Consider the following 182,687-nt stretch of genomic DNA (forward strand, 5'->3'; position numbering starts at 1 on the left):
TAATTACCGGAGGAAATAGTGGTATTGGTTACGCAACAGCAAAACAATTTAAAGAACAAGGAGCAACCGTTATAATCACCGGAAGAAGAAAAGAAGCAATTGAAAAAGCAGCTACAGAATTAGGAGTGCATGCCATCGTTGCGGATCAGTCTCTTGTTTCAGATATTGAAAATCTGGCTGCAAAAGTAAAAGAAGATTTTGGACAAGTGGATATTCTTTTTATAAATGCTGGAATTGCTGGTTTGGGAACGATTGAACAAGCAACAGAGACTTTGTATGATGATATTATGAATATCAATTTAAAAGGAGCTTATTTCACTTTAAGCAAATTTATTCCAATCTTGAAAGATGGCGCATCTGTAGTATTTCTTTCTTCTAATACTGCCAGCATGAGTGGAGCGGGATCATCCATTTATTCTTCAAGTAAGACCGCACTGAATACTGTGATGAAAATTGCAGCTGTAGAATTAGCGCCACGAAAAATCAGAGTAAATTCGGTTAGTCCTGGCCCAACAGAAACAGAAGTAATGAAAAAAGTAGGTTTAGATGAAACGACTGTAAAATCTATTATGGATGTTGTGGTTGATAGAATTCCCCTAAAACAAATGGGAACTTCAGAAGATGTTGCCAAAATGGTTTCGCATTTAAGTAGTGATGCTTCAAAATTCATCACCGGCGCTGATTTTATTATGGATGGGGGAATGGTTTTAGCTTAAAGACTTAAAAGTTTAACCGCAAAGGGCGCTAAGAGCTACACAAAGGTCGCAAAGTTATTATCATATAGCTTTGCGATCTTTGCGTTTAAATAAAGTCCTATTGATTAAAACCCTTGCGCATCTTGCGGTTAAGTCTCAAAGTTAAGTCTCAAAACATTTCAAATTTCACGCTGTCCGTTTCGCTCCTCACTTTGTCCGTTTGGACTATTTTATGATTCTAAAACAAAGATTGTCAGGATACTTTTGACCAGGAAATTACCTAATAGTCAAATAATTTAAAATCAAAAAAATGGAAACAATTCAAAAGAATAAACGTAGCTTCTTAAACGCAATTGCAACAGGAGCTTTTATACTGATCGCATCAACCAGCTTTGGACAGCAAAAACAAGTTCAGACAGCAAAAGAGGCAGAGGCTATTCGGCCGTATCACATTAGTGTCAATCAGGAAGCTATTACTGATCTTAAAAATCGTATAAACGCTACCAGATGGCCAGCGCAGGAAACCGTTACAGATCAGTCGCAAGGAGTAAAATTAACTCAAATTCAAGGTATTGTAAAATATTGGGGAACTGATTACGACTGGCATAAAACAGAAATGAAACTAAATGCCTTACCTCAATTTATTACTAAAATCGACGGATTGGATATTCAATTCATCCATGTAAAATCCAAACATAAAAATGCGCTGCCAATTATCATTACACATGGCTGGCCGGGATCATTCTTTGAACTTTTAAAAGTTATTGGCCCGTTAACAGATCCTACAGCTTATGGAGGAAAAGCCGAAGATGCATTTGATTTGGTAATTCCGTCAATGCCGGGTTATGGTTTCTCAGAAAAACCTAAAGGAACAGGTTGGGGACCAGAAAAAATTGGAACTGCCTGGGATGTATTGATGAAACGTTTAGGCTACAAACATTATGTATCGCAGGGAGGCGATTGGGGTTCTGTAATTGCAGATGCAATGGCACGTCAGGCACCAGAAGGATTACTAGGCATTCACGTAAATATGCCTGCGACAGTTCCGGCAGATGTAGCAAAATCACTTAAAGATGGAGATCCTTTACCTGCAGGATTATCAGTAAAAGAAAAAGCAGCCTTTGTTTCTCTAAATAAATTATACACCAAAGGCGGTGGTTATGCTGGAATGATGGTAACAAGACCTCAAACTTTAGGATACGGCCTTACAGATTCGCCAGTAGGTTTAGCTTCTTTCTTCTTAGATAAATTCAATGAATGGACGTATAGTGGAGGAGATGCTGAAAAATCGCTTACAAAAGATGAAATGCTGGATGATATTTCATTGTACTGGCTAACTAATACAGCCAATTCATCTGCTAATTTATATTGGGAGAATAACAATAACAACTTTAATGTTGTAGAGCAAAAAACAAATGAAATTAAAATTCCGGTGGCAGTAACTGTATTTCCGGGAGAAATTTATCAGGCACCAAAAAGCTGGACGGAGAAAGCCTATAAAAACCTTATTTATTTCAATGAAGTAAACAAAGGGGGCCATTTTGCTTCGTGGGAAGAACCACAACTTTTTGCAGAAGAAATGCGTGCCGCTTTTAAATCAGTAAGAAAATAATAAATTTAAAAGAATTACAAAATGAAAAATAAAGTTAAAATCATTGCTCATACACTATGGGTAATACTATTCGCTCTATTGTTGAGTGAGATTATGGCTTAAGTAATAGTAATTTAAAAGAGGTTCTGTTTCCATTTTTTTTGGAAGCAGGACCTTTTTTAATTTAAAAACTATGAAATAAAAGAGGAGCATAGCCTTATAAAGGATGATTGCTATCTGACATATTTCATTTCTTAATATGCTAATAAAACTCCAGCTTTAAGCCTGTCCGTTTCACTGCTTAGTTTGTCCGTTTGAGCTATTTTCTGATTTCAAAAAGAGGATAGTCGAAGTACTTTTGACAAAGAAATTAACTGATAATCAAACAACTTAAAAATAAATAGCATGAAAACAAATTCAAACTTCAGAACAAACGCAATAACAATTCTTAGCTTTTTTGCATTACTTATTTCAGGTGCTGTTTCAGCTCAACAATCAGGAATAAAACGCACCGATTTACAAAAACATGACCTTAGCGTTCCAGGATACGAAACCGTACAGGCCAAAATCGATTTTGATGCGCATTCCGCTTTCGGAAAACATTCGCATCCTGGTGAAGAAGTTATCTATGTTTTGGAAGGTTCATTAGAATATGAAGTGGAAGGTAAGGGAACAATAACATTAAAAGCTGGAGAGGTACTTTTTATTCCGGCAGGAGTAGTGCATGCTGCGAGAAACAACACTAATGCAAAAGCTTCAGAACTGGCAACTTATATAGTTGAAAAAGGAAAACCTGTTTTGGTTTTGAAAAAGTAATTCATCAACAAAATTTTCAACTTTCAGTCTGTCCGTTTCAACTTTTACTTCGTCCGTTTGAACTCTTTTCTCATTTCAGAATAACTATAGTCAGACTACTTTTGAAGAAGAAATTAACTAATAATCAGATAATTAAAACATCAGAAATTATGAAAACAATATCAAAAATCTCAAACCGTATTACAGCTTTAACTTCTAAAGTATTTTTAATCGCAGTTCTTTTCTTTGCCATGACATCAATCAATGCACAATCAGAAAATCAAAAAACAAATGCAATTGCAGTAAGCTCTTCTCTTGGAACATTAAAACAAATCAACGCCGGTTTATTAAACGTAGGATATGCTGAAGCCGGACCTTCAAACGGAAAACCGGTAATTCTGCTTCACGGCTGGCCTTACGATATTCACAGTTATAATGAAGTCGTTCCCATTTTAGTTGCAAAAGGCTACAGAGTAATTACACCCTATTTAAGAGGATCAGGAACAACAACCTTTCTTTCAAAAGATACTTTTAGAAACGGACAACAAGCAGCTTTGGCAAGTGATATCATTGCTTTGATGGATGCGCTTAAAATCGACAAAGCCGTTATTGGCGGTTTCGACTGGGGAGCAAGAACAGCGGTGGTTATGGCAGCACTTTGGCCAGAACGTTTACAAGGATTGGTTTCTGTAAGTGGTTATTTGGTGGTTAATCTTGAAGCCAATTTAAAACCATTACCTCCAAAAGCAGAATTAGGATGGTGGTACCAATATTATTTCGCAACAGAAAGAGGAAAATTAGGATACGCCCAAAACACTTATGAGTTCAATAAACAAATCTGGCAAATAGCTTCTCCTTTATGGAAATTCGACAAAGCAACTTACGATCAAACAGCGCAGTCTTTTGATAATCCGGATCACGTAGCAATCGTAATTCACAATTACAGATGGAGACAATCTTTGGAAGCAGGAGAATCTAAGTACGATAGTTTAGAAAAACGTTTGTCAGCAAGACCTGCAATTAAAGTTCCGACGATCACCATAGGAAGTGATTTTGATGGCGCTTTCGCGGATGGAAAAGCGTACAGAGACAAATTCACAGGCAAATATGAACATAGAGTTTTAAATGGAATAGGGCACAACGTCCCACAAGAAGATCCAAAAGCATTTGCACAGGCAATTATCGACGTAGCTAATGGTAAATTGTAAATGGTTAATGATTAATTACCTTTTACATCTCACATTTTACATCTCAATATCAAGCATATAAAAATCACAATTAACAATTAACAATTAACAATTCACAATTAATAAGTCATGGAAACAAAAATCTTATACACAGGAAAAACACACACAACTGGTGGTCGCGAAGGAGCATCTCAAAGTTCAGATGATCAATTGAATATTAAATTGAGTTCTCCGGGGTCTTCACGTCCGGGAACAAATCCGGAACAGCTTTTTGCAGCTGGATGGTCGGCTTGTTTTATTGGCGCAATGGGAATCGCTGCTTCAAAATTAAATATTAAACTGCCTGCAGATACTGCCGTTGATGCAGAAGTTGATTTAGCTGTAACAGACGGAGCTTACTCCTTACAGGCAAGATTGAATATCAGTCTTCCCGGCTTAGATGCTGAAACAGCAAGAATACTGGCTGACGAAGCGCATCAGACTTGTCCTTACTCTAAAGCGACAAGAGGGAATATTAATGTTGAAATTAATATTCTATAAAATCAAAGCCTCTTCGAAAGTTGAGGCTTTTTAAAATAAAATTTTAAATCATGAAAAAAATAAAATTAATACCCGCATTCTTTATTGCAGTGATTCTCCTAATTGGAATAACTGCTTTTGGACAAAACAATCCTGAGAAAAAAGCAGTGAAAGGTTTTGCACTTTTAGAACTGTATACTTCTGAAGGCTGTTCGAGTTGTCCACCTGCAGATGACTTGATGGGGAGAATTCAAAATGAATATCAAAACGACAATGTTTATGTTTTGGCGTATCACGTCGATTATTGGGACAGACAGGGCTGGAAAGATGTTTTTAGTAATGCCGATTATACTCAAAGACAATATGATTATGCCAAGTTCCTTGGAAAAGAACCTATTTACACACCGCAATTAATCATAAACGGAAAAGCAAATTATATCGCTTCACAGGAAACTTTGGTGAGAAACGGAATCAAATCAGCACTTTCAAAACCTGTTACAACCGATTTGTCTTTAGAAGCCAGCCAGGCCAATAATAATCTTAACGTAAATTATAACATCGAAGGAACTTTTAAAAACAGTAATTTGCTAGTAGCTATTGTTCAAAAAGCAGCTAAAAGTAATGTAAAAAGAGGGGAGAACGCGAACCGTGTTTTATCACACTATCAAATTGTACATCACTTACATTCAGTAAGTTTGAAAGACAAAAAAGGAACAGTTTCGATTCATTTACCAAAAAGTTTTAATGAAAAAGATTTTGAAGTAATTGGTTTTGTTCAGGATAAAAACAATGGCGGAATTTCAGTAGCAACAAAAGCTAATTTCCAATCATCTTCTGTTTTATGAAAACGCTCTTCTTAAGCTTAAGCCGTTGCAGTAAAACGGAAAAAGCAAAACGCAGCAATATTTTAAAGCGTAATGAAAATGATCTTGTTATAAAAGAAAACATCATGCAGTTAATGCAGGATAATAAAGCACTTTGGCTCTAAATCGAATTTTGAAAGGCTATGAAATCGGGATGAAAATATTTTGTTCCGATTTTTTCCGTCATTAAAAATGCTTTCAAAATATCCTATCTTTGACAAAGCAAGATCTAAAAACACATAAAAAAACATGGAAAAAGTAAAAAGCTTTCACGTTTCCCGAAAGGTGATTTGGGGAAGTTCTATAGCATTGGCGATTCTTGCTTCAATACCAAAATTATTTGACGGCGCTTCGACTCCGGGAGATATTATCATTAATTCTTCGATTACCCTGATGTTCTCTATTTTTATTTGGTATTACAATATTTACAGCCTGCCTAAATTTTCGTCTCAACGTACCAATAAAAGCCTATTCAACTGGAAACTTTTGTTGAGTGTTATGCTTGGTATAGCGGTTATGGTTATTTTGGTAATTGGCCATCAGGAGCTTTTTCAGATTTCAAAAATGGACGCTCCCATTATGTTTGAGTTGCGCGGTATTTTAATCAATCTGATCGTTTATATGTTCCTGCATTTGCTTTTTCAAAACTATCAGACACAGCAAATGGGAATGGAATTAGAACGTACGCATGCCGTAAATCTGGGAGCACAGTACGAACTTTTAAAACAACAGGTTAATCCGCATTTTTTGTTTAATAGCCTGAATACGTTGAAATCGATGGTAGAAATTCAGGATCCGCAGAGCGCTGATTTTATTCTGAAACTATCAGATTTTTACCGATTTACATTAGAAAGCCGAAAAATGGATTTGATTCCGTTAAGTGAAGAACTTCAGATTCTGGATTCGTATGTTTATCTGCTGAAAGCCCGTTTTGAAGACGGATTTGTTTTGATAAATGAAGTCGATAAAAAACAATATGATTCGGCTATTCCGCCCTTTACTTTGCAATTATTAATAGAAAACTGCATTAAGCACAATGTGGTTTCTTTGGATAAGCCATTGCACATTAGGTTATATTCTGAAAATGATTTTTTAGTTATTGAAAATCCAATTCAGCTCAAAAGAGGTGTTTTGTCAACGGGCGTTGGTCTGGATAATATCAATCAGCGTTTTATGCATTTAATTCATAAGGAAATTGAAATTGACAAAAACGAAACTATTTTTAAAGTAAAAATACCCATGATCTATGACTATCATAATAATTGAAGATGAAGTAAAAACGGCCAAAGCACTTGGTCAGCTTATTTTGAGTATCAGACCCGATACTCAAATTTTGTCGTATATACAAAGTATAGACGGAGCCGTGAGTTATCTGTCAGAAAATGATCAGCCTGATCTTATTTTTATGGATATTCAGCTCGCAGATGGTTTGTGTTTTGAGATTTTCAAAAATGTTGAAGTTCTGTCACCTGTAATTTTTTGTACTGCTTTTGATGATTATGCGATTGAAGCTTTTAAATCAAACGGAATTGATTATGTCTTAAAACCATTTTCAAGAGAAAGTATTGCTCAGGCGATTAAAAAAGCAGCTGAACTAAAGAATTTCTTCCAAAGAAATAAAAAAGTGATGCCGGATTTCGAGTATTTATTAACACGAACTGGCGAGAATAAAGGAAAGAGTAGTTTTTTGGTTTTCAAAAACAATAAGTACCAAACGGTTTTAACCGAGAACATTGCATTATTCTGCATTAAAAATGAAACCCCAACAATTATTACTTTTGATAAAACCGAATATCAAATTACGCAATCTTTGGATGAGGTTCATAAGCTATTATCTCCAATACAATTCTTTAGAATCAACAGGCAAAATTTGATTAATTTTTCTGCCATTAGAGAAGCAGAGCATTATTTTTCCCGTAAATTAATTCTAAAACTAACCATTCCAACGGAAGAAAAATTATTGGTTGGAAAAGAGAAAGCAACTGCATTTTTGAGTTGGTTGGAAAACAGGTAACTTTACTGGGTATTTAACCGCAAAGCACACAAAGTTTTTTTGAAGTATTGGGGCGTTATAAAAACGCAAAGGTCGCAAAGCTAAATGTTAACTTTGCGACCTTTGTGTATACCGATAGCTATAGGGATTGCGTACTTTGCGGTTAAATTTTGTCAGCTTTTTTGGTTATCGAAATTTTTCCCGTTCTGTTATCTTGAATAAAACCAATTATTTCGAAATCTTTTGGATTGAAATTATCGGGTTGTACGATCTTTACATTTCCTTCTTTTTTATTCAGTTGAAAAGAATTAAGCTGTTTTACAATCTGAATATGACGAAGTGTAGCACCTTGGTTTTCTCCGCGAAATACTTTTGAAATGGCTTGCTTCTGAATGGTAGCGAAAACCAAATTAATATCTTTTTGAAGCAGATTAGTTGTGTAATTAATTTCTAAAGAATCTTTATTTGATTTTACCGTAAGATTTAAATCTGCCATTGTTTTGGTTTTGAGGGCATTTGAAACTTTTTCGTATAAAGCAGATTCATTATAACCTGCAAATTCTGTAGTTCCGTTAATAATGAATTGCGGCGTATACATTACGTACAGATTTAACCAATCCAGGTATTTTTGTTGACGTTTTGTAAATTCATTCGAACTAAATTGATCCTTCCATCCCAAACGATCCCAATAATCAACGTGATAAGCTAAGAGGTAAATATTTTTGTTTCCCGCCTCACGTTGCAATTTTGCCAATAATTCATCAGCAGGAGGACAGCTCGAACAACCTTCAGAAGTAAAAAGTTCTACTACAGCAAAAACATTGTTATTTACGGTTTCTAATTTTGCTTTTTCCGTTTTAAAACTCCCGGCAATTTCGCTTTCGGGAAACATAAAACAATCTAAAAAGAAGAGGGAGGAAAGCGTTATAGCGAAGAAAATCAGGATACTATTTTTCATAATTTCTATTTTTAAAATTTGACATTCTGTTTATTTACTCAAAGGTAAAATCACAGTTACTGTTTTTAAAGCGAAAAAATGTCAAGTGTCCATAATGGCAGTTGAACAGCCCAATCTTGATGTGGAAAAGAACAGAATTTAACCGCAATGGGCGCAATCCCGATAGCTATCGGGATACGCAAAGGTCGCAAAGCTAGTAGTTAGCTTTGCGACCTTTGCGTTTTTATAAAGCCCTCTACTTCAAAAAAAAACCTTGCGTACCTTGCGGTTAAATTTTTCACACTTTCGATGGAGATAATCCGTATTGTTTTTTAAAAGCGAACGAGAAATGAGAAAGATCTTCAAAACCAACTTCCAGATAAACTTCAGATGGGGTTTTTCCTTTTTCTTTTATAAGATAATAAGCTTGTTGCAATCGCTTTTGGAGTAACCATCGGCTTGGTGAAATGTCAAAAACACGTTGAAAGTCACGTTTAAAAGTAGCCAGACTTCGACCAGTTAAATAAGCAAAACGGTCTAATTGTACATTAAAATGAAAATTCTTTTTCATGAAAGCTTCCAGATCAATTTTACCGGGTTCATTAAAGTCAAATAAAATATCTTTGAGTTCCGGTTTGCATTGCAATAAAATATTTATGGCTTCATTTACTTTTAAAGCCTGAAGCTCCTCTGTAATTAATTGATCTTCGTTGATATAAGGAATCAGTGAATCCATTAAGCTTTTAAGCAACGGAACTTCTTTTAACTGAAATATCGTTTCGGTTTCAGGATTCTTAATTAAACTGGTTTTCTGATTGTGTTTTATGGAAAAATCACGCAACGCTTCCTGATTCAGATAAATTGAAATGGACTGAAAAGCGGTATTCGGATCGGGTTGTTTATTGAATTTTATGAGCTGATTCCTTTTGATAAATCGAAAATCACCAGGCTTGAAAACATACTCTTTGGTACCATTGTTTAAAGTAAGTACTCCCGAAATCTGAAAACTTAAAACATGTTCTGCCGCAAATTGCTCACCTTCCCGATTTTGGGTATAGTAGCAGGAATAAGCAATTGGAGATGTTTTTTGATTTATTTTGGAATCGTTCATATCACAAATTTATAAAAAAATGGACAGTAAAAGGGATTACTGCCCACTACAAAATACCTTTAAATTATTGTTTTTTAGCATTATTGGTATACCATTTTCCCTGTGCTGTATCAAAAAAACTTCCGGCATCATCATGATCTGTAGATAAACTAATATCGATCCATTTTTTCATTTCTTCTGTTCGGTTTTTATCAGCATTTTTTAAAATACCAATTGCCTCGCTACCTAATACCAAGTGTACCGGTGGGTTTGGATGAGAAGCTAAATCTACCATTACTTGAGCTGCTTTTTCAGGATCTCCGACAGCAACAAATTTTCCTCCTTTGAAAAAATCAGTACGTTGTTTTACCATTTCGTAGCCTTCGATTTCAGCTGCATACGACATAGAAGCGCCTGCCCAATCCGTACGGAAACCACCTGGTTCAACACTGGTTACGAATATTCCAAGCGGGGCAACTTCCTTAGCCAAAGCTTCCGTAAAGCCACTTAAGCCAAATTTTGCCGCCTGATACATCGTTAAACCTGGATTACCAACGCGCCCACCAATAGAACTGATTTGTAAAATCCTTCCTGAACCTTGTTTACGCATATAAGGCAATACAGCACGTGTAATTTCAATAGGTGCATATAAATTGGTTTCCAACTGACTTCTAACTTGTTCATCAGTATAAGCTTCAGCTGCACCAATTATTCCGAATCCGGCATTGTTTACTAATACATCTATTCTTCCAAAATGTTCTGCTGCTATTTGAACGGCACTATACACTTGTTCGTAATTAGTAACATCTAAAGCTAAAGGAAAGATTTGATCTTTAAAACGTTCCTTCAAATCATTTAATTGATTGATATCGCGAGCTGTTGCTACAACTTTATCGCCACCCTCTAAAACTGCTTCTGTAAGATTACGTCCTAATCCTCTTGAGCTTCCTGTAATAAACCATATTTTGTTCATTGTAATTGTATTTAATTGTTCATTACAAAATTACATCAGAAGCTATGTTTGCTGTTTTGTTGAAAAGCTCAAATTTATTTGTTTAAAAGCTCAGTATTATTATAGATAGAGCCTTGCCCTTTTGTCCTAACTTCTGGAGGAACAAGCCATTTTGAGGCCTGGACTTCACTTTGGTGTAGCGCCTTCTTTACTATATAAAAGCTTTAATTGTTAGTTAATTAATAATTAAAGTTTTACTGTAAATAAAGTACTTTAACTTAAAATGATACTGTTGTTTATATTAATTTGTTTTAAGAAAAAATCATCATGAGAAACCACAACTAAAGTTCCCTGATATTCATTAATTGCAGCCGTTAATATCTCGATATTCTGAATGTCAAGATTGTTAGTTGGCTCGTCTAAAATAATCAGATCTGGAGCTTTATTGGTTATTGTTAAACCGCAAAGCATTAGTCGCATTCTTTCGCCACCACTTAAAAACTCACAAGGTTTATCCCAATCTGATTTTGTAAAAAGAAAACGGTTTAACCGCATTTTAATATCGTGTTCCTCTAAACTAGAACTATTGTTTTGCTGTGCTTGTTTGTAAACAGTTAGCTCGGTATTGATTAATGAATAATCCTGATCAATGTAAACGCTGTTGCAGTCTGTTATTTTTAAAGTTCCTGATTGTGGTTTTATTTCTTCTAAAATTAGTTTTATCAGTGTCGTTTTTCCAGAGCCGTTATTTCCTTTTATGGCAATTCTCTGGCCACTTAAAATCTGAAAATTTAGATTATTTTTCCAAATTAGCTCTCCGTTATAGCTGTAATTGAGGGATTCGGCTGTTGCAATAATTTTACCTTTATGCAAAGCAGAATGATCGAGTCCAAATTTCATTTTATCAATACCTGGAATTTCGGCACGCAATTCGCGTAATTCCTGTGAGATTCCACCAATCTTTTCCTCATGAACACTTTTGGTTTTTGAAGTACTGTTTTCAGCATTGTTGCGTAAAGTGTTCATCATAATTCTGGCAACTCCGGCTTTTTCCTGTTTCTTTTTTCCTTTTGCATCAGATTTTTGTTGTCTTTCCAGGGTTTCCCGCTGTTTTTCTTTGGCTTTCTGAAGTGCTTTTTCTTTTGAATGAATATCTTGTGTCAGCGCGTTTTTCTCGATACTTTTTTGTTCTGAATAGAAATCAAAGTTACCACCGTAAGATTTGATTCCGTTTGACTTTAATTCGCAGGTTGTAGCAAGTAAATTGAGTAATTTTCTGTCGTGACTAACGATTAACATTGTATTTGCCGTTGTTTTAATAAATTGATACAATGACTCCCGACCCTGAACATCTAAATGATTACTCGGTTCATCAAGTAAAATGAGTTTTGGCAGATGAATCATAATACCCGCAAGAAATACTTTTGTTTTTTCGCCTCCGCTTAAGGATTCTAATTTTTGATTAAGTTCAAATTTGTTTAATTGCCAATATTTTAAAGCCTCTGTACAGCGTTCTTCAATGGTCCAGTCGTCATTAAGCAGATTCAGATTGTTTTCCGTTACATTGCCTTCAAGAATTTCCTGTAAAGCATTGATTTTTTGATCAATCTGCAAAGCTTCTGCAATCGTCAAATGATTGTATTGTCCGAAAATTTGAGGAATATAATACGGTTCAGCATCTAGTTCTAATATTCCGCTTGACGGAAATAATTCTTTTGCTATAATTTTTAATAAGGTCGATTTTCCAGAACCATTATTGCCCACTAAAGCAATTTTAGCATTGTTGTTTACTGTTAGACTGATGTTGCTGAACAGCAATTCTTTATTCGAATGTGTGTATGAAATGTTTTGTAGAATAAGCATAATCTCTTTCTTAAGCATTAATAAATCAGCAAACCGTTGAGCGGTTTACTATCTCTATATCTGAAAGAAATTATTTATTCACATTTGTGGAGGTTTTATTTTGAAAGTGCAAATATAAGAATGTTTTCAATAGCATCAAAAATGCCTAAGAGATGATCTTAGGCATTTTACATTTCTATTTGAAGTAATATAAAATTAATAAACTATATTTTGTGTGTAACTGGCTGAGTATAATTTACGAAACATGGCATAAGTTACACTAACCATTACAAAAGCAATAATGGCATCGATTGTGGCAGAAAAGCCTAATACAGCTAATTTTGAAAAGAAGGCGAAAGTGATGTCGAAGAAAATACCCGCAAATACCCATTCTTTCAATCGTAATAATTTATTCGGAATTAATAAGGTAATAACGCCCGCTACTTTGAATACCCCAAGCAAGTAAATAAAATGCTCTGGATAACCTAATTGTTGTGTAATTCCCCAAACAATTGGATTGGTTGTAAGTTCGAAAAAACCGCTGGCGCCAAACCATAAAGAAGTTAAAATAACACCTGTCCAATAAATAATTTTTGTTGTTTTTGCATTCATGATTTTAATTTTTTAAGTTGTTAAACAGCACAAATTTGCGTCAGAACACTCTCATTAAATAGCCATAATTTATTGAAGTGGACAATTTAGATGTTTAAATAGACAATCAATAAGTTGATTGTTTTTAACTTTACATTTCGAAAATTAAAATCGGTATTTATTCAATGGAAGCCAAAGAACTATTACAACAACATATTGCGAAAATCGCATCTATAAAAGAAGAAGATTTTGATTATGTATTTTCTCATTTTAAACCAATGTCTTTTAAAAAAGGACAAGCAATTCTTAGTGAAGGGGATAAAGTAGATTGCGAGTATTTTGTAACTTCAGGTTGTTTGAAAGCTTTTTTTATTAATGATGAAATAAAAATGTACATATTACAGTTTGCCATGCCAACGTGGTGGACATCTGATTATGCTGCTTTATACAACCAAACACCGGCAACAATAAGTGTTGATTGTATTACAGATGCAGAAGTGCTTTGTCTTTCTAGTGAAGATCGCGAAAAACTTTGTAGCGAGTTCCATCAGTTAGAACATTTTTTCCGCTGGCGAACTAATAGAGGTTATATTGCTTCTCAAAAAAGACTTTTATCCTTTATGAATAACAATGTCAAAAAAAGGTATGAGGAACTTTTGTCATTATATCCTCAATTATACAATCTTGTCCCAAAACATTTGATTGCCGCTTACTTAGGTGTTTCCAGAGAAACTTTAAGCCGTTTGCATAGCTCTTAAAAAAATTGTGATTTTATGTAGATAAAAATTTCACGGAGATTTGGCAGATTTAAGCAGATTTAAAAAGATTTTTTTTTAACATTAGCACATTAATAATCTGCGTTAATCTGCCTAAATCTTTTTAAATCTGCGTGAAATAAAAAAACTTTGCGGCTTAGCTCCCGATAGTTATCGGGATTGCGAGATTAAAAAAGCAAACTTAAGTCTGCGTGAAATAAACCAACATAATTTCCTGATTTCACCCCAAAATCAGAATGTGATCTACATCACGTAACCAATTTTCATAGTCGCCGTTCCTTTGTATTGTACTTTTAAATACAATAAAAATGGAAACAACAAATTTTAAAATCGTAAGCTCAAATAGCAACGTAGAATGGACTGGTAGAAAAGTTACCGGTGCTCATAATGGTACAATTGGTATCAAAGAAGGTAATTTCATCTTTAATGATGGAATAATACAAGAAGGGAATGTTGTCATCAACACTTCTTCAATTAAAATTCTGGATGTAACAGATCCGGCAACAAATGCACAATTCGCAGGTCATCTTGCCTCAGATGATTTTTTCTCAATCGAAAAATTTCCTACTGCCTCTTTTGATATTCTTACTGTTAGAGAAGTATCAGACAGCACTTATTATCTTGAAGGTAATCTTACCATAAAAGATATTACTCACGTTGTTGGTTTTGAAGCAACGGTTGAAAACAATAGAAATAACATTACCCTTTCAGGTAAACTGGTAATTGATCGTACTAAATATGATATCAGATTCCGTTCAGGGAATTTCTTCAAAGATTTAGGAGACACCTTAATTTACAACGACTTTGAGTTGGATTTTAATATCACAGCCGAAGCCATCTTTTCAGAACAAGCTAAAAACTAAAGCCATGCCTTACGTAAAAATCGAATTGACTCGCGAAGGAGTAACACGCGAGCAAAAACAGGAATTAATCAGTGGTATAACCAACCTGATTACAGACGTATTAAACAAAGACCCGCACTTAACTCATATCGTGATTCAGGAAGTAGATTTAGACGATTGGGGTTACGCAGGAGAACAAGTATCAGTATTAAGAGAAAAAGGCATTACAGCCGATAAAAAATAAATATCATGAAAAAACAAACAATAATTGTAACAGGTGCAGCATCTGGTATAGGAAAAGGAATCGCTAAATATTTTTTAGACAGAGGCGATAATGTGGTAATCAATTCAGTAACTCCAGCTTCGTTAGAAATTGCTTACAACGAATTTGGTGCAGGAGATAATCTGGCAATGTACGCCGGAGATATCAGCGATAAAACCACTGGAGAACAATTGGTAAAAATCGCAATCGAAAAATTTGGCTCAGTAGATGTATTGGTAAACAATGCCGGAATTTTTGACAGCAAACCGTTTTTAGAAGTTGATGAAACTTACTTAGACAAGTTTTTGACTACAAACTTAAAAGGAACTTATTTTACTACTCAGGCAGTTGTTCCTCAAATGTTAGAACAAAAAGGCGGTGTTGTAATTAACATCGGAACTCCATTGGTAAATCATGGATTAGGCGGATGGCCAGCTTCGGCTCCGGTTGCAAGTAAAGGTGCTATTCATGCATTGACCATTCAATTGGCAGCAGAATTTGGAAAACGTAACATTCGTTTTAATACAGTTGCTCCAGGAGTTATCAGAACGCCAATGCACGGTGATAAAGCAGATCAGAATGCGGGTCTGCACTTATTAAACAGAGTGGGAGAAATTGATGACGTTGCTGAAATGGTATACGTTGTTGCAAAAAGCACTTTCATTACCGGATCAATTATCAATGTTGATGGAGGAAAAGCAGCCGGACATAATTTAAATTAATTAAAAAAGAATAATAACTGCTTCAATGCTTTGTAGCTATATAAAGCATTGAAGCATAAATAATAAGAAAAATGAAAAATATAATTAAATCAGTATTTATTGCTCTTTTTGCAATAAGTAACCTTGCGGTTATTGCGCAGGAAAACAAAAAAACAAAAGTATTATTTGTTTTGACTTCACACAATAAATTAGGTGACACCGGAGAATTAACAGGTTCATGGATTGAAGAATTTGCAACACCTTATTTTTACTTTTTAGATAAAGGAATTGAAGTGGTAATCGCTACTCCAAATGGAGGACAGGCACCAATTGACCCGAAAAGTAATGATCCGTCATTTCAAACTCCGGCAACTAAACGTTTTTATGCAGATCAAAAGGCACAAACTGCATTGGCTAGTACAGTGAAAATTACCAGTGTAAAACAAAAGGATTTCAAAGCCGTTTTTTATCCAGGAGGTCATGGTCCAATGTGGGATTTGGCTACTGATAAAAATTCGATCCAACTTATTCAGGATTTTTACAATAATAGCAAACCAATTGCTTTTGTGTGTCACGCACCGGCAGCTTTGGTAAATGTTAAAGACAAAAGTGGAAAATATCTGATTGACGGAAAAAAAGTAACAGGCTTTACTAATAATGAAGAAGCAGCAGTTGGATTAACCAAAGTGGTACCGTTTTTATTGGAAGATAAACTAAAAGAACGAGGAGGTAAATATTCTCAGGGTTCTGATTGGAGTTCTTATGTAGTAGAAGATGGCTTATTATTAACTGGTCAAAATCCACAATCTTCTGAGGAAGTAGCTACTAAATTATTATCAAAAATAAAATAAGTAATGATTTGGTATGGTTTGAAAAACGGCTGTACCAAATCTTTTTTTAATATTTAAATAGATTCGTTATGAGATCTAAAATTTTCTGTAATAGTATCTTAGTGCTATTTTTTATTTTTGCTAACCTAAGTGCTGCACAAGGACTAAGTATTAAACAATTTAATTTTATTAATCCGGAAAATATAGTCTGGAATTCATTTTCTGCTTTTCCTGAAAAAGTAAAACTCGCCATTTTAGTGGGTAATCCAACTAAAGCGGAACCCTTTATTGTTCGGGTAAAAGTACCTAATGGCGAAAAGATAATGCCGCACGTACATCCTGAAGACAGAATATATACGGTGATTTCAGGTGTTTTTTATATTGGAATAGGGGACAAGTATGATGAAAGGAAATTACAAGCCTATCCGCCTGGTTCAGTAGTGATATTACCAGGAAATACACCTCATTTTCATCTTGCTAAATCGGGTGAATATGTTACTCAGGTATATGCCATAGGTCCTCTTGGTTTAGGCTATCTGGATAAGCAATTTGATCCGAGAATAAAATCTAAATAATACTATTTAAGTGATGTAGATCACGTACTCTTCTCGCTGTTTCTTTTGAAATTTGTAGTGTAATTATAAACTTAAAAATCATGAAACTGCAAAAATCAAAATTGTTAGTATCAAAAGTAATTTTATTAATCGTTTTTATATTCTTTAATGCACAGGGTATGAAAGCACAAAACAATAACACAATGAAAACTCATAATTTAGATACAGAAGCCATTACAGATGCAATAGAAAATTATTATTTTAAAGGTATTTACGAAGGAGATGCCATACTGTTGGAAAGCATTTTTTATCCCGGAACATTAGTGTATGGAGATGTAAACGGGCAACCGTACTTTAAAACAGCTGACTTATATTTAGATGGCGTTAAAAACAGACAAAGTCCGAAAGATGCAGGCAAACCTTATAAAGGCGAAATTCTCAATATAAAAGTCGTAAACTCAATTGCGATGGCAGAGATTAATTTAAAAATGTACGAGTTTAATTATCGGGATTTTTTATCTTTCCATAAGATTAATGGCAAATGGTATATTGTCAATAAAATGCTGACCAATGTAAGTGAATAACTTTAAAAAGTAAAGTCATGTGGTACAATACAAAAGCAACAGAATTACTTGGAATTCAATATCCAATATTACAAGGACCATTTGGAGGTAATTTATCCTCTGTAGCCTTGACCGCAGCGGTTTCAAACGCTGGCGGACTGGGTGGTTACGGTGCCTATACAATGACACCTCAGGAAATTTTTGAGGTTGATAAACAAATAAAAGCAGCGACTGATAAACCGTATAATCTTAATCTTTGGGTTTCTGATCATGATATTGCTGAAGCTGGGTTATCAGAGGAACAATTCAATAAAGCTGCAGCATTATTTAAACCTTATTTTGATGAAGTTGGAATCCCGTTACCGGAAAAACCAGCTTCCTTTCAATCCAGATTTGAAAATCAATTGGACGTTATTTTAGATGTTCGTCCAAAAGTATTCAGTTTTATGTTTGGTGCATTGCCTCCCGATGTTTTGGAACAAGCCCGAAAATTAGGAATTATAACGGTTGGGGCTGCAACAACTTTAGACGAAGCTATTTTTTTAGAAAATTCAGGTGTTGATATGATTATCGCATCCGGTTTTGAAGCTGGTGGACATCGTCCTTCATTCTTAGCTTCGGCAGAAAGCTCTTTAAACGGAACTTTTGTTTTGCTGCAATTAATTCGGGAGAAAGTAAAAATTCCGGTTATTGCGGCTGGCGGAATTGCAAATGGAAAAGGAGTTGCAGCAGCATTAGCTTTAGGAGCAAGTGCAGCGCAAATCGGAACCGCTTTTCTGGCCGTTGATGAATCAAATGCATTGCCAATTCACAAACAAATGTTGTTCTCAGATGCAGCTAAATATTCTACTTTATCACGCGCTTATACCGGAAGATTGGGTCGAGGAATAACCAGTAGAATTGCAAAGGAAATTATGGGGAAAGAAGCAAGTGTTTTACCATTCCCACTGCAAACGACTTTTATGTCACACTTGCGTAAAGCCGCGCTCGATCAGGAAAAATGGGATATGATTTTATTTTGGGGAGGACAAATTGCACCCATTTTAAAACATACAAAAGCCACTGAATTAATGCATTCTTTGATTGAAGAAACAACGGCTTATTTTGATAATTTAAAAGCTTAGTAGAAAATTATTTTTAAATTAAAGTTAATAGATTTTGAAATAAAGACCGTTCGGTCTATATTTGCAACTTAGAATTTGGAAATCATGAGTAAAGCAGAACGAACCAGACAATTTATAATTGAAACGTCGGCGCCTCTTATTAATAAAAAAGGCATGGCGGGTACTTCATTGAGTGATATAATGGAAGCTACAAAGTTGGCTAAAGGAGGTATCTATGGTAATTTTGAAAATAAAGAGGAAATCTGTATGGAGTCTTTTTTATATCTCAGAACACAGTTAGCATCAAAATTAGATGTAGCGGCTTCCAAAGGTAAGTCGGCTAAAGAAAAACTTTTTAATTTGCTGGATGTGTATGGCAATCGAAAAAATATGGCAGAAGGTTGCCCTATTATGAATTTTGGAACAGAGGCTGATGACACAAATCCAATCATGAAAGAACTGGTAAAAAAAGCAATTCTTTCTGCTCAGAAAAGATTTTTAACTATAGTTGAAGAAGGTATTCAGAATAAAGAATTATCATCAGAAATAAATCCGGAACATTTTAGTATCAGGACTTTCGCTATGATAGAAGGCGCTATTTTGTACCGAAAAGTATTTGGAAACGATGATCAGATGCATATCGTTCTGGACAGCATTAGGAATGAATTTGAAAAGTATGTATTATGACATATTTTTTTTGAACAATTTTAGACCGATTGGTCTATTTTAATAATAATAATTTTTACAAAATGAGAAATTTAGAAGAAAACCATAAAGGTTTCAGCACCCTTTTAGCTCTGGCACTTATACCACTATCCGGATTTGCAACAGATATTTATTTACCATCGCTTCCTGCCATGGCAAAAGACTTAAATGTAACAGCCGGTGCCATTCAGCTTTCCTTAGTCTTTTTTATGTTCAGTTTAGGTGTAAGCCAGATTTTTATAGGAAGTATATTAGATAGTTTCGGGCGTTTTAAAATAAGTATTGCTTCATTGGCGGTCTTTTCGGTAACAAGCTTTATTATTGCTTTTGTGCCTAATATTTATGTTATATATGCCATGAGGGTTATTCAGGGAATTGCAATTGCTTTTATTGTAGTCTCAAAACGTGCTTACTTTGTCGATCTGTATTCAGGAGACAAATTAAAAAGTTATATCAGTTTATTTTCTATCATTTGGGCCTGTGCGCCAATCATGGCTCCGTTTTTAGGAGGTTATTTACAGAGTTTATTTGGCTGGAGATCTAATTTTTATTTCCTTGGAGGATTATCATTACTCTTTTTGATTTTAGAACTTTTATACAGTGGAGAATCACTAAAATATTTTCATCCGTTTAAATTGAAATCCATTGCGGAAACCTATTCTGGTATGCTGAAAACAGCCGATTTTACATTAGGAATCGTAATTCTGGGGATTTGTTTTGGTTTAGTAGTGGTGTACAATTTGGTTAGCCCTTTTATCATAGAACGTGTATTTGGTTATTCTGCAATTACAACGGGTTATAGCTCCTTATTATCCGGTTTATCTGTTATGACCGGAGGAATTATCGCAAAATCGCTTATTCATAAACCGTTGGTAAAAAAAGTAACAATTGCCGTTTCTGTACAGCTGACTTTAGTAGTATTAATGATTTTTACTTCGCAATTTGTAAGTAATATTTATACGGTAATTGGTTTTACAATGGGATTAAATCTTTGTGGCGGTTTTATCTTTAATATTATTTACGGTTACTGTCTGAGCCGTTTTTCAAAAAATGCTGGTATAGCAAGCGGGCTTACTGGTGGGGCCACATACATGGTAAGTTCTGTCTTTAGCTATGGATTTGTTAATCTATATGCCGTTAAAAGCCAATTATTGCTTGGTTTAGCAAACCTGTCTTTGATTTTAATTATCAGTTTAATTTTTATAGCTTTTAATAGATATAGATCACGAAATGCAATAGGTGCTACTGCTACAGCTTAAAAATAATAGTTACAAGGTTACTATATAGGGAAATCACGCCACTTAATATTCTGGGAGAGATTTTATTGTCGCTTACTATTTCTTTAAGTTTCAAATTATGCTTTTTGCCGAAGCTAACGAGTCATCTGTCGAATTTTTAATTTTTTAGCGTATGTATTATATAATTTTATGCTAATAAATTAAGACAATACACAAATGATTAAAGAAAGTATAAATTTTAAAGAGGCTGGAAAGTTTGAAGAAACACGTTTTGAAAAGATTCATAATGTGATTTTTGATTCGTCTCAGGAAGCGTCTATATTAGTTGCTCAGGAAATCGCGAACATCATTCAGAGAAAAGAGGAATTGAATGAACCTTGTGTTTTAGGATTGGCAACCGGATCTTCCCCTATAAAAGTATACGAAGAATTAGTACGACTTCATAAAGAAGAAGGTTTGAGTTTTGCAAACGTAGTCACTTTCAATTTAGATGAATATTATCCAATGGATAAAAACAATATTCAAAGTTACTGGCACTTTATGCACGAACATCTTTTTGATCATGTAAATATACTACCTCAAAATATCAATATTCCCGACGGAAATGTAAGCAGTGAAGATCTTCAGCAATATTGTATCGATTATGAAATGAAGATTAAAGATTATGGCGGATTGGATTTTCAGCTTTTAGGAATTGGAAGAACGGGTCATATCGGATTCAATGAGCCGGGTTCTCACGTAAATTCAGGAACCAGAAGTATTACATTGGATCACTTAACAAGAGTTGATGCTGCATCTTCTTTTTTAGGGATTGATAATGTACCCAGAAAAGCCATTACAATGGGAATTGGTACTGTAAAACATGCCAAAAGAATTGTATTGTTAGGATGGGGAATCAGCAAAGCCGAAATAATTAAAAAAACAATTGAGGGAGAAATTTCTTCAAGAGTACCAGCTACTTATTTACAACAGCATAACAACACAACATTTGTCTTAGATACGGAAGCTTCATCAGAATTAACCAGAGTTAAAACACCCTGGTTAGTGAAATCGGTAATCTGGACAGAAGAATTAAAATTGAAAGCTGTGGCTTGGTTAAGCGAATTGACTCAAAAGCCTTTCCTTAAACTAACAGACAAAGATTATAACGATAACGGAATGTCAAGTGTTTTGACAGAAGAAGGAACTGCATACCATTTAAATATTAAGATGTTTAATAAAATGCAGCAAACAATCACGGGCTGGCCAGGTGGAAAACCAAACGCAGATGATACCTACAGACCAGAACGTGCCACTCCGGAGAGAAAAAGGATTATCATTTTCAGTCCACATCCTGATGATGATGTTATTTCGATGGGAGGAACTTTTGATAGATTGGTAGAGCAGGGGCATGATGTTCATATTGCTTACCAGACTTCTGGAAATATTGCGGTTTCTAATGAAGAAGCTTTAAAATTTGCTGAGATTTCAAAAGCATTAAATACTAATTCAGTGGAATCTGAAAATATTATCAACTTTTTGAAAAACAAAAAAAGCAATGATATTGATTCCCTAGAAGTGCGAAAATTAAAAGGATTGATTAGAAGAAGTGAATCTTTAGCCGCAACACGTTATTTAGGCTTGCCGGATTCTAATGTAAATTTTCTTGATCTTCCTTTTTATGAAACGGGAACAGTAAAGAAAAATAATCTTGGTGAAGCGGACATTAAAATTATGTGCGATATCATCGAAAGAATTAAACCACACCAAATTTACGCAGCGGGAGATTTAGCAGACCCGCACGGAACACACAAAGTATGCTTGGACAGTTTGTTTGAAGCTTTGAAAAGATTAAAACACAACAGTTATATGGATGATTGCTGGGTTTGGTTATACCGTGGAGCCTGGCATGAATGGGAGTCGTACCAAATTGAAATGGCGGTTCCAATGAGCCCCGATCAGGTGCTTAAAAAACGTCATGCAATTTTCTATCACCAGTCTCAAAAAGACGGAGTTATGTTTCAGGGAGATGACAGCAGAGAATTTTGGGTAAGAGTAGAAGACAGAAACAGATTAACAGCAGAGAAATATCACGCTTTAGGACTAGCAGATTATTCGGCTATTGAAGCTTTTAAACGTTATTATTTCTAGGTTGATTTAAAATATAATAGACTATATTTCATGTGGTTTATTTGGTTAGTTACCAACTTGAAAATGCAGCCCTGGTTAGGCTGCATTTTTTTTTGTATGAAAGTTATTTGTTATTTGTTAGAAGTTTTACGCAATAATGTCATCCTGAGGAACGAAGAATCACACTAGTAGCTCGACAAAGATTGGCGATTCTGGGAGCGGAATTTATTGTGTGATCTTCGTTCCTCAGGATGACAAACTGGACGAAAAGGTGTGTGTGTTTAGATCGAAGAATTCAAAATTCTTTGTTTGACATGCTCCATGTACGATCTTCCAATTACGTATCTAAGACCTTCAATCTCAATGCTGTTTCCTTCAACGGCATCGATTTTATCAATGGCTATCGTGTACGATCTGTGTATTCTTAAAAAATTTCTTTCAGGAAGTAAATCGGTGAAATCTTGTAAGGTACTATGAATGATATATTTGCCGGTTAGAGTGTTTATTTTTAAATAATCCTTCAGACTTTCAATAACTAAAATCTCATTAAAGAAAATTTTCTTCATTCTTTTCTTGTCAATTTTTACAAAAATAAAAGGGCTATCCGCGCTACTTTCCAACGGATTGTTGTTTTTGCCTTCAAGTCTTTTACTTGCTTTGTTTAAAGCTTTCATTAACCTTGGGAATTCGATTGGTTTTACCAGATAATCTAATACATCTAATTCGTAAGTTTCAATCGCAAATTGGCTGTAAGCACTGGTAATGATAAGCAGGGGCGGATTTTCAAGACTTTTTATAAAATTGATGCCATCCAAAACCGGCATGTTAATATCTAAAAAAATGACATCAACATTGTTGTTTTTTAAAAAGTTTAAACCTTCTATTGGATTGCTAAAAGTGTTTATAACCTCAAAATTTTCGATTGGCTCTAAATAATTTTTAATGACATTAATTGCCAATGGTTCATCATCTATGATTAAACAATTTATTTTCATCTTTATTAATATTATTTTTTGAGCGAAATAATTTTAGTGGTATTTTTTTTTAGGTGTATTAAGCGACTTTAATTTTCAGCTTTACAACAAAAATATTCTTTTTATTTTTAAAAGAAAGTTTGTACTCATTTTTATTATAACCTAATTCTAGTCTTTTTTTGACATTTTCAATTCCTATACCACTTGACTGGTTAAAATTATCTGTGTGGTGCGTAATTTCTGGCATTGGGTTCGAAATTGTAAAATATAGAAAATCATCTTTTACTTTGAAGTTAATATTAATTACAACTTTTCCTGTATTTCTGTTTACACCATGTTTAAAAGAATTTTCAATAAAAGTCAGTAATATTATGGGTGCAATTTCCTTATCATGAATATCTCCCGAAATAGACATATTTACTTCTAATCTGTCATCATTTCTAATTCGCTCCAGATCCAGATAATTTTGGATACACAGTATTTCGTTTTCCAAACTTTGTCTTTTACTTTTAGTGTCATAAAGCATATAACGCATTAACTCAGAGAGTTTGATAACGACTTTTGGTGTTTTGTTTGATTTTTCTACTGATAAAGCATAGATATTATTCAACGTATTAAAGAAGAAATGAGGAGAAATTTGTGACTTTAAAAATAGCAATTCGGTTTCCAATTGCGATTTTTCAAGGTCCGTAACTCGCTTTTGCTCATTCAGGAAATCAAAGGTTATTTTAATTGCAGTTACAAAAGTCATTACATACAATTCTCCCATCATCATCTCAATGCTGTAATTGAGTGTTAGTTTGGTTATGACTTCCGGCCCTTCGGGCCAAACGTTATGAGCGATTAATAAGTAGGTAAGGTTGAATTTTAGAATTACCATTAAAAAAATAGAGGACAGAATCGCAAATACATATAATATGTACTTTTTTCGATAAATCAGGTAGGGCATAAAAATCAAAATATTCAGATAACACAAAGTCATGTGAATTGGAAAGCCCAGTAAATTTGTTTTTAAGGAATACCAGTAGTCATTGAAATAGCTTCCCCATCGAAAAGTATTAAATAAAAAGTAAGTAAGCCAAAAAAGGACGTGATAACGCAGTGGTATCCGAGAAAGTTTGCCAGAACTGAAATTCATAATTAGAGTGTTTTTTGTGACTTTTTTTGATGTTTATCTTCGTTTATATGTCGTCCGTCTAAAATAGTTTTGCTAAAAATCAAATTTGTTTAGATTTAGAGTTAAATTAAGATTGTTTTTATCTGAAGAAATCTGTATTTTGTTTTACGACCAAATCTGATTGCAAGTTGTGAAATAAAAGTGTACAAAAATAAAAGTCGGTAAGTTTTTTTTAAACTCCGTTTTCTTCACTAAATCGATTTACGTATAAAATAATAAAGTCATGTTAACGAAGAAACAATATCGCATCATCAACAAGTTTTTCCTGAGGATCTTAAAATCAATGTAAAACCTGTTTATTACAAAGATTTCAAAAAAAATAACCAGTACACAAAAAACTAAAAACAGAAATAAAAATTAACTAACCAGCAAATAAATAATAAAATTAATGGATATCATTGACGTATCGATCATCGTAGCCTATATTCTGCTTTCAGTAGGAATAGGAATTTGGATTTCAAGAAAAGCATCAAAAGGATTAGATGATTATTTCCTTGGCGGAAAAACAATCAAATGGTATTTTTTAGGGTTGAGTAACGGATCAGGAATGTTTGATGTTTCAGGAACTTCCTGGATGATTGGCGTTCTGTTTTTATATGGTGTAAAAAGTTTTATGTTTATGTGGCTTTGGCCTATTTGGAATCAGATTTTTGTGATGATGTTCCTCGCAGTCTGGATCAGAAGATCAAAGGTAATGACAGGTTCTGAATGGATTTTAACCCGTTTTGGAAACGACAAAGCCGGAAAAGCATCTCATATTATTGTGGCTATTTTTGCCATTATTTCTACCATTGGTTTTATTGCTTATTTCTTTGAAGGAATCGGGAAATTCATAACCATTATTCTTCCTTGGGATTTAACGCTTCAATATGGAGATTTAATTCTCTTGACATCAGAACGTTCTTATGCTTTGATAATTATCTTTTTAACTACAATTTATACGGTTAAAGGCGGAATGTTTTCGGTAGTGGCTACAGAAGTGGTACAATATTTAATTATGATTATTGCCAGCGTTTTGATTGCAGGTTATGCCTTTGTAAATTATACTGATATTCAAATTAACTCTGTAATTAGCGAAGAGTGGAAAAATGTTTTCTTCGGATGGCAGTTCGAAACACAGTGGAGCGAAAAGTTTCAGACCTTTAATAATTTAATTGATTCAGAAGGATACAAAATGTTTGGTGCTTTTATTGGAATGACATTGTTCAAAGGCTTCTTTGCCAGCGTTGCCGGACCAACGCCAAGTTATGATTTACAAAGAATTCTGTCTACAAAATCGGTAAAAGAAGCGGCTTATATGAGCGGTTTTACAAATCTGATTTTATTCATTCCAAGATACTTATTAATCACTGGAATTGTGGTAATTGCTTTAATAAACCTGGCGCCGGAATTAAATGCAAATACAGGTTTAACCGGAGCCGATTTGGAATTATTAATGCCAAAAGTGGTTAATTTATATCTGCCTGTCGGAATAAAAGGACTTTTACTTGCCGGTTTATTGGCGGCATTTATGTCTGGATTCTCTGCTTTTGTAAATGCAGGACCAGCTTATATTGTAAATGATATTTATAAAAAATACTTCAAACCCGTTGCAACCAATGCACACTATATTAAAGTAAGCCAGATTTCTTCTTTCATAGTTGTTGGATTAGGCGTTTTTATGGGATTCTTTGCAGATTCTATTAATTCATTAACCTTATGGATCACCAGCGCCTTGTACGGAGGTTATGTGGCGGCCAATTTTTTAAAATGGATTTGGTGGCGCTTTAATGGCTGGGGGTATTTTTGGGGAATGTTTGCCGGCTTAATCGTAGCTTCTTTACAGTTCGTTTTAGGACAATATAAAGGAACTTTTACCCAAGGATCATTTTTATATGATTTGTCAGAAGTACAGGCGATTTACTTATTTCCAGTCATATTTGGTTTCTCCATTCTAGGTTGTCTTTTAGGAACTTTCCTAAGCAAACCAACAGATATGGATGTGCTAAAATCTTTCTACACCAATGTTAGGCCTTGGGGATGGTGGAGTCCGGTTTATAAAACATTAAAAGTAGAAGATCAGACGTTCGAAAAGAACAATGATTTCTGGAAAGATATGCTGAATTGTGTTATCGGAATTGTATGGCAGTCGAGTATGATTCTGCTTCCGATATACTTTGTGATCAGAGATTATCCAAAAGCTATTGCAGCATTAGTTGTGTTTTTAGTGACAACGACTATTTTGAAATTTACGTGGTTGGATAAAGTTCGAAAAATAGAGGATTAATTAGATAATTAGTCAATTAGATAATTAGAAAATAGAATATAGAAAAATATTAAACACATAGAAACATAGATTTTAATTGGTAAAAGGAGATTAAAAGAAACTAGTTTCTTACACATAGCTATGTTTCTTTAAGTTAATGCAATGCCTTTTTTAGGTTTCAAAAACTATGATTCTATGTGTTTAAAAAACTAAAAAATAAATTATTAAAACGCATAGGACATAGAACTTCAAGTGTGAAAAAAAAACTAGTTTCCCACACATAGCTTGTTTTTTCTAGCATCTATGTTTCTATGTGTTTTTAAAGAAAAGAATAAACAAAAAAACAACAAAACAATATTTAAAGATGAGTACAATTCCTTGGCAAGACAGACCCGAAAACAGCAATGATGTAATGTGGAGATATTCTGAAAATCCTATTATAGAAAGATACGCTATACCATCTTCAAACAGTATTTTTAATAGTGCTGTTGTTCCTTTTGGTGATGGATTTGCAGGTGTTTTCAGATGCGATAATAAAGCGGTTCAAATGAATATTTTTGCCGGTTTCAGTAAAAACGGAATTGATTGGGATATTAATCATGAACCAATTGTAATGCAATCCGGTAATACTGAAATGATCGAATCGGCATATAAATATGATCCCCGAGTTGTTTTTATCGAAGATCGTTACTGGATTACGTGGTGTAATGGCTACAACGGACCCACAATCGGAATTGGATATACTTTTGACTTTAAAGAGTTTTTTCAATGCGAAAATGCCTTTTTACCTTTCAACAGAAATGGTGTTTTGTTTCCACAGAAAATCAACGGAAAATATGCGATGTTAAGTCGTCCGAGTGATAACGGTCATACGCCTTTCGGAGATATTTGGATCAGTTATAGCCCGGATATGAAATATTGGGGAGAACACCGTTTGGTGATGAAACCAACTCCGTTTGAAGACAGTGCGTGGCAATGTACAAAAGTAGGAGCAGGACCAATTCCAATTCTTACTGACGAAGGCTGGTTAATGATTTATCATGGCGTTATCAATACCTGTAACGGTTTCCGCTATGCAATGGGATCGGCACTTTTAGACGTTAATTCTCCAGATAAAGTAAAATACAGAACTCAGCCTTATTTATTAGGACCTGCTGAACTTTATGAAATGGTTGGCGATGTACCAAATGTGGTGTTCCCATGTGCGGCTTTGCACGATACAGAAGAAGATAAATTAGCTGTTTATTATGGTGCAGCTGATACAGTTGTAGCTATCGCATTTGGTAAATTAAGCGAAGTGGTGCAGTTTACAAAAGATAACAGTTTATAGAAAAAATATGCGTTTAAAATCTAAATGTTTGGCAGTTGCTTTCGGGATTCTTTCGATAAGTGCTTATTCACAATCGAAAAAAGATGTTGTGCCCAAAACGTATGTAGCTGCTAAAACATCAACTCCAATTGCAATTGATGGAGAAGAAAATGATGCTTCGTGGAATAAAGTGGAATGGACGGCTCTTTTTGAAGATATCTCAACTGATGTAAAACCAAAATATGCCACCAAAGTAAAAATGCTTTGGGACGAAACCAACTTTTACATACTGGCAAAAATGGAAGAACCGCATGTTTGGGCGAATCTAAAACAACGGGATACCATTATTTTTTATAATAATGATTTTGAAGTTTTTATAGATCCGGACAGCGATACTTTTAACTATTATGAATTAGAGATAAATGCTTTAAATACAGCTTGGGATCTATTTTTGACGAAACCATACAGAGAAGATGATAAAGTGGTTTTAAACGATTGGAATATTCCCGGTTTAAAATCGGCTGTAAAAATCAATGGAACCTTAAATAATCCAAACGATACCGATGAAGGTTGGGTATTGGAAATGGCGATTCCGTGGGCATCATACAAAACAACTTTCTTTGATCAAAATGTTCCAGTAGATAAATTCTGGAGAGTTAATTTTTCGAGGGTAAACTGGCAACATGATGTCAAAAACGGAAGTTACGAACGCAAGAAAGATACTGAAGGAAAATTTCTTCCGGAATACAATTGGGTTTGGTCGCCAATGGGTGTAATCAATATGCATGAACCTGAAAAATGGGGTTATGTTTATTTTTCTTCAAAAGAAGGAAAAGACAGTTTTGAGATTCCGCAGGATGAAAAAGTCAAATGGGAATTGTACACACTTTACCGCGCACAGAAAGAATATCATAATAAAAATAAAACCTGGGCAAAATCGATAACAGATCTTACTAAAAAACCGATTACTGTTGATGGAAAAGTATTAAAACCAATACTCGAAAATCATACAACCGGATTTAATATAGCTGTAAAAAGTCCATTCTCGAATAAAACTTTAATTATAGAAGAAGACGGCAAAATAATATCAAAATAAACCACTATGAAACTACCAAAACTATTACTTTTTTTATTGGCACTTAGTATTTTTTCGTGTGCTAAAAAAGAAGAACAAACCACTTTTAAATTTGGAGTCTGGACAACGGCAGATGCTAAAAAATCTGATGCAGATTACACAAAAGAATTCAAAAAATACAAAGATGGAGGAATTGACGAAGTCTTAATAAATACAGGAACTGATCCAAAACTGTTAACAAGAATAGCACCTTTAGCAGCAAAAGAAGGTCTAAAAGTGCACGCCTGGATTATGGCGATGAACAGACCGGGCGATTCAATTGCTTTACAACATCCCGACTGGTATCAGGTAAGTAAAGAAGGAAAATCATGTTTTGATAACCGTCCGTATGTAGATTATTATCAATGGTTATGTCCAACCAGAAAAGAATCAAGAGAACACGTTTTACATTTAGTTGAAGAGTTAGCAAAAGTAGAAGGTATTGAAAGCGTTCACCTGGATTACATTCGTTTCCCGGATATCTTTTTACCAATCAGTTTATTACCAAAATACAATTTGGTTCAGGACGTAGAATTACCTCAGTTTGATTTTTGTTATTGTGACGAATGTGTAAAAGCATTCGAAAAAATCCATCATAAAAACCCAAAAACGAGCCATAACACTTCTATCGATATGGAGTGGAAAAACTTCAGACTTAATGCGATACAAGCTGTAGTAAATGACGCTTACAAAATTGTACACAAACACAATAAAAAACTAACGGCAGCGGTATTTCCTTATCCTGAAATGGCCGATCATATGGTGCGTCAGCGCTGGGATAAATGGGATATTGATGAAGTTTACCCAATGATTTATCATAGTTTTTATGATGAAGAAATTGACTGGGTTGGTTACGCAACAAAACAAGGAGTAGCCGATTTACAAGGCAAACAAACGAAAGTAAATACCGGAATTTATATTCCTGGATTAAAATCGGATAAAGAATTAAAAGAAGCCATTTTGTTAGCAAAAGATAATGGTGCCGTAGGAGTTTCGTTTTTCGATGGTGGCGCTTTATCTGAAAGCAATCTGAAAACAATTAAGGAAACAAAGGCAAGTTTAAATAATTAGTGGTTTTTTTGTTAAATCCGGATATCTGCTGAGTTGGTTAGCGTAGATATTCGGATTTTAATCAAAAGTAACTTTATATATTGATATCCTGAACCATAATAACAATTATGGTTCTGTTTGTTTTATTATAGTATGTATTTTTATTTCATAAGAAGGAGTATTTTATTATTTTTCTAACGGAATAAAATTTAAGAATTTACAAGAGTAAAAATCAAATAATGAAAAAAACTATATTCATTGCCGCACTCACCATAGCTTCTATATTTTCTGTTCAGGCACAGCAAAGTACTCCTTTCTGGCAAAACGAAAAAATCAATGAAGAAAATAGAGAACCCATGCATGTTTTCTATTATGTTTTTGAAAATGAAACATTAGCGGCGAATAATGACTGGAGAGCATCAAAAAACTATTTAGACATCAACGGTGCCTGGAAATTTAAATATGTTGACAGCCCGGCAGATCTTCCTGCAGCATTTGAAAAAAGCAATTTTAACGATCAAACGTGGGATAATTTTAAAATTCCGGCAAGCTGGGATGTAAATGGATATGGTTTTCCGGTTTACACTAATACCACTTATGATTTTGCAAAATACATAAAAGTAAATCCGCCTTTTGTTCCTGAAAACTATAATCCGACAGGAGTTTACAGACGCGAAATTACAATCGATAAATCCTGGGAAGGAAAAGATATTTTTCTTCATATTGGTACTGCAAAATCAAATCTAACGGTTTGGGTAAACGGTGTTTATGTAGGTTATGGCGAAGACGGAAAATTACCATCAGAATTTAACCTGAATAAATATGTAAAAACCGGTAAAAATACGATCGTCCTAAAAGTGATGAAATGGAGCGATGGTTCGTATTTAGAATGTCAGGATTTTTGGAGATTTAGCGGTATTACAAGAGATTCTTATTTAGTTGCAAGAAATAAAACACATTTAAAAGATTATGAAATCGTTCCGGATTTAGACGCTTCTTATGTAAATGGAACTTTGAAAATTGCAACTGAATTTTCAAATTTAAATCAAAAAGACAATTATACGCTAGAGGTTCAATTGAAAGATGGAGATAAAATTATTACTTCAAAGGTTATTTCCGCTTTAAGCGAAAAACAAACATTCGACCTTGCTGTGGATAATCCTAAGAAATGGAGTGCAGAAATCCCGAATTTATATCAGGTTAATTTTCTGCTGAAAGATAAAAAAGGAAATGTTATTGAAGTTATCCACCAAAATATTGGTTTTAGAAAAGTAGAAATCAAAGGGGGACAGCTTTTGGTTAATGGAAAAGCGATTTATATAAAAGGGGTTAACCGCCATGAAACAGATCCTGTTACCGGACAAACGATTTCAAGAGAACGTATGGAGGAAGATATTAAATTAATGAAAGAATTTAATATCAATGCCGTGAGAATGTCACATTATCCAAACGATGAATATTTCTATGAATTATGCGATAAATATGGAATCTATGTTGTGGATGAAGCCAATATAGAATCGCATGGAATGGGGTATGATCTTACCAAAACTTTAGGTAATAAACCGAGTTGGGAATTGGCGCATTTGCAACGTATGCAGCGTATGGTGGAGCGTGATAAAAACTTTCCTTCCATTATTATTTGGAGTATGGGAAATGAGGCTGGGAATGGTTATAATTTTTATCGAGGATATTTATGGATAAAAGATCGTGATAAATCGAGACCAATTCAGTACGAAAGAGCGACCGCCGGTGCGTGGGATGGAAAGGATTTGAAATACGAATGGAATTCGGATATCATCGATCCAATGTATAGTTCTCCAGATAAAATGGAAGAATATATATTGGCAAATCCGCATCCGGACAGGCCTTATATTCAATGCGAATATGCGCATGCAATGGGGAATTCAATGGGGAACTTTAAGGACTATTGGGATATAATCAGAAAGTATCCAAATTTCCAGGGAGGTTTTATTTGGGATATGATCGATCAGTCAGTATATAAAACACAGCCAGACGGAACTGTAGTTTTAGCTTATGGAGGAGATTTTGGACCTAAGGATACACCAAGTGATAATAACTTTCTGGACAATGGCGTTTTCAGCCCGGAACGAAAACCAAACCCGCATGCTTTTGAAATGCGAAATGTGTATCAAAATATTCTGACTTCGTGGGAAAATAAAGAAAGTACAATTATAAAAGTTTACAATGAATTTTCGTTTAAAGATTTAAGCAATGTGAGTTTGCATTGGAAATTAATTTTGGATGGAAAAGAGACTGAAAATGGTGTTATTGATAATTTAGAAATAAAACCAAATGAATCTAAAACCTATAAATTACCGATTAAATTAGACGGAAAACAGTTTCAGGAAGCTTTTATAAATGTGACGTATCATATCAAACAGGATGAGCCATTTTTACCAAAAGATTTCCAAATTGCAACAGAGCAACTGGCTCTTAAAGGAAGCTGGAAGAACGATATTAAAATCGTAGGCACTTCAAAAATAACGGTAGAAAAAAAGGAAAATAGTACCGTATTTAAAAGTGATAAAATGCAAATTACTTTTGATAAGAAAACGGGATTTATAAATGCTTATTCCTTCCAAAATCAGCCCATTATAAAAGAAGGATATCAATTGCGTCCTAATTTATGGAGAGCGCCAAATGACAATGATTTTGGAGCGTATCTTCAGGAGAAATTAAAACCATGGAAAGACGCAACAGAAAATCCGATCCTTGTAAATTGGGCCTATACTGTTTCCAAAGACAATAAAATTATTGTTACAGCAACATATGATTTACCTCAGGTTGTTTCAAAATTAGTTTTGAATTACGAACTTAGCGGCAACGGAGAATTAAGCGTGAAAGAAGAGTTAAACATTGATAAAACAAAAGAACAGCCCATGCTGCCAAGATTTGGTATGGAAATAATTGTTCCGAAAGACTTTAGTAATATGACTTATTACGGAAGAGGACCACACGAAAATTACATTGACAGAAACTACAGTTCGCAAGTGGGGCTTTATACTCAGACGGTTTCACAACAGTTTTATCCTTATATCCGTCCGCAGGAAACGGGAAATAAAACGGATATTCGTTGGGTTGAATTATCAAACGATAAATTGAAATTAACCGTAAAATCAGATGATATGTTGTCGATAACCGCTTTGCATTATTTGAATGAAGATTTAGATGATGGATTGAAAAAAGATCAAAGACACGCCGCCGAATTAAAAGAAAGAGATTTGACCAGTTTTAAAATCGATTACAAACAAATGGGTGTAGGAGGTATTGATAGCTGGCAAGCGTGGCCAATGAAAAAATATCTTATGCAAGACAAAAATTATCAGTATCAATTTAAAATTACACCATCTTTAAAATAATAATATGAGAACATTAAAGCCGTTATTTGTCTTAATCTTCTTAACCGTTTTAACTGCGGGTTATAGTCAAAAAAATTACACGGAAAAAGATATTAAAATTATTCCGAAACCTACACAGTTAGTCATTAATAAAGGTGTATTTGAATTTTCTAAAAGCACAAAATTTATTGCTGTTACTGATTTTCAAAAAGAAATCTCGAATGCTCTTATCAGCAAGTTTGAAAAAGCAGGCGGATTTCGTCCTGAAGTATCGACAGCAATTCCGAATAGCAATTATGTACAATTTAAAGTGGACGAAACTTTAGAGAAAGAAGCTTACATATTGGATGTAAATTCGAAATTCATCACCATTACTGCCAAAGGACAAGCCGGTTTTATTTACGGATTAGAAAGTATTCGACAATTGCTTCCGGTTGTAATTGAAAGTAAAAATGTTATTTTGAAACAAAAATGGCAAATTCCGAATTTGGTGATCAATGATAAACCTCGTTTTCAATGGAGGGGTTTAATGTTAGATTTATCTCGTCATTTCTTTGATAAAAACTATATTCTGGCTACGATTGATCGTTTGGCCATGCACAAAATGAACGTTTTACATTTGCATTTAGTAGACGATCAGGGATGGAGAATTGAAATTAAAAAATATCCAAAATTAACTGAAGTTGGCGCGTGGAGAGTCGATCAGGAGAATTTATCCTGGAATGCAAGACTAACCACAAATCCAGACGAAAAAGGAACTTATGGTGGATTTCTAACTCAGGATGAATTAAAAGAAATCGTAAAATATGCGGCATCCAAAAATGTCGAAATTATTCCAGAAATCGAAATGCCGGCGCACGTAAGCAGTGCTATCGCAGCATATCCGGAACTGGCTTGTTTTGATCAGCGTATTGGAGTTCCGTCAGGAGGTTTATGGCCCATTACAGATATTTATTGTGCAGGAAAAGAAACAACATTTGAGTTCCTTCAGAATGTAATCGATGAAGTGGTTACCATTTTTCCTTCAAAATACATTCATATTGGAGGTGATGAAGCAACTAAAACCAATTGGGATAAATGTCCGAATTGTCAAAAAAGAATGCAGGAGAACGGTTTAAAAAACAGCCATGAACTGCAGAGTTATTTTGTAAAAAGAATGGAGAAATACATCAATTCTAAAGGCAAAAAGCTAATTGGCTGGGATGAAATATTAGAAGGAGGATTAGCTCCGGAAGCAACTGTAATGAGCTGGAGAGGTACTAAAGGAGGTGTTGAAGCAGCAGAGCAGGGTCATGATGTTATTATGACACCGGAATCACCTTGTTATTTCAATTTTTACCAGGGACCTCAAAATGAAGAACCTTTGGCTTTTGACGCTTATAATCCATTAAATAAAGTATACGAGTTTGATCCTGTTGTTTCGACTATGACACCAGATCAGGCAAAGCATGTGTTAGGTGGGCAAGCGAATTTATGGGCAGAATTTCTTTCGACGCCAAGTGCTTCAGAATATATGATTTTTCCAAGACTGGCTGCTTTGTCTGAGACTTTATGGAGTCCGAAAGAAAGCCGTAACTGGAATGATTTTACCACAAGATTAGCGTCATTATTACAGCGCTATAATTATTTGGGAATCAATTATGCAAAAAGCGCTTATTTGGTAACGGCTTCTTCAACTGCGGATTTAGCTCAAAAACAGATTAATGTTACATTGAAAAATGAATTTCCAAATCCGGACATTCGTTATGTTTTGGGTAATAAACCATTGGACCAACAAGCTTTAAAATATACAAATCCAATTCCGTTTACGGAAACAACGATTCTAAAAGCATCCTTGTTTCAAAACGATAAACCAGTTGGAAAAACGTTTACCGATACAATAGTATTTCACAAAGGAGTAGGACATAAAGTAAGTTACCTAACGCCATACAATAGCAATTACAAAGGCGACGGACCTTTTGGAATGGTAAATACAATTCGCGGTTCTAAAAACTTTCATGATGGTCAATGGCAGGCATGGTTAGTAAATGATATGGAAATTGTGGTTGATCTTGAACAACAACAAACTGCACAGCAAATAACTGTTGGAACTTTAGAAAGTCAGGGAGCAGGAATAAATTTTCCGGTACAAGTAAAAGTCTTAGTTTCAAACGATAGCATCAATTACAAAGAAGTAGGAAAGGTCAATCGTACGTATGCATCAAATCCTGTATCGGAATTGAAAGATTTTATAATTACTTTTGACAAGCAAAATACAAGATTTATAAAGATCATAGCAGTTAACTTAAGAAAGAGTCCAAAAGGAGACAGTTCCTGGTTATTTGTAGATGAAATTTTAGTCAATTAAAATAGCTGAAGTAATAATAGCTAAAAAGAAATGAGAAATACAACAATCCAGACAGCATGCTTTTTTTGCATGCTGTTTTTTAGCATAAACACATTTGGACAAGAGCCAGTAGATTTTGTAAATCCATTGATCGGAACTTCAAATTATGGTGCCGCTTTTCCTGGGCCAATTGCGCCAAGAGGAATGGCTAGTATTAGTCCGTTTAATGTGGCGGGGCCTCAAAATCGACCTTTAGAAAAAGACAGTCAGTGGCTGTCTAATCCGTACGTAAATGAAAACACTTTTCTGACCGGATTTAGTCAGGTAAATTTAAGCGGTGTAGGCTGTCCCGATTTAGGTGTGTTGTTGTTAATGCCAACGACTGGAGCGGTTGAAACGAATCATTTAAAATATGGTTCTACTTATTCTAAAGAAGTTGCCAAAACGGGTTACTACAGCGTAGATATTGATAAATATAAAATTAAAGGGGAGTTTACAGCTTCGAAAAGAGTAGGAGTAAGCAAGTTCACTTTCCCGAAAGGAAAATCTAATATTTTATTGAATTTAGGTTTAGGATTGACAAATGAAGAAGGTGCCATGTTAAAAGTGGTTTCATCAACAGAAATTGAAGGAATGCGTACTGTTGGGTCGTTTTGTTATAATAGCCCAGAAGATGCTTATCCGGTTTATTTTGTAGCTAAATTTTCAAAACCGGCAAATCACTTTGGAGTTTGGAAAAAAACACCAAAATACGAAGGTACAGAAGCACAATGGATGGGGTACAATGGTAAAACGCGAATGATGAAAAATACCATTAAAACGGTTGTTGGAGATAGCATCGGAACTTATTTTTCTTACGAATTCGATAAAAAAGAAACGGTTGAAGTTAAAATCGGGGTTTCTTATGTAAGTATTGAAAATGCGCGTGAAAATTTAGAAAGAGAAACCGGTGGTAAATCATTTGATGCTGTTTATAAGGAAACATATGATGAATGGAACAAAGAGCTTTCTAAAATTTTAGTCGAAGGTGGTTCTTATCAGGATAAAGTTATTTTTTATACCGCATTGTACCATACTTTAATTCATCCTAACACTTTAAACGATATTAATGGAGAATATCCTCAAATAAAACGTACCAAGATTGGAAGAACCACAGACACACGTTACACGGTATTTTCTTTGTGGGATACCTATCGAAACATGCATCCGTTAACCTCTCTGGTTTATCCTAAGCAACAATCTGATATGATTAAAAGCATGTTAGAAATGTATGATGAAAACGGCTGGCTGCCCAAATGGGAATTAAATTCAACCGAAACATTTACCATGGTTGGAGATCCGGCCAGTATCGTTATCGTAGACGCTTGTTTAAGAGGTATTCAGGATTTTGATATTTACAAAGCCTATCATGCGATGTTGAAAGGTGCAGACCAATTTGAAGAGAATCCTTTGCGCCCGGGCCTTAAAGAATACTTGGACAAAGGATATTTATCAACCAATTATCCTGGACCGGTTTCTACAACGCTAGAATATAATACTTCAGACTATGCGATTTCACTTTTAGCGAAAGCGTTGGGTGAAAAAGAAGATTACAAACGTTTTACAAAACGTTCGTTATCCTACCGAAAATTATATGACAAAGATTTAAAATTGCTTCGACCAAGAACGGCTACAGACAATTGGTACGAACCTTTTGATCCTATAGCAGGAGCTAATTTTCAGGCCAATGTTGGGTTCATCGAAGGGAACGCGTGGCAATATGCTTTTATGGTGCCACATGATATCAGAGGATTGATAAAATTAATGGGAGGTGATAAACCTTTCTCTGATCAATTGCAAAAAGTTTTTGATATCAAACAATTTGATATGGCAAACGAGCCGGATATTGCTTATCCTTATTTATTCAATTATGTAAAAGGTGAGGAGTGGAAGAGTCAGGAAATGGTGCATAAATTAGTGAGAGAGCATTTCAAAAATGAACCAAAAGGATTGCCTGGAAATGACGATACAGGAACGATGTCTGCATGGTTGGTGTATTCAATGATGGGATTCTATCCAATATCACCGGGAGATCCTATTTACACGCTCACAACGCCAATGTTTGATAAAATAACAATTCAATTAGATCCAAGATATTACAAGAAAGAAAATATTGTAATTCAGCGTGAAATTAATAGTGACGGAAAAATCAAAGAAATTCAGTTAAATGGAAAAACCCTGAATAGCTTCTTTATTTCACATGATGATTTTGTAAACGGAACAACGCTGAAAGTAATTCAGGAATAATATATTTCTATATTTGTTTTCTCGTTCGTATTAGCGATGGAAAAGGGCTGTAATAATGTTTTAAAAATCAGGTTATGAGCTACGAAAATGTCAGAGAAGAATTTATTAGAGATGCAGAAGAATACATAAACGCAAAGCGAAAACCGTTCGAAAAATTGTCAGGTACCGAATTGGATCTTGCAAAGTATCAATATCTGGAAAACTTTCAAGACTATATTAACTTTCTTAATTTTCGAATAATTGCCAGACTTGATGAAAATTTGATATCTTTTAAAAACCTCGAAGAAGCAACTGCTTTTCAGGATTTTTTGAAGCCGACATTTGAAGTAGTTGCAAGAAAGTATACAGAAGGATTGATGGATTAATAGCACGCAACTTTTGTAGCGGAATAAAAGTCTCTTAATAAACATGATACAAAAAAGTCCATTCGATGCGTCGAATGGACTTTTTTGTATTGTTTACTTTCGTAAAAGTAAACTGAATTATTTTGTTTTTATACCAATTTCAGCGATAGAAATATATCTTCCGTCTACACTGGTTTTTCCAATAAACTTAATATATCTGGCTTTCGCCGATGTTTTTAAAGTGATGTTTTGCTCCACCGGATTACTTTTGATATTAGCAAATTCACCTTCCGCAACGGTTTTCCAGTTTATACCGTCTGTGCTTATTTCCCATTGGTAATTTTTTACAATTCCACCCGTTCCGTTATGACGTGGCAAATACGATAAAGTTGTGAATTCCATTTCCTGCCCCATGTCAATAACGATAAATTGTGGTAAAGGTGTTAAGGATGTATTATCAGCGGTACTCCAGAAAGTTTCGGCATTTTCATCAATAGCGTTTAATGCTGATTCTTTTTCCTCATTTTCAAAAGAGACCGTAACTATTTTCCAGTCTTTTTTATAAATATTAAAGGATTGAGTGGCAGTTTCACCAGATTTCATATCTGTTCCAAAAGATTTAGCCTTGATAGTACCAGAGGTTAAAAATGGAAATGGGCTTGCATAAATTGGAGATTGTGCAGTAGGTTCCGTTCCATCAATGGTGTAACGAATCTGGTTTACACTTGTCTCAGTAGTGATCCAAACATTCCCGTCTTTGTCTCTTTTAATTTTTGGAAGAGGCAATAGTTCTGGCTCTCTAAAAACACCAATATCACTTAAAGCAATACAAACAGGAGATTCTTTAATAGTAATTCTCAATTTTGTAGTTGTGATATAATTTGATAAACGTACTAATCGGTTGGCACCAATACTCGTCGCTTCGCCTACTTTTTTCCAAATTCCACCAATAAAAGCGTCAATTTCCACTTTTTCAATACGCTGACCTAATTTGATATTTTCTCTTAAACGAATGATATTAAACGTTTGTTCTTTATGCCATTCTAAAGTTAGGATTGCTTTTTTTACTTCATCACTGGTTGCCCAATACGAATAACGATCGTTATCAGTAAGGTTTTTGGTTCCGTAAAAGATCTGATTTTCACCGCGAACTTCAGAAGCCGTAATCACAGCCGCCTGTGCCAAATTATCAGCAAATAATTTCTTTAGAAAAGCACCAAAATCTTTCAAACTCTTAACATCATTTTGATGTAACAGACCATCTGTATTGGGTGCAATTCCAATATCCATACCAGCACCTCTTCCAACGGATTTCAGGTAAATTTCGAATAATTCCGTAACTGATTTTACATTGTTGTCTTCATTGGCATGATAAAACCAGCCATTTCTAAGCGGTACATCACATTCAGCCGGTTTCCAGTATTTACCGTTTCGTGTTCCGCCCTGAGCTTTATCAGAATCAGTTTCTCCGGGAACAGCTACTGTTTTGCCTGCAATTGGTTCCGGAGTAAAAGTTGCCCATGAAGTTTCATTGGCAAAACCTCTTTCATTTCCAACCCAGCGCACATCGCCATTATCAGCAAAAATAACCGCTCCGGGTTGTAATTCACGGGATATGCCCCATGTTTTATCCCAGCCGTAATACGTTGCTCTGTCAATGTTTCTTTTTTCGTTTTTACCGCCATAATATCCGTCTCCGCCATTGGCGCCATCAAACCAGGTAATGAATAGATTGCCATAATTCGTGTACAATTCTCTCAACTGATTACGGTATTTTTCAACATACTCAGGTTTTCCATAATCTTCATTATTTCGATCCCAAGGCGAGCAATAAAGGCCAAATTTCATTCCGGCTTTACGTGCTGCAACTTCAAACTCTTTCACCATATCGCCTTTTCCATCACGAAAAGGGCTTGCACTAATGTTGTAAGCTGTTGTTTTTGTTGGCCATAAACAAAATCCATCGTGGTGTTTGGCAACAAAAATGACGCCTTTAAAACCGCCATCTTTAGCTGCATTCACAATCTGACTCGCATCAAATTTTGTTGGATTAAAGATCTTAGGATCTGCATCGCCATATCCCCATTCTTTATTCTGAAAGGTCGTTGGAGTAAAATGTACCAAAACGTATTGTTCCAATTCCTGCCAACGCAATTGTGGTTCTGTTGGCAATGCTCCATAAGGAGCTGGTGGGCCAATTTTCTGCGCCGTCATTGACAAAAAGGCAAAACAAGCGATGAAAGTTACTACTAGTTTTTTCATTTGATCTTGTATCAATTATTGCGTTACTTTAATTACCACCGCTTCCTGATTGGCTAATAAAGTTCTTAATTCTTTTGGGATTGTCACAACGATTCCGCCATCGACTTTTTTACTGGTCAATTTCTGTTTGTTGTTTAGCAAAGAAGCTTTTAAACTGCCTTTATTATCTGTTTTGATAGTAATTTCCGCAGGTAATTCTTTTTCGTCTTTTGCAGGCATGTAAATTCCGTAAATTGACTTTCCTTTCTGCGTATAACCCACTTTTCCGTCTAAGTAAGGCGCAACAGGTTTAGTATCATAAATAGCTTCACCATTTACTGATAACCATTTTCCAACGTTAGCTAAAGTTGCTTCAATTTTAGGATCAAATTCTCCTTTAGCATCCGGACCAACACCTAATAATAGATTTCCGCCTTTTACTACAATACTCGTCATCAATTGAATTACTTCTTTTGAAGATTTATAATGGTCGTTTGGCACCCATCCCCAGGCTCCTCCCAGGGTAATACAACTTTCCCAAGGCACACTTAATGGTTTCTCAGGTGTTTTTTGCTCCGGTGTTAGATAGTTCTCATATTCACTCGGAACCCAGCGGTCTACAACCAACATTCCAGGCTGTTTTTTACGGGCCGTTTCTGAAACTAATTTCATATTGATATCCATATCATACGGATATTTACAAAACTCTTCTACTTTTTTATTGATGGTTGATAACGGACGAACCCAACATCCGTCAAGCCAAAGAATATCCACTTTTCCGTAATTGGTAGTCAATTCGTTCAACTGATTTTGAGTGTATTGTACATAATTTTGCCATCTTTCCGGAAATTTTTTGATATCGTAAGTTGGGTTTCTGTCTTTTGGAGGGTAATACGACCACCAGAAATTTTCTGTTGTCCAGTCTGGTTTTGAGAAATAAACACCAACAGCCAAACCTTCTTTTCTTGAAGCATCCAATACGTCTTTTAATACATCTGCTTTTGGATTTTTGGCATATGGCAATTCTGGATTCGTGATTTTAAAATCGGTATATTTTGAATCATACATGCAAAATCCGTCATGATGTTTCGAGGTGAAAATCATATATTTTGCTCCGGCATTTTTGAACATTTTAGCCCATTTTTCAGAGTTTAAATTCGTCGGGTTTAATTTGAATTTGGTATTTCTATAATCCGTTGCATATTTGTAATAATCGTCGTATCCATCTCGGGTTACCCAATCTTCCGGAGCTAATCCCCATGATTCTACGATTCCCAGCTGCGAATAAAGTCCCATATGGATTAAAACGCCAAATTTGTAGCCCTGCCATTTGTCCAGATTAGCTTTCACTAAAGGATCTTTTGTCATAACGTAGCCTTCTTCTTCGGTTTTGTCAGCTTTCATGCTGAAGTCACCCTGTGCATGCAGCGAAAGGGCACTGGCACAGACAAATGCCGTATATAATGATTTGAATTTATTTTTCATTTTATGGTTTTTTGGTAAGTAGTTATTGTATTACTTTAAGTAAAACTCTGGATTAATCAATTTGTTCCCGGTGTCATCATAAACAGCGTAGTTAAATCCACTCTGAACACAATACGAACCGTAATCGCCTTTTTTGTTCAGGGCAATAAATCCAACCTGAATATCTTTTAAATCTTTGTTTCTGTTTTTCATCAGTTTCACGACTCTCAAAACAGCTTCCTCACAAGCTTTTTGTGGAGATTTCCCCTGACGCATCAATTCAACAACCAAATGACTTCCTGAAATTCTGATTACTTCTTCACCATGGCCCGTTGCAGTTGCAGCACCAATTTCGTTATCAACATAAAGACCCGCACCAATAATTGGAGAATCTCCTAAACGACCGTGCATTTTAAATGCCATTCCGCTTGTTGTACACGCTCCTGAAAGATTTCCATCGGCATCCAAAGCAATCATTCCGATAGTATCGTGATTTTCAATATTAGCAATTGGTTTGTACTCCGAAGTTTTTAACCATTCTTTCCATTCTCTTTCAGAATCCGGAACCAATAAATTTTCTTTTGGAAAACCTTGTGCCAATGCAAATTGAAGCGCTCCGTCACCAACCAGCATTACGTGTGGTGTTTTTTCCATAACAGCGCGTGCCACAGAAATAGGATGTTTAATAAATTCCAAACAACCTACAGAACCAATATTAGACATTTCGTCCATGATACAGGCGTCTAAGGTTACGCGGCCGTCTCTGTCGGGTCTTCCTCCATAACCAACACTTCTTTCTGTTGGATCACCTTCGGGAATTTTTACTCCTGCTTCTACAGCATCAAGGGCGCGTCCTCCTTTTTTCAATACTTCCCAGGCTGCCTCATTGGCTTTCAAACCAAAATTCCAGGTAGAAAGTACGATAGGTTTTCTTATTTTTCCATCAGAAAGATTATTATTAGGCTCTTCATTCTCTTCTGGTTTCCCAGTGAAAGAACTTAGTGCTACAGCAGCCGAAGCCATTGCAGCTGTTTTTAGAAAATTTCTACGATTGTTCATATTGCTAGTGTCTTTTTTTTGCTTTTGTTGTTAAAAATAAGTGTTTTTATTCAATTCCTAAATCGTATTAGTAAATAAATTTTGGCACTATTTTTTAATTCAAATATCGTGAATTTTAGTTTTTTATTTTTTAATTGAAAAATTCTAACGTTTTGGCTGACCAGTCATTATCAAAGAAACCACTTACTTTCATGTCTGGTAATCCATTCAAAAGTAAATCGGCTTTAAATATCATTACATCTGGAAAGCCTGTAATTCCTGAAATATAATTGTTTGCCCAGGTTGCCTTCATTCCTTTTTCAGAAGTTCCTGCTACAACACCCACCATTGCTGTTTTGCTGTCCTTTCTTGGTACAACAAAATAAGCGGCAAGATTATCTCCTTTTATAACTTTATCACCAACTTTTACTTGTTGATTGTCAATTTGAATTGGAGCATTTTTCAAAAGTAATTTCCAGGCGCTATTATTAGAAGCATTTCCATAAATTATGACGTTTCTATCCTTGTATTTTTCTAATGAAAATTCTTTATCTGAAATCACGTCAATACTTCCATTTCCTCTATAATAAAAAGTCTCTGAGTCAAAACGCGCCCTGTTTAAATACCATTCACGATCTGATTCAGAACCTCCGGTTGCATAAACAAAAACGACATTATTATCGAAGGCAAACTTGAATCCGCCCTGACGCTCTGCGTACTTCTCGGCTGTGTTGATTTCGTTTATCAAAGCCCATTTTCCATCTTTCAAATTCAGAATAGCTTTTTTATCCGAAGTTGTTTTTACAAGCTGATCATCAATATTTAATGTGATTTCTCCTTTTAAATCTAAAGAAACCAAATCAAGTTCCATTATCGAAACATTTACCGTTTTGATGTTTATTTGCTGTTTGTCAATTTTAGCATTGATATTAGAGAAATCAAAAGGTTTTATTTGCTGTTGTAATTTTATCCAGTAATCTGTTGAAGAAACTGCTGGGGTAGCGGTGTGAAAATCAATTTCTTTGACTTCTTTGTTTGTTGGAATTGTTTGACGCTTGAAGAATTCAAAAATCGGAAACCAGTCTACAGAATGATCGCCATACCAGTGTTCGCCACCTGGATATTCGTAATAACAAAAGTTAGGATGGAAAGTGCCTAAAATCTGGCGCATTTCTCTCACTTGCGAAATTGGCACAGTCGAATCGGCATCGCCATGCAGCATATAAACACCGCCTTGTTTCAGGTTTTGCACGATACTTTTAACGCGTCCTGAATTAGCCGAACGTTTAATAGGTTCGAAAGCTTTGAACATATCATGCATTTCATCGCCTTTATCAAATCCGTACATCGAAATATCAGGATAGGAGGCGCAAGGGGCAATGGCAGCAAATTTTCCCGGATAAGTTGTTCCTAAAAACCAGGTGCCGTGACCGCCCATTGAGTGCCCGGTTAAGTACGTTTGAGCCGGAATAGTATTGAATACTTTTTTGGCTTCGGCTAAAACTTCCAGAGCATCAATTCTTCCCCAATCTTCCCAGTTAAAACCAAAGGGACGTCGATTTGTTGCCGCAACAATATGAACCCAATCTTTTTGTTTGTAGGCTCTTGCCTGATTTCTGGCCTCGACAGAAGCGCCATGAACAGAAAGTACTAATGCTTTTGGTCCACTTCCCAAAGCCGGTGCGATACTATAATATTGAACGCTGTTGTCTACTTTACTCACAAAAGTGCGTTCATGATGTACAGTCGCAGCGCGTTGTTGGATTGAAATTTCGGTTTTGTCGATTATTTTTCCGCTTTTATCAGCAAGCGTTAGTTCCATTTTTAATTCGCCTGTAAAATCGTTTTTTGCAGGCGGGACTTTAAATTTTACTTTTCTGACAAACATCGGCATGATCGCATCTGTTGTATAAGTGGCTTTTTCTCCGCTTGATAAAGTAGCTGTGATGACAAGGTTTTTCAATTCTTTTTCAGTCGCGTTAATGACACGAACCGAAGCCCATTTTTCGTCTTTTTCACCATTAATAACATCCGGAAGCGTTAAATCTCGTTTGGTAAACTGAATGCTTTTTGAAGGAACAATGATTTTCGATTTTACACGGCCAAAACGACCTTTGGTATAAACAAACTCGTTGATACCTTTTTTAAGTTTAAACGGAATTAAAGTATAACCAAAATCATAATGATCACCTTCATGTGGCAGACCGTTTATATAAGTACGCGTGCCTCCAGTGGTTTCTAAGAGAACAATTTGTTCTTTTGAAGCATTGTATTGGGTATAAAGAAAAGCAGAACGCATCGGCTTTCCACTGAAAACCTTAGCAGAATCTGCATTGATTTCCTGCCAGTCTCCTTTTTGTTTGGTCGGATTTACAAATTTTCCAACCGCATATTGCCAGGCGACAGGATCTTGTCCGTTAAAAAGTGTACCTGTTCTACTTTCGGTTTGAAGGGTATAGCCATTTAAAAAATGATACAGGACATTTCCCTCGGCAGTGGTGATAATTTTTTCTTTACCAAAATATTCAACTACATTTCCGGTTGTTTTGGTCTGTGCAATCGAATTTATGCACAACATAATGGAGAAAATTAAGAGTCTTTTTTTCATTTTTCGAGGTTTATTTTTTCTAATTTATTCCAACTTTTCAGACTTTTACTAAATCGATTTAATGAAAAAACAGCAGAATTGATTATTTAACAATTTATTTCCGATAATTTTACGTTTTTTTAAATTTATTAAATCGATTTAGGAATGTCGTAAAGAATTTTTGCTATTTTTGTTTTTTATGAAATATAAAATTATATCTAAATTAATTTAGTAAATACTCCAATTTTATCCTTATTTAGTTATTAATTATCATTGTTATTCTAAAAATGAAAATTGTTAAAACAAATATCGCTTCCTATACTAATACGTCGCTATCTGTGTTTTCGCGCGAGGAATCTTTTTTTCAATCGCCTTTTCATTCACACCCGGAATTTGAGTTGGTTTATATCTTAGAAAGCCACGGAAAACGCATTATTGGAAACTCAGTAGAATCTTTTGAATCTGGTGATATGGTTTTTCTTGGAGATGATATTCCCCATGTTTGGCTTAACGATGAAATTTTTTACAAAGGAATAAATAGTTTAAAGGCTAAAGCCATGGTGATTTATTTTAGCAGAGATCTTTTTGGAAACTCGTTTTATGAGTTGCCGGAAGCGCAGGAGGTTAAAAAATTTCTATCTCAGGGTGTAAAAGGTGTTTCGATTACGGGACAGACCAATGCAATCATTGCTAAAAAGATGGAAAAATTACTAAAGAAGAAAGGATTTGAAGTTGTCATGGGATTGATTGAAATTTTGTTTCTTCTGTCCAAAAGCAAAGATCTAAGATATATCAATGATGATTCTTATGTTTCTGTTAGTGATGAGAATAAAAATGACAGGCTTGCAGCTGTTTTTCAGTATGTAAAAACAAATTATAAAGAAGAAATATCATTGGATGAAATTTCTAAAATTGCCAATTTGACTCCTACTTCATTTTGTAGAATGTTTAAAGCTAAAACCAAAAAAGCATTTGTGGAATACCTTAACGAAATCAGAGTTTCAAATGCTTGTAAATATTTAATTGAAACCGATTTGGGCATTTCTGAAATTGCTTACGAATGTGGTTATAAAACTGCTTCAAACTTCAATAAGCTGTTCAAAAAATTAATTGGAACAACTCCAAAGGAATATAGAAGAAATGCTTTGGTTCAGGCTTTTTAAAATCCTTCCTTATTAATTTATAAGATTGTTTATGCCTTAATTTCGTGTGGAGAAATAAGTGCAACTTTACTTAAAAAATTCGGGTTTGTTTTATTGCAAATTACAGAGGTGGTTTTTGATTTTTTGTTTCATAATTAAGGTATTTTTTTTAAATCAATAATTTATTACTGGAATAGGTAGCTTTTTTCGCCTTTTTTACAGAATTAATTATAAAGATAATAAATGCTTAATTAATGATAATTTTGAGGTAAAATAAAACTTAATAATACGATAATTTTATTTTTTTGAGATTGAGAAAAATTGCTCCTTCTTAAAATATAAAACGATTTAGTGAATAATTTGTGGTTCTGACAAGAGGTAAACCATTTTCAATCTGTCGTTTTAAGTGATAAATCTCTAATTTTAGGTTTCTATCCTTCAATTTTTAATAAAATAATATGGTAACTCAAAAATATTGTCTTGCATTAGATTTAAATGATGATCCTGCTTTAATTGCAGAATACAAAAAATATCATGAAAAAATCTGGCCTGAAATCACAGAAAGTATCGTCAGTGCAGGCATTGAAAATCTGGATATTTATTGCGTTGGCAACAGATTGTTCATGATTATTGATGCCAATGAAACTTTTACTTTTGAAAGAAAAGGTGAGATGGATGCCAATAATGCTGTGGTTCAAAAATGGGAAGCATTGATGTGGAAATATCAAAAAGCACTACCTGGAGCAAAAGAAGGAGAAAAATGGATGATGATGGAAAAAATATTTGACCTGCATGAAAATAGATAGTCACCAACATTTTTGGAAATACAATCCTGTAAAAGATGCCTGGATCAATGAAGAGATGGAAGTCATCAGACGGGATTTTTTACCTGCTGATTTAAAACCTTTATTGTTTGAAAATCAGTTTGCGGGCTGCGTCGCGGTTCAGGCTGATCAGAGTGATGAGGAAACTCGTTTTCTATTAGATTTATCGAAAGAAAATGATTTTATCAAAGGTGTTGTAGGCTGGGTTGATTTGTGTGCCGAAAATATTGAAGAGCATTTGGAGGAATACAGCAATTATGAAAAACTGAAAGGCTTTAGACACATTGTTCAGGCAGAAGCGGATATCGATTTTATGCTGAAGGAAAGTTTTCAAAATGGAATTTCGAAATTGGCAAAATATAATTTTACTTATGACATTTTGATTTTTCCAAAACATCTGGAAAATGCTGCAAAACTAGTTGCAAAATTTCCGGAACAAAAATTTGTTATTGATCATTTGGCAAAACCGGATTTTAAAAATAAACAATTCACAGGATGGGAAAAAGGCATTAGAACGATTGCTAAATTTCCAAACGTATTGTGCAAGATTTCAGGTTTAGTAACCGAAGCGGACTGGAATAATTGGAATGAAACAGACTTTATATATTGCTTAGATGTGATTACAGAAGTCTTTGGAATTGATCGTCTAATGTTTGGTAGTGACTGGCCAGTTTGTTTGCTTGCTGCTTCATATTCGGCATCTTGCGATATTACGGAGCATTACTTTTCGAAGTTTTCGAAAGTGGATCAGGATAAATTATGGAGCGGCAATGCCACGCATTTTTATCAATTGGAATAACCTGATCTCATTAAAAAACTACTAACTATTCAACCATAATAATAAACAAATGAATCTTAATCTTACTGACAAAATAATTATCGTAACTGGAGGCGCAAAAGGTATTGGACTTGGTATTTGTAAAGTTTTGGCTGCTGAAGGTGCTATTCCTGTAATAGTAGGGAGGGCAGATGCAGATAATCAGATCGCTGTTAAAGAAATCGAAGCTGAAGGAGGAAAAGCATTGTCTGTTGTAGCCGAATTGACAAATCCTGAAGCTTGTAAAAGTGCCGTTGATCAGGTAGTCGCGCTATGTGGTCGCATTGATGGATTAATCAATAATGCCGGTGTAAATGATGGGGTAGGTTTAGAAAGTGGCGATTATGAAAAATTTATGGCCTCGATTCATAAAAACTTAGTTCATTATTATTTGATGGCTCAACATGTATTGCCGGAGTTGAAGAAAACAAAAGGAGCTATTGTAAATATAGGCTCAAAAGTAGCTGATACCGGACAAGGTAATACCTCTGCATATGCAGCGTCAAACGGGGGGCGCAATGCCTTAACCCGCGAATGGGCCGTTGAATTATTGAAATACGGAATCCGTGTCAATTCAGTGATTGTGGCTGAATGTTATACGCCATTATATGATGCATGGATTAAGAGTCTAGAAAATCCAGAAGAAAAATTAAAAGAAATTACAGCTAAAATTCCGTTGGAAAACAGAATGACAACAGCTGAGGAAATTGCAAATACGACGGTGTTCTTATTATCTGAAAGATCAAGTCACACTACAGGCCAATTGATTTATGTGGATGGTGGTTACACACATTTAGATCGTTCCTTATAATTTATTAGTGATTGTTATTTGAAAGAATATTTTGATTTTATGAAAAATTAAAATCAAAATGTTCAAATAGCATAAAGTCATGTGAATTAGAAAACCGAGCAAATTGGTTTATAAGGAAAACCAATTATAATCAAAATAACTTCTCTCTCTAAAATTATTAAATTAAAGTTATCAAGTCAAAAAAGGACATGATAATGTAGTGGTATGCAATAAAGTTTATCAAAACTAAAATTAATAATAAAAGTGTTTTTTGTGACTTTTTTTGATGTTTATCTTCGTTTATATGTCGTCCGTCTAAAATAGTTTTACCAAAAATCAAATTTGTTTAGATTTAACGTTAAATAATGGTTGTTTTTGTTTGAAGAAATATCTCTTCCTGTAATAATGTCAATTTTACCAAAAATAAAACATTCTGATACCAGCTGGAAATCGATAAATTAAAACGAATATAAAAATTTGAATTTGAATAAATAAGACGGCTCATTTTACTAGAAACCTAACCAAAATTATTAAACCTAACCAAAATGAATAAAAAGATGTTTTCACTGAACAAGAGCCTTACGCTGCTACTCTGTTTGACGGTGGGATTATCTGTTTTTGCACAGCATACTACAATAAAAAGAATGGGTGCAGCCGACACTCAGTCCTTTGATGATAATTGGCTTTTTTCCCGATTTGGATCTCAGGCTGACGGATTGGTTAAAGAGGAACCTAAAAATTTAGAAGCCGTTTCAACAAATGAAGCGAATTGGGAGAAATTAAATTTGCCTCACGATTGGGCTATCAAAGGGCCTTTTAGAATTGAATTAAGAGGAGAAACGGGAAAACTGCCATGGAAAGGAATTGGCTGGTATAGAAAACATTTTACAGTTCCGGCTTCAGATTCTGGGAAACAAATTTTTGTTGACTTTGACGGAGCCATGGCAAATGCTAAAATTTATTTAAACGGAAATTATGTTGGAACCTGGCCTTATGGATATAATTCTTTCCGCATGAATTTGACTCCCTTTTTAAAATTCGGACAGGAAAATATTTTAGCGGTTCGTTTAGATACAGAGAACTGGGATTCACGCTGGTATCCTGGCGCAGGAATCTATCGACACGTTTGGCTGGTAAAAACAAATCCGGTACATGTTGGACATTGGGGGACTTACATTACCACTCCAAATATAAGAAAAGACGCTGCCGATATCCGAGTAATGGTTAAGGTAGATAATGCAACAGATAAAACAGTAAAAGCAGTTGTTACAACTGACTTATACGAAATGGATATTCATAATACGCCAAAAACGAAAGTTGGATCTTTAATTACATCAACTCTTGAAATTAAGGCGAATGGAACTGAAGAAGCAGAAACGCATTCGGTTTTAAATAATCCTAAATTATGGGATTTAAAAACGCCTAATCGCTACGTTGCACAAACGAAAGTGAGTGTCGACGGAAAAGTAGTAGATACTTATAATACTCCTTTTGGTGTTCGTACAATTGAATTTACACCAAGAAATGGATTTCTTTTAAACGGAAAAAGAGTTGAAATCTTCGGAACCTGTAATCACCACGATTTAGGTGCTTTGGGAGCCGCAATCAATACTTCGGCCTTGAAGAGACAATTAGGTATGTTGAAAGAAATGGGTTGTAACTCTTTGCGTACTTCTCATAATCCTCCGGCTCCTGAATTATTGGAACTGGCTGATAAAATGGGATTTTTAGTTTGGGATGAAGCATTTGATGCCTGGAAAATTGGAAAGAAAAAATTAGACTATAATTTGATTTTTGTCGAATGGCATGAAAAAGATTTAATTGCCTTAACGCACAGAGACAGAAATAATCCTTCCGTTTTTATCTGGTCTATTGGAAATGAAGTTCCGGATCAGCAGAACGTGAAATTGACCAAAGAATTAGCAGATATAATGCGCAGTGAAGACCCAACGCGTCCGGTTTCTAACGGGTATAATGATCCTGATGGAGGAAGAAGTTCCGGAGCTGTTGTAGCGCTGGATGTTATGGGGGTAAACTATTTCTTTGACCAACAGCCAAAATGGGATGTTGATCCGAGATATGAGAAAAAGCCAACAATTGGAAGTGAAACGGCTTCAACGGTAAGTTCACGCGGAGAATATTTCTTTGATGATAAATACAACAAAACAACCTGGCAAATTTCATCGTATGATGATGCATTTCCGGGTTGGGGCTGTTCGCCGGATATACAATTTCGTACCAATGCAAAATACCCACATTTATTGGGAGAATATGTTTGGACCGGTTTTGATTATTTAGGTGAACCAACTCCTTACAATTCAGATGAAACCAATTTATTGAATTTCAGAACCGATCCTTCAAAGCAAGCAGAATTGGAAGCGAAATTGGCAGAATTACAAAAAAGTAATCCACCTTCAAGAAGTAGTTATTTCGGAATTATCGATTTAGCCGGTTTTCCGAAAGATCGTTATTACAGTTACAAATCACATTGGAGACCAGATGTTCCCACGGCTCACATTCTTCCGCACTGGAACTGGAGCGAACGTGTTGGAAAAGTGGTTCCCGTTCATGTTTACACTTCAGGAGATGAAGGCGAATTATTCCTTAACGGAAAAAGCCTTGGAAGAAAGAAAATGGAAGCAGGAAAAGATTTCCGTTTGATGTGGGAAGATGTAGTTTATGCTCCAGGAGAATTAAAAGTAGTTTGTTATAAAAAAGGAAAAAAATGGGCAACTGATGTAGTTAAAACTACAGGAGCTGCAACAAAAATTAAAATGGCTGCAGATAGAACAGAAGTATTGGCAGACGATGTTGATTTGGTTTTTATAACAGTTGATATTTCAGATAATGAAGGATTGATGGTTCCTCGTTCTAATCCTTTAGTTAAGTTTTCAATTGAAGGAGCGGGAGAAATTGTAGCAACGGACAACGGAGATGCAACGAGTTTTGTTCCCTTTCAAAGTACTGAAAGACCAGCTTATAACGGAAAAGTTTTAGCAATTGTAAAAGCTAAAAAAGAGCAAAAAGGACAATTTACTGTGAAGGCTGAAAGTGAAGGATTACAAGCTGCTGCCACAACAATCAGAATTAAATAAATAAAAAAAATAAAATGATTAAAAAAATAATCTTAACTGCTTTAGTTGTCGGAACAACTATTACCGGAACAGCACAGAATAAAATTGCTGCAGCGGATATTGCTCCAAAAATGAAATGGTTTGAAGACGCAAAACTAGGAATTTTTATTCACGCCGGAATTTATTCTGTTGCCGATGTTTCTGAATCCTGGAGTTTTCACAATGGAAAAATTTCTGTTGAAGATTATATGAAACAACAAAAAAGTTACACTTTAAGTAATTACGATCCAGCGGCCTGGGCAGAAATGATCAAAGATTCTGGTGCAAAATATGCTGTAATTACAACGAAACACCACGATGGTGTGGCGATGTACGATACCAAACTAGGAAAATTGAGTTCGGTAAAAACGACTCCGGCTAAAAAAGATATGGTTAAACCTTTTTTCGAAGAATTACGCAAAAGAGATATTAAATGTGGCGCTTATTTCTCCTTAATTGACTGGACACATAATGATTATCCGGGATTTTTGAAAGACAAAGCGCGTTATGATATTAAAAAAGAACCGGCTCGCTGGGAGCGTTTTCAAAAATTCTTTCAGGGACAAATCAAAGAAATTTCAGATTGGTATAATCCTGATTTATGGTGGTTTGATGGAGACTGGGAGCACAGTGCTGAAGAATGGCAAGCAGAGAAAACACGTAAAATGATGTTAGACAGAAATCCAAATACGATTATCAATGGACGTTTGCAGGGTTATGGTGATTATGATACGCCGGAACAAAATTTTCCGGTAGTTAGACCAGCTTATAAATGGTGGGAATTGTGTATGACGATGAATGAGAATTGGGGGTATCGTGTGAGCGATACAAACTGGAAAACACCTTATGAAATCATTACCATTTTTGTGGATGCCGTTTCAAATGGAGGGAATTTATTATTAGACATAGGACCAAAACCAGACGGAACTTATCCTGAAACCGTTGTTTCTACATTAAAAGAATTGGGTGACTGGAACAGAAGAAACGGTGAAGGTATTTTTGAAACTATTCCGGGAATTCCATTAGGACATTTTTACGGGCCAACAACACTTTCTAAAGATTCAAAAACGCTTTATTTATTTGTTCACGGAAAAACGTCAGGACAATTGATGTTAAAAGGACTTGATAATAAAATTCAGGATATTACAGTGTTGGGTTCAAATGTAAAATTGACGCATAAAGTGGTGGGTAAAATTTCATGGAGTGCTGTTCCGGGATTGGTCTACATTGATTTACCTGAAACAGCTATCGATAAATATGTGACGTGTATTAAAGTTACGTTAGATGCACCAATTAAATTATACAGAGGTCACGGAGGTTTCCTGACAAACTAATACTAATCAAAATAATAGATTATAATTCACCTTAAAGGTATTTCAATAGAATGATCATGAACAAAAAAGCATTTTTAATAACTTTATTTTTTGGAGTTCAAACACTGTTTTCTCAAAACACTCCAAAATATAAAAACCCAAAATTACCGGTAGAAGACCGCGTTCAGGATTTATTGTCCAGAATGACGGTTGAGGAGAAATTTTGGCAAATGTTCATGATTCCAGGTGATTTGTCTGATGGGGCAGAAAATTATAAAAATGGCATTTTTGGTTTTCAGGTAAGTGCCAAAGGAAGTACCGATGCAAGCAATCAAATTTTAGATTACAGTGCAGCAAGTAATGCAAAGGAAACTGTAAAACTGATTAATAAAATACAGAAATACTTTGTAGAAAAAACGCGTCTCGGTATTCCGATAATTGCTTTTGATGAAGCTTTACACGGACTAGTACGAGATGGCGCAACCGCTTTTCCTCAATCTATTTCATTGGCAGCAACATTTGATCCGGCTTTGGTTAAAAGAGTTTCAACTGCTATTGCGATGGAATCTAAAAGTCGTGGAATTCGCCAGATTTTATCACCGGTTGTCAATCTTGCTTCAGATGTTCGTTGGGGAAGAGTAGAAGAAACCTATGGTGAAGATCCTTTTCTTTCTTCAAAAATGGGAGTGGCCTATGTGTCCTCTTTTGAGGAAAGAGGCGTGATTACAACGCCTAAACATTTCCTTGCGAATAGTGGTGATGGTGGACGTGATAGTTACCCAATTGATTACAACGAACGTTATTTAGAAGAATATCAGCTTCCACCATTTCGTGCTTGTTTTACCGAAGGAGGAAGTCGAAGCGTGATGACTTCTTATAATTCTTTGAACGGGAGTCCTTGTACTGCGAATGATTGGTTGTTGAATAAAAAATTAAAAGGAGAAATGAATTTTAAAGGATTCATTATTTCAGATGCGAATGCTGTTGGTGGCGGAAATGTATTGCATTATACGGCAAAAGATTATCCGGAATCAAGTGCAAACGCCATAAATAATGGTTTGGATGTGATTTTTCAAACTGCCTTTGATCACTATAAATTATTTCAACCGCCATTTTTAGACGGAAGAATTGATATGAAAAATATCAACGAATCGGTAGCCAGAGTTTTGAGATTGAAGTTTGAATTGGGATTGTTTGAAAATCCGTATGCCGATGAAAAAGAGACAAATAAATGGAACGGAAATCCGCTTCACAAATTATTGTCAAGAGAAGCAGCTGAAAAAGGAATGGTGCTGTTGAAAAATGACAACAATGTTTTACCTCTTAAAAAATCAATAAAATCAATTGCCTTAATAGGAAATGATATAACCGAAGCACGTTTAGGTGGTTACAGCGGTCCGGGTAACGGAAAAGTGAATATGCTGGAAGGAATCAAAGGGAAGTTAGGAAAATCGGTTGAGATTAATGTTGCTGAAGGCTGTGCAAGAAAAAGTATAGATTATACTGTTGTACCAGCAACAAGTTTGTTTAGTGTTGAAAAAGGAAAAACGGTAAACGGATTAACAGGTGAATATTTTAATAATGTGCAACTAAGCGGAAGTCCGGCTATTACAAGATTAGACAATGCTATTAATTTTGACTGGACATTATATTCTCCGGATCAGGCAAAAATTAATTACGATTTTTATTCGGCTAAATGGACAGGAAAAATAAAATCTCCAGTGACAGGAACTTATAAAATAGGTTTTGAAGGGAATGATGGTTATCGTTTGTATTTGAATGGAAAACTACTTATTGATAATTGGAAAAGCCAGACTTATTCAACAAAATTGGTTGATTTCAATTTTGAGAAAGACAAAGAATACGATATTAAAGTGGAGTTCTTCGAATCGCAGGGTTATGCCAAATTCAAGTTGGTTTGGAATATAGGAGTAAACAACGATTGGGAACATAAAATTGATGAAGCTGTGGCTGCTGCTAAAAAATCAGATGTGGCTGTAATTGCCGCAGGAATCGAAGAAGGAGAATTCAATGACAGAGCTTACCTAGGTTTGTTAGGCCATCAGGAAGAATTAATAAATGCAGTTGCCGCAACAGGAAAACCGGTTGTAGTGATTTTGGTTGGAGGAAGCGCCATTACCATGGACAAATGGATTAACAATGTACCATCCATTTTAGATGTTTGGTATCCGGGCGAAGATGGAGGTAATGCAGTCGCGAATATTTTATTTGGAGATAAAAATCCGGCTGGACGTTTGCCAATTACTTTCCCAGTTTTTGAAGGTCAATTACCATTGGTTTACAATCACAAACCAACAGGTCGTTCCGATGATTATACTAATTTGAACGGTGCACCTTTATTTCCTTTTGGATACGGACTGAGTTATTCAACTTTTGAATATAGCAATTTAAGATTTGACAAAAAACAAATAGGAAAAGCAGAAACAACAAAAGTGTATTGTACAATAAAAAATACCAGTAAAGTTGATGGAGATGAAGTAATTCAGTTTTATGTAAGAGATGTTTTGGCATCAATTGCCCAGCCAATCAAGCAGATGAAAGGTTTTCAGAGAATTTTTCTTAAAGCGGGAGAATCAAAAGAAATAGGCTTTGACATTAACAAAAAAACTTTGCAAATGTTAAACGAGGATATGAAATGGGTGGTTGAACCGGGCGATTTTAGAATTATGATTGGTGCTTCTTCGAGAGATATTCGATTGAGAGAAGTTCTTACGGTGACAGAATAAGAATTTGTATTGGTGAATTAATTTAAAAAGATAATGCCTCTTTGTTTTATACTTGTTTTATACTTGTTTTAATGAGTTTCGGAGAGTTAAAATGTAAATAAAACAGACGTAAAAAATAATTCATCTGGCAGTTTTTTTAATGAGGATAAATAAAAATAATTGTTGTTAAAAAAAATGAAATAATAAGTTGTTTCTTTTTTAGAAATGAATTTTAAATAAAGAATAGATTATGTTAAAAATATCATAATTTTAACAGTTTGATTTTATTTTTTGTCCGTGTTTAATTACGATTCAATTTTGTGCTATTATTATTTATTTAATAAAATAAAATTGAATTATTTAAACTGTATCTATTTTGTTTACAGGTTGTTATGTATATTTGTTTTAAATTTGACTTTAAAATGTTAAAATAAATAAATACATTAAAAAAATCACTAAAACGTTTTTGTTAATCGTTTTATTAAATATATATTTGCTAAGAATAATTAACGAAGGTTTAAGAAAAAGTTAACATTTTGTAATGAGATAAAATATCAAAAAAATCTTGTAAACAACAAATTAATAAGTCAAACGTTTTCATTCATTCTGATCGATAAAAATGAAAGGATTTAGGACAGAATTACTTGAAAAAGTTCTTAAAAATTATGGGCCAGATAAATCAATTGAAGAATAAAAAAAAGAGCAATCTAATTTAAGGTATTCGTCTTAATAGTTCATGAAATCTTTTTTTAAAACCAAAATACTAAAACGTTGTAGTTACCAATGTTGAAAAATAAATTCAAAAAATGACTAAGAAAACTGAAACAAATTATTAAAAAACAAAAAGCTTATGATGTAAAAAAAAACAGAGTATTAATCAAGGGAATTATTACCAAATTCTGATAAGGAGAAAACGGTAATTTAAAATTAAAGGTTTTAGTATTCAATATTTTTTAGAAATCGGAAATCTTTCAATTTAAACAAAATTTAAAAACCAAACCAAACTAATATTAATTATGAGAAAACTGTTATATGAATCGCTGTTAGTTTTTCTAATGGTATTGTGCTTTCAAAATGCAAAAGCACAAAACACAACAATCTCTGGGGTAATTACAGACAATACTAATGTACCCGTTCCATCAGCGATTGTTAGAGAAAAAGGAACAAAAGTAGAAACGATTACAGACGAGAACGGAGCATTTACAATCTCTGTAGGAGAAGGTGCTACTCTTATTGTAAGTTCAATAGGTTACAAAACATCAGAATTAAAAGCTACTGATGGAATGAAAGTCAGATTAGCAAGTGGTACCAACGAACTTGATGGTGTTACAGTTACCGCTTTGGGGCAATCTAAAAAGAATAAATCAATTGGTTACGCTACAAGTGTAATTAAAGCAGATGCAATCGTTAAAACAGCATCTCCTACAATTGCTAACTCTTTGTATGGTAAAGCGCCGGGTGTTCGTATTACTGCTACTCCTGGTGGAGCAGGAGCAATCAGTATTCAGATTCGTGGAATCAACTCTATTACAGGTAAAAATCAGCCACTTATTGTTATGGATGGTGTGCCAATTCGTAATGGAGAGGTTTCTAACAGCGATTACTGGAATCAACCACGTATTAAAAGCAATGGTTTAGCAGATATTAACCCTGAAGACATTGAAAATATCTCGATCCTTAAAGGAGCTTCTGCAGCTGCCTTATATGGGTCTGAGGCTGTAAATGGGGTGGTATTAATTACATCTAAATCAGGTAAAGGGAAAAAAGGCTTAGGTGTCGATTTTAGTACTAGTTACTCAGGAAACCAAATAGCTTACCTGCCAAGATTTCAGTATGAAAGAGGTCCGGGTTATTCTAATGGTACTTTTAATCCAAACTGGGCTGCACCAGACGGTTTTGTGCAATATGATACAAATGGCGATGGAGTTAATGATATGAGAGGAGTTGCGAACAGTTCTGTAAACTTTGGTCCTTGGTTTGATGGAAAACCAATTATGACATGGGATGGTGTAGTACGTCCGTATTCTGCACAAAAAGATGGTTACAAAAACATGTTCCAAAACGCATGGGATACAACTACAAACTTTGCCCTTACAAACAATACTGAAAACAGCAGTGTACGTTTCTCTTATACTCGTATTGAATCAGAAGGTTTAAGTATGAATAATAACAACAAAAAGAATAACTTTAACTTAAATGCATCATTTAAGACAGGTAAGTTAAAAACAGATGTTGTTGTAAGTTATTTGAATCAGAATGTACGTAATCGTTCATTTGCTTTAGATCGTTTAGTAAATAACTTTACAGGTATGCTTAGTCCATTTGATAATGGTGATTGGTACAGAGCAAAATACAAAACAAGTTTAGGTTATAAATATGTTACAAATCAAAATCAAAGTTTAACTCCGGACGAAAATATTATTCGTAACGGTTTCAAAGCTGATATTGGTGATTTCTTTTGGAATACAAATGCAAATCAACAAGAAGAGATCACAAATCGTATTATAGCAAATCTTACCGAAACGCTTTCAATTACTAACGATTTGTCTATCCGTGGACGTGTTTCGACTGATTTAACAGCAATAAATACAGAAACAAAGAATCCATTAGAAAGACCTTTAATTTATGGTTTTGGAACAGGGTCTTATCAAATGGAAGGTCAGGACTATAATGTTCTTTATGGTGAATTAATAGCGACATACAACAAAAAATTAAATGATGATTTCACTGTTGGTGCATTATTTGGTTATTCTGGAACACAGGAAACATCTAAATATTTGTCTCGTTCTACTAATGGTGGTTTAAGTGTGGAAGGTTGGTATGATGTAAATTCTTCTGTTGGATTAGCTAATAGTGGCTCTAAACAATTTACAATACTTAAAGATGCACTTTTTGGAACTGTAAGTGGAAGTTATAAAAACTATTTGTTCCTTGAAGGTACATTAAGAAGAGACCGTACTTCAACAATGAATCCGAATAATAATGCTTTTACGTATCCTTCTGTAAACTCTAGTTTCATTTTATCAGAAGCTGTTACATTACCGGATTTCATTAATTACGCAAAAATGCGTGGTTCTTGGGGTATTGTAGGATCTTATCCAGAGGCATTTCTAGCTAACGTAGCATTTGATCAGGTTTCTTTAGGGTCACAAGGATCATCAAGTCCTGTATTGACTACGACGTCACAAGCTAAATATGGAAATGAAGGCATTAAACCTGAAATGAAGCATGAAATAGAACTTGGTTTTGAAACTAAATTCTTGGATAGAAGATTAGGATTGGATTTCTCTTTCTATACAGCGAAAATTAAAGATCAGATTATTGCATTGTCTATACCACCTACTTCGGGAGCGACTTCTATTTTGACGAATGTTGGTGAATTAAGTAATAAAGGATTCGAGGTTGCTTTGACAGGTACACCTGTTAGAACAGATAATTTTTCTTGGGATGTAACCTTGAACTGGGCTAAAAACATCAATAAAGTAGTAAAATTATCAGATGGTTCTAATGAGATTTTGCATGCTGACTATGATGGATCTGCTGCTCAATTAAAATCAGTAGTAGGACAAGAGATGGGAGGGATTTATGCACACCCTATCAAAACAGATGCTAATGGTAATAAAGTGGTTGGTTCTGATGGATTTTATCAGCTTGATGGAGACAAATGGGAAAAATACGGATCAGCTATGGCTAAAGGTGTTGGAGGTTTAATCAACTCTTTGACTTATAAAAACTTCACATTAGATATTGGTATTGATTACTCTTACGGCGGTTCTTTGATGCCAACAGGGATGAACTGGATGACATCTAGAGGATTAACAGAAGAATCATTAAACTACAGTACAAATGAGCGTGGTGGTTTAACCTATTACATGGATAACGGAAAAGGGGTTCAGGTGCCAAACAGTGCAACTGCAGGACCAGGAGGGCAACCATTATTCCGTGATGGTATGTTAATGAATGGTGTAAATGTTGATGGAACTCCAAATACAAACGTAGTTTCTCAGGCAGGTTATTATGTTGTAACTTACAACTGGGGAGGTCCTCAGTATGATAGTGTTTCTCGTTATGAGTTGTATATTCAAAAGAACGACTATGTTAAATTAAGAGAGTTATCACTTATGTATAATGTACCAGCATCTTACGCTAGTAAAATTGGAGCTACTAGGTTAAGTCTTTCTTTCTTCGGACGTAACTTGTTTTACTTCTACAGAACAATCAAAGATATGGATTCTGAAGCAACAACTTCAGGAACACAGTGGTCTCAAAACGTGAACAACTCAGGAATCACTCCGTCTACTAGAAGTTATGGAGTAGTATTGAGAGCATCTTTCTAATAGGATAAATTATAATTAAAATAGACAACATGAGAAAATTATTATATATATCATTAGCTTCAGTCGCAATTTCTTTGAGCTCTTGTTCGAAAGATGATTTTGCAGAAGCATATAGAGATCCGTCAAAGGTAACAACTACAACAGTGCCTAAACAATTTGCCGGATTTATGAAAGTTAACTATGAAGATGTAATTCCGGCGTATTGGAATTATTTTACTGTAATAAGAACAACTTCATTAAGTTATACTCAAGGACACGGGATCGTTAATTCGTCTGGGCGTTATGTACCGGCAGGAGCAGTAACTAACAGATGGGATAGATATTATAGATTCATCACTCAATATAGAGAGCTGGAAAAAGTAATGGCTTCTTTACCTGCTGCTGAGCAGGCAGAAAGTAGAATCTATACTATTACGTCTACAATCTATTTGTATGATCATACTGCAAAAATGATTGATAACTTCGGTGATATTCCTTTCTCTGAAGCGGGTAAAATTAGTTCAACTGGAGGAGCTTATGCTCTTGCATTACCTAAGTACGATAATCAGACAGAGCTTTACACGATGATGTTAGATCAATTGAAAGCTTTTTCTACTGAATTGAATACTATTACTTTGACAGATAAAACAAATTTGGAGTTCAAAAATCAGGATTTAATCAACAAAGGTAGTCTTGTAGCTTGGAAAAACTATTGTAATTCTTTGCGTTTGAAGTTGTTAAATAGAGTTTCTGCGGTTTCGACTTTTTCAGGAAGAGCAAATACAGAAATGGCTGAGATTATTTCTGAAGGAAAAATTGTGGACGAAAGTTCAGAAGATATTGCTTTCAGAGTGTATACTTTAGATACTGATTTAGATACTCAAGGTTTCGTAGATGCTTTAGAATCTCCAGGTTGGAACAATAACCTTGCTCCAAAACCTATGATTGATCACATGAATGCAAACAGTGATCCTCGTCAGTCATGGTTATTTGAAAAAGGTGAGAATGCAACAGACTTCGTAGGATTAGATCCATTAGCGACTACTGCTGTTCAGGATAAACAAATAGCTGATGGTGATATTGCTATCTACAATAGATCAGTTATTAGTAGAAACGATTGGTTGCCAGGAACTTTGGTGAATTCTGCTGAGGTAAACTTGATTCTTGCAGAGTATTATTCAAGAACTGGAAATGCTGCTTCAGCAAAAACACATTTTGAAAAAGCAATCAGACAATCTATTCAATATTATGTAAGATTAGGTGATAAGGCAGATGACGTTACATGGAAGCCAACTAGCGAGCCAACAACTGCTGAAATTGATGCTTATATTGCTAAAATTAATTTTGCAGGTGCTACAACAGCTGCTGCTCAACTAGAATTGATCGCTTTTCAAAAGTATATTCATTATAACATTATGCAGGCCGACGAATCTTGGTCTGAGCAAAGAAGGTTGAAACTTCCAGCGCTTAATTTCGCGCAAGATGAAACAAGCCCTCAAAAAACACCTCCAACGCGTTGGACATACCCAAGTTCTGAAAGTGTTTATAATACAAATAACTATAATACAGTTAAAGACAAAGATAATTTAAGTACAAAAATTTTCTGGGACGTAAAATAAGCTCCTTATAGATTAATATTTTGTTATTAGTAAGAAACCCCAAAGTCAGGAAATTTCCAGACGATGGGGTTTCTTTTTTAATATCAAATGTCAATTTCAATGTCAATGTCAATGCAATAGCAATGTCAATTTCAATGAAATATCAATGAGAATTGGCAATAGGGCAGAGTTTGAAACTTTTTTTGATGGGAATAAGATATTTTCTAAATAGTGAAAACTACATTGCATAAAAAAAATCGACGAATTTACAGTTTATATCACTGCAGTTCGTCGATTCTTATTTCTGAACATTGACACTTGTTTTTTAGTTAATCAGTGTTTCTGATGGCTAAAAAGGCTTTTAACGAAAATCGTAACTATTTAATTTTGCTTAATAAAAGTTAGCGGTTGATCGTAATTAGCAATTGCGGTTAATGCATTATAAATGTATTTGCTAACTAAAATGCCTCCTTCACTGTTAATTAAAGCAGTGTCATCTTCTGGCGTATGATATTGAGGATGACCTCCTGTGTGTAAGCCTATTGCTGAGATGTCATTTTTATAAAAAGTAACGTGATCCGAACCACCTACATCTCCGGCAAAAACAATTGGATTTAATCCGCTGCCTTCACCTAGTTTTTTCATTAGTTCTACACCGCCTGGAAAGGTTCCGGCACCGCCCATATAAAGTTCTTTTTTATCGTTTAAACGACCGACCATATCCATGTTGATCATTACTTTTACGGCATTTTTAGCTATCGGAAGATGGTTAACAAAATACTTTGAACCCAATAAACCTTCTTCTTCGGCGCTAAAAGAAATGAAAATAATACTTCTTTTGGGTGCCGTTTTATTGTGATGAAATTCTTCTAAAATAGATAAAAGAGCCGAAACTCCCGAAGCATTATCATCTGCTCCATTATGAATGGCAAGGGTATCTTTTTTCTTGCTGCCGGAACCTTTTCCGCCCCAGCCCCAATGATCATAATGTGCTCCAATTACGATGTATTCTTTCTTTAGATTTTCATCAGAACCTTCAATATAACCTACAACATTTTGAGTCGATACACTATCCGATTTCATTTTGTTGATATCGGGTTTTATGAAGATTTTAAAAGGCTGAAAGTAGTTGTCGTTAAATTTTTTCAAGCCATATTTTTTAAAATATTTCCTGATGTAAGCCGCTGCTTCGTTATTGCCTTTCGTTCCGGCAAGACGCCCTTCTAATTTATCTGAAGCTAAATAAGTATCGTGTTTAAGAAATGTTTCAGATGAAAATGTTGATTGCGCGGTTCCCTTTTCAGTGGCAATAAAAGCGACAACAGAAAGGAAAAGAGTTTTTTTAAACATGTAATTAATCATTAATTTATTGAAATAAAATAGAAACCCATAAGGTTTGGAATCTTATGGGTTGTAAAATTTATTGTATTTGCATTTCGATTATCGTATCGATTGTATCGATTTTGGTGCCATCCAGGTACACAAAAGTTCCTTCGGGTTGTTGTTTGAATTTCAGTTCTTTTTTACCGTCCATCAAATAACATTTTTTAATTTTTTGTTTCATCTCAGGAATAAAAATATATTCGGCCTGTTTTGGTGTTTTTATAATGTGCGCAAACAATGTTTTGTCTTTCGCGGTAAATACCCCCCAATCTTGCTGCGGCATCACATTGCCTCTCGTTCCATAAATACTTTTCCCGTTTTTATCCATCCAAATGCCCATTTCTTTTAATGTTTCAACAAATTCCGGCTGAATCGAACCATCCGCCATTGGACCAACATTCAAAAGAAAATTAGCATTTAGACTTGCAGCATTAATCATGTAATGCAATAAATCTTTAGTCGATTTGTATTTTCTGTCGTTGATATCAAAACCCCATGAATTGTTCATCGTTTCGCAGGTTTCCAAAGGCAGTTGAGAAACAGATTGTCCTCCAAATCCAGTTGTATTTCCACCAGGAAGATCTTTTTCAAAGGCTTGAAAATCTTCTCCTTGTATAGGTAACAGGTGATGATTGTTTGAAATCAGACAGTTAGGCTGAATAGAATGAATCAATTTGTAAATTTCATCATAATGCCAGTTTACTTTAGATGATAATGTTTTATCTGTATCGTTATCCAATTGATCCCAGTGTCCGTCAAACCAAATTCCGCCAATTTCTCCATAATTAGTTAGTATTTCAGTTAATTGCCCTTTCATAAAACGAATATAACTTTCCCAATCACTTTTGGCAGTTCTGCCTGTTCCTTTTCCAGTTTTACCTGTTTCGTATTGATAATCGGTTCGTGTCCAGTCTAAAAGAGAATAATAACAGAATAATTTGATTCCTTCTTTGTGACATTCATCGGCCAATTCTTTTAATAAATCTCTTTTGAAATGTGTATTTGTAATTTTCCAATCGGATAATTTAGTGTCAAAATTGCTAAAACCGTCATGGTGACGTGTAGTAAAAGTGATGTACTTCATTCCGGCGGCTTTCGCAATGCCAACCCATTTTTTTGCATCAAAATTCTGCGGATTAAAAACATTTATTAGTCTTCCGTATTCTGTTACTTTGATGTTATCGTTATTCATGATCCATTCTCCATTACCAAGAACACTATAAGGGCCAAAGTGAATGAACATCCCGAATTTATCATCCTGAAATTCTTTTCTGTTTTTAAGATTTCCTTCAGTAGGAGTGTAGGTTTGTGCTAACATTGTGATACAACTCATCGAGAAGAATAGCAGACAAAGTGTGGTTTTTTTCATGTTTTTTTTAGTTAGATGGTTTGATAGTAAACGTTTTTATCGTTTTTGAAATTTAAAAATATAAAGCCTTAAATAGTAAGTCGATATTATCTAAATTTAATTATCAATTACCTTTCTCCAACCAAAAATCCGGATACATTCCATGCGCTGCTACTTGTTCCTTCTGGTTTTCCAAGTGGAATTGATACACGAATCGTGTGTTTTCCCGGTGAAAGATTTCCTAAATCTATCAAATTTGGATTGGTTGTAGTTCCCGGACACCAGTTCGAACGACTTAAATCAGATGAAGATAATCCGCTGCCAAAATTTCCTGAAGCCGGATTACTCAATCGGTATGAACCGCAATCGGTACGCCATGGTGTGAAAGCAAAGACTTCTTTTCCGTCTATAAGAATAGTATTTTTTTTCTGTAGAAATTCGTCACCATTTTCCCAGCCTCCATGGCCGGTTGTGGTGTAACTCAATTTGAAATTTTTATAACCTTCCGGCACTTCAAAAGTCATTTCCAGGCCCTTTTCATTATCAAACATGGTGGCATAATCTTGTCCTGCCATTTCCATAACATTGAGCGTGTTGAAAAGAGGTAAAATAAAATCACCTTTTGGGTTGTTGTCCTCGCCTTCATGAATCGAAATATTCAAACTGGCTTTGTGTCCACCGGCGTCGTAATTCCCAATAAACATTCCGATATATACTTCCTGATTACTCAATTTTGGCTGTAATAATGAAATATCCTGACGATAAAAAACGCTATCCTGCCAAACCTTATTTTTCAATTGCAAGTAGTTAAAATGCTTCACCCCAAAAGGAGTAAAGAAACGCATCAATTCTAACAATGGTGTATAATCTTCTGTTGCTACAACACCCTGATATTTTTTGCCATTTCCATTTTCATAAACAGGTAATGTGTTAACTCCGTTTTTTAATCCGTCCAAAAACGAACTTTTCTTATCCATCGGAATCATAAAAACCGAACCGGTTCTGTCGTACGCATCGCCATTGGATTGTTGTGTGACATCAACATAAATGGAACTTCCTTTTTTAATTTCCGGAAATTTTACTTTTCGAACAATTACGGTCCCGCTTGCGTATCTAAAAATGCTGTCGTTTGATTTTGCATCAGCAACAAAATGAATTTGTTCTTTGTTGAAAACGGGTATGTTTACAAAACGGCTTTTCCATAAAAGATCTTTATAGGTTAATTGATCTACTTCAGGAACCTTTGGAAGAGTCAAAATGGTAGGTATCGTTTTTAAATTCTCAATTTTTGTGGCGGTCAAAGAACTGTTCCCGTTGCGAATGGTCTCCAAAACTAAACCTAAATCTTGCCCAAGAACACCTGGTCCTCCTTTTAGTCCTAATTCATTAGTGTACCAAATCTCAATTTTATTTGAGTTCACTGTAGTTATTGCTTTTTTACAGGTGAAATTCAGGATTTTTTTGGTTTCATCTGTGAATTCAAATTTTTGTTTCCCTAATGCTTCAGCGTCATGATTTAGGATTAATTTACCTGCTTTTAGATGTGCTAATTGCGAAATAGTCTTAGAGTCAAAAGCCACAAAAGTCTGTTCGAAAGGAAAATTTGCTTTTTGTTGTATGATTTTATCGGTTGTAATCAAACTCAAATCTTTAGAAGCAAATAAAAATAACGGATCCTGATTTGGAATTATTTTTCCGTTAGAACTTCTTTGGTACGTAACTTTAATTGCTTTAGTCGTTTTCTGTGCAAAAGTCAAAGAGATAAGACAAAACGCAAAGGATGTAAATAAAATTTTCTTCATGTTATGATTTTGGTTGTTTAAGCGGATAATCAATTTTACTAAATCGATTTAATAAAAAAACAAATAAAAAACCGGCATTATTAAGTTTTGGTATTAAATAATTGGGAAATGCAATTGATTATGAGATGGTTTTATAGAAAGCTAAGATAGAAAATTTTGAATTGTAATAGGGAACATACTATTTCTTTTTTGAGATAAATATATTGATTTGTACTTCATGGGTTGATAATCAGTTATTTTGCTATATCGTTTTAGTAAAAATGGTTTCGTTTATGAATCAGTTATTTACATTTTTACAAAAATATTTTTTTGTTCGAATAAAAAAACTACTTTTGGAGTATGTATGAACATATGAACAAAATACCGTTATTAGATCACGACAGTAAAATTCCGTTGCACAAACAAGTGGAGGAATTATTACGTGAACTAATCAAACATCCCGATTTTAAGGATGGGGAGTTATTTCCGAAAGAAGTTGATTTGGCGAAACGTTGGGGAATTTCCCGTAACACATTGCGTCAGGCAATTGCTATTTTGGTAAATGAAAAATTACTAGTCAGAAAAAAAGGCTCGGGAACAAGAGTTTCTCAAAACAGAATTACAACCAATCTGAACAATTGGATGAGTTTTACGCACGAGATGGAGGATATGGGACTGGAATTTAAAAACCTTTCATTGCATGCAGAAATGGTTCCGGCTACGGCCAAAATAGCCAAGCATTTGCAAATTAATGAAGGCGATGAAGTACTGCTTTTACAGCGTACCAGAAGTATAGACGACAGTCCGATGGTCTATTTTGAATCTTATTTTCATCCTAGAATTGGTCTTTCAATTGATGAAAATTTTGAGACTCCATTGTATGAAATTCTGGGTAATAAGTATAATGTGGTTCCGGTATACTCGCAGGAAGAACTTAAAGCCATTGCTGCTGGTAAACGAATCGCAGGTCTTTTGAAGATTGAAAAAGAGCAGCCTGTTCTGGAAAGAAAAAGGGTAGTACTTGACACTGCGAGAAAACCTATCGAATATAATATTTGTTATTACAGAAACGACTGGTTCACCTACACTATTGAAATCAAACGCACGATTTAATAAAATGATTCATTAGATTAAATCAAATTTGATTTTTTTAAGACGATCATTTCAGAAAACACAAATTATAAATGGAGCAAATAATTCAGACACAAAGAAAAACTTCGCAGCCTTTATTGCCTATAAATGCAACGGTTAAAACAAATACGGAATACAATGTTTTCCCTTCTTTTAGTACCAATTCTGAAATTTTCACCGGATTCAGATCGTTGGCAAATACGATTTGTAAAGAGAAAGTACTTGTTATTGATGGATTTGGCGGCGTACTGTGGGAAAAGTTTAAAGAGCATTTGAATGCGGTTTTAATGGAAAAAGATCGAAATGTTCTTTGGTATAATATTGATTCCTGTTTGAAATTATCTGCAGAAATAGACCAATTGATTAAGCCAAATATGAATGGAGATGATCCCGTTTTTGGAAAAAGATATTTAGGTGAACTTTCTGATTTTTTCGATAAGGAAAAATTGAGTTTACTGCAACCAGATACTACTGCAGATATTTGTATTGTCTACGGAACAGGGGCTTCTCTTGCGAATTGGAACGGAAAGTTGATTTATGTTGATGTTCCTAAAAATGAAATTCAATACAGAATGCGAGCGTCTTCGGTTAAAAATATAGGTTGTACCAATACTTTAGCCTACACTCAAATTTACAAAAGACTTTATTTTGTTGAATGGCCGGTTTTAAACGCACACAAAGCATCGTTACTGCCAAAAATAGATTTTATTGTAGATGAACAGCGTATCAATGAAATTACCTGGATGCAGGGAAGTGATTTTAGAAGCGCATTAGATTTGATGCTCGAAAGTCCATTACGTGCCCGTCCTTGGTTTGAAGCCGGAGTTTGGGGCGGTCAATGGATGAAAGAGCATATTAATGATTTGAATCAGGAAGAAGTAAATTATGCCTGGTCTTTTGAATTAATAACTCCTGAAAACGGAGTTGTTTTGGAAGGAAATAATAATTTACTGGAAGTTTCTTTTGATTTTTTGATGTTTCAGGACAACAAGAAAGTATTAGGAAAAGCGGCTGCCCGTTTTGGAAATGATTTTCCGATTCGTTTTGACTACCTCGATACTTTCGACGGAGGAAATCTTTCGGTGCAATGTCATCCGAGACCGGAATATATCACATCCAATTTTGGCGAAAAATTCACTCAGGATGAAACCTATTATATTTTAGATTGTACTGATGATGCTGATGTTTATCTGGGATTTACAGAGGATATCAATCCAGAAGAATTTAAAAATGCTTTGATCGAATCGCAAGAGAAATCAGAAGCTATAGATATTGAAAAATATGTATTAAAACACAAAGCTAAAAAACATGATTTATTTCTGATTCCAAACGGTACTATTCATGCATCAGGGATTAATAATATGGTTTTAGAAATAAGTAGCACACCTTATATTTTTACTTTTAAAATGTACGATTGGGTTCGCCCGGGATTGGACGGAAAACCGCGTCCGATCAATTTAGAACATGGTTTTAATAACGTTTATTTTGACAGAAAAGGAGAAAGAATTGTAGAAGAATTCATTTCAAAACAAAAGGTTGTAAAAGAATTTGAAAACGGTAGAAAAGTGAGTTTGCCTACGCATGAAGATCATTTTTATGCCGTAGATCGTTACGAATTTACAGGCGAAATCGAAATTGAAACGCTTGGACAATGTCATATCTGTATGTTGGTAGAAGGCGATATGGCTGAAGTAAGCGCAGGAGAAAATACTCAAAAATTCAAATATGCCGAAACTTTTGTAATTCCGGCCAATGTCCCGAAATACAAAATCACTCACAAAAGCGATAAAAAAGCATTTGTAGTGGTTTCGTATGTAAAAGATAGCTGGTGTTAAAACCATAGAGCAATAGATTAAAATGAACCACCATTATTGCTCTTTTACTATTACTATTAAAAATGATTTCTATCAAGAACCAAAAACTATTATGAAAACAAAAGGAACAAAATATTTTATATTTCTCATAACGCTTATTGCAGCGCTAGGAGGTTTTTTATTCGGATTTGATATGGCGGTTGTAAGCGGAATTATCGAGCCATTAAAATTACAATACGGATTATCAGCTGCGCAGGAAGGTTTATTTGTTTCTTGTGCTTTATTAGGTTGTATTGTTGGTGTAGGTTTTTCAGGTTATCTCAGTGATAAAATCGGAAGAAAAAAAGTATTGGCTATCTCAGCCGTATTATTTTTAATCAGTGCCATTGGTTTTGCTTTTTCGGAGGCTTACCCAATATTGATTTTATTTCGTGTTTTGGCAGGTATGGGGGTTGGTGTAGCCTCGAATGTGTCTCCGCTTTATATCTCAGAAGTTGCTCCTTCGCATAAGCGTGGACAGTTAGTAGTGTTTTACCAACTTGCCATAACCATTGGAATTTTGGCTGCTTATATCAGTAATTTATTTTTACAAAGATATGCTTCTTCACATGCAGGAATGGGGAATGGTTTGCTGCATTGGTTGTTTGTAGAAAATGTTTGGCGCGGGATGTTTCTCGTTGGTGTTATTCCGGCAGCAGCATTCTGTCTGTTGTTAATGATAGTTCCGGAAAGTCCGCGTTGGTTGGTACAATACGGAAAAAATGAAGAAGCCTTAGGTATTCTTACTAAAATAAATGGAGCAGAAACAGCACAATTAGAGTTGAACTCCATAAAAGAAATGGCTAGTCAAAAATCAGGAGGTTACAAAGAATTACTGCGTTTGCCTTTGCGTAAATTGTTGACATTGGCTATGGTACTTACTGCCTTGTCACAATTTAGCGGTATCAATGGGGTTATTTTTTACGGCCCTACTATTTTAAAATCAGCTGGTATTGTTACGAGCGATGCCTTGTTTTATCAGGTGATATTAGGATCAGCAAATATGCTTTTCACATTTATAGCAATCTTTAAAGTGGATAGTTGGGGGCGCAGGCCTTTGTACTTAATAGGTTCTTTGTGTGCTGCTTTTGCATTGGCTTTAACTGGCTTTTGTTTCCTGATGAACATTACAGGCTGGTTCATGTTATTTAGCATCATTTTATTCCTTTTATTCTTTGCCTTTTCACTTGGTCCATTAAAATTTGTGATTTCAACTGAAATATTCCCAACACATATCAGAGGAACGGCTTTGTCTATGTGCATCATGACCATGTGGGTTTCTGATTGGGTCGTGAACTTGTTGTTTCCTATGTTGAGAGACGGATTGGGAATTGCGGCTACCTTCTTTATTTTCTCTTTCTTCTGTATTCTCTCTTTTGTATATGCCAAAAAGAAATTATTTGAAACCAAAGGAAAAAGTTTAGAAGAAATCGAAAAAGCCTGGAATTTGGATTTGAAGGCGGAAAAGAAAGCAATGGAAACAAAAGTTGTCCATTAATATAAAATCATATCAATGAAAACAATTTCAAGAATAGTTTTACTGCTGGTCATGATCATTTTACTTTTTTCCTGTTCAAAGAAAAAAGACAGTTTCAATCCGGCTTCCTGGGTAGATCCACAAATTGGATCAGTACACGGACGTTGGTTTTTTTACACACCGGCTTCTTTACCTTTTGGAATGGCAAAACTTGCTCCGCATACCAATGCTTATGGAAGTATAGGAAGTTGGGAACCTTGTGGTTACGACGATCGCCATACCTCGATTGAAGGTTTTGGCCATTTTCATGAGTTTCAAATTGGTGGTTTGGTTGCAATGCCGGTAACAGGAAAATTGCAAACTACTCCCGGAACTTTAGAAAAACCGGAAACCGGTTATCGATCGACTTTTGATAAAAAAGATGAACATGCAGAGCCGGGTTATTATTCGGTTTTTCTTAAAGAATATGGAATTAAAGCCGAATTAACAGCAACAGAAAGAGTTGGTTTTCATCGTTATACTTTCCCTGAATCAAAACAATCCCGTATCATTTTCGACATCGGCCACCGTCAGGGCGAAAGCAGTGGTGTGACAGAAGCTACGATGAAACTTTCAGGAAAAAATACGTTAGAAGGAACAATCGAAACGTATCCGGAATATTTGAAATTCTGTGATCCTGAGAAACGCGTTAAAATGTATTTTGTGATTCGAATGAGTAAAACACCTGAAAGCTATGGTTCATTTGTCGAAGATAAAACCTTTGATAATCAGTCTGAAACTAAAGGAATTGGAAACGGAATGTATTTGAATTTTGCAACCAAAAAAGGAGAAGTGGTGGAAATGCAGGTTGGATTATCCTACACCAGCATTGAAAATGCAAAGTTGAATTTGAAAGCGGAAGCAGACGGACAAACTTTTGATGCCGTAAAACAAACAGCGCACGAAAAATGGAATGAAAAATTAGGCCGAATTAAAGTTGAAACCAAAAATAACATCAATAAAGTAAAATTCTACACGGGCTTATATCATGCGCTTTTAGGACGTGGTTTAGCAAGTGATGCAAATGGAAGTTATCCGAGACACGATGGAAAGATTGGTCATATTCCTTTAAATGCAGACGGAAAACCCAAATACAATCATTACAATACAGACGGAATTTGGGGCGGATTTTGGAATCTGAGTCAGCTTTGGGCATTGGCTTATCCTGATTATTTAAGCGAATACATTCAGTCAAATATTGATTTTGCAAACGAAACAGGTTGGTTACACGATGGAGTGGCGGCTGGCGCACATTCTAATGGCGTACAAACGAATTGTTTTGGTTTGATGATTGCGTCCACTTATAATTGTGGTATTCGCGATTTTAATGTAAAAGAAGCCTATAAGATCGCTTACAAAAATGAAACAGGCTACAGCGGTCGTCCGTTTGGTTCAGGAAAATACGATCTGGCTTATTTTGTAAAAGAGGGTTATATTCCTTCAAAAGATACACTTTTAGCCAACGGATGGACGTTCAATTTTGGAGCATCACATACTTTGGAATTCGCTTATACTTCTTACGGCGTTGCGCAATTTGCAAAGGCTTTGGGTAAAAAGAAGGATTATGAGAAACTGATGAAACAGGCAGGAAACTGGAAAAATATTTTTGATCCGGAAACTAAATTCATTCGTCCAAAATATGAGAATGGCAAATTCATAGAAAAGTTCGACCCAATGCAGGCCTGGAGAGGTTTTCAGGAAGCCAATGGTTACCAATATACCTGGTATGTACCACAAGATCCAGCAGGATTAATTAAAATTCTGGGTAAAGATTTATTCAACAAACGACTGGAAACAACATTTGTAGAAAGCCAGAAATCAACTTTTGGCGGCGGAAAAGGAGTGGACAGTTTCTCTGGATTGGAAATGCTTTATAATCATGGAAATCAGCCTTGTCTGCACCATTCATTCCTTTTTAATTATTCGGGTAAACCCTGGCTGACACAAAAATGGTCGCGTACCATCTGCGATGAATTTTATGGCACAGAACCACTTCACGGTTACGGATTTGGTCAGGATGAAGATCAGGGACAGTTGGGCGCCTGGTTTGTAATGGCATCCATGGGATTGTTCGATGTTCAGGGACACGCAGCCATGAATCCAACTTTTCAATTTGGAAGTCCATTGTTTGATAAAGTAACCATCAAACTGGATAAAAAATATTATAAAGGCGATGAACTGATAATCGAAACCAAAAACAATTCAAAGACCAACCGATACATTCAATCCGCTTCTTTCAACGGAGAGCAGATTGAAAATGCGTGGATCTATCGCAAAAAACTAACAGATGGCGGCACTTTAATTTTTGATATGGGAGCAAATCCAAACAAAAAATGGGGAATCAAAACACCACCACCATCTATGAGTACAAGTAAATAAAGACATACTAACTTCTATATTTTAACCAATATAATTTCGATTAACACATGAGAAAAATTCTTTCTTCAATAGCAAGTCTTGCATTTGCATTGACTGCTATAGGACAACAAAAGCAGTTGATAGATAAGGCATTATCAGATAAAATAAAAAGCGATCAATATATGCCATTTGTGAAAAATAAGGCATTGGAAGTAATGAAAACCGGAGTAAATGCCGGTGATGGCTATCGCGAAGTCTGGATTCGTGACTACAATACTTTTATAGAACTGGCAGCGCAAGTTTCTAAAAAAGAAGACATAAAAGAAAATCTTCTGGTGTTTTTCAGAATGCAGGGAGAAGATGGAAACATCATTGACGGTTACACGCCCAAAGAACAAATTGGTGCAGGCGAAACGGATTTCTCCTATTCAAAACTAGAACCAAGATACGCCGCTCATAAAAATACAGTTGAAACAGATCAGGAAACATCATTGGTACAAGCGGTTTACAAATACATTCAATTAACAGGTGATAAATCTATTTTAGCTGAAAAAGTGGGCAATAAAACTGTTGCAGAAAGATTAGAGTGGTCAATGGATTTTTTAATGAAAAACCGGTACACTGAAAAATACGGTTTAATTACCGGAGCAACAACGGCAGACTGGGGAGATGTACAACCGGAGGAAGGTTATGGAGTTGATATTGATGGACATACTCATGTGGCCTGCGATATCTATGACAATGCAATGTTTATAGTGGCTTTGAATAACATGACCGAAATCATGCCATCAACTAAAAAGAAGTGGGATAAAATCAGAAAAGACGTGGCAAAAAACACTCGTACTTATCTTTGGGATGCTAAAAATCAAAAGTATATTCCGCACTTGTATTTGAATGGATCGCCTTTTCCTGCTGATTTTGATGAAAATAATATTTTCTATTTCGGAGGAACAACGGTAGCAATGGAAGCAGGCTTATTAAGTAAAAAAGAAGTAAAAGCATCGTTAGACGAAATGGTAAAAAGAGTAAAAGAGGCTGGAGCTCCGTCTATTGGTTTGACACTTTATCCTCCTTATCCTAATGGATTTTTTGTAAACAAAATTATGAACCCGGTTTACAGTTATCAAAATGGTGGTGACTGGACATGGTTTGGAGCCAGAACCATTCAACAATTAATTAAATACGGTTATGCTGAAGAAGCTTACCGCGAAGTACAACCTATGTTGAAACGCGTTAAGGATAATAATGGTTTCTTCGAATGGTATTCGATAAAAAATGAGCCAAGAGGTTCCGGTACTTTCAGAGGCGAAGCGGGAGTTTTATATACCGCAATTGTGATGTTCGAAAATCTGAAATAAACAATAAAATTACATAAAGGTGATGTTGATACTATAGCAAATCAACTTCACCTTTTTTGTTTTACATGAATAAATACAAAATCAAACAGAAAGATTAAAGCCAATTCAAATTTCAAAGAATTAAAGAAAAAGTATCATATCCATTTTTAATTGAAAATTACATGAAAATGATTAAAATAGTTTAAGTATCCGTTAACGGAGCGTAGTTCCTGAACAAGTTTATGATGTAATTTCGAAAAAGTTTTTAAGAACAAAAAAGAGATTAAAAGTAAAATTGATACTTACAATTAAACAGAACAATAAATGAAAAAGATTTTTGTATTTCTACTTTGCGCAGTCATGGCTTTTGCCGTAAATGCGCAACAATTTATAGCCGAGGGCAGGAAAGCACTCGCAGTAATTCCGTCACAAACCAGTGGTGTACCAAAAGCTAAAATCAGCTTAAACGGTTTGTGGGAAATAAACATGAATCCGGGTAATGAAGTTTGGAAAAATGATTCAGGAAACTGGCAAAAAATTCAGGTACCAGGCGAGCCGGCTATGCAGGGTTTTAAAGTAGAAAACGATAAAGAATTCTTTTATAAAACAACAGTTAATGTTTCGGCCAGTGCCAAAAACAAGACGACTATTATTCGTTTTAATGGTGTTTACAGTTATGCAAGGGTTTTTGTAAATGGTCATTTTGTGCGAGAGCATTTTGGTGGATTTACCGCCTGGGATGCTGATATAAGCGCGTTTGTGGAGCCAGGAAAACCTGCGATTGTTTATGTGGGTGTTACAGACAGAGCAGATGATATTTCATATGCTTCGGGTTATGCGTTTCATCCAATCGGAGGAATATTAAGAGAAGTTCAATTGCTTGTAGTTCCTAATGATTATATCAATCGCTTTTATGTACAAACTGATTTTGAGAATGATTTTAAAGAAGCAAAGCTTTCTCTTACGGTAGCAAAAAGCAAAGCCAAAGGAAATAGTAAAATTAAATTTCAATTGTATGATGCCGGTGGTAAAGCGGTTTTAAATCAACCACAAACTTTTGATTTGGCGAATAATGGAGAAGGTAAATTCTCCGTTACTTTTGCAAATCCTATTTTGTGGAATCAGGAACAGCCTTATTTGTACACGTTGAAAGCAGAATTGATTTCAGCAGGAAAATCTGAGGAAAAAATTGAACAGAAAATAGGTTTTAGGAAAGTTGTTGTAGACGGAAAAAGAGTGCTGGTAAACGGTCAGCCAATTAAACTCCGTGGCGGCTGCAGGCACGATATGCATCCTTTGTTAGGAAGAAGCACGAATCGATATTATGATAGTCTGGATGTTGCAATGGCTAAAAAAGCCAATTTGAATTTTATTCGTACATCGCATTATCCGCCTTCACAGGACTTTCTGGAATTTGCTGATAAATATGGAATTTATGTTCAGGAGGAAACTGCCATTTGTTTTGTGAACGATTGGAGAGAAGGTGTTTATAAAAAACTGGGAGAAACCAGTAATGACCCTGCATTTACCTCAAGATATTTAGGACAGTTAAGCGAAATGATTGATCATGACAGAAATCACGCAGCTGTTATTATGTGGTCAATAGGGAATGAAAGTGACTACGGTATTAATTTTCAGAAAGAATATGAATTCGTAAAATCGGTTGATTTATCAAGACCTGTTTCCTGGTCATGGCCGGCAACTGCCTTTAAAGAAAATAAAAGATGTTTTGATATAGCTGTTGCGCATTATCCGGATTATAAAGGTAAAGACGAAGAAAATTTTGGGCTGGCAATTAAAAATATGGAACACGAAAGTTTGCCCTTATTAAGCGATGAGTGGGCACATGTGGCCTGCTATAATACAACTTTATTAAAAGCCGATCCTAACGTAAAAGATTTTTGGGGACAAAGTTTAGATCTAATGTGGGCCAATCGTTTTGATGTACCCGGAAATTTAGGTGGCGCTATCTGGGGAATGACGGATGAAACTTTTCACTTAAAAGATACCGTAACTGGTTATGGACCATGGGGATTTATAGATGTTTGGAGAAGAGAAAAAACAGAATTTTGGAACACGAAAAAAGCGTATTCGCCTATTAGGGTTTTAAAAACAAAGTTTGAAAGTACAGAAGTAGATGCTTATTTAAACGTTCCCGTTAAAAACAGATTCAATCATATTTCTTTAGATCAGATCAAATTAAAAATTACAATCAACGGTAAAAGTTTTGATCAGCCAATGCCAGCATTAAAACCGCATGAAGAAGGAGTAATTAAAGTAGCCATCAGCGATACAAATAGTCCTGTTCTTTTACAGTTCTATGATGCTCAGAACAATCTGATCGATGAAGAACAGTTAACATTTAACAAACCAATAACGCTACAAGTAAAAACACTCAAGCTTAAATGGAATATAAAAAAGACCGATAAAGTAGTTGAATTAGAAAGTCAGGGGTTAAAAGTAAAACTAGATGCAGTTACCGGAGAACTTTTAAGCTCTGAAATGAGTGGAGAAAAAGTAGTAACAGGAGCTGCCAGAGTAATGGTGAACAAACCAAAACAACCTGAAGCTTTTAAAGAAACGCCAGGTATCTATTCAGGTGAATACAAAATCAAGAGCGCAACCATAAATACAGATGATAAAAGTTTGGTTACAGTTACATCTGAAGGTACAATAGATGATTATCCTGTAAAAATGACAACTGTTTATCAAGCCGATGGCACAATAAATATAGAGTATGAAGTAGAGAATGTTCCGGAATATACCTGGCAGATAGGAGTAGCGCTACCGGTAGCGGATACTTTTGAAACTATAGAATGGAAACGCAAAGGATACTGGAGTACTTATCCGTCGAATCATGTGTCTGCTAATGAAGGTAAAGCCAAACGTTTTTCAGATATAAAAGAAACTTATCGTGTTCAGCCTGTATATGATGTTTCGCAGGGTATGTATGATTATTATTTGAAAAACAGCATTGATCCTGTAAAAGCAAATATGAAGGGAACTGAAATGTACAGAGGAACAAAAGAGAATATTTTGTCTGTGGATTTGACTTCAGGAAATAAAAAAATAGAAGTAATTTCAAATGGACTCCAAGCTGCCAAAATGAATATCCTGGAATCAGGTCAGCAGGAATTGTTGATTATGGATAAATCGGATTACTGGAGTCTGAGCTGGGGAAATTTTGCAGGAACTAAAAACAATTCGAAAAGTTTAAAAGGAAGAGCAGTTGTGAAACTTGTTCAAAAAAAATAGGCAGTTTGAATAGTTTATTTCGGAGAATATCTAAATAAAATTGTAATAAAGTGGATTGGTTAATGTTGAAAAGGGATATTTCTTAGGAAGTATCTCTTTTTTTTTTCTTTAATAGAAGGGCAAATAATAATTAAACAAAGATAATATCGAAGTACTATATAAACAGAAGTAATTATATCTTTAAAATTCTAAAATAATACCAATTTGGCAGAAAATAGACGAGAATGATTTTTTGGCCTGCGAGAAAATGTTTGTTTTTTTAAGACAGTATTTTTTTAGTTTTAATGTAATTAAATATGAAAATGAATTGTTTAAGAAGCTACAGATTTATAATTATTTTTTGTTTTTCGGTTGGATTGATGCAGGGGCAGCAAACAAAGGCTGTTTATAAAAACCAGGATTTACCGATAGATAAGAGGGTTACCGATTTACTGAAACAATTGACTACAGAGGAGAAAATTTCGTTGTTAGGATTTGAAAGTAAAGCAGTAAAAAGATTAGATATTCCGCAATACAATTGGTGGAATGAATCTTTGCATGGCGTAGCGAGAGCGGGTAAAGCAACTGTTTTTCCACAGGCTATTGGAATGGCGGCTTCTTTTAATAATGATTTGTTGAATGAAGTGGCAAACGCAATTTCTACCGAAGCCAGAGCCAAGAATAATATGGCTGTAGCCAAAGACCGTCGCTTGCAATATATGGGGTTGAATTTTTGGTCGCCAAACATCAATATTTTCAGGGATCCGCGTTGGGGAAGAGGGCAGGAAACCTACGGTGAAGATCCTTTTCTTACCGGAAAAATGGGAACTGCCTACATCAAAGGATTACAGGGAACAGATTCAAAATATATGAAAACAGCGGCTTGTGCCAAACATTTCGCCGTACACAGCGGGCCTGAAAAAACGAGACATTCTATTGATGTTATCGTTGATGAAAAAGATTTAAGAGAAACGTATTTGTATGCTTTCAAAAAATTGGTTGATGCAAAGGTTGAAACTGTAATGTGTGCTTACAATCGCGTAAATTCTGAACCTTGCTGCACCGGAAAAACATTACTTCAGGATATTCTAAGAAAAGAATGGAAATTCGGCGGACATGTAGTAACGGATTGTTGGGCATTACAAGATATTTATGAAGGACATAAAACATTGCCAAACAGTGTAGTTGTCGCTGCCGAAGCCATAAAAAGAGGCGTGAATATGGATTGCAGCGGATTGTTGCAAAAAGATGCTATCAACGCTCTGAATCAGAAATTGATTACTACTAAAGATATCGATAATGCTTTGGCTCCAACTTTACGAACACAGTTCAAATTAGGTTTTTATGACAATCCGGAAGATAATCCGTATCGAAAATATGGTATAGACAGTATAGCGAATTTGTATCATAGAAATCTTAGCCGAAAAATGGCTGAGCAAAGTATGGTTTTGTTGAAAAATGGAGAAGTCGGTGAGAAGAAAACAAAGTTACTGCCTCTTAAAAAAGAGAATTATAAATCGCTGATGGTAGTGGGACCAAACGCGGGTTCTTTGGATGCTTTGTTAGGGAATTATCACGGAATTACAGATAAAGCTGTAAATTTTGTTGAAGGAATTGCAGGAGCTGTTGATCCTGATACTCGTATAGAATATGATATGGGTTGTGACTTTACCGATACAACTAATTTTGGTGGAGTTTGGGCAGCTTCTATGGCTGATGCAACGATTGCCGTAATTGGTTTTACACCGGTTTATGAAGGCGAAGAAGGAGATGCTTTTTTGGCTGATGGAAAAGGAGATCGAAAAAATATGGATTTACCAGCTTCGCATATTGCCTATATTAAAGCACTTCGAAAAGGAACTAAAACGCCTCTTGTAGCGGTAATCACGGGAGGAAGTGCTGTTGATATTTCGGCAATTGAACCTTACGTTGATGCGATTGTTTTTGCGTGGTATCCGGGTGAACAAGGCGGAACGGCTTTAGCAAATCTTCTTTTTGGAAAAGTATCTCCATCAGGACATTTACCAGTTAGTTTTTACAAATCTTTCAGTGATTTACCTGATTATAACAGTTATGCAATGGCAGGCAGAACCTATCGTTATTTTGATAAAGAAGTACAATATCCTTTTGGCTTCGGGTTAAGCTACACCAGCTTTGGATACAATTGGGTTCAAAAACCGGAAAACACAAAAACGACTTCTGATAAAATTTCAATGCAAATTAAAATTGAAAATACCGGTAACTATGATGCTGATGAAGTAGCACAGGTTTATATCGAATATCCAAATATAGACAGAATGCCACTGAAAGAATTAAAGGCTTTTAAAAGGGTATCAATTGCTAAAGGGGATTCTAAAATCATTACGTTGGAAATTCCATTGTCAGAACTTCAAAAGTGGGATGATGCCAAAAAACAATTTAAGATTTACGAAGGACAATACAAAGTGAAAATTGGTTCGAATTCCAGAGATGTGATGTTGGAAACGGGTTTTGAAATTGGGAAGTAAGAGAATAGAACATAGAAAATAGAGAATAGAATAAAGAAGCAAGAAGCAAGAGGCAAGATTTTATCGCTTTGCTCTTTTATAAAATAACAGAAGAAAATGAATAGAAAATTTAAATCAGCATTTTTTGCAATTTTAGGGGTTTGTACGCTGCAATTGCACAGTCAGGTTTCTAAGCAAAATTTGACGCAATATGTAGATCCTTTTATTGGAACTGGATTTCACGGACATGTTTTTATGGGCGCGAATGTTCCTTTTGGGGCAGTTCAGTTGGGGCCGGTAAATATTTCGCAAGGTTGGGATTGGTGTTCGGGGTATCATTATTCTGATCCAACTATCATCGGATTTTCGCACACGCATTTAAGCGGAACGGGAATTGGTGATCTTGGTGATTTTCTTTTTATGCCCGCAGTGGGTAAAATCAACCTGAAAAAAGGGACTGCCAAAGACATGGAAAACGGCTATATCTCCGGTTTTGACCATAAAGATGAAATCGCTAAACCAGGTTATTATTCGGTTATTTTGAAAAAAAATGGAATCAAAGCTGAAATGACGGCTTCTGAAAGAGTGGGTTTTCAAAAATATACTTTCCCTGCTTCGGATAAATCACATATCATTTTAGATTTAGTAGAGGGAATTGGATGGGATAAAGCGGTTGATACTTACATCCGCGTTAAAAATGATACTTTAATTGAAGGTTATCGTTTTTCAAAAGGTTGGGCAAACGACCAACGCATTTATTTTGCAGCAATTTTATCAAAACCGGCTAAGAAAATCCAATTGTACAACAGTACAAAAGAGATGATAAACAAAGTAGTTTTAGGTGACAGTGCCAAAGCGGTACTTCAATTTTCAACTTCAAAAGATGAAGTGATAAAAATTAAAGTAGGAATCTCGGCTGTGAGTATGGATAATGCTTTAATGAATATTAAAAAAGAAATCGCAGACTGGAATTTTGAAAAAGTGGCAGCTCAGGCTGATGAAAAATGGAACAAAGAGCTGAATAAAATTTCGGTAAAATCAAATGATGCTGCCAAACTGAAAACATTCTACACCGCGTTATATCACACGATGATTGCACCGTCTACTTACAATGACAGTAATGGCGATTATTATGGTTCAGACAAACAGGTTCATAAAGCGGCAGGATTTACCAATTTGACCACTTTTTCATTGTGGGATACGTACAGAGGAGCAAACCCTTTGTTTACTTTAACACAAACCGAAAAAGTTTCAGATATGGTCAATTCAATGTTGGCAATTTATCAGGAAACAGGACATCTTCCGGTTTGGCATTTGATGGGGAATGAAACCTATTGTATGCCGGGAAATAGTGCCATTCAGATTGTTGTTGATGCGTACTTAAAAGGTATCAAAGGCATTAACGCTGAGTTAGCTTTTGAAGCGGTGAAAGCCACGGCTATGCAAGACGACCGCGGATTGAACTTCGTTAAAAAAATCGGCTATATTCCGGCAGATAGTTTGAGAGAATCGGTTGCTATCGGAATGGAATATGCTATTTCTGATGGCGCTATTGCCATGATGGCTAAAAAAATGGGCAAAACCGAAGATTACAATTATTTCTTCAACCGCTCAAAAGCCTATAAAAAATATTACGATGCTTCAACCACTTTTGTACGCGGAAAAGTAAGCGATACACAATGGAGAACACCTTTCGATCCGTTTAAATCGGCGCATATGAAAGATGATTTTGCCGAAGGAAATGCGTGGCAATATACCTGGTTAGTACCTCACGATGTGGAAGGTTTGATTGCAATGTTGGGAGGAGAAAAACCTTTTACAAAAAAACTGGATAATTTGTTTGTGGTGAAAGGCGATATGGGAGCTGAAGCTTCAAGCGATATTACAGGGTTGATAGGGCAATATGCGCACGGAAACGAGCCAAGTCACCATATTACCTATTTATACAATTTCGTAGGACAACCTTGGAAAACAGCAGAAAAAGTACGTTATATTGTTGATAATTTATATAGTGACAAACCAGATGGTTTGTGTGGAAACGAAGATGTCGGCCAAATGTCGGCATGGTATGTTTGGAGTACTTTGGGAATGTATTCTGTAAATCCTTTCAACGGAATTTATGTTATTGGTAGTCCAAGTATGGATGAATCAGTTTTGAATTTATCTGATGGAAAAAGTTTTACGGTAAAAGCTTTAAATAACAGTCCAAAAAACATCTACATTCAAAAAGCAACTTTGAACGGTAAATCGTATACCAAAAGTTATTTACTTCATTCGGACATCATGAAGGGAGGAGAACTGATTTTTACTATGGGAGAAAAACCTTCTAAAACCTGGGGTGTTTCGGCTAAAGACAGACCTTATTCTGCCAAATAAATCTTTTTATTGAACGATACTCATTTTATGTAATAAAAAAATAATTGCTTAAAGTTGCTAGTTTAATAATTCAGGAATCTGGTGACTAAAAAAAGATTAGGTAAAATCCCTACGGGATATTTTTATCTGGGGACGCTCTTTTTGTTACCAATATTTAAATCCTAAAGGATTATCTCGTAGAGATTAAATATTGGTAATAAACAGTTACAAGTAGAATATTGTCCCGTAGGGACTATACCTATAGAACAATTCAAATTTTCAGGCAAACAATTCAGTAAAACAGTAATTAGAAAATGAAAAGAAGAGAATTATTAAAATACATTGGATTAACAGCAGGAACAGTTGCATTGAGTGGTTCGGCATCCATACTTTCTGCTGCTGAGAAAAATTCTAAATCAAAAAGAGTGCTTCGTATTGCACATATCACAGATGTACATATTCGACCGGAAGAAAATGCACCGGAAAGATTTGTGCAATGTTTAGAGGAAATCAAGAAACACAAAGTTGATTTTTTTCTGAATGGAGGAGATTCTATCTACGCTGCAGATTATGATACTATTACAAGAGACAGAGTAAATGAATTATGGAAAGTTTGGAGCGAAACCACTAAAGAAATAAGTGGTTTTGAAATGCACAGCTGTCTTGGAAATCATGATATGTGGTGGGCTGCTCCAAACAAGCAAGATTCAATGTACGGAAAAGAGCATGTCGTGAAGCAACTTGGAATACCAAAGCGTTATTATAGTTTTGATAAAAAAGGATGGCATTTTATAATATTGGACAGTAATAATGGTGGCGGTTCTTTGGACGAAGAACAGCGTTTGTGGTTAGAAAAAGACTTGCAAACCATTGCCGTTGGTACACCGGTTGTGTGTATGAGTCATTATCCTATTCTTGCCGTATGTACGCATGTTGATGGAGGAAATCATACCGATTCTAAATACATCAGTGATCTTTTCTATAAACATAAAGACAAAAAAATCACTTGTATTAGCGGACATATTCATTTACTGGATGAAGCAGTTTACAATAATGTGCACTATTACTGTAATGGTGCTTTGAGTGGTTTTTGGTGGGAGCGAGGTGATAAAGACTCAGCCGGAAAGAGTTTTTATAAGCAAACGCCACCGGGTTACGCTATAATCGATTTGTTTGAAGACGGTTCGGTTAAAAATCAATATTTTCCTCATTCTTTTTAATGTGAAATGTTTTTTGTTCTGATTTTTAGAAAAAAAGGTAATTCCTAATTAAACAAGGGTAAAATTGAATTAATAATTATACTTCAGGTATTATATTTTTATATTTCTAAAAATGTATAAATTTAATAAAAAACATATGGCATTAATAACTCAGATAGATGTTGAAAAGGATGTTAGTTCCAAAGAGAATAAAAAATGGTTGTTTCCTTTTATATTGGTAACCAGCTTGTTCTTTTTCTGGGGATTTGTACACAACTTAGATCCGATACTTATTCCACATCTAAGAAAAGCATTTAATCTTACAGACTTAGAATCTTCTTTAATTGATTCTTCTGTTTTTATAGCCTATTTTGTTATGGCTTTGCCCGCCGGTTATATCATGAGAAAATACGGTTATAAATCGGGTATCATGATAGGATTGGTGCTGTTTGGTATTGGCTCCATTTTGTTTGTTCCGGCGGCCAATTCATTACAATATATTTATTTCTTAGGGGCTTTGTTTGTTATAGCTTGCGGACTTACATTTTTAGAAACAGCAGCGAATCCTTATGTAACCATTTTAGGACCATCTGAAACAGCAACGAAAAGACTAAATTTTTCACAATCGTTTAACGGATTGGCGGCTTTTATTGCGCCAGCTTACATTGGGCCAATGATTCTATCGGGGAAAAACTTAACTAAGATCGAGTTAGATGCCTTGTCGCCTGCAGCATTACACGCGCATATTTTAGAAGAAGCAGCAAGTGTAAAAATGCCTTATTTAATATTAGGATTGATCATTTTATCAGTAGCTGTAGTTTTTTATTTTACCAATATGCCAGATGTAAAAGACGAAGATAAAGAAGGGGCGGACGGAGCTAGTTTTGCCGGAGCCTTAAAATCAATGCGTTTAAGATGGGGAATTTTAGCGCAATTCTTTTATGTTGGAGCACAGGTTTGTGTGGGAAGTTTTTTCATCAAAATGGCTACTACTTCGGCTGGTTTAAATGAAGATATCGCTGCCAAATATTTAGGTTTTTATGGTCTGGCATTTATGTTAGGTCGTTTTGCGGGAACATTCTTCATGCAATATATTCAACCAAGAAAATTATTGATCATTTATTCGATTATCACGATGTTGTTATCAGTAGTAGCAATAATAGGAACAGGAATGTTAGTGGTTTATACCTTAATCGCAATTGCCTTTTTTATGAGCATCATGTTTCCAACTATTTTTTCAATGGGAATTGACGGACTTGGGCATAATACAAAAATAGGATCTTCCTTGATCGTAATGTCAATAGTTGGAGGAGCTTTACTTCCTCCGGTTTTAGGATATATTTCAGATGTGACAGGAAGTATTCAGAATGGGTATATAGTGCCGCTGATCTGTTTTTCAGTAATACTATTGTTCGCCTTTAATGGACATAAAACAAATAAAGCATAAATTCTATTTATATAATATGTTAGAAAACGGAGTTAAAAGATTAGTAGTAAAAATGCACCCACAAGATAATGTGTTGGTGGCTTTAACTGATCTGGGAAAAGGAGAAAGTGTTGCTTTTGAGAATGAAACGTACAATTTGCAGGACACAATTAAGGCAAAACATAAATTTTATACCACTGATTTGAAAGCAGGAGCTGAGATCATTATGTATGGTGTTTTGGTTGGAAAAGTGCAAAATGATGTTGCAAAAGGCAGCTTAATGACCACAGAAAATCTTAAACATGCAGCAGAACCGTATCAATATCGTGATGTTGATTTTGAATGGCAGGCACCAGATGTTTCCAAGTATAAAGACAGAACTTTTAATGGATATAAAAGAAATGACGGCCGTTTTGGAACTGCGAATTATTGGTTATTTGTTCCAACAGTATTTTGTGAAAACAGAAATTTAGATGTAATTCGCGAAGCTTTACATAATGAGTTAGGCTATTCAGTAAGTGATAAGTACACGCAATATACGCACCATTTACTTGAGGCTTATAAAAAGGGAGAAAGTCTGGATGCAATTGATGTGCAACTAGCTCCGGATCATAATGAGCATAAGGTTTTCAAAAACGTAGACGGAATTAAATTTTTAAATCATCAGGGTGGCTGCGGAGGTACGCGTCAGGATGCTTCGACATTGAGTGCTTTACTGGCTTCGTACGCCAATCATCCCAATGTAGCAGGAATAACAGTATTGAGTTTAGGATGCCAGCATTTGCAAGTACAAGATTTTACAAATGATGTGAAAAAGCAAAATCCTTCTTTTGATAAACCAATCTTTATTTTTGAGCAGCAACAATCCAAAAGTGAAGAACAATTGATTGCTGATGCCATTAAAAAGACCTTTGAAGGGTTAATTGAAATCAATAAACAAGAAAGAGTTCCCGCACCATTAAGCGAATTATGTTTAGGGGTTAAATGCGGAGGAAGTGATGGTTTTAGCGGCGTTTCTGCTAATCCTGCTGTGGGTTATACTTCCGATTTATTAGTAGCTTTGGGTGGTAAAGTACTATTGGCTGAATTTCCTGAATTATGTGGAGTAGAACAGAACTTAATTGATCGTTGCATATCAGAACCAGTGGCTAAAAAATTCATTGATTTAATGCAGTCTTACGATGCCTTGGCACATAAAGTAGGCTCAGGATTTCATATGAATCCATCTCCGGGAAATATCAAAGACGGTCTAATAACCGATGCGATTAAAAGTGCCGGAGCAGCTAAAAAAGGAGGAACAGCACCTGTCGTTGATGTATTAGATTATACTGAACCAGCGATCAAAGCAGGTTTAAGTTTGGTTTGTACACCAGGTAATGATGTTGAAGCTACAACTGGTAAAGCGGCGTCCGGAGCAACCTTAATATTGTTTACAACAGGATTAGGAACTCCAACAGGTAATCCGGTTTGTCCGGTTATTAAAGTGGCTACAAATTCTATTTTGGCGCAAAAAATGAGCGATATTATTGATATCGATTGTGGTCCGATTATTAGTGGAGAAAAGTCTATTGAAGAAATGGGTGAAGATATTTTGGAATATTGTATTAAGGCAGCAAGTGGTGAAATTATTCCAAAGGCCGTTTTATTAAACCAGGATGATTTTATTCCGTGGAAACGAGGAGTTTCTCTATAATTTTAAAATTTAAAATAAAAACACATGTTTTCATTACAAAATAAAAAAGCGGTTGTTACCGGTGGCGGTAGCGGAATTGGGAAAGCCATTTCGGTTTTATTTGCAAAACAAGGAGCTGAAGTTCATATTATTGAATTAACAGAAGAAAGTGCTAAAACGGCTGTTGAAGAAATACAGGCAATTGGTGGAAAAGTATTTTCGCATGCCTGTAATGTTGCGAACCAGGAAGAAGTTTTAGCAACATTTGAAAAAATTGGGAATATCAATATTTTGATCAATAATGCCGGAATCGCGCATGTTGGTAAAGTAGATACTACTCCGGCAGCAGTTTTTGATCGTGTTATGGATGTCAATGTAAAAGGAGTTTACAACTGTTTGTTTGCTGCAATTCCGCAATTAAGACTTTCAAATGGAGGTGTCATTATCAACATGGCTTCAATTGCAGCCTGGGTTGGTATTCCGGATCGATTTGCTTACTCAACTGCGAAAGGAGCTGTCATGGCAATGACTCTATCTGTAGCAAAAGATTATATCAAAGAAAATATTCGTTGTAATTCTATTTCGCCTGCAAGGGTTCATACGCCTTTTGTAGATGGTTTTATTTCGAAAAATTACGCTGGTAAAGAAGAAGAAATGTTCGAAAAATTATCTCAGTCACAACCAATAGGAAGAATGGGAAAACCAGACGAAATCGCGGCATTAGCGTTATACCTATGCAGCGACGAAGCAGGATTTATCACAGGTAGTGATTACCCAATCGACGGAGGATTTATTAAGTTAAATAACTGAGAAAAGGGGCTAAGGTTCTGAGGGACTAAGATTCTAAGGTTTTTTTTGACTTAGAACCTCAGAACCTTACTTCCTTAGAACCTTAAAAAAGAAAAATAAATAATTTAAAAGAGGTACTAAGGTTACCAAGATGCTGAGAAAAAAACCTTAGCACCTCAGAACCTTAGCACCTCAGTACCTTAAAAAGAAAAAAAATGAAATTAATACGTTTTGGAGAAATAGGAAAAGAAAAACCAGGAGTTTTAATTGGTGAAAAAAGATATGATGTTTCGTCAATTGTAACAGACTTTAACGAAAGTTTTTTTGAAGAAAATGGCCTGGAGAAATTACAGAAAGCATTAGAGAGTAATCCAACTTTACCAGAAGTGGATGCAAGTGTACGTTTAGGTTCGCCAGTGGCGAGACCTTCAAAAATAATCTGTATTGGTTTGAATTATGTGGATCATTGTAAAGAAACGGGTGCGCCAATTCCAACAGAACCAATTATCTTTTTTAAATCAACAACTTCTTTATGCGGACCAAATGACAATCTGATCATTCCAAAAAACAGCGAAAAAACAGACTGGGAAGTGGAACTGGCATTTGTTGTGGGCAAAAAAGCAAGTTATGTAGAAGAAGCAGAAGCGTTGGATTACGTTGCAGGTTATGCTTTATTGAACGATTACAGCGAAAGAGCGTTTCAAATCGAGCGAGGCGGACAATGGGCAAAAGGAAAAGGAAGTGATACATTCGCACCTCTTGGACCCTTTTTGGCAACAAAAGACGAAGTAAAAGATGTTGACAATTTATCAATGTGGCTGACTGTAAACGGTAAAAAATATCAGAACAGTAACACCTTAAATTTGGTTTTCAAAATTCCATTTTTGGTACATTATTTAAGTCAGTTTATGACGTTGCTTCCAGGCGATATCATCAGTACAGGAACACCTCCGGGAGTTGGTTTGGGAATTAAGCCAGAGCCAATTTATCTTAAAGCAGGTGATGTTGTAGAATTAGGGATTGAAGGTTTGGGTTCTAGTAAACAAACTGCGATAGCCTATACAAAATAGATTAATATAACCCATTGGGTGAAATTAATTGGGTCACATAGAAACATAGGTTTTTAAACTTTCAAAAAAGGCATTTCACTTGTTTGAAATAAGCAAAGCTAATTTTAAACAAGAAATGGATTTCGTTTTATTTTTAGTCAAAAATCTATGTTTCAATTTATTAGGTAAATTTATTGTAAATTGTATTTAAGGTGTTATCGTACACACGACGGTTTTTTAGTTTTAGTATTAATTTAATTAAATAATAAACATGGTTAAGTCATTTTTCTTTTCGCTTCTTTTATGCACGACATTATCGTTTGCACAAGAAGTAAATATCATTCCACAGCCTGTAAAAGTGGTGAGGAATGCCGGAAATTTTGTGATTACGGCACAAACAAGTTTGGTTGTTACCAATAAAGAAGATAATGCTACCGCTGCTTTTTTGAACGGTTATTTATCTAATTATTACGGTTTTGTATTACCTATTGCAAAAAAAGCAAATAAAAATTATATCAAATTAACAAGTCAGAAAAACATTGTAGGACTTAAAAGTGAAGGCTATACTTTTAAATCAGATAAAAATGGTGTTGAAATTAACGGGAATGCTGCCATAGGAACTTTCTACGGTATGCAAACTCTTATTCAATTATTACCTGTTGAAAAAAGTAAAAGTCTTGCCATTGCTGCAGTAGAAGTCAAAGACGAACCTCGTTTTGAATACAGGGGAGCAATGTTGGATGTGGGGCGTCATTATTTTCCGGTTGCCTTTGTAAAAAAATATATTGATTATCTGGCGTTGCATAAAATGAATTATTTTCATTGGCATCTAACGGAAGATCAGGGATGGAGAATCGAAATCAAAAAATATCCTAAACTTACTGAAATTGGATCGAAGAGAAACGGAAGTATTATAGGAAGCTATCCTGGTAAAGGAAGTGATAATACACCAGAGGGCGGTTTTTATACGCAGGAAGAAGTAAAAGATATCGTTAAATATGCTTCGGACCGCTTTATTACGGTAATTCCGGAAATCGAAATGCCGGGACATGGTAGTGCTGCTATTGCTGCGTATCCGGAGTTGAGCTGTTTTCCGAATGAGAAAACACAACTTCCTGATAATATGATTTCAGCTAAAAGCAAACAGGAAATGGCAAACGGAAGAAATAAAATTGTTCAGGAAACTTGGGGAGTTCATTCTGATGTTTATGTGCCAAGTGAATATACCTTTAAGTTTTTGCAGGATGTTATCGACGAAGTTATTGTCTTATTTCCTTCTAAATACATTCATATTGGAGGTGATGAAGCGCCTAAAGATGCCTGGAAAAGAAGCGAATTTTGTCAGCAGTTGATAAAAGAAAAAGGGTTAAAAGATGAGCACGGTCTTCAGAGTTATTTTATTCAGCGTATGGAAAAATACATCAATGGAAAAGGAAGAACGCTAATTGGCTGGGATGAAATATTAGAAGGTGGTCTTGCTCCAAATGCTATAGTAATGAGCTGGAGAGGCGAGGAAGGCGGAATTGCAGCTGCAAAAGAAAACCATCAGGTTATTATGACACCGGGAAGTCATGTTTATTTAGATCATTCTCAAACCAAAAATGAAAAAGAAGTTACCATTGGAGGCTATTTGCCAATAGAAACAGTTTACGCCTATGAGCCAATTCCGAAAGAATTAAACGAACAACAGGCAAAATTTGTTTTAGGAGCACAAGGGAATGTATGGACAGAATATATGGCAAATCCTGCTAAAGTAGAGTATATGATATTTCCTCGTTTGAGTGCTTTGAGTGAAGTTTTGTGGTCGCCAAAAGAAAATAAAAACTGGACTGAATTTCAAACAAAAATTGAAACGATGAAAAAACGATATGTTATTTGGGGAGCAAATTATTTTAAAGAGTAATAATTTTAAAAACAAACAAGAGACAGCTTATAAAGGGCTGTCTTTTGTTTATTTACCCTATTCTAAATGTCAAAATGACTTTAAGAATCGATTTTATTAACACATTTTCATCTTATTGAAATTTGTTTACTTTTGGTTTTCAACTTCATGTTAACAGTATAAAACACATAAAATTGAGTGCAAGGAATGACATAGCTTTCATTGAAGGATTTAGAAATGGTGATGAAATTGCCATTCGGGAATTGTATGATACCCATTATCGTCCTCTGTGTTATTTTAATCAAAAAATTGTTCGGCATATGCAGGAAGCTGAAGATATTTCTACTGAAATATTCTTAAAATTGCTTCGTAAGAAAAATGACTTTGACAGTCTGCAGGAAATAAAATCTTTTCTCTTTACCGCTTCTAAAAATGCTTGTATCGACTTTTTAAGAAAAGAGAAACAACAACAAAAATCATCTAATAATCAAATTTCTTTTATAGCAGATTTTGACGAAAATTTAATAGAACAAGAACTACTTACAGCTAAAGTTTTGCAGGCCATTTATGCGGAAATAGAAAGTTTGCCAAAGCAATGTAAGCAAGTTTTTAAAGCTATATTTATCGAAGGAAAAAGTACCGCGGCCATTGCAGAGGAAATGGGTCTTAGCCCACAAACTGTTTTAAATCAAAAAGCAAAAGCTTTACAAATAATTCGATCTGCCGTAAGCCAGAAAGATGTATTTGTTTCACTTTTATTTATTGAATTAATGTTATCAGCCTTTTTTAAAAACGAATCCGGTTTATAATATTATCTTCTTTAAATAATAATTCAATTCTTAGTCTATTATCAGACCTGATTTGTTTAATTCTATGACATCCAACTTAAAGGATATTTGGGTTTTTTCTTATATTTTCAGCTTTAAATGTTAAAATTGAGAGTTTTTCTCTTTTTATATGGTTAAAAATATAATTCCTACGTGTTAGCTGTATATCAATACAAAACTAGAAATGTATGTCATATTCAGATGCAGAAATAGATGATCTCATTATAAAATTGCTGAATGGAACTATAGAAGAAGAGGAAAAGCTTAATTTGGAAAAATGGATAAGCACTTCTGAAACGAATAAAAAAATAGTTGAGAATTTTCAGAATAAGGAATGGGTTACTGCTGAACTGGGAAAGATTTATAAATTTGACAAAGAAGCAGGATGGAAGAGTATTCATCAGGCTTTGGAGGCAAAAGATAAAATTAAAGTCATAAAATTACAATGGAGAAGAATTGCTGTTGCAGCAAGCTTATTGTTATGTATTGGTATAGGTAGTTTGATCTTATTTAGAAAAAGCCCTCCTGTTCAGGTAGTTGAAATCCCTCAGGTAATTGACGATGCTGAACCGGGGAGAACAGGTGCAATCTTAACACTTTCGGACGGAAAGAAAATAGTTCTTGATAATTCTAAAAATGGACAACTGAGCAATCAAAATAATACAATGGTTTCAAAAACAAACGGAGGTCTTGTATATAATGCAGGAAAAAATGCAGCAACCGTTTATAATACGATGACGACTCCAAAAAGCAGACAATATAGCCTGCAATTAGCCGATGGAACAAAAGTGTGGTTAAATGCTTTTTCTTCGATTACTTTTCCAACAGTTTTTTCATCAAATACCAGAGATGTGAAACTTACGGGAGAAGCTTATTTTGAAGTTGCAAAAGACAAGAAAAAACCTTTTAGGGTATTTGTAAACGATATTAAAATTAACGTATTAGGTACGCATTTTAATGTGAACGCTTACGGAGATGAAGATAACATAAAAACTAGTCTTCTTGAAGGAAGTATTTTAATTAATCAAAAAAATCAGGCTGTTTTGTTGAAACCCGGACAGCAGGCTCAAAGCAAAAAATCAGGAGCCATTATTGTTAAAAATAATGTGAATCTGGATGAAGTAATGGGCTGGAAAAATGGAGTCTTTTACTTTGAAAATGCAAGTCTGAAAGTAGTACTGGATCAATTAAGCCGATGGTACGATGTTGACGTTGTATTGGAGAAAGGAGTTGACAACAGAAAATTTGAAGGAGAAATCGAAAGAAGCTTAAATCTTTCTCAAGTTCTAAAAATATTGGAAAAGAATAAGGTTCACTTTAAACTTGAAGGGAAGGTTTTACGTGTAATGCCCTAATTTCAATATATAATCCGGAATTTAAAAATGTCTAAATTAAGCTACACTAATTTTGCTGGAAATAAAAAAACCAGCAGATGTTGGAAGCATTGCTGGTAAATGTTTCTTATTAGGGAAACTCTGGCTGAGATAGACAAATAAATTAACCAGGCAAGGAGAATATATCGTCAGATAAAAACCATTACAAACAAAAGTAGAGAAATATTAGCAAAATAGCAATAACCCCATAATTGCTTGCTTAATTTATTCGTGTATAAATATAGTATTTACCTGTATTTATAAGAAAACAGCTTTATGTGATAGTTATAGAAAGTTAGAAATTGTCCAAATGTAATTGGAAAGTAAAATATTAGATTATTTGCTCTTTTTAAAATTGGTTAAGAGTAAATTGGTTTGTTTTAGTTTGTTTAACTTGAAAAGTGCCATCACTTTTTGGTGGTACTTTTCATTTATCGATCAAATTGATTTTCTGGTAAATTAAACTACTAGTTGTTTAGTAATCAAATAAATAAGTATTGTGTAATTAAATTAATATAAGAATATTATGAAAAAGAATGAAATAAAGAGCAAGTAAGCGATAGTAAATGAATCGTTCGCAGTTTTATTTGTTTCTCAGAAAATTTGGCATTTGTTGGAAGCTGTGTCAAATTTTAAACAAGTAAAGAAATAACCAGGCAAGGAGAATTAATTATCAACCAAAACCATTTAAACTATGAAATTATTACCAAAATGCAAGCCAAAAAAAAATTGGCTTAATTCACAAACATGGAAAGTTATGAAACTCTCAACCATACTTTTTGTAGTGCTAACATTCCAGGTTTCAGCGGGTGTGTCATCGCAAACAATTGCTGTTAGTGGTAAGAAAGTCCCGCTAAAAAAAGTTTTATCCGACGTTAAAAAACAAACAGATTATGTCTTTTTTTATGATGTAAATCTTTTAAAAGATACTCCACCAGTCACAATTAATTTAGTTGATGCATCAGTTGAAAAAGTTTTGGCCGAAATATTTAAGAATACATCCATAACCTGGGTTATCCAGGGCAAAACAATCTCGCTTATTTCCAGGCCGGAAATACCAAAAAGCACCACCGAACTTAGCCTTATAAAAAGACAGATAAATGGTAAAGTTTATGATGACAAAGGACAACCACTTTCAGGCGCAAATGTTAAGGGAAAAGGAACATCTATTGTTGCAAAAACAGATATAGATGGCAGTTTTAGTATTGAATTGCCAGACACTATAAACAGCTTAATAATCTCTTTTATAGGTATGGAAACGCTGGAAGTGCCTGTAACAAATAGTCCGATGACAATCATTTTGAAGAGCGAAGGGCAAAAACTTGAGGATGTAGTTGTTATTGGATATGGTACAACCAAAAGAAAAGATGTTACAGGAGCTATTTCTACCATAAAAACCACTGAAATCCCTAAAGGAGCAAACACTTCTATCGATCAGGCTTTGGGTGGCAGAGCAGCCGGTTTGATTGTTACGCAAACTTCAGGACAACCTGGCGCAGCTCCTACTGTACAAATTAGAGGAAACGCTTCTTTTGCATCTTATGGTGTGTTGTATGTGGTGGATGGCGTGCCCATAGATAGTGGAGCCGATGAACCAGGCAGTGGCAGTCCTTTTGGAGCAGGAGTAAGCCGATCTCCATTAAACTTCATTAATCCGAATGATGTTGAATCTGTAGAAGTATTAAAAGATGCCAGTGCTGCCGCTATTTATGGTGCCAGAGCTGGTGCCGGAGTAATTTTGATTACAACTAAGAGAGGTAAAAAAGGAGAGCCAAAAGTAAATTACAGTTTTACAGGTGCTTATCAGGAGCCAGCGGATTTTTATGATATTTTAAACAAACAGGACTATATGGTAGAAAGAAACCGTATAACTAAAGAAAAATACCTGTTAACTCAAAAAATTGCCCCTTACGGTAATACTGATCCTTCATCTGTACCAGCTTTTGTTCCAAAATTTTCTCAATCTGAAATTGACAATGCCGGAACAGGTATAAACGCTATAGATGCGGTTACCCAATCTGGATTTATCAGACAACATGATTTGTCAATTTCAGGAGGAACTGATAAAACTAAATATTTTGTCTCCGGAAATTTTCTTGATCAGGAAGGTGTTATCAAAACTTCTTCATACAAAAGATACACCGGACGTATCAATTTAGATCAAATGATTACCGACAAACTAAAAGTTAGCGTGAATGTTGTCGAAACAAAATCGTTTAGTGATAATGCTTCCATCGGTACAGGAGAAAACGAAAATGCAGGAATTATTTTATCTGCGTTTTACCATCCTCCAACTGTAGATTTGATAGCTCCCGATGGTTCTTATCCATTAAATCCGGATTATAAAAATTCACCAAATCCGCTTTCTTTTTTAGAAAATACAGATGAAACTATTTTAAACAGGTTATTAACCAGTGGTTATGTAGAATGGGAAATTATAAAAGATTTAAAAGCAAGAGGAAATTTTAGTTATGATCAATCCCACTCAAAACGTAACGTTTATTTATCAAAATTATTTCTATACGGATTAAGAAATGGTGGGGTTGCCAGTATTAGTGAATATAGTTCCAACACAAGTTTAGCAGAATACACTTTAGCGTATAAAAAAACGCTGAATGAAAATCATCATTTAAATGGTATCGTTGGATATTCGTACCAAGTGCGCTCAAGAGATGGTTTTTCGGCAGGAAACAGTCAGTTTTTAACGGATAGTTTTTTATTCAATAGTATACAAGTTGGTCAAGCACCGCGACCATCCGTTTCTTCATCAAAAGATGAGCAGGTTTGGGCTTCTTATTTTGGCAGATTAGGATACGATTATCGCGGAAAATATATTTTGCAGGGATCTATTCGTCGCGATGGTTCTTCAAATTTTGCCGAGAATAAAAAATATGGATGGTTTCCATCTGTTTCAGCAGGATGGAAAATATCGAATGAAGAATTTATGAAAAAAGTGCCGGTAATTTCTTTTTTGAAGCTAAGAGCGAGCTACGGAACCACAGGTAATAGTAATATTGGTGCAAATGCTTTTGCATTTTATACAGCCGGTGGCGGTGCAAATTATACTTTCGGAAATACGCAAACTACGGGAGTCTATCAAAGTCAGATTGCAAATCCCGAATTAAGCTGGGAAACTGCTGCTGAAATTAATCTTGGGCTAGATTTCGGTTTATTTAATGACCGCATTACCGGAACTTTTGAAGTATATGACAAAACGATCTCTGATTTATTGAGTTATAAACCTTTACCATCTTTTTCTATCGTGAGTAGTGTCGCATCTAATGTTGGTAAAACACAAAGCCGTGGTTTCGAATTTACTTTAAAAACAATAAACATTAAGTCGAATGATTTTAGCTGGATAACTGATTTTAATATTGCTCATAATAAAGATACATGGAAAGAAAGGGATCCTGAAGTGGTAAAAACATTACGAAAGTTTGTTGGAGTGAATGATCCAATCAGAGCAATTTACGGATATCAAACAGATGGTATTTTGCAAATTGGAGAAACGGTACCCGCTGCAATGCCCGGTTTGCAGCCCGGAATGGTAAAAGTAAAAGATTTAAATGGATATGACGCTAATGGGAATCTTACCGGTAAGCCTGATGGGCAATTAAGTTCGGCAGATGCGGTTTATTTAGGAAATGCTGATCCGGGTTACAGTTACGGATTTGGAAATACATTTAAATACAAAAGATTTGATTTAAATATATTTATGTACGGTATGTTTGACAGAGTTAAATACAATGATGACATGGCAGTGGCTTATGATTTATCAAGTAAAATGGGAGCTTTTGGGTGGAATGCCTTAGATATGGTCAAAGACCGTTGGGCATCTGATAATACTTCAGGGAAAAATCCTAGTGGACTTATAAATCCGTATGGCAGTTATACAGGTAATTTTTTTAGAGAAAAAGCAGATTTTTTAAAGTGTCGCAACATTACTTTAGGCTACACAATGACAAAAGAAATGTTCCCTAATCAAAAAATATTCGAATCATTACGCTTATCCATAGATGCACAAAATTTGTTTACAGTGACACCTTACTCAGGAATAGACCCGGAATTATCGAGCTTTATTGCTTATCCGGCTCAAACTTCTATTATACTGGGACTTAATGTTATTTTTTAATCAAAAACTACAAAGAAAGACATGAAAAAATATAAAAATAAAACAGCAACTTTTAGTCTGTTGATCCTAATGATATTATTTACTTCTTGCGAAAAAGATCTTGAACCGGAGGTATTTGATAAGTTAGCTCCTTCAACTTTCTTTAAAAACGAAGTTGATGCCAAAGCAGCGCTTACTAACTTATATACAGGCATGTTTGGAGGAGGATGGGGAGGTGGTTACGGTGCTGCCCAAGCTTCTTGGGTGGTTCAAAGTTCACAAACTACAGATGAGTTAATATGTTCCTGGGGTGATTCAGGAAGATGGGCAAAATTAAATATGCTTAATTTTGACGATCAGTTTAATGTTCTTACAGATCATTATACAAGGTTAGTACCGCGTGTTACCAATGCTACAATACTTTTGCAGAATATTAGCGCTGTTCCTATGGATGCTGAGCTGAAGAAGAGATATTTGGCAGAAGTGAAAGCTTTAAGGGCACATATGAGTTATATTTTATATACTTTTTATGGACCGGTATCAATTGTTGTAGATCCTAAATATGCGCTTGACCCTAATTCTTTGCCGGAACCCCGACCGACAAGTGAATGGATGATTAAGCAAATTGAAAAGGATTACAAAGAGGCAATAATTGATTTACCGTCCAATTATCCTGCCTCAGATTATGGTCGTTTTACAAAAGGAGCAGCCATGATGGGATTGCTTAAACTGTATATGAAAGAAAAAAAGTGGACAGAAGCTATTGCTGTCGGAAGAGATTTGCAAGCGCTGGAAGCACAAGGAATATATACTCTGGTTCCGGAATATGAAGATATTTTCAAGATTCAAAATGAGGAGAATAAAGAAATAATTCTTGCCGTTTCCTGTGCCCGAAATACTAATAACTATAATATGTGGTTAGCACACGTTATGCCGGGAGATTATGTTGATCCTTCTGGTCAGTCTATTCAGGCTTGGGGAGGATATAAAATGCCTTGGAAAACGTATGACAAATTTAATCCGGCTGATAAACGTTTGAAACAATTGCTGGCAAAATATCCTACTGATGGAGGTGCCATAATTGATGCACGTGCAAAAGGAATGGAGGGAGCAATTCCTAAAAAATACGGAATAGATCCGGATGCTACCGGTGAAGAACATGGAACTGATATTGTGGTTTGGCGTTATGCTGATGTTTTGCTGTCGTTAGCAGAAGCTATAAATGAAGTAAACGGACCTACACCAGAAGCTTACGATTTAATAAACAGAGTCAGAACAAGAGCAGGGCTTCCAAATTTAGATTTAACTTTATCAAAAGATCTTTTTAGAAATAAGATTATGGATGAACGATTGTTTGAATTATGGTGTGAGGGATCACGCAGAGATGATTTAATTCGCTGGGGTAAATATATTCAAAGGGCAATTGATGATGGATCTGCTTTTGCAACTGAGAACAAAATTCTTTATCCATTACCAAGAAAACCTATAGACGAAAGTAATGGTAAAATTGTACAGAATCCTGGGTATTAAGTTTTAAATATTTAATTTATACGTAAAATCAGAACTATTAGACAATTTATTCTACTGTAGTTTCAAGAATAGTAAAGTACCATGTTATTTTTTTTAATTAGCATGGTACTTTAAATTATATTTATAATTAAAAATGCAAGGGTATATGAAAGTTAAAAATTTAGCAGTATTGCTTATTCTTGTCGGATGTGTGTTTTCTTCAACTGCCCAATCATTTGAGGCTGTAAAAGAATTAGCAGAAAGACGTGTTCCCTGGCTTGCCGGGAAATTGGTTTTTTCACCGCTATCAAAAGAAAATGGCCAGGATGTGTTTGAATTATCTTCAAAAAAAGACAAGATATATATTGCAGCCACTGATGCAAATTCAGCTTCATCTGCTTTAAACTGGTATTTAAAATACTATTGTTATCGCAATATGTCTCATATGGGAGATAATATGGAACCTCTTGAAAAGACACCGGTAATTGATAAAAAAGTCAGGATCGTTTCTCCTTATCGTTTTAGATATGCCCTCAATTATTGTACAATTAATTATACGATGAGTTTTTATACCTGGAAAGACTGGGAACGTGAATTGGACTGGATGGCATTGAATGGTGTCAATTTAATGTTGGCTCCTGTTGGTGTCGAAGCCGTTTGGCAAAATACAATGGCGCGCCTTGGTTTTACTCAAAAAGAAATTTTTGATTTTATTCCGGGTCCCGCTTTTAGCGCTTGGTGGCTCATGGGAAATATGGAAGGCTGGGGCGGACCCGTTTCTCAAAATATGATTGACCAACAGGCTTCATTAGAAAAAAAGATTTTAAAGCGTATGAGGGAACTCGGTATTGAGCCTGTAATGCAGGGTTTTTATGGAATGGTTCCGACATCTTTAAAAAATAAAGAAAAAGTAAATATAATAGATCAGGGAAAATGGGCAGGCGGTTTTACCAGACCCGATTTTTTAATGCCTACAGATCCTTATTTTGAGAAAATTTCAGGTATTTACTATTCCGAAATGAAAAAATTATACGGCAATGATCTTCATTTTTTTGGAGGTGATCCTTTTCACGAAGGCGGAAATTCAAAAGGCGCTGATCTTGCAGTTTGTGCTAAAGAAATTCAAAAACAAATGCAGCTCTCTTTTCCTTCCAGTACATGGATCCTTCAAGGATGGCAGGAAAATCCATCAACGAAACTACTAGCCGGTTTAGATAAATCAAAAACTTTAATTATTGAATTGTTTGGTGAGAATACTGCCAATTGGGAAGCTCGTAAAGCCTATGATGGAACTCCGTTTATATGGTGTAATGTGAGCAATTTTGGAGATAAAGTCAGCTTATACGGAAAAATGCAAAGATTTGCAGATGAAGTTTATCGTGCGAGAACGGGACCTTACAATCCTTTTTTAAGTGGAATCGGAATTATTCCGGAAGGAATTCACAATAACTCTGCACCGATTGATTTTATGTTAGAATTAGGCTGGCATACAGAAAAAGTGGATAGCAAAGAATGGATAAAAAATTATGTGAAATATCGTTATGGAAAGTCTAACGATACTGTTCTTAAAGCCTGGCAGGGATTTCTCGAAACAATATACAGTAGTCCTGAGATTTATCAGGAAGGAGGTTCAGAATCTATTTTTTGTGCCAGACCTGGTATAAATGTAGAAAGTATATCTTCATGGGGGACCAGAAAAAGAAACTACGATGTCGCAAAATTTGCTGATGCCGTTAAACTTTTTGTGTCTGTTTCAAAAGAATTTGAGAATAGCGAAACGTATCAGGTAGATAAAATTGATCTGGTAAGACAGGTTAATGCAAATAAAGGAGATATAATCTATAAAGAAATGATTGATGCTATTAATAAAAAAGACGCTGTTGCTTTTGAAACCACTTCGAAACAATTTCAAAAAATGATTGTGCAGCAGAATGACTTATTAAATTGTAATCCGCACTTTTCACTACATACGTGGCTAAAACAAGTAACTGATTTTGGAACTACTCCACAAGATAAAGAACTAGCATTGCGCAATGCAAAAGAGCAGATTACAATCTGGGGACCTTATGACCCTGACACCAATCTACATGATTATGCTTTTAAAGAATGGGGCGGGCTTTTAGGTTCTTTATATTTGGACCGATGGAAACTGTTTGAGAAAGAACAATTAGGATATCTTAAAAATCAAACGTCAGCGGCTTCAAATTACTTCGAAATGGAAAGAAAATGGACAGCAGAAAACGATTTGTTTGTGCCCCATGTATTAACAAACGAACAACAAAATTCTTTGATTAATGCTATCTTAAACTAGAAGTTTTTGTTTAAGATGTTTACTCAACTTTTAAAAAGAGTAATAGATGTTTTTTTGTGTAAAAAAAATAAGCAATGTAGAATTAAACAAGGGATTACCGTTTTTAATTTTATGATAATTTTTTAAGAATACAATAACCTTATGACTGAAACAGGCGGTTTTTATTAAACACTTCTTAATATTTTTAAAACTGTTGTTTAATTCAGGAAAAATTACGAATAATTGTGTGATATGTTTAATTAATGTTTGTTGTTATCGTTTTTTTATATAATTTGGTAAGATCCCAAATTGCAATAATTAAAATGAAACAAGACATTAAAGACCTGGAACAATCCCTGCATATTCAGGATTTTCTTTTTATAATTAAACAAAAATCCGATCACTTAATTAATTATTTTCTTTTCAGTTTTTTTGTTGTCGGATTGCTTCTTGCATTTTATTATGACACATGGCAAATTGCCATAGGAGTTGGCGGGTTATTACTTATAGCCTATTATTCGACAAAATTAGCTTTACCTAAATCAAATTTATATCAATATGTTCTCAGTGTTGTACTGGGAATTTATATGGCGCAGTTTATTTACCAAATGCATGGAATGTTTGAAATGCATTTTATGGCATTTATAGCCAGTGCAATACTTATTACATATCAAAACTGGAAACTCCAGATACCGCTTATGTTAGTTGTAGCAATCCATCATGGATTATTTGGCTATTTTCAGTACAATGGTTTCGATGAAATTTATTTCTTCCAGTTGGAGTATATGCCTTTGCAAACCTTCATCATTCATATGATATTGGCAGGTGTTATTTTTGCAATTTGTGGTTTATGGGCTTATCAGTTTAAAAAATATAGTGAGGCACATATTGACTTAATTTTTAATAAAAGGGAAATAGAAAATCAGGAATTAAAAACGGCAAATTACGAACTTGATCGGTTTGTTTACAGTACCTCTCATGATTTACGTGCTCCTCTAAATTCAATGCTTGGTCTGATAGAAATTGCCAAAGATGATACTACTGAGGAGATAACTCGTGAGCATCTTAAAATGTTAAATAGAAGCGCCAAAAAGCTGGACGGTTTCATTTGTGATATACTTGATTACTCACGAAATTCCCGTATGGAAGTCAACATGGAGCAAATTAATTTCAGGAAACTTCTCAATGATATTACTGAAAATTTAAAATTTATAGGCAATAATAACAGAACAATTGATTTTGTCATTGAAATCTCTGGTGAAACTACTATTTACTCAGATAGAAATCGTCTTATTACCATTCTTGGAAATCTTATTTCAAACGCTATTCATTATCAAAATCCGAAGGTTTCAAACCCTTTTGTACGTATTGAAATAGAAACATCCCAAACTGAAACAAAAATTACTATTGAAGACAATGGTATTGGTATTTCTGAAGAAATGCATTCAAGAATATTTGACATGTTTTATCGAGTATCCCACGAATCAGTTGGTTCGGGATTAGGGTTGTACATTGTAAAAGAAGCAGTAAACAAACTCAATGGAGAAATAAAAGTGCAATCGCAAGTAGGTATAGGAACAACTTTCTTAATTAAAATACCAAATAAATAACCAATCATTATTAAATGAATCAAGAAACTACACAACCATCTTTCAAAAAAATTCTGGTAATAGACGACAATCCAACAGATCGTTATATTGCAAAACGAATGGCTGAAAAATATCATTTTGCAGAAGAGATTGTTTTACAGGAATCAGCTCTTGAAGCTCTCGTTTATATTAGATCACTAGAAGCTACTCCTGATTTGCTTCCGCAGTTGATTTTCTTAGATATCAATATGCCGGGCATGAACGGATATGAATTTCTGGAAGAATATGCTAATCTCTCAGAAACAATAAAAAGTAACTGTATCATTTTAATGATTACAACATCATTACATCCCGATGATTTTAAACGCGCAGAAAATGATCCTGCCATATTTCGCTTTCTTAACAAACCGCTTGATCAGGAAAAATTCAGGCTTATTGAGTATGAGTTTTCTTTAAAGAAATAACAGTGTAAAATAATCTGTAAACCTCCAAAAATAATTGATTTTGGAGGTTTTTTTTGATAATGGAAATGTGGAGCGGTTCTTCTTAATTTAGGATTGCTGAATTTGTAAATATTTAGAGATTCTGAATTATTACCCAACAATAAATCTTTTATCTTTGATTCTGTAAAAAGACATTTATGGAAAAGCTTAGAAAGCACATTGAAGAAATTATACCAATTACTGATGAAGAGTTTGAGTCTATAAAACCGTTTTTTACCATTAGAAGAGTATTAAAAAATCAATATCTTATTCAGCAAGGCGACGATACCAAGTATGAGTATATTATTATGAGCGGTATTTTCAGGGTTTTTTATCTTGATGAAGATGGAAAAGAACATATCGTACAATTCGCAACCGAAAATTGGTGGATGTCTGATTATATTGCCTATTTCAATCAAAAGCAGGCAAACCTCTATGTGGTATGTATGGAACCTGGAGAAGTTTTGTGCTTAACACTTGAAGGCAGAGAAGAACTTTCTGCTGTTCTGCATAAAATGGAGCATTTTTTTAGAATAAAATTAACCAAAGGTTTCATCGCCCTTCAGCAAAGAATAATATCCTTACTTTCCAGTAATCCGCAACAACGATATAAAGAATTCGCTGATCTTTATCCCAGGTTAATGCAAAAGATTCCCAAGAAATATATCGCAGAATATCTTGGAGTCAGCCGTGAAACCCTTAGCAGGCTTTACTCCAGTAACAAATAACATAGCCATTAATTCTCAAAGTGTGATTTTCGTCACACTTTTTTTGTGACTTTTCTCCTCGTATTGAGGAGGAGAGCTGGTATAAATTTGCCCTATAAATAATTCATTAACCAATAAAAATTTATAGAAATGAAAAGACTTCTGATTTTAACCCTGGCAATTGCTTTTGCTTCTAATGCACAAACTAAAAAAGAAAACACATCAGTTAAACAACAAACAAAACTTAAAAATGAATCCACAATGAAAAAGAAAATTTTAATTATTGTATCTAATGCCAATGCAATTGGACCAAATAACAGAAGAACAGGAACTTTTCTTCCTGAAGTTGCACACCCTTATGCCGAATTTGAACGAGCAAATTATGAAATAGACTTTGCAAGCTTAACTGGAGATACTCCATATTTAGATGCGCTTAATCTGGCAAATGATCCTGATAACCTTACTTTTCTAACAGGAAAAGGATGGGAAACTATGCAAAAAGCAGTTAAACTCTCAACAGTTGATGTTGCTAAATACGATGCCGTTTTTGTTCCCGGCGGATTAGCACCAATGGTAGATATGCCAGAAAATGAACTTTTGAAAAATGTAATTAAAGAAACCTACGAACGAAATGCAGTTGTAGGCGCGGTCTGTCACGGTCCAGTATCTTTATTAAATGTAAAATTAAGCAACGGATCGTATCTGGTAAATGGTAAGAACATTACTTCATTTACAGATGAAGAAGAAAGAGGTTACGCTATTGCGGATGTGCCTTTCTTATTAGAAACTGCTTTAACCAAACAAGGTGCAAAGTTTCATGCCGCTGCAGTATGGTCAGCGCATAGTATTGCTGATGGTAATTTGGTGACGGGACAAAATCCTGCTTCTGCAAAAGGGGTAGCTGAAAAAATGATTGTCATTCTAGAATCTGCTAAAAAGTAATTGATGTAATGCTATCGGCCTTCTTCAAAAGAAAGAGGAAGGTCAATATCATTTAATCCTAAAGTTGAATTTACAATTAATTAAAAGAAATCAAAATGGAAAATCAAAATCCAATTCATGTTTTTGCTACATGGAAAGTAAAAGAAGGTCAGATTGAAAATGTTTTACAATTACTAAAGACGGTACATAACGAAAGCATTAAAGAAGAGGGTAATTTGTTTTACAAAATTCATCAAAGTAAATCAGATTTGAATACAATAATTTTATTTGAAGGATATAGTAATGAAGCGGCTGTTGCAGAGCACCGCAATTCGCCCTATTTTCAAGATTTGGTTTTAGGTAAAATTGTTCCGCTATTAGAAAATAGAGAGATTATTTTAACAACACTATTAGAATATTAACTTCGAATTGTGGTTTGAGCCATTGTAATCATTGATAATTTGATTAAATTTAAAGTACATATCATGAAATTGCTTTAAATAGTAAAGTTCATGTCTAAAAAAATAATTATGGAAAACACCACAAAAATAATATTCCCATACGATCAAAGTTTTGTAAAAGAGTTACCGCTGATCAATAAAAATGATATTGATACTATACTGGAAACCGCTCAGAATTTATTTGATAATCAATCTGGCTGGATTCCGGCTTTTAAGAGAATTGAGATATTAGAAAAGGCAGCTTCGATAATGCATGACAGAAGCGAGGAACTCATACATTTGGCTATTAGCGAAGGCGGAAAGCCTTATAAGGATTCAAAAGCAGAAATACTTAGAGCTATAAAAGGAGTAAAGTTAGCAGCTGAACATATATCGCAAATAAAAGGTGAACAAATTCCGATGGGACTTACCGAAGCTTCTTTAAACAGAATTGCTTTTACTTCTAAAGAACCAATTGGAGTTGTGGTAGCAGTGAGTGCATTTAATCATCCATTAAATTTAGCGGTTCATCAAATTGCGACTGCTGTTGCCGCTGGTTGTCCGGTCATATTTAAACCCTCAAGCAATACACCATTATCAGGTCTTGCATTGGCGGCTATTTTAAAAGAAGCCGGTTTGCCGGAGGGATGGTTGCAAGTGGTATTATGTGATAATGAAACAGCAGAATTGTTAGTTACAGATTCAAGAGTTCATTTTTTCTCTTTCATTGGTTCAGCAAAAGTAGGCTGGTATTTAAAAAGCAAATTGTCTCCAGGAACCAGATGTGCATTAGAACACGGCGGAGCAGCACCCGTAATTGTAGAGCGTGATGCCGATTTTAGTGAAATGATTCCGGATTTGGTAAAGGGAGGATTTTATCATGCAGGACAGGTTTGTGTTTCGGTTCAGAAAATTTATGTCAATCAGGAAATTTGCGACCGTTTTATCGAGCAGTTTTCTGAGGCAACCCATAAACTAGTAGTTGGAAATCCATTTGATAAAGAAACGGATGTTGGTTCGCTTATTACACCAAAGGAAGTTAATCGTGTTGAAGAATGGGTTAACGAAGCTATTGATCAGGGTGCTAGAGTAGTTGCCGGAGGAAAAAGAATTTCAGATACTTGTTTTGAGCCGACAATTTTGTTTAACCCCTCAGAAGATTCTAAAGTATCAACTAGTGAAATTTTTGGCCCGGTTGTTTGTGTGTATCCTTTTAGAGATAGGGAAGAGGCAATAAAAAAAGCAAATGCCTTAGAAGTACATTTTCAAGCAGCTGTTTTTACAAAAAATATAGATATTGCTCTGGATACTGCCAAAAGACTAAACGCTACTGCTGTCATGATTAATGACAATACCGCATTTAGAGTAGACTGGATGCCATTTGGCGGTAGAGATGCCTCAGGTTTGGGAATGGGTGGTATTTCGTATACTATAAATGAAATGACAAGAGAAAAATTAACTGTTTTTAAAAGTAAATCTTTGTAAAACACCATACAAAGTTAGAAAAACGAATATTTTAGATTAAAAAGGAAGCACCAATATAGAGGCTTCCTTTCGGCTTAATAAAAAATTGATTTATCTACTTACAGTTTGTACTTTTGCATTTATGAATGATAATTTTATAAATGAATATTTTGGGATCGGGATACAAAATGGTAAAACGCCTGAAAATTTAGGTGTTTTGTGGCGATCGGCTCAAAATTTAGGTGCTACTTTTATCTTTACGATTGGTAATCGCTACGCCAAACAAGCTTGTGATACTCATGATGCAGTAAAAGCAATTCCTTATTTTCATTATGATACTTTTGAAGCTTTTTTTGAAAATTTACCTAAAGGTGCGCGATTAGTTGGTGTTGAATTAGATGATAAAGCTTCAGATTTAGAAACCTTTGAACATCCAAGACGTTGTGTTTATTTATTGGGAGCAGAAGACCATGGTTTATCCAAAAAAGTAATGGCTAAATGCCATCATCTGGTAAAATTTAAATCGATAAAAAGCTTAAATGTGGCTGTGGCAGGAACTATTATTATGTACGACAGAAACTTGCCTAAACCTCGTTCTTAAACAATTTTTAGTTTAGTCTCTCCATACTTTCTGTCCTTAAACAATGTTCAGTACCCAGATAAAGGGGATTTCCGTGTTTTTCAGACCAAAAGCCATCCAGCACATCTTTGGTTATGCATCGGTAAACTGCAACTCCTTTAAACGTTTTATTATTTTCTCCTTTGTAGTTAAAATTAATTACCAGAATATTATCTTTAAAGAAACCGTAACCTTTTTGTTCCTGTGTGTTATTAATAACCCAATGCGCAATAATTCGGTTATTTTTGTCTAACGATAAAGTCAAAATGCCTTTATAGGTTAGTTCTGGGCTTTCATCCTGATTGCTTCCGGAGATAGAATAGGTGCCAATTAAATCTTGTATAGTCATTGATTTGATGATGCAGAAATTAGGGAGCTAAATAAGATGAAACAAAAACAAACAAACCTTATTCTTTTTAGTAGAATGCAGAATCTTGCTAAATTGTAGTAAAATCTTTTTTAAGAACACATTAATCCAGTAATTGCAGCAAATTTATAAAAATATATTTGACTGATGGTATGTGCGGCATTTTGAACTAATTTGGTTTTTACAATATCCTTGAAGAAGTAATTTTAATATCCGCATATTTCCAGGCATTATTAAAGCGAGTTTTTGCTTCGTTATATTTCTTTTTATCATTAAGTTTTTCAAAAGCAATAGTCAGTCCTTTCAAAGCCCAGCCGTTATCGGGGAAGTTTTTTAAATCATCTTCATATATTTTTACAGCATCGCTATATTTTCCTGCACTAATCAAAACTGCGCCCAAATGATGACGAACGGAAAAAAACCAATCTGGCGGCTCATTATAATTTAGTTCATCTTCTTTTGCTACGGCTTCTTTTAAAAGCAGAATGGCCTGACTGTATTTTTTTTCTCTTGCGTAAATTTCTCCTTCCAAAGTTTTTGAGGCAATTTCACATAAGTCAAATACGCTGTTGATTCCCCAAATTGTTAAATCTTTTATTTTAGGATCGGTCATTATTTTTCTCATGGAGGCAAGGTGTTTTTTTGCTTCGGCTGTTTGACTTTTTGATAACATTGCCATTCCTTGCGCATAATGCCAAATTACTGATGGGTATTTTAATTCTTTTTCAGGCGAAGGAGCATTTAGGATTTCTTGCCATAAACCAAGTTTTACCTGAACATACCAGGGAATAGCGTAATAATGTTGTAAAGTAGACCATGCAGGATCACGAAGTAGTTTTTTATGGGCATGATTAGCCGTGGCAAATGCGCCTTTTATAGCAAGTTTACTTTCTCCGCTTAGTGTGGCACAGGCCGAAAGAAAATGATAATTATGAGGATAATAGGCAAGGGGATATGCTCCCTGAGCATGGCAAGCATCAACGTACAAGCTGTCAATTTCAACTGCCTTTTGATTAACAGTGACACCATCATGATAACGGCCGGTTCTTATATAAATATGTGACGGCATATGTACTAAATGTCCGGAACCTGGAACTAAACTGCAAAGTAAATCGGCACTGGTTTCGGCATTTTCAGGATGTTGAGACATTTCTTCAGCATGTATATAAAGATGGTTTGCGCCAGCATGTTTTGGTTCTCTCGCGATACATTCTTTAAGTACTCTTATTATTTCTGGCGTCCAGAGCTGGGGTTTTCCGTCCTTTTTCCATAAATCCCAAGGATGTTGATCCATTAAAGATTCTGCAAAAAGTGTCCCTACCATAACGTCTTTAGGATATTTTTTATATACTTTTCGCATGGCGGCAGCATAAGAAGAATCGAGTACTGATCGTACTATTGTAGTATCTTTAGAGTAACGATGTGTTAAAGCATCAATCAAATCTTTTTCTTTTTCAGTACAAGATGGCGAATATAGCTTTGCTTTTTTTACAGCGTCGAAAGCCCGTATAAAATTATCTTTTTCCATACCGGCATTGTAATTGGGGCCAAGAACATAGGCATAACCCCACCATCCCATCGCGCATTGAGGTTCCTGTCGTGTAATTTCAAAAAAGGAGCGGGCTGCTTCGGCGTGATTAAATCCGAAGGAAAGCATTAATCCTTGATTGAAATATTGTTGGACTTCTGTATTTTTTGTAGTTATTAAAAAATTAAATCCATCAAGCCCTCTAAATAATGGTGCTTTTTTATCTGATGAATACCAGCTTTTGTCTGAAACTTCAGGTATGCTGCAGCTGTAGTTAGTGGTTACACTACTTGTTGTAGTTGGTTTTTTCTTTGAATCCCGATTGCAGGAACAGCAAATTAACATTGAACAAAATAAATAGAAAATGTTTCGCATAATTTGATTTTTTAAGTTCTTGAATTTATTAAAGACTTATAAGAATCAATGATTCATTTTTTTTCTCCCATTGCCACAATCATTTCACAAGGGCCAATAAAACGGTTATCGGATTCAAAATTTTTAAGTTCATTTTCGATCTCAAGCCATACAGAGTCTTTTTCCATATCTGATAAACTGCTTAACATTTGATGCAAGGCACCAAAAGACTCTTTTTCAAACTGTACACATTCAGCCGCTGAAGATAAATGTAGGGGTGAATCAACAAGCTCAGATTTTATATTAACAAATCCGGCATCAGTAAATGCTTTCTCTATAACACCTTCAGAACCTAAACTGAAGGGGCCTGGCTGACCTACTAGTGGTGGTGGTAATTTAGCGCGGTTTCGAATGATCGAAACAGGGATGGAGAAAAATTTATTTTTTTCTGGGGTCGAATAAACAATTGCGGCTACTTTTCCACCGGGCTTTAGTACCCTTAAAATTTCTTTCAATGCCTTTTGTTGATTGGGAAAATAAATCAAACCAACCCTCGAAATTACAGCATCAAAGGATGCATCATCCAGTTCCAGATTCTCACCATCCATTACTCTTGTTTCAACATTATGTAAGCCATTATCAGTGACCATTTTTTTGGCATACTCAAGAATATTAGGAGAAATATCTGTCGCTAAAACATAACCTGAGATCCCTACTTTCTTTGCGGTAGTAATGGTTTGTTCCCCAGCTCCGGCAGCAATATCCAAAACGTGGCTGCCTTTCGTAATATTAGCAAGTTCCAGCATTCTGTCAGTTGAAGGCCCCAGCCACTGATGCAACGTATCACTCCATCGGTACCAGGCGTTAGCTGCTTCTTGCCATTGTTCACGCGTGGTGCTTTTATACTTGATAGGGTCAAATTGCATGTTATTCGTTTCCATAATAACAGTATTTTATATTAAAGTTATGCTAAATTGCTTATTACCGGTTTTTAATAACCATGAAACGGCTTGAATCAGCTCAAAATTGATTGAGATTGATTATTCTGTAGGGCTTGTTATGAGGCATTACTAGAGCTGATAAAGTAGTACTCAGAGGTAATTCAGTTCCAATTCTATTACAGCTATTTTAAGGAATAGGAAGAAAAATTACTTTTACTTAAAATAGAGCTATATGTCAATTTTGCTATTAGCCCTAGTGTTTAAATTTGGCCTAAAAGAATAGTGTGTGCAGGTAACATCTTCAAGATACAAATTTACTCAAAATAATACATAATGTCCATTATAAGGGGAATTAATAATAGTTTAAGATACTGCAAATTAGTATTTTAACTCTTTTAGTTTTGGCAGGAGAATACCTTGACTTTTTATTACAAGCTTGTAGTTAACTAAAAGTTTTTTTTCATTATTACAGTTACAGTTAAAGTTATCAAATTATTTATTTAATTGGAATTAGCTTTAATAAATCTGTCATAGTATTTGGTATGCTATACATTTTTAGATTATTAGATATTGGTGATAAACCTTCAAAAGCTATAGCGCCCAAATAGTAATCTGAAATCTCAAAACTATATACCTGCCAGTTTTGAGTATTTTTTATTAGACTAAAGTCTACATTATGGTATCCGTCTAATGATGGAATATACTTAAAATCTTCATCAATACCTTTTCCTAATGCTTTGACAAAAGATTCTTTTCGCGTCCATAAACTATAGAAAGTTTTTTTCTTGTCAGCGGCGTTTTGTATTGTTAATCTTTCCTTTTCATCAAAAATATCTGGCAGAAGATTTGTGAATTTAAAGTCTTCAGATAGATATTCAATATCTATTCCCACTTTTTTACGTGAAATTGCAATTATTGCAAAGTTTTCGGAATGTGAAATATTGAAATGTAACCATGGATGTGAAGCCAGATACGGTTTTTTATTAAAATCATAATCAAGATAAATATTTTTTACAGCTAATTTAGTATAGGCTCCTAAAATTATTTTTAAAATCGCTCTGTATGTAATGAATCGGTTTCTGTCTATTTCTTTGTAAAAGCGTTTTGCTTTTTTAATTTCTATTGAATTAAGGAACTCATACAAATCAGATTTTAAATCGATGAAGTCAGGTAAATAAATACAGTAAATAATTATATCATTAGTATTTAATGAATATTCCTTACCAGAGAATAACTTAACACTCTTGATATTTGAAAAAGAAATATAGAGTCTAGATGTCTTCATGTTTTTTATCTAAAACATCCTGAATTAGTCGCGCTAATACTCTATCATTTGGTGGCGACACAATGTCTAAATGATTACCTGGGATATTATGAATTGTTACGCCCTCTAATGCCGCTTTTTTCCATCCTAAATGCGTAGGGTCTAATTTATAGTTAATATCATCTTTTGCTCTAAATAAGTCTACTTCAAAGTTTTGTGGTTTAAGGTGATAGCGATCAACAATTTTTTTAACCAAATTATCAGCTTCTATGAATTGTTTAAGGGCCAAAGCTTCTTGTTCAGTCATCGTATCGTTCTTGCCAAAATGTCTTTTTAAGATATAATCTTTTTTCCCATTAAAACGCATTTTAAAACCCTTCCAGCTCAATAGCATTTCTTTTAAAAAGTCTAATCTTCTGTGGGTAATATCAAAGTATCTGACTAATTGTTTTCGTCTGTAACTTCCATAATAATAAGAAGAATCAGCATAAGAGTCAAGTAGTGCCGTTAGGGTTACTGTTTTTCCTTGTTCTTTTAACTGACGCGTCATTTCGAAGGCAACAATGCCACCAAAAGAAAAACCTGCTAAGGCGTATGGTCCCTTTGGGTTTACTTTTATGATGGCATTTATATAATGTGTTGCCATAGCTTCAATTGATTCATACCATCCATCAAAACCTTTCGGTTTTGTGCCCTGAATACCATAAATAGGTTGATCCTCATCAAAGTGTTTACTTAAATTGATAAAGTTTAAAACATTAAGTCCTGCTCCGTGTACGATAAAAAGAGGTACTTTGTTTCCATCAGGTTTTATTGGGACTAAACATTCTGCATAAATTTCGGTTCCCGTGTTTAGTAGCTTAGCAAATTTTTCTACTGTTGAATATTTAAATAAAGCAGACAACGGAATTCGCTTGCCAGTGTGTCTCTCTATTTCAATCATAACTTTTACTCCCTTGATTGAATGTCCTCCCATCTCGAAGAAATCACTAAAAATATCGATATTCTGTATGTTTAAGCTTTCTTTCCAAATAGCCGCAACTATACTTTCTTCCTCTGTTCGGGGAGCGGTATATTTAACTTTTTTAACTACTTTATAATTTGATAATGCTTTACGGTCTATTTTGCCATTAAGCGTTGTTGGCATTTTCTCTATTAAATTAAAATTATGTGGAATTAATTGTGACGGTAATTTTGATGCCAAAGCTTCGCGCCATATAGGTATTAGATTTTCATTACTTTCTATATTGGAATGAGGAACAATATGTGCTACAAGAAAATTTTCGTCAGCTAATACAACGGCATATTTGATGCCATCAAGTAATAGTAGTGCTTGTTCTACTTCTCCTGGTTCGATACGATGTCCTCTAATTTTAACTTGTTGATCGATACGTCCTAAGCATTCTATTTCGTTGTTTGGAAGTATTTTTCCTAAATCACCTGTACGATAAATTATATCGTTTTTGCCTGCAGAAAATCTATTTTTAATAAATTTTTCTGATGTAAGTTCTGGTCTTTTCCAGTAGCCTTTTGCAACACCGTCACCACCTATTACAATTTCACCAATCTTTCCTGGTGCGGCAAGTTGTCCTTGCTCGTCAATGATGTAAAATTGTGTATTTGCAATAGGTTTTCCAATTGTTATTACTTTATCATCAGTATTTATTTGTTTTATGGATGAAAAAATGGTAGTTTCTGTTGGACCATAGACATTCCAAAGCGTATGGCATTTACTTACAAGTTCTTTGGCAAGATCTTCTGGCATAGCTTCACCACCGCATAAAGCTTTAAGCGGTAAAGGTTCAGTCCAACCAGAGTCTAAAAGCATTGACCAGGTTGTAGGAGTCGCTTGGAGAAAATTGATGTTTCCTTTTTTTATTAATTCAAGTAAAAGTCTTCCATCTCTGGCTGTTTCATGGTCTGCTATTATTAATGTTGCGCCTTTAATAAGTGGTAAATACAATTCTAATCCTGCAATATCAAAGGAGATAGTGGTTATAGATAATATTCTGTCATTTTCGTTAATACCTGGTTCTAAGGCCATACTCAAAAGAAAGTTAACCAAATTTTTATGGGTGATAGGAACTCCTTTTGGGTTGCCGGTTGATCCTGATGTATACAGTATATAAGCAACATTATCGGAACTAACGGTAAAAGCAAGCGGTAAGGCAGAATATTGGTTTAATAAATCAATAGCATCTTCTATAAAAATAGTATGCGACCATGACGGTAAGGATGCAAATAAAGTTTTACTGGTTATTAACATCTTTGCATCAGAATCATTAAGCATAAAATCTAAACGTTCTTTTGGATATTCGGGATCCAATGGTATATAGGCTGCTCCACATTGTAAAATTGCTAATAAAGTGTAAAGCAGTTCCGGGCTTCGTGAAAAAGAAACGGCAATAAAATCACCAGATTGTATTCCCTGCGCTTTTAAATAATGTGCTAATTGGTTCACTTTTTCATGTAACCCGGCGTAAGTAGTTTTTGAATCATGAAATTCTAAGGCTATATTTTTAGGTGTAATTTCTGCTTGTTTTCTGAGTAACTCCGTCAACGTTACATTTGGATATGGCATTTCAGTACTATTTAAGATGTCGTAATCTGCTAAATAGTTGCCTCCTAGTAAATCTGATAATGGATTGTCTGAACCTGATATTAGTTTATGCATTATATCTTCAAATGAAAGCATCATTTGATTTATTTTTTCTGGTTTGAATAATGTAGTATTATAGGACCATTGAAATATAGGTCCATTTTTAGATTTAAAAATATGAAGTTGAATTTCGAAGGTTCCGTATTCTCTCGGATTCATGTTTAAATCGTGAGTAAGACCCGTAAATGAAAATTCATTTTCGATAGTCCGATTCAAATCAACTGTTAGTATAACCGGAACTAACGGAATTCTTGAAGGGTCTCTGGGAATTGCAAGACTCTTAAGAAGATGACCAAAACTAACTTGTTGATGTTCATACGCATCAAACAACTGAGAATTTCTTTGCTTTAGATAGTCTAAAAAGCTAATGTCAGGATTAATTTTACTACGTAGTGGAAGTAAATTAACGCAATCTCCAATCAGTTGTCGCATATCATATAATGTATTTCCTGAAGAAGGGAATCCTACAACCAAATCGTGTTGCCCAGTAAGCTTGCATAAAAAGACCTCAAAGGCTGCTAGTATTGTGGTCACCAAACTACAACCGGCATTAATTCCTATATTTTTTAGTGAGGTTATAATTTTATCATCTACAGGAAAATCGAGACGATCACTATTATAGGTTCGTAATGATGGTCTTTCGTAATCTAGTGGTAGTTCCATTATGGGAACTGATTCTTTATAGATATTTAGCCAAAAATCTTCTAAATTTTGATATTCAGTACTTTCCATAAAAGAATTTATTTTTTCAGCAAAATCACTGAATCGCTCCGGAGCAGGAAGCTTCGGTACTTTATTTTCAATATACGCTGAATAAATTGTGCCGAGTTCTTCTAACATTATATCAATACTTAGTCCATCACCTATAATATGGTGAATTGTAAGGGTGACTAAATATTCAAAATCTTCGACATTAATTACACTAACTCTTAACAGAGGACCATTGACAAGGTCAAAAAGAGTGTTCACTTCTTCTTTAACTATACTTTTTATTGAATTTTCTTTTTCATTAGCTTCCAGGTTAGAAAAATTAGTATAAGAAATTTTGACATCACCTCCCGTATAAATACACATAAAGTGTCCGTCTGGACTAAATGTGGCTCGGAGGCCTTCATGACGTTGCACTAGAGTTTTTAGCGCCTCTTCAAACGTATCTATAACTAAATTACCCTTAAATTTAATCGAAAAAGATAAGTTGTATGCTTTATTGGCTTCATCACTTCCAAAAATACAATCTGACCATATTTCCTGTTGTGAATTTGTTGAATAAATTACTCTTTCAATTTCAGGTAAAAAAGGATTAAATTGAATTTCATTTTCATTTTTAATTTGAGGTTGTGGTTGAGGTTTGTTTTTCATTACTATCATAATTCTATTTTTAAATGAAATTGCACAGTTTTTAAATTGACAACTTAAAATAATTTATTATTAATCATGGCTACCAGATTCCAATAGTTTCATCTTTGTGAATCTTCCTTTTTTAGTAGAATCTTCGATGAACCACGCTGGATTTCCGTTTTCATCTCGCCCCAATTTACTTCCTTTTAAAGGAGGCTCATTTGCCATTATGATATACTTTTTATCTGGAATTCTATTTTCTGATAATTGTTGATCATTAATTTTTGAGATCTTAAAAAGAATTTCAGGTTGCGGGGTTTCATGTGTTTCAAGGGGACTTTCAGGATTAAAATTAACTGCATCTAAATGTTCCATTTTAAGACTTCCATTAGAAGATTTTCCATTTAATGGCGTATTTTGATGATTTTGTAATTGGTCTATCTTTTGGCTTAAAAGATGAATTTGCTGGACAATTAGTTCCAATGAAATTTGATTGTGATTGGGAATTAATTGAGAGTCATTTATTAAAACATTAGATCCAATAGTTTCATTAGGAATTATTTCAATTTCTTTTTTTGGTTCACAAAGATCTTCTTCGGGAAGGTTAAGATCTATATAATCAGCTAAAAGAGATGGTGTTGAAAAAGCTTCGTTGAGTTGTCTGAAAGTAATTGGTAAGTCAAACTCTTTTTTCAATTTTCCTGATAATTGGGTCAGAGATAAAGAATCAAGCCCAAGTTCTAAGAAAGTATTTGATGCTGCGTCGGATTCATAATTTATTCCTGATGCATTTCTAATAATTTCCGAAATCTTAAAAAGTATTGAATCTTTTCTTGAATGGTTTGTTTGAAGAGTAGCTGTATCCGTTTCTATTGTAGTACTTTGCGTATTCAAAACCGGTGTTATATCAGCAGTTATAGTTTTTTGCAATACAGCTGTTTCAATTGTGCGTAAAGGTTCAATCCAGCATGGCTTGCGATCAAAAACATAACTTGGCAATTCGATTTTTTGTCTTTGTTGTTGATTAAAAAAAGCATGCCAGTCAGGGGTTATGCCTCTAATCCATAAGTCTCCTAAAGCATTTAACAAGGTAGAATATTCATTTTCTTGTTCATCCTTAGGAAAAGTTAGACTAGGAAAAGCAGGTATGACTTTACCAACAGCCTGTTGTCGCGCTAAAGTTATTAGAGTTTGCCCAGGGCCAACTTCTAATAATATATAATCATCCAAATCAAATGCGGTATCCATTGCATCTGCAAATCTCACGGTGTTTTTTAAATGGCTAACCCAATACATAGGATTTGTAGCTTCTGTATCTGTAAGCCAGGTTCCTGTTACTGTTGAAATAATAGGCAGGCGAGGTATATTTAATTTAATTTTTTCTACTTCATTTTTAAAAGATTCTAAAATAGGATCCATCATAAAAGAGTGAAAAGCATGACTGGTAAGGAGTATTTTGTTTGGAATCTCTTGCGAATCAAGTTTGCTATTAAAATCAGCAATATCTTCTTTTGTGCCTGAAACCACACAAAACTGCTTTGAGTTTATTGCTGCAATTGAAAGTGTGTCGGGAAGCAATTCATTTAATTTCTCAATAGGTACACGTACAGCCAGCATAGATCCCCCTGGAAGTTCGCTTATTAATCGTCCTCTCACAGCAACGATGTGCAATGCGTCTTTTAAATTCATTATTCCTGCCAAATGTGCTGCAGCAAATTCACCAATACTATGACCACAAAGAAAAGTTGGTTTTATTCCCCAACTCATCCATAATTGAGACAATGCATATTCGGTAACAAATAGAGAAGGTTGCGTTAAGCGGGTATCTTTTAAAAGTTCTTCTGCTTCAGCTGAGTTAATTTCAGGATAGATTATATGGCGAATATCTAATTTTAAATCTTCCATCAATAATTCAGCACATTTATCTACTGCATTGCGATATACTTGTTCATTATCGTAGAGGGTTTTACCCATTTGCAAGTACTGGGCTCCTTGTCCCGGGAATAAGAATCCCATTTCGCCAGGTACACTTTTTAAAAGTGCAGATTTAATACTTTTTGTTTTAAGAGAAATTAATTTTTCAACGGCATCACTCGCAGTATCGGCTATTAAAAAGCTTCTGTGGTTAAAATCGTCTCTGGTTACATTTAATGAATAAGCCACATCTGCTAAAGCTGTATTTTTTGAAGTATCAATAAATTTACCTAATTCATTTTCATAGCTCAATAAACTATTTTGGTTTTTAGCAGACCACATGAGTAGTTGAAGAGGTCGTGTAGTTGAAGGTGGTAAAGATTTCATCTCATATTCTTCGACAATAACATGAACATTTGTGCTTCCTATACCAAATGAGCTCACACCAGCTCTTCTTTTTCCATCTGCTTTCCAGTCAATTAATTTGTTATTGATATAAAATGGACTATTATCAAAATCTATATTTGGATTTGGTTTATTGAAATTAACCATTGGAGGTATTTGCTTGTGGCGCATTGCTAATAATGTTTTTATTAAACCTGCAACGCCTGCAGCTGCGGTGGTGTGTCCCATATTACTTTTTATGGATCCCAAAGCACAGTAACCATTTCTTTCTTGTTTACCATAGGCAATTTTAAGTCCTTCTATCTCTATTGGGTCACCAATGGGAGTTGCGGTGCCATGTGCTTCCATATAACTAATAGTTGAAGGTGATATCTTAGCATCATTAAATGCATTAATTATTGCTCCGGCCTGACCTTTAGGACTTGGTGCCATAAAACTACCTTTCTCGCCTCCGTCGTTATTTACACCAACGCCTTTAATAACTCCGTAGATAATATCTCCATCTTTTTCAGCTTCTTCTAATCTTTTAAGTAAAACAACTCCGGCACCATCACTAAAAACGGTACCTTTTCCAGAAGCATCAAAAGATCTGGTAGAACCATCAGGGCTTTTAATAAATCCATCATCATAAAGATGACCGCTATTTATCGGTGAAGTTACGCTGGAACCTCCCGCAAGAGCGATGTCGCACATTCCTGTTCTTATTGCTTTTACGGCTTCAGCAATTGCTAATAAAGAAGTCGAGCAAGCTGAATGTACACTAACAGAAGGGCCTTTTAAATTTAAATGATACGAAGTTCTGGGTGCAATAAAATCTTTTCCGTTAACAGTATAGATTTGAAGTTCGCCTATTGAACTTTTTAACTCTTTGTTTGAGAATATATTATTTTCGTAGTAAGTATTAATTTCACTGCCTGAGTATACTCCAATACTTCCTTTATAATGTTTAGGCAGATGCCCGGATTGCTCTAATGCTTCAAATGAAATTTCCAGAAACACTCTTATTTGCGGATCCATAGCGGCCGCGAGTTGTGGGTTTAATCCAAAGAAATTGGCATCAAATGTTTTGGCGGAAGGCAAAATTCCACGAGCACCTATATAAAGCAGGTCTTTACGAAGACTTTCAGGCAAATTAATATCTAATTCGTCTTTTGTAAAATAGGATATGGTTTCTTTTCCAGTTTTTAAATTTTCCCATAATTCCTCTATCGAGTCAGAACCGGGAAATCTTCCAGCCATGCCAATTACTGCGATATCTGCAGAAACGTTTTGGTTATTAGTCTCTTTAAATACAAACAAATCTTCCTTATTATTTTCTCCATTTTTATCCTCTCCAAAGACTGTGGCAAGCTCCCTAATTGTAGGATAGATATACATTTTTGAAACAGGTATTTCGATCGATAAACGTTGTCTCAATACCGAAGTAATTTTTTGTGCCAATACAGAACTTCCTCCAATATCAAAAAAATCATCATCTATGCCTATACTTGTTATTTTTAATTCCTCACTCCAGATTTTTGCAATATCTTTTTCTAATTGTGTATTGGGTTTTTTGAATAGAGGAGCAGATTCAGGTCTGCTATGTTCAGGAACGGGTAAATTCTTTTTATCAATTTTTCCATTTGGTGTTATTGGAAAATCATCTACCTGAACATATTTCGAGGGTAATAATATTTCGGGTAAAATTTTTGAAAGTGCCTCATGAATTATTTTTTCATCCTTTAGTTGTTCAGTGGATTTAAAATAAGCTATAAGTTTATCTTCATTTCCATAATAATTGCTTACAATTACTGCTGACTGTTTTATTCCTGGAAAACTATTTAAGGCAGTTTCAATTTCACCTAATTCAATACGATGTCCTCTAATTTTAACTTGGTGATCTATACGCCCCAAACATTGAAATTCTCCATTCTGTAATAATTTTCCTAAGTCACCCGTACGATAAAGAATAGCATTTGGTTCTGTCGAAAAGGAATCTGGAATAAATTTTTCAGCTGTAAGCTCCGGGCGTTTCCAATAACCTTGTGCGACTCCATCTCCACCAATTACTATTTCTCCAATTGTTCCGGGAGCAACAGCTTGTCCTTGCTCATCTAATAAGTAAATTTGTGTGTTTGCAATAGGGCCTCCAATCGTAATTAATTCATCATCTGCATGAATTTGTTTTATAGCGGACCATATTGTAGTTTCTGTTGGCCCGTACATATTCCAAAGCGAATCACATCTGGCAATTAATTGGCGTGCCAGATTTAAAGGTAAAGCTTCACCGCCACAAAGTGCTTTTAGACTCAACGGGGTTTCCCAGCCAGAATCAATTAGTAATTGCCATGTTGTTGGAGTAGCCTGTAATATGGTAATTTCTTTTTTTTGTAAAAGCTGAAACAAAAGCTGCCCATCGCGAGTAGTTTCATAATCAGCAAAAACTACGGTCGAACCGTTAATTAATGGTAAAAATAATTCGAGACCTGCAATATCAAATGAAATTGTTGTAATCGACAATAATTTGTCTTCTACTTTTATGCCCGGCTCAATAGCCATGCTATATAAAAAGTTTACCAAATTTCTATGAGTTACTGTAACGCCCTTGGGCTTTCCGGTAGATCCGGAAGTATACATCATATATGCAACAGTTTCATTACTAACAGTAACTGAAACGGGTAATATAGGATATTCTTCCATTGCGGACAATGCGTCCTCGAGCAATATTGTTTTTGAATAAAGAGGCAATGAAGCAACAATTGATTTTGTGGTTAACAAAAAACTGGCCTCAGAATCTTCAAGCATAAATTCTAAACGTGCAGTTGGAAATTTAGGATCTAGGGGTAAATAGGATGCCCCACATTGTAAAATGGCAAAAAGTGCAATAATTAATTTTGGGCTTCGCTCCATAGAAACAGCAACTATTTGCCCGGAGGATAAACCTTGATCCAGAAAATAATTAGCCATTTGATTTATCTTTTTTGCCAATTCTTCATATGTCATCTTTTCATCTTCAAATTCAAGAGCTATTGAATTAGGGAAAATTTCAGCTTGCTCTGCAAAAAGTTCATGTAGAGCACTTTTAGGATAGGCAATTTTAGTCCAACTTATGTTGTTGTCTAAATTATTTTTGTTAGTTCTTTTCATTTTAATGGTATTAAAATTAAAGGTGATAAAAATAATATGATGAGTTTAGCGTCATGATATTTGTAATTTATTACTTAAAAAGAATGTTTTTTTAAGTAAATAGTTTGTTTATCTAACAAATAGATATGGGAGTTATAATTCTTTTTTGGCTAATAATTTTGATGTAAAATATTTTGTATATCTGTTAATTAGCTATTAATGATCTTTTTAAAAGATTTTCTTCTTCACTTATACTTGTATGCTATTCTCATCTATGAATGACATATTCTAAATTAGATTTGGGGAATTTTATTAAATCTGATAAGTTGTTTACGAAACCAATTTCATTTACCAATTTTCCTTTTTTTCAACTGCAAGATTTTTATATGTAAATATCCTACCTATTTATCTTTCTGTTTTTTGTTTTAAAAGGCAATAATTCCTCGTTGAGACCAATTTACCCTTGAACAGGACAGTATTTATTCTGACAGAAATAAAATATTTAATTTTACGTGTTAATAAGTTGCTTTTGTTTAGATGTTTAGATGTTTTTTGGAAGGTAAATATCTAGTAATACCTGTTCTGATTTTTAAAGAAATCAGATATGATAATAATAAAAAAGGTGTTGAAAATATATTTCATGAAAACATAACCATTGTTATATTAGGTACGCTCCGGTTCATTATTTTTTTTTAGTAAAGAGGCAGGAGCACTATAAAGGATTTTTTCAATGTAGGTAAATAGTCATTAAAATACTACATTTAGTGCCGTTTATCGGAATTAAAATTAGTTATATCGGTTTTATTTTGTAAATAAATATTTTTGCAGTAAAATAATAAGCCTGTAAAACTGTGAAGTATCTAAATTTAAAAATTATTAATCTGCTCATAATTATGCTGTTGTTTTTTCCTTTTAAAGGAAATAGTCAAAATACACAAGATATTATGGAAACCATAATTACATCTGGTAGTAATGCAACAGGAAGTTCTGGTTCTGTAACTTATTCAATTGGCCAGGTATTCTATACTTATATAGGAGTACAAACAGTATATAATGTGGCTCAGGGTATACAACATCAGGAAAATGATGAAAATCTGGGTACACCCGAAATTGAAAAACCTACAACAGAAATATTTGTTTTCCCAAATCCAACGATAGATTTTGTTAATGTAAGTATGAAAGGAGAAGAGCTGGAAGGTGCAAATAGAGCCTATCGTCTTTATGACTTACAAGGCAGGCTTTTGAAACAAAATGTAATTACTCAAGCTGAAACCCAGATTAGCTTAAATAATTTTAGTTCATCCCTTTATGTACTGACGATATATGTGGATAATAAACTTTATAAATCTTTTAAAATATTAAAAAAATAAGATAATGAAAATTGCACTTACGATACTTTTATTTTTGACTTTTACCTTTACAGTATTTGCTCAAGCACCTGAAAAAATGAGTTATCAGGCAATTATTCGCGCACAAGATAATAGTCTGATCATGAATTCGAGAATTAGCCTTAAAGTTATTATACATCAAAGTACTGTTAGCGGAACAAGTGTATATACGGAAACGCATTCTCCTACTACAAATAACAACGGATTGGTTTCTCTTGAAATTGGAACAGGAACTGTTTCGATAGGTAACTTTAGCCAGATAGCATGGGATAAAGGACCTTATTTTATAGAAACGCAAGTTGATGTAAACGGTGGTGCTAATTATAATATTACCGGAGTTACACAGCTTTTGAGTGTGCCTTATGCATTACATGCAAAAACTGCTGACAGAGTAGTAGGAGGCGTAACTCCTCCCATTACTAAAGCGACGGTCATTACGTTTACTTCTTCAAGAAACATTGCCATTACAGATGTGAATAATACAATAGAATGTACCACATCGGCTACATTAACATTAACTGCTGATTTTGGAAGCATGCTAGTGGGTGAGACTATTAATTTAGAAGCGCATAACGGTGCAGTATTGACAGTTCAAGCCTCATCAGGCGTATCAATTAACTACAATGCAAATGGTAGTGGAAAATTTACCAGTATTGCTGGAAACGTAAGGTTTGGTTTTCTTAGAAAAACGGGCACAAATTCCTATATTATATCTGGACAATGAAACATTTAATATTTTTTTTACTCTTTACGACTATAGTTTTTTCACAAAACTATCATTATGCTATTGATGATGCTCCCGTAAAGACTCCAGAAGTACCATCGGGAGTTAATAATCAATTAGAAGAAATTAAATATTTTGAGGCTTTTTTGTTACCTATTGCACAAAAAGCGAGTATTCAGGCGGCTTTAGACTTGCATGGTGCTGTACGATTAGAAAAAGGGGATTATTCAGGAGTAGATATTGTCATGAAAAGCAATCAAAGGCTTTATGGTTATCCATCATTAACCAAAGTATCTAATATTACTATAACAGCAGGAAGTACCGGAGTTGTTTTAGAAAACTTGCTTCCACAAGATAAAACGATAACGCTTCAGGCAGGAGGAGTAATTTCTAATTGTACTTTTAAATCCATAAAGTGGGCAACTTTAAAGGCAACAAATGCAACTTTTACAAATAATACCTTTATTAATTACGGTGGTAATATTTTAATAGATTGTAGTCAGTCTGGTTATTTTAGAAATAATAAATTTATAAAACACCAATCTGGGGGGTTAACGACGGTTTTGACTATGAAAGGAAATACCACGACTCCTAGTTATGGTAATGTGCATTTGCACACTAATTTTCTAACACCTCATGGAGATACAAGCGAACTGGATAATTTAGTATCGGCTACTTTTGTTGGTATTGATGCGGAAGGATGGAATCTTACCGGAGATGGAACAAAAGCCATGTTTAAGGCTAGTAATATGGGTAATGTTAAAATAACAGATTTGGGAGGCGGTAATTCATATTCTGCAGTTAGAACAGGAGCTTATGACATCGATGCTGCTAATGTATCGATATTAAATAAAAAACTTTTTACAGAATTTGATGTAATATCACCCAGAACTAACATGATATTGATTGGTGCTTTAGGTGGGTATAAAAGAGGAAGCGGAACAGTTACCGGATATGATCTCTGGGGAAATTTAGACAACACCAATTCTCTAAAATATAATAACATTGAACAAACTGCCACTATAACTAATACAGCAATAATTTCAAGTGTTAGCGCTTCTATTTTAGGAAATCAATATACACCGTGGAGTCGACCAACATGGGAGACATTACCAGATCCTACAGGTGTAAATTGGAGAGATGACAGAGCAGGTAAAACAGATAGTACAATTTATATTCAGAACTTAATAAATACAAATGGAGTTGCAGAACTTCCAGAGGGTACCTTTTATATTAGCTCTACTTTAAAAGTTCCTCTTGACAGAGCTCATGGAATTATGGGTAAGGGTACAGGAAAAACTACCATAGTAGGGATGAAAGATGATTTTCCTTTAATAACGCTTACTGGTGGTCAGGACGACAATTTTGTATTGGCACATTTGACGCTGCAAGGCGGCAGTGTAGGTGTTTATTCATCGCAAAACTTTGGTACACAGCATATGAGTTTTGTATGGTTAAAATATGTAGTATTTAGAGATCAAAATTATGGCTTTCAGTTAGATCAAATGATGGGCTTTGATAATAATTTCTTTGATAATATTTCTTTTGTAAATTGCAATAAAGGATTTTTTCAAGATCCTCTTGTAAACGGAGATTCTGATCATTCCAGCTTTGTTGATAAAACGATGTTTTACAGAGGTCAGTTTATAAATTGTACTACAGCAGTTTCTATGCTAGCAACAAGAGCAGATAATTTAAATGCCTGGGTAGATTGTAAATTTAGTGGAGGACAAACTGCTCTTACTTTAGGTGGAAACAATTATCCAATAGCTGCCAATTGTGATTTTACAGGATTTACAGGAAAGCAAGTTATAAGCAGTGGAGATATCTCCCTTTATAATTCTAATTTTTACAGTAACAGCACTACAGCTTCAACTATTAAATCTATTAACTCCTATATTGAAGGATGTAATTTTTCAGATGCAACAACTTTATTTTCATCTGTCATATATAATCCTGTAAATGCTTATATCGTAAACTCTACTGTGACAAGTACAGTATCCTCTTTAGTAATAGATGGAGATTGGAACAGTAAATACTCAGGAGTATTTATGAATAGTAATTTTAAGTCAAACCCCACACTTAGCAAGCTGTTAGTAAATGTAAAAGAAGGTACGGCAACCGTAATTATAAATACAGCTTCTAATCCTTATCCACAGCTTTTAGTTACACGATAAACATTATAATTTTTTATATACATCTAACTTAACTGATCAATTTATTTATTGGTCAGTTTTTTTTGTTTTAAATACTATTTGCAAAACATATAGTTATTAGACGTATTATCTTGCTTCTTCTATTATTGGACGAATTATTGATCAAAAATCCCAAATGAGTTCTAAAAAAAACTCAGATACTTTCTTAGTTTATAAAATCTGATTTAAAAAGTTTTCGTGCACCGTTTTAATTAAAATTTATTTTTGGTAGGATTTTTCCTTTTTAAATTGTCTTAACTATAAGAGTTTTGTTTTGTAATGCGTTTAAAATATAGTTTTTATCTGGTTAAAAATAATTTTTAGACGGCTTAAATCAACTATAGAAGGTGACTAAATGCATTTTATCGATTTTAAAATCCTTTGGACAGATTTATTATTTAAAACTATGGAAAATACATATTTTTGAGCGAAATTTAAAATTGACCAAAAAAAATTGACTGTTTGGTCAATAATATTGTTAATAATTTATCATTTAGGATAAAAAATTAACTTTTTGATAACATTGAAAGAAAGGCGAATTATTTTAACTACAATAATAATAATTCAAGATAAGAATTATTTAAATTTTTTATTTTATGAAATATAGTGTATACGAAAATATCAGAAAAATAAGAGAATTAAAAAACTTAACCAGAGAGTTTGTCGCTGCTGAATTAAAAATGAGCCCTAGTGGCTATGGTAAAATTGAAAGAGGAGATGTCGATTTAACGGTTTCTAAATTAATTGAGATTTCAAAAGTTTTAGATGTTTCAATTGAGTTCATATTTAAATTTGATGTGTCTATTTTTTTTAATGAAACGGCAAAATAAAATATTCTAAAAAAATGTAAAATTAAAAGTTTTAAAACGAGACATAAATAGATTAAATTAAATAATAAAGTTATGGAAAATTACTATTTAAGAATCAAAAAGTATCGGATAGAAAATAATCACACTTCCGAATTTATAGCTATTCAAATGGAAATGAGTTTGAAAAAGTATGAGAGTATTGAAAAAGGAATGGTCGATCTCAAATTATCAAAATTGGATAAGTTAGTTAAAATTTTAGGAATCAAAAAAAGTGAAATTTTCAAATTGGATACTTAGTTTTAGAAAAAAGAACATTTTTGTTATTCACAAAAAAATTAGAGTTCACTATTAAAAAGAACTCTAATTTTTTACTTCCTATTATTAGCTATATTTATTTTTTTACTTTTAAAACATATCCCAAAGATTCCAGAATTAAAACATAATGCGTTTTTGTGATGTCCTTGACAACAGCATTATGATCACAAAATGGTCCGGAATTCAAATGTATTTCATCTCCAATTTGGTACTGCATAACCGATATTTCTTTAGCAGTATCGCCACTTTTAAGCCATTCTTTTATTGTCTCAATTTCCTGGTCTTTTACAATAGCATGTTTACCTAGCCAAAATAAATACCTTACCACACCAGGTGAATTAAAAACCAGATTTCTATCTTTTTCTTCCAATTGTACAAATATATAATGATCAAATAATGGTGATTCGACCTTTATTTTTCTATCAGATCTTTGTATGGTTTTTTTAATCACAGGACAATAACAATTGATATTAAACCTGGTCAATTGTTCTGCAGCTCTTTTTTCCCATTTGGGCCTAGTGTATACGACGTACCATTTCATAATTCTAATTATTTATTGTATTAAAATACATTGTGATTTAAATAGAGATTTACTCTTTTGTATTTACCTCAGTGATTTTTTTAAGACTAATAGCTATAATTTAATTTTTAACTGCAAATAAATATTCTTCGAAATCTAAACAATCAAGAGGGTTTGCAGCCTTTTCTATTGATAATCAGACTAATTGTTTCAAGTGTTAATTACTTTGTGAATGTAATTCCAAGTACGGTAAGCAGTTACATTTTTAATAGCATTTTTTCCTTAGTAAGGACATTTAGCAACGAAAATGTAGTTTTAATTCTACATCAGTATTATAATTTTAACATAAATTAACATTGTTGATATAGCCGATAAAAATGATTTTTAATTTGTAGATTCTTAAGTCTGAATTTGAATAGTTTTTATACTTATAAGGAACAATAATTTTAATTTCTTTAAACATAAATTTTTCTTTTTTGGATAGCTAGATTGTAGCTATTCACGGGGAACCCCTTTTCATTTCTGAAAAAAGGAGCATTAAAATCCTGTAACAAGGTTAATAATGTATTTCGACTACAAAATCCATATTAGCAAACTTATTTTTAACTTAAAAAAATTAATCAGATGAAAATTGGAATAACTTTTAGTGCTTTTGATTTACTACATGCAGGGCACGTGAAAATGCTTGAAGAAGCAAAATTACATTGTGATTATTTGATTGTTGGTTTACAGACTGATCCAACTTTGGATCGTCCAACAAAAAATAAACCAACCCAAACTGTTGTTGAACGTTACATACAACTGAAAGCATGTAAGTTTGTTGATGAAATTGTTCCTTATGCTACTGAACAGGATTTGGAAGATATCTTGAAAGCTTTTACTATTGATGTCCGTATTTTAGGAGATGAATATAAGGAGAGAGATTTTACGGGTAGAAGTTATTGTGAAGAAAAAGGAATTGAGTTGTACTTTAATATAAGAGATCATCGTTTTTCAAGTTCCAATTTACGTCATGAGGTGTATCAAAAAGAAATTTTAACACACAGTAATGGCAATTAATAATCTTACACATGTAATTCTAACGGGGGGAGTCGGCAGCAGATTGTGGCCTCTATCCAGAAAAACACTTCCTAAGCAATATCTCGAACTTTTTGATGGCGAGTCACTTTTTGAAAAAACGGTGAATCGTAATCAAGTTATTTCTAATAAAATCATAGTAGTTGGAAATATAGAAAATTACAAAATGAGTAATGCTATTATGTCAAAGTTTAATAAATCTTTTACTCATATTATAGAAGCTGTGCCTCGTAATACGGCCGCAGCAATTGCATTTGCTGCGTTTGCATCAAAACCAGAAGATATCTTACTGATTACACCATCTGATCATGTTATAGAAGGTAACGATATATATGGTGCTGCTTTGGAGCAAGCAATTATATTGGCTAATCAGGATTACCTTGTTACGTTTGGTATAAAACCTACTAAACCGGAAACGGGTTATGGTTACATTGAATTTGAGCATGAAAATGTAATTGCATTTCATGAAAAACCAGATTTCGAAACGGCAACAGCTTATCTTCAAAATGGAAATTACTTTTGGAACAGTGGACTTTTTTGTTTTAAAGCAGGAAAATTTTTAGAGGAGCTTGAAAAGCAGGAACCTGAGGTTTATTGGGCTTCAAAAGCGGTCTGGGAAAGAAATCAAGATGGCTTTCTGAATTATGAATTGTCACTAAATATTCCTTCCATAAGTATTGATTATGCTGTTATGGAAAGAAGTAAAGACATTAAAGTAGTTCCTGGTCATTTTGAATGGTCTGATCTGGGTTCGTTCGAATCGGTTTATGATTACCTTGTGCAAAAGGGACATCCAATTGATGAAAATAGAAATATTGCCATAGGAACGTCATTACATACTACATTTATTGGTGTTAAAAATTGTATTTTAATTTACACCGCCGATGCCTTAATGGTTCTGCAAAAAGAAAATTCTCAGGAGGTAAAACAAGTTTATCAACATTTAGAATCTATTGCTTCGCCATTATTATAATTCATTTTAATTTTTTAATAAACGAGCCTACAATGATCGACAAAAATGCTGCAATATATATTGCCGGACACCACGGAATGGTTGGAAGTGCTATCTGGAGAGCCTTAAAATCAAAAGGTTATCATAATCTTATAGGAGCTTCAAGTAAAGAATTGGATTTAAAAGAACAAGAAGATGTTAGGGAATTTCTTCGAAAAATAAAACCTGATGTTATTATAGATGCTGCGGCAAAAGTTGGAGGAATCATGGCTAATAATGATTTTCCGTATCAATTTTTGATGGAAAACATGCAAATTCAAAATAACCTTATTGGAGAAGCTCATAAATTGGGTGTCAACAAGTTTATCTTTTTAGGGAGTTCTTGTATTTATCCAAAATTAGCACTACAGCCTTTAAAAGAAGAGTATTTGATGACAGGTTCTTTAGAAACTACAAATGAATGGTATGCTTTAGCAAAAATTAGTGGTGTAAAATTATGCCAGGCTATTCGCAAGCAATACAAAAAAGATTTTGTGAGTTTAATGCCAACAAATCTATACGGCATTCATGACAATTTTGATTTGAACAGTTCTCACGTTTTACCGGCGATGATTCGTAAATTTCATGAAGGCAAAGAAAATAATAATGCTTCAGTTATTCTTTGGGGTACAGGTAAACCAATGCGGGAATTTCTATTTGTAGATGATATGGCAGAAGCGGTAGTTTTTGCTTTAGAAAATGAACTTCCGGGACATTTATACAATGTGGGAAGCGGAGAAGATATTACCATTAAGGAACTAGCTGCCATAATACAAAAAATTGTGGGACATACCGGGCAGATTATTTGGGACGATAACAAACCGGATGGGACACCCAGAAAATTATTGGATGTTTCTAAAATGCATAAGATTGGTTGGAAACACCAGGTTAATCTTGAACAAGGAATTCAAAAAACCTACAATTGGTTTTTGGAAAATATTGAAAACTTCAAAGAAAAGATCTATTAATAGTTTCTTTTTATTTATCTCTATCAAAAGACTTTATCGTTACAAATTTAAAAACGTGCACTTAGCAGTAGAATGCTATATGCTTTATACTTAAGATTATGAGTCCATTAAAAAAAATAGCTTTTATTACGGGTGTTACAGGACAAGACGGCGCTTATTTGAGTGAATTTTTACTAGAAAAAGGCTATATCGTACACGGTTTAAAAAGACGAACTTCTATGTTTAATACAGATCGTATCGATCATTTATATCAAGATCCATATATAGAAAACAGAAATTTCATTTTACATTATGGTGATATGACCGATAGTACCAATTTGACTCGTTTAATTCAGTTAATCCAGCCTGATGAGATTTATAATTTGGCAGCAATGAGTCACGTTGCAGTTTCATTTGAAACTCCGGAATATACTGGAAATGCTGATGGATTAGGAACCTTACGACTTTTGGATGCGGTTCGTTTGCTGGGATTAGAAAAGAAAACACGAATTTATCAGGCATCAACTTCAGAGTTGTATGGTAAAGTGCAGGAAGTACCCCAGTCTGAAAAAACACCGTTTTACCCGCGTTCGCCTTATGCTGTGGCAAAAATGTATGCTTATTGGATTACCGTAAATTATAGAGAAGCTTACGGAATGTATGCCTGTAACGGAATCTTATTTAATCATGAATCACCTATTCGTGGAGAAACTTTTGTAACGCGTAAAATTACCAGAGCAACTTCAAGAATAGCTTTAGGATTGCAAGAAAAATTATACTTAGGGAATCTGGATGCCAAACGCGATTGGGGACATGCTAAAGATTATGTACGTATGATGTGGATGATTTTGCAAGCTGAAGAACCAGAAGATTGGGTAATTGCTACAGGAATAACTACTCCGGTTCGTGAATTTGTTCGTATGAGTTTTGCCGAAGTGGGTATTGAATTAGAGTTTATAGGTGTAGGTGTAGAAGAGAAAGGCTTTGTAAAATATTGCAGTAATCCGGATTATCAAATTGCAATAGGTACAGAAGTATTGGAAGTCGACCCAAATTATTTTAGACCTACAGAAGTAGAATTACTAATAGGAGATTCAACAAAAGCCAGAACTAAATTAGGTTGGGAATGCCAATATGATTTAGCTGCATTGGTAAAAGAAATGATGGAATCTGATTTAAAACTGATGGGTAAAGAACAGCATTTAAAGGAATGCGGTTACAGTATCTTAAATTATTTCGAGTAGCCAATAACAGAAGTAGCTAAAAAAGTAATTTTTTATACCTCATAAAAGATATTAAATGAAAATCAAAAATATTTGCTGTTTAGGTGCCGGTTATGTTGGTGGTCCAACCATGTCTGTAATCGCATTAAAATGTCCGGAAATTAAAGTAACTGTTGTAGATCTAAACGAAACACGTATTTCAGCATGGAATGAGGAGGATTTAGATAAATTACCAGTTTATGAACCAGGGCTTGCTGAGGTGGTTCGTGAGGCAAGAGGTCGTAACTTATTTTTTTCAACCGAAGTCGATAGTGCAATTGAAGCTGCAGATATGATTTTTATAGCTGTAAATACCCCTACAAAAACATATGGCGAAGGTAAAGGAATGGCAGCTGATTTAAAATTTGTTGAGTTATGTGCCAGACAAATCGCCAGAATTGCTAAGACTGATAAAATAATAGTCGAAAAATCAACTCTCCCAGTAAGAACAGCCGAAACATTACAAACTATTTTAGATCGTACAGGCAACGGTGTCAAATTTGAAGTACTTTCAAACCCGGAGTTTTTAGCAGAAGGAACAGCTATAGATGATTTACTTAATGCAGATAGGGTTTTAATTGGAGGAAAACAAACAGAGAGTGGTCAAAAGGCAATTCAGTCCTTGGTTGATATTTACACACACTGGTTGTCACCAAAACAAGTTTTAACAACCAATGTATGGTCTTCAGAATTATCAAAATTAACGGCCAATGCCTTTTTAGCGCAAAGAATTTCGTCGATTAATGCATTATCGGCTTTATGTGAAGTAACTGAAGCAGATGTTGATGAAGTTGCCAATGCCATTGGAACCGATAGTCGAATTGGATCTAAATTTCTTAAAGCTTCAGTAGGTTTTGGTGGATCTTGTTTTCAAAAAGATATCCTAAATTTAGTCTATTTATGTCGCTATTTTAATTTACCTGAAGTGGCAAATTATTGGGAACAAATTATTATTCTCAACGATTACCAGAAATACCGTTTTGCCAAAAATATTATCAACACTCTTTTTAATACCGTGAGTGGAAAGAAAATAACTTTTTTGGGCTGGGCTTTTAAAAAGAACACGAATGATACCCGCGAGTCAGCTGCAATTTATGTAGCAGAACATCTCATTGAAGATGGTGCAGAAATTCACGTCTACGATCCTAAAGTTTCTGAAGAAAAAATTAAAGCCGATATGCGGTATTTGTTAGAAATAAAGGGACTTACGGAACAGAAAATTGAGTCGAAAATAAAACAAATTTTTGTCTACAAAACAGTTACGGATGCTCTCGATCAGGCTCATGCTGTTGCGCTATTAACTGAATGGGATGAATTTAAAACTTATGATTGGGAAATTATTTATACCAAAATGTACAAGCCCGCTTTTGTATTTGACGGACGTAATATTCTGGATGTAGAAAAATTAAAAACAATAGGTTTTCAAATTAAGGGAATTGGAAAAGGGTAGGCTTATCCATTTTAAAAAAACATTTTTTTAACCATTTTATTTCCATTCCTTGAAAAATATTTTGATAAAGTTCAAAGAGCATCCTAAGTATGATACGGTCATAAGCTGGGGAAAATTGCTTTCGATTACCGGAAGTGCCCAAATTATTATACAGACTTTAGGATTTGCATCGGGTATTTTAATAATTCGTTTGTTAACTGTTCAGGAATATGCTTTTTACACCTTGGCTAACACTATGCTTGGGATGATGGCAGTACTTGCTGACGGTGGTATTGTTCCGGGAGTCATGGCACAAGGAGGGAAAGTGTGGGAAAACAGACAAAAAATGGGAGCTGTTTTAGCGACAGGTTTAGATTTAAGAAGAAAATTTGCTATTGCAAGTTTGTTAGTATCTGTACCCATTTTATTTTATCTTTTACTGCATAATGGCGCTAGTTGGGTTATGGCATTGCTTATAGCAGCAGCATTGATTCCTGCCTTTTATGCAACCTTATCCGATTCTCTATTGGAGATTATTCCTAAACTGAATCAAACCATTGTACCATTGCAACGAAATCAAATCGAAGTAGGAGTTGCGAGATTATTTTTGTCAGGTTTAACTATGTTTATTTTTCCCTGGGCTTTTGTAGCTGTATTAACGGCAGGTATTCCGCGTACATGGGGAAATATTGGTTTACGAAAAATAGTCTACACTATGGCTGACAAAGATCAAAAGCCAAATGAAGAAGTTAAAAAAGAAATATTAAGTTTAGTTAAACGGATATTACCAACCTCAATTTATTACTGTTTTTCAGGGCAAATTACAATTTGGTTGGTTTCCATTTTTGGTAATACACATTCTTTGGCTCAATTAGGAGCTTTAAGTAAAGTGAGTGTTATGTTGTCCATTTTTAATGTAATAATTGCAACATTAATTATTCCGCACTTTGCTAAACTGATGCTAAATAGATATTTATTGTTTAATCGTTTTTTGCAAATAATGGGGCTTTTAATTGTTTTAATAAGTCTTATTATTTTTATAGTTTATTTATTTCCTACTCCAATCCTATGGCTACTTGGAGACGCTTATAAAGGTTTACAATTTGAGTTACTACTAAGTATAATTAGTAGTTGTATTGGATTATTAGGAGGAGTAGTTTTTAACTTATATACTTCAAGAGGTTGGGCTATGTCACCAACAGTATCAATTTTGATTAACTTATTCTCGATTGTTTTTTTTGCCAGATTACTGGACTTGAGTAATTTAAAAGGAGTTTTGCTTTTTAATATAGCTTTAGGTGTAGTTTCTTTATTGCAAACAGTTTTGTTTTGTACGTATAATATTTTTCTGATAAAAAATAATGATATCACTTAATCCTGTAAATTGGATTAAAGAGAATAGAAATCAAATAATTAATAATATCAGTAAGTTCTTAGACAGTTTAATTTATTCAGACAAAAAGTAACATGGAAATTCTCTTTATTTGCGGCTCAGCCGAAATTGGTAATGATGGTGTAGGTGATTATACCCGTCGCTTATGTGGAAAACTGATAAGATCTGGTCATGAAGCTCAAATTTTATCTTTATGTGATCATCATGCCAATTCTTTTATTACTGAAACTCAAATGTCTGAAGAAACTGAAATAAAGGTGCATAGGATACCTATTTCAGCTCCCAATAAGCAAAGTTTAATTTGGGTGCAAAGTGTTTTGAAAACTTTTGAGCCTGATTGGATTTCCTTGCAATACGTCCCTCATAGTTTTAACCCAAAAGGATTGCCATTTTGGCTCCCGACTTACTTAAAAAAAATAAAGGGAAATCATAAATGGCATATTATGTTTCATGAATTGTGGTTAGGGATTGATGCAGAATCTTCGCTTAAACACAAATGTATTGGTCTATTACAACAATTGATAGCTAAAAGGATTATTCATAATACTAAAACACATTATGTAAATACTCAAAATAAGTTATATCAATTCTTTCTTCAGTCTCATAATATTGATGCAGAAATTTTACCAATCTGTGGTAATATACCTTTGACTGCAGTAAAAAAAGAACAGCTAGGATTTGTTCAGTTCGTTTTATTTGGTACAATACATATTGGAGCTCCTTTTGAAGATTTTATTGCTGATCTAATGAGCGCTTTAAATAATTTTGACAAGCCTATAAAATTTGTTTTTATTGGCAAAAATGGACCTCAACTTAGCGGTTTTACCTCTATACTTGACCATTATAAAATAAGTTATGAAGTTTTAGGCATACAATCTGAAAGTGTAATATCACAAGTACTTCGGGATAGTGATTTTGGAATTTCTACAACACCATATTATCAGAGTGAAAAAAGTGGAGTTTATGCGGCTTACAAGGAACATCAGTTAAATACGATTTGTGTTTCACGCGAATGGACCCCCACAAAGGGACAGTATGTTATACCGCAAATTATTAAATATGAAAAGAATAATTTGAATATAGTTCCAATGAATATTGAAGTTTCTGATACGCAAAATATGGCCACGCAGTTTATTAATTCAATTTTCGCATTATGAAGTTATTGGTTTCTCATCCAACATTAAATGCAAATTCAAAAAATTTGATGATTGGATTATTGCAAAATAAACTAGTTTTTAAATTATTTACATCGATAGCAATATTTCCGGGGCAACTATTATACAAGTTAGCCAGTAATCCAAAACTAACAGATTTAAAAAGAAGAAGTTTAGATAAAGAGTGGCAACCTTACACAAGATCAAACTCTTTTTTTGAGTTTGGACGCTTACTAACTTCAAAATTAAATTTAGATAGTTTAATAGCACATGAAAGAGGTATTTTTTGCATTGATAAAGTATATGATAAGCATGACAAATGGGTTTCTAATAATTTAGACAAAGCAAAAAAAAAGGGACTGTCAGGAGTTTATGCTTATGAAGATGGAGCATTATCCACCTTTAAAAAAGCGAAACAATTAGGATTGTGCTGTATTTATGACTTGCCTATTGGATATTGGAAAAGCGCTCGTTTATTAATGCAAAAAGAATTTGATGTTAATCCGGATTGGTCAGGCACACTTACAGGATTTAATGACTCAGTAGGTAAACTCCATAAAAAGGATCAGGAATTAGCATTGGCAGATGTTCTTTTTGTAGCAAGTAGTTTTACTAAAGAAACATTGAAAGAATATACAGGTAACTTACCCGAAATCAAAGTAATTCCATATGGTTTTCCAGAAGTTAAGCAAAAGAAAAAGTATCAGCCACTTGAAAATCGGAAGCTTAAGATTTTATTTATAGGTGGGTTATCACAACGAAAAGGACTCTCTTATTTATTTGAAGCAGTTGAAGGATTGCAAGATGAAGTAGAGTTGACTATAGTAGGGCATAAAGCAGTAGCAAATTGCAATGCGTTAAATAAAGCCTTAGAAAAACACGTATGGATTCCATCTTTACCTCATGAACAAATATTAGCTTGTATGGGGGAACATGATGTATTTGTTTTTCCATCTCTTTTTGAAGGTTTTGGTTTGGTAATTACAGAAGCAATGTCGCAAGGCGTACCAGTTATTACAACGGATCGTACAGCGGGGCCTGATTTGATCAGAAATGACGAAGATGGATGGATTGTACCAGCCGGTTCTTCATCGGCATTGAAAGAAGTACTTATTAAAATACTTAAAAAACCTGAAATATTAGAACAATTCGGGCTTGCAGCTCAAAACAAAGCTAAAGCCAGACCATGGTCTGTTTATGGACAAGAAATGGCTGATGCACTTTCTTCATTAAAGATTTAAAACAAATAGAATAAATGGATATTGGAATAGAGCAAGTAGGAGAACCAAGACATAATTCTTTAAAAATAGCTATTTGGTTGTATTTTTTACTTTGGATTTTTGAAGGTGCTTTACGTAAATGGGTGCTACCAGGACTGGCCACACCATTATTGATCGTACGTGATCCTGTTGCTATTTTTATTATTGGCAGGACCTTATATCTGAATGTAAAATTTATAAATACATACATAGTTTTTGGATTGATATTTACCTTGTTTGGGTTAGCAATTACACTAACCTTTGGACATGAAAATCTTTTCGTAGGTATTTATGGTGCAAGGATTATGTTGCTTCATTTTCCACTTATATTTATAATTGGACAAGTTTTTACAAAAAAAGATGTGCTCAGAATGGGACAATTTCTTTTAGCGATGAACATTTTGATGACAATTATTGTTTATTTTCAGTTTACAAGTCCTCAGAGTGCATTTATAAATATTGGAGTTGGAGGAGAAGGTAGCGCGGGGTTTTCTGGTGCTATGGGGTATAGCAGACCTCCAGGAACATTTTCATTCATTTCAGGTTTGTCAATTTTCTATACAGCGGTTTCTGTTTTCATTTTTTATTTTTGGCTGTCTAAGGATTATTGTTCCAAAATTTTACTTTATAGTAGTACGATTGCCTTAGTTGTTGCTTTGCCTCTTACTATCAGCCGTGGTGCTGTAGTGGCTGTTGCTATTGTAGGTTTGTTTGCTATCATCGCATCAGTAACTACTGCAAAAATGTTAGTTAAATTACTATTTAGCACTATTGCTTTTTGTTTAGTAATAGTCGTTTTGCAAAAATATTCTACAATATTCAGTTTAGGTACTGAAGTTTTTATGGATCGTGTTGATACCGTGAATAAGGTTACAGGTGGAGGTTTAACAGATTCAATTTTTTTAAGAGCGATAAATGAATTTACACAGCCTATTGTTGAATTATTCGATCAGCCATTGTTTGCAGGAAATTTAGGTATGGGTACAAATGCTGGTGCTCAAATGTTAACTGGTAAAATTGCATTTTTGGTTGGAGAAACAGAGTTTAGTCGTTTAGGTGGTGAACAAGGGATTATTTTTGGAGGTGGACTTATAGCGCTACGCATCTTTTTAGCAGTAAGTATTGCCGTTCAGGCTTTGAAATTACCAAAAGAAGAAAAACTACTTCCCTTTATTATTTGTGGAGCTGCCTGCATAGCAATATTTCAGGGACAATGGGCCCAACCCAGTATTTTAGGTTATGCAGTTATTATGACAGGTTTAGTTATGGCTAGTTTAAAAAAGGTAGAAATTTCTCCGAAAAAAAATAGTTTATGCTTAGAAAAATAGTTTTAATTGGAAATTATAAGCCTGACAAGCAATTTAGTATGCAAATTTTTGAAGTTTTGATGGCAGAAGGATATACAAAATCAAAGCTTCAGGTGAAAATTATTCGTCCTCGCGAAATATTGAGGAAATTAAGTTTAAATAAGCAAGGCTTAATGAAATGGTTAGGATATATTGACAAGTTTTTTTTATTTCCTATTCAGCTTTTATTTACAAGAGGTTTAAACTTTATCTTATTCAGATCAGTAAGCTATCACATTTGTGATCACTCCAATGCTTTTTATCTTTATTTTTTACCTCAAAAGGAAACAATTATTACCTGTCATGATGTTTTAGCAATAAGAGCAGGCCTTGGATTTGGGGATACTTATTGTCACGCTACAAAATCAGGTAGAGTATTGCAAAAGATAATTTTAAATGCATTATCCGGAGCAAAAAAACTAGCAGCAGTATCTGAATTTACATTAAATCAATTAGTAGAGATTGATAAAAAAAGTGATAGTAACAAAAAATGGATAATTATTCATAATGCTTTATCTGAAAAATTTGCGCCTTTGCCAAAAGATCAGATTCAGAAAGTATTGAATAAGTTTCCCCAGATAAAGAACAAGGATATTATTTTGCATGTAGGTTCTGATTTAGAACGTAAAAACAGAAAATTATTAGTTCATATGATTTATGAACTGCAAAATAGTTGGGAAGGATTATTGGTTTTGGCTGGAGAAAGACTAAATGCAGAACTGGTTGAGTTAATTCAAAAATTAAATGTTTCAGATAAAATTTTGCAAATAAAAAACCCTAGTGATAAAGAAATTATAGCACTTTATTCTATGTGTCAGGCCATGATTTTTCCATCTTATTCTGAAGGTTTCGGCTGGCCAATAATCGAAGCTCAGGCTTGTGGATCGCCTGTTATTACAAGCAATAAAGCTCCTATGATGGATGAAGTAGGCGGAAATGCTGCATTATATGCTGATCCAAACGATGCAAGCTCTTTTGCAAATCAGTTTTTAAAATTTAATGATATAAAATTTAGAAACGCTACCATTAAACTTGGATATGAAAATGCAAAACGATTTGATTTCAGTAATACCATTCGTCAATATGTTGAATTAATAGAAAATTAATCATGTTGGTACTAAAAATAATAACCGTTTTATTGCCTTGGCCTTTAAAACGATTTGTTCTGGTTCATTTTTTTAAATATGAAATTCATTCATCAGCCAGAATTGGTTTTTCATGGATTTATCCTAAAAGGCTGATTATGGATTTGGATTCTAATATTGGAAATTTTAATGTGGCAGTACATTTGAATTTAATGATAATTGGAAAATACTCCAGCATTGCAAGAGGTAATTGGATCACTGGATTTCCTACTAACACTAATTCTAAACATTTTTCCCATCAGCCAGACCGCAAATCGAATTTAATAATTGGAGAACATTCGGCTATTACCAAAAAACATCATATCGATTGCACTAACATGATTCAGATTGGCAATTTTGTTACAATTGCAGGTTATTCAAGTCAATTGCTTACCCATTCTATTAATATCGAATTAAATATTCAGGACAGCCATCCCATAACTATCGGAGATTATTGTTTTGTTGGAACTGCTTCAACTATTTTAGGCGGAGCATCTTTACCAGCCAATTCTGTCCTTGGAGCAAATGCCTTATTAAATAAAAAATTTACAGTTCCTTACCGATTATACGGTGGAAATCCTGCTAAGGAGATCAAAGAACTTTCAAGAAATTATAAATATTTTAATAGACAAGAAGGTTTTGTCTTTTGAATAATAAACTATTAACATAACTAACCTAAGGTTCCAAGTATGAAAATAATTCATTATATAGCCAGTATTGATAAAAGTGGTGGTGGAACTACAGAATATATGCGGTTGTTGAGCACAGCATTAAAAAATGATACTTCATTTAGTATTGCTACAGGCATATCTAAGGATCCTATAGTTATTGAAGGTGTTCCAATAAAATTTTTTAATAGCAATTTATCACGATGGTTTTCCTTGATGAATGAGTTTCATTCTTATTTAAAAAATGAAAAGCCAGATATTGTGCATATTAATGGGATTTGGACTCCCCAAAATTGGGGTTTTCAAAGTGTGGCTCAAAAACAGGGAATAAAAGTAGTTGTTTCACCTCATGGAATGCTGGAACCCTGGATACTTGCTCATAATTCATTCAAAAAAAAGATAGCATTGTTTTTATATCAAAGGAGAGCTCTAAAACAATCAATATGTCTTCATGCAACTGCTCAAATGGAGGCAGCAAATATTAAAGCTTTAGGTTATAAAAATCCTATTCATATTATTCCAAACGGAATTTATTTACATGACATAAAAGTGATTAAGGAGTATTACGGAACAAAAAAAATGATATTTATGTCCAGGATTCATCCTAAAAAGGGTATTGAGGTGCTCTTAGAAGCCTGGAGGGATTGTTATACAGAAGACTGGACTCTTGAAATTGCAGGTACAGGTGAGGAAAATTACATGGCAAGCCTAATTCAAAGTGTTGAGGATTTGGAAAATGTGCGTTTTGTCGGAGCAAAATATGGTGAAGAAAAGTGGGATTTTTTGAGGTCTGCAGATGTAATGGTACTTCCAACGCATAGTGAAAATTTTGGTATTGTAGTTGCCGAAGCTCTGGCAGTAGGGGTACCGGTGATTACAACGCAAGGTACTCCCTGGGAAGATTTGGAAACATATAAATGTGGCTGGTGGATTGATTTATCGGTTACTAATTTAGAAAATGCTTTAGTTAAAGCCTTCAATGCACCAATCATGTTATTGGAAGTTATGGGTAGACAAGGTCGGGAGCTAGTGAAAAATAAATACGACATAGAGGTAATGAGTAAGCAAATGTTGGAATTATATAAGAATATATAAACGATGAAAATAACAATAGTTCAGGGCGCTTTTTTTCCTGTGCCTCCATTAATGGGTGGAGCTGTTGAAAAAATGTGGTACGGTTTAGCAAAAGAATTTGTTAGTAGGGGGCATGAAGTAAATTACATATCAAAATCATATGAAGGATTTTCAAATGTTGAAAACGAAGGAGGAATTGATCATATTCGAGTCAAAGGCTACAAAGTACCATCTTCTGGTATTGTCTTAAAGATTTTAGACTTATTTTATACTTTAAAAGCTGTTCGAAAAATTGCAGCTAATACAGATATTATAATTTCGAATACTTTTTGGCTCCCCATTATTTTGCCATTGAAACAAAAGAAAAAGTGCATGATTGATGTGGCAAGAATGCCAAAGGGGCAAATGAAATTTTATACAAAAAATGCACGCTTAAGAGCCAATTCTACCCCTGTGGCAAAAGCGATTAAAGACGAAATTAAGACCGAATATTTTGATAAGGTCGTTATGATACCTAATACATTGCCTTATAGGAACACAACAACTATTGATTTTTCAAAAAAACAGAAAATAATATTATATACGGGGAGAATCCATCCTGAAAAAGGCTTAGATATTTTAATAAAATCTTTTGCCTCTCTTAACACAAAAGATTGGCAATTACTTATTGTAGGTCCTTATTCTACAGCAACAGGAGGAGGAGGGCAAGCTTATCTGGATGAACTAAAACAATTAGCGCAAAATAGCAATGTGAGATTTTTGGAACCTATTTTCGATATTGATAAATTAAATATAATTTATTCAAAAGCCTCAGTATTCGTTTATCCTTCTATAGCTGAAAAAGGTGAGACATTTGGAGTTTCGCCGTTAGAAGCTATGAGTTGGGGATGTGCTACAATAGTTTCAAATTTAGAATGTTTCAAAGATTTTTTAATTCATAATAAAAATGGTTTGTGCTTCGACCATCGGGTAGAAAGAAGAGTTGAAATTTTGAATCAATACCTCAAAGATTTAATAACTAATCCAAAATTACTTAATGACTTGGCAGTAGCAGGCCTGATGGTAAACGAGACACACTCAAATGAAAAATTAGCAATAGAATTCTTAGATGAATTTGAGTCTATGAAAATCAAATAAAATTAAGAATGAAACAACAGCACTCTCAGAATTCACCATACGATTCACCATGGTCTGTCTCGCAACGCATTAAAATGATAATATGGGAATATGTTTGGTTATTATTCTGTAGTTGGACTCCAAAACCCGCTAATGCTTGGAGGCTATTTTGGCTTAAATTATTTGGTTGTAAAATTTATGGAAAACCATTTGTGCATCAAAGAGCAAGAATTCAAATTCCATGGAATCTCATTTTGCACGATCACGCTTGCCTCGGCGATCGGGCCAATGCTTATACGTTGGGAGTTATAGAAATATTTGAGCACGCAACAGTAGGGCAGGAAGTATATCTGTGTACTGGTACCCATGCCTTTAATGAACCTGCTATGAATTTAATTACCAGTAAAATTATAATAGAAAGAAATGTTTTTATTGGGGTAAGAGCCATTATAATGCCGGGTATAATAGTAGGAGAAAATGCTATTATAGGTGCAGGAAGTTTAGTTACTAAAAATGTCGAGAAAAATACCATAGTAGGAGGAAATCCTGCCAAACTTATAAAACCTAGAAGCTTTGAATAAAATTCCAATTTCTGTAATCGTTTCTGTAAAAAACGAAGCTTTGAATTTACCATCTTGTCTGGATAAATTAAAGCGTTTTGATCAAATAATTGTAGTTGATTCTTGTAGTACTGATGATACTCCGATTATTGCGAAGGCTATGGGAGCCGAAGTACTGCAATTTCAATGGAATGGGAAATTTCCAAAAAAACGCAATTGGGCACTTCAGAATGCAGACCTTCATCACGAATGGATTTTGTTTTTAGACGCTGACGAATTTGTTTCTGACGAATTTGTAACAGAAGTCGGTATCAAAACCCAGGATCCCAATTATAATGGTTTCACAATACGTTTTGAAAATTATTTTATGGGAAGGAAACTCAAATATGGATATGGATTCCAAAAATCGGCTCTTTTCAAAAAATCAAAAGGTGCCTATGAAAAAATCGATGAAGATTTATGGAGCCATTTAGATATGGAAGTACACGAGCACCCTATTATACAGGGTAAAGTTGGGGTTATTAAATCGAAAGTTATTCATAAAGATTTTAAAAATTTAGAACATTATATTTCTAAGCACAATGCTTATTCTACCTGGGAGGCACAAAGATATTTGCAGTTAAAGCAAACCAAAAACACCCTTTTATCTTTCAATCAAAAAATTAAGTACAGTCTTATTAATACAGGATTACTTCCTGCCGTCTATTTTTTTGGAGCGTACTTTTTAAAATTTGGCTTTTTAGACGGTAAGGAGGGATTTTATCTGGCACGTTTTAAGTCACATTACTTTTTTCAAATTCAAACTAAAATTGATTCATTCAAAAATAATATCGAATTAAAATGAAAAGAATATTGATAACCGGTGGAGCTGGATTTGTAGGTTCGCATTTGTGTAAAAGATTATTGAATGAAGGAAATGAAGTGATTTGTCTGGATAATTACTTTACAGGAACCAAATCTAATATAATTGAACTGTTAGATAACCCTTATTTTGAAATGGTAAGACACGACATAACAGAGTCTTATTATGCTGAGGTTGATGAGATTTATAATCTGGCTTGTCCGGCATCTCCAGTTCATTACCAATATAATCCGATAAAAACAATCAAAACTTCTGTAATGGGTGCCATCAATGTTTTGGGATTAGCCAAACGTGTTAATGCTAAAGTATTACAGGCTAGTACAAGTGAAGTATATGGTGATCCGTTGGTTCACCCTCAAACCGAAAGCTATTGGGGACATGTTAACCCAATAGGTATTCGTTCCTGCTACGACGAAGGAAAACGATGTGCAGAAACTTTATTTATGGATTATCACAATCAGAATAAAGTTGCCATTAAAATCATTAGAATATTTAATACGTACGGTCCTAATATGAATCCGGCAGATGGGAGAGTGGTTTCGAATTTCATTGTACAGGCTCTTCAGGGAAAAGATATTACCATTTTTGGAGATGGTTTGCAAACACGTTCATTTCAATACGTTGATGATTTAGTTGAAGGCATGATCCGTATGATGGGATCCGAATCTTCATTTCTGGGCCCCGTAAATTTAGGTAATCCTAACGAATTTACGATGCTCGATCTGGCACAGGCAATTATTGAATTAACAGGTTCCAAATCGAAAATTATCCATTTTGATTTGCCGCAAGATGATCCCAAACAAAGGCAGCCAGACATTTCTTTAGCAAATAATATGCTTAATGGCTGGGAACCAAAAATACAATTGCGAGAAGGCCTGATTACTACCATCAGCTATTTTGACAAGCTATTAGTAAAACTATAACCAACCTCTTTTTTTTACAAATAATACAATTTAATTCTCCTTTTTTTTCCTCAGTTTTTACTGAAGGATCAGGTTTTTATACGCTAAAAAGTCAGTTAGTATTAATCTTAAAATTTATTATTATGAGAATAACTATTATAACCGTATGTTTCAATAGAAAAGCTACTATCGAAAAAGCTATCAAAAGTGTATTGGAACAAAATTATCATGATATTGAATACATTATCATTGATGGCAATTCTACAGATGGTACAAAAGAAATTATTGAATCTTACAGAGACAAAATATGCAAATTTGTCTCAGAACCTGATAGTGGAATGTATGATGCAATAAACAAAGGGCTCAAATTGGCAACAGGAGATGTTATTGGTTTGATGCATTCTGATGATGAATTTTATGATAAAAAAGCCGTTGGAAGAATTGCAGCTCGTTTTAATGCTGATCCTGGTATTGATGGTGTTTATGGCGATGGTGTTTATGTTTCGAACGATAAGGACGAGCGTCTGATTCGCGATCGGATAGGAGGTGTCTTTAGTCTCAAGAAAATTAAAGAAGGTTGGTTGCCTTTGCATCCTACTGTCTACCTAAAGAAAACAATAATAGATAATAATGGTGCTTATAACCTTGACTTTAAAATAGCATCTGATACTGAATTCTTACTTCGTTATTTGTATAAATATAAAATTAAGATGAGTTATATCGATTCTTATATCGTTAGAATGAGAATGGGGGGTATGAGTACTAGTTTTAAAACTGCATTTGAAGTTTTATACGAAGACTATAAAATTTATAAATTTCATGGTTTAGCTGCAATTCTGGCTGTTTTTCTTAAAAAAACTATTGCTTTAAGACAATACATGCTGCATTTATAAAAGATCAAAACTTAATCTGCCTACTTTTTTTTGATAACATAAATCACCAGTAAAAAACCGATTTAACAGCAGGCTTCGCCAAATAAATTAAATAAAAACCAGTAATTATAACCAGGAAATGAAAACTTTTTTAGTTAATGAGAACATTCTGAATAAGAATATTTTCAGTATTAAATTAGTTTTCATTTTAATTGATTAAAATCTGGACTACATAAATATTAATATATATACAGTTAAAATGAAGAAAATTTTCCTTTCGATTATTTTATTGCTTTTCTTGATGCTTCAGTCTTGTACAACCAAAAAAAATATGTTGTATTTACAAGATTTAGATAACTATGCGAATTCGAATTTAAATTATACATCGAGTAAAATACAACCGAACGATATTTTAAAAGTTGAAGTTGGTGATCTTAACCCTTTAGTAGCCGCGCCTTTCAATATAAACACGACTTCGACTTCACAAACATCAGTTGAAATGATGAGGCTATCAGGCTATTTAGTGACTCCTCAGGGGAATATCACGATGCCGATATTAAACGAAATTAAAGTAGGTGGTTTAACACCGGCCAACGCAGAGATAAAAATAAAAGAGCGCCTTGTAAATGAAGGTTATTTAGTAAATCCTACAGTGCAGGTTCGCGTCCTCAATAATAAATTTACCATTTTGGGAGAAGTAAATGCGCCAGGTGTAATATCTTTTAGTGAAGAGTCTATTAGCTTACTTGATGCAATAGGACTGGCAAAAGATTTAACTTATTCAGCCATTCGAAAAGATGTAAAACTTATTCGGGAACAAGATGGAAAACGTTTGGTTTACCACATTGATTTAACTACGGCTGCGTGGATGTCTAATCCAAACTTCCGAATAAGACAAAACGATGTTATTGTGGTAACACCTAATAAACTAAAAGTAAATAGCGGTGGATTAATCAAAGATCCAATACAATTGCTGGCTATATCTGCCTCTATCTTAACAGTTATTCTTTTGCTGACAGATTAATATTAATCAAGAAGAGAATTTATAGACTTCTAGTATTCAATTTATGCAATGCTTATTAATAATACTACTACCATTCTAATTAAATAATTATGGATTTGAAAAAAGAATTTTTAAAGTATTTACAGTATTGGCCTTGGTTTTTGCTAAGCTTAATTTTATGTGTAGGTGCCGCTTTTATTTTCATCAAAATAGTACCACCAACATACCAAACTTCAGCTTTGATCTTTATAGATAAAAAACAAGAAGACAAAACAAAAATAATTACCATCACTACGAATCAAAAAAATGATGATGATAATGTAGAGGAAGAAATCCGTCTAATTACCTCCAATGAATTTTTGATGGATGTAGTAAAAAATGTGAATTTAAATATTAGCTATTTTGAAAAAGTATATACTATCCAAAATAATAATGTAAATGAAGTTCCCTTCATTTTGAAATTTACGGTTTCTAATGATTCGTTACCACAAGTTTCTTATGATATTAAAGTAAATAAAGAAGGATTTACCATTACAGATCCTGATACCGAAGAAAAGTATAACGTTAAAGGATACAAAGGAGATCAGATCATCAAAGGTTTACCATTTAAAATTCAGTTATCGCAAAAAGCGAAGAAAAATCCAGCCTATTATTTCGAAAACGAATATAAAGTGAGTCTTGAACCTACAGCTATTGCTTTAAAAAATCTAAAGTCATCGCTTATTGTTTTATCTGATGAAAAATCAAAAGGAACAATAGAATTAAATCACACAGGCACAAGTCCTGTACTTTCTAGAAAAATATTAAATGAAATTATCGTTTTGCTCGATAAAAATATTGTCATCAACAAGCAAAAATTATTTACAAATACAGTTTCTTACTTAAATCAAAGAATAAAAAGCTTCACTAAAGAAAAAGATTCTATTGAAAGTGTAAAAGAAAAATATTTGCAAAATAATGATATCGCGGTAATGGACAATTATGCTATCGAAAGAACCGCTGAGAGAAGCCAGAAAAAAGAAAGCTCTATGCTTAATGAAAAACAAATTACGCTTACTAGTTATGCTATTAGTGATATTAAGAGATCTGGTGCTACCCAAACTTTAGGTACAGATTATAATTTAGAATCACCGATAGTTAATCAAATGCTTTTAAATTATAATGCAAAACTTCTTGAGAGCGAAGTAATCCTGGAAAGAGCACAAAAAAACAATCCTGCCTACATTACGTTAATAACCCAATTAACTAGTCAAAAACAGCAGATATTAAATACTTTAGAAGGCTATCTAAACTTTTTGAATCAAAACAATAGAGTTAACAAATCAGAAGAAAGTATTGCTGAATCAAAGGTCAAAAACATTCCAACTCAAGATAAAGTATTGGGCAATATCAATAGTGATCTTAGCATGAAAGAAGAAACTTATGTGGCCTTATTGCAAAAAAAAGAAGAAGCTGTTTTGAATGGTGCGATATTAGAATCAAATTTAAGTACTTTAAATGCGCCGGAAACAAATTATTCGGCAATTTTTCCGCAGCCAAAATCATTTTTGCTTGGTGCTTTTATGTTTGGTTTACTTTTTCCTTTTGGATTCATATATCTTCGTTTAGTGCTAGATACCAAAATACACAATGAAGACGATATTCAGAAAATAATGATCAATGTTCCTATTTTGGGTTACATTCCTAAAGTAGATCATGCTGAAAAACTTGACAACACAGCTACTTCGCGATCTATAATAGCAGAAGCAACCCGTACCGTGGTTTCAAATATATCTTATCTACTACCCAAAAAAGAAGAAGATAAAGGAAGAGTAATATTGTTTACATCTTCTATTCAGGGAGAAGGAAAATCCTTTAGTGCATTTCATAATGCTATAACAGTCAGTAATCTTAATAAAAAAGTATTGCTAATTGGTGTCGATTTAAGAAATCCTCAATTGCACGATTATTTTAAAGTGGATAAAAACCAATTAGGACTCACAAATTTTCTGGCTAATAAAAGTGACGACTGGAAAGGATTCTTGCAAAAAGATACCAGATTTTCTAAAAACCTTGACATTTTATTCGCAGGAGAAGCTCCTCCTAATCCTTCACAATTAATCACCAATTCTAATTTTGAATCCTTAATCGACGAGGCGAAAAAACTTTATGATTTTATAATACTCGATACTGCGCCCGTGCAAATAGTATCAGACACACTCAATTTTAGTCATTTAGCTGATGTTACAGTATTTGTAGTAAAATATGATTTTACAGATAAAAGTAATTTAGTTCATGTAAATAACTTTATTAAGAAGGAGCAATTAAAAAATGTTGGCATTCTTATAAACGGAGTAAATATGAAAACTGCATATGGATACGGCTACGGATTAAACTATGGATATCAGTATCAGGAGGCAAAAATAAAACGACCTTGGTATAAAAGAGGCCTTATTATAAAAGAAGCCTAATAAAATAGCTGGCTTGACAAATTCAGATCAAACAAAAAAAAATATTAACATTAAATGATAAAAGATGATTCAAAAAATACTTCTATTGATACTGCTTTTAATTATTGGTGTCGTTTTTTATTTTTCCTGGCTGCCTGATCCCGGTTTTAGAAGCGAAACATATTTACCAAACTGGCTTTTGAATTGGAGTAATCATTACTATAATTTGCGTACTGCTATTCCTTTTTTAGCTGTTGGTTTTTTGCTCGAAGCATATGCGCAGTATAAGAGTTCAAATGAATTAAATCGTGCTAAAAATTTCAATTTTATACAAAATATAGGTGTCGCGGCAATAATCGTTTGTATAGCTGAGGGCGGCCAGTACATAATTCATAAAAGAAGTCCTGATTTAATGGATGTTTTTTACGGAATTATAGGAAGTATAATAGGTGCAATAGGTTACAATTTATTAAAAAAGATTCAGAAATGCGAAACAGACATAAATTTACGTTCATAATTTGCTGTGCTATTGCAGACATGATTGCTATGGTATTTGGTACCATACTGTTTTTGAATTTTGCAAGTGAAGAGAAGATAGGGTGGAATGCCTTATTTCTGAATAAGATGATTCCAATTACAATTTTAAGTTGGCTATTCTCTGTTACTTATTTTCAATTATATAAAGTAAATGTTCTTTTCAGTTTAGAAAGTTTTTTTCGCAATAGCTGGCGTGCTTTCTTTACGCAAAGAATTTTGTGGCATAGTTACATCTTTATTTTTCAGGATAATGTTTTGTATTTTTTTAGTAGCAGAGCAAATTTATTTCAAATAAGCTTTTTACTGTTTTATTTTTTATTGTCCCGAATTCTATTTACTGTAGTTATAGGACAAATTAAAGGCTGGGTTTTCAGGCGTTATACCGTCGCTATATGGGGGTTTAACAAAACCAGTATAGAATTGGCATCTCATTTAGAGAGTAATTCTTTTTTTATTGATTTCCTGGGTATTCTCAACGAAAATTCTTCTGCAGAATATACAAACAATAAAGATTTTAGTGAAGCGCTATCGGAAGCAATTGATAACGCTTCTAAAGATAACATCAATGAATTATACATTGTGTCAAAGCCTGATTTTATCTCAGATTTGAATTATTTCTTCGAGCTTGGAGATAAACATTGTATGCGTTTAAAATTTGTTCCTGATTTTTCATCGATCTCAAAAAAGCATTTTAATTCCAGCCATTTAAATAATTTCCATGTTATAAAACCACGTTTTGAGCCCTTGCAAAATGCCTACAATCGGTTAATTAAGAGAATATTTGATATTGTTTTCAGTATGCTTGTTATTATTTTCATTTTGTCCTGGCTTTATCCTTTGATAGCCATACTTATCAAGAGGCAAAGTAAAGGGCCTGTTTTATTCAAACAAATGCGAACGGGTAAAAAAAATGAACATTTTTGGTGTTACAAATTTCGAAGCATGTATGTAAATATGGGTGATGAAAGTGAACAAGCAAAAAGAGAAGATTCCCGTATCACGCCAATTGGGAAATTTCTCCGTCGTACGAGTTTAGACGAAATGCCTCAATTTTTTAATGTTCTGATGGGAAAAATGAGTATTGTAGGACCACGCCCCCATATGATCAAACATACATCAGACTACAATGGTCATATTAATAATTTTATGGTTCGCCATTTTGTCAAGCCCGGAATTACAGGTTTGGCTCAGGTATCGGGACTTAGAGGAGAAACCAAAAAAGTGTCCGACATGAAACGCCGGGTTACTACAGACATACAATATGTACAGGGGTGGAGTTTAATCACTGATATTAAAATTTGCTTATTAACAGTTATTGTAACCTTGAAAGGAGATAAAAATGCTTTTTAACTAAAAAAAATAGAAATTATGGATATTACAAATTACTTTGTTGGTTTACTTACAGGAGTTTCTGTAACAACCTTTTTTATTGGAAAAGAATGGTATAAATATTATACGAAATACACTATTCAACAAAAACAGTTGGATCGTGTTTTGAAACTGAATGATAAAATTAAAAAAATTAAAAATTTGGGTTCGACAGGAACTTCGAACCTTAATGTTGGTTAGTATGATTTTCGCAGTCTGTTTTTTCAAGAATGTTTGTACAAAGTTCAACCCTAATAAGTTATATTTTTTTGTGAAGTGAAATAGTATTGGCTTTTTTAATTTTTTTTAAATTAATGATAGTTTGCAGTCAAAAGTTCCGCAGAATTTATAATTGACCTTGAAAATAATTTTTCCTTTGTTCTAAATATGTCTTTAAATTACCTTGAAATATAAAAAAGAGCATCCTTTTTACATTTCAAGGTAATTTTCTGTGATTGTGTAATTAGGATGTAAATTATTATAAGAAAGACAAATATCAATTCATAAAGATGATAAAAAAAAGAGTTTTAGTTCGGGATAATAAAGGCGTTTTTTTAAGAATGTTTAAAAGAAAGTTTAAAGATGAATTTGAATTTTCTGAGGATTCTTTTTTACTGCAAAATGAAGACAAACTGAATAAATTTGATTATTCGGTATTTGTAGTATATGACTATTCAGAGCTAGTAGAATTTTTCGAATTAGATAGTGTTAGAACAAATTTTACGGTTTGCTTATTTAGTAAACATCTTTATAATAGTTTATCATTGATAGAAGAAATTAAAGACTTAATTTTGATAGATGCCTCAAAAAATAAGACAGAACTTTTTGAAGATTTGAAATTGTATTTTAAAAAATCTTCAGGATCTGTAAAAATCGTAAACTTTGAGATACCTAAAATGAAGCTGGATATACTTCAAAAAGCATTGTTTTATTTAACATAATTTAACTGTCGATAATCATTCTTTAAAATTTAGAATGCTCTTGAAGTGATTTATACCTGAGCTAAGACTAAAGCATATGTTTTTTAAAATCATTTTTCTAAAATGGAGGAAAAAAACAAGACGTTTTTATAACCTCAAGCACTGATAAAAAATCAAAATTTTAAGATCAATCATAAAAATTGAAATGCAAAAAAAATCTATTAGAAATAATAGATTTTTTTTTGATTATACTAAAAAGATCTAGATAGAATACAAGTAGAGCTTCCAACTTTTTTTAATGTTGTAATAGATTGTTTCCCTACTCTGATACCAATATAAATAAGTATAGTACCTTTTATAATATCATTAAGCCCGGGTATTCGATCAGTTTAGAATCCCAGCTACTCACGGAGTATATCACTCCATTTTTAACTCTTTTGTTTGTAGTTGCTATGCTTTATTTTGTTCTGCTATTTTCCAATACAGAAATTAGCAAAAATATTTCCAAGTAGTTCGTCATTAGAAACCTGACCGGTAATCAACCCAAATTGATATAAAGCTTCACGAATATCAAGTGCAATTAAGTCGCTTGAAAGATTGGTTTCAAGACCAAATTTTACTTTTTGTATTTCATCTAAAGCTTTTAGTAAAGAATCATAATGTCTTGTATTAGTTACAATTGTTTCATTATTTCTTAAAGCTCCTGTATTAACAAAAGAAAGCAACTGATTCTTTAATTCATCAACACCAATATTTTCTTTTGCGGAAAGCATTAAGATTTCAGGAATATCAGATTTTAAGTTTTCAATTTCAATTTCAGATAATTTATCTGATTTATTTCCTATAACAACTAATGGTTTTAGAGGAAATTGATTTTTGATTTTTTCGAGTTCTATTTTCAATTTCAAACCTGAAACCTTAAACTCTGAGCTATCAAACAAAAAGATCACCACCTGTGCCTGTTCTATTTTTTCAAAAGTTTTTTTGATTCCGATACTTTCTACGACATCTTTAGTTTCGCGGATTCCTGCTGTATCTATAAATCTAAAGCCGATTCCGCCAATTACTAATTCATCTTCAATAGTATCTCTTGTTGTTCCCGCAATGTCTGAGACAATAGCGCGCTCTTCATTTAATAAAGCATTTAACAAAGTCGATTTACCCACATTTGGCTCTCCAACAATCGCAACCGGAATACCATTTTTAATAACATTTCCAACAGCAAACGAGTCGATTAAACGTTTCAAAACAAATTCGATTCGGTTTAATAATTCGTGAAATTGTGTTCGGTCTGCAAATTCAACATCTTCTTCTGCAAAATCTAATTCCAGTTCAATTAGAGAGGCGAAATTCAAAAGTTCTTCACGTAGTTTGGCAATTTCATTACTAAAACCACCACGCATTTGTTGCATGGCAATTTGATGTGAAGCTTCATTGTCAGATGAAATCAAATCTGCTACGGCTTCTGCCTGTGATAAATCCAGCTTTCCATTTAAAAAAGCTCTTAAAGTAAACTCTCCTGCATCAGCCATTCTACAGCCTTTTCTCAATAATAACTGAATAATTTGCTGCTGAATATAAGTTGATCCATGACAAGAGATTTCGATAGTATCTTCACCTGTATAAGAGTTCGGTCCTTTAAAAACAGAAACCAACACTTCATCTAATGTTTTTGAATCATCTATTATATGACCTAAATGCAAAGTATGCGTTTTCTGCTTGGTTAAATCTTTGTTTTTGATGGATTTAAAAACCGAATTTCCAATAGTGATAGCCTCTGAACCTGAAATACGAATGATAGCAATAGCACCTGCTCCCGATGGAGTAGCCAATGCAACTATAGAATCTTGATTTATCATGGTGCAAAGGTATAAAAAAAGGCACAAAGTTCCGAAGGAGAAGTCCGGGAGTATATCTTGTTTTTAGTTTTTTTAATTGGTATTTTAAGAAATCATTAAATGTTAAATTACTGATAATTATCAGGTTGTTTTGTTTTTAGAATGATTAAATTTGAGAAAACAATACTTTAATCCTAAGCAAAATGAAAAAGATATTATTTCCCACAGATTTTTCGGAAGCAGCTACTAATGCATTTGTTCATGCGTTAGAATTTGCAAAAATTGTCAATGCCGAACTGGTTTTGTTGCACACATTTGAGATTCCGGTTTATGATAGTCAATTTTTTCCAGAAAATTATGCAGCGATTTACAGTTCCATAGAATTAGCTAAATTTGAGATGTTTAAGGATGAAATTCCTAAACTTAGAACTATTGCTATCGAACGAAACTTAGAGGATATAGTGATAAAACATCGTTTGATGGATGGAGATTTAATTTATAATTTAAAAAATGCCGTCGAGGAGGATAAGATTGATTTTGTTATTATGGGAACTTCGGGCGTTTCAGACTGGACTAAATTTTTTACGGGATCAAATACAAACTCAGTAATTTCTGAAGTTAAAGTTCCGGTTCTATGCATTCCTGTTACTGCAAAATTTCACAAAATAAAAATTATTGGTTTTACTACCCGTTATCGTGAAAAAGACAAAACAGAACTTCGTAAAGTGATTGAAATTGCCAATAAAACAAATGCTAAAGTAAAATGTTTATATGTTAAAACTTCTAATTCAGATGTTTCAAGCGCCACAATTAAAGAATGGGAAAATGAATTCAAGGGCGATCATGTTGAGTTTTTAGTATTGCCAAGCGATGAAGTTAAGGAAACTATTCTTGATTTTATTCTTTACAAAGACATTGATATTCTAACCACAATTACACATAAAAGATCTTTCTTTGAGAGTATCTTTGAATCTAGTTTTACTAAAAAAATTGCCAAAGAAGTTTCTGTTCCGGTTTTAGTAATGCATGAAACTTAAAATTCGAATTTTTTAAGATTGATTTTATGATGCAAAACTTATATTTGTATTTCATCAAATCAATACAATGAATTCATATCAAAATAAGGTTACACATTATTCAGAACTTTTTAGTAAAATCAATAAAAGATATAATAGCATAAGTTTACTGCGTTTATTAAGTGTTTTTCTGTGTTTGTTTCTGTTGTTTTATTACATCAAAACCGATGAAACGCTGTACGTAGTTTTCGCTTTTCTATCTTTTGTTGGTTTTCTTTTTTTAATGAGAATCCATTCTAAATTATCGTTTCAAAAACAACTTACCACAGCGCTTTTAAAAATCAATCAAAATGAAATTGCTTATCTGAAAAGAGAAAAGATTCCTTTTGAAAACGGAATTGAATTCAATGATTTCCATCATCCTTATGCTTACGATCTGGATATTTTTGGCGAACATTCTTTGTTTCAAAATTTGAATAGAACTGCTACTTATATTGGTAAAAAGACGTTAGCGAACGAATTGTTGACACAACTTCCAAATGAAGTAATTCTTGAAAATCAGGAAGCAATAGAGGAACTGAAATCTAAAATCGATTGGAGACACGATTTTCAGGCATTGGCTACAATTAGTAATGATTCAAAAGCTTCTTATGATTCTTTATTATATTGGAATTCATTTAAAAATAATACTTTACCTAAAGCTTTAGTTGTACTTTCTTTTGCTCTTCCAACTTTGTTTTTTGGAGTTTTAGCGAATTATTTTATTACATCGAAAACTATTTTATTATCCTATCTGAGTTATATTTTTATTGCCAATTTGATGGTCGTGGGAAGATCATTGAAAAGAATTCAGTCCGAAATTGCGAAGGCAGATAACGTTGATAAAATTATAAAGCAATACAGTTTATTGGTTCAGAAAATTGAAAGTGAAACTTTTCAATCAAAGAAATTAAAAGAATTACAGCAGCAGCTTATTTTTAAAAATGCCACGGCGAGTGTACATTTGAAACAATTGTCGGAGTTGTTTTCGAGAATGGATACGATTAGTAATTTAGTAGCTGCGACGTTATTTAACGGAACTTTTTTATTTAACCTTCACGTTTTAAAAGCACTTTTAAAATGGAAAGAAAATTATTCTGAAGAGTTTGAAAAATGGATTTCTATTATTGGAGAATTTGAAGCTTTAAACAGCTTGGCAAATTTGGCCTATAATAATCAGGATTTTGTTTTTCCTGAAATCAATTCAGAATATAAAATTGGATTCAAAAATCTAAGTCATCCACTATTGAATCCGGCAACGAGAGTAGGGAATGATGCTCACTTTTATCCTGAATCATTTATGATTTTGACAGGTTCTAATATGTCAGGAAAAAGTACTTTTTTAAGAAGTCTGGGAGTGAATATGGTTTTAGGTGGAATAGGTTCAGTAGTTTGTGCGTCAGAAGCTAATATACATCCACTTCCAGTTTTAGTTTCAATGCGATTATCTGATTCTCTAGCCGATAGCGAATCGTATTTCTTTGCTGAGATTAAGCGTTTAAAGCAAATTATGGATGCCTTAGAAGAGAAACCGGCCTTTGTTTTATTAGATGAAATTTTAAGAGGAACCAATTCTGATGATAAACGAAATGGAACGATTGAAGTAGTGAAAAAGATCATCGGTAAAAATGCAATTGGTGCTATTGCAACACACGATATTGAAGTTTGTCTAACAACAAATGAATATCCGGATATTTTAACCAATCAATGTTTTGAGGTAGAAATTAAAAATAATGAATTGCATTTTGATTACAAACTTCGTAATGGAATTTGTAAAAACAAAAGTGCTACATTTTTGATGCAGAAAATGGGAGTTATTTAGGATTTTAGAAAATAGAAAATAGAGAATAGATAATAGAATATAGAGAATAGATAATAGATTTGCCTTTGTGGATAATTTGCGTTTAGTTTTTCTTTTTTAGAAATGAAAAACTAAACGCAAATTATAACTCTTCTACTTAGCGCAGAGTAAAAAACTGTTCAAAAATCAAAATCTACATTCTGTGTTCTATTCTCTATATTATATTATCTAAAATCTAAAATTATTTCTGTACTTCTTTAATAGTATTCACAAATGCCTCTACCGGCTGAGCACCAGAAACAGCATATTTTCGATCAAAAACAAAAAATGGAACACCCTGCACACCAATTTCTTGAGCTTCTTTAATATCACCCTTTACATCACTTAAATAAAGGTTTTCATTTTCTAGGACTTTCTTTACTTCATTAGAATCTAATCCAACCAAGATTCCCAGTTCAATTAAAGTTTGAGCGTCATTTAGATCTTTTCCATCAGTGAAATAAGCTTTAAAGAAAATCTCTTCCATTTCATCGCCTAGTTTTTTAGCTTTCGCCAAATGGATAATACGATGTGCTGTTAGTGAATTCGAAATAATAGCTTTGTCAAAATGATAGTCCAGACCAACGCTTTTTGCGCGTTCTACTACACCTTTATGCATTTCTATAGATTGCTCAACTGAAATGCCTTTTCGTTCGGCTAAAAAAGTATAAACGTCTTTTCCGGATTGCGGTTCAATAGTTGGATCAAGTTGAAAGCTTTTCCACTCAATTTCAAAATCATTTCCAGGAAACTCCTCTAAAGCGGTTTCCAATTGTCTTTTTCCGATATAACAAAACGGACACATGATGTCCGACCAAATTTCTATTTTCATAATACAAAGTTATAAAAATTGTTTCAGGTTTTGTTTGTTTGCTTCGCCAATTCGGCTTTCAGCCTCGGGTCAGGTTTCAGGTTCTTTCTTTGAGCATATGTAACCGCAAAGTTCTCAAAGATCTTTATGCATAGGTTGATTTTAAATACACAAAGTACGCAAAGCTTTATAGTAATGCTTTGCGTACTTTACGTAAAACCTTTGCGAACTTTGCGGTTAAATATACACAAGCCTTAATCGTATTTCAACCTGAAACTTGAAACCTGAAACCTGAAACCTGAAACTAAGCTAAAATAAAAAACCGCAAATCTTTTAAAAAGAATTGCGGTTTCTAGGTATAAAAAATGGTTGGTTAATAGCGATATTTTTTTTTACAATGATATGTCTTTAATTCGAAACTAAAAAAAATCCCTGTAACAAAAAGAAGTTTTGATGTTAACTATTTAACATTACAGGCATTACCAACATAGTAACAGTTTCTCCTTCTTCTAAACCGTCAACCGGCGTTAGGATTCCAGCTCTGTTAGGCAATGACATCTCTAACATAATCATGTCAGATTGTAAGTTGGTCAACATTTCAGTTAAAAAACGTGAATTAAAACCAATTTGAAGATCATCTCCTTGATAATCACAAGTCAATCTTTCTTCTGCTTTGTTTGAGTAATCGATATCTTCTGCAGAAACATTTAATTCAGCACCAGCGATTTTTAAACGAATTTGGTGTGTAGTTTTGTTTGAGAAAATCGCAACACGCTTAACTGAACTTAAAAATAAAGAACGGTCAATCATTAATTTATTTGGATTCTCTTTTGGAATTACCGCTTCGTAATTTGGATATTTTCCATCAATCAAACGACACATTAAGATATAATTGTCAAATGAGAAAGTCGCATTTGAATCGTTGTATTCAATTTTTACTTCAGCGTCAGAACTTCCTAAAATACTTTTTAAGATATTCAAAGGTTTCTTTGGCATAATAAAATCAGCTACCTGAGATGCTTTTACATCTGTACGGGCATATTTTACTAATTTATGAGCATCAGTAGCAACAAAAGTCAAACCTTCTGGTGAAAACTGGAAGAAAACTCCAGACATTACCGGACGTAAATCATCATTTCCGGCAGCGAAAATAGTTTTGCTTACTGCAGTTGCCAAAACATCAGCAGGAACTAAAGTCACAGATGGATCTTCAAGATTTACAGATTTTGGAAATTCTTCTCCAGCAGCGTATGCCAATGCATATTTTCCTGAATTAGAGCTGATTTCAACTGTATTGTTGTCTTCAACTGTAAAAGTTAAAGGTTGTTCTGGAAATGTTTTTAAAATTTCAAGCAAAAGTTTTGCAGGCACAGCCACGCTTCCTTTACTTTTAGAATCGATTGATAATGTAGCCGACATTGTAGTTTCAAGATCTGAAGCCGAAACTGTCAACGCATCATTGTCTAGTTCAAATAAAAAGTTGTCTAAAATAGGCAACGTGTTGTTACTGTTAATTACACTACCTAAAACTTGTAATTGTTTTAATAAGTACGAACTCGATACTATAAATTTCATCTGTTTTGTTTTATTTTTTGATGTGTTTTTTAGCAATTAGAGGCTAAATATACGGATTACAAATATATCGTAAACTATCTTAGTTTCGCAATTTTTTTATTAACATCTATTTGCTGTATTTTCTTTTTCGCATGTAAGTAAATACAAGTCCGAAAACCAATAAAATTAGAATTGGAAGTCCGATAGTTATGAATTGCGTCATCGTATAGTTTTCATAAACTTTATCTTTATCCAATAATGGCAAATCAACATCTTTACTTCTAATGTTAATAAGTCCGGTATCGTCTAATAAATAATTGATGCAATTCATCATGAAATCCTTGTTGTCGTATAAATTTCCGGTACGCTGATCGTAACCTAATTCTACGGGCATCATATTTTTATCCAATTGATTTCGCGCCAAATCTCCATCGGCAATGACAATCATTTTATTTGGTTTTCCTTTTGCCTGAAATCCATTTTCTTTGAAAGGTAAAACACGATTCTCAAAAGCCGAATGAAAATCTCCTTCTAATAAAACAGCCAAAGGTGAGTTTCCTTTATTTAAATATTCTTGAGGAGTAGTTTGCTCTGTTACAATATTCAAATTGATTTCGGTTGGAGTTCCAATTTTCTTAGAATATTGAGACGATTGTAATAAAACCGTTTTCTTGATTCCGTTTTTCAAAGTGTCAATCGGGCTGGCAAAATCAAATTTAATCTGGCCTAAATTTTTAACGATTGGATGTTTGGTTGAAGGGATTACAATTGGAGCGTATTTCCATTTGAATTCCTGATATTGCGTTGCGCTTCCTTGTTCTCCGGTAGCCAGTTTTATTGGGCTTCCGTATTCGTCTTTTACTAAATCAGGATTAATTCTGAAACCGTATTTGAAGAACATATCGTTTAAATTCAGATCCCTTGGGTAAGCCAAAGTTGCTCCGGATTGATTGTATAAACTGTCCATATCAGCAGATACCTGATCGATTAACCACAAGGTTTTTCCGCCGTTCATGATAAACTGATCTAAAACCTGTTTTTCTTCATCAGAAAAAGTTTGAGTTGGTTTTGCGATAATCGCCAAATCATATTTTTTAAGAGCCTCTAAAGTTCCGGTTGGATTCTTAGCAACTGAATCTAATGTGAATGGCCCAATGTAATAGCTTTCTTTAATTTGTCTCAACATTTTGGCAACATGAACCTCGTTCATTTCGCCATTTCCTTTTATGAAAGCAACTTTCTTTTGTTTCGCTTTAGTAATTTTATTGATAGCATCTGAAATAGAATATTCTAAATGCTGAATCGAACCGATAACTTTTTGTTCAGTCGAAGCACCCATAATGTTTTTCAACAGCGGAATATTCACTTCTTTGTTATCATAAACGGCAATTGCCCAAGGAAAAACCATCGCTTGAGATTGTTTTCCTTTATCGTCAACCGTTATGTTTATTGGTGTTAATCCTTTTTGATAAAGTGATTTAACCATTTCCATACTTTCGTCTTCGTTCTCCATCGGATTAACAAATTCGAAAACAATATTATTGTTATAAGCCTGAAATTCTTCTAATAATTGTTTGGTTTCTTGTTGTAAACGTCTAAAATCTGCAGGAAGATCGCCTTGCATATAGATTTTAATCGAAAGCGGGTTCTTTACTTGTTTTACAATTTGTAAAGAAGTTTCAGATAAAGTATAACGCTTGTCTTTGGTTAAATCGAATCGATGGAAAAACAATGTTCCCAATACATTTAAAACAATTAAAACGAAAACGGTAATACCTAAAACTTTGATATTTTGTTGAGTAGATGCTTTCATTACGCTTTAAAAGATTTTAATTGATAAACAGTAAAAGACAAAAACAATACAGTAATGCTTAAAAAATAAATTACATCACGAGTATCGATCACACCTCGACTCATACTTTTAAAGTGATCCTGCATTCCAAATGCTGATACAATATTAGATTCTCCAGGAATCAAAGAAGCAAGCCCCTGAAAACCAAAATAAAAGAAAAAACATAGAAAAACCGCGATGATAAATGCCACGATTTGATTTTCTGAAAGGGTAGAAGTGAAGATCCCAATTGCTGAATAAGAAGCAATTAAAAATAATAATCCGAAGTAAGAACCAATTGTGCTTCCCATATCAATATTTCCTTCAGGCAAGCCTAAATTCGAAATCACCTTCACATAAATAAAAGTTGGTACAATTGCTAAAACGATCAGAAATAGTGAACCTAAAAATTTACCGTTTACAATTTCCCAAATCGATAATGGCTTAGTTAAAAGTAACTCTAATGTTCCTTGTTTTTTTTCATCAGAGAAACTTCTCATCGTAACCGCCGGAATCAGGAAAATCAGAATCCATGGTGCTAAAGTAAAAAACGGAGTCAAATCGGCATAACCGGTATTTAAGATGTTATAATCTCCTTCAAAAACCCATAAAAATAGTCCGTTGCTAATTAAGAATATAGCAATGACCAAATAGCCAATAGGAGATCCAAAAAAGGATTTTATTTCTCGTAAAATGATTGATTTCATTTATTTTATTGTTTTTATTGTTTCAGGTTTCAAGTTTCAAGTTTCAGGTTGACAAAGCTTTGCGAACTTTACGTTTTCTAAAAACCTATAAATATAATCTTTGCGTTTCTTTGCGGTTAAATCGTTCCAATTTTCAAATCCAGTATGAACTTGAAATTAATTTAAACTAACTATTTTGTCGACACTCCACGCTTCTGGTTTTGCTTTAAAAAGCTTTTTTGTAAAATCCCAAACCGAATTAAATAATTCAGATTGTCTGTAATTCTCTAAATCAGCCTCAGTTTCCCAGTAACTGTAAGTGAAAAAGATGCATTTATCATTCTTATCCTGATACAATTCTAAAAAACGATTTCCTTCGGCATTTCGTATTTTGTCTTTCACGGTTTCAAAATTCTCCAGAAAATCCGGGATTTTTTCTTCGTGAAAACTCATTTTTACTATTCTAACGAACATATTATGCAATTTTAGATTTCTAATATTAGATTTTAGATTTTGGAATTACTAAAACCCTAATACGCGCGCAAAAGTATCAAAATTGATTGTTCTTTTTATGAAAAAATAAAATATTCTAAAAAGCTTATTTTATAATGTTTTACCACGATATTGTCATTCCGAGGAACGAGGAATCCCCGCAAGTAACTCCGTTAAGAGAATCGACAATCTTTGTCGAGCTACTTGCGGGGATTCCTCGTTCCTCGGAATGACAAACGATATGTTTAAACTTCTAAGTATAAATTTCCAAATTTCCAGCATTTATAAATCTAAAATCTGAACTCTAAATTCTAAAATCCCTACAAGAACTGAATCGTAATCACATCACGATAATTCAATCCCAACAAACTATTGGCTGAACCCACTTTTGAAGGATTACTCCTAAAAATGGCAATCTCGAGAAAACCGGCTTCATTAAAAATAGCTAATTTTTCGCCCTCATATGTTTTGATTGGATATTTATCAGATGTTGCAATTGCTGAGTAATTCGGCAGAATGGTTTTGATGCTTTTGGGCTTCATTACAATTTCGTACGGACGGCCTTTGGCAACTTCTATAAATTGTTGTTTTGAGATGTTGGTCACAATGTTTCCAAAATGGTCAATGTAAATAACATATCCTTTTAGTGAATTTCCGTCGTTAGCAACTACAGCTTGTAATTCGGTAATCTGTTTAATTCCAGTAACTTCTTTTCCAATAACATTCAGCAAACCACCTTTTGCAATATGACAGGCTACTTGTATAAAAATATCTAAATCGCTGAATTCAGCCGGAAAACGATCGTGAATATTGATTTCGACAATTTTCTGCGGAACGATTTTCTGCGTAAGCATACTTAGAATTCCGTTATCAGCGCAAATAAAGTAATGATCATTCCATTGCATGGCAATATGCTGATTTTCTTTATTACGCTCAATATCAACTCCAATAAGATGTACGGTTCCTTTTGGAAAACTTAAATAGGAGGCGCCAATAACATAACTTGCTTCGGCAGTATTAAACGGATCTATATCGTGCGAAATGTCAATAATTTGAACCTCTGAATATTCAGAAAGAATTTTACCCTTTAGCGAACCAACAAAGTGGTCTTTTAAGCCGTAATCAGTAGTAAGGGTAATTATTGACATAATTTTGTTTATAACTATTGGTAGTATTTAAATCTAATTTTCATTAAATTTGAGAAATGCAAATCTAATAATACTAAATACAAATTGAAAGAAAGAAAAGACAATTTGCATTTAAAGATATGAACATACCCGACAACCACGATTTATAAAACTGATTTATTTTTAATTTAAAACTACTTCATTTGAACGAAAGAATTATCGAGCTAATAGACATCGCTCCAAAAGACTTTTGGGGCGCTCAAGACTCTCATCTTGAAATAATTAAAAAGTATTACCCAAAGCTTAAAATAGTAGCGAGAGGGACAACTTTAAAAGCATTTGGCGAAAAAGAAGTTTTAGATGAATTCGAAAAAAGATTTCAAAGGTTAATGCTCCATTTTACCCGATACAACAACATTGATGATAATGTAATTGAACGCGTAATTATGAGTGATGGTCAGGATGAAAAAAAATCATACGATCATGACAAAATATTAGTTCATGGTGTTGGAGGTAAAATAATTAAGGCCATGACGCCTAACCAGCAGTTATTGGTAGATACTATCAAAAAAAATGATATGGTATTTGCTGTTGGTCCTGCCGGAACCGGTAAAACTTATACCGGTGTAGCAATGGCGGTTAAAGCGCTTAAAGATAAAGAAGTAAAAAGGATCATACTTACCCGACCAGCGGTTGAAGCAGGAGAAAATCTTGGTTTTTTACCCGGCGATATGAAAGAAAAACTGGATCCGTACATGCAACCTCTTTATGATGCTTTGCGCGACATGCTTCCGAACGAAAAACTCGAAGATTACATTTTAAAAGGAATTATTCAGATTGCGCCACTAGCATTTATGCGTGGACGTACGCTTGACAATGCCTTTGTAATTCTCGATGAAGCTCAGAATACAACGCACTCACAAATGAAAATGTTTTTGACCCGTATGGGAAAAAACGCCAAATTTATGATTACGGGAGATCCCGGACAGGTCGATTTACCACGCAGAACTATTTCGGGTCTGAAAGAAGCTATTTTGGTTCTGAAAGATGTTGACGGAATCGGAATTATTTATCTGGATGATAAAGATATCGTGCGTCACAGATTGGTGAAAAAGGTAATTGATGCTTATAAACAAATTGAAAATCACGATTAATTTTATAAAATGTCAAATGTAAATCGTGAAATGTGTTTTGACATTTATTAATATTCGTTTTCTACATCATCTTATTAGAATGTGGAAAACGAATATTTTTTTTGAATTAGAAAATTAGAAAATTAGATTTTAAAATAAACATCCGAGTGATGAACCGTTTTTGCTTCAGGAAGCTCGTTCGAGAATGAAAATTATGCTGTTTGATGCTGTTGAAGATTTACCTTTAGAACAAATTGAAAAGGTCGTTCAAAAAGCAATAAATTTATACAAATCCGGAATTATAAAAGTTTAAATTATCTAAAATTCAATATTTAACGAAATAGTTAAATAAATAATAAACTTCGCTCATTTCAGGCTTTTACGCCTTGTTATCTTTGCTGTTCTGAGGCTAAAGACGTAAATTTGCATTATATAAATACTTGATTTTTAATATGACTAAGCTTAAAAATATAAAAGTTGTAGTAAGTGACCTTGATGGAACTTTACTCAACCCTCAACACAAAATTTCAGAGTACACCAAATCCATTTTTCAGGAACTTCACAATCAAAATTATCTTATCGTTGTAGCTACAGGCCGCCATCATCTTGATGCCATGGCTATTATTGAAACACTTGAAGTTCCGGTTTATTTAGTGAGTTCAAACGGAGCGAGAATCCATTCTCCTAATAAAGAAGAACTTTTTTCATTCAACTTAGATAGTGAAGTTGTGAAAAATGCTTTGAATGTTGATATTGACCCTGCTATTACAGTGGTTTTGTTCAAAGAAAATGTTTGGCAAACCAATAAAATAAATGAAAAATTAAACGCTTTTCAGGCAGAACTAAAATATCGCCCAGAATTGGTTGATTATAAAACATTAGAAGATTTTGGTGCAATCAAAATATTCTTCTCCTGTGATGATCATGAAAAATTAGTAAAACTAAAAGATGCTATTTTGGCGAATTCTTCAGAACATTTACATCACGCTTTTAGTTTGCCGACTTGTTTAGAATTTATGGATAAAGCTGTAGATAAAGCAGTTGCAATTGAAAGAGTTTTAGAAAAAGAAGGTTTTACATTAGAAGAAGCAGTTTCTTTTGGAGATGGTTTCAACGATGTTCAGATGTTATCTGTATCAGGAAAAGGTTTGATTATGGGGAATGCTCCAGCTTTATTAAAAGAAACCTTGCCTAATTTAGAGGTTATTAAAACCAATGCTGAAGACGGAGTTGCCAGATATATTTCTTCAAAAATATTAGATAAGGAATTTGCAATTGGTTAATTTTTAAATATTTACCAATTAAAAATAGTGTTGATTAAAGCTAAATTTATAATTTTATAGGAAACTTACCCTATTTTGGTAAGGAGCGCTATGAATTAGTAATTTAACAATCAATAGTATGGAAAAACTTTTACTTCAGATTCAGAAAAATTGTGTTTCTGGAATTATCCTTTTATTGCCTCTTGTTGTTTTCTTTATGATTCTTGAGAAAGTTTGGGGGTTTTTTCAGAAATACGGAGATAAGTTTTCTCAGTTCTTGCGTTTAGATAAAGTCTTAGGGCCAATTGCAAGTGATGTTATGGGAGGTGTTTTTTTATTGGTATTAATTTATTTCAGCGGTTACTTAATGCAATTCTCTTTTCTGAAAAGATTTACAGAATGGGTTGATAATAAACTAATGGTTTTCCTGCCAGGCTATGAAAAGAATAAAAAGTTAGCAGAAGAAAAATTAGCAAAAGAAATGGGTAAACCAATTACAGATTTACCAATATTATTAAAAGCAGGCGAATATTGGCAACCTGCCCACCTAATTGAAGAAAATGCCGCTGGTAATGCTGTAGTTTTTGTACCTGTAGCACCTTCTAAAGATCAGGGGCAAATTTATATAGTAAGTGCGTCAGATATAAAAAGATTACCGGATACTACTTTAGGAAGTTTAAACGAATCTATAAAATCAATGGGAAAAGGAATACTGGATTTTAAGTAATTCTTTTTGCAATCATAATAAGTAATCCCTGAAATAACCTTCAGGGATTTTTTTAATTAAACCCTAATTTGAAGTCTGGAGATCAATAAAGAAAAACAATTTTTTTAATAACTTTCAAAGTGTATTTTTGTCTACTCAAAACAATTACCATGACAAAAAACATTTTTATCCTTGCCTTTTTATTTCTTTCGATTACTGGTAAAAGTCAGAATTTGAAATTAGAAGAAATAATGAAAGGTGAATCTTTTATCGGAAATCAACCAACAAACGGACGCTGGTCTCTGGACGGGAAAAAGGTTTATTTTGAATGGAATCCGAAAAATGAATTAGGCGCAAGTACTTACTTCTGGCAAAAAGGAATGGGCAAGCCTGAGATTGTTTCTCCAAAAGAAGCTGCTTTTTCTCAGATGGATTTTAAAACAAAACCAGGATCAGATGTAGTTTATTATCTGGACAAAGGAAGTTTGTATTCCTATTCCATTCAGGCTAAAACTTCAAAGAAATTAATTCAGCAGTCTACCCCAATTTCTAATTTGCAGTTTGGTACTCAAACTGGAGAATTGTTTTTTGAACAAAATGATAATATCTTTAAATACAATACTAAAGAAGGGACTGTTTTACAAATAACCAACTTTAACAAAGGGATTAAAAAAGAAACAAAATCGGAAAAAGAGAACTTTTTAAACACGCAACAAAAAGAGTTATTTCAATTTATAAAAGATAAGGAAGCAAAAAAACAGTGGAATCTTGCTAAAAGCAAAGCAGTAAAATCTGATTTTGCAAAAGAGTATTTTTATGGTAAAGACCAGTTTATTAATCTGAAAGCGAATCCGAACGGAAATTTTGCCACTTTTTTACTTGTTGAAGAGCCGGAAATAAAGAAGGAAACAATGGAGGTTTTTATTACCGCTAACGGTTATAATCAAACTCCGGAAACAAAAGAGAAAGTTTCTACAGCCAATTTTGTTAAAACTAAATTTGGAATTTATTCTGTTGTAAAAGACTCGGTTTACTATCTAAACTTTTCGACTTTAAGTCATATTCAGGATACGCCAAAGTATTATGAATCGTATGATAATTTAAAAAACAAACCTAAAGAAGATAAATTGATTGTTCCGCAGGCGCCGGTTTATAGTGAAGACGGTTCATTAGCTATTGTCGAAATCAGAAGTCAGGATAATAAAGACAGATGGTTGGTAAATTTGAATTTGGATAAAGGGACTTTTGAAGAAATTGAATATCAGCATGACGAGGCTTGGATTGGCGGACCTGGAATTCCGGGATATTCTTTTGAATCAGGAACTCTTGGTTTTTTAGCAGACCAGGAAACTATTTATTTCCAATCTGAAGCTACAGGATATTCGCATTTGTACACTTATAATTTAAAAACTAAAAAGAAAACACAACTCACAAAAGGAAATTGGGAAGTTCGTGATGTTACCTTAGCGAAAGATAAAAGAGCATTCTATTTAACGACAAACACCACACATCCAGGAAACAGAAATTTTTATAAATTAGCTGTTGCAGATGGTGTTTTACAACCCATTTTAACGAAAGATGGCGCACACGAAGTTGTGCTTTCTCCAGATGAAAAATCGCTTTTAGTTCGATATTCCTATAAAAATATTCCTTGGGATTTTTATGTAGCTGATAATAAAAAGAACACAACTTTACAGCAAATATCTTCTTCAACTACAGAAGTTTTTAAACAATATCAATGGAGAACTCCTGAAGTAATCACATTTAAAGCGCAAGACGGAACTCCGGTTAACGCAAGAATTTATACGCCTAAAGCAGAAGTTGCCAACAAAGCAGCCGTAATTTTTGTACATGGTGCAGGATATCTTCAAAATGCTCATAATTTCTGGAGCAATTATTACAGAGAATATATGTTTCATAATTTGTTAACTGATTTAGGTTACACTGTTTTAGACATTGATTATAGAGGAAGTGATGGTTACGGTAGGGATTTTAGAACCGGAATTTATCGTTTTATGGGCGGAAAAGATTTATCTGATCATCTTGACGGTAAGAAATTATTGGTGGAAAAATATGGTATTGATGCTAATAGAGTAGGGATTTATGGTGGTTCATACGGTGGTTTTATCACTTTAATGGGAATGTTGACAACTCCTGGTGAATTTGCTTCGGGAGCAGCTTTACGTTCTGTTACAGATTGGGCGCATTACAACCATGGATATACAGGAAATATTTTGAATTTTCCTGAAACAGATCCTGAAGCATACAAAAAAAGTTCACCAATATACTTTGCAGATAACTTAAAAGGAAACCTTGTAATGCTGCACGGAATGGTGGATGATAATGTCGAATATAAAGATATTGTACGTTTGTCTCAGCGTTTTATTGAATTGGAGAAAAAGAATTGGACTTTGGCTTCTTTCCCTGTAGAATCGCACGGATTTAAAGAAACCTATTCCTGGATAGATGAATACGGCAGAATTTTAAACTTATTTAATTCAACGCTTCTGAAAAAATAGATTACAGTCTCAGTTTTCAGTCTCAGTATCAAAACTGAAAACTGCTACTGAAAACTGAATACTTTCTTGTTTGCTCTTTTAATTAGTTTTAAATTTGCATTCGTAAAACAACAACACAACTTAGGATAATGAGCAATACAATTACAACAACAAATTTTAATTTCCCGAATCAGAAATCAGTTTACCGTGGAAAAGTGAGAGAAGTTTACAATATTAATGATGAACTTTTAGTGATGGTAGCAACCGATAGACTTTCTGCTTTCGACGTAGTTTTACCAAAAGGAATTCCGTACAAGGGGCAAATTTTAAATCAGATTGCGACACGGTTTATGGAGTTAACAGAAGATATTGTTCCAAATTGGTTGATTGCTACACCAGATCCAAACGTTGCTGTTGGACATTTATGCGAGCCATTCAAAGTAGAAATGGTAATTCGTGGTTATGTTTCAGGACATGCTGCTCGTGAGTATGCTGCAGGAAAAAGACAAATTTGTGGTGTAACTATGGCTGAAGGTTTAAAGGAGAATGATAAATTCCCGGAACCAATTATTACGCCAACTACAAAAGCAGACAATGGTTCTCATGACGAGGATATTTCGCGTGAGGATATTTTGGCTAAAGGAATTGTTACTGAAGAAGATTATATTGTTTTAGAAAAATATACCCGAGATTTATTTCAAAGAGGAACTGAAATTGCTGCAAGTCGTGGTTTGATTTTAGTGGATACAAAGTATGAATTCGGAAAAACAAAAGACGGAGTAATTGTTTTAATTGATGAAATCCATACTCCGGATTCTTCTCGTTATTTTTATGCTGATGGATATCAGGAAAGACAGGAAAAAGGAGAGGAGCAAAAACAATTATCTAAAGAATTTGTGCGTCGTTGGTTGATCGAGAATGGTTTTCAAGGTCAGGAAGGGCAACAAATTCCAGATATGACTGATGAATATATAGAATCTGTGTCAGAAAGATACATTGAATTATATGAGAATATTCTAGGAGAGAAATTTGTAAAAGCAGATATTGCAAATATTGATCAGCGTATTGAGAAAAATGTATTGGAATATCTTTCTACTAAAGCGTAAATATTTAGTTTTAAACTTATATGAATAGCCCCGGATTAAATTTTAATCTAGGGCTATTTTTTTTATTGCTCCATTTTAGTTTTCAAATTCTCAAGTCCTTTTTGTAAATCTTTGCCAATCATTTCGTCCATTTTCATCATAGGCATCATTATATTCATTGGATAGGGAAAAACGCCGTTAATTCCCCATTTTACTTTGGTTTGATTTGCTGAGACGGCTTCGGTAGACATAAAGCCAACAGCAGTATCATTCATGGGCTCCTTAAAACGTAGTGCAAAGTCAATACGTTTTCCTTCCGTTATCTTGGTTATTTCCTGTTCTCCAACACCAACATCTTTTATATCACTTTCCCATGCTGCGATAGCACCAACAGATCCGTCCGTTCCTGTGTAAGTTGATTTCATTTTCGGATCAATATTAGCCCAGACACTAAATTCATTTTGATTTTTCAAATATCTTACATAATTAAACACACTATCAGCAGGTTTATTAATAGTAATTTCTCTTTCAACAGCATAATCTTTTGGCATAAAGTAAGCTGCTATTAATACAATTGATACAATCAGTATCAGGATGAGTAAAATTTTTTTAATGATAAGCATAAGTTGCAATTTTAAGATTGGTACTGCTTTATTTTGCTAGTTTTCAATAGTAAAGTTAAAAAAGTAAAAGGTTGGTTTTATGGTATTCTAAAATTTTTATATGATTTTTTATTTTTTTTTGATTTAAACTGTAACAAAATGAATATTTGAGCGTCTATATATGAAACGATAATTTAACATTCAGGAGAGTTTATTAGGTTTCTATTAAATGAATGTTAAGAATTAGTTAAAACAAGGTACTTGGTAATGCATAATACAAAAAATACGATTACATTTACATAGAAATTAAAAATCATCATTAATCAATCAATTTAATAATCAATCAACATGAAAAAATCAGTAATTATTTTAGGAGTAGCTTTAGTAGCTTTTGCCAATGTTTCAATGGCAGCGAATCACACATCATCAGTAGTGAATCCAAAAATTGAAGTATCACATAGTTTTTCAGCTCCATTGCATGTAGCAGTTAGTAAAGGAGATTTGGAAGTAGTGAAAAAATTTATTGCATACGGTGCAGACGTAAATGAACAATCAGAAGACATGACACCTTTAATGATTGCAGCGCGTTATAACAAAGTTGAAATTCTTAAAGTATTGCTAGAAAACGGTGCACGTCCTGGTGATAAAAATGAGAAAAAATATACTGCTTTGAAATATGCAGAATTATCAAACGCAACAGAAGCAATCGCTATTTTAAAAGATTTGAAATAACAGTTTTGTTTTAATCTAGTTTGAGTTAGTATACAAAACGGCCTTCCTTGAGCAGAAGGCCGTTTTTATTTTTATGTGCTAAAAAGTAGCAATTAAAATTTTCTGAATTTGCTTATCCTGAATTCGTGAAAACAGAACTAATGCTGTAATTGCTCCAATAGTTGCATAAAGCATATCAGATTGTGTATCCCATATATACCCTTGTGTTCCAAGAAACGAATCTCCACCTTCGCCTGTTGCCAGAGAAACAAACCATTCGATAAATTCGTAAGCAGCACTGATCGCTAAACAAATGCTGACAATAATAAAATTGAAAAAACTTTTATTATTAATGACTTCTTTTCTAATAAACAATTCTCTTATAATCATGGCCGGAACAAACCCCTGAGCAAAATGTCCAACTTTGTCGTAATTATTTCTGCTTTGATGAAAAACTTCTTTTATATAATCGAAGAAAGGAACTTCCGCATAAGTGTAATGTCCTCCAATAAACAGAATAATACAATGAATTAAGATCAGTGTATAAGTGAAATTTGTAAATCGGAATTTTTTGAAGGTAAATAACAAAATCAAAAATCCGATAATAGCTGGAATAACTTCAAGAAAACACGTAAATCCTTCTTTTGGATTTATAATTGAAGCTAATAAAGAAATTGCAAAAACCGAGAGTAAAAAATAGATGTATTTCATAAATTGTATTTCAGTTAGATTGAATGCAATATATTAAACTAAAATGTAACGAAATCAAAAAAGCACCATTAAAAATAATGATGCTTTTTCTTTAACCAAATTAACTTATTTTGAAATTGTTACTCAATGGGAACATGTTTTTTGCGATTGAAAACCCAGAATATAATAGGGAAAACCAATAACGTTAAAATAGTTGCTGTTATTAAACCTCCAATAATTACAATGGCCAATGGTTTCTGTGATTCAGAACCAATTCCGGTTGAAATTGCAGCAGGCATTAAACCTATTGATGCCATTAAGGCTGTCATAACTACGGCTCTTGTTCTGGCTTTTACTCCCATGAAAATAGATTCTTCCAGGGTGAATTTGGCCTTCAGATTATGATGAAATTCAGAGATCAGAATAACGCCATTTTGAATACAAATTCCAAGTAAAGCTATAAAACCAACACCAGCTGAGATTCCAAAATTCATTCCGGTAATATGTAACGCCATAATTCCACCAATAATGGCAAACGGAACATTTGCCAAAACAAGCAACGAATCTTTAATATTTCCAAAAAGGATAAACAGCAATACAAATATTCCAATCAAACTTATCGGCACAACCTGAGCCAAACGCGCGCTGGCACGAACTTGATTTTCAAATTCTCCTGTCCATCCGGTTGTGTAACCGTTTGGCATTTTCAATTCGGCTACTTTTTTCTGTGCTTCAGCAATTGTACTTCCTAAATCGCGATCACGAACAGAGAATTTTACACCAATGAAACGTTTTGTATTGTCTCTGTAAATGAATGCTGGACCAGTAACCGTTTTAATGTCGCAGATTTCTTTCAACGGAATTTTAACGCCACTGATGGTTGGAACTTTAAGTTCGGCCAAATCTTCTTCATCTTTACGGTATTCTTTAGAAAAGCGGACTCTGACATCAAATTTTTTCTCATCTTCATATTTTTGAGTGGCCGTTTTTCCTCCAAAAGCTAATTCTAAAACAGCCTGAGCATCATTCAATGTAACGCCATAAGCAGCCATTTTTTCTCTGTCCAAAATCACACTGATTTCTGGCTGACCAACATTTCTCAGAATTCCTGCATCTTTTATCCCTGGAATATCTTTAATTTTTGCCAGAACTTCATTTGAAAGTTCATCTAGTTTATCCAAATCATCACCATAAATTTTAACAGCATTTGACGCTTTAAAACCAGCAACAGATTCGGCTACGTTATCAATAACCGGCTGAGAATAATTATAGGTAATTCCCTGATGCACTTTTAGTTTAGTATCCATTTCATTAATCAGTTCATCCATACTGATTTTTCTAGTCCATTCTGATTTTGGTTTTAAATCTACCTGCAGTTGGATAAATCCAAATCCATTTGGATCGGTTCCGTCGTTGCTTCGACCTGTTTGAGACAACACATTTTTTACTTCCGGAAAACTTTCCAAATCTTTTCTAATCATTGCAGCAGTTTGCACACTTTCTGGAAGCGATGTACTCATTGGTAATTCTGCTGTTACCCATAATGCTCCTTCATTTAATTGTGGAAGGAATTCAGTTCCTAGAAAAGTTGCGGAAAAGAAAATAGAAGCAACAATTGCAACTGAAGCAATTAAAGTTTGTACTTTATGTTTGAAAGTCCAAGCAAATCCTTTTCCAACAATTCTATCCCAGAAATTCACAAACGGATTGTGTTTTTCTTTTACATTTTTATTTAAAAGAATATGTGATAAAACCGGTACTAATGTCAAAGTAAAAAGTAAAGCTCCCATTAAGGCAAAACCTAAAGTGTAGGCCAAGGGCGAGAACATTTTTCCTTCTACTTTTTGGAATGAGAATATGGGCAATAAAGCGGTAATGATGATTAATTTAGAAAAGAAAATAGCTTTACCCATTTCAGTTCCTGTTTTTTTAATCAAGCTACCTTTGGCAATTTTATTGTAAGCCGTCATTCCCAATTGATGCGCTCGGTGGTCTAATACCACAAACAATCCCTCAACCATAACCACCGCGCCATCAATAATAATCCCGAAATCGACCGCACCCAAACTCAGTAAGTTGGCACTCATTCCCATCATTTTCAGACATAAAAATGCAAACAATAACGACAATGGAATAACGATAGAAACCGTAAAAGTAGTTCGCCAATCGGCCATGAAAAGAAACACTACACAAGTAACCAGAATAATTCCTTCGAATAAATTGTGCATTACAGTTTCAGTCGTGAAATTCATCAAATTATCACGATCGTAAAACGTTTCAATTTTAATGTCCTTTGGAAGAACATTATCATTTAAATCCTTGATTTTATCTTTGATTAATGCTAAAGTTTCCTGAGCATTTTCACCTTTTCTCATCACAACGATCCCTTCAACTGCATCATCATTTTTACCAATTCCGGTTTGCCCAACTCTTGGCATTGAACTTTCATAAACCGAAGCGACATTTTTTACCAGAATAGGATTTCCTCCAGCATCATCAACAATAATATTTTCGATATCCGAAATCGATTTTAAAAGCCCGACACCACGAACTACAAAAGCTTGTCCGTTTTTCTCAATAATATCTCCACCAACATTTAAGTTTCCGGCATTTACAGCATTGTAAACTTGTAGTGGTGTAATGTTATATTTTGCTAATTTAATAGGATCAACACCAACTTCATAAGTTTTAGTTTGTCCTCCAAAAACATTTAAATCCGCAACACCAGGAACTGAACGAAGCTGTTTGTCGATAACCCAGTTTTGATAGGTTAATAATTCTCTACTGTCTCTGCTGTTACTTTTTACAATATATCTGAATATTTCTCCTGTTGGCCCGTAAGGTGGCTGAACATCGGGTTCAACATCTTCAGGAAGGGAGACATTTTTTAATAAATTATTAACCTGCTGACGTGCAAAAGTATCATCAACGCCATCATCAAAAATAATTTTGATTACAGATAATCCAAACATGGTAATACTACGAACACTTGTCTTTTTCTGTACCGAGTTCATTGAGATTTCGATAGGAGATGTCACAAAACGTTCTACTTCTTCGGCACTTTTCCCATTCCATTGTGTAATGATAATAATCTGAGTATTCGTTACATCCGGAAAGGCGTCAATTGGCATATTTTTAAAGGAAATAAATCCTGCTACCGCCAATAATCCCACCCAAAAAAAGGTGAATGCTTTATTCTTAAGTGAAAAAGCAATAATATTTCTAATGAATTTGTTCATGACTTATTCGTTTAAAGCGCGATAAATAAATAGCTGATTATTGGTAATGACTTTTTCATTTTCTTTCAAGCCACTTTTAATATAGGTAGTGTCTCCAACAACACTATAAACTTCAACTTGTCTTGTCTCGATATTGTGACGATCTTTAAAAACCATTACGAAGTTTTTGCTTTTATCAAAAACAATGGCATTACTCGGAATAGCTATCAAGGATTTATCTTCTTTAAAAGACAATTTAATATTGGCATTCATGTCAGGTTTTAATAAGTAACCTGGATTCTGTAGTTTTATACGTGCCTGCATTGCTTTTGTTTCCGGATCAATTACGTTGAAAATTTTATCTACTTTTCCCTTAAAAACTTTATCAGGATAACTTAATGTGGTTACATCAGCATCAATTCCAAGTTTTACTTTATTAATATCCGTTTCATTGATATTGGCCATTGCCCAGACCTCACTGATTTCAGCAATATCAAATATGTTTTCAGATCGGTCACTTCTTAAAAGCATATCCTGATTAATGCTCTTTTGAATGATAAATCCACTAATCGGAGCCGTTACTTCATAAATAGAGCCTGCTTTGATATTATAGATTTTATACGTTTCCTGAATTTTTCCTAATTGAGATTGTGCTTTCGCTACTTCAGATTTTGCCTGAAGAACATCACTCTCCGAATTTAATTTTCCGTCAAATAATTCCTGAGCAACTTTTAAATTGTTTTTCGCTACTAATAAATCACTTTTTGCATCAAGAGATTGTTTTTCAAAATCAGCAATATCAGTACTTTTTATCGTTGCCAAAACTTGTCCTTTGTGTACGTAATCTCCAAGTTCAACATTTACTTTAATTACATTTCCACCAACAAGCGGATAAACATCAATCATTTTATTGTTGTCAGCGGTAATTTTTCCATAAAAACTTAGTTCGTTTTTAACAGGCTGAGTTTGTGCGACAGCTGTTGTAGTAGTTTTTAGCATTGAATCGCTTAATGCAAAAGAAGTATTGGTCTGCGGATTCTCAACTTCCTTTTTACAGCTTGTGAATGCCAGACTCACAATTGTAATTCCTATTATTAGTTTATGTTTCATCTTTAATTAGTTTTAAAATAAGTCTTTGTTGATGGTACTGTTTAATTCTTCTCCTGAAAGCGCTAGTTTTTTCTTCAGTTCGTTAACTTGAACCGTTGCTTGATTATAGCTTTCCATAAAATCTGTAAATTCTAACAAGCTCACATTTCGTTTTTGAAAATTGGTTAACATTCCGTTGTAGACTGCATCAAAATCGGCGTTTATTGTTGGTTTTATAACCGCGTAGTTTTTGCGCGATTCATCCCATTTATTCCATGCCGATGTAATTTCTGTTTGCAATTGCAAGTCAAAATTTTGCTTCTCAACTTTAGATTGATCTAAAATGGTTTGAGCGTATTTAATGTTTCCTTTATTTTTATTCCAAAGAGGTAACGGAATTCCAAGTGTCAAATTAGCTTCTTTATTAAAGGCACCGCTTCGTTGATCGTAGTTTGCGCCTACAGTAATATCTGGAACTGAAAGCGATTTTTGCCATTTTACATTGATTTCGTTGGCATCAATTTCTTTTTGTTTGGCTAAATAATCAGGACGATTGGCGATTGCCTGATCTTCAAAAGATTTTAGATCAAAATCGATAGTTTTAAGATATTTATTGAATTCTGTATCAGAAACAATTGGAACTATGGTTTCAGTTGAGTTTAATAACAATTTCAAATTCGCTTGTTCTTCGATATTGTTATTGACAACTTCCATTCTTTCATTTTTGAAATTCAGATAAAGTGATTGTAAACGCACAACATCTTTCAAAGGAATATTTCCTTTTTGCGCCTGAATAGAGTAGGAATTGATTAAATCTTCAATGTGAGCTAGTTGTTTATCAGTCGTTTCAAGACTTTTTGTATTGTAATAAACTGTGTAGAAACTCTTGCGTAATTGCAATTTTAATGTTCGTAGCAAATCATTAAATTGCAATTCAGCTAATTGCTCATTAGTTTGAGCTAGTTTTACTTCATTACGTTTTTTTCCACCTAAATAAATAAGCTGTTCAATACCAAATGCTTTTTGACCGTCTTTTCCAATATCAAAATATTGATTTCTTTCAGGATTATAAGCATTTAATTCTGCGGTAATTGTCGGATTATCCCAAATACGTGCCTGAATGGTTAGCGCTTTTGAAGCATCAATATTATATTGAGAGGCTAGTAAAAAGAGATTGTTTTTTAAAAATTGGCTTTCACAATCTTCGAGACTGACTGTTTTTTGAGCCAAACCTGCCTGACTTACAAAAATCAGAAATAGTAGTGCAAATAACTTTTTCATTGTATCGGTTTTATTTGATACAAAGATGCTATCTGGAGGCTTTAAGACGCCTTAAGAACGACCTTAAAAAGACCTTAAAAATGTATGTAGATAGAAATGAAAAAGATTTTAATGAAAAATCAATTGAAAGAGATTTGTATTTTCTTCAGGAATACTGTATTTGATTTCAGCCTTATGAAGTATCAAAATACGATTTACAATACGCAATCCAAGTCCAAAACCAGTTGTTCCTTTAGAATTGACACCGCGCATAAAAGGTTGAAAAAGATTCGTTTGCTCCTTTTCGCTTAATGTATTTCCTGTATTTGAAATCGAAATAATAAGATGTTCGTTTTCAGTACTAATTTTTACTTTGGCTTGTTTGTTGTCTGAGTATACACAAGCATTTTTTAAAACATTACCTAAAGCAATTTCAAGTAAGTTTTTGTTTCCTTTAATTTCTAAAGCAGTATCCAGATTATCATCTTCTTCCATTTCAAAAAGAATAACGAAATCAGGAAAGCTTTTGTTTAAGTTTTCAATTGCTGAAAACAGAATTTCATCTATTCGATGTACTTCATGATTTTCAAGATTCTTATTATCTATTTTCGAAAGAATCAGAAGTGAATTAATAAGTTCGGTTAATTGATTGACATCAGTTAAAATGGTTTTTAAGAAAGATTTTCCTTTATCAGATGTTGCTGAATCGGTAATTGTATTTTCGATTTGAGAAGTTATTCGCGACAGCGGAGTTCTAAGTTCATGTGAAGCGTGCGCCGTAAATTCTTTTTGCTTTTGATAAGACATTTCAATTCGGTCCATCATGAAGTTAAATTCATTGGCGATCAAATCGATTTCATTTTTAGTACTATTTGATGCTATACGAGTGTCAAGATTATTCTCGTTTATATTTTTTATTTTTTGATGAAAAATACTAAGCGGACTCATTGCTTTTTTTACCATAAATGAGGTCAAAACCCAACAAATACAGGTAAAGAATATATAAGAAACAATCAAAGTGTATCTAAGAAAGAGTAGTTTTCGTTTACCATAATCATCTGTCGCAGATATCAACGCATAAAAATCTTTGTCTTTTGTGTCATAGAAAACACCATAAACTTCATAATCACCTTGTTGCTTAAAAAAGGTTTTATGTTTTTTAAGGTATTTTAAATCTTCAATAGACCAGTTTATTTTAGCATCGTCAATACTGCTGTAGATTAATTTGTAATGAGAATCAAAGACCAATGTTTTCTCATCATATAGTTTATTGATCGAATTCTGATCAATCATTTTCAAAAGCTGATCATCGACTTCTTTAACATTAACCAAAAGTTTAATATTCGAAAGTGCCTTTATTTCCAGACGATCGCGAAATTCTTCTTTTCTGAAATTAGAATACAAAACAAATATCACAGTAGATGCCAACCCAAATAGGATTGTAAAAAGCAAACTAACTAAAAGCGATATCCGGTTTTTTAATGTCATTCCTGAGCACTTAAATAATATCCGTAACCAATTTTGGTCCGAATCAGTTTTGTTTCGTGGTCCTTATCAATTTTCTTTCTTAAAAAATTGATATAAACTTCAATTGTATTTTGATTGGTTTCAATATGATAATCCCAAAGTTTCTCTGCAATAAATTGTTTAGATAATACTTTTCCTTTGGCATGAGCCAGAATCAGAATCAATTTAAATTCTTTTGGCGTCAATTTGATTTCTTCGCCCAAGCGAAATACTCTCATATCATCTTCCAAAATTTCTAAATCTTCAATAATAATCTTGTTCTCACTTTGCTGTGGAATATCTTTTCGTCTTAAAAGTGATGAAATACGGGCATACAATTCCTCAAAATGAAAAGGCTTGACCAGATAATCATCGGCACCACTATCAAACGAAGCTAATTTATCTTCAATTTCGCTAAAAGCAGTTAACATTATAATAGGTGTCTTTTTATCAACTTCGCGAATGCCTTTGCATACATCAATTCCGTTTGTTCCGGGCACATTAATATCAAGAATAATCAAATCATATTCCTGTGGTAGGTATTTCTTTAATAATAAAGAACCATCATAATAAGGTACACACTCGAATTCTTTTGAAGTAAAGAATGCAGAGATTTCTTTAGATAAAGTAAAATCGTCTTCGAGTAATAGTATTTTCATGCTGTTTTTTGTGAGTCAATTCGGCTAATAATAACCGAATTGACGTTTTAAATTTCTTTCTTATTTAAAATAAGAGAAAGTCTCATTATTTTCAATTTTCAATAACGATTCATAAATCAACTGAATCACATTTTCAACATCTTCTCTGTGAACCATTTCAACAGTAGTATGCATATAACGTAAAGGTAAGGAAATCAATGCAGAAGCCACACCGCCATTACTATAAGCAAAAGCATCGGTGTCTGTTCCCGTTGCTCTTGAAATCGCACTACGTTGAAACGGGATTTCATTTTCCTCAGCTACATCCACAATTAAATCACGTAGTTTATTTTGAACTGCCGGAGCATAAGCAATAACTGGACCTTTACCCATTTTAAGATCGCCTTCTACTTTTTTGTCAATCATAGGAGTAGTGGTGTCGTGGCATACATCAGTAATAATGGCCACATTTGGTTTAATGGTTTGTGCAATCATTTCCGCCCCACGTAAACCAATTTCTTCCTGAACCGAATTAACGATATACAATCCAAATGGAAGTGTTTTTTTGTTTTCGTGCAATAAACGAGCAACTTCAGCAATCATAAAACCGCCCATTCTGTTATCGATAGCACGACAAACAAATTTGTTCTCGTTCAAAATCATGAATTCATCAGGATAAGTGATAACGCAACCTACATGAACGCCCATTTCAAGAACTTGTTCTTTGGTTTCGCATCCTAAATCGATAAAAATGTTACTCAATTTCGGAATCTCTTCTTTGTCACGCAAACGTGTGTGAATCGCTGGCCATCCAAAAACACCTTTTACAATTCCTTTTTTAGTGTGAATATTAACTCTCTTCGAAGGTGCAATCTGATGATCAGAACCACCGTTACGTATTACATATAATAAACCATCATCTGTAATATAATTGACATACCATGAAATTTCATCGGCATGACCTTCGATTACCACTTTAAAAGGAGCATCAGGATTAATAATTCCAACCGCAGTTCCATAAGTATCAGTAATAAATGTATCAACGTATGGTTTTAAATAATTCATCCAAAGTTTCTGTCCTTCACTTTCATATCCGGTAGGTGAGGCGTTATTTAGGTAGCTTTCCAGGAAAGCAATTGAGGTATCTTTTAAGATAGATTCAGTACTCATAAAAATATTTTTTTGCTAATTTATAAATTTGGTATTAGAGTTGTATATAAATATATAATTTTACATTTAAATTATGACTCGATGAGATTTACCTACATTCTTTTATTCTTTATGTTGATTTCGTTTTCAAGCCAGGCTCAGGTTACACCAAAAGAAAATGAGCAAATGGGCTATATTCTAACAGAACGAGATTCTATTTTGGGCGATACCATTGAATTGCCAGAGATTATTATTACCAAAGAGAAGCTCGATCCCGAAGCTCAAAAGCAGTTCCTAATTCTTCAGAATAGAGTTTATAAAGTATATCCATACGCAAAATTAGCTGCAGATAGATTAACAGCTTTAAACCAGGGAATGTCACGTCTGAAAACCAACCGTGAAAAAAAGAAGTATTTTAAAATTGTAGAAGACTACCTTAATAATGAATTCGAAGCAAGACTAAAAAAACTTTCGCGTAAACAAGGTCAAATTTTGGTAAAGTTAGTTCACAGACAAACGGGAATCACAACATATGAATTGATCCGAACGTTAAAAAGCGGTTTCAAAGCCTTTGTTTCAAACACCACCGCCAATTTATTCGACATAAGTTTAAAGAAAGAATACAAGCCATATGAAGTCAATGAAGACTATTTAATAGAAACAATTCTACAAAGAGCATTCGAATCCGGCCGATTGATAAATCAGAAAGCAGCAAATCCCGTAAATTATAATGATCTTATGAATCATTGGGAAGCAAAAGCAAAAGAACCCAAAGAGCAATAATGATAAAGGTACGTATATGGTATAACATCCCGACAGTTTCTTAAAACCTGTCGGGTTTGTTTTTTATACATATATATAAGGAGATAAATTCCACTATAATATATAGTACAGAATATATCTGAGAGGGCTGAGCGAAGCCGAAGCCCATTTCAATTGGAATTTGGATTTTCAAGATTTGGAATTTGTTTTTTAATAAGGAGCTGATCCCGCTGTTCCTTCCAATCTTTTGTGGTGAACCCCACCACAAAAGGATTTTCCCTCCCATCGGGACTAGGGGAGATGTTTTCAGAAGAAAATTATCGTTTCAAAGAAATAAAAAGAAGACTTTGCGCCTTTGCATCTTTGCGAGAACCTTTGAAAACAAAGAAAAACCCAGCTTTGTGTCTTTTTCAAAAGCAGGTAAACCCAATAAAAGGGAAGAACTAAAACTTTGCGCCTTGGTGCCTTTGTGACAAAACCCATCCAAAACAGGCAAATCCAGTCAAAACCCAGAAAATGCTAAAAAAACTTTGTCTTATAAAAACCGTTATACCAGTGACTTATAAAAAAGATTGAAATTATATAATAAAAACCCTTGTAAATGTAAATAAAGGTGCTACTTTTGCACCCGCAACAGCGATAGACGTTCACTGAAATACTGACAAGCACACGAATTAATACTGAAAATTTTTTTTTCAAAAAAGATTCCAAAAAGCTTGTGAGATTTGAAAACGGATGTTACATTTGCACCCCGCAAAACACGGAAAGTTCCTTGATAGATTGGTAAGAAAAACAAAGAAATGAGACGAAAAAAAAGTTTCAAAAAAACTTTAAAAAATTCTTGCTAATTAAAAAAGAAGTTGTAGTTTTGCACCCGCTTTGAGAAACAAGCGAAACAAGATTGAAAGATACGTTCGTAGACATATTGAATTGACAGCCGCTTTAACAGAGATGTTAGAGCAAAAGAATAAAGAGTAAGATAATCGAGAGATTAAGAAATGAA

Annotated in this window: 136 protein-coding genes (1 of these 136 cut by a window edge); 100 read left to right on the forward strand and 36 right to left on the reverse strand. The window is 34.0% G+C overall.

From position 1 onward, the window contains the following. The 9 genes from BUA98_RS15105 to BUA98_RS15140 all read left to right on the forward strand — a co-directional run. Nucleotides 1-716: the 3' portion of an SDR family oxidoreductase gene (locus tag BUA98_RS15105; RefSeq protein ID WP_072973886.1), read on the forward strand. The gene continues 28 nt to the left of window position 1, outside the view; 716 of the gene's 744 nt are visible here — the last part of the coding sequence; its start codon lies off the left edge, out of view; it ends in the stop codon at nucleotides 714-716. Nucleotides 717-1,005: 289 nt separating this feature from the next. Further along, nucleotides 1,006-2,307 carry an epoxide hydrolase family protein gene (locus tag BUA98_RS15110; protein WP_072973888.1) on the forward strand — a complete coding sequence of 434 codons (1,302 nt, stop codon included), beginning with the start codon at nucleotides 1,006-1,008 and terminating at the stop codon, nucleotides 2,305-2,307. A gap of 384 nt (nucleotides 2,308-2,691) precedes the next feature. Further along, nucleotides 2,692-3,102 (forward strand): cupin domain-containing protein, encoded by a 411-nt coding sequence (locus tag BUA98_RS15115; protein ID WP_072973890.1) that lies wholly within the window; start codon nucleotides 2,692-2,694, stop codon nucleotides 3,100-3,102. A 149-nt stretch (nucleotides 3,103-3,251) separates the two neighbouring features. Further along, entirely contained in the window at nucleotides 3,252-4,289 is a 1,038-nt protein-coding gene (locus BUA98_RS15120) for an alpha/beta fold hydrolase (protein ID WP_072974114.1), read from the forward strand. A gap of 108 nt (nucleotides 4,290-4,397) precedes the next feature. Further along, nucleotides 4,398-4,808 (forward strand): organic hydroperoxide resistance protein, encoded by a 411-nt coding sequence (locus BUA98_RS15125; protein WP_072973891.1) that lies wholly within the window; start codon nucleotides 4,398-4,400, stop codon nucleotides 4,806-4,808. Nucleotides 4,809-4,858: 50 nt separating this feature from the next. Then, a complete protein-coding gene (locus BUA98_RS15130) occupies nucleotides 4,859-5,632 on the forward strand; it encodes a DUF1223 domain-containing protein (RefSeq protein ID WP_072973893.1) in 774 nt (257 codons plus the stop codon). Then, the gene (locus tag BUA98_RS22395; RefSeq protein ID WP_159433473.1) at nucleotides 5,629-5,775 is read left to right on the forward strand and encodes a hypothetical protein; all 147 of its coding nucleotides are present in this window, start codon (nucleotides 5,629-5,631) and stop codon (nucleotides 5,773-5,775) included. The genes BUA98_RS15130 and BUA98_RS22395 overlap by 4 nt, the downstream gene beginning before the upstream one ends. A gap of 124 nt (nucleotides 5,776-5,899) precedes the next feature. Beyond that, complete coding sequence (locus BUA98_RS15135; protein WP_072973894.1) at nucleotides 5,900-6,916, forward strand: sensor histidine kinase; 1,017 nt, start codon at nucleotides 5,900-5,902, stop codon at nucleotides 6,914-6,916. After that, complete coding sequence (locus tag BUA98_RS15140) at nucleotides 6,897-7,664, forward strand: LytR/AlgR family response regulator transcription factor (protein ID WP_072973896.1); 768 nt, start codon at nucleotides 6,897-6,899, stop codon at nucleotides 7,662-7,664. Before BUA98_RS15135 ends, BUA98_RS15140 begins: the two co-directional genes overlap by 20 nt. A 142-nt stretch (nucleotides 7,665-7,806) precedes the next feature. Here BUA98_RS15140 and BUA98_RS15145 read toward each other — a convergent pair whose 3' ends face one another. The 5 genes from BUA98_RS15145 to BUA98_RS15165 form a co-directional block, all read right to left on the reverse strand. Continuing rightward, entirely contained in the window at nucleotides 7,807-8,601 is a 795-nt protein-coding gene (locus BUA98_RS15145) for a DUF1223 domain-containing protein (RefSeq protein WP_086065346.1), read from the reverse strand. 277 nt (nucleotides 8,602-8,878) lie between these two features. Beyond that, nucleotides 8,879-9,691 carry a helix-turn-helix domain-containing protein gene (locus BUA98_RS15150; protein ID WP_072973898.1) on the reverse strand — a complete coding sequence of 271 codons (813 nt, stop codon included), beginning with the start codon at nucleotides 9,689-9,691 and terminating at the stop codon, nucleotides 8,879-8,881. A 64-nt stretch (nucleotides 9,692-9,755) separates the two neighbouring features. After that, complete coding sequence (locus BUA98_RS15155; protein ID WP_072973900.1) at nucleotides 9,756-10,643, reverse strand: oxidoreductase; 888 nt, start codon at nucleotides 10,641-10,643, stop codon at nucleotides 9,756-9,758. 252 nt (nucleotides 10,644-10,895) lie between these two features. Next, nucleotides 10,896-12,485 carry an ABC-F family ATP-binding cassette domain-containing protein gene (locus tag BUA98_RS15160; RefSeq protein ID WP_072973902.1) on the reverse strand — a complete coding sequence of 530 codons (1,590 nt, stop codon included), beginning with the start codon at nucleotides 12,483-12,485 and terminating at the stop codon, nucleotides 10,896-10,898. Nucleotides 12,486-12,680: 195 nt separating this feature from the next. Beyond that, nucleotides 12,681-13,076: a DoxX family protein gene (locus tag BUA98_RS15165; RefSeq protein ID WP_072973904.1), complete on the reverse strand. Its 396-nt coding sequence runs from the start codon at nucleotides 13,074-13,076 to the stop codon at nucleotides 12,681-12,683. A 164-nt stretch (nucleotides 13,077-13,240) separates the two neighbouring features. On the opposite strand from BUA98_RS15165, the gene BUA98_RS15170 reads away from it, so the two are divergent. From BUA98_RS15170 to nagB, 11 genes are all read left to right on the forward strand, one after another. Continuing rightward, a complete protein-coding gene (locus BUA98_RS15170; protein WP_072973906.1) occupies nucleotides 13,241-13,813 on the forward strand; it encodes a Crp/Fnr family transcriptional regulator in 573 nt (190 codons plus the stop codon). A 326-nt stretch (nucleotides 13,814-14,139) separates the two neighbouring features. Then, the gene (locus tag BUA98_RS15175; protein ID WP_072973908.1) at nucleotides 14,140-14,694 is read left to right on the forward strand and encodes a YceI family protein; all 555 of its coding nucleotides are present in this window, start codon (nucleotides 14,140-14,142) and stop codon (nucleotides 14,692-14,694) included. Nucleotides 14,695-14,698: 4 nt separating this feature from the next. Further along, complete coding sequence (locus BUA98_RS15180; protein WP_072973910.1) at nucleotides 14,699-14,917, forward strand: tautomerase family protein; 219 nt, start codon at nucleotides 14,699-14,701, stop codon at nucleotides 14,915-14,917. A gap of 5 nt (nucleotides 14,918-14,922) precedes the next feature. After that, nucleotides 14,923-15,657: an SDR family NAD(P)-dependent oxidoreductase gene (locus BUA98_RS15185; RefSeq protein ID WP_072973912.1), complete on the forward strand. Its 735-nt coding sequence runs from the start codon at nucleotides 14,923-14,925 to the stop codon at nucleotides 15,655-15,657. Between the two features lie 71 nt (nucleotides 15,658-15,728). Then, on the forward strand, nucleotides 15,729-16,487 hold the full coding sequence (locus BUA98_RS15190; protein ID WP_086065348.1) for a type 1 glutamine amidotransferase domain-containing protein: 759 nt from the start codon (nucleotides 15,729-15,731) through the stop codon (nucleotides 16,485-16,487). Between the two features lie 68 nt (nucleotides 16,488-16,555). Continuing rightward, complete coding sequence (locus BUA98_RS15195) at nucleotides 16,556-17,041, forward strand: cupin domain-containing protein (RefSeq protein ID WP_208857994.1); 486 nt, start codon at nucleotides 16,556-16,558, stop codon at nucleotides 17,039-17,041. Between the two features lie 80 nt (nucleotides 17,042-17,121). After that, the gene (locus tag BUA98_RS15200) at nucleotides 17,122-17,604 is read left to right on the forward strand and encodes a nuclear transport factor 2 family protein (RefSeq protein WP_086065350.1); all 483 of its coding nucleotides are present in this window, start codon (nucleotides 17,122-17,124) and stop codon (nucleotides 17,602-17,604) included. Between the two features lie 17 nt (nucleotides 17,605-17,621). Beyond that, entirely contained in the window at nucleotides 17,622-18,707 is a 1,086-nt protein-coding gene (locus BUA98_RS15205) for an NAD(P)H-dependent flavin oxidoreductase (protein ID WP_072973914.1), read from the forward strand. An 84-nt stretch (nucleotides 18,708-18,791) separates the two neighbouring features. Next, complete coding sequence (locus tag BUA98_RS15210; protein ID WP_072973916.1) at nucleotides 18,792-19,373, forward strand: TetR/AcrR family transcriptional regulator; 582 nt, start codon at nucleotides 18,792-18,794, stop codon at nucleotides 19,371-19,373. Nucleotides 19,374-19,435: 62 nt separating this feature from the next. After that, a complete protein-coding gene (locus tag BUA98_RS15215) occupies nucleotides 19,436-20,650 on the forward strand; it encodes an MFS transporter (RefSeq protein ID WP_072973918.1) in 1,215 nt (404 codons plus the stop codon). Nucleotides 20,651-20,845: 195 nt separating this feature from the next. Then, nucleotides 20,846-22,759 (forward strand): glucosamine-6-phosphate deaminase, encoded by a 1,914-nt coding sequence (gene nagB / locus BUA98_RS15220; protein ID WP_072973920.1) that lies wholly within the window; start codon nucleotides 20,846-20,848, stop codon nucleotides 22,757-22,759. A gap of 260 nt (nucleotides 22,760-23,019) precedes the next feature. On the opposite strand, the gene BUA98_RS15225 is transcribed toward nagB, so the two are convergent. Further along, a complete protein-coding gene (locus tag BUA98_RS15225; protein ID WP_072973922.1) occupies nucleotides 23,020-23,733 on the reverse strand; it encodes a LytR/AlgR family response regulator transcription factor in 714 nt (237 codons plus the stop codon). Between the two features lie 58 nt (nucleotides 23,734-23,791). Then, a complete protein-coding gene (locus tag BUA98_RS15230; RefSeq protein WP_072973924.1) occupies nucleotides 23,792-24,850 on the reverse strand; it encodes a sensor histidine kinase in 1,059 nt (352 codons plus the stop codon). Between the two features lie 427 nt (nucleotides 24,851-25,277). Between BUA98_RS15230 and BUA98_RS15235 the strand changes: the two genes are divergently transcribed. From BUA98_RS15235 to BUA98_RS15270, 8 genes are all read left to right on the forward strand, one after another. After that, nucleotides 25,278-27,155 carry a sodium:solute symporter family protein gene (locus tag BUA98_RS15235; protein ID WP_072973926.1) on the forward strand — a complete coding sequence of 626 codons (1,878 nt, stop codon included), beginning with the start codon at nucleotides 25,278-25,280 and terminating at the stop codon, nucleotides 27,153-27,155. Between the two features lie 343 nt (nucleotides 27,156-27,498). Beyond that, the gene (locus BUA98_RS15240; protein WP_072974120.1) at nucleotides 27,499-28,464 is read left to right on the forward strand and encodes a glycoside hydrolase family 130 protein; all 966 of its coding nucleotides are present in this window, start codon (nucleotides 27,499-27,501) and stop codon (nucleotides 28,462-28,464) included. Between the two features lie 7 nt (nucleotides 28,465-28,471). Beyond that, complete coding sequence (locus BUA98_RS15245; protein ID WP_072973928.1) at nucleotides 28,472-29,539, forward strand: carbohydrate-binding family 9-like protein; 1,068 nt, start codon at nucleotides 28,472-28,474, stop codon at nucleotides 29,537-29,539. Between the two features lie 6 nt (nucleotides 29,540-29,545). Continuing rightward, nucleotides 29,546-30,628, forward strand: coding sequence for a putative glycoside hydrolase (locus BUA98_RS15250; protein WP_072973930.1), 1,083 nt, complete (start codon nucleotides 29,546-29,548; stop codon nucleotides 30,626-30,628). A 218-nt stretch (nucleotides 30,629-30,846) separates the two neighbouring features. Continuing rightward, on the forward strand, nucleotides 30,847-33,987 hold the full coding sequence (locus BUA98_RS15255) for a beta-galactosidase, LacZ type (protein WP_072973932.1): 3,141 nt from the start codon (nucleotides 30,847-30,849) through the stop codon (nucleotides 33,985-33,987). A 4-nt stretch (nucleotides 33,988-33,991) separates the two neighbouring features. Then, nucleotides 33,992-36,313, forward strand: a complete 2,322-nt coding sequence (locus tag BUA98_RS15260) for a beta-N-acetylhexosaminidase (protein WP_072973934.1) — start codon at nucleotides 33,992-33,994, stop codon at nucleotides 36,311-36,313. A 30-nt stretch (nucleotides 36,314-36,343) separates the two neighbouring features. Continuing rightward, nucleotides 36,344-38,578, forward strand: a complete 2,235-nt coding sequence (locus tag BUA98_RS15265; RefSeq protein WP_072973935.1) for a GH92 family glycosyl hydrolase — start codon at nucleotides 36,344-36,346, stop codon at nucleotides 38,576-38,578. Nucleotides 38,579-38,652: 74 nt separating this feature from the next. Continuing rightward, on the forward strand, nucleotides 38,653-38,943 hold the full coding sequence (locus tag BUA98_RS15270; protein WP_072973936.1) for a hypothetical protein: 291 nt from the start codon (nucleotides 38,653-38,655) through the stop codon (nucleotides 38,941-38,943). Between the two features lie 117 nt (nucleotides 38,944-39,060). Here the strand turns inward: BUA98_RS15270 and BUA98_RS15275 are convergent, their stop codons facing one another. The 4 genes from BUA98_RS15275 to BUA98_RS15290 all read right to left on the reverse strand — a co-directional run bounded on the left by BUA98_RS15275 (nucleotide 39,061) and on the right by BUA98_RS15290 (nucleotide 46,273). After that, nucleotides 39,061-41,184, reverse strand: a complete 2,124-nt coding sequence (locus tag BUA98_RS15275; RefSeq protein WP_072973937.1) for an alpha-L-fucosidase — start codon at nucleotides 41,182-41,184, stop codon at nucleotides 39,061-39,063. A gap of 15 nt (nucleotides 41,185-41,199) precedes the next feature. Next, complete coding sequence (locus BUA98_RS15280; RefSeq protein WP_072973938.1) at nucleotides 41,200-42,648, reverse strand: alpha-L-fucosidase; 1,449 nt, start codon at nucleotides 42,646-42,648, stop codon at nucleotides 41,200-41,202. A gap of 30 nt (nucleotides 42,649-42,678) precedes the next feature. After that, complete coding sequence (locus tag BUA98_RS15285) at nucleotides 42,679-43,686, reverse strand: isoaspartyl peptidase/L-asparaginase family protein (RefSeq protein ID WP_072973939.1); 1,008 nt, start codon at nucleotides 43,684-43,686, stop codon at nucleotides 42,679-42,681. Between the two features lie 130 nt (nucleotides 43,687-43,816). Next, entirely contained in the window at nucleotides 43,817-46,273 is a 2,457-nt protein-coding gene (locus BUA98_RS15290) for a prolyl oligopeptidase family serine peptidase (RefSeq protein WP_072973940.1), read from the reverse strand. A 266-nt stretch (nucleotides 46,274-46,539) separates the two neighbouring features. On the opposite strand from BUA98_RS15290, the gene BUA98_RS15295 reads away from it, so the two are divergent. The 9 genes from BUA98_RS15295 to BUA98_RS15335 all read left to right on the forward strand — a co-directional run bounded on the left by BUA98_RS15295 (nucleotide 46,540) and on the right by BUA98_RS15335 (nucleotide 62,912). Next, entirely contained in the window at nucleotides 46,540-47,415 is an 876-nt protein-coding gene (locus tag BUA98_RS15295; protein WP_072973941.1) for an AraC family transcriptional regulator, read from the forward strand. A gap of 437 nt (nucleotides 47,416-47,852) precedes the next feature. Further along, nucleotides 47,853-48,200 carry an L-rhamnose mutarotase gene (locus BUA98_RS15300; protein ID WP_072973942.1) on the forward strand — a complete coding sequence of 116 codons (348 nt, stop codon included), beginning with the start codon at nucleotides 47,853-47,855 and terminating at the stop codon, nucleotides 48,198-48,200. Then, the gene (locus tag BUA98_RS15305; protein WP_072973943.1) at nucleotides 48,187-49,017 is read left to right on the forward strand and encodes an amidohydrolase family protein; all 831 of its coding nucleotides are present in this window, start codon (nucleotides 48,187-48,189) and stop codon (nucleotides 49,015-49,017) included. Before BUA98_RS15300 ends, BUA98_RS15305 begins: the two co-directional genes overlap by 14 nt. Before the next feature lie 49 nt (nucleotides 49,018-49,066). Next, on the forward strand, nucleotides 49,067-49,846 hold the full coding sequence (locus BUA98_RS15310) for an L-fucose dehydrogenase (RefSeq protein ID WP_072973944.1): 780 nt from the start codon (nucleotides 49,067-49,069) through the stop codon (nucleotides 49,844-49,846). Nucleotides 49,847-50,370: 524 nt separating this feature from the next. Further along, on the forward strand, nucleotides 50,371-52,920 hold the full coding sequence (gene galB, locus BUA98_RS15315) for a beta-galactosidase GalB (protein ID WP_208857995.1): 2,550 nt from the start codon (nucleotides 50,371-50,373) through the stop codon (nucleotides 52,918-52,920). Nucleotides 52,921-52,934: 14 nt separating this feature from the next. After that, entirely contained in the window at nucleotides 52,935-54,272 is a 1,338-nt protein-coding gene (locus tag BUA98_RS15320; RefSeq protein WP_072973945.1) for an alpha-L-fucosidase, read from the forward strand. A 56-nt stretch (nucleotides 54,273-54,328) separates the two neighbouring features. Further along, nucleotides 54,329-56,998: a glycoside hydrolase family 3 C-terminal domain-containing protein gene (locus BUA98_RS15325; protein WP_072973946.1), complete on the forward strand. Its 2,670-nt coding sequence runs from the start codon at nucleotides 54,329-54,331 to the stop codon at nucleotides 56,996-56,998. 995 nt (nucleotides 56,999-57,993) lie between these two features. After that, on the forward strand, nucleotides 57,994-61,314 hold the full coding sequence (locus BUA98_RS15330) for a SusC/RagA family TonB-linked outer membrane protein (RefSeq protein WP_072973947.1): 3,321 nt from the start codon (nucleotides 57,994-57,996) through the stop codon (nucleotides 61,312-61,314). Nucleotides 61,315-61,343: 29 nt separating this feature from the next. Then, nucleotides 61,344-62,912 (forward strand): SusD/RagB family nutrient-binding outer membrane lipoprotein, encoded by a 1,569-nt coding sequence (locus BUA98_RS15335; RefSeq protein WP_072973948.1) that lies wholly within the window; start codon nucleotides 61,344-61,346, stop codon nucleotides 62,910-62,912. 360 nt (nucleotides 62,913-63,272) lie between these two features. Here BUA98_RS15335 and BUA98_RS15340 read toward each other — a convergent pair whose 3' ends face one another. From BUA98_RS15340 to BUA98_RS15350, 3 genes are all read right to left on the reverse strand, one after another. Continuing rightward, nucleotides 63,273-64,241 (reverse strand): M20/M25/M40 family metallo-hydrolase, encoded by a 969-nt coding sequence (locus BUA98_RS15340; RefSeq protein WP_072973949.1) that lies wholly within the window; start codon nucleotides 64,239-64,241, stop codon nucleotides 63,273-63,275. A 70-nt stretch (nucleotides 64,242-64,311) separates the two neighbouring features. Further along, nucleotides 64,312-65,643, reverse strand: coding sequence for an alpha-L-fucosidase (locus BUA98_RS15345; RefSeq protein WP_072973950.1), 1,332 nt, complete (start codon nucleotides 65,641-65,643; stop codon nucleotides 64,312-64,314). Nucleotides 65,644-65,750: 107 nt separating this feature from the next. Beyond that, complete coding sequence (locus BUA98_RS15350; RefSeq protein ID WP_072973951.1) at nucleotides 65,751-67,424, reverse strand: PNGase F N-terminal domain-containing protein; 1,674 nt, start codon at nucleotides 67,422-67,424, stop codon at nucleotides 65,751-65,753. A gap of 351 nt (nucleotides 67,425-67,775) precedes the next feature. On the opposite strand from BUA98_RS15350, the gene BUA98_RS15355 reads away from it, so the two are divergent. The 26 genes from BUA98_RS15355 (at nucleotide 67,776) to BUA98_RS15480 (ending at nucleotide 108,004) form a co-directional block, all read left to right on the forward strand. Continuing rightward, on the forward strand, nucleotides 67,776-68,516 hold the full coding sequence (locus BUA98_RS15355; protein WP_072974122.1) for a GntR family transcriptional regulator: 741 nt from the start codon (nucleotides 67,776-67,778) through the stop codon (nucleotides 68,514-68,516). Nucleotides 68,517-68,587: 71 nt separating this feature from the next. Then, nucleotides 68,588-70,369 (forward strand): class I mannose-6-phosphate isomerase, encoded by a 1,782-nt coding sequence (locus BUA98_RS15360; protein ID WP_072973952.1) that lies wholly within the window; start codon nucleotides 68,588-68,590, stop codon nucleotides 70,367-70,369. 91 nt (nucleotides 70,370-70,460) lie between these two features. Next, the gene (locus BUA98_RS15365) at nucleotides 70,461-71,885 is read left to right on the forward strand and encodes a sugar porter family MFS transporter (protein ID WP_072974123.1); all 1,425 of its coding nucleotides are present in this window, start codon (nucleotides 70,461-70,463) and stop codon (nucleotides 71,883-71,885) included. Nucleotides 71,886-71,900: 15 nt separating this feature from the next. Further along, nucleotides 71,901-74,282 (forward strand): GH92 family glycosyl hydrolase, encoded by a 2,382-nt coding sequence (locus BUA98_RS15370; RefSeq protein WP_086065352.1) that lies wholly within the window; start codon nucleotides 71,901-71,903, stop codon nucleotides 74,280-74,282. Between the two features lie 47 nt (nucleotides 74,283-74,329). Then, nucleotides 74,330-75,619 (forward strand): glucosidase family protein, encoded by a 1,290-nt coding sequence (locus BUA98_RS15375; protein ID WP_072973954.1) that lies wholly within the window; start codon nucleotides 74,330-74,332, stop codon nucleotides 75,617-75,619. Between the two features lie 303 nt (nucleotides 75,620-75,922). After that, nucleotides 75,923-78,853 carry a glycoside hydrolase family 2 protein gene (locus tag BUA98_RS15380; RefSeq protein ID WP_086065354.1) on the forward strand — a complete coding sequence of 977 codons (2,931 nt, stop codon included), beginning with the start codon at nucleotides 75,923-75,925 and terminating at the stop codon, nucleotides 78,851-78,853. Nucleotides 78,854-79,155: 302 nt separating this feature from the next. Continuing rightward, nucleotides 79,156-81,339, forward strand: a complete 2,184-nt coding sequence (locus BUA98_RS15385) for a glycoside hydrolase family 3 protein (protein WP_072974124.1) — start codon at nucleotides 79,156-79,158, stop codon at nucleotides 81,337-81,339. 96 nt (nucleotides 81,340-81,435) lie between these two features. Next, nucleotides 81,436-83,694 carry a GH92 family glycosyl hydrolase gene (locus tag BUA98_RS15390; RefSeq protein ID WP_072973956.1) on the forward strand — a complete coding sequence of 753 codons (2,259 nt, stop codon included), beginning with the start codon at nucleotides 81,436-81,438 and terminating at the stop codon, nucleotides 83,692-83,694. Nucleotides 83,695-83,987: 293 nt separating this feature from the next. After that, nucleotides 83,988-84,893: a metallophosphoesterase family protein gene (locus BUA98_RS15395; protein ID WP_072973958.1), complete on the forward strand. Its 906-nt coding sequence runs from the start codon at nucleotides 83,988-83,990 to the stop codon at nucleotides 84,891-84,893. Between the two features lie 136 nt (nucleotides 84,894-85,029). Continuing rightward, a complete protein-coding gene (gene fucP, locus BUA98_RS15400; protein ID WP_086065387.1) occupies nucleotides 85,030-86,319 on the forward strand; it encodes an L-fucose:H+ symporter permease in 1,290 nt (429 codons plus the stop codon). Nucleotides 86,320-86,371: 52 nt separating this feature from the next. Further along, nucleotides 86,372-87,991: a UxaA family hydrolase gene (locus tag BUA98_RS15405; protein WP_244279211.1), complete on the forward strand. Its 1,620-nt coding sequence runs from the start codon at nucleotides 86,372-86,374 to the stop codon at nucleotides 87,989-87,991. Between the two features lie 24 nt (nucleotides 87,992-88,015). Then, nucleotides 88,016-88,780 (forward strand): SDR family NAD(P)-dependent oxidoreductase, encoded by a 765-nt coding sequence (locus BUA98_RS15410; protein ID WP_072973960.1) that lies wholly within the window; start codon nucleotides 88,016-88,018, stop codon nucleotides 88,778-88,780. Between the two features lie 194 nt (nucleotides 88,781-88,974). Further along, nucleotides 88,975-89,829: a fumarylacetoacetate hydrolase family protein gene (locus BUA98_RS15415; protein WP_072973961.1), complete on the forward strand. Its 855-nt coding sequence runs from the start codon at nucleotides 88,975-88,977 to the stop codon at nucleotides 89,827-89,829. A 250-nt stretch (nucleotides 89,830-90,079) separates the two neighbouring features. Then, nucleotides 90,080-91,711 carry a beta-N-acetylhexosaminidase gene (locus BUA98_RS15420; protein WP_072973962.1) on the forward strand — a complete coding sequence of 544 codons (1,632 nt, stop codon included), beginning with the start codon at nucleotides 90,080-90,082 and terminating at the stop codon, nucleotides 91,709-91,711. A gap of 122 nt (nucleotides 91,712-91,833) precedes the next feature. Further along, nucleotides 91,834-92,499 carry an RNA polymerase sigma factor gene (locus BUA98_RS15425; protein ID WP_072973963.1) on the forward strand — a complete coding sequence of 222 codons (666 nt, stop codon included), beginning with the start codon at nucleotides 91,834-91,836 and terminating at the stop codon, nucleotides 92,497-92,499. A 206-nt stretch (nucleotides 92,500-92,705) separates the two neighbouring features. Next, nucleotides 92,706-93,872 carry a FecR family protein gene (locus BUA98_RS15430; RefSeq protein WP_072973964.1) on the forward strand — a complete coding sequence of 389 codons (1,167 nt, stop codon included), beginning with the start codon at nucleotides 92,706-92,708 and terminating at the stop codon, nucleotides 93,870-93,872. A 775-nt stretch (nucleotides 93,873-94,647) separates the two neighbouring features. Next, complete coding sequence (locus BUA98_RS15435) at nucleotides 94,648-98,022, forward strand: TonB-dependent receptor (RefSeq protein WP_159433474.1); 3,375 nt, start codon at nucleotides 94,648-94,650, stop codon at nucleotides 98,020-98,022. A 21-nt stretch (nucleotides 98,023-98,043) separates the two neighbouring features. Continuing rightward, nucleotides 98,044-99,531 carry a RagB/SusD family nutrient uptake outer membrane protein gene (locus BUA98_RS15440; RefSeq protein ID WP_072973966.1) on the forward strand — a complete coding sequence of 496 codons (1,488 nt, stop codon included), beginning with the start codon at nucleotides 98,044-98,046 and terminating at the stop codon, nucleotides 99,529-99,531. Between the two features lie 145 nt (nucleotides 99,532-99,676). After that, entirely contained in the window at nucleotides 99,677-101,821 is a 2,145-nt protein-coding gene (locus BUA98_RS15445; RefSeq protein ID WP_072973967.1) for an alpha-N-acetylglucosaminidase, read from the forward strand. A 302-nt stretch (nucleotides 101,822-102,123) separates the two neighbouring features. Beyond that, nucleotides 102,124-103,410 carry a sensor histidine kinase gene (locus BUA98_RS15450; RefSeq protein ID WP_244279212.1) on the forward strand — a complete coding sequence of 429 codons (1,287 nt, stop codon included), beginning with the start codon at nucleotides 102,124-102,126 and terminating at the stop codon, nucleotides 103,408-103,410. A gap of 14 nt (nucleotides 103,411-103,424) precedes the next feature. After that, complete coding sequence (locus BUA98_RS15455; protein WP_072973969.1) at nucleotides 103,425-103,853, forward strand: response regulator; 429 nt, start codon at nucleotides 103,425-103,427, stop codon at nucleotides 103,851-103,853. A gap of 176 nt (nucleotides 103,854-104,029) precedes the next feature. Beyond that, nucleotides 104,030-104,599, forward strand: coding sequence for a Crp/Fnr family transcriptional regulator (locus tag BUA98_RS15460; protein WP_072973970.1), 570 nt, complete (start codon nucleotides 104,030-104,032; stop codon nucleotides 104,597-104,599). A gap of 129 nt (nucleotides 104,600-104,728) precedes the next feature. Next, entirely contained in the window at nucleotides 104,729-105,520 is a 792-nt protein-coding gene (locus BUA98_RS15465; RefSeq protein ID WP_208857996.1) for a type 1 glutamine amidotransferase domain-containing protein, read from the forward strand. Nucleotides 105,521-105,615: 95 nt separating this feature from the next. Beyond that, nucleotides 105,616-105,921, forward strand: coding sequence for a putative quinol monooxygenase (locus tag BUA98_RS15470; protein ID WP_072973971.1), 306 nt, complete (start codon nucleotides 105,616-105,618; stop codon nucleotides 105,919-105,921). Between the two features lie 108 nt (nucleotides 105,922-106,029). Then, nucleotides 106,030-107,424: an aldehyde dehydrogenase family protein gene (locus BUA98_RS15475; protein WP_072974128.1), complete on the forward strand. Its 1,395-nt coding sequence runs from the start codon at nucleotides 106,030-106,032 to the stop codon at nucleotides 107,422-107,424. Nucleotides 107,425-107,545: 121 nt separating this feature from the next. After that, nucleotides 107,546-108,004: an RNA methyltransferase gene (locus tag BUA98_RS15480; protein ID WP_072973973.1), complete on the forward strand. Its 459-nt coding sequence runs from the start codon at nucleotides 107,546-107,548 to the stop codon at nucleotides 108,002-108,004. A gap of 7 nt (nucleotides 108,005-108,011) precedes the next feature. Here BUA98_RS15480 and BUA98_RS15485 read toward each other — a convergent pair whose 3' ends face one another. From BUA98_RS15485 to BUA98_RS15510, 6 genes are all read right to left on the reverse strand, one after another. Next, nucleotides 108,012-108,371, reverse strand: a complete 360-nt coding sequence (locus BUA98_RS15485; RefSeq protein ID WP_072973974.1) for a hypothetical protein — start codon at nucleotides 108,369-108,371, stop codon at nucleotides 108,012-108,014. A 199-nt stretch (nucleotides 108,372-108,570) separates the two neighbouring features. Continuing rightward, nucleotides 108,571-110,292: a tetratricopeptide repeat protein gene (locus BUA98_RS15490; RefSeq protein WP_072973976.1), complete on the reverse strand. Its 1,722-nt coding sequence runs from the start codon at nucleotides 110,290-110,292 to the stop codon at nucleotides 108,571-108,573. 53 nt (nucleotides 110,293-110,345) lie between these two features. After that, nucleotides 110,346-111,212: a class I SAM-dependent methyltransferase gene (locus tag BUA98_RS15495; RefSeq protein WP_072973978.1), complete on the reverse strand. Its 867-nt coding sequence runs from the start codon at nucleotides 111,210-111,212 to the stop codon at nucleotides 110,346-110,348. A gap of 496 nt (nucleotides 111,213-111,708) precedes the next feature. Next, the gene (locus BUA98_RS15500) at nucleotides 111,709-112,497 is read right to left on the reverse strand and encodes a 4'-phosphopantetheinyl transferase family protein (RefSeq protein WP_072973980.1); all 789 of its coding nucleotides are present in this window, start codon (nucleotides 112,495-112,497) and stop codon (nucleotides 111,709-111,711) included. After that, nucleotides 112,484-116,503: a non-ribosomal peptide synthetase gene (locus BUA98_RS15505; protein ID WP_086065368.1), complete on the reverse strand. Its 4,020-nt coding sequence runs from the start codon at nucleotides 116,501-116,503 to the stop codon at nucleotides 112,484-112,486. Before BUA98_RS15505 ends, BUA98_RS15500 begins: the two co-directional genes overlap by 14 nt. Before the next feature lie 60 nt (nucleotides 116,504-116,563). Further along, nucleotides 116,564-121,918, reverse strand: a complete 5,355-nt coding sequence (locus BUA98_RS15510; protein ID WP_072973984.1) for a type I polyketide synthase — start codon at nucleotides 121,916-121,918, stop codon at nucleotides 116,564-116,566. A gap of 923 nt (nucleotides 121,919-122,841) precedes the next feature. Here BUA98_RS15510 and BUA98_RS15515 point away from each other — a divergent pair. From BUA98_RS15515 to BUA98_RS22295, 5 genes are all read left to right on the forward strand, one after another. Beyond that, entirely contained in the window at nucleotides 122,842-123,267 is a 426-nt protein-coding gene (locus tag BUA98_RS15515; RefSeq protein ID WP_159433475.1) for a T9SS type A sorting domain-containing protein, read from the forward strand. A gap of 4 nt (nucleotides 123,268-123,271) precedes the next feature. Next, entirely contained in the window at nucleotides 123,272-124,009 is a 738-nt protein-coding gene (locus BUA98_RS15520) for a hypothetical protein (protein ID WP_072973987.1), read from the forward strand. Beyond that, on the forward strand, nucleotides 124,006-126,186 hold the full coding sequence (locus BUA98_RS15525; protein WP_072973989.1) for a hypothetical protein: 2,181 nt from the start codon (nucleotides 124,006-124,008) through the stop codon (nucleotides 126,184-126,186). Before BUA98_RS15520 ends, BUA98_RS15525 begins: the two co-directional genes overlap by 4 nt. A gap of 614 nt (nucleotides 126,187-126,800) precedes the next feature. Beyond that, complete coding sequence (locus BUA98_RS15530) at nucleotides 126,801-127,034, forward strand: helix-turn-helix domain-containing protein (RefSeq protein ID WP_072973991.1); 234 nt, start codon at nucleotides 126,801-126,803, stop codon at nucleotides 127,032-127,034. Nucleotides 127,035-127,106: 72 nt separating this feature from the next. Continuing rightward, nucleotides 127,107-127,310 (forward strand): helix-turn-helix domain-containing protein, encoded by a 204-nt coding sequence (locus tag BUA98_RS22295; RefSeq protein ID WP_139257021.1) that lies wholly within the window; start codon nucleotides 127,107-127,109, stop codon nucleotides 127,308-127,310. A gap of 94 nt (nucleotides 127,311-127,404) precedes the next feature. On the opposite strand, the gene BUA98_RS15535 is transcribed toward BUA98_RS22295, so the two are convergent. After that, nucleotides 127,405-127,869: a UpxY family transcription antiterminator gene (locus BUA98_RS15535; protein WP_072973993.1), complete on the reverse strand. Its 465-nt coding sequence runs from the start codon at nucleotides 127,867-127,869 to the stop codon at nucleotides 127,405-127,407. A gap of 603 nt (nucleotides 127,870-128,472) precedes the next feature. Between BUA98_RS15535 and BUA98_RS15540 the strand changes: the two genes are divergently transcribed. The 23 genes from BUA98_RS15540 to BUA98_RS15650 all read left to right on the forward strand — a co-directional run bounded on the left by BUA98_RS15540 (nucleotide 128,473) and on the right by BUA98_RS15650 (nucleotide 152,162). Further along, nucleotides 128,473-128,907 (forward strand): adenylyltransferase/cytidyltransferase family protein, encoded by a 435-nt coding sequence (locus BUA98_RS15540; RefSeq protein WP_072973995.1) that lies wholly within the window; start codon nucleotides 128,473-128,475, stop codon nucleotides 128,905-128,907. Further along, nucleotides 128,897-129,898 (forward strand): mannose-1-phosphate guanylyltransferase, encoded by a 1,002-nt coding sequence (locus tag BUA98_RS15545; RefSeq protein ID WP_072973997.1) that lies wholly within the window; start codon nucleotides 128,897-128,899, stop codon nucleotides 129,896-129,898. Before BUA98_RS15540 ends, BUA98_RS15545 begins: the two co-directional genes overlap by 11 nt. 32 nt (nucleotides 129,899-129,930) lie before the next feature. After that, complete coding sequence (locus tag BUA98_RS15550) at nucleotides 129,931-130,884, forward strand: GDP-L-fucose synthase family protein (RefSeq protein WP_072973999.1); 954 nt, start codon at nucleotides 129,931-129,933, stop codon at nucleotides 130,882-130,884. Nucleotides 130,885-130,982: 98 nt separating this feature from the next. Further along, nucleotides 130,983-132,107: a GDP-mannose 4,6-dehydratase gene (gene gmd / locus BUA98_RS15555; RefSeq protein WP_072974001.1), complete on the forward strand. Its 1,125-nt coding sequence runs from the start codon at nucleotides 130,983-130,985 to the stop codon at nucleotides 132,105-132,107. Between the two features lie 55 nt (nucleotides 132,108-132,162). Continuing rightward, entirely contained in the window at nucleotides 132,163-133,575 is a 1,413-nt protein-coding gene (locus BUA98_RS15560; protein ID WP_072974003.1) for a nucleotide sugar dehydrogenase, read from the forward strand. A 61-nt stretch (nucleotides 133,576-133,636) separates the two neighbouring features. Further along, a complete protein-coding gene (locus BUA98_RS15565; protein WP_086065389.1) occupies nucleotides 133,637-134,929 on the forward strand; it encodes a lipopolysaccharide biosynthesis protein in 1,293 nt (430 codons plus the stop codon). A gap of 92 nt (nucleotides 134,930-135,021) precedes the next feature. Further along, nucleotides 135,022-136,104 carry a glycosyltransferase family protein gene (locus BUA98_RS15570; RefSeq protein ID WP_072974006.1) on the forward strand — a complete coding sequence of 361 codons (1,083 nt, stop codon included), beginning with the start codon at nucleotides 135,022-135,024 and terminating at the stop codon, nucleotides 136,102-136,104. Then, nucleotides 136,101-137,342 carry a glycosyltransferase family 4 protein gene (locus BUA98_RS15575; RefSeq protein ID WP_072974007.1) on the forward strand — a complete coding sequence of 414 codons (1,242 nt, stop codon included), beginning with the start codon at nucleotides 136,101-136,103 and terminating at the stop codon, nucleotides 137,340-137,342. The genes BUA98_RS15570 and BUA98_RS15575 overlap by 4 nt, the downstream gene beginning before the upstream one ends. A gap of 14 nt (nucleotides 137,343-137,356) precedes the next feature. Further along, a complete protein-coding gene (locus BUA98_RS15580) occupies nucleotides 137,357-138,688 on the forward strand; it encodes a hypothetical protein (RefSeq protein WP_072974009.1) in 1,332 nt (443 codons plus the stop codon). Beyond that, nucleotides 138,673-139,812, forward strand: a complete 1,140-nt coding sequence (locus tag BUA98_RS15585) for a glycosyltransferase family 4 protein (protein WP_072974011.1) — start codon at nucleotides 138,673-138,675, stop codon at nucleotides 139,810-139,812. The genes BUA98_RS15580 and BUA98_RS15585 overlap by 16 nt, the downstream gene beginning before the upstream one ends. A 2-nt stretch (nucleotides 139,813-139,814) precedes the next feature. Continuing rightward, on the forward strand, nucleotides 139,815-140,480 hold the full coding sequence (locus BUA98_RS15590) for an acyltransferase (protein WP_072974013.1): 666 nt from the start codon (nucleotides 139,815-139,817) through the stop codon (nucleotides 140,478-140,480). Nucleotides 140,481-140,519: 39 nt separating this feature from the next. Further along, nucleotides 140,520-141,593 carry a glycosyltransferase gene (locus tag BUA98_RS15595; RefSeq protein WP_072974015.1) on the forward strand — a complete coding sequence of 358 codons (1,074 nt, stop codon included), beginning with the start codon at nucleotides 140,520-140,522 and terminating at the stop codon, nucleotides 141,591-141,593. 3 nt (nucleotides 141,594-141,596) lie between these two features. Next, nucleotides 141,597-142,709, forward strand: coding sequence for a glycosyltransferase family 4 protein (locus tag BUA98_RS15600; RefSeq protein WP_072974017.1), 1,113 nt, complete (start codon nucleotides 141,597-141,599; stop codon nucleotides 142,707-142,709). A 365-nt stretch (nucleotides 142,710-143,074) separates the two neighbouring features. Then, nucleotides 143,075-143,269 carry an acyltransferase gene (locus tag BUA98_RS22645; RefSeq protein WP_396182126.1) on the forward strand — a complete coding sequence of 65 codons (195 nt, stop codon included), beginning with the start codon at nucleotides 143,075-143,077 and terminating at the stop codon, nucleotides 143,267-143,269. Further along, a complete protein-coding gene (locus tag BUA98_RS15610; RefSeq protein ID WP_086065372.1) occupies nucleotides 143,262-144,092 on the forward strand; it encodes a glycosyltransferase family 2 protein in 831 nt (276 codons plus the stop codon). The genes BUA98_RS22645 and BUA98_RS15610 overlap by 8 nt, the downstream gene beginning before the upstream one ends. After that, nucleotides 144,089-145,033: a UDP-glucuronic acid decarboxylase family protein gene (locus BUA98_RS15615; protein ID WP_072974020.1), complete on the forward strand. Its 945-nt coding sequence runs from the start codon at nucleotides 144,089-144,091 to the stop codon at nucleotides 145,031-145,033. Before BUA98_RS15610 ends, BUA98_RS15615 begins: the two co-directional genes overlap by 4 nt. Nucleotides 145,034-145,155: 122 nt before the next feature. Further along, complete coding sequence (locus BUA98_RS15620) at nucleotides 145,156-145,905, forward strand: glycosyltransferase family 2 protein (RefSeq protein ID WP_072974022.1); 750 nt, start codon at nucleotides 145,156-145,158, stop codon at nucleotides 145,903-145,905. A gap of 238 nt (nucleotides 145,906-146,143) precedes the next feature. Then, entirely contained in the window at nucleotides 146,144-146,908 is a 765-nt protein-coding gene (locus tag BUA98_RS15625) for a polysaccharide biosynthesis/export family protein (RefSeq protein WP_072974024.1), read from the forward strand. 89 nt (nucleotides 146,909-146,997) lie between these two features. Continuing rightward, on the forward strand, nucleotides 146,998-149,337 hold the full coding sequence (locus BUA98_RS15630) for a polysaccharide biosynthesis tyrosine autokinase (RefSeq protein ID WP_072974026.1): 2,340 nt from the start codon (nucleotides 146,998-147,000) through the stop codon (nucleotides 149,335-149,337). Nucleotides 149,338-149,401: 64 nt separating this feature from the next. Continuing rightward, nucleotides 149,402-149,833: a VanZ family protein gene (locus BUA98_RS15635; RefSeq protein ID WP_072974028.1), complete on the forward strand. Its 432-nt coding sequence runs from the start codon at nucleotides 149,402-149,404 to the stop codon at nucleotides 149,831-149,833. Continuing rightward, a complete protein-coding gene (locus BUA98_RS15640) occupies nucleotides 149,803-151,203 on the forward strand; it encodes an exopolysaccharide biosynthesis polyprenyl glycosylphosphotransferase (RefSeq protein WP_072974029.1) in 1,401 nt (466 codons plus the stop codon). The genes BUA98_RS15635 and BUA98_RS15640 overlap by 31 nt, the downstream gene beginning before the upstream one ends. An 18-nt stretch (nucleotides 151,204-151,221) precedes the next feature. Further along, nucleotides 151,222-151,422 (forward strand): hypothetical protein, encoded by a 201-nt coding sequence (locus BUA98_RS15645; RefSeq protein WP_072974031.1) that lies wholly within the window; start codon nucleotides 151,222-151,224, stop codon nucleotides 151,420-151,422. A gap of 308 nt (nucleotides 151,423-151,730) precedes the next feature. Then, the gene (locus tag BUA98_RS15650) at nucleotides 151,731-152,162 is read left to right on the forward strand and encodes a hypothetical protein (protein ID WP_072974033.1); all 432 of its coding nucleotides are present in this window, start codon (nucleotides 151,731-151,733) and stop codon (nucleotides 152,160-152,162) included. Between the two features lie 449 nt (nucleotides 152,163-152,611). Here BUA98_RS15650 and mnmE read toward each other — a convergent pair whose 3' ends face one another. Next, entirely contained in the window at nucleotides 152,612-154,000 is a 1,389-nt protein-coding gene (gene mnmE, locus BUA98_RS15655) for a tRNA uridine-5-carboxymethylaminomethyl(34) synthesis GTPase MnmE (protein ID WP_072974034.1), read from the reverse strand. A 182-nt stretch (nucleotides 154,001-154,182) separates the two neighbouring features. Between mnmE and BUA98_RS15660 the strand changes: the two genes are divergently transcribed. After that, a complete protein-coding gene (locus tag BUA98_RS15660; RefSeq protein ID WP_072974036.1) occupies nucleotides 154,183-155,016 on the forward strand; it encodes a universal stress protein in 834 nt (277 codons plus the stop codon). A gap of 67 nt (nucleotides 155,017-155,083) precedes the next feature. Beyond that, on the forward strand, nucleotides 155,084-156,856 hold the full coding sequence (locus BUA98_RS15665) for a MutS-related protein (protein ID WP_072974038.1): 1,773 nt from the start codon (nucleotides 155,084-155,086) through the stop codon (nucleotides 156,854-156,856). A gap of 220 nt (nucleotides 156,857-157,076) precedes the next feature. On the opposite strand, the gene BUA98_RS15670 is transcribed toward BUA98_RS15665, so the two are convergent. The 6 genes from BUA98_RS15670 to BUA98_RS15700 form a co-directional block, all read right to left on the reverse strand. Further along, complete coding sequence (locus BUA98_RS15670) at nucleotides 157,077-157,706, reverse strand: DsbA family oxidoreductase (RefSeq protein WP_072974040.1); 630 nt, start codon at nucleotides 157,704-157,706, stop codon at nucleotides 157,077-157,079. A gap of 435 nt (nucleotides 157,707-158,141) precedes the next feature. Beyond that, nucleotides 158,142-159,260, reverse strand: coding sequence for a DNA polymerase III subunit beta (gene dnaN / locus BUA98_RS15675; protein ID WP_026984000.1), 1,119 nt, complete (start codon nucleotides 159,258-159,260; stop codon nucleotides 158,142-158,144). A gap of 106 nt (nucleotides 159,261-159,366) precedes the next feature. Continuing rightward, on the reverse strand, nucleotides 159,367-161,052 hold the full coding sequence (gldG, locus tag BUA98_RS15680; RefSeq protein ID WP_072974042.1) for a gliding motility-associated ABC transporter substrate-binding protein GldG: 1,686 nt from the start codon (nucleotides 161,050-161,052) through the stop codon (nucleotides 159,367-159,369). Next, nucleotides 161,052-161,777 (reverse strand): gliding motility-associated ABC transporter permease subunit GldF, encoded by a 726-nt coding sequence (gene gldF / locus BUA98_RS15685; protein WP_072974044.1) that lies wholly within the window; start codon nucleotides 161,775-161,777, stop codon nucleotides 161,052-161,054. The genes gldG and gldF overlap by 1 nt, the downstream gene beginning before the upstream one ends. 156 nt (nucleotides 161,778-161,933) lie before the next feature. Then, a complete protein-coding gene (locus tag BUA98_RS15695) occupies nucleotides 161,934-162,230 on the reverse strand; it encodes a putative quinol monooxygenase (RefSeq protein ID WP_072974047.1) in 297 nt (98 codons plus the stop codon). Between the two features lie 338 nt (nucleotides 162,231-162,568). Then, nucleotides 162,569-163,396, reverse strand: coding sequence for an SAM hydrolase/SAM-dependent halogenase family protein (locus BUA98_RS15700; RefSeq protein WP_072974049.1), 828 nt, complete (start codon nucleotides 163,394-163,396; stop codon nucleotides 162,569-162,571). A gap of 182 nt (nucleotides 163,397-163,578) precedes the next feature. On the opposite strand from BUA98_RS15700, the gene BUA98_RS15705 reads away from it, so the two are divergent. The 5 genes from BUA98_RS15705 to BUA98_RS15725 all read left to right on the forward strand — a co-directional run bounded on the left by BUA98_RS15705 (nucleotide 163,579) and on the right by BUA98_RS15725 (nucleotide 170,080). Continuing rightward, the gene (locus BUA98_RS15705) at nucleotides 163,579-164,529 is read left to right on the forward strand and encodes a PhoH family protein (protein WP_026984005.1); all 951 of its coding nucleotides are present in this window, start codon (nucleotides 163,579-163,581) and stop codon (nucleotides 164,527-164,529) included. 431 nt (nucleotides 164,530-164,960) lie between these two features. Beyond that, a complete protein-coding gene (locus BUA98_RS15710) occupies nucleotides 164,961-165,791 on the forward strand; it encodes a Cof-type HAD-IIB family hydrolase (protein WP_072974051.1) in 831 nt (276 codons plus the stop codon). Nucleotides 165,792-165,909: 118 nt separating this feature from the next. Next, entirely contained in the window at nucleotides 165,910-166,497 is a 588-nt protein-coding gene (locus BUA98_RS15715; RefSeq protein WP_072974052.1) for a DUF502 domain-containing protein, read from the forward strand. 149 nt (nucleotides 166,498-166,646) lie between these two features. After that, nucleotides 166,647-168,995, forward strand: coding sequence for a S9 family peptidase (locus BUA98_RS15720; RefSeq protein ID WP_072974054.1), 2,349 nt, complete (start codon nucleotides 166,647-166,649; stop codon nucleotides 168,993-168,995). 128 nt (nucleotides 168,996-169,123) lie between these two features. Then, the gene (locus tag BUA98_RS15725; RefSeq protein ID WP_072974055.1) at nucleotides 169,124-170,080 is read left to right on the forward strand and encodes a phosphoribosylaminoimidazolesuccinocarboxamide synthase; all 957 of its coding nucleotides are present in this window, start codon (nucleotides 169,124-169,126) and stop codon (nucleotides 170,078-170,080) included. Nucleotides 170,081-170,142: 62 nt separating this feature from the next. Here BUA98_RS15725 and BUA98_RS15730 read toward each other — a convergent pair whose 3' ends face one another. Beyond that, nucleotides 170,143-170,682 (reverse strand): SRPBCC family protein, encoded by a 540-nt coding sequence (locus BUA98_RS15730; RefSeq protein ID WP_072974057.1) that lies wholly within the window; start codon nucleotides 170,680-170,682, stop codon nucleotides 170,143-170,145. A 327-nt stretch (nucleotides 170,683-171,009) separates the two neighbouring features. Here BUA98_RS15730 and BUA98_RS15735 point away from each other — a divergent pair, with 327 nt between their 5' ends. Then, nucleotides 171,010-171,393, forward strand: a complete 384-nt coding sequence (locus BUA98_RS15735) for an ankyrin repeat domain-containing protein (protein ID WP_072974058.1) — start codon at nucleotides 171,010-171,012, stop codon at nucleotides 171,391-171,393. A gap of 78 nt (nucleotides 171,394-171,471) precedes the next feature. Here the strand turns inward: BUA98_RS15735 and BUA98_RS15740 are convergent, their stop codons facing one another. From BUA98_RS15740 to BUA98_RS15770, 7 genes are all read right to left on the reverse strand, one after another. After that, nucleotides 171,472-172,083 carry a DUF2238 domain-containing protein gene (locus BUA98_RS15740; RefSeq protein WP_072974060.1) on the reverse strand — a complete coding sequence of 204 codons (612 nt, stop codon included), beginning with the start codon at nucleotides 172,081-172,083 and terminating at the stop codon, nucleotides 171,472-171,474. A gap of 119 nt (nucleotides 172,084-172,202) precedes the next feature. After that, nucleotides 172,203-175,301 carry an efflux RND transporter permease subunit gene (locus BUA98_RS15745; RefSeq protein WP_072974062.1) on the reverse strand — a complete coding sequence of 1,033 codons (3,099 nt, stop codon included), beginning with the start codon at nucleotides 175,299-175,301 and terminating at the stop codon, nucleotides 172,203-172,205. Nucleotides 175,302-175,304: 3 nt separating this feature from the next. Continuing rightward, nucleotides 175,305-176,390 (reverse strand): efflux RND transporter periplasmic adaptor subunit, encoded by a 1,086-nt coding sequence (locus tag BUA98_RS15750; RefSeq protein ID WP_072974064.1) that lies wholly within the window; start codon nucleotides 176,388-176,390, stop codon nucleotides 175,305-175,307. A gap of 12 nt (nucleotides 176,391-176,402) precedes the next feature. Next, entirely contained in the window at nucleotides 176,403-177,650 is a 1,248-nt protein-coding gene (locus BUA98_RS15755) for a TolC family protein (protein ID WP_072974066.1), read from the reverse strand. Between the two features lie 108 nt (nucleotides 177,651-177,758). Next, on the reverse strand, nucleotides 177,759-179,117 hold the full coding sequence (locus tag BUA98_RS15760; RefSeq protein WP_072974068.1) for a sensor histidine kinase: 1,359 nt from the start codon (nucleotides 179,115-179,117) through the stop codon (nucleotides 177,759-177,761). Then, complete coding sequence (locus BUA98_RS15765) at nucleotides 179,114-179,794, reverse strand: response regulator transcription factor (RefSeq protein WP_072974070.1); 681 nt, start codon at nucleotides 179,792-179,794, stop codon at nucleotides 179,114-179,116. Before BUA98_RS15765 ends, BUA98_RS15760 begins: the two co-directional genes overlap by 4 nt. Before the next feature lie 60 nt (nucleotides 179,795-179,854). Continuing rightward, nucleotides 179,855-180,943, reverse strand: coding sequence for a M42 family metallopeptidase (locus BUA98_RS15770; RefSeq protein WP_072974071.1), 1,089 nt, complete (start codon nucleotides 180,941-180,943; stop codon nucleotides 179,855-179,857). 81 nt (nucleotides 180,944-181,024) lie between these two features. Between BUA98_RS15770 and BUA98_RS15775 the strand changes: the two genes are divergently transcribed. Further along, nucleotides 181,025-181,705, forward strand: a complete 681-nt coding sequence (locus BUA98_RS15775; protein WP_072974073.1) for a DUF4294 domain-containing protein — start codon at nucleotides 181,025-181,027, stop codon at nucleotides 181,703-181,705. The last annotated feature ends 982 nt before the right edge of the window (nucleotides 181,706-182,687 follow it).

The organism is Flavobacterium saccharophilum (assembly GCF_900142735.1).
Taxonomy (GTDB): domain Bacteria; phylum Bacteroidota; class Bacteroidia; order Flavobacteriales; family Flavobacteriaceae; genus Flavobacterium; species Flavobacterium saccharophilum.

Coding starts and splice junctions, on each gene's coding strand:
- BUA98_RS22295 (WP_139257021.1), top strand. CDS start 127,107: ATGGAAAATTACTATTTAAGAATCAAAAAGTATCGGATAGAAAATAAT.
- BUA98_RS15495 (WP_072973978.1), bottom strand. CDS start 111,212: ATGGAAACGAATAACATGCAATTTGACCCTATCAAGTATAAAAGCACC.
- BUA98_RS15350 (WP_072973951.1), bottom strand. CDS start 67,424: ATGAAGAAAATTTTATTTACATCCTTTGCGTTTTGTCTTATCTCTTTG.
- BUA98_RS15420 (WP_072973962.1), top strand. CDS start 90,080: ATGGTTAAGTCATTTTTCTTTTCGCTTCTTTTATGCACGACATTATCG.
- BUA98_RS15540 (WP_072973995.1), top strand. CDS start 128,473: ATGAAAATTGGAATAACTTTTAGTGCTTTTGATTTACTACATGCAGGG.
- BUA98_RS15290 (WP_072973940.1), bottom strand. CDS start 46,273: ATGAAAAAAAGACTCTTAATTTTCTCCATTATGTTGTGCATAAATTCG.
- BUA98_RS15765 (WP_072974070.1), bottom strand. CDS start 179,794: ATGAAAATACTATTACTCGAAGACGATTTTACTTTATCTAAAGAAATC.
- BUA98_RS15430 (WP_072973964.1), top strand. CDS start 92,706: ATGTCATATTCAGATGCAGAAATAGATGATCTCATTATAAAATTGCTG.
- BUA98_RS15410 (WP_072973960.1), top strand. CDS start 88,016: ATGTTTTCATTACAAAATAAAAAAGCGGTTGTTACCGGTGGCGGTAGC.
- BUA98_RS15715 (WP_072974052.1), top strand. CDS start 165,910: ATGGAAAAACTTTTACTTCAGATTCAGAAAAATTGTGTTTCTGGAATT.
- BUA98_RS15455 (WP_072973969.1), top strand. CDS start 103,425: ATGAATCAAGAAACTACACAACCATCTTTCAAAAAAATTCTGGTAATA.
- BUA98_RS15475 (WP_072974128.1), top strand. CDS start 106,030: ATGGAAAACACCACAAAAATAATATTCCCATACGATCAAAGTTTTGTA.
- BUA98_RS15745 (WP_072974062.1), bottom strand. CDS start 175,301: ATGAACAAATTCATTAGAAATATTATTGCTTTTTCACTTAAGAATAAA.
- BUA98_RS15730 (WP_072974057.1), bottom strand. CDS start 170,682: ATGCTTATCATTAAAAAAATTTTACTCATCCTGATACTGATTGTATCA.
- BUA98_RS15150 (WP_072973898.1), bottom strand. CDS start 9,691: ATGAACGATTCCAAAATAAATCAAAAAACATCTCCAATTGCTTATTCC.
- BUA98_RS15465 (WP_208857996.1), top strand. CDS start 104,729: ATGAAAAGACTTCTGATTTTAACCCTGGCAATTGCTTTTGCTTCTAAT.
- BUA98_RS15725 (WP_072974055.1), top strand. CDS start 169,124: ATGAGCAATACAATTACAACAACAAATTTTAATTTCCCGAATCAGAAA.
- BUA98_RS15530 (WP_072973991.1), top strand. CDS start 126,801: ATGAAATATAGTGTATACGAAAATATCAGAAAAATAAGAGAATTAAAA.
- gmd (WP_072974001.1), top strand. CDS start 130,983: ATGAGTCCATTAAAAAAAATAGCTTTTATTACGGGTGTTACAGGACAA.
- gldG (WP_072974042.1), bottom strand. CDS start 161,052: ATGAAAGCATCTACTCAACAAAATATCAAAGTTTTAGGTATTACCGTT.
- BUA98_RS15375 (WP_072973954.1), top strand. CDS start 74,330: ATGAGAAAAATTCTTTCTTCAATAGCAAGTCTTGCATTTGCATTGACT.
- BUA98_RS15640 (WP_072974029.1), top strand. CDS start 149,803: ATGCGAAACAGACATAAATTTACGTTCATAATTTGCTGTGCTATTGCA.
- BUA98_RS15595 (WP_072974015.1), top strand. CDS start 140,520: ATGAAAATAATTCATTATATAGCCAGTATTGATAAAAGTGGTGGTGGA.
- BUA98_RS15155 (WP_072973900.1), bottom strand. CDS start 10,643: ATGAACAAAATATGGTTTATTACAGGAAGCTCAAGAGGATTAGGACGT.
- BUA98_RS15175 (WP_072973908.1), top strand. CDS start 14,140: ATGGAAACAACAAATTTTAAAATCGTAAGCTCAAATAGCAACGTAGAA.
- BUA98_RS15235 (WP_072973926.1), top strand. CDS start 25,278: ATGGATATCATTGACGTATCGATCATCGTAGCCTATATTCTGCTTTCA.
- BUA98_RS15305 (WP_072973943.1), top strand. CDS start 48,187: ATGAAAATAGATAGTCACCAACATTTTTGGAAATACAATCCTGTAAAA.
- BUA98_RS15355 (WP_072974122.1), top strand. CDS start 67,776: ATGAACAAAATACCGTTATTAGATCACGACAGTAAAATTCCGTTGCAC.
- BUA98_RS15310 (WP_072973944.1), top strand. CDS start 49,067: ATGAATCTTAATCTTACTGACAAAATAATTATCGTAACTGGAGGCGCA.
- BUA98_RS15345 (WP_072973950.1), bottom strand. CDS start 65,643: ATGAAAAAAACCACACTTTGTCTGCTATTCTTCTCGATGAGTTGTATC.
- BUA98_RS15575 (WP_072974007.1), top strand. CDS start 136,101: ATGAAGTTATTGGTTTCTCATCCAACATTAAATGCAAATTCAAAAAAT.
- BUA98_RS15445 (WP_072973967.1), top strand. CDS start 99,677: ATGAAAGTTAAAAATTTAGCAGTATTGCTTATTCTTGTCGGATGTGTG.
- BUA98_RS15340 (WP_072973949.1), bottom strand. CDS start 64,241: ATGTTTAAAAAAACTCTTTTCCTTTCTGTTGTCGCTTTTATTGCCACT.
- mnmE (WP_072974034.1), bottom strand. CDS start 154,000: ATGATAAATCAAGATTCTATAGTTGCATTGGCTACTCCATCGGGAGCA.
- BUA98_RS15550 (WP_072973999.1), top strand. CDS start 129,931: ATGATCGACAAAAATGCTGCAATATATATTGCCGGACACCACGGAATG.
- BUA98_RS15630 (WP_072974026.1), top strand. CDS start 146,998: ATGGATTTGAAAAAAGAATTTTTAAAGTATTTACAGTATTGGCCTTGG.
- BUA98_RS15360 (WP_072973952.1), top strand. CDS start 68,588: ATGGAGCAAATAATTCAGACACAAAGAAAAACTTCGCAGCCTTTATTG.
- BUA98_RS15145 (WP_086065346.1), bottom strand. CDS start 8,601: ATGAAAAATAGTATCCTGATTTTCTTCGCTATAACGCTTTCCTCCCTC.
- BUA98_RS15330 (WP_072973947.1), top strand. CDS start 57,994: ATGAGAAAACTGTTATATGAATCGCTGTTAGTTTTTCTAATGGTATTG.
- BUA98_RS15185 (WP_072973912.1), top strand. CDS start 14,923: ATGAAAAAACAAACAATAATTGTAACAGGTGCAGCATCTGGTATAGGA.
- BUA98_RS15485 (WP_072973974.1), bottom strand. CDS start 108,371: ATGACTATACAAGATTTAATTGGCACCTATTCTATCTCCGGAAGCAAT.
- BUA98_RS15545 (WP_072973997.1), top strand. CDS start 128,897: ATGGCAATTAATAATCTTACACATGTAATTCTAACGGGGGGAGTCGGC.
- BUA98_RS15700 (WP_072974049.1), bottom strand. CDS start 163,396: ATGTCAATAATTACCCTTACTACTGATTACGGCTTAAAAGACCACTTT.
- BUA98_RS15325 (WP_072973946.1), top strand. CDS start 54,329: ATGAACAAAAAAGCATTTTTAATAACTTTATTTTTTGGAGTTCAAACA.
- BUA98_RS15195 (WP_208857994.1), top strand. CDS start 16,556: ATGAGATCTAAAATTTTCTGTAATAGTATCTTAGTGCTATTTTTTATT.
- gldF (WP_072974044.1), bottom strand. CDS start 161,777: ATGAAATCAATCATTTTACGAGAAATAAAATCCTTTTTTGGATCTCCT.
- BUA98_RS15245 (WP_072973928.1), top strand. CDS start 28,472: ATGCGTTTAAAATCTAAATGTTTGGCAGTTGCTTTCGGGATTCTTTCG.
- BUA98_RS15125 (WP_072973891.1), top strand. CDS start 4,398: ATGGAAACAAAAATCTTATACACAGGAAAAACACACACAACTGGTGGT.
- nagB (WP_072973920.1), top strand. CDS start 20,846: ATGATTAAAGAAAGTATAAATTTTAAAGAGGCTGGAAAGTTTGAAGAA.
- BUA98_RS15670 (WP_072974040.1), bottom strand. CDS start 157,706: ATGAAAATAGAAATTTGGTCGGACATCATGTGTCCGTTTTGTTATATC.
- fucP (WP_086065387.1), top strand. CDS start 85,030: ATGGCATTAATAACTCAGATAGATGTTGAAAAGGATGTTAGTTCCAAA.
- BUA98_RS15600 (WP_072974017.1), top strand. CDS start 141,597: ATGAAAATAACAATAGTTCAGGGCGCTTTTTTTCCTGTGCCTCCATTA.
- BUA98_RS15665 (WP_072974038.1), top strand. CDS start 155,084: ATGAATTCATATCAAAATAAGGTTACACATTATTCAGAACTTTTTAGT.
- BUA98_RS15115 (WP_072973890.1), top strand. CDS start 2,692: ATGAAAACAAATTCAAACTTCAGAACAAACGCAATAACAATTCTTAGC.
- BUA98_RS15755 (WP_072974066.1), bottom strand. CDS start 177,650: ATGAAAAAGTTATTTGCACTACTATTTCTGATTTTTGTAAGTCAGGCA.
- BUA98_RS15320 (WP_072973945.1), top strand. CDS start 52,935: ATGATTAAAAAAATAATCTTAACTGCTTTAGTTGTCGGAACAACTATT.
- BUA98_RS15120 (WP_072974114.1), top strand. CDS start 3,252: ATGAAAACAATATCAAAAATCTCAAACCGTATTACAGCTTTAACTTCT.
- BUA98_RS15390 (WP_072973956.1), top strand. CDS start 81,436: ATGAATAGAAAATTTAAATCAGCATTTTTTGCAATTTTAGGGGTTTGT.
- BUA98_RS15260 (WP_072973934.1), top strand. CDS start 33,992: ATGAGAACATTAAAGCCGTTATTTGTCTTAATCTTCTTAACCGTTTTA.
- BUA98_RS22395 (WP_159433473.1), top strand. CDS start 5,629: ATGAAAACGCTCTTCTTAAGCTTAAGCCGTTGCAGTAAAACGGAAAAA.
- BUA98_RS15225 (WP_072973922.1), bottom strand. CDS start 23,733: ATGAAAATAAATTGTTTAATCATAGATGATGAACCATTGGCAATTAAT.
- BUA98_RS15380 (WP_086065354.1), top strand. CDS start 75,923: ATGAAAAAGATTTTTGTATTTCTACTTTGCGCAGTCATGGCTTTTGCC.
- BUA98_RS15760 (WP_072974068.1), bottom strand. CDS start 179,117: ATGACATTAAAAAACCGGATATCGCTTTTAGTTAGTTTGCTTTTTACA.
- BUA98_RS15635 (WP_072974028.1), top strand. CDS start 149,402: ATGATTCAAAAAATACTTCTATTGATACTGCTTTTAATTATTGGTGTC.
- BUA98_RS22645 (WP_396182126.1), top strand. CDS start 143,075: ATGAATTTAATTACCAGTAAAATTATAATAGAAAGAAATGTTTTTATT.
- BUA98_RS15280 (WP_072973938.1), bottom strand. CDS start 42,648: ATGAAAAATAAATTCAAATCATTATATACGGCATTTGTCTGTGCCAGT.
- BUA98_RS15490 (WP_072973976.1), bottom strand. CDS start 110,292: ATGCGAAACATTTTCTATTTATTTTGTTCAATGTTAATTTGCTGTTCC.
- BUA98_RS15625 (WP_072974024.1), top strand. CDS start 146,144: ATGAAGAAAATTTTCCTTTCGATTATTTTATTGCTTTTCTTGATGCTT.
- BUA98_RS15110 (WP_072973888.1), top strand. CDS start 1,006: ATGGAAACAATTCAAAAGAATAAACGTAGCTTCTTAAACGCAATTGCA.
- BUA98_RS15615 (WP_072974020.1), top strand. CDS start 144,089: ATGAAAAGAATATTGATAACCGGTGGAGCTGGATTTGTAGGTTCGCAT.
- BUA98_RS15695 (WP_072974047.1), bottom strand. CDS start 162,230: ATGTTCGTTAGAATAGTAAAAATGAGTTTTCACGAAGAAAAAATCCCG.
- BUA98_RS15270 (WP_072973936.1), top strand. CDS start 38,653: ATGAGCTACGAAAATGTCAGAGAAGAATTTATTAGAGATGCAGAAGAA.
- BUA98_RS15505 (WP_086065368.1), bottom strand. CDS start 116,503: ATGATAGTAATGAAAAACAAACCTCAACCACAACCTCAAATTAAAAAT.
- BUA98_RS15520 (WP_072973987.1), top strand. CDS start 123,272: ATGAAAATTGCACTTACGATACTTTTATTTTTGACTTTTACCTTTACA.
- BUA98_RS15275 (WP_072973937.1), bottom strand. CDS start 41,184: ATGAAAAAACTAGTAGTAACTTTCATCGCTTGTTTTGCCTTTTTGTCA.
- BUA98_RS15735 (WP_072974058.1), top strand. CDS start 171,010: ATGAAAAAATCAGTAATTATTTTAGGAGTAGCTTTAGTAGCTTTTGCC.
- BUA98_RS15585 (WP_072974011.1), top strand. CDS start 138,673: ATGCTTAGAAAAATAGTTTTAATTGGAAATTATAAGCCTGACAAGCAA.
- BUA98_RS15240 (WP_072974120.1), top strand. CDS start 27,499: ATGAGTACAATTCCTTGGCAAGACAGACCCGAAAACAGCAATGATGTA.
- BUA98_RS15180 (WP_072973910.1), top strand. CDS start 14,699: ATGCCTTACGTAAAAATCGAATTGACTCGCGAAGGAGTAACACGCGAG.
- BUA98_RS15265 (WP_072973935.1), top strand. CDS start 36,344: ATGAGAAATACAACAATCCAGACAGCATGCTTTTTTTGCATGCTGTTT.
- BUA98_RS15570 (WP_072974006.1), top strand. CDS start 135,022: ATGGAAATTCTCTTTATTTGCGGCTCAGCCGAAATTGGTAATGATGGT.
- BUA98_RS15165 (WP_072973904.1), bottom strand. CDS start 13,076: ATGAATGCAAAAACAACAAAAATTATTTATTGGACAGGTGTTATTTTA.
- BUA98_RS15580 (WP_072974009.1), top strand. CDS start 137,357: ATGGATATTGGAATAGAGCAAGTAGGAGAACCAAGACATAATTCTTTA.
- dnaN (WP_026984000.1), bottom strand. CDS start 159,260: ATGAAATTTATAGTATCGAGTTCGTACTTATTAAAACAATTACAAGTT.
- BUA98_RS15300 (WP_072973942.1), top strand. CDS start 47,853: ATGGTAACTCAAAAATATTGTCTTGCATTAGATTTAAATGATGATCCT.
- BUA98_RS15140 (WP_072973896.1), top strand. CDS start 6,897: ATGACTATCATAATAATTGAAGATGAAGTAAAAACGGCCAAAGCACTT.
- BUA98_RS15525 (WP_072973989.1), top strand. CDS start 124,006: ATGAAACATTTAATATTTTTTTTACTCTTTACGACTATAGTTTTTTCA.
- BUA98_RS15620 (WP_072974022.1), top strand. CDS start 145,156: ATGAGAATAACTATTATAACCGTATGTTTCAATAGAAAAGCTACTATC.
- BUA98_RS15560 (WP_072974003.1), top strand. CDS start 132,163: ATGAAAATCAAAAATATTTGCTGTTTAGGTGCCGGTTATGTTGGTGGT.
- BUA98_RS15480 (WP_072973973.1), top strand. CDS start 107,546: ATGAATGATAATTTTATAAATGAATATTTTGGGATCGGGATACAAAAT.
- BUA98_RS15510 (WP_072973984.1), bottom strand. CDS start 121,918: ATGAAAAGAACTAACAAAAATAATTTAGACAACAACATAAGTTGGACT.
- BUA98_RS15440 (WP_072973966.1), top strand. CDS start 98,044: ATGAAAAAATATAAAAATAAAACAGCAACTTTTAGTCTGTTGATCCTA.
- BUA98_RS15230 (WP_072973924.1), bottom strand. CDS start 24,850: ATGAATTTCAGTTCTGGCAAACTTTCTCGGATACCACTGCGTTATCAC.
- BUA98_RS15660 (WP_072974036.1), top strand. CDS start 154,183: ATGAAAAAGATATTATTTCCCACAGATTTTTCGGAAGCAGCTACTAAT.
- BUA98_RS15255 (WP_072973932.1), top strand. CDS start 30,847: ATGAAAAAAACTATATTCATTGCCGCACTCACCATAGCTTCTATATTT.
- BUA98_RS15710 (WP_072974051.1), top strand. CDS start 164,961: ATGACTAAGCTTAAAAATATAAAAGTTGTAGTAAGTGACCTTGATGGA.
- BUA98_RS15650 (WP_072974033.1), top strand. CDS start 151,731: ATGATAAAAAAAAGAGTTTTAGTTCGGGATAATAAAGGCGTTTTTTTA.
- BUA98_RS15215 (WP_072973918.1), top strand. CDS start 19,436: ATGAGAAATTTAGAAGAAAACCATAAAGGTTTCAGCACCCTTTTAGCT.
- BUA98_RS15460 (WP_072973970.1), top strand. CDS start 104,030: ATGGAAAAGCTTAGAAAGCACATTGAAGAAATTATACCAATTACTGAT.
- BUA98_RS15170 (WP_072973906.1), top strand. CDS start 13,241: ATGGAAGCCAAAGAACTATTACAACAACATATTGCGAAAATCGCATCT.
- BUA98_RS15365 (WP_072974123.1), top strand. CDS start 70,461: ATGAAAACAAAAGGAACAAAATATTTTATATTTCTCATAACGCTTATT.
- BUA98_RS15130 (WP_072973893.1), top strand. CDS start 4,859: ATGAAAAAAATAAAATTAATACCCGCATTCTTTATTGCAGTGATTCTC.
- BUA98_RS15500 (WP_072973980.1), bottom strand. CDS start 112,497: ATGAAGACATCTAGACTCTATATTTCTTTTTCAAATATCAAGAGTGTT.
- BUA98_RS15210 (WP_072973916.1), top strand. CDS start 18,792: ATGAGTAAAGCAGAACGAACCAGACAATTTATAATTGAAACGTCGGCG.
- BUA98_RS15385 (WP_072974124.1), top strand. CDS start 79,156: ATGAATTGTTTAAGAAGCTACAGATTTATAATTATTTTTTGTTTTTCG.
- BUA98_RS15250 (WP_072973930.1), top strand. CDS start 29,546: ATGAAACTACCAAAACTATTACTTTTTTTATTGGCACTTAGTATTTTT.
- BUA98_RS15750 (WP_072974064.1), bottom strand. CDS start 176,390: ATGAAACATAAACTAATAATAGGAATTACAATTGTGAGTCTGGCATTC.
- galB (WP_208857995.1), top strand. CDS start 50,371: ATGAATAAAAAGATGTTTTCACTGAACAAGAGCCTTACGCTGCTACTC.
- BUA98_RS15515 (WP_159433475.1), top strand. CDS start 122,842: ATGGAAACCATAATTACATCTGGTAGTAATGCAACAGGAAGTTCTGGT.
- BUA98_RS15645 (WP_072974031.1), top strand. CDS start 151,222: ATGGATATTACAAATTACTTTGTTGGTTTACTTACAGGAGTTTCTGTA.
- BUA98_RS15135 (WP_072973894.1), top strand. CDS start 5,900: ATGGAAAAAGTAAAAAGCTTTCACGTTTCCCGAAAGGTGATTTGGGGA.
- BUA98_RS15450 (WP_244279212.1), top strand. CDS start 102,124: ATGAAACAAGACATTAAAGACCTGGAACAATCCCTGCATATTCAGGAT.
- BUA98_RS15160 (WP_072973902.1), bottom strand. CDS start 12,485: ATGCTTATTCTACAAAACATTTCATACACACATTCGAATAAAGAATTG.
- BUA98_RS15535 (WP_072973993.1), bottom strand. CDS start 127,869: ATGAAATGGTACGTCGTATACACTAGGCCCAAATGGGAAAAAAGAGCT.
- BUA98_RS15740 (WP_072974060.1), bottom strand. CDS start 172,083: ATGAAATACATCTATTTTTTACTCTCGGTTTTTGCAATTTCTTTATTA.
- BUA98_RS15205 (WP_072973914.1), top strand. CDS start 17,622: ATGTGGTACAATACAAAAGCAACAGAATTACTTGGAATTCAATATCCA.
- BUA98_RS15775 (WP_072974073.1), top strand. CDS start 181,025: ATGAGATTTACCTACATTCTTTTATTCTTTATGTTGATTTCGTTTTCA.
- BUA98_RS15470 (WP_072973971.1), top strand. CDS start 105,616: ATGGAAAATCAAAATCCAATTCATGTTTTTGCTACATGGAAAGTAAAA.
- BUA98_RS15370 (WP_086065352.1), top strand. CDS start 71,901: ATGAAAACAATTTCAAGAATAGTTTTACTGCTGGTCATGATCATTTTA.
- BUA98_RS15190 (WP_086065348.1), top strand. CDS start 15,729: ATGAAAAATATAATTAAATCAGTATTTATTGCTCTTTTTGCAATAAGT.
- BUA98_RS15590 (WP_072974013.1), top strand. CDS start 139,815: ATGTTGGTACTAAAAATAATAACCGTTTTATTGCCTTGGCCTTTAAAA.
- BUA98_RS15295 (WP_072973941.1), top strand. CDS start 46,540: ATGAAAATTGTTAAAACAAATATCGCTTCCTATACTAATACGTCGCTA.
- BUA98_RS15435 (WP_159433474.1), top strand. CDS start 94,648: ATGAAACTCTCAACCATACTTTTTGTAGTGCTAACATTCCAGGTTTCA.
- BUA98_RS15335 (WP_072973948.1), top strand. CDS start 61,344: ATGAGAAAATTATTATATATATCATTAGCTTCAGTCGCAATTTCTTTG.
- BUA98_RS15285 (WP_072973939.1), bottom strand. CDS start 43,686: ATGAACAATCGTAGAAATTTTCTAAAAACAGCTGCAATGGCTTCGGCT.
- BUA98_RS15200 (WP_086065350.1), top strand. CDS start 17,122: ATGAAACTGCAAAAATCAAAATTGTTAGTATCAAAAGTAATTTTATTA.
- BUA98_RS15395 (WP_072973958.1), top strand. CDS start 83,988: ATGAAAAGAAGAGAATTATTAAAATACATTGGATTAACAGCAGGAACA.
- BUA98_RS15405 (WP_244279211.1), top strand. CDS start 86,372: ATGCACCCACAAGATAATGTGTTGGTGGCTTTAACTGATCTGGGAAAA.
- BUA98_RS15720 (WP_072974054.1), top strand. CDS start 166,647: ATGACAAAAAACATTTTTATCCTTGCCTTTTTATTTCTTTCGATTACT.
- BUA98_RS15770 (WP_072974071.1), bottom strand. CDS start 180,943: ATGAGTACTGAATCTATCTTAAAAGATACCTCAATTGCTTTCCTGGAA.
- BUA98_RS15415 (WP_072973961.1), top strand. CDS start 88,975: ATGAAATTAATACGTTTTGGAGAAATAGGAAAAGAAAAACCAGGAGTT.